Below are 230,686 nucleotides of genomic sequence, written 5' to 3' on the forward strand. Positions count from 1 at the left end.
GACCAGTTCGGATGCGCACATGCCTGAGCAGGCGTGACGCTACCGAGCATTGTCATAGGCATTTCACGAAACGGGCCACCTGACCCCGTCAGAATAACGCTATCAATACCGTTATCCGTAAGGTCAGCGTATCCTAACTGCTGTTGGATGGAAGCAGGCAAACTCTGAAAAATAGCATTGTGCTCGCTGTCAATCGGCAGCAACTGCGCTTTCGCATTACTTACCGCATCCATAAACAGACGCCCACAAGTCACCAGCGCCTCTTTATTCGCCAACAGTACCGTCTTGCCAGCGCGGATAGCCGAAAGCGTAGGCAGCAACCCCGCAGCTCCCACAATAGCAGCCATAACCTGATCCACATCATCCAGTGCCGCTAACTCGCATGCAGCCTGTTCGCCTGCCAGTACCTCTGTAGTGAGGTTAAACTCCTTCAGACGTAGCCGCAGTGCCCGCGCGGACGCTTCATCTGCCATCGCCGCCAAAGCGGGGCGGAAAGCGAGGCACTGCTGCGCCATCAGCTCAACATTACGCCCCGCCACCAGTGCCTTAACCGAAAAAAGATGGGGGTTTTCGCGCACCACAGCAAGGGTGCTGCTGCCGACAGAGCCGGTCGAGCCGAGGATCGTCAATTGCTTCATGAGCTGCTTTGTCCAAAGGTCAAATTACCGTGTCGTTCAGCCAATACACAGGTGATACGACTTATTTACGCGTCAAAATGCAAAACGCCGCACGATACGCCATTTATCATCAATGGCAATCTGTACGGCGTTTAGACGGCTCGTCGGATGATCAGAACTCCAACAATTCCGCTTCTTTCTCTGCAAGCGCAACATCAACTTTCTTAATGAAGACATCTGTCATTTTTTGGATATCATCCTGTGAACGACGTTCTTCATCTTCACTGATCTCTTTATCTTTTAGTAATGCCTTTACTTTATCATTGGCATCACGACGAACGTTACGCACTGAAACTCGACCTTGTTCAGCTTCACCACGCACAATTTTGATCAGGTCCTTACGACGTTCTTCGGTCAATGCCGGGAGAGGGACACGGATATCACTACCCGCAGAGCTTGGGTTCAACCCCAAGTCGGATGTCATAATAGCCTTTTCAACGGCGGCGCTGATAGAGCGATCAAATACGTTGATTTTTAACGTCCGCGAGTCTTCCACCGTTACGCTAGCCAACTGGCGCAGCGGCGTTGCTGAACCATAGTACTCAACCATGATACCGTCGAGAATGCTAGGCGATGCGCGGCCAGTGCGAATTTTACTGATATGATTTTTGAATGCTTCCACGCATTTATCCATGCGCGTTTCAGCATCTTGTCTGATGTCGTTAATCACGTTGGAACCCTTGGATTCTGGTTGGCTTGACGGACCTTAGCCCGCTAAGGTCCGTTTGAATAATGTCGATTATACCCTAAATAATGCATGTTGCATTAAGGACACGAACCGGTAAGTCCCAAACAGCAGGTAAACTATACGTCGGGACTGAGAAACCTGCAGTCTGCATTATGGCGGGGTATACGCCTCGGCTGATATCAGTGTGTGATCAGCGTGCCTTCTTTTTCACCCATAACAACGCGACGCAATGCCCCTGGCTTATTCATATTAAACACCCGAATTGGCAATTGGTGATCACGCGCCAGAGTGAATGCGGCTAAATCCATCACTTTCAGCTCACGCTCCAGTACATCCTGGTAGCTGATCTGTTCGTAAAGCGTTGCATCCGGGTTCTTCACCGGATCTGCCGAGTAAACACCATCAACTTTCGTCGCTTTTAGCACCACATCGGCTTCGATCTCAATACCGCGTAAACAGGCAGCAGAATCAGTGGTAAAAAATGGGTTACCGGTGCCGGCGGAGAAAATCACGACACGATTATTGCGAAGTTGACTGATAGCTTCAGCCCAGCTGTAGTTATCACACACGCCGTTTAGTGGGATAGCTGACATTAAGCGTGCATTCACATAGGCACGATGCAGTGCGTCGCGCATGGCAAGTCCATTCATGACGGTTGCCAACATTCCCATGTGATCGCCTACAACGCGATTCATTCCAGCCTGTGCCAAGCCAGCGCCACGGAAAAGGTTACCACCACCGATCACCACACCAACCTGAATGCCCAGCTCGACCAGCTCTTTTACTTCTTGCGCCATGCGATCGAGTACGCTTGCGTCGATACCAAAACCTTCGGCACCTTGCAGTGCTTCACCACTGAGTTTTAGCAGGATACGTTGATATACAGGTTTTGCATTGGTAGCCATGGTCATTTTTTCCTGGAAGCTATCATCGAAAAGGAGGAGTTAAATCTGCTGTATCATCCATGTAGCCAAAACAAATTACTATTGGGATGAGACTGAAAATGCGTTGCGCGACTGACGGACAAAAAAGAACCGCCATTCGGCGGCTCTTTCAGACCATGATTACTGCTTAGACATGGCCGCAACTTCTGCTGCGAAGTCGCTTTCAACTTTCTCAATGCCTTCACCCACTTCAAAGCGGATAAAGTTAATGACATCGGCGTTTTTCTCTTTCAGCAACTGACCAACGGTTTTGCTTGGGTCCATAACAAAGTTCTGACCGGTGAGTGAAACCTCGCCAGTAAACTTCTTCATGCGGCCTTCAACCATTTTCTCGGCGATTTCACGCGGTTTGCCAGACTGCATTGCGATATCCAGCTGGATCTGATGCTCACGAGCAACAACGTCTGCAGAAACATCTTCAGGCTTAACGTATTCTGGTTTGCTGGCAGCAATGTGCATAGCGATCTGTTTAACCAGCTCTTCATCAGCGCCTGTTGCAGAAACCAGCACACCGATACGTACACCGTGCAGGTAACTTCCCAGAACATCGCCTTCCAGCACAGAGATACGACGAATATTGATGTTTTCACCAATTTTCGCTACCAGCGCTACACGCTGATCTTCGAATTTCGCTTTCAGCACGTCGATATCAGTAATGCGCTCAGCCACTGCGGCAGCAATCACTTCGTCACCGAATGCTTTAAAGCCAGCATCTTTCGCTACGAAGTCAGTCTGACAGTTCAGCTCAAGGATAACACCGTAGTTACCGTCGATTTTAGTCAGAATGATACCGTCAGCAGCAACGTTGCCCGCTTTCTTAGCAGCTTTAGCCTGGCCAGACTTACGCATGTTATCGATAGCCAGTTCAATGTCGCCATTCGCTTCGGTCAGCGCTTTTTTACAATCCATCATGCCAGCGCCAGTGCGCTCGCGCAGGTCTTTTACCAGAGCAGCGGTAATTTCAGCCATTCTTTATTCCTCGGTTAACTGTGAACTTGCTTATCACCATCGGCACGATCGTCATAAACAGAGTTTAATTCGCAGAAGATTTACGCTACCCCGCCCGGCAATGTGCCTGGCAAAGCAGACTTTAAAAAATAAAGGGGCCCTGATGGCCCCTTACAGATACGATACCCTAAATAATTCGGGTTACAGAAAAGCGACAGCTCATCGAACCTTCGACCGCTTACTTAAAGAAACGGACAGAATACAAGAGCTAACGCACATGCAACTTGAAATATAACGGGTTTATCTGGTTCTAAGGGCTATAACCTGCCACACACGAGTATGACAGGTTTTAATCAGCCTTATTACTCAGCTTCAGCGAAGGTTTCTTCAGCTTGCTGAGCCAGATCCTGAGAACGACCTTCGCGAACGGTAGTCGCTACTGCAGTCAGGTACAGGCTTACAGCACGAATTGCATCGTCATTACCAGGGATAATGAAATCAACGCCATCCGGATCGGAGTTAGTATCAACGATAGAAAACACTGGGATACCCAGGTTGTTTGCTTCTTTGATTGCGATATGTTCGTGATCGGCATCAACAACGAACAGCGCATCCGGCAGACCGCCCATATCTTTGATACCGCCCAGGCTGTTTTCCAGCTTGGCCAGCTCACGAGCACGCATCAGAGCTTCTTTCTTAGTCAGTTTCTCGAAGGTACCGTCCTGGGACTGAGTTTCCAGATCTTTCAGACGTTTGATGGACTGACGAACGGTTTTCCAGTTAGTCAGCATGCCACCTAACCAGCGGTGGTTAACGAAGAACTGGTCGCAGCTCAGTGCAGCATCTTTTACCGCTTCGCTTGCAGCGCGTTTAGTACCAACAAACAGGATCTTACCTTTACGGGAAGAGATCTTGTTCAGTTCAGCCAGAGCCAGGTTGAACATTGGTACGGTTTTTTCAAGGTTGATGATGTGAACTTTGTTACGTGCGCCGAAAATGAATGGCTTCATTTTTGGGTTCCAGTAACGGGTCTGGTGACCGAAGTGAACACCAGCCTTGAGCATGTCGCGCATGGAAACAGTTGCCATGATTACCTCTATAGATTATTTGGGGTTAAGCCTCCACGTATCCCATACGGCCGACCCTTCAGACGTTGCATTTGCATTATCCTGCAGGCACCCCGGCGCATGTGACGATACGTGTGTGTTATTTACACATAGTGAGATTTATGCGGTTCTCTTCGTGCGACACATACCGCACAGAGAATCGTCGGCGCGCTTTATACCATAAAGACGAAAAGGACGCCAATAATTGTTGGTTCAGCGAGCACGCCGCAATCTGCATTTGGCAGTACCAAAACAGGCTGCTAACATTGCACCAACTATTTTATTATTGTCGAAAATGACGGCAACTGCGGACAAAATTAATGGCTATTACAATTAAAACCCCTGAAGAGATCGAAAAGATGCGCGTCGCTGGACGTCTTGCAGCCGAAGTGCTGGAGATGATTGAGCCACATGTTGTCCCTGGCATTACGACTGCCGAACTGGATCGTATTTGTGACGATTATATTGTGAATAAACAGCAGGCTATTTCCGCTTGCCTTGGCTATCACGGTTTTCCAAAATCCGTTTGTATTTCCGTTAACGAAGTGGTTTGTCACGGTATTCCAAGTGATGACAAAATTCTCAAAGACGGTGATATCGTCAATATCGATGTAACCGTGATTAAAGATGAATATCACGGCGATACGTCAAAAATGTTCATTGTCGGTAAACCAACGATTCAGGGCGAACGTTTATGCCGCGTAACGCAGGAAAGCCTCTATCTGGCGCTGCGCATGGTAAAACCGGGTATTCGTCTGCGTACGCTGGGCCGTGAGATTCAGAAGTACGTGGAAGCGCAGGATTTTTCCGTGGTACGTGAATACTGTGGCCACGGTATTGGTAAAGGCTTTCATGAAGAACCACAGGTTTTACATTATGACGCCGATGATGGCGGCGTGGTGCTGCAAGTCGGCATGACATTCACTATCGAACCCATGGTGAACGCCGGGGATTATCGTATTCGCAGTATGAAAGATGGCTGGACAGTAAAAACCAAAGATCGCAGCCTGTCAGCGCAATATGAGCATACTATTGCCGTAACTGAAAACGGTTGCGAGATTTTGACGTTGCGTAAAGATGATACGATCGAAGCGCATCTGATTGCCCAGGACTAACAGGGGGATGCACCCGTCAGGCTAAGGGCTTAACGGCAATGGCCGTTCCACTCCAGTTACCACTGAGTGTTCACGCCAGAGGCGGTACCGTTCATCTTAGATGACCAGGCTGGTCCGGGGTGGTTGCTCGGGCTCGGGCTGATGCTTTAACGGCTAAAAGCCATTCCGCTCATCCTTCGAATGACCAGGCTGGGCCGGTCAGCGCCGGCCCAGCACCCGCGCTTTTCGACAGCCTTCCCGCCCGCGACGCGGGTTCCTTAGTCAGAAAGCCAAATTGCCGTGCCGCTCGCGATTCGCCCTCCCTGGCCCTGCGCTCCCTCTCATCGCCTTCCCTGGCGATTCGCACGACTTTGTCTCCCTTCCTCAGCGCTATGGATGTCTCTGAAAGCTCAAATTCAACACCAAACAAAGATAAAAAGACAAAAAAGACAAACCAAAGAAATCGATGGTGAGGTGTGGGGAGCATCGTCCGTAGCGCCGAGTGGATGAGCGCTTCCGGGAGGAGCCGCATGGACGCGGCGAGAGAGCGTGCTGAGCAGGAGCGAATCACGCCCGGTCCGTCAGGATGCGTGAAGACGTGAGGGAACCGCGCAGCGGCGGGAAAGCCGACAGAGACCGGGGCGGCTGCCGTCCCCTTGTCGTTCGCCTGCACGAAGGCAGAAACAGCCACCATTCTGCTGGCGAGCGAATATACCCTAAATAATTCAGGCTGCCTCTGCGTTGGCTTTCCTCGCTCATCCCGGTCACTTACTTCAGTAAACTCCCGGGAATGGGCTGCGTCACCGCCTTGATGCAACCCGAATTATTTAGGGTATAAATGCACTTAACCTGTGGCAGCCAGACCGTTGCAACCTTTGTATAAGTAATCGGGCTTTTCCCGCCGATTTTTTTATGCTGATATGGCTGACGGGCACAACCTATCGCCCGCGTAGAGACCAGGAGAATGTTGTTCCGATGACCGATGCAACCCTGAACCGCCTGTCCACGTCGCCAATTGACTGGGATGATACAAACCTGACCCGCGAACAGTTGAAGCCGCATATTGAGGCGTTCCAACACCAACTCGGCCATGCTTTTGATGCGGGCGAACCGGTAGAAGCGCTGATTGACGCACGAACGCATTTTATTGATGCGCTGCTCAGACGCCTGTGGCGTTTCTATGGCTTCGATAGGATGAACGATATTGCATTGGTCGCCGTCGGTGGATATGGGCGCGGAGAACTCCATCCCCTTTCGGATGTTGACGTGTTAGTTCTGAGTCGTAAACCGCTTGCCGAAGATGCAGCCAGGTCAGTGGGTGAGCTGCTAACGTTGATGTGGGATCTGAAACTGGAGGTAGGTCACAGCGTTCGCACGCTGGAGGAGTGCCTGCTCGAAGGGCTTTCCGATCTCACGATAGCCACCAATCTGATTGAATCACGCATGCTAATTGGTGATGTGGCACTCTTCCTCGAAATGCAGAAAAATGTGTTCAGCGACGGATTCTGGCCCTCAGCCCGCTTCTTTGCCGCCAAAATTGAAGAACAACAGGAACGCCATAAACGCTACCATGGCACCAGTTACAACCTTGAACCTGATATCAAAAGTAGTCCCGGTGGATTACGTGATATCCATACTTTGCTATGGGTTGCACGGCGCCATTTTGGTGCTACCTCGCTAAATGAGATGGTCGGTTTTGGTTTTCTTACCGAAGCGGAACGCAATGAGATCAACGAGTGCCAAAGCGTTTTATGGCGCATTCGCTTTGCTCTCCATTTAACCTTGAATCGCTACGATAATCGTCTGCTGTTTGATCGCCAGCTTAACGTTGCCCAGCGCCTGAGTTATCAGGGGGAAGGAAATGCACCCGTTGAGCGCATGATGAAAGACTTCTACCGCGTCACCCATCGTATTGGCGAATTGAATCACATGCTATTACAGCTGTTTGATGAAGCTATTCTTGCGCTGGGTGCCGATGAAAAGCCGCGACCAATCGATAACGATTTTCAGCTCCGCGGTACGCTTATCGATCTTCGTGACGAAACACTCTTCACTCGGCAGCCAGAAGCCATTTTACGCATGTTCTATACCATGGTGCGTAATCCTGCCATTACGGGGATTTATTCCACTACGTTGCGTCAACTGCGATATGCGCGCCGTCATCTGAAGCAGCCCCTCGTGAATATTCCTGAGGCGCGCCGTCTCTTCATGGCTATTTTGCGCCATCCAGGTGCTGTAAGTCGTGCTCTGGTCCCGATGCATCGTCACAGCGTATTGTGGGCCTATATGCCACAGTGGGGAAATATTGTCGGGCAGATGCAATTTGACCTGTTTCATGCCTATACCGTAGATGAACACACTATTCGCGTGCTGCAAAAACTCGAAAGCTTCGCCGACGAAAAAACACGCCCTCAACATCCCCTGTGCGTTGAACTCTGGCCACGCCTGCCGCAGCTCGAGTTACTCTTAATGGCAGCGTTATTTCACGATATCGCCAAGGGTCGCGGTGGCGATCACTCAATCCTGGGCGCACATGACGTCTTAGAATTCGCTGAAATGCACGGACTCAATTCCCGGGAAACACAGTTGGTCGCCTGGTTAGTCCGCCACCATCTGCTCATGTCGGTTACCGCGCAGCGTCGTGATATTCAGGACCCTACCGTCATTCAACAATTTGCTGAAATAATGCAGAACGAAAATCATCTGCGCTATCTGGTGTGCTTAACGGTCGCCGATATTTGTGCCACCAATGGAAATCTGTGGAATAGCTGGAAACAGAGCCTGCTGCGTGAACTGTTTTTTGCCACTGAGAAACAGCTGCGACGGGGAATGGAAAATAGTCCCGACCTGCGCGAACGCGTCCGCCACCATCGCCTGCAAGCACTTGCGCTGCTACGGATGGATAATATTGATGAGGAAGCGCTCCACCTTATCTGGGGGCGCTGTCGTGCCGACTATTTCCTACGCCATACACCAAATCAGTTAGCCTGGCACGCACGCCATCTGATGCAACACGATTTGAAAAAACCGCTGGTGCTGGTTAGCCCACAGGCGACGCGTGGCGGTACGGAGATTTTTATCTGGAGCCCTGACCGACCTTATCTGTTTGCTACCGTCGCCGGTGAACTGGATCGTCGTAACCTTAGCGTGCATGACGCACAAATTTTTACCAGCCGTGATGGTATGGCGATGGATACCTTTATTGTACTGGAGCCGGATGGCAGCCCACTCTCACCCGATCGCCACCAAATGATTTGCGAGGCGCTGGAGCAGGCGATTACGCAAACACGTTGGGTGCCACCGCGCATGCGCCGCCAGTCAGCGAAACTGAAGCATTTTAGCGTCGATACTGAAGTGCGTTTTTTGACTTCACATAACGAACGCCGGACCTGGCTCGAACTTGTCGCACTGGATCAGCCCGGTTTGCTGGCTCGGGTAGGGGAAGTGTTTGCTGATTTAGGCGTTTCACTGCATGGCGCACGCATTAGCACCATCGGTGAACGCGTAGAGGATCTCTTTATTCTGGCCAACAGCGATCGCCGTGCACTGGATGAAGAATTACGTGAAGTACTGCAACAACGGTTGACAGAGGCACTGAATCCAAACGATAAAGTGTGACCCGAATTGATTTGTTTAACCTCCAGGGCCCGAGGTCAATATCCTCGCGCCGTAGCCGCCAGCATGGGATTCACTCCCAGGTATGGATGGTGATTTACGATAGGAATGCTATTTAATGCAACAATTACAATCTGTTATCGAATCTGCTTTCGAGCGTCGCGCCGAGATTACGCCCGCCAACGTGGATACGGTAACGCGTGAAGCCGTTAACCAGGTAATTAGCTATCTGGACAGCGGAGCGCTACGCGTTGCCGATAAAATTGATGGTCAGTGGGTCACCCACCAGTGGCTGAAAAAGGCAGTATTGCTCTCTTTTCGTATCAATGACAACCAGGTGATCGAGGGTGCAGAGAGCCGCTATTTCGATAAAGTGCCGATGAAATTTAGCGACTATGATGCCGCTCGCTTTCAGAAGGAAGGTTTTCGTGTTGTGCCGCCCGCAGCCGTGCGTCAGGGTGCTTTCATCGCTCGTAACACCGTATTAATGCCCTCTTACGTCAACATTGGTGCTTACGTTGACGAAGGTTCAATGGTTGATACCTGGGCAACCGTCGGCTCCTGTGCACAAATTGGTAAAAATGTGCATCTTTCTGGTGGTGTAGGCATCGGAGGCGTGCTGGAGCCGCTGCAGGCCAATCCCACGATTATCGAAGATAACTGCTTCATCGGTGCGCGTTCTGAAATCGTTGAAGGGGTGATTGTTGAAGAAGGTGCTGTTATTTCGATGGGGGTTTACATCGGTCAGAGCACCAAGATTTACGATCGAGAAACCGGTGAGGTTCACTACGGTCGTGTACCTGCGGGTTCTGTCGTGGTATCAGGTAATCTGCCATCAAAAGACGGTAGCTACAGCTTATACTGCGCAGTTATCGTTAAAAAAGTTGACGCGAAAACACGCGGTAAAGTAGGCATTAACGAACTGCTGCGCACCATCGATTAATCCTCTTCGGGCCACTTTCCGTGGCCCGTAACTTTTTCTTTACATGGCTTCCGATAAAACCTTTTTCGCGTGGCGAATTAACAGGTGCGTTTGTTCACATTTAAGGCGATAATCCGCGCCAGTTAATTATTATCTCTACGACGGTTTCTCCCTTTGCGACTTTATGGTGGCATCATGCACATTAAGTCTGGAGTGAGCTACGTGAAGACAAGGCGTAAGCGCGCAGCAATCTCATCAGGATTGGAGCACTGCACAACGCAGTATTCACAACGCACAGCCGAATCGACACCAACTTACGAAGGAACTCGTGTTATGTACGACAATTTAAAGAGCTTAGGCATCTCTAACCCCGATGATATCGATCGTTACAGCCTGCGTCAGGAAGCCAATAATGACATCCTGAAAATCTATTTCCGCAAAGATAAAGGCGAGTTTTTCGCGAAAAGTGTGAAATTCAAATATCCACGCCAGCGTAAAACTGTAGTCGCCGATAATTTTGGTCAGGGTTATAAAGAAGTACAGGAAATCAGCCCTAATCTGCGCTATGTCATTGATGAATTAGATCAGATTTGTCAGCGCGATCAAGTCGAAGTTGATTTGAAACGTAAGATTCTTGATGACTTGCGCCATCTGGAATCAGTCGTTTCAAATAAGATCACTGAAATTGAATCCGATCTGGAAAAATTAACCCGCAACGGCCGTTAATACGCCTTTATTCCTGACAAATGAAGCCAGCCCGATGAGCTTACGCCGGTAAGTGATTCGGGGGGCTGAGCGCAGCCAACACCGCCACGCATCGTGAGATGAAGGGATACCCGAAAGATTTCAGCGTGTGGCAAGGCGGCAAGCCGAAGCCAGCCCGATGAGCTTACGCCGGTAAGTAATTCGGGGGCTGAGCGCAGCCAACACCGCCACGCATCGTGAGATGAAGGGATACCCTAAAGATTTCAGCGTGTGGCAAGGCGGCAAGCCGAAGCCAGCCCGATGAGCTTACGCCGGTAAGTGATTCGGGGGGATGAGCGCAGCCAACACCGCCACGCATCGTGAGATGAAGGGATACCCGAAAGATTTCAGCCTGTGGCAAGGCGACAAGCCGAAGCCAGCCCGATGAGCTTACGCCGGTAAGTGATTCGGGGGGGCTGAGCGCAGCCAACACCGCCACGCGTTGTGAGATGAAGGGATACCCGAAAGATTTCAGCGTGTGGCAAGGCGGCAAGCCGAAGCCAGCCCGATGAGCTTACGCCGGTAAGTGATTCGGGGGGCTGAGCGCAGCCAACACCGCCACGCGTTGAAAGATGAAGGGGATCAGGGTTGGTCATCAAGCTGCAGTGCTACATACAACAACAGTCTGTCGTCAAAATTACCCAAATTAAGCCCCGTCAGCTCCGAGATTTTATTCAGCCGATATTCCAGCGTATTACGATGAATAAATAACGCCTTTGCAGTGGCTGATGGTTGCACATTGTGGCTGAACCACGCAATTAGCGTACGTCGCAGTAGGCCATTGCCGTCCATCGATTTCAATTTAGCGAGCGGACGTGATAATTCATTCGCCTGCCAGCCGCCGCGTAAGCTATCCAGCAGTACCGGCAGCACCAGATCCTGATAAAAATAGCTACGCTGCTCGGGCATACGCTGTTTTCCCACCGCCATCGTGGTATGCGCGGTACGATAAGAACGCGCAATACTTCCCGGTCCGGTAAAAAAGTTACCCAAGGCGATACGCATGCGTAAATGACCACTCTCTTTCATCCGTGAAAGCAGTTGCTCAACGCGGCGCTGATGATCGTCACGATCGTAGCGCCCGTGAGTATTAAGCGCAGGCTTCAGTACCACCATTTCAGTTAAAGAGACAATCGCGATCAGATTATCCCGCTCTGGAGTGGTCAGTAGTGTTTGTAGCTGCTGTAGCTCAGACATTGCGCTCTCCACGCCTAACTGTCCGCTATCCACTTCGACAACGGCAACGACACGCGGTTGGTTGAGATCGATCCCCAATCGCTGTGCCCATTCAGTTAGCGCGGGAGATAGTATTTCGCTACGAATTAAGTTCAATACCAGCTCTTCACGTAAGCGACTGTCCTGTGCCAGCATGTGGAGTAATCGCGCCTGCTCTAACATCATCTCAGCAGTCATACAGACCAGCTCGCCATAATGTCGCAATGACAGGGGATCCCCCGTTAGGCCAATCACCCCGACAATTTCGCCGTCGATTCGCAACGGCAGGTTTACCCCAGGACGTACGCCATGCAGATGCTTCGCCACCGCATCATCAATATCCACTACGCGCGCCTGTGATAAAACCAGTAACGCACCTTCGTGCAATTCACCGATACGTTCGCGGTCGCCGCTGCCTACAATACGACCTCGCGCATCCATCACATTGACATTGCTGTCGATAATTTTCATGGTGCGCGCAACAATGTCCTGAGCAAGACGGGTGTTCAGATGATAGTTGGGCATCAGTTACTCCTGCAAAACAGCGGACTCATCAGCATACGCCCGTGAATGCCTCTGGGCATGTGCAAATGCACAACACGCGATATCTACTCGTGAAAATGCGGGGAAAATCACAAATTTCCCAGTGATAGATGAAGGTTTTGAATACCGCAAAGCGCAAGATTGAACGCCTGAATAATCAGGGCCGTAACACGCTCTTAAGGCCTCAGGAGAAGACGAGATTGAAACGCAGGAAACGTGCCGGGAATGAACCCGGCACGGAGAAGCATATTACTGCATAACCAGATAAATTGAGCTATCACCACGCTGGATATTCAGTGCCAATACCGAAGGCTTCGTATCCAGAATCTTACGCAGCTCTCCCAGGTTAGCAACTGGCTGCTGATTGACGCCAAGGATCACGTCATCTTTCTTCAGACCAATACGCGCTGCAGCCGTGTTAGGTTTAACGCTATCAACCTTCACACCTTTCTGACCGCTAGCCACCACATTGCTGAGATCGGCCCCTTCAATACCGGTATAGATAGCACCAGAATCAACCTTTCCCTGTGCACTTTGCTGCAGTTCAACGTTCACCGTCAGCGGTTTACCATCACGGATAAGGCCCAACGCCATTTTCGTGCCAACAGGTAGCGTCCCAATCTGAGCCCTCAACGCTGAAAAACTGGAAATCGGTTTGTTATTAAGCGAAACGATCACATCGCCCGCTTTGATACCGGCCTTCGCTGCAGAAGACTGTGGTTGAACCTGGCTTACAAACGCTCCACGCTGTGCATCAACCTTCATCGCTTTGGCCAGCTCTGAGTTCAGCTCGGTCCCCATAATACCCAGTTCACCGCGCTTGACCTGGCCATATTCCACCATTTGCCCGGTCAGGTTTTTTACCATATTACTTGGGATCGCAAATCCGATACCAATATTGCCACCGTCCGGTGCAAGAATGGCCGTATTAATACCGATCAGCTCACCATTAAGGTTAACCAACGCGCCGCCGGAATTCCCCCGGTTAATCGCCGCATCAGTCTGTATAAAGTTTTCATAATTTTCGACGTTTAGCCCACTGCGGCCTAAAGCAGATACAATCCCGGACGTCACCGTTTCTCCCAGCCCATAGGGGTTGCCGATCGCTACGGTATAATCGCCGACGCGGAGATCGTCAGAGTCCGCAATCTTAATTGCCGTGAGGTTTTTAAAATCCTGCAACTGGATCAAGGCAATATCAGAGCGAGGATCTTTACCGATTACTTTCGCCTCATATTTGCTGCCGTCGCTGACCTGCACCTGGATTTTAGTCGCATTATCCACCACATGGTTATTGGTCACGACATAGCCTTTAGCAGCATCAATGACCACCCCCGAGCCCAGCGCACGGAATTTTTGCTGCTGGCTATCATCACCACCGCCCTGTCCAGCTCCACCCTGACATAAAGGGGAACTCTGGAAAGGTGATCCCTCCTGGCAGAAAGGAGAATTATCCCCAAAAAATTGTTGGAATTGCTGCGGTACACGCGATGTTTTGACTGTCGTACTGCCCTCTACGTTAATGCTGACAACAGATGGCATAACGTTCTCCAGCATCGGTGCCAGGCTTGGCAACTGCTGGTTTGAGGAAGAAGCTGTTTCAGCAGCCACGGCACTCACGGAACTCATCGCCATTCCCAGGCTCAGCGCAAGCGCACTCAATACTAGCGTTGTTTTTTTCATTCGTTGGTTTCTCGTATATGAACTATGATGCGGACCATTGCTGTGGTCGTAAGATGAGATTAAATTTTTAGCGCGAAGTTCATGCTAACGTTTTTATTAAAAGTAAAAATTTATACGCCGTCTTTACAAAACTCGGTTTATTCCACGGCCATCAACCGCCGATACTCATCCCATGCATACAGATCGGTCATACCGCTAATATAATCTTGCATCAGGCGGGCACGATAATACCTTTCCCATAACAAACGCTGAAATTTATGTTCAACGCTAAGGCTTCTCATTTTTTGTTGATAAGCCTTCCGATGCTTACCAGACAATTTGTGAAAGAGTCGCGTTTCAATTGGATGCCCTTTCAGAAAGTCTTCGTTCATCAGCGCAGTAAAGTCTTCGTAGCTCAAGTCCAGCAGCGGCTTATAAATATCCAGTAACCCTTTCATTACGCGGTATCCCTGCAGCTCAAGCTGCTCTACCTCTGAATGATTAAATACATATTTACGCGCAACGGCTTTAAACATCGCCAGCAACCGTCCCTCATCGCCGTCATCTTCAAGCAAAGCGTGATTAAAGCTTCCGGTATATATTGCATCAAGGTTGTCAATAAAGCGCTTAACTGCGTAAGAAACTAAGATATTTTGTACACTAACGCGTAATGACATAAAAAATTGATCGCTCTTGCTCCTGAAGCGCTCGTTATCATTCGCACTCTTCCAGGCATAACCCACCGTTCTGGCAAAGACATCACCGTTTTTCACGGTCCCCCATTGCGCTTTCAGAAACTCATACAAATTATCAACATTGAAAATAGCCTTTTCAACGGCATCATCTAAATCAGCGATACAATATGAAATATCATCAGCTGCCTCCATGATATAAACCAGTGGAAAACGATGATGCTCGTCAATATTTGTCGCTGCTCTTAGCTCTGCAATATATTCTTTTTCAGAAAGATAAAACCCAGGTTTTTTCATTAACGTACTAAATTCCGCAGGCTTGTCCCCTTGCCACCAAGCCGGAGCGGTATATTTTAAAATACAGGCAACTTGAGAATAGGTGAGATTAAGCTGTAAAAGCGTATGCACCAGACGTATCGCCTGCGCATTTCCTTCAAAGTGGCACAGGTCCTGGCGGATGATAGCATTCAGCTGTGAAAATGCGGCCAGTTCCTCGGCAGTAAATACCCCGCCCACTTGGGGATCAACGAGCTCGGCAGGTAAATTTTCATCAAACCAGTCATTAATGGCTGACTCGCCAAAATGACCAAAGGGCGGGTTGCCCACATCGTGCAGTAAACAAGCCATTTCGACGAGGCTTTCAAAGGCACCAGCAAATTCCGTCAGGCCGTATTTTTCCAAACCACCGTTATTTTTAAGTGTCTCAATAATTTCTTTTGAGATATAGCGACCCGTTTGTTGCACTTCAAGGGAATGGGTCAGGCGGGAACGCACGGCTGCATTACGTTCGAGCGGAAAAACCTGCGTTTTTTGCTGTAAACGCCGTATCGCGGCAGAGTTTATAATTCGGCCACGATCGCTTTCGAAGTGGCGAGTAATATGATATTCGTCCCGCGGTTCATCACGATTATGCCAGGGCCGCTGAAAGCTAATCTTCGTCCTGAAATTTATCTCTGCCATACCGATCCTCAGCCATTGCGTGAAAGATTATCCCTGTAACCATGATAAACTACACCCAAAGTTACTGAAGTTACAGCAAGGTTGTTACAGATAGCTCAGACGCGCTGGTTAACGTTTGCCAGTAGGCGATCTGTGTACCCCCTATACAATGGCTGGAAGTATGACAGCGCAGTTTAATACCACAACATTAGCGAGCATCTCTATGAAAGCAGGCATTATTGGCGCAATGGAGCAGGAAGTGACTCTGCTGCGTGACAAAATTGAAAACCGTCAAACGCTGGCACTGGCCGGATGTGAAATTTATACCGGAACGTTAAACGGCGTTGATGTTGCTCTGCTAAAATCGGGCATCGGTAAAGTCTCTGCAGCAATGGGTACGGCACTGTTGCTGGAATTGTGTAAGCCCGATTTTGTCATCAATACCGGTTCAGCGGGCGGCCTGGCGCCAACGCTAAAGGTGGGTGATATTGTCGTTTCCGATGAAGTTCGCTATCACGATGTTGACGTGACCGCGTTCGGGTATGAACCTGGCCAAATGGCCGGCTGCCCGGCGGCGTTTTCTGCAGATAAACGCCTTATTCACGAGGCTGAAACCTGCATTGCTCAGCTTGGTCTCAATGCGGTACGTGGATTAGTGGTCAGCGGCGATGCTTTTATTAATGGAGCCGAGCCACTGGCACACATTCGCAGCACCTTCCCGGCGGCGATTGCCGTTGAAATGGAAGCAACGGCAATCGCACACGTCTGCCATCAGTTTAATACACCTTTCGTAGTCATCCGTGCTATCTCAGATGTCGCAGATAGCCAGTCTCATCTTAGCTTCGATGAGTTTTTGGTGGTCGCTGCACAACAGTCGTCGTTGATGGTTGAAACCTTGCTGACGTCTCTGCGTGCTTAAACCCCTGTTTATCGCATTACTGCTGGCGTTTGCCACCGGCACGTCAGCGGCTCCTCGCGTTATTTCTTTGTCGCCGCATATCACCGAATTGGCCTTTGCTGCGGGCATCACGCCGGTTGGTGTCAGCGCCTGGTCAGATTATCCGGCTCAGGCACGTAACATTGAACACGTGGCTAACTGGCAAGGTATTAAGATTGAACGCATTATCGCCCTCAAACCAGATGTGGTCATCGCCTGGCGCGGAGGTAACCCGCAACGCCAGGTTGATCAATTACAATCCTTAGGCATCAACATAGTCTGGATGGATCCGGTAACCATTGAATCGACGATTTCCTCGTTACGTGAATTGCAGGCCTGGAGCCCGCACCCCGAACAAGCCCGACAGCACGCAGATGAAATGACCCGAGAACTGGCCGCGCTGCGTAATCGCTATCAGACTCCCCAGCGTAAGCGCGTTTTTCTGCAATTTGGTCAGCAACCGCTGTTTACCGCGGCACAAGCCACTCTGCAAAACCAGGTTTTACAACTTTGCGGCGGTGAAAATATTTTCGCTGATGGTCACGTCCCCTGGCCACAAATTAGTCGTGAGCAGGTGCTTATGCGCCATCCAGATGTCATTGTTATCACCGGCGAAATTTCCCGCGTGCCTGCCATACAACAGTTCTGGCAACCACAGCTGAACGTACCAATTATTGCGATTAACGATGACTGGTTTAGTCGTCCCGGCCCACGCATTCTGCTTGCAGCGAAGCAGTTATGTCAGGCACTCCAGCCTGATAAATAATGCCCCCATCAGCACTAAAGAATTCCGAAAAAATGTCGTTATCTACCAGGTACTGCGGCATGAAGTGCTTTGTATGCCGCACGTTTAGTGTGCACTGACATACGCAACTTCCGGGGAAAATCACGATATGAAAGCCATAATTCTGGCCTCAGGATTATTGATGGTGGGCAATCTTTGGGCCGCAAGCATCACCGGCAATATTAGCATCCGGCTAACGATCAGTCCGGTTTGCCAGATAAGCATACCGAACAACGCCACAACCGATCTGCCACAGGTTACGTGTGGCAAGGAAGGCGCAATGCAGGCTAAAGTCACGCAGCGCGTACTTTTACATGGCACCGTAAATAAGCAAGAGAGACGGCTGGTAACCGTGGAGTGGTGATCCCCTCTGACCGAATGACATACGATCAGAGGAAAACATTAAATACTGAAGGATGAGCCACAGCCGCAGGTGGTTTTAGCGTTAGGATTCGTCACAATAAAGCGCGAGCCCTCAAGCCCTTCGGTATAATCTACCGAGCCACCCACCAGATACTGCAAGCTCATCGGATCGACCACCAGCGAAACACCCGACTTCTCGATGGTCATATCGCCATCATTAATTTTGTCATCAAAAGTAAAACCATACTGGAAGCCGCTACAGCCACCACCAGTAATGTAGACCCGTAATTTCAGATCCGGGTTCTCTTCATCGGAGATCAGGTTTTTTACTTTGCTGGCTGCTGCATCAGTAAATTGCAGTGGCAGTGCTGCTACATCGTCGCTCATTTCAATACTCCAGTAATGCGTTCAGGCCCAGACCCGGTTGGTCAATACTCGACCATATACCCGTCATACTTCAAGCTACCAGCACGCGCGTTAGCGTTGCTGCAACGTGAATTATAGAGAGCACAGATAGTTTCATTATCTAATACCCTGGTACAGCAATCAAGTATTGGCAGCCTGTGCTTCACCTGTAAATAACCCGGGACACTCGGATTCATTATACGTCGATGGTGCGCCGCTAAAGGATTAAATCTTTGCTAATCGTATCAATCGTGCTTCTTGCCTTCCAACACCCGTACATATTCCCATAGAATGGTGAAGTTTTTTCCAATAAACCATCAGATCAGGAGCCGATCCATGAGTAAGTCTGAAAATCTGTACGCCCAGGCACAGAAATTAATTCCCGGAGGCGTTAACTCTCCGGTGCGTGCATTTACTGGGGTTGGCGGCGTACCTCTTTTCATCGAGCGAGCGAATGGCGCCTATCTCTATGATGCAGATGGCAAAGCCTATGTCGATTACGTCGGCTCCTGGGGCCCCATGGTGCTGGGCCATAATCATCCCGCCATTCGTAACGCGGTGATTGAGGCAGCTGAACGCGGTCTCAGTTTTGGCGCGCCCACCGAAATGGAAGTCAAAATGGCCGCGCTGGTCTGTGAACTGGTCCCGACGATGGATAAGGTTCGCATGGTTAACTCCGGTACTGAAGCCACCATGAGCGCCATTCGTCTGGCGCGTGGTTTTACACATCGTGACAAAATCATTAAGTTTGAGGGCTGCTATCACGGCCATGCCGACTGCTTGCTGGTTAAAGCAGGATCCGGTGCCTTAACGCTCGGCCAGCCAAACTCGCCCGGCGTGCCTGCGGATTTCGCCAAACATACGTTAACCTGTACTTATAACGACCTGGGTTCCGTACGTGCGGCCTTCGAGCAATATCCGGACGATATTGCCTGCATCATCGTTGAACCGGTTGCCGGTAATATGAACTGCATTCTGCCACATGCCGATTTCCTGCCTGGCCTACGCGCATTGTGCGACGAGTTCGGCGCGTTACTGATCATCGATGAAGTGATGACCGGCTTCCGTGTAGCACTGGCGGGCGCGCAAGCGTATTACGATGTTGAACCGGATCTGACCTGCCTGGGTAAAATTATTGGCGGCGGTATGCCGGTTGGCGCGTTTGGCGGCCGCGAAGACGTGATGAATGCACTGGCCCCCACCGGTCCGGTTTATCAGGCAGGCACGCTGTCCGGTAACCCTATCGCGATGGCGGCCGGTTATGCCTGCCTGACGGAAATTGCACGGCCTGGTACGCATGAAACGCTGACCAGCCTGACCACAAAACTGGCTGAAGGGCTGCTGAATGCAGCAAAAGCGGAAAATATTCCGTTTGTGGTTAACCACGTTGGCGGCATGTTTGGGCTGTTCTTTACCGATGCAGAAAGCGTAACCAGTTATACTGATGTGACACGCTGTGATGTCGAACGTTTCAAAAAGTTCTTTCACCTGATGCTGGCTGAAGGCATATATCTCGCCCCTTCCGCATTTGAAGCAGGTTTCATGTCACTGGCACACAGTGAGGAAGATATTCAGCGTACCGTCGATGCCGCACGTCGCTGTTTCGCACAACTGTAACTGACGAAAAGTGATGGCGGCATAAGACCGCCATCTCATCAACCATCCGATTTCCCGGGCGTTCTACGCAGTAAATAAATGAACCAGGGCGCGCCAAAGAAGGTCGCCATTAACCCGGCAGGAATCTGATCGGGAAACGCGATCATCCGCCCGCACCCGTCGGCAAAGGCCATTAATCCGCCCCCCAGCAGCGCAGCAATAACCCCCTGAGGCAACGCACGTCTGAAACCCAGCATGCGCGCCATATGCGGCGCCAGTAACCCAACAAAACTCAGCGGCCCGACGGTTAACGTTGCCGTCGCGGTCAGCGCCGCGACCAAAAGTAGCAGTGTCAGGCGAGATGGCGTCACGGCAATCCCCACCGCACGCGCCGTTGCGCCCCCCAGTGGGAGAATCGCTAGCCAGCGGCTGGTTAGGGGAATCAACAGTACCAGAACCAGCGTAATCATTGCTGTTCTCACCGCCTGCTCACCCTCAACATGATAAGTTGAACCCGAGATCCATGTCAGTAAGCCCCCCATTCGGGGATCGCCGCTCGCCAGCAACAACATTAATAACGCATTAAAAGCGGTGTTCAGCCCCATGCCTGCCAGCAGCATTTTCTCCGGTGAAAAACCGCCCCGCCCAGCAACCAGCATAATAACCAGCAGCGTGATCCCTGCACCCAGGCTACCGGCAGGCAGCAACCAGACAAACGCATCCCCCGGGACTAAAAACAGTAACATCACTACACCAAAAGCCGCACCGGAACTGATCCCCAACACTTCCGGGCTCGCCATAGGGTTGCCGGTCATCCGTTGTATCACGCTCCCCGCCACACCCAACATCATACCGGCACAAAGCGCCGCGGCCAGACGCGGCGCGCGCCAGGGAAGGAGCTGATGCCATAACTCACCGTTGGCCCATACCCAACCCTGTGCATCGCGCCCCAGCGAGAGCGCCATCAGCGCGAGCAGCAGCAGTAAACCAACCGCCAGCACGACCCAGGCCAGCACATGGTGACGCTCATTGGGAACACGATCTCCCTGATTCATCGCCGGGGGTACCGAGCCAGCCCGCAGTCGCGGCAGTAACCCCAGCAGCAGTGGCGCGCCAATCATCGCCGTTACCGTTCCGGTTGAGATTTCAAGCCAAAGATGGCTCAGTCCGATCACGCTCTGGTCTGCCAGCCACAGCAGCAGCGATCCGATGAACGGTGCCAGCAACATCCGACTCAGCAAACGTCGCGCGCCCAGCATCCTCGCCAGCAGCGGCGCAAACAGGCCGATAAAGCCGATGATGCCGACCGCATTCACCACCTGCGCACTGAGGACAATCGCCAGTGCCAGTCCGGCAAAACGCGACAGCGCCAGTGCCAGTCCAAGATGTTTTGCCACGCCATCATCCAGCCCCATCAACGTCAGCGGGCGCAGCAGCAACAACGCCAGTAAAAACGCGATCAGCAGACGCGGCCACAGCCGGGTGACCGACTGCCAGTCCTGCTGGTTCAGTGCCCCCGTGCTCCACAGGAACATGTTTTGCAATTGGTCGTGATTGAAGATGGCAATAATTTGATTCACCGCACCGCAATACAAACTCAGCACTAAACCCGCGAGTATTAAGGTGACAGGGGATAATCGCTTGCCCCATGCCACGCCAAACACCAGCACGCCGACCACAACGGCACCACTCATTGCCGCCATCTGCTGGGTAAAAAATCCCCCCGGCACAGCCCACAACGTTGCGATGGTGATCCCTAACTGCGCGCCAGACGCCACGCCCAGCGTCGCCGGTTCAGCAAGCGGGTTACGCAGCACCTGCTGGAACAGTAATCCCGCCAGCCCTAAGCCCGCCCCCACCAACAACGCAATAACAATACGCGGCAACGTGCTGTAGTGAAAAACCATTTGCTCAATATGGAGGGGATCGGGGTAACGCGCAGCGTACAGCCACTGAGAAACAGGCAGTTGTTGGCGAGCATTATAAAACGTTAAGGCCAGCGTCAATGCCAATAACAGGCTGAGCAGCATAACGGGAAAGCGCTTGGGAATATGCATTACGCCTCCAGCGCCCGTTGAAGCGTATGGCAAAAGCGCGTGGCTGAGAGTGTTGCGCCATAAAACCACACGGCAGGGACACGTTTAAAACGCTGCCGGCGCACAAAGTCGAAGGATTGCCACAACGGTGTTGAAGTGGCCTGTTCCATCATCAGCGCATTCCCATGATCGAAACAGATGGCCTCCGCGTCTTTAATGGTTGCCAGTTGCTCGAGGCCCACGACTGCGCTACCCCATATATTGGTGTCGCCCCGCCAGGCGTTTGTCAGTCCCAGTTCATTCAACACGTCAAGAAACAAGCTGCCTTTACCGAAGACAATAGCATGACGAGGATCAAGCAGGGACATCAGCAGCAGCGGTCGTCCTTTGTAGGGTGCCAGTCGGGCGCGCATAGCGGCAAGAAAGGTGTCGAATACCGCCAGATGACGATGCGCACGCGGTTCTACGCCAATCCGCTGCGCCAGGGTAATCAGCGATTCGCGCGCGCTGGCCAGCGGTTTACCACCGCTCTGATTAAAGCTAACGCTGAGGCTGGGCGCAATACGCGCAAGTTTATCCGGCGAGGGGCCATAGCCCTGCGAATAAAGAATGAGCGAAGGCCGCAGCTGCACTAACAGTTCAAGGTTCGGCTCGGTACGTAGCCCAACGTCTACCACTGTGCTGGGTAACATGGGTTGCTCCACCCACAGCCGATAATGATGAGTTTCTGCGACTCCCATCGGGGCAACGCCGAGCGTCATCAGCAGTTCAACTGGCAGCCAGTCAAGTGCAATGATACGCTGCAAATCATGCCCTTGCGCGCCAGCCCGCAGAGCGAACAACCAGGGTGAGAGTGCGATGGCACTGACGAGACGTCGACGAACAAAATCAGGCATCAACCTATTTCCTTTTCAGTAAACAAAACTGACCGGCGCCCCACCCTGCGGATGCGGCAGGATACCCATGGCGATGCCATAAATTTTTTCCAGTACGTCGCTGCGCATAATGTCAGCAGGGCTCCCCTGTGCAATCACCTCACCGCCACGCAGTGCGACCAAACGATCGCAATAGCGCGCCGCCATATTAATATCGTGTAATACAGCAATCACAGTGAGCCCGCGCTGATGGCTGAGGCGCTGAATCAGCGCTAACACCTCTACCTGATGCGCAATATCCAGTGCGGAAGTCGGCTCATCTAACAACAAACAGCGGCTATTTTGTGCCACCAGCATCGCCAACCAGGCCCGCTGACGCTCGCCACCCGAGAGGCTATCTACCAGTCGGGATGCAAAGGGTTCCAGACCAACCAGGCGGATAGCTTCATTCACTCGTTCACGATCCTCAAGACCAAAGCGGCCCAGCGCGCCGTGCCACGGATAACGCCCTATCGCCACCAGTTCACGCACGGTCATTCCTTCCGCGGCCGGCAATTGCTGAGGTAAAAAAGCCACCTGTCGAGCAAAGGTTTTACTGTTCCAGTCAGAAACCGGGCAATCATTCAGCAGCACTTTGCCGTGGGTTGCCGCATGGTGACGACCAAGCATCTTCAGAAGGGTCGATTTCCCCGAGCCATTATGACCAATCAGGCCGGTCACGTTTCCTGCGGGAAAGCTAAGCGAAAGCGGGTGCAAAAGCGTGCGGCCGGGAACGGTAAAACTTACGTTATCCAGCGTGAAGGTTGTGTCCTGTGCGTGCATAGCTATCTTAACATTGGCGGACGCAGCGAGCCGCGTCAGTTGAACATCAGAAACGGAAGGTCGCCGTTGCCACAATCTGGCGTTCGGCCCCCCAGAAACACCCCTGTTGTGCAAAACAACTGGAGACATAATGGCGATCGAACAAATTATTCACATTTAGCGCAACGGAAGACCCATCCAGCCCTAAGCTCCCCAGATCATATTTCACCACCGCATCGGCTAAGGTGGCGCTTTCTGATTTAAAGCTATTTTCTGGATCGCCATAGCTGGCCCCTATATAGCGAGCGCCGGTTCCCAACGTCAGCCCGGAGAATACCCCTTCATGGAAAGTGTAATCTCCCCACAGTGAAGCCATATTGCGCGGGATCTGTACCGGCTGCTTATCCTGCAGCAGGGTGTCCTGGGTATATTTTGCGTCGGTATAGGTATAAGAGGCGGTCATATTAATGTTTGCGTTCAGGGCCGCTTTCGCTTCCAGCTCTACGCCACGCGAACGCACTTCACCGCTGGCAATATTAAAAAAGGCGTGTTCAGGGTCGGCTGTCAGGTTATTGGTTTTCGTCAGTTGATAGAGTGCACCGGTCAGGACAATGGCCCGGTCTTGCGGCACATATTTAACCCCTGCCTCATACTGACGTCCTTTTGACGGAGCAAATGTCTGACCATCAAAACTGGCACCTGAATTGGGCTCGAATGATTCGCTATAACTGAGATAAGGAGAAATACCGTTTTCAAATACGTAATTCAGACCGGCCCGGGCCGTAAACTGCCCATCTTTACGTTCGGTAGTCGTACTGCTGCTGCGGGTTAACGTCGATTGTTTCAGCCAGTCATAGCGCCCACCAAGCGTCATTACCCAGCGGTGCCACTCCCCCTGTTCCTGAGCATACAGACCCACTTGTTGCTGGCGGTTTAATTGATATCCGGGGGCGGAAGGAAAATCAAAATCATCAAATTGTGGATCATAAAGATCTAATGCCGGAGCTGAGCCGAACAGAGCACTGACATCATTGCGCGTACGCTGGTAGTCAACGCCTGCTAACAGCGTATGGCTGGCCTCGCCCGTCTCAAATTTAGATTCAAGCTGGTTATCCAGCGCAAACGCATTCAGCTTTTCACGAGAAACGATGGTACTGCGACTCAGATAGTGATTCAGCTCGCCCGGCGCAACACCAGAACAGCTAAGACTTGCCGCCGTACAAATATCTGTACCGTAAACATTATTTTGATCGGTACGCAACTGCATATAACGCAGATTCTGGCGCACAATGAAGGTATTATTGAGTGCATGCTCAGCGCTATAACCCAGCATACGTTGCTGGCGGGCATACATATTATTGGTCGCCCCTTCGTTAAACGTCGGCGATAAGCGTGAACCCGTCGGCAGCGGATCGACGGTCCCACTCCGCGGCAGCCAGCCGTAATAGCCTAACGATGGCTCATTCTGAATATTGGCAAGCAACGTCAGGCTGGTTTTATCATTCGGACGCCAGTTGAAGGAGGGGGCAATAGCAAAACGCTTTTCATCCGCAAAATTTTGCTGTTCATCCGCATCACGCGCCAGCCCGGTTAAGCGGTAAGAGTACCTGCCCTCATCATCAAGAGCGCCCCCGAAATCAAAGCCTGTCTGGAACAGATTATCGCTGCCCATTTTGAACTGCACTTCGCGCAGCGTTTCCTGTACAGGGCGCTTACTGACCATCGCAATGATGCCGCCTGGGCTACTTTTTCCATACAAGACCGATGTGGGACCGCGCATTAACTCAACGCGCTCCAGCATATAAGGATCGATGACCGCCTCATTGAAAAAGTCGCCCTGCAATTTCAAACCATCCAGGTAGTTATTCTGGTTAACCGAGCCAAAGCCACGGATCAGGACAGCATCATAGGTGTTTGAAGCGCCTCGTGAAGCCACCGTCACACCGGGCGTATAACCCAGCGACGCTTTCACCGAGGTCGGCTGATGAATATCCAGTTCTTCTCGCGTCACAATCGAAACGGATTGCGGATTTTTCTCTATCGGGGTCTCCGTTTTCGTTCCTGTCGCGCTCTTTTTCGCTGCGATAGTCGGGGAAGGCCCCCACGCACTTTCATGAGTTGTCCCCCCCGCGGCATCAACGACCAACGTATTATTACCTGCGGCTGTAAAAACCATAATACCGGGCAATAACGCAGCCAGTACGGCCAACCTACTGCATGAAGAACCCGGAATTAACTTAGTAATGAATAAAATAAATGTGGCATTACTCATGGGGGTATTTCTCTGGATTCAAAGAGATCAAATGAAAATCGAAATAAGAATGCAAATGATAACTATTAACAATAGTGCATTATCATAGGCGAAATAAACGAATATTCGCAAGTAAAAATGCAGGAGAGGATCAAGCCAGAAAAGGGGGTTACTTAAACTGTAGAGCGGTTTTCCGTGATAGCGGAACAGATAAAGCCACCTGTTCCACTATCACGGTTGATACTTCAGGGCCAGACGTTAACCCGTCGTTATTTGTTGCCGAACATATCTTTTATCCAGCCCGCAACGCCATCGCCATCTTTCTGTTCCTGCGGCGACTGTTGTTGTTGTTGCTGCTGCTGCTGCTGCTGCTGGAACTGCTGCTGTTGCTGTTGGCACAGCGCGTTAGCATCCGTGGTCCAGACCGGCAACGTACGCCAACTGCTGCTGCCCGTCCCGCAAACAAAATTACCGGCCGAGTCTACGCTCATTGGTGCGATATCTTCCGGAGGCGTTAAGGTCAGCGGCATAGGGGCCTGGTTATTCAGATAGCGGCGATAAATCTGCATCGCACCTGAAGCCCCATAAAGTTTGGTCGGCTGGTTGTTATCACGACCAATCCAGGTAATCGCGACTTCTTTGCCATCGATACCGGCAAACCAGCTGTCCACCAGATTGTTGGTGGTACCGGTTTTCGCGGCAAGGTGCGCATTCGGGAACAATGCCCCCAGCGCACGCGCCGTGCCACGCTCTGCGACCTGTTGCATACCATAAAGCGTCAGATAGGCAGCCTGCGCCGGTTCGGCTCGTTCTGCCTGCGGGAAGCTTTGGTAAAGCACGGTACCATCTTCCGCGATCACCGAACGTAATGCAGAAAGCGGCGCACGATTCCCCCCGCTGGCAATAGTCTGGAATGCCTGAGCCACTTCAACTGGCGTGAGATTAAGCGCACCCAGCAGCATGGCCGGAACAGAATTTAGCTGCTCTTTTGGCACACCAAGCTTCGTCCAGGTATCCACCACCTGCGGTAAACCCAACGTCATCCCCAGATTGACCGTGGGTACGTTCATTGAACGCGTCAGCGCATCCACCAACATGACCTGACCGCTAAACTGACGATCGTCATTTTGCGGCTTCCAGATTTGTCCGTTTGGTTGCTTCAATGCAATTGGGTTATCAGCAATCCAGGTATTCAGTCGGTATTTATCCGGCTGACCCAGCGCGGTAAGGTAGGTCGCAGGTTTCGCCAGTGAACCAATCGAACGGCGCGCCTGTAAAGCACGGTTATAACCGGCAAACTGCGGATCGGCACCACCGACCATCGCACGGACTTCGCCGCTGAAACGATCCACAATCACCATCGCGGTTTCAAGATCCTTCAAACCGCGCTGTTTGCGCAGAGCCGGGATCCCCTCTTCCACCGATTTTTCCGCCGCGTCCTGCGATACCGAATCCAGCGTGGTGAAAATTTTCACGCCGGAGAGATCTTTGATCTTATCACCCAGCTTCTGCTGTAGCTCATTACGCACCATCTGCATAAACGCAGGCTGTGGTGTAATCACGCCGCCTTTTGGCTGTACGCCTAACGGGCGCGCGCTCAGCATGTCGTACAATTCCTGGTCGATCACCTTCTGCTGCTGCAACAGACGCAGTACCAGGTTACGACGCTCCAGTGAAAGTTGCGGATTGCGCCACGGATTATACAGCGACGCACCTTTTACCATCCCCACCAGCAGCGCTTGCTGATCGAGGCTTAACTCATCTACCGGGCGACCAAAATAGTACAGACTTGCCAGCGGGAAGCCGCGAATTTGATCGCTACCACTTTGACCGAGGTAAACCTCATTCAGGTACAACTCAAGGATACGATCTTTGCTGTACCGCGCGTCCATGATCAGCGCCATATACGCTTCATTGGCCTTGCGCCACAGCGAACGTTCGTTAGTCAGGAACAGGTTTTTCACCAGTTGCTGCGTCAGCGTACTGCCGCCCTGTACCGCGCGTCCTGCGGTGATGTTGGCGAGAAACGCCCTGCCGATCGAGTAAAAGCTGATACCGTCATGCGTGTAGAAATGGCGGTCTTCGGTCGCCACCAGCGTATCCACCAGCAGATCCGGGAAGCCAGCACGCGGCACGAACAGGCGTTGCTCGCCGTTTGGCGACTGCAGCATGGTGATCAAGCGGGGATCGAGGCGGAAAAAGCCAAAATCACGTCCGCTGTCGAGGTTCTTAATCTCGCTTAGCTCACCGTTGCTGAAAGATAAACGTGCGCGAATTTGCCCCTCTTTGCTGTCGGGGAAATCAAACGGACGACGGATCATCTCAATACTATTGGCCTGCACGGTAAATTCGCCCGGACGCGTCATGCGCGACACCTGGCGATACTGCGTGCCTTCCAGCAGTGCGACCATCTCCTGCTTATTATACGACATACCCGGTTCAAGGCTGACCATACGGCCATATACCGTTGCAGGCAATTGCCACACCTTGCCGTCAATACGACTGCGAATTTGTGAGTCGAGATACACACCGTACACCACCATCGCCACAATAAAGATCAGCAACAGCTTAATGATTAAGCCTAACCAACCTCTCTTTTTACGTGGCGAACGCCCTTTTCCTTTACGCGGCACCGGCTCTATCTCCTCATTATCATTATCAGGATCGTCCTGATAATCCTCAAATTTTTCATCATAATCATCTTCCCTGCGGCGACCCCGTCCCGCCGGCTTACGCGGCGGTGAAGATTGTTTTCCTTTGCGCCCAATAGGTTCGCGATCGTTCCCAGACATTGGTTTCATTTCTCCAGGGATAGTCGTCGGCAAGGCCGACTACTCTCTTCTTACTCTTTACATTAGGAAAGAAGAACCTTCCTAAATATCTCCGTCATCCTTAACGCTATCGCCGCACGGCGCCCTTCTCCGTCACGATAATGACGGCAAATTTATTGGAAACGACCGTGATTCTCGGCCCCTCTTACATTCAAGAGATCCTTTTTTACGCCCCTCAGGAGGGCGGAGAAAACTTTCGGGTGCGTTTTGTTGGCAGCGCATTAGCCGGATCGTCCGGCCAAAGGTGCTTCGGATAACGCCCTTTCATCTCTTTTTGCACCTCGGCCCAGGCACCACGCCAGAATCCTGCAAGATCTCGGGTAATCTGTAAAGGGCGCTGCGCAGGCGAAAGTAGCTCAAGCACCAGCGGTACGCGCCCTTCCGCTATGCACGGACTTTGCGATTCGCCATACATTTCCTGCAGGCGCACGGCCAGTACAGGTGGAAGCGTCGCATCATAACGGATCGGTAACCGACTTCCCGTCGGCACAGTGTAATGAGTTGGCAACGCACTATCCAGCCGCTGACGTTGCGACCATGTGAGTAATTGTAATAATGCGCTGTCCAGGCTGATCTGCCGCAGCGCTTTCAGCTCCTGCACGCCACTCATCATTGGCAGCAGCCAGCGCTCCAGCGTCGCCAGTAAAGTAACATCATCGCAGACAGGCCATTCACCCTCAGGCAACCATTGTGCCGCACACTGTAAACGCTGACGCAGCTGCACCGCATCCGGTGACCAGTTGAGTACCGATAACCCCTTTTCGCGTATCCAGTTCAGCATCGCCGCATGCAGCTCATCGCTATCCGGCCTGGCCAGAGGATGGGCTTTCAACACCAGCGCGCCAATCGCGTCCCTTCGCCAGGCTTTAAGCGTGCCTTTCGCGTCATCCCATTCAACGGCGGTATTCGACTCAACCAGTTGCGGACACTGGCGGATAAGCCGTTCAATATCCACCGGGATGGCCTGCAGAATGCGGGCATCCGGCTGGGCGTTTCCCTGCAGTAGCAGCGGCGCAATAAGCCATTCGCTCCGCGTTAACGCGTGTTCGCGATCCACTACCGCACCTGTTCCGTTGGCCAGTTGATAACGCCCGTCCTGCCCGCGCCGCCGCGCAATACGATCAGGAAAGGCTGCCGCCAATAGCGGTGCAATCAGCTCACTATCCGGGCTACCGCCACGGCTATTCAGCCTGTTTTGCAACTGCTGCGCCCGGCGCTGCCAGTGTGGTTCATTACGTGAGAAACTCTCGCGAAGATCGATATAGTCTCCGCGCGGCGGCTCTTCCAGCATCGCCACTAATCGCGCCGCCGTCGCCACTCGGTCAGCATCATCTCCGGCCTCAAGCAGCAATACCCCGTAACGCGGATCGCTGCCAAGCGGCGACAGCTTGCGGCCTTTTCCGGTTAGCGATCCATTCTCCGCCGTCGCACCGAGGCGGCATAATAAGCGTTGAGCCGCCTGTAATGCAGGTGCGGGTGGCAAATCAAGCCACCTTAGCTGGGTACTGTCATGGCAGCCCCATAGCACGATATCCAACCATAACGACGCAAGATCGCTGTGCAGTATTTCTGCATCACTTTGCATCGCGGCACGCTCCGCCTGCTCTTTGCTGATTAAATGCAGGCAGATACCCGGCGCAAGACGTCCGGCTCGTCCCGCACGCTGCGTCATCGAGGCCTGACTGATCCGCTGCGTTTGCAACCGTGTTATTCCGGTTCGCACATCAAAACGCGCCGTACGCTCGGTCCCGCTGTCCACCACCAAACGAATGCCTTCAATGGTTAAGCTGGTTTCCGCAATATTGGTTGCCAGTACCACTTTTCGCCGCCCGTCTGCCGCAGGCAGGATCGCACGTTGCTGCTCGCTGAGCGATAACGCACCGTATAACGGGCAGAGATCTACATCAGGATCAATGCGGTCCATTAGCAGGGTTTTAACCCGCTGAATTTCACCCACCCCCGGCAGAAAAAGCAGCAGCGAACCTGTTTCACTGCGCAGCAACTGGCTGACTTCACGCGCAACAGCATCCTCAAAACGCAACTGCGTCTGCAGGGCACTATAGCGGCGCTCCACCGGAAAGCTGCGCCCTTCAGAAATAATCACCGGCGCATCAGGCAGCATCTGACTTAAACGTTGATTATCCAGCGTTGCCGACATCAACAAAATTTTCAGGTCGTCACGCAGGCCTTGCTGGACGTCAAGCAACAGCGCCAGCGCCAGATCGGCCTGCAGGCTGCGCTCATGGAATTCATCCAGGATCACCAGTGACACGCCGTCAAGCATTGGATCCTGCTGGAGCATGCGAGTTAAGATCCCTTCGGTGACCACCTCCAGCCGAGTATTTCTCCCCACACGCGTTTCAGCGCGCAGACGATAGCCTACGGTCCCGCCGGGTTCTTCGTTACACTGCTCCGCCAGTCGCTGTGCAACATTGCGAGCGGCCAAACGTCGAGGTTCCAGCAGTAAAATTCGCCCCTCAAAATCCGCCTGTTGCAGAATTTGAAGCGGTAGCCAGGTCGATTTCCCCGCACCGGTTGGCGCGGCAAGCAACACCTGAGGGGAATGCTTTAGCGCCGCTAATAACTCTGGCAATACCGCACTAACCGGTAATGGGCTCACACGAAAACTCCGTAACAGCGTGGTCTTAAAGTGGCAGGCATTGTAGCATTCCTCTGAATTCATTACCGGAGGACGCCATGCCCGCTCGCCGTTTATTCTTCGGCATCGCTTTGCCTGAGCCGATACAACAGGAAATTATTCGCTGGCGCGCAGGCGCATTTGAAGCGGACGCCGGGCGTCCGTTGCCCGCGGCCAGCCTGCATTTGACGCTGGCCTTTTTAGGTGACGTCAGCGATGAAAAGGCACTGGCGCTCAGCAAGCAGGCTGGACGTATTCGTCAATCACCTTTCGTATTGAATATTGATGACGCGGGGCACTGGCCGCGGCCGGGTATCGTCTGGTTAGGGCCGCGCCAGGCCCCTCGCGGCTTAGTGCAACTGGCGGACATTCTGCGCTCTCAGGCTGCGCGCAGCGGATGTGCGCAAAGCCCTTATCCTTTTCACCCGCATATTAGCCTGCTGCGTAATGCTAATCGGCCTGTTGCCATGCCATCTCGCCACTTTCACTGGCAATTCACCGTCGAACGCTTTGCGTTATATCACTCGCTTTTTGAAAAAGGGCGTATGCGCTATCAGAGTATCGAAAGCTGGCCTTTAACATCGTAAACAGGACTTATTATGGACTATTTTCCCGCACTGAAGCCCGCACGTCTGGTGACTCGTTATAAGCGCTTTCTGGCCGATGTGATCACGCCAGAGGGCACGACGATGACGTTACATTGTGCCAATACGGGTGCCATGACCGGTTGTGCCACGCCCGGCGATACGGTGTGGTACTCCACATCCGCGAGCACAACGCGCAAATATCCCCACAGTTGGGAGCTGACGGAAACGCAAAACGGGCACTGGATATGCGTCAATACGCTGCGAGCTAATGCCTTAGTGCGCGAAGCCATTGCCGACGGGACAATTCAGGAATTAGCCGGCTATACGTCACTGCAAGCCGAGGTTAAGTACGGTGCGGAACGCAGCCGCATCGATTTTCTGCTACAGGCAGAGACGCGCCGCAACTGCTATATTGAAGTGAAATCCGTTACGCTATTACAGCAGAATAAAGGGTATTTCCCGGATGCGGTTACCGAGCGCGGTCAGAAACATCTTCGTGAGCTGATCAAAATAGCCGAAAGCGGCGAGCGAGCGGTTCTCTTTTTTGCCGTTTTGCACTCGGGGATTGAGGACGTCTCCCCGGCACGTCATATCGACGCGCGTTATGCAGAACTACTGGCACAGGCACAGCAGAATGGCGTTGAGCTGCTCTGCTATAAGGCGCAATTTTCACCAGCCGGACTGAGTCTGAAAAAGTCGCTACATGTGGAGTTGTAATATTTCGCGCATTTTGCTGTTATAGAATCGCTTTATAGGTTTTTTAGCGATGTGCTAAATACGCTTTTCCTCACAGGCTTGTCAAGACATGTTCAGGAATAATTGCCAACCTTAATCGCTTCTGTTATTTATAGCGGCCTGTTTTTTTCCCCTTTGGGGATCGATAGTGCGTGTTATCCAGGAGAAACAACATGCAAGAAGGGCAAAACCGTAAAACATCGTCCCTGAGTATTCTCGCCATCGCTGGGGTGGAGCCGTACCAAGAGAAACCAGGCGAAGAGTATATGAATGAAGCCCAGCTGGAGCACTTCAAGAAAATCCTTGAAGCGTGGCGTAATCAACTTAGGGATGAAGTCGATCGTACAGTCACTCACATGCAGGACGAAGCAGCAAACTTCCCCGATCCGGTCGATCGTGCCGCTCAGGAAGAAGAATTTAGCCTCGAACTGCGTAACCGTGACCGCGAGCGTAAGCTGATCAAAAAAATTGAGAAGACGCTGAAGAAGGTTGAAGACGACGATTTCGGCTACTGTGATTCCTGTGGTGTTGAAATTGGTATCCGCCGCCTTGAAGCACGTCCGACCGCTGACCTTTGTATCGATTGCAAAACGCTCGCGGAAATTCGTGAGAAGCAAATGGCCGGTTAACGGCATACGGATGTTGCAGTGAAGCTGGGGTAACAACCGCTTCACTGCTCTCCGTCTTTCAATGATGCCACTTTCCTATATTGGGCGTTTTGCCCCCTCTCCTTCTGGTGAACTTCATTTCGGCTCACTGATTGCCGCGCTGGGTAGCTATCTTCAGGCCCGTTCGCAGCAGGGAAACTGGTGCGTGCGAATTGAAGATATCGATCCGCCACGGGAAGTCCCGGGAGCTGCGGCACAAATTCTACGTCAGTTAGAACACTACGGCCTGCACTGGGACGGTGAGGTAGTTTGGCAATCGCAGCGCCATGAAGCTTATCGTGACATTCTTGTCTGGTTACGTGAAAATCGGCAAAGCTATTTTTGTACCTGCCCCCGCAGCCGAATTCAGCAGCTTGGCGGGCATTATGATGGGCACTGCCGAAACCTGCAGCACCGCGCCGACAACGCAGCTTTACGTCTGAGACAGACGGCTCCCGTTACCCGTTTTCACGATGTCTTGCGCGGTCAAATCAGTGTCGATGCTGCGCTGGCACAAGAAGATTTTATTATTCACCGCCGTGATGGCCTGTTTGCTTACAATCTTGCGGTGGTGGTTGACGATCATTTCCAGGGGATTACCGAAGTCGTACGTGGCGCCGATCTGATTGAGCCGACAGTACGACAAATCACGCTGTTTGAACAGCTCGGTTGGAAAACACCGGCCTATCTGCATTTACCGTTAGTACTGAATAATGATGGCAATAAACTATCAAAACAAAACCATGCCCCCGCACTGGCGAAAAGCGATCCGCGCCCGGCACTTATCGGCGCATTACGTTTTTTAGGACAGTCAGTACACACTGGCTGGCAGGATGAATCACTGGAAAGTCTGTTAAAGCAGGCAATTCAACGGTGGGATGTCACAAAAATCCCACACCATGACGCAGCGGGAGCGGAAGCAATGACTTCAGCATTCTCAAATCGTTCTCACTAAGCTATGATTAGCCGCTGTTTTTACCGCCCCTATTTCTTAGTCACTATCGAGGTGTCCCATTTTTACCCGAGTTGCTAATTTTTGCCGAAAAGTCCTGAATCGCGAAGATGAGGCACCAACCGTGGTTGAGGAAGTCCGTCATATGACGATCATTCCCCGTGACCGCCACACAATCTCGCGTAAAGACATCAGCGAAAATGCCCTCAAAGTGCTCTACCGCCTGAATAAAGCCGGTTACGAAGCCTATCTGGTAGGTGGCGGCGTACGCGATTTGCTGCTGGGTAAAAAACCAAAAGACTTTGACGTGACCACTAACGCCACGCCGGAGCAGATGCGTAAGTTGTTTCGCAATTGCCGCCTGGTTGGGCGTCGCTTTCGCCTGGCCCACGTCATGTTTGGTCCGGAAGTTATTGAAGTTGCAACGTTTCGCGGCCACCATCAGGCAGAAACGTTGCCCGACGATCGTAACGGCTCTCAGCGCGGTGAAAACGGCATGCTACTGCGCGATAATATTTTTGGGTCAATTGAAGATGATGCCCAGCGCCGCGATCTCACCATCAATAGCCTGTACTACAGCGTAGCTGATTTTACCGTACGTGATTACGTCGGTGGCCTGAACGATCTGCAACAGGGGATTATTCGCCTGATTGGCGATCCTGAAACGCGTTACCGGGAAGATCCAGTACGCATGCTGCGCGTGGTCCGTTTTTCAGCCAAGCTGGGCATGACCGTTGCGGCCGAAACCGCCGAGCCAATCCCGCGTCTCGCTACGTTACTACAGGATATTCCGCCGGCGCGTTTATTCGAAGAAGCGCTTAAACTATTGCAGGCTGGCTATGGCTACACGACCTATTTGCAGCTGCGTGAATATCAGCTTTTTCAACCATTGTTCCCGATTATCACACGTTACTTTACCGAGCAAGGTGATAGCGCGATGGAGCGCATGGTGATACAGGTGCTGAAAAACACCGACAATCGTATTCATAACCAGATGCGCGTCAATCCGGCCTTTCTGTTCGCCGCCATGTTCTGGTATCCCCAGCAAGAAGCCGCACAGAAAATTGCGCAGGAAAGCGGTCTCGCCTGGTACGATGCATTTGCACTGGCAATGAACGACGTACTGGATGAAGCTTGTCGTGCGCTGGCGATCCCTAAACGTATTACTACGCTGGTGCGTGATATCTGGCAGTTGCAGCTTCGCCTACCGCGTCGTCATGGCAAACGTGCATGGAAACTGATGGAGCATCCAAAATTCCGTGCAGCCTACGATCTGCTGGCCTTACGTGCTGAAGTTGAAAACAACCACGAACTGCAAAGGCTTTCCACCTGGTGGAGCGAATTTCAGGTTTCAGCGCCACCTCAGCAAAAAAACATGCTGAACACCCTGGGTGACGATCCGGTCCCGCGTAAACGCGTCCGGCGGCCACGCAAACGTATTCCTGGATCGGCACCGCGCCGGGACAGCAACAACGCATGAATCGCGTTTATATTGCCTTAGGCAGTAACCTTGCCGATCCGCTGCATCAGGTGCAAAACGCGCTTGATGCACTGGACGCACTGCCGGACAGCAGGATGCTTGCCTGCTCTTCCTTTTACCGCACCCCGCCTTATGGCCCACCCGATCAGCCGGATTATCTCAACGCCGTTATTGCGCTGGATACTCTCTTGCCACCCGAAACGCTGTTAGACAACACGCAACGTATTGAGCTACAGCAAGGCCGTGTCCGTAAAGCAATGCGCTGGGGGGCCCGTACGCTTGATTTAGATATTCTGCTATATGGTTCGCTCACTCTGCACAACGAGCGCCTTATCGTGCCGCATTACGATATGAAAAATCGTGCGTTCATGCTGGTACCGCTGGTTGAAATAGCTCCGGATATCATGTTCCCTGATGGTACCCGTGCGAAAGACATTCTGGACACTCTGGATGCCAGCGACATCCAGCCGTGGTAGTGCTGCGCCGATCATCTCTTCGCTCTTCGTGAGCATATGCCCGAATAGAATAACCGCAGCATTCCACTAAAACGCTTACGACTAAAAACAGCCTTTCCCCAGGTATTGACGATCCATTACACTGCGCTATCAAAATTTGTTGCTCCGAGATAATCATGAAACCTACCACCATTTCTCATCTGCGCCAGTGGAAACAAACTGGTCGCAAGTTCGCTTCAATCACCGCTTATGATTTTAGCTTTGCCAAACTTTTTGCAGATGAAGGCATTCAGGTAATGCTGGTGGGCGATTCTCTGGGCATGACGGTCCAGGGGCACGACTCTACGTTGCCGGTTACCATCGCCGATATCGTTTATCATACTCAAGCCGTTCGCCGCGGGGCCCCTGGCACCCTGTTGCTTTCCGATCTGCCTTTTATGAGTTATGCCACCCCTGATGAAACCTTCAGTAACGCCGCACAGTTAATGCGTGCCGGTGCCAATATGGTAAAACTGGAGGGCGGTAAATGGCTGGCAGAAACCGTCAGGCAGCTCACCGAACGTGCAGTTCCGGTTTGTGGTCATCTTGGCCTGACGCCACAGTCCGTTAATATCTTTGGCGGTTATAAGATCCAGGGACGTGACAGTGCCGATGCCGACCGCCTGCTGGAAGATGCTCTGGCTCTTGAGGCTGCGGGTGCCCAACTGATGGTATTAGAGTGCGTTCCGGTCACCTTAGCAGAACGCGTTACGAATGCGCTAACCATCCCGGTCATTGGCATTGGTGCCGGCAATGTCACCGACGGACAAATTCTGGTCATGCATGACGCGTTAGGTATTACCGGTGGCCACATCCCCAAATTTGCTAAAAATTTCCTGACGCCGGCCGGGGACATTCGTGCCGCTGTGCGCCAGTATATTACCGAAGTGGAAGCGGGGAGTTACCCTGCTGAAGAACATAGTTTCCACTAACCCAGGAGAAGATCTGTGCTGATTATTGAAACGCTGCCGATACTGCGCCGTGAAATTCGTCGTTGGCGTCAGGATGGCAAACGCATCGCGCTGGTCCCGACGATGGGCAACCTGCATGAAGGCCATATGACTCTGGTCGATGAAGCCCGTGAGCGTGCGGATATTGTGGTGGTCAGTATTTTCGTCAATCCAATGCAGTTTGACCGTCCGGACGACCTGGCACGCTATCCCCGCACGCTGCAGGAGGATTGTGAAAAGCTAAATCGCCGCGGCGTTGACCTGGTATTTTCACCCGCGCCCGCCGATGTTTATCCACAAGGTCTGGACACTCAGACATTTGTTGAAGTACCGGGCATATCCAGTCTGCTGGAGGGGGCAAGCCGTCCCGGCCATTTTCGCGGCGTCTCTACTATTGTCAGCAAGTTGTTCAATCTGGTGCAGCCGGATCTCGCCTGCTTTGGTGAGAAGGATTTCCAGCAGTTGGCACTGATCCGTAAGATGGTAGCCGATATGGGCTACGATATTGATATTATTGGCGTGCCCACGGTACGCGCAAAAGACGGTCTGGCATTGAGCTCGCGTAACGGCTACCTGACGGCAGATGAACGCAAGCTGGCTTCGGGACTCAGTAAGGTCATGAACAGCATGGCGGAGAAAATGTCTAATGGAGAACGCCATGTCGAACAACTCATTGCCGATGCAGAAGCGGAGCTTATTGAGAAAGGATTTCGCCCGGATGGCCTGGCGATCTGTGATGCCGGGACGCTCCTGCCGCTAACGACAGAGAGTCAAAGTGCCGTTATTCTGATGGCTGGCTGGCTGGGTAATGCACGTCTTATCGACAATAAACAGGTCGATCTGACGCTGTAGGCATCGTATGAATATCGGATGGTACTGACATCCGTTTTTGAAAGCCCCTGTCAATAAACATCAGGGGTTGAGCAAAACCGACACCTCAGCCCTTCGACAAGGGCGGATACAGATACGCAAGGTAACAGAGTTATGATACGCACCATGTTGCAAGGCAAGTTGCATCGAGTCAAAGTCACCCAGGCCGATCTGCACTATGAAGGCTCCTGCGCTATCGATCAGGATTTCCTCGATGCGTCAGGAATTCTTCAGTACGAAGCAATCGATATATACAACGTGAATAACGGGCAGCGCTTCTCTACCTACGCTATCTCTGCCGAGCGGGGCTCGAAAATCATCTCCGTTAACGGCGCGGCAGCCCGCTGTGCATGTGAAGGAGATATTCTCATTATCTGTTCTTACGTTCAGATGGCTGACGAACAGGCCCGCCAGTGGCAGCCGAAAGTGGCCTATTTTGAAGGTGATAATGAGATGAAACGTTTAGCAAAATCGGTTCCCGTTCAGCTGGCCTGATTTTATTTCATCCAACAGGAGGGCTTCGCCCTCCTGACTTCTTTCCGACGCCACCATCAGGATTACCGCCTGATTCTGTTTTCCTGTAGCCGCCGTCCTCTTTTGCCAGTCAGCCCCCTTAAGGCTCACCATTCTTTATTAATATTTATTCTGCCTGTGACAGAACTTTTAGCCACCAGAAGCCACTCATTGAAAAATTTATTCTCTACGCTACACAGCCGCGACCAACCGAAGAAAAACCGACATGTCTACAGTATCCTCGCTCAGTCCCGGCTATTTGCCTGTTCAATCCGTAGAACAACCGGAGAACTCCGCCGGGACGAAAGAAAATACCCTGCCCCCGGAAAAACCACCTGCTGATTTGAATATTTTGCAAAAGCACCAGCAGAGCAGAAGAAAGTATCTGAATCTTCACGCCATCTGGACCGCCGTTTCTCGTTATTCTCCCCCGCGGCCAACCCAACAGGATTATCGGGCGAAAATGGTCGAGGCCTATATCACAACGAGCCATGCTGCGAATCGGTCCCCTGCAAAGGTAAAAACGTCACTCTGGACAGATATGGGTAGCAATATATCGGCCCTGCTTAAACCCGTGGTTCGCGCAAATGGTAGCGAACTGGAAATTCCACACTCGATGATCGGCAAATCGAGATTACAGGTTCGCCGTCTGAGCGAACTTGAGGCTATGATCAACAAGGTGGAGGATGATGATGTGCGTATCATGCTACAGAAAATCTATGACCACCCCCTCACGGAAAATGTGGGTTTACAATCGGATCTTCTGCGCCATCTGTGCGGTATGCTCGACAGAGGAAAACTCAACGTCTATATAGATATCGACGATTTAACGCGCGCGCTCACATCTGAAGTATTGCAACTCGAAAAATATCAGCATCTTTCTGATACAGATATTGGAAATATGTCGGAATCAGATAGAGCCAGGTTACTGATAGATGCAATAGGAAGCTCACAGCTTAACGAGAAACAACGCACAAAAAACATCCCGATTACGCCTCTAATTCTTCATCAAGGGCACATTACGATGGGATTGGAAAACAGCATCCAAGGACAGGTCCCCGGACACAGGCGAGGCCTTAAGGTCGCCAGACATATGTTGCTGGCGATGAATTCAGGCGTTTATACCGGCGAGCGCCCTAACGTTCTTGAACTACGCGCCGAAACGCCCATCTACAGAAAGACTTACCGGGACGCCCTGAATATTATTTCTGAATTGACTCAATTATCCGGAAATACACCCAATGAGAAAATGGATAATGATTATTATACAGCTTATATCGCGAAGCTCAGCACTATGGAGGGAATCAACAGTGTGGAGGTTAATCAGCATCTTATCGATCACTTCCGTCTGGCCGAATCCGTCCGACAAATTGTGAGTGAGCTGCAACACGACATTGACCAGCTTGCCGCTCAGGTCAATGCAGGTGAGATGGGGGACGATGAAACCACCCAAACGCTGAAAAAAATAGCAGGACGGGCAATGATATTCAATCACTGCATGCATATTATTACCGGACTGGTCAACGTCAGCACCTACCTTTCACAGGTCTCCTCTAATAGCAAACTAAAAGGGAAAAAAGGTGACCTTCCAATAGTGGGTTTTTACCGTCTGTTCAAACAAGTCTCAGGGGCAGACCCCTATCAAGGCACAACCTATAGCTGGCACGGTATGATCACTATAAACTGTGATATTTACGATGAGCATTACGAATTGAATAACGCTGAGATGGCTGAATCCTTCTCCGCCATACGTGGCATGGTACTGAAACGCCTGAATGGTGGATACCAGGTTTAATCCCAGGAAGCATCACGCTATCAGCCCCCGTCCATTCAGTAATACGGACGAGATATCACAGCTCGTTTGCTACCGTTCATCGGTTGCGTGTAGAGCAGACTTCAGTGGCAGGGCCATTATTTTCCGGCCCTGCCACCCGCTATCAGGCTGAATAGAAGCGGCGACGAAACTTACGTCCGCAGCCCGCGCCCACGCTGTATCAACCCCCACACCACGGCATAAAATACCACGATAAAGGCGACTAACACTGACAGAGTGAATATCAGTGGCACATCGTTAATACCGAGAAAACCGTAACGAAAACCACTAATCATGTAGACAACGGGATTCAGCTTCGAAACCGATTGCCAGAAAGGGGGTAACAGCGTCAGGGAGTAAAAAACACCGCCAAGATAGGTTAACGGCGTCAGCACGAACGTCGGGATCAGGCTGATGTCATCAAATGTTCGTGCAAAAACGGCGTTCAATAAACCGGCGAGGGAGAACAGTATCGCCGTCAGCAGCAGCGTAATCGCCACCATTGACCAGGAGTGAACCTGAAAGGGCACAAAAAAGAGCGAAATCGCCGTGACCAATACCCCCACACACAAACCACGTGCTACGCCACCACCGACATAACCCGCAATAATAATATGGGTGGGGACCGGTGCGACCAGCAACTCTTCTATATTGCGCTGGAATTTAGCGCTAAAAAACGACGAAGCAACGTTAGCATAGGCGTTAGTGATCACCGCCATCATAATCAGCCCGGGAACGATAAACTGCATATAACTGAAGCCATGCATATCGCCAATACGCGCGCCGATCAAATTACCGAAAATGATAAAATAGAGCGTCATCGTGATAACCGGCGGCACCAGCGTCTGGATCCAGATGCGCGCAAACCGGTTTACCTCTTTGCCCCAAATACTCTTCAGCGCCACCCAGTACAAATGTGTCATGCCTTTTCTCCTGTCTTACCCTGCGTCAGGCCAACGAATAGCTCTTCCAGACGGTTAGCTTTATTACGCATACTCAGCACCTGAATGCCCTGCGCGCTCAGTTGACTGAACACGCTATTCAGGCCCTGCTCACGCATCACCTCCACTTCCAACGTTGAAGTATCCATCAAACGATATTGGAAACCATCAAGCTGTGGCAACGGACTTTTAGGGGCTAAATCAAGAATAAAGGTCTCGGATTTTAATTTGGAAAGCAGCGCTTTCATGGACGTATTTTCCACCAGCTCGCCACTCTGGATGATACCGATATTGCGGCACAGCATTTCTGCTTCTTCAAGGTAGTGCGTGGTTAAGATAATGGTGGTGCCTTGAGCGTTAAGCTCTTTCAGGAAAACCCACATTGAACGGCGCAGCTCAATATCCACCCCGGCTGTTGGCTCGTCAAGGATCAACAACTTAGGTTCATGCATTAGCGCACGCGCAATCATCAGCCGCCGCTTCATACCTCCAGAAAGCATGCGTGCACGTTCGCTACGCTTATCCCACAAATCGAGTTGTTTCAGATATTTTTCCGCACGCTTCAGGGCTTCGCGTTTTTCAACGCCGTAATAACCTGCCTGATTTGCCACAATCTGCATGACTGTCTCAAAGGGGTTGAAATTAAACTCCTGCGGCACCAGGCCAAGCTGCCGTTTAGCGTTCACCACGTCGTGCTGAAGGTCGTAGCCAAACACGCGCACTTTACCGGATGATTTATTTACCAGTGAGCTAATAATCCCGATAGTGGTTGATTTACCGGCACCGTTAGGGCCGAGGAGCGCATAGAAATCGCCGGCTTCAACATTAAGATCAATCCCCTTGAGCGCCTGAACGCCGCCGGAATAAGTCTTAGCCAGTTTTTCCAGTTCCAGTGCATAAGTCATAGGTAAAAGCGTACCCTGTTTGATTGGTTTTTTGTTTGTCGTTTAAAAACGTCTGACGTTAGCCTATAGTACTGCAACGCACTTTGACTTGTTACAGGTCTGAAATTTCATGAAAGACATTGATACCCTTATCAGCAATAACCGTGAATGGTCCAAACTGTTGGTGGAAGAAGATCCGGGTTTCTTCGAACGCCTTGCCGATGCACAAAAACCCCGTTTCCTGTGGATTGGTTGCTCTGACAGCCGCGTTCCTGCCGAGCGTCTGACAGGGCTTGAACCCGGTGAGTTGTTCGTCCATCGCAATGTTGCTAACCTGGTTATTCATACCGATTTAAACTGCCTTTCCGTGGTGCAATACGCCGTTGAAGTGCTTGAAGTTGAGCACATCATCATCTGTGGTCACTACGGTTGTGGTGGCGTCCGGGCCGCGGTTGAGAATCCAGAGTTGGGGTTAATCAACAACTGGCTGCTGCACATCCGTGATTTGTGGTACAAACATAGCTCATTACTGGGCGAATTTCCGCCGGAAAAACGCTTCGATAAACTCTGTGAAATCAACGTGATTGAGCAAGTTTATAACTTGGGCCATTCGACTATTATGCAGTCGGCCTGGAAACGCGGTCAGAAGGTAAATATCCATGGCTGGGTTTACGGGATTCAGGATGGCTACTTGCGCGATCTGAAGGTGACCGCAACCAACCGGGAAATCCTCGAACAACGTTACCGCCATGGCATTTCAAACCTGCTTTCCGATCCCGATTTCCAACGCTAATTGCAGGCAAGGCATTTTATAACAGGCCGGAAAATCCGGCCTTAGTTGTTTGTGCTATAAAAAACAGCAAAAAAGTATTACGGTTCCAGAATAATCACTTTTCCAACATAGGGCAGATGGCGATAACGCTGGGCATAATCAATGCCGTACCCCACCACAAATTCATCCGGAATAGAGAAGCCCACATACTCCACTTCCACCTGCACTTCGCGGCGTTCTGGCTTATCCAGTAACGTACAAATCGCCAGTGATTTTGGTTCACGCAGGCGCAATATTTCGCGCACTTTGCTTAGTGTGTTTCCGGAATCAATAATATCTTCAACGATAAGGACATCTTTACCGCGAATGTCTTCATCCAGATCCTTGAGGATCTTCACATCGCGCGTACTGGACATGCCGCTACCGTAGCTGGAAGCCGTCATAAAATCCACTTCGTGGGAGACATCAATGGCGCGGCATAAATCGGCCATAAACATAAATGAGCCGCGCAGTAGGCCAACCAGCACCATATCGCTGCCGCTCTCGCGATAATGTTCTGAAATTTGTTTGCCTAATTCGGCAACGCGGGATTTGATCTCAGCTTCAGAGATCATGACTTCTACAGTATGTTTCATAGCGTTCAGATTGGTTGCGAGTGAAAGCAGCGCAGTCTACCACATTTCGCTGTTTACGCATGCTGTTAGGTATCGACGTAGAAAAATGGCCATCACTCTGACTGGATGGATAGACTGCCAAAACCAGGCCAGTTACTATTTTATAGTGCTAATCGTTTTATCGATAGAACGTTAATTCATTTATCCGCGCAAACAGCGCCATGATAGCTTATGCGGATAATGGCATAGGAAGACTTGCCACATCATTTATACCGTCCAGTTGCCTCCCCGTGTAGGGGATGCCTTTCCGCGTGCGTGCCGATGCCGGTAACCGATCGTAGCCTGCGTGCCAGAGACGGGGCGGATAGCAACGACAACATTAAGATATATGCCGTTAAGGCAGGAGAAAGCATGACCGTCCCACACTCGAAGAAAACCCATATTGGCCTGCGGGAGCTACAACCCGAAACACAGATGCTCAACTATGGTTATGATCCGTCGTTATCTGAAGGTGCCGTAAAACCACCGGTTTTTTTGACGTCAACCTTTGTGTTTAAAACCGCAGAAGAAGGTCGGGATTTCTTTGATTACGTTTCGGGACGCCGTGAGCCACCGGAAGGAAGCTCAACCGGGCTGGTTTACTCACGCTTCAATCATCCCAATAGTGAAATAGTCGAAGATCGACTGGCTATTTATGAACGCACGGAAAGCGGCGCGCTTTTCTCCTCCGGCATGTCCGCAATTTCAACTACGCTTCTGGCATTTGTAAAGCCAGGTGATGCCATTTTGCATTCGCAACCCCTGTATGGCGGTACGGAAACGCTGTTGACGAAAACGTTTCGCCAACTGGGCGTCGCGACAGTGGGCTTTGCCGACGGTATCACTGAAGCATCGGTACAACATGCCGCCGACGAAGCACTGCAGCAAGGACGTATCTCGGTCATTCTGATTGAATCTCCCGCCAATCCAACTAACAGTCTGGTTGATATTGCGATGATCCGGCGCATAGCGGATAACATCGAACAACGTCAAGGGCATCGCCCCATTATCGCCTGCGATAATACGTTACTAGGCCCCGTATTCCAGCGCCCAATTGAACAGGGTGCTGACATCTCTTTGTACTCGCTGACCAAATATGTTGGCGGACATTCGGATCTTATCGCCGGCGCAGCACTAGGTAGTAAGGCGCTCATACGCCAGGTTAAGGCGCTGCGCAGTGCCATCGGCACCCAACTCGATCCCCACTCCTGCTGGATGATTGGTCGTTCTCTGGAAACATTGGCCTTGCGTATGGAACGCGCAAACAGCAACGCCGAGGCGGTGGCCCTTTTCCTTCGCGATCACCCTAAAGTAGAAAATATTCATTATCTGCCCTTTCTCGATCCTCAGTCTCCGGCCGGGAAAACGTTCACCGCCCAATGCAGCGGTGCCGGTTCCACCTTCTCTTTTGATTTACGCGGTGGACAGACAGCTTCATTTAAACTATTGAATGCATTGCAGCTGTTCAAACTCGCCGTTAGCTTAGGCGGCACTGAATCACTTGCCAGCCACCCGGCAAGCACCACCCACTCAGGTGTTCCTGCAGACGTACGTCAACGTATCGGGATCAAAGAATCAACGATCCGCGTATCGATAGGCATTGAAAATAAAGAGGATTTAATCGAGGATCTGCGCCTGGCGCTGGAACTCGCCTGACAGAAGCAAGCGCCCTGAGAAACCAGGGCGTCTAACGGATACCGTGCTCACGTCACTGTTGTCAGATTTGCGGTTGTTGCCTCGCAAATCACGTCATATTCCACATTTTCCCGCTCTTTCAAAGCGGCATTAGCTGACGGTAAACCCGAGCATCATCCCTGTGTCCTCGTGCTCCAGCAAATGGCAGTGCGCCATATAGGCGTTTTGCGTATTGGCAACCGCGTTAAAGCGCACCAGCACCTCGCTACGCCATCCTTCTACACGAACCGTATCTTTCCAACCGCTGCGATGTGCAGCTGGTGCTTTGCCGTTTTCCGATAAAATACGAAACTGAGTGCCGTGTATATGGAAAGGATGCAGCATCGCATCTCCCTCACCGGAGATAGTCCATTTCTCATACTGGCCGAGACGAACATCAAACAGGGGCTCCGCCATATCAAATGCCCGCCCGTTAATTTTATTTCCCTGAGAGAAGTCGTAATCACCCGCGTCAGAACCGTGCGACATTCCGGCCATCGCCTCATGATCGTGATGTTCCACGCTCGCGTTGTCTTCTGCGTCGCGCATCTCATCCATTCCATCGTGAGCATCCATCCCCATACCCGCCATTGCTTTATTACCATACTTGCGCATCAGGGCCTGCATGCCCAGCCTGTCCAGTTGAGGATCCATTGTCAGCTGTAACGTACGTGTATTAATACCTTCCATTGAGGGCAGCGGCGGAACAGCAACCAGCTTATCCGGCAGCGAACCACTGGCCTGGATACTCAACGGCAGTATGTTAAGTACGGGTAAAGGCTGATCGAAAGGCATCAACGTCATGCCCATTTGGCGTACTGGCAGGGTAACAAGATCGAAGGGTTTGCCCTCTTTGGTATCCACCATCACTTCAAATCGCTCTCCCGGCAACATCGATAATTCAGTCAGCATCACCGGCTCAGACAACAGGCCGCCGTCGCTACCAATCACATACATTGGGCGGTTATCACTGGTCGATATACGAAGTGAACGTGCATTACACCCATTTAACAGGCGCATCCGCAACCAACCACGCGGCACCGCATGCTGCGGGTATTGCACGCCGTTGGTCAACATCATATTGCCAAACCAGCCGACAGCGGCACGCATGATATCTAACTGATAGTCAATGCGCGAACCATCGTCAGTGAGCTGTTTATCCTGAAGGATCACCGGAATATCATCGACACCCCACAGTTTTGGCAACAGCAATTTTTCGCTATCGTTATCTTTAAGAATTACTAAGCCTGCCAACCCTTGTGCCACCTGATACCCCGTTTCCCCGTGCTGGTGAGGATGGAACCAGCAGGTCGCCGCTGGCTGTTCAGGTGTAAAGGTCACCACACGCTGTTTACCCGGTTCAATTCGGGCCTGTGGACCACCGTCAACTTCTCCCGGAACTTCAAGCCCGTGCCAGTGTACCGTGGTGGCCTCAGGCAAGCGGTTGTCGATATTTATCGTGACCTGCCTACCCCGCTCAAGCGCAAGCGCCGGACCAAGCAGATTGCCGTTATAACCCCAGCTTGCGACCTGCTTTCCGTTCCAGGTTGTAAAGCCAGCCTGGGCAGTCAGCGTAATTTCGCTGCGCGCATCGGGGCTAAGTAGCGCTGGTATGGGCAGCGGTAAACGCGTGGCAGCCATTAGCTTCAGGTTCCACAGTGGTAACGCCCCTGCCGCACCCAGCGCAGCAGTCAGCTTGATAAAATCGCGGCGTAACATCATCTGTCCTTAAAGGGGAAAGTTATCACGCAGCTTAAACCGTTCCCTGGAGGAATGCCAAAAGCCGTTTATTCTGTTGGATAGCCAGCCCCCGCCATAAGAGGCCGGGAGGATTTCTGCGCTCTTGCCTGATGATTGCACGAATACCGCATTGGGCCTGATGGTTCGCGGATAAAGGTAAAACACTGCGGCCCGTTTCTGCGCTGAAAACGCACAAAATCACAGCGTTTTGCAGAGAAAAATGCAACCGCACGTAAAATTGCCTGAAGCTTGCAGCTAACTGTGCTAACGTCAGTTTTATGTCCGCCATACCTTGGGTTTAGGCTTCAGGTGTGTTAACGCCGCCTGATCAGTCGTTATCTGCCAGTGTAAGCACCTGGTCGCGGGTTTGCCGCCGCCCTGAAACCTGAGTGAATCAGGGGTATATCGCAACTTTATGAGACGAATTATGACGAAAAGCATCAAGGCTCTGTTACTGTCAGGGCTACTTGGCTTCTCCTCCACCAGCTTTGCTCTTAGCGAGTCAGAAGCTGAAGATATGGCCGATCTAACGGCGGTTTTTGTCTATCTAAAAAATGACTGCGGCTATCAGGATCTGCCCGATGCGCAAATTCGTAAAGCGCTCACGTTCTTCGCACAGCAGAACCGCTGGGATCTTTCCAATTACAACAGCTATAACATGAAGGCGCTTGGCGAAGACAGTTATCGCGACTTAAGCGGGATCGCCATCTCTAATGATAAGAAATGCAAATCTTTAGCACGCGATTCCCTCAGCCTGCTCGCCTACGTTAAATAACCCATCTTGATTGCCTTCCTGCTGATAATATGACCGTGCAACCACGGTCATTGTTAGCTATTATGTGCCGCCCATTTTCATGGTTATACCTGACGTCATCCGCATCGCAGCGGCCCCCTGTTAATTTCTGAAAGCATAAAATGTTATGCAATCGGGATTCACCGGCGGAGCCCGCCAATCTGCAAGCGAAAATGTGACGGGTATATGCCTATAGAGGAGAGCCCCACCATGGTCCAAAATGAAATGTGGTATGAAACCCTTCACGCCGGTTTCGGACAGTATTTTTCCGTCGATAAGGTACTTTATCGCGAAAAAACAGAACATCAGGATCTGATCATCTTCGAAAATGCGGCCTTAGGTCGTGTTATGGCGCTGGATGGTGTGGTACAAACCACCGAGCGCGACGAATTCATCTACCACGAAATGATGACCCACGTGCCGCTGCTGGCCCATGGTGCAGCAAAGAAAGTGTTGATTATTGGCGGTGGCGATGGCGCTATGCTCCGCGAAGTTAGCCGACATCGCGATATTGAACACATCACTATGGTCGAGATTGACGCAGGCGTGGTCACGTTTTGTCGTCAATACCTGCCAAATCACAGCGCAGGCGCCTATGAGGATCCGCGTTTTCGCCTGGTGATCGATGATGGTGTAAACTTCGTTAATCAGTGTAATGAGACATTCGACGTCATTATTTCAGACTGTACCGATCCCATTGGCCCGGGAGAGAGCCTGTTTACATCAGAATTTTATGCCGGCTGTTATCGCTGCCTTAATCCAAATGGCATATTTGTGGCACAGAATGGCGTATGTTTTCTGCAGCAGGATGAGGCCGTCAACAGCCATCGCAAGCTGAGCCACTATTTTAAAGACGTCAGTTTTTACCAGGCAGCTGTCCCGACCTATTATGGCGGCATCATGACATTTGCATGGGCGAGCGATAACCCAGCTCTACGTCAGATGGATTACGCGACGCTAAAGACGCGATATGATGCAGCCGGCCTGAGCTGCCGGTATTACAATTCGGCGATCCACACTGGCAGCTTTGCCTTGCCACAGTATCTGCTGAATGCCCTGTCAGGCTCACGCTGATGGCGCATTTATAAGGGGGCGAACGAAATTGCAAAAGCTGAAACTACATGGCTTCAACAACCTGACAAAGAGCCTGAGTTTTTGTATCTATGATATTTGCTATGCGAATACCGCTGCTGAGCGTGACGGATACATTGCCTACATTGATGAGCAATATAATGCGAATCGCCTGACCGAGATCCTGAGTGAAACGTGCTCAATTATCGGTGCTAACGTGCTCAATATCGCACGTCAGGATTACGAGCCGCAGGGGGCCAGCGTGACTATTTTAGTCAGCGAAGAACCCATTGATCCCAAAGATATTGATACTTCTGAACATCCGGGGCCTTTACCGGCAGCCGTCGTCGCCCATCTGGACAAAAGCCATATCTGCGTGCATACCTATCCGGAAAGCCATCCGGAAGGTGGGCTTTGTACCTTTCGCGCTGATATCGAAGTTTCAACCTGTGGCGTGATCTCTCCACTCAAGGCGCTGAATTATTTAATTCACCAGCTAGAATCTGACATCGTTACCATTGATTACCGCGTACGGGGCTTTACGCGTGACGTTAACGGCGTAAAGCATTTTATCGATCATTCAATCAATTCAATTCAGAACTTTATGTCTGATGATATGAAATCCATGTATGACATGATGGATGTCAACGTCTATCAGGAAAACATCTTCCACACCAAGATGTTGCTGAAAGAATTTGATTTAAAACACTATCTTTTCGATACCCAACCGGAAGACCTGAGCCCACAGGAGCACAAACGCATCACTGATTTATTATGGAAGGAGATGCGCGAGATCTATTATGGTCGTAATATTCCGGCGACAGGACTGAAAACGCTGTAATTTTTTAACCTAAGTCTGTCATCACGATGGGGCGAAGAGTTTCGCCCCATCCATAGATGGCCACGCTAACGCAGCAATGCAGCAATGCAGCGCATTAGCGTCCCTGTAAAAACAGGCGATAGGCAGCGATCACCGCCAAAAAGTCCTCAACGCCGCAGAAGGATAAACTCTCTTCATCGTAGTAATTCATTCCCTCCTCAAGCCCATCATCATCAAAATTCATCTGGTTAGCACGAATCATGATCTCCTCTTCATCCATCCATAAAGAGTATTCATGACCAACACGCTGCCATTGACGCTCGCTGCCTTTAACCTGATCAACGGCGGCCTCTACCTCATCCAGCAGCACCAGATCGCCTTTGACTTCTTCATTAAACCAGTGACCAACGGCTTCATGCCCCATCGACATACGCACCTTGACCATACCGGTGATGTCTCGCAAAAATTCATATTCCACTGGATTGTCCTCTTTCCTGCCGTAGCGCCGGGAGTGCTCTCACCCGGTTTATCTTTCATAATGCGGACAGTGTAACGGGGAAAATGCACATTATCGCTATTTGCATCATACCAAAGCACGGCTGTATCTCATGGGCATTAAAAAAGGACGACAGTTATGCACCGTCGTCCCTTTTGCTACAGCTTTACAGCATAATCACGCGGCGTTGCCGCGCTTTTTACACCGCAGTCTGGAAAATCACACCGTCTGCTTTATCGGTATATTGAGTCAGTTGGTCAAAGTTCAGGTAACGGTAGGTATCCACCGCCGTTTTATCTACCTGAGCCATAAACTGCTGATACTCATCCGGCGTCGGCAGTTTGCCGAGCAGCGAAGCGACCGCCGCCAGCTCTGCCGAAGCAAGAAACACATTCGCGCCAGTCCCTAAACGGTTCGGGAAGTTACGGGTAGATGTCGATACCACGGTGGCACCGTCAGCCACGCGCGCCTGGTTGCCCATACACAGCGAACAACCGGGGATCTCAATACGCGCCCCGCTCTTACCGAATACGCTGTAATAACCCTCTTCGGTCAACTGTGCCGCATCCATTTTGGTTGGCGGTGCCACCCACAGACGCGTCGGGAGCTGGCCTTTGTGGCTATCCAGCAGTTTACCTGCAGCACGGAAGTGACCGATGTTTGTCATGCAGGAACCGATAAAGACTTCGTCGATTTTTTCGCCCTGAACGTCAGACAACAAGCGGGCATCGTCCGGATCGTTTGGCGCACACAGGATAGGCTCTTTGATATCAGCCAGATCGATATCAATGACCGCCGCGTATTCTGCATCCGCATCACCTTCAAGCAGTTGCGGATCGGCAAGCCATTTTTCCATACCCTGGATGCGGCGCTCCAGCGTACGACGATCGCCATAGCCTTCTGCGATCATCCACTTCAGCAATACGATATTGGAATTCAGATACTCAATGATCGGATCTTTACCCAATTTAATCGTACAGCCGGCGGCAGAGCGCTCAGCGGAAGCATCAGACAGTTCAAAAGCCTGCTCAACTTTCAGTTCTGGCAGGCCTTCAATTTCCAGAATGCGTCCCGAGAAGATGTTCTTCTTACCTTTCTTCTCAACGGTCAGCAGCCCCTGTTTGATCGCGTACAGCGGAATCGCATGAACCAAATCACGCAGCGTAATACCAGGCTGCATTTTGCCTTTAAAACGCACCAGTACGGATTCCGGCATATCCAGCGGCATCACGCCAGTTGCGGCGGCAAACGCCACTAAACCAGAGCCCGCAGGGAAAGAAATACCGATCGGGAAACGTGTATGTGAATCACCACCGGTACCGACGGTATCCGGCAGCAGCATGCGATTCAGCCAACTGTGAATAATGCCATCGCCAGGACGCAGTGAAACACCGCCACGGTTCATAATGAAGTCAGGCAACGTGTGATGGGTTGAGACATCAACCGGCTTCGGATAGGCCGCCGTATGGCAGAATGACTGCATAACCAGATCGGCTGAAAAACCAAGACAGGCCAGATCTTTCAGCTCATCACGCGTCATTGGACCGGTCGTATCCTGAGAACCTACAGACGTCATCTTCGGTTCACAGTATTGACCTGGGCGGATACCTTCGGTCCCACACGCTCGGCCCACCATTTTCTGCGCCAGCGAGAAACCGCGGGTACTCTGCGCCACATCTTTTGCCTGACGGAAGACATCGCTATGTGGCAGACCCAAAGACTCGCGCGCTTTAGTGGTTAACCCACGCCCGATAATCAGAGGAATACGTCCACCCGCACGCACTTCATCAAGTAGCACGTCGGTTTTCAGCGCAAAATTAGCCAGCACTTCGCCGGTTTCGTGATTACACACTTCACCTTTATAAGGCCAGATATCGATCACATCGCCGGTGTTCAGTTGATCAACATCCACTTCGATCGGCAGTGCACCAGCATCTTCCATAGTGTTAAAGAAAATTGGCGCAATTTTTCCGCCCAGGACAACGCCGCCGCCTTTTTTGTTGGGTACGAATGGGAGATCATCGCCCATAAACCACAACACGGAGTTAGTCGCAGACTTACGCGAAGAACCGGTACCCACAACGTCACCGACATAAGCCAGCGGGAAGCCTTTAGCCTGCAGTGCTTCAATCTGCTTAATCGGGCCAACGTTACCGGCATCGTCGGGTTCGATACCTTCACGGGCATTTTTCAGCATGGCTAAAGCGTGCAGTGGGATATCCGGACGCGACCAGGCATCAGGCGCCGGAGAAAGATCGTCGGTATTGGTTTCACCGCTGACTTTAAAGACGGTAACGGTAATTTTTTCTGCCAGCTCAGAGCGTGACGTAAACCATTCCGCATCGGCCCAGGACTGCATCACTTTCTTCGCGTGTTCGTTGCCCGCTTTGGCCTTCTCTTCTACATCGTAGAAGCTATCGAACATCAGCAGCGTATGGGAGAGTGCTTTACCTGCAATAGGCGCCAGTTTGGCATCATCAAGTGCATCGATAAGCGGATGGATATTGTAACCGCCTTGCATTGTGCCCAGCAGTTCAACGGCTTTTTCAGGGGTAACCAGAGGAGATGTTGCTTCGCCTTTCGCGATAGCGGCCAGGAAACCGGCTTTTACATAAGCCGCTTCATCAACGCCTGGCGGGACTCGATTGATTAATAGATCACACAGGAATTCTTCTTCACCCGCTGGCGGGTTTTTCAGCAGTTCAACCAGCGCGGCCATTTGGGAAGCATCTAACGGTTTAGGAACAATCCCTTCGGCTGCACGCTCGGCAACGTGCTTACGGTATTCTTCTAGCACGACGTTCTCCTCGCTCTCATTGTATTTGGCGTTCCGGCACCCAAGGTTCACACCAATGTGATCACCGATCATACCCGCTATACTTCAGGCTGCAGATTGATTAGCAACAGCTGCAAATTATTTTGGGTATCTGTGTAGGGGAAGGTGCCCGGTTCCGCGTTGGGCAGCATAGCAGGATTTCGATTGCTTGTTAATCCGTTTACAAAAAAGCAACATTCAAGTATTTTGCGCAGAAACCTACGTTTACCATGCTGCAGAGCGATTTTCGCCGCGGCTACCTGAAAAAATCTTATGCTACGATCCTTTTTGTTAAGTAAAGCTGATGACCACTTAAATCAGGCAAAATAACTGACGACTATCCTGGGTTATGGCCAGCAGGGTCACGTGTGGGTTACCGGGTTCCGGAGCCCACACCTGTTTTTAGGGCAAGAAATTTTTCCTGCCCCATTTTACTTACAGCACGTTGTTATTGGGATGAGCGAAGAGCGCTTTCATCTCTTCAGACATCTCAAAATTCATGTTCAGGCCCTTAGGCGGTATCGGCTGCATAAACCATTTTTTATACCAACCGGTTGCCTCGCCGGAGGTTTGCGCCCCGGCTATCGTGTCATTAACCAATGCGGTAAATTCAGGATCGTTTTTACGCATCATGCAGCCATAGGCTTCATGGGATTGTGCCGTACCCACAATTTCCCATTGATCCGGGTGGCGTGCTTTCGCTCTGTCACCTGCCAGCAACGCATCATCCATCATAAAAGCAACCGCACGCCCACTCTCCAGGGTCTGGAAAGAGGATGTTCCCCCTTCTTTGGCACTGATAAGGCGCATTTTCATATCTTTATTGCTGTTCATTTGGTTGAGCAGTATTTCCGATGTCGCCCCGCTGCTGGTGACCACGGTTTTACCCTGTAAATCAGCAAAATCCTTTATACCACTGCCTTTTTTCGTCATCAGACGCGTCCCGGCAATAAAGATTGAATCTGAAAACGCGACCTGCTGCTGACGCTCTTTATTGTTAGTGGTTGAGCCGCATTCAAAGTCATAGACTTTATTATTCAACAGCGGGATGCGGTTAGGCGACGTGATAGGCAGGAATGAAACCTCGATATTCGGTTTATTCAGCTTCTTTTTAATGGCTTCCACAATTTTAGTAGAGTACTCCTGTGAATAGCCCATCACATTTTTAGCATCATCCTGATAAGAAAAGGGAATGTTGGACTCCCGATATCCCACAACCACCACATTACTGTCATTGATTTTTTTTAAGGTTCCGGTCAACTCTTCCGCGCCTACAGCAGTGATAACCGACAGACCGGCACTCACTATTATTGCGTTGATCAACGCACTCTTCATACACAACCCCTTAGCATTAGTATAATTGTCCCTGACGTGCTCATTTTGCAGGCGATATAATCGCGCACTGGCAACATAAGGCAGTTGGAACAGGCAGGTCACGATGCAATAATCACGCCATCGGTCAGGCCAGCCCTGGCAGGCTCTGAACCGTAAATGGCGACGCACAGTATTGTCTTAAAATGGGGAAGAATGCATGGAGAATGTGCAATTAGAATCGTGAACTTTTTGTTGCGATCGTTTTTCCTTATTCGCTTGTTTCTGAGTGTTCAGGAGGGCAAGAATCAACGGCAAGGCATTCACTAAAATCTGCAGGGATCTCTAAGCTGCCTGTACGGCAGTGAACACGAAGAGAAAGCTTGAGCTATCTAAGCTTGATTTCTAAGCTGCCTGTACGGCAGTGAACTAAAGATGCTCAGGTTACATCCTCAGTACGTCTTTCTAAGCTGCCTGTACGGCAGTGAACTGGCGCACAGGAATGGGGGGCGTGACAGGTCTTTTCTAAGCTGCCTGTACGGCAGTGAACTATTAGCTGAACCGGTATTTTCTCCGCTTCCGTTTCTAAGCTGCCTGTACGGCAGTGAACTCGGGCAGCACATGGAGGTTTTGACCGAGCAATTTCTAAGCTGCCTGTACGGCAGTGAACAAATGGCGGCACCTTTAATACCTTATGTGGCATTTCTAAGCTGCCTGTACGGCAGTGAACTTAACGGGCCGCTTATTGTGGCCCTTTTTATTTTTCTAAGCTGCCTGTACGGCAGTGAACATTCATTACCGTTTTCTGGCTCAAAATATTCAGTTTCTAAGCTGCCTGTACGGCAGTGAACAGCAGCACATCTACGGCCTGCCGGATTACATCTTTCTAAGCTGCCTGTACGGCAGTGAACTTCAAAGAAGCCACGCTGGGCAACTATGATCCTTTCTAAGCTGCCTGTACGGCAGTGAACATCAGGTAAGTGTCATCGTACCGGCGCAACGTTTTCTAAGCTGCCTGTACGGCAGTGAACAGATTCACGATCCTGTCAGGATGGATTCTGGTTTTCTAAGCTGCCTGTACGGCAGTGAACGATTTTTAGGTGCAATGTGAACTAATTCGGAGTTTCTAAGCTGCCTGTACGGCAGTGAACGAAACCGCGAACCTTCTGTTGCCACTTCAAGCTTTCTAAGCTGCCTGTACGGCAGTGAACATTTCTCGCTTATTCCCGCCATCATCCGTTTCTTTCTAAGCTGCCTGTACGGCAGTGAACCGAAGCTAAAAATCTCATCTTATTGTTATAAAATGGAAATTTACCATTCTCCGTAAAAAACCCTTTTTTATATTAAAATCCCCTCTTATTAAAAATCAATAGGATACGTAAAGGGCAAAAAAAAGGGTCGCTTAATCGACATTACTGAGCGCTATCAGAGCAACGGAAATATTGAGGAATTTACCGTATCGCTATCTACACCGTTTAACGTAATGACTTCAGGCTATACCATCATCAACCGCTTAAATAATAATTGTTTGATATCTTGCCGCTGGGCGAGGATGGCATAAACCGTTATTGTCATATCGTTAATCGAATACAACACCCGATATCCATTCAATGTATTAAATTCACGATATTTAGCACAGCCCAGTTTCAGCAACTCCGGCAAAATCTGGCAACCAGAAGGAAAAGCCGCGACCCGTTCCTCAAACTGCTCAATCACCTGCCGTAAAATACGCTGCGGGTCTTCCCCCACCGGTTGCAGATGGCTGACAATATCGTCCAGGCAATGTCTTACCGTTCTGGTGTATTCAAAAACCACCGCAGTTTTCTTCATCATCATGATCCATCGCGAATGAGATCACCGGCCTATCCCTGCCAGCAACTGCTCTTTGGAAAGTACGTGACCTTCTGCTTTATCTTTCTCTGAAAGTGTAAGGAATTTAAGTAACGCAATAGCATTCTCGCGCTGTTGCTGTGCTTCATAGGATTCAATAACGTAGGCAGGAACACCGTTTTGTGTCACCAGAATAGGTTCCTGCAGATCAAGCGAGGCTGCATTTTTCTTTATATAGCTGATGGTTTCAATTTTCATCATATTTCCCGCCAGTGAGTATCAGACTGAATATTGTCCTTATTCAGACTTCACACAATAATGCGTACATTTTTTGTGATAGGCGGTAGGTCATTCTATCCCGGGTAACAGAGAAAACACCGTTACCCGGGATAACCTGCGGATTGATCTTTCCCCGCCTCAAAACCAGGGGATCGTCGCCGAAGCGCTCAAACCGTAGCTGCTAAAATCTCCCGCTATTGCCTGCGTGCCAGGCTCACCGTGTCGAATAAACAGGCGAAAGGCCTGCCCGGTTGAGAGGCTATTCATGGCAATAAAGGGTAATGAGGTTCGCTGCTCATCGGTAACTAATCGTTTCTGCTCCGCTTCCTGCGCCGTCAACCACCCTTTACGCACCGAACGACGCATCAGGCGTGCAGCACTGCTTTTTACCTGCACCCGACTCACCGTACGGTACTGTACTTTTTCCGGAACCTGCATAACAGCCGTTGTTTCACAGTAATCCCGTAGCCCTTTCCGCCACGCCATCGCTTCCAGCTCGGTCAGCGCCGCTTGTGTTCCATGTAAACGCATCACATTGCCCAGCAGGGTGTTGTGCTGCGGGAAACTAACGCCGATATCACCACGGTTTCTGGCACCCAGCGCGCGATGCAGTTTGGCAAATAACGCCGCCATCAGCATGGTGTCACTGAATTCGGGATCGGGCAGTACACGAATATCCTGAAAATGGTCCATACTGGCCGCCTTATTCCGCTTTTTCACCAAATACGCCGCCACGGATCAATACGGCCATCACATAATGCTGTTGCTCTACCGCCGGTTTATCCCCTTTGGTCACCCAGTTATCCAGCAGCGTATAAAAATCCATTTTCTCTTTGGGTTGCCGGCAAGCAAGCCCCCGGCTGGTTACCGAGCCGTAAGGTTCGATAGCAATCGCCCCCAGTTCCTGCGCCATAGGGTGCCAGGTATCAATGGTGCGCAATGCGTTGCCGATTTTCTGTGAGTGCATCGCGGCAATGCCATCGACCTGATAAAGCACTTTGCTTTTTGTACTGTTGTTGTCCAGCACCAGCTCCTGAGAAGGAAAAACCTCCTGGCCCTGACCTAAACACACCGTCGCTTCAACCTTAAATAAAGCGAAACTCTTCCCAAGCAGCCCCTGCTCAATTTCATCGGCCAGTGCTTTCAACTGGTCATCCGGCTGGGAAAAATCACGGATACTGTAACGGTATGCATCAAACTCCCAGCGTTGACTGCCCTGCACCACCACGCGTATTTGCTCCGCTCCGACCCGGTTACGCCACAAAAAACGGCCATTGGCGAGGTTCGCCGCATAACGCGCGGCCAGTACGCCAAAACCATGTTCGTTGATATACGCATTAATGACCGCGCTAAGTTCATCCTGGTAGGCCCGGTCATTACATACTGAAGGCTCGGCAAGATTACCCAATACGCGCAGCGTAAAACTGACTTTCAGCGTATCGTCATCAACGGGAAGGGAAGCAACATCGACACGCTGTAGATTAGCTTTCTGAATTTCTGCATCCAGCTTCGCCTTATCGCTGGCGATGGCATTTTTCAGCCGGTTGGAGATAGTGCCGCGTACCGCCTTTTCCTGCACGGCGATCGGCTTCCAGTGTTCTCCGCCCTGTTTGCCGGCGTACATGACCGCGTCAGAATTCGCCAGTTTGCGCTCAAATGCCAGTACGGATGCGGTTTTTATTTGTGCCTTTGCCATTGTGGTTAATCCTTTAAATGTCGTCATCGTAATAAGATAAATCGCCAGCCTCTTCGAACGCATCAGCCACGCTCAGCCCCCGGCAGTAGTATCCGGTTTCCGTGGTATGGAAACGCCAAAAAAGCGCATTGATATCCGTGATACGGTGCAAACCTCGCCATTCACCAAGACCGTATACCGCCTCAGTAAAAGCGAAAGGCGTTTCCGTATCGCGGCTGTTCGCCACCTCGCCCGCGGCATAAAGTGGGGAAATACGCTGATACCCCGTCATTATCGGCACCAGGTAACCCGCGTGCGGTTTCGCCGCCGTGTGCCACGCCGCTTTACCGGAGGAGATATTCTCTGACTCCGCGACAATGTTGATCGTGGCGTAATCCAGCCACGCATCGATCAGTTCAGCATGCGGGTTGCGCTGCCGTTGTTGATTAAAATGCTCCGTAAGCCATAAAGAGCGGTCCAGTAGGGCAAATCCCGGCATCAGTGGCCATTTTAGTGCGCGCCACGCTGCGTCATCCGCTGGCATGGCTGCCACACGAACCTGACGCAGCGAAGTGATGGTTCCTCCTGCCAGCTTTTGCGTTTGACAGAGGGTTTGCAGATGCGTCGCCAGCGCCTTCATGCCAGCATCGCCCTGCGCAATTTCCCCCTTGCATTCAAGCAACAGGGAAACCGTCATATGCATCCTCGCCTCTTCATTAAATGAAGCGGTTTTCCCCTCACGGGTTAAGGGATTGCGCGTCAGTGAGAATTGATAGTCTCGGCCGGATGTGTGTGCATGAACCTGGTGATGATGACAAATGACCGCACACCCCTCGAAAGTCAGGCCATGACTTTGCTGTAACTTACGAGAGAGTGCGTGCATATAGCCGAGAAAATGACTGATGGCCGGGAATCCCCAGGTTAATCCCGCTGCCGCGTTGGCATTCTCAACCTTAAGCCAGGGGAGTATCACTACACTGCTCATCGCATTCCCTCTTTGATCATCGCGTCCATTTCACGCAGCCGTTGCTTAAATAACGGCCGCATTTTCCATTCCGAACGTTCTGACTGCCCGACGTCCAGACCAGACATGTTCAAATGACCGTTTAGCCAGAGCGCAAAGTCGTCAGCAACGACATTTTTCCATTCGTCTTTATCCCGTTCGGCCCGGAACTGCACGTCCTCTTTGCTTCGCCAGGGATCGAGCCAAAGCCGCTGTATCGCTTTGAGCTGGCAGTGAGGATCTTTGGTCCAGCCGCACCAGGCTTCGCGCTGGATATCTGCCGCGACAGTGAACAACAGGTCGATCAGTTCATCAATATAGCGGTCGCGCTGCGTGCGGATATGATGATTATTCTCCTGCCGAGTCAGTAAATGGCTCAACTGGCTAATCACGTTACGCGCCAGGTGATCGAAGGGGCCGCGATGACCAAACAGCGTCTTCATTCCCAGCGGCGGTTTTTCCCGCCCCTTCCAGAGCGGCGGCTGCGCCGACAGCAGAAATACCCGACCGCCTCGACGACTGTTCAGTAAGGAAATATTTTGGGAATTTGTGCCCCCAAAATTCATGATCGCCGTGGCGGGAAAATAAACCACGGGCTCGGCACACCACTCACCGTCGCGCCGCGCCTGTCGTGCGGCTTTACTGCCCTCACTAAAGCGGGCATCAATGATGCGTTGATACAATGCCTGCGCCAGTGCGGAAGAGAACAGAGGACTGAGTAAATGATAGCCGTCGCCCACCGGAAAATAGACCTGCTTTGCCAGCTTGTGTGACGCAGGCTGGTGGGGGGTTAACGCCTGATTAAAGCCGGTAATCCACTGCTCAAGCTGCTGTGGGTCCTCTGCAAGCGCTTCCAGCACGCGATAATCTTTGCGTTGCAGGCAGGCCAGCAGCGAATCGCCGTCATGTTCCATTTGTAGCAGCTTAGCCACATCCAGCATAGCCGCGTTTCCCACCGCATCCACGACAGTGTTACGCAGCGATGCCGTGGAAACATATCCCTCATTATTGGTTATCTGGCTATAAACACTGCTGCTTTTCGAGTCGCCGTGCGTGTATTTCGCCGCATGCGTCACCAGGCTGATCTGTCCGGCCCGATTTGCCGCATCCGTTAACCAATTGCCGGGGGTATAGCGGTCCTCCAGCACCGTTCGCTGTTGCAATAGCGCCTGTTGAAGCACATCGCTTTCTTCAGCCTCAACGGAGGCAAGCCGCTTCCGGGCTTCTTTGTCAAAAGCCTCCAGCTTTGCCTGCCGACGGCCTGCGATAAAATCGACAATGTAGTTAATCAACTCTGCTTCCGGCATTCCTTACTCCTTGTTTATGTACGTCTACTGCACTATTTCACTATAATGGAGAACACTGAAAACGACTTGTTTACTACCGTACAGGTAGCCCGCCCTCTCACCAGAGAGGGCGAAACACACCCAGCCAGGGATGAAAGTACCATGCTTCTCCCTTCTCGCTGACAGAGAGGCGTAAGTTGATCTCGCCATACTTTTCGCTGACCGCCTTCAGTTCCAGCGCCTTTTCTTCCGCCAGTTGGTGATACACCGCCTGATAGCCGGGCATCGCCCAGACGCTGACGCCCTCAGCCAGCGCCACGTCATGTTCCCTGAACGCTCCGGCTTTTTTCCACCCGGTTGGGCCGGAATCTCGCTGATAAAATTCGGGTTCGCTGAACTCATCGTCGATATGTAGAAAATATTGATCTTCAGGCTGTGACTGACGGAACGGCGTACGCCGCTGTAATTCACCGCTCCAGGTGATAGGGTTTCGCCACCAGTCCGCCGCAGACAACAGTGCCCCACGTCCCAACAGCGCCTCCCACAGCCGATGCTGCTCCAGCGTAACCAGATTACTGAAATCACGACGCTGCCTGTCACTGGGTGCCTCGCCGGTAATACAGGGCACCGCATTGATCGCACGATACTGATCCTCATCCAGTACTTCGTTAATCGCATGATGGGTAAGGCGAAACGCCGTTGATTCAAAACCCGGCCGACAAAAAACAGGGCGATCGCATCCCGGATGACGCAGAGAGCGAATATTTCTGTTCATGATCAATAAATTCTCCTCTGAAGGAGGATGCTGCCGATGACGCTGAATGCGCCCGGCCAGTTGCACCAGCGCCCGCATTGAGCTTGGTTCAGCAATGGCCCAGTCCGCATCCCAGTCACGCCCGAGTTCAGCAATGGAGGTGGCCAGTACCACAAAAAGGTGGTGCGTTTCCGTGCTGCCCTTAAGCGCATGATGCACATCGGCAATGGCATCCAGTGGCAGATGCTGACGGTTAAAAGCTGTGTCCAACCGTTCCTCAATCGCGGAACGCATCGCCAGCGGATGCTGACTGTGATAAACGCAGTAATGTATGCGCATATCCGCAGACGAAGCGGAGGCCAATAATGCCTCTGCGACCGCAACCAGCGGATTGATATTCGCAAAACGCACAATCCCGAACGAAACGGTTTTCCCACCGGGGTAAGCCTGATGATGTTTTTGGTGCAACTGCAGCATCGCCGGATGAAGGGTATCAGCCACGCGGGCAATAACCTCTTTGACCTGTGGAACGGGGGGCGTGATAGCAAGAACGCGAGCCAGGCGCAGTGGCTTTTTTTTCTGTAAATGCGCAATTCGCTGCCCGACAAAGCGGGCATGCTGTGCCGCAAACAGTGACGCTTTCGCTATATCGGTAACCTGAGTCTCTTGTTCATCAAACCAGCCACAGCAGATATTCAGCGGCGCATCCGGTTCGCCACAGGCCCGCTGATAGGCTTTACGTCCGCAAAGATAAGCAGTAAACAGCGCCTGCACCAGCGCAGGTGAAAGCGTGGCGGAAGAGAGCAACACGCGCGAGCCGCACATGCCAGCCCAGTTAACCAGCCGGCAAAGCGCGTACTGGTCATCAACGCTAAACTCATCTGGCTCATCCAGCACCAGATCGCTGCTTAATAAGCGCAGCATCGGGGCGATCTGTTTTCCTCCGCGCACGCCTTCGGTTGCCGGCATCAGATGATCAATAGTACACACCAGAACCGGTGCGCTGATCAGTTGATGAAGCTTAGGATCGTTTGCCATCCAGCGCCTGAGCGGGCCATCATCCAGCGAACCTTCGTAATGCACATATTGATGCGGTTCAAAGAGCCGTTCTGCCGAAGCGCTATCGCAGTCTGATTCAGGCTGAGCGCCCCGCCGATGAAGATCGCTAACCGCAGAGGAACCTATCAATACCGCCAGTGCATCCTCATCCAGATTCAGCCGCGCTCGCAACGCATCGCCCGTTTGCAGCGTTAACGTTCTCAGACCTAATGCAACGCTGAAGCGGCATCCCTCCTGCTCATCCGCCAGCGCATACATCATCCGGGCATTGGCAAACGTTTTACCACAGCCCGTTGATGCCATATTGATGCCAAAGAATCCCTGCTGCCGGGCACGCTCACGTAACGCATATACCTGGTCAAAGGCGCGATCCTGCCAGGCAAATTGTTTGTCCGTGACGCGCTGACGAAATCCTTTGTGCCGGGTAATGGCGGGCAACGTTTGTCGCAATTGCGGCAATGTCCGCCCCAGTAATAGGGCGCCTTGCCCCACCCCGATATTGTGCTCATCTAACTGCTGTTTTAACTGGCCTGTCGTTCTGTTGGTATTGGCCCAAACAGGCCAGTTGGGGGCTTGCCAGCCTTTCACGGGTTCTGCCGCGGAGTAACTGTGGTCGGCCAGCATCAGGACTAAACGCGCCATATGGACTGTGAACAGGCAACCCAGTTCACCATGCTCCTGTAAACTCCCGATGCTGTTGAGCGCCCGCTTTCCCAGTTGGTGTGCTTTATTCCGCCAGGTTTCGCTTTGCAGGGGCGTGCCATTCGGGAAAGTTTGAGCCCGTTGCAGCTCTTGTCTGCTCCAGTCCTGCTCCCGATTCAGGGCGTTCCAGTCCGCACGTAACTGATTGATGAGCCAGTTTTGTGCATACTGCATCTCCGGCGGTGCTGAAGTACCGAGGTAGGTGGGTAAACGGTGGTGGGAAAGGATCAGCCAGCCAATGACGGTAGCGACAGGCGGCAAGCCATAGAAGGGGTTTTGGCTTTCTGCCGACTCATCACTCACCAGGCGAGCCAGCATCTCATGCTCATATTCAGGCGTAATGGTGTTAAGGCGTGTCAGCCATTGCCGATCGTCCTGCTCACCAATAAACGCCTGGAATAAGCGCAGTGAAATCCATTCATGCCGCCACGGCTGAAAACGTTTTTCTGCATCGCCTTTCAGGGTAAGTTGAAAGAGCGCGGAAGCCTTACCAAAATCATGAAATAGCCCGGCGATACCGGCCAGCAGGGCGATGGATTCGGCACTCCGCCACGGCGTCTCATCCTGGCTGCGTAGAATATCACGCCCGGTTTGGTTGGTCGGCACACTGCCCTGGAGGTTAAAACGCCGCAGATTTCCCACAATCCAGAGTAATTCGGTCTGGCCAGCCGATTTTATCCAGTGACAGGCAACGGCGGTATTGCGCCGCGCCGTTTTGCGTAATAAGCGACGCAGCGTATTAACCCCTTCCAACGTAATGGCCGTTTGCCAGGTGTTATCCCCTTTACGCTCGGCAAATTGGTCCAGTATGCGGCGCGTTTCATCCCGGGCGCGCTTTGAACATTGCGAAATCACCAGAATATGCATTATTCGTGTAGCCCTAACGCAGATGCCGTTTGTTGTAATGTGGTTATCATGACATCGAGCGCATCTCCGCGCTGGAAACCAGAAATACAGCGTTCACGAAACGCTTGTTCATCTTCGCCCGCCATCGCAGCAATAAATGCCTGTGGCATAACCATGGCATCTTTGATCAGATCGGCAATATCAAAAACTAATCCACCGCGTCGCGTTTTACCATGTAATACCGCAAGCCCGTGCGGTAACCCCGTCACCCAGGCAGCCACCGCCGCCAGGCCATAAGCCAGATAGTTACCGTGGTCGAGAAAACGATTGGCCATATCCGTCCCCCCGCCGCGCTTCGCACGGGTAAATGTGCCATAGTTTACCGCCCCTGCCGCCAGCTTATAGAGTGCTTTACTCATTACCGCTTCCTGCAGCATTAATTCATTTTGAGTGCCGCAGCTTTCAATCTTTTCCTGACAGCTTTTCAGCAATGCTTCCAGCCGCTCGGTATTAATAGAAAATAGTGATTCACGCTGCATGCGGCTATTAAGCCAGTGCTGCTTGATTTGTTGTAGCCGGATATTCTGGAATAACTTCGCTGCCTGCAGGCGTTTATTTTCATTAAACCAGAAGCTCACCCAGTTCTGAAGATACTCGGTTGGCCGATATTCACTTTGGGGTGAGAGCCAGGTCACTTCAACCTCTATTTCATTTGCTGCATAGAGCGGTGTGCCGCCCCCACCGCAGAACCCGACCATCACGCCCGCGCGCGCAAACTCACGCATTGCTGCTTGAGTTACCGAGGTACCGGTACCGAGCATCACGACCGTGGTATTGGCGATCGGGATATTCCAGTAAAGTGATGCTTTTCCCTGTTCGGTGACATATTCTACCCGGCCACCATTCACCAAAACCCGGCAATATTGCAGATAATAAATATTTGCGCGTTTAGAGTGCAGGATCGTTTTTAAATCTGAGGGTGCCAGCATACTTTGGGCTTCCTTCCTTTCGCCAAAGCCCTGCCCAAAAGGTTTATATTGCGACAGCGCAGACTGGGTCATCCTGAAAATTGAGGCGTATACGGTGGCGCTCAAAATATTGGATGCGCTTCAGCGCCCGGTTGGCAAATAAAATCATCTCAAAGGACAGGCCGTGATTCTCCATAAATCCAGACGAGGATTATCCCGGAGGCCACTGTATGCAACAGAATAATTCTCATCGTGAGAAGCCGGTAACATATTTCATGCTGATGGGCCGCCTGACGTCTCTCATCGTCAACGCTGCCTGTACGGCAGTATAAATGCCTCGCTTTTCCGTCACTAAAGTTTCTAAGCTGCCTGTACGGCAGTGAACCGTGCTGACACGACAGCCGGGCGAAAAGCGGATTTCTAGGCTGCCTGTACGGCAGTGAACCGTCGGTGTAGACACGCACCGGCTTCCAGCTCTTTCTAAGCTGCCTGTACGGCAGTGAACGCGATGATGTGCGCGAGGCGCTAAACCTCGGCTTTCTAAGCTGCCTGTACGGCAGTGAACAACAACGTTTTGCCTTGACCCCTGAAGCACACTTTCTAAGCTGCCTGTACGGCAGTGAACATTTCCGGCGGTCGCTGGTGACGAATCTGTCATTTCTAAGCTGCCTGTACGGCAGTGAACCATCGGAGGTCCGGGCGGTGCGACGGGTCGCTTTTCTAAGCTGCCTGTACGGCAGTGAACAGAGAGATTACAAATTTACGCACATCGCTGGATTTCTAAGCTGCCTGTACGGCAGTGAACCGGAACCACGGCAACTGAATGCAAATTCTGCTTTCTAAGCTGCCTGTACGGCAGTGAACTCAAAGCCGCCCCATACCGGGCGATTGCCGAATTTCTAAGCTGCCTGTACGGCAGTGAACTCGCGGCGAGGATATGTCTCATTTGCGTCACGTTTCTAAGCTGCCTGTACGGCAGTGAACTTGTCTTGCTAAAAAAGGGAAATCTGTCTGCTTTTCTAAGCTGCCTGTACGGCAGTGAACGCAGGGAGCCTGACCACTTGGACCACGTAAATTTTCTAAGCTGCCTGTACGGCAGTGAACTGTATGAGTTATCGCCATTTCGCGTATTTTTCTTTCTAAGCTGCCTGTACGGCAGTGAACTATTCAGCTCCGCCAGCGCCGAAGCGCCGATCTTTCTAAGCTGCCTGTACGGCAGTGAACGTTCGTGTTGAGCGGTTGAACAGTATAAGTGATTTCTAAGCTGCCTGTACGGCAGTGAACGAAGTGCAGTGGCATAGTAACGGTCGGCACTTTTTCTAAGCTGCCTGTACGGCAGTGAACAGAAGCCATAGTAGCCTAGCCCTTTGTTGCGATTAAGAAAAGCGGCCTTCTTCGCGAAAAACCCTTTTTTCGCAGACAATAAAACGGTGATTTAAAATCAATACGTTACGGGTAATAAGAAAAACAGGGTTTATCGAAGGGGAAAGCATACCACACGCCGTCGCCAGAAAATCCCCTGCGTTTAACAGAAGGGTAACCGCATCCGGGTGCTAACGGCACAAAACAAAAACGGCTCCCAATGGGAGCCGCTTTATAACCAACCGTAAGCAGAAAAACTATTTCTTCTTCGCTTTCGGGTTAGGCAGGTCAGTGATGCTGCCTTCAAAGATCTCAGCCGCCAGACCAACGGATTCATGCAGCGTCGGGTGCGCATGAATAGTCAGCGCGATATCTTCCGCATCACAGCCCATTTCGATAGCCAGACCGATTTCACCCAGCAGCTCGCCGCCGTTCGTACCGACAATCGCCCCACCGATGACACGGTGAGTCTCTTTATCGAAAATCAGCTTGGTCATACCGTCTGCGCAATCGGAGGCAATCGCACGGCCTGATGCCGCCCACGGGAAGGTGGAGGTCTCAACGCTGATGCCTTTCTCTTTGGCTTCTTTCTCGGTCAGACCGACCCAGGCAACTTCCGGCTCAGTATACGCAATCGATGGGATCACTTTCGGATCGAAGTAGTGTTTTTTGCCCGCGATCACTTCAGCGGCAACGTGGCCTTCATGCACGCCTTTATGTGCCAGCATTGGCTGACCAACGATGTCACCAATTGCATAGATGTGCGGCACGTTGGTACGCATCTGCTTGTCGGTACGGATAAAGCCGCGATCGTCAACTTCAACGCCCGCTTTGCCGGCATCGAGGTTTTTGCCGTTCGGCACGCGACCAATCGCCACCAGCACCGCATCATAACGCTGTGGCTCTGCTGGTGCTTTTTTGCCTTCCATCGTAACGTAGATACCATCTTCTTTGGCTTCTACCGCCGTCACTTTGGTTTCCAGCATCAGGTTAAACTGTTTGCTGATACGTTTGGTGAACACTTTCACCACATCTTTATCCGCCGCAGGAATAACCTGATCAAACATTTCTACCACGTCAATCTGTGAACCCAGCGCGTGATAAACGGTACCCATTTCCAGGCCGATAATGCCGCCGCCCATCACCAGCAGACGCTCAGGCACGTCTTTCAGCTCCAGCGCATCGGTAGAGTCCCATACGCGCGGGTCATCATGAGGAATGAATGGCAGCTGAATCGGACGTGAGCCCGCCGCAATAATCGCGTTGTCGAAGTTGATCACGGTTTTACCGTTTTCGCCTTCCACTTCCAGGGTGTTCGCCCCGGTGAATTTACCCAGACCGTTGACCACTGTCACTTTGCGGCCCTTCGCCATTCCCGCCAGACCACCGGTCAGTTGGTTGATGACTTTTTCTTTCCAGGTACGAATTTTGTCGATATCGGTCGTTGGCTGACCAAAAACGATACCGTGTTCTTCCAGCGCTTTGGCTTCTTCAATCACTTTCGCCACGTGCAACAGCGCTTTTGAAGGAATACAACCGACGTTCAGACAAACACCGCCAAGGGTGCTGTAACGCTCAACGATAACGGTCTCCAGACCTAAATCCGCTGCGCGAAAGGCTGCAGAGTAACCTGCAGGGCCCGCCCCAAGTACCACGACCTGAGCTTTAATTTCTGTACTCATCATGACCTCTTAGTTAACTTTCCGGCCATCCTTTTCGCCTTGCCACCGTAGCTGTGTTGGCTGCAATGCCAATGACCTTAAGGATGTTCACTCTTCCACCGGTACGTTCTCACCGCAAGAGTTTACAGAATTGTTAATGAACTGCAAACCGCTTGATACGAAACGTTTTCAACTACCTTGTCGACTTATAAAATCGAAAGTCGGCTATGAGAAGGCCGGCATAAGCCGGCCTTAAAACATTTACATCACCAGACGACGAATATCAGACAACATATTGTTGATAATGGTGATGAAACGCGCACCATCGGCACCGTCGATAACGCGGTGGTCGAAGGAGAGCGACATTGGCATCATCAGGCGCGGCGTGAACTCTTTGCCGTTCCAGACCGGCTCCATGGCAGACTTAGAGACGCCGAGGATGGCCACTTCTGGTGCGTTAACGATCGGCGCGAAGTGCGTCGTCCCGATACCGCCCAGGCTGGAGATGGTGAAGCATCCGCCCTGCATTTCGCCTGCGGTCAGCTTACCGTCACGCGCTTTTTTAGAGATGGCCATCAGTTCGCGAGACAGTTCAGTGATGCTCTTCTTGTTCACATCCTTGAATACCGGAACCACCAAGCCATTCGGGGTATCAACCGCGACGCCGATGTTGATGTATTTCTTCAGCGTCAGCTTCTGCGCATCTTCAGACAGCGAGCTGTTAAAGCGCGGCATCTGCTCCAGCGCGGCAGCAACGGCTTTCATGATGAACACCACAGGAGTGAACTTCACGTCCAGCTTACGCTTCGCGGCTTCTTCATTCTGCTGCTTACGGAAGGCTTCCAGATCGGTGATATCGGTTTTATCGAAGTGCGTAACGTGCGGGATCATTACCCAGTTACGGCTCAGGTTAGCACCAGAGATTTTCTGGATGCGGCCCAGCTCCACTTCTTCAATTTCACCAAACTTGCTGAAATCAACCTTCGGCCACGGCAGCATGCCTGGCAATCCACCGCCGCTGGCGGCAGGCGCAGACTCGGCGCGTTTTACCGCGTCTTTCACGTAAGCCTGCACATCTTCTTTCAGGATACGGCCTTTACGACCCGTCCCTTTCACCTTCGCCAGGTTAACGCCAAACTCGCGCGCCAGACGACGGATCACCGGTGTGGCGTGAACATACGCATCGTTCTCAGCAAACTCGCTGCTGCCACTCGCTTTTGCCGCAGGTACAGAAGCCGGCGCCGCTTTCTGCTCAGCTTTTGCTGGTGCAGCCGCTTCGGCTTTCTTCTCCGTCGCCGCCGGTGCCGCGCCTTCCACTTCGAAGACCATAATCAGCGAGCCGGTTTTCACTTTGTCGCCGGTATTGATTTTGATCTCTTTTACCGTACCGGCAAAAGGTGCGGGCACTTCCATTGACGCTTTATCGCCTTCAACGGTGATCAGCGACTGTTCAGCAGTCACTTTGTCGCCCACTTTGACCATCACTTCGGTGACTTCAACTTCATCACCGCCGATATCCGGCACGTCGACGTTTTTCACGCCGCCGGCAGCCGCAGGGGCCGCAGCCGCTTCTTCTTTCACTTCCGGCTTCGCACTCGCCGCTGGCGCAGAGCCTGCGATTTCAAAGGTCATGATCGGGGAACCGGTGCTGACTTTGTCGCCGGTATTGATGTTGATCGCTTTGACCGTACCGGCGAACGGTGCCGGCACTTCCATTGAGGCTTTATCGCCTTCAACGGTGATCAGTGATTGCTCAGCCTCAACGGTGTCGCCCACTTTGACCAGGATCTCAGTGACTTCAACTTCGTCAGAACCGATATCCGGTACCGCAACTTCTTTGCTTTCGCTGGATGCTGCCGCAGATTGCGCCGCTTCTGCTTTTTTCTCTTCAGCCTTTGCAGGCGCAGCATCAGCTACACCGTCGGCGGATTCGAAAATCATGATCAGTTTGCCGGTTTCCACTTTGTCACCGGTGGCCACTTTAATCTCTTTCACCACGCCCGCTTGCGGCGAGGGGACTTCCATTGAGGCCTTATCACCTTCAACGGTGATCAGCGACTGTTCAGCTTCAACTTTATCGCCCACTTTCACCAAAATTTCGGTGACTTCAACTTCGTCTGCACCGATATCCGGTACGTTGATTTCGATTGCCATTAATCTCTACCTCTTATGCCAGACGCGGGTTAACTTTATCGGCATCGATATTGAATTTAGTGATGGCTTCCGCAACCACTTTCTTATCGATTTCGCCGCGTTTGGCCAGTTCGCCCAGCGCTGCCACAACCACGTAAGATGCGTCCACTTCGAAGTGGTGACGCAGGTTTTCACGGCTATCGGAACGGCCAAAGCCATCGGTACCCAGTACGCGATAATCATCAGCAGGTACGTAAGTACGAACCTGCTCGGCGAACAGTTTCATATAGTCAGTCGATGCCACAGCCGGCGCGTTGTTCATCACCTGGGCAATGTACGGAACGCGTGGGGTTTCCAGCGGATGCAGCATATTCCAGCGCTCGCAGTCCTGGCCATCACGCGCCAGTTCAGTGAAGGAGGTGACGCTATACACATCAGAACCTACGCCATAGTCTTTCGCCAGGATCTGCGCGGCTTCACGCACGTGGCGCAGGATAGAGCCCGAGCCCAGCAGCTGAACCTTACCTTTGCTACCTTCAACGCTTTCCAGTTTATAGATACCCTTACGGATACCCTCTTCCGCACCCTGCGGCATCGCAGGCATGTGGTAGTTTTCGTTCAGCGTGGTGATGTAGTAGTAAATATTCTCCTGCGCATCGCCGTACATACGCACCAGACCGTCATGCATGATGACAGCCACTTCGTAAGCGTAAGCCGGATCGTAAGAGATACAGTTCGGAATAGTCAGTGACTGAATATGGCTGTGACCATCTTCGTGCTGCAAACCTTCGCCGTTCAGTGTGGTACGGCCAGAAGTCCCGCCGACCAGGAAGCCACGCGCTTGCTGATCGCCCGCTGCCCAGCACAGGTCGCCGATACGCTGGAACCCGAACATAGAGTAGTAGATATAGAACGGGATCATCGGCAGGTTGTTGGTGCTGTAAGACGTTGCCGCCGCCAGCCAGGATGCGCCTGCGCCCAGTTCGTTGATCCCTTCCTGCAGAATCTGCCCTTTTTCGTCTTCTTTATAGTACGCAACCTGCTCGCGGTCCTGCGGCGTATATTGCTGACCGTTCGGGCTGTAGATACCGATTTGACGGAACAGACCTTCCATACCGAAAGTACGCGCTTCGTCAGCAATGATTGGCACCAGGCGATCTTTGATCGATGGATTTTTCAGCATCACGTTCAGGGCACGTACGAAAGCGATGGTGGTAGAGATTTCTTTGTTCTGCTCGTCCAGCAGCGATTTGAAATCGTCCAGCGTCGGCATTTCCAGCTTCTCGCTGAACTGCGCCTGGCGCGTTGGCAGGTAGCCACCCAACTTCTCACGCTGACCGTGCAGGTAGTTATACTCTTCAGAACCTTTTTCAAAGGTGATATACGGCAGTTTTTCGATATTGGCATCGTCAACCGGCACGTTAAAACGATCGCGGATGTAGCGGACGCCATCCATGTTCATTTTCTTCACTTGGTGCGCGATGTTTTTACCTTCCGCGGTGTCACCCATACCATAGCCTTTGATGGTATGTGCCAGGATCACCACAGGTTTGCCTTTGGTATCCTGCGCTTTTTTCAGCGCCGCGTAGATTTTCTTCGGATCGTGGCCGCCGCGATTCAGCGCCCAAATCTCATCATCGCTCAACTCTTTCACCAGCGCGGCGGTTTCCGGATATTTGCCGAAGAAGTGTTCACGGACGTAAGCGCCATCACGCGATTTAAAGGTCTGATAGTCACCGTCAACGGTTTCATTCATCAGTTGGATCAGTTTACCGCTGGTATCTTTACGCAGCAGCTCATCCCAACGTCCACCCCAGATCACTTTGATCACTTCCCAACCTGCGCCACCAAAGATGCCTTCCAGCTCGTTGATGATTTTGCCGTTACCGGTGACCGGACCATCCAGGCGCTGCAGGTTACAGTTGATGATGAAGCAGAGGTTATCCAGTTTTTCACGGGTGGCGATAGTGATCGCCCCTTTCGATTCTGGCTCATCCATCTCACCGTCGCCGAGGAAGGCGTAAACGGTTTGCTGCGCGGTGTTTTTCAGCCCACGGTGCTCAAGATACTTCAGGAATTTCGCCTGATAGATCGCGCCAATCGGACCCAGCCCCATAGAAACGGTCGGGAACTGCCAGAAATCAGGCATCAGTTTTGGATGCGGATAAGAAGACAGACCTTTACCATGAACTTCCTGACGGAAATTGTTCATCTGCTCTTCGGTCAGACGACCTTCAAGGAAAGCACGTGCGTAAATGCCTGGAGAAATATGGCCCTGGAAGTAAACCAGATCCCCACCGTCTTGATCATTGCGCGCGCGGAAGAAGTGGTTGAAACACACTTCATAGATCGTTGCGGAAGACTGGAAAGAGGACATATGGCCGCCCAGTTCCAGATCCTTTTTCGATGCGCGCAGAACGGTCATGATGGCGTTCCAGCGAATTGCGGAACGGATACGACGTTCGAGAGAAGTGTTGCCTGGATAATCCGGCTCGTCTTCAACGGCAATGGAGTTGATATACTGGCTGGCACCTGTGCCTGCCGCTACCTTCACGCCGCCTTTGCGGGCTTCGCTCAATACCTGATCGATCAGATATTGTGCGCGCTCAACACCTTCTTCACGGATGACCGATTCGATCGCCTGTAGCCAGTCGCGAGTTTCAATCGGATCCACGTCATTGTGTAAACGTTCTGACATGGGGGGTATTCCTTATCTGTGTCTAATACGTTGAATTGTCTGGAGCCTGTCTCTCTGTGTTCTGTAATCTGCAAAACACAAAGAGACAGGCCCGTCGTTTATACCCTTTGGCTGCGGGACACTCGTTTAACGAAGTCGACTGCCATCCGCCCGCCTTGGGTATTGCCGCGCGCTTTATATCGCGCTTATTCCTTACGTTGCTGTAAACGTCGCAAGGAGCGCTCTCTACGACTCTGCTCCCGACTTCTGTCCAGCAATATTTCCTCGATAAACGCCAGGTGGCGATGCGAGGCTTCGCGTGCCTGCTCTGGCTCACGCGCCACTATCGCTTCAAAAATGCTGGCGCGATGACCGCTCACTGTTGCCAGCATCTCCCGGCGCGAGTAGAGCAATTCGAAATTTTGTCGTACGTTCTGTTCCAGCATAGGGCCCATACAGCGCAGCAAATGTAAAAGCACCACATTGTGCGCGGCTTCTGTGACAGCGATCTGATACTGCATTACCGCACCGGCTTCTGCATCTAAATCACCGCTATCCTGCGCCTGCTGAATTAATACATGGCAGTCACGAATACGCTGCAGATCCTCGTCAGTTCCCCGCAAGGCTGCATAATACGCTGCAATACCTTCTAATGCATGGCGGGTTTCCAACAGATCGAACTGGGATTCGGGATGACCGGCAAGCAGTTCAACGAGCGGATCGCTCAGGCTTTGCCAAAGAGTTTGCTGTACGAAGGTGCCTCCGCCCTGGCGGCGCAGTAGCAGGCCTTTCGCTTCCAGGCGCTGGATAGCTTCACGCAAAGAGGGACGGGAGACATCAAACTGTTTGGCAAGCTCACGCTCGGGTAACAGCTTTTCGCCCGGGCGCAGCGTCCCTTCCATAATAAGGGACTCGAGCTGTTGCTCGATCGCATCGGACAGCTTTGGTTGGCGGATTTTGCTGTAGGCCATCTTCCCTTCTTCTGCCATTTGCCTGAAGTAAATTGGTAATACCAATTGCAAAAAGATGAGGCTAAAGTAACAAAGTATTCACCTTCTGTCTATATGGCGAAGCCCTGAAGCGTGTGCTGTGCCTCGTATTAACGGGGTCGATCTTACATGCCAAATCAACCGCATTTATGACAAAAGAAGCTCAACAGGGTAACTTTTGCGAAAACTTACACGGAGTTAGAGACCGGGAGCCGTTTTGACGAGCGCAGGCCAGAAGGCCATCCATCTTTTTACGATTGCGCCCAAAATAAGAAATGTATTGCTCTGAGTGTGAGCAAACGTCGATTTTTCACCCATACTGCCGCACAAAAAGAGAAAGCAGGTGCAATGACAACCGCTTATCACTATTCTTGTCGCGACAACAGCTCCATTTCAATTTTTATGCTATCAGTAGTGTAAACTTATCAATACGTTAGTCAGCAAGAATAAAAAGAGTCACATCACGAGGTTATATATGGAACAACAACAAGGCGACCTGCTGAAACGAGGTTTAAAAAACCGCCATATTCAGCTTATCGCATTGGGTGGTGCGGTAGGGACCGGCCTGTTTTTGGGCATCGCGCAGACGATCAAAATGGCCGGGCCATCGGTTTTACTCGGATATGCGATCGGCGGTTTTATCGCCTTTATGATTATGCGTCAGCTGGGTGAAATGGTGGTGGAAGAGCCCGTGGCCGGATCGTTTAGCCACTTTGCCTATAAATACTGGGGCAACTTTGCCGGTTTCGCGTCAGGCTGGAACTACTGGGTGCTGTATGTGCTGGTGGCAATGGCGGAACTCAGCGCCGTAGGGATTTATATTCAGTACTGGTGGCCGGACATCCCGACCTGGGTATCGGCAGCCGTCTTCTTTTTGCTCATCAATGCAATTAACCTTTCCAACGTCAAAGTCTATGGCGAGATGGAATTTTGGTTTGCCATTATAAAAGTCGTCGCGGTCATCGGTATGATCCTGTTCGGAGGCTGGCTGCTGTTTAGCGGCAAGGGCGGTCCGGAAGCGGCGGTCAGTAATATTTGGGACAAAGGGGGATTTTTCCCTAATGGCGTCAATGGGCTGGTCATGGCCATGGCGGTCATTATGTTCTCCTTCGGCGGACTTGAACTGGTTGGCATCACTGCGGCAGAAGCGGATCAACCAGAGAAAAGTATCCCTAAGGCAACGAATCAGGTCTTATATCGCATTCTGATTTTCTATATTGGCTCGCTGGCTGTCCTGCTCTCCCTCTATCCCTGGACCAAAGTGGTCGAAGGCGGTAGTCCTTTTGTGATGATTTTCCACGAACTTGGCGATAGTCTGGTTGCGAATGCGCTTAATGTGGTCATTCTGACTGCGGCATTATCGGTCTATAACAGCTGCGTTTACTGTAACAGCCGTATGCTGTTCGGACTGGCGCAGCAGGGAAATGGCCCTAAAATATTGAGTAAGTTGGATGGGCGTGGCGTACCGGTGGTCGCAATTGGCGTCTCAGCATTGGCAACAGCCATCTGTGTGTTAATCAATTATCTGATGCCGGGTGAAGCGTTTGGGATTCTGATGTCGCTGGTGGTTTCCGCCCTGGTGATTAACTGGGCGATGATCAGCCTGGCGCATCTGAAGTTCCGCCGTAAGAAAGATCGGCAAGGTGTCACCACGCGCTTCAAAGCCCTGTTCTATCCAGCGGGTAACTGGATTTGCCTGGCCTTCCTCGCCGGAATCCTGGTAATTATGGCCATGACACCGGGGATGGCGATCTCCGTCTGGCTAATCCCGGTTTGGCTGATCATTTTAGCTATCGGCTATGTTCTCAGTAACAGAACGAAAGCGCAGCGCTAATCCTTACCCGTACGGCTGTCATTTGTTGTACGGGTAAATCATCGAACACTCTCTGACGCTGCTTTAGACCAGCGTGCCGTAAATGGTCAACAGTGCGACCACAACAACAATCACCAGTGAAATTTTCTTCGCCAGCGCGACCGCGACGCGGGGCGTTTCGACCTTATCACTGTGGATATCCCGCGCCAGCGAGAACTGTGCTAAACGGGTCAGCACCTGATATTGCGAAGTGCGGAGATCGCCCAGTGAAGCAAACCAGGCCGGCAACGCACGCTCGCCATGTCCCAGCAGCGCATAAGCAACGCCAACCAGTCTTACCGGTATCCAGTCCACCCAGTGTAAAATATTATCAATTCCCGATTGTGAACGCTCCAGTGGCGAATGATGGCGCGCCAGCCAGGATTGCCACGCCCGCAGGAAAGCATAGCCCACCAGCAGTACCGGACCATAAAAACCGCCGACTACAAACCAGAATAGCGGAGCCAAATAAAAGCGGAAATTAATCCACAGCAGCGCGTTTTGTAGCTCGCGTAAATATTCACGCTCAGTGCACTCAACCGGAATACCATGAATCAGCGTTAACTCTTCCGCCATCGCATCCCGGGCATGCACATCGTCATGGCTGGCCGCTTTTAAATAGGCGTGATAATGCAGACGGACCGATCCGGCACCGATACACAGTAAGCCAACCAATATCCAGAACAGCAGTTGCACAATGCCGAAGAAGATCCCCCGCAGCGAAAGGATGATAACCAGCACAATGCCCATCGCTATCAGCGTCATAAATAAGCTACGTATCAGGGAAAAACGATGACATCCGCGAAACAGCGGCTCAAGGCGGTGATCGAGCTGCCAGTGCTCCCCTAATTTGAAGAGCCTTTCCCAGCCCAATACCAGCAGTAAGCTAAATAACGTCATACACTACGCTCCATGAAATTAGCATCCTCGCTCAATACGCAACGAAATTTATCCCAGTCAAAAGCGTCACCGGGGTCGGTCTTGCGCCCAGGCGCAATATCGCTGTGTCCGGTAATATGCTCCGCCGTCAGGGGGTAGTGTTGCATCAGGAGACGTGTCACCTCAGCCAATGCCCGGTATTGCACTGCTGTATAAGCCAATGTGTCCGTGCCTTCCAGTTCAATACCAATCGAGAAATCATTACACCCCTCACGTCCCTGATAGCAGGAAATCCCGGCATGCCAGGCTCGCTGGTCAAAAGAAACATATTGCACAATTTCACCATTCCGACGAATAAGGCAGTGGGCGGAAACGCGTAAATGGACGATTTCGGCAAAAAAAGGGTGGGCATCTGCATCAAGCGTGCCGGTAAACAGTGCATCAATATACGGGCCACCAAATTCTCCCGGGGGAAGACTGATATTATGAACCACCAGCAGCGAGGGCGCTTCATTATCGGGACGTAAATTAAAATGCGGTGATGGCACCTGTTTTACCCCGATGATCCAGCCATCTTGCAACTGCATACCTGCTCTCCTTTCACCACGTTTTCATCAGAGTAACACGATTTTTTTTCTCTTCCGCACTCTTCCGATTATCAGCCAGCCAGGCATTTTTGCATCGTTAAGGCGAGGCCATATATTGCGAGAACTGATGCTGGAATTATGCGCTATTCTTCCCACTCATTTTTCAGTGTTTGCAATAACATGAACGAAAGGGAATCGAAATATGAAGGTAAATGTACCGCATGAAGGAGGCAGCCAGGGTTCATTCTCGTCACTGTCGCTTGTGATGGCGAAAATGGCCGCAGGCAATACCGTGAGAATAGCCTGCTTTGGCGATTCAACCACCGATGGACAAAATACGACAGGCTGGGTCGCCAATCCCGTTGACAGGCAGGGAAATGCTGTCGGCAATATTAATCACGAAGCAACGGCAATGAATGCCTGGCCTGCCAGGCTACAAACTCTGCTCAGGGAGATGTACCACAATAATAATATTCATATCTTCAATGCCGGGTATTCAGGTAAGACGCTGGCAGATGGATGGGCAGTCAATAATTTCGATCGGGCGGTAACAGATAATCCTTATTACGGAGTATGTGATGCGGTATTTATCGACTTTGGACTTAATGATATCCCGGCTGCGGGTTCTCAAATCGATGATACGTTAAAACAAACCACTCTTCTTTTTGATAAAATCGAAGCAACGGGTGCATTACCGGTACTTCTGACCTCTGGCCCTATATTTCGCTCAGACAGTTCAGGGCGGAGGAAAAGTGAGCTTGAGCTTGAAATCAACACAGTAAAAAAATATCTCGCGAATAAACGAAACATTCCCATTATTGATAAAGCATTAATGTTAAAGGAGTGGATGGAACTCAATGCTGACTCGGTAAAATGGACAATTATTCAAGAAGATGCTCTCCATTTCGGCGATTCGGGGCACCTGGCGCAGGCCAGTTTCATTGCCGCTGAACTGTACAGCGGCACCTTTAACATTCACGAAAGGGTGCAATACTTCCCCTTTATGGATAGTCGGATAGACACACCTTACGGGCGCTCAGAGTTTTATAATACCCCGGCATCGCGCTTTCCCAATTTACATCTTTCCGCCAGTACCGTTAATGCACGACTCGGTACAGCGTTATTGACCATGTGGGTTAAAGTAAATAATGGTGCATCCGGATTGATTTATCATGCCGTGCGTAACGAAAACATCTCATCGAAAAACACCATGTTCACACAGGTGATAAACGCGACTGAGAATAAGCCTATCCTCAAGCAACCGTCGCCAAACCAAACGTTTGCTGCCAGTACTTCTGATATTGGAAGCTTCCCTGTCGTTGCGGCAAACCTCAACTACGGACTGTATAAAATACAAATTACCCTGCCACAGGAAAACGTTACCGATGGGATCTTTTACGGCTATTTTTCTATCCGGCCCGGCTGGCTGGCAACGTTTAGCGAACGGCAAAAAATAAGAACGCTGCCGCTTTATTACCACAAAGTGGGGAGTATTACGGGGTCAAGAGAACTTTTCCCGCAAAAACTCGCCGATCGGGGCGATAACTTTTGGGGACTGGGCTACGGAAATAGCCGTTCCACGTTATATTTTAAAGCCTCCCTGTCGAAAGGTGCGGCAATAGGCATAATGAACGTGGATGGTGTGAAGGAAGACAGTGATTACGAAACGGATCGCTGCATTGGATTATTTCGTGCACCGGATAATACGTTATCGCTATTTTGGTTGATACGGCATTTAAGCGGCGTTTGTAGCAATGTGCCATTAGGGACGGGCTTTGATTGCGGTAGTGTATACGATGACAATGAGTACGAGTATAAAATCGTGCTTGAAAGGAATGCAGATACCGTGGCGCTAAGTTTCTACTTCGGCTACAACGCAACTACCAGCAGCAGAAGTATCATTGTTACACCCGGCGAAGAACTCCCCTTTGCATTGGGTGGCGCCTTTGGTTCTACATGGTCATACAGAGGCAATTCTACGGTTAAGGTATCCGAGGCCTTCCTGCTGGAAGAAAAACTGCCAGACACGCCATAATTCCCTGACAAAACAGGCATGGGACCGGTTGTTCAGGCCGGGCTCCATGCCTTTACCTGCCATGCGTTTACCATCGCCACAATTTCGCTGGGCCCCGTTCAACTCATTTCATGCGATTCCCCATCACCGCAGCTCGCCCACGACACGAGTGGGGGAGATAAATCATCCCGCTATTTTTATGGGAAGAAAAAGCGTGTCAGGATGTGTCCGGCTGGCAGGGTACGCCCAAAAAGGCTAGAGTGTCCGCACTCTTTTATCCGAACTTTCGGAGCTTGAACATGACGACGCGTCGCTACGATCCTGTCAGCCGCCGGGCTGAATTACTGGCACGTATTGAAAACGATATTCCTGCCATCGTTGCACAGGCACTCTCTGAAGATCTGGGTGGCAGTATTGATGTAAATAATGATATTACCGCGGCTTTACTGCCGGATGACACGCAATCACATGCGGTCGTCATCACCCGGGAACCGGGCATTTTCTGCGGTAAGCGCTGGGTAGAGGAGATCTTTATCCAACTGGGGAATCGGGTCACCCTGACGTGGCAGGTCGATGATGGTGATGCAATTATGCCAAATCAACCACTATTTGAAATAGAAGGCCCCGCGCGGTTGATTTTAACGGCGGAGCGGACCGCACTAAACTTTGTACAAACCCTTTCCGGCGTAGCGACAGAAGTTCATCGCTATGTTGCCCTGCTTGAAGGTACAGGCGCGCAGCTGCTGGACACGCGTAAAACACTGCCGGGCCTACGCACCGCCTTAAAATATGCCGTTTTATGCGGCGGTGGCAGCAATCATCGCCTCGGGCTCTCTGATGCCTTTCTGATCAAAGAGAACCACATTATTGCTACCGGTTCGATCCGTCAGGCAATCGAAAAAGCCTTCTGGCTGCATCCCGATGTCCCGGTAGAAGTTGAAGTGGAATCATTGGATGAGCTGGAACAAGCGCTGGCGGCAGGTGCGGATATCGTAATGCTGGACAACTTCACCGTTGAACAGATGCGCGAAGCCGTCGCTCTGAGCGACGGACGGGCCTTGCTGGAAGTGTCTGGCAATGTCACCGACGAAACGTTACGTACATTCGCAGAAACCGGCGTTGACTATATTTCCGTTGGCGCGCTAACCAAGCACATTCACGCTCTGGACCTTTCCATGCGCTTTCGCTAAAGCCTGTTTTTTATCCCCCGCCACCGCCCCGGTGGCGTTTTGTTTTCGCTTCCCCACGTAATACTTCCCAGATAAATGTAACTACTCTGCAAAAATGTAAAAGCTTTACGCGTGGCTTCCAGATGCTGTGCTTTGCTGCTGGTCCAGTAAAACCGGACTGAATAAGGTTAGCGCATTACATACATGGAGAAGCAGCAGATGGATAAGCAACATTTAAAAAATCAACGCGGGTTTACGCTGATCGAACTGATGATCGTCATTGGCATTGTTGCCATACTTAGCGCTATTGGCTTACCGGCCTGGCAAAATTACCTGCAAAAAGCAGCACTGACCGATATGCTGCAGACCATGGTGCCATATAAAACTTCGGTGGAGCTTTGCACCATCGAACGCGGTAGCACGGTAGACTGCAATGCTGGCAGTAACGGCATCCCGGCAGGCAAAGGATCGCGTTATGTGTCCAGCGTTGAGGTTAAAGCTGGAAGTATCACACTTTCCGGACAAGAAAGCCTCACTGGCCTGACGGTGAGTATGACACCTCGCTGGAGCAACAATGAAGGCCAGATAAGCTGGCAGCGCAGTTGTACGTCCGAAAATAGCAGCCTGCAGGATGCCTGCCGCGATATCTTCCGCTTCGATGATGTGAGCGATGCAGGATGAGCAGTCAACAGCATCAGCGCAGCATTCAGGCTCTTTGCCAGCGCTATCAGGCAGTCATTCTCGAACATACATCGCTCCGGTTGCACGTAGCCGTTAGCGTGCCCGCCTCCGAGCAGATGATTGAGGCATTACGTTTTGCCAGCCAGTGTGACGTAGAGGTTGAATGCTGGCCGCAGGCACGCCTGGAACAATACAGCCAGCAAGCCCCCCCCGTTAAGGGGGCTTCTGAGCAGACGATCAATGATGCGCGATCGGCTTCTGCGGTAGAGCTGGTCAATCAGACGTTGTTGACGGCCCTCCAGCGTCGCGCCTCCGATATTCACTTTGAACCGCAGGCAGATCATCTGCGCATCCGCCTGCGTATTGACGGCATGCTCCAGACATTAAAAAGCAGCGACGATAATGTTCATGCCACATTGATCGCCCGTTTAAAAATACTGGGCAATCTGGATATTGCCGAACGGCGTATGCCGCAGGATGGGCAGTTCTCTCTTGAGTTAGGCGGTAAAACGCACTCATTTCGCCTTTCGACGTTACCTACGCATTTTGGCGAAAAAGCTGTCATCCGCCTGCTTCACAGTGAAGAACAGGCGATTTCACTGGATAAGCTTGGGATGTCCGGCCGCGTTCTGGAACGCTATCGCGATACACTGGCCTTACCGCAAGGGCTGATTTTGGTTACCGGGCCCACCGGTAGTGGTAAAACCTTTACCTTATACAGCGGGCTAAATACCCTGAACTCACCGGAAAAAAACCTGTGTAGCGTCGAAGATCCGATCGAAATTCCGCTTGCTGGCGTGAATCAGACCCAGATAAATCCAAAGTCAGGCCTCGATTTTCACCGAGTGTTACGCGCCCTGCTGCGGCAGGATCCGGACGTCATCATGCTTGGCGAGATCCGTGATGGGGAAACCGCAGAAATAGCCGTCAAAGCGGCACAAACCGGGCATTTAGTCCTGTCAACTTTACATACCAATTCAACCGCGGAAACCATTACACGACTCGGGCAAATGGGCATTCCGAGCTATTTGCTGGCATCTGCGCTGAAGCTGGTGATCGCTCAGCGTTTAGTCAGGCGCCTTTGTCCGCATTGTCGTCAACCTGCCGAGGCTGTGGCCCATTTTCCATCATCAATATGGCCTGGGACCGTGCAAACCTGGCAGGCTTCAGGCTGCGATCACTGTTTTTCCGGCTATTACGGAAGACTGGCTTTGTTTGAGATTCTGCCCGTTACCAGCAAATTACAAATTGCCATTGCCGCCAATGCCACCCCCGATGTACTGATTAGCCTCGCCCAACAGCAGGGGCTAAACACGCTGTTTACCGAAGGCCTGCATGCCGTCAACCGGGGAGAAACCAGCCTGGAAGAGGTTAATCGCATCGTAGGGTTCGCCAATGGTGAGTAATATCCTTTTCTATTGGCAGGCAGTTGATGCCGATGGCCAGTTTATTCACGGGGCCAAACTCAGTGATAGCCCGGCCTCCGTCATGGAATCGTTACTGGAGAGGGGCTTTACGCCAGTAAGCGTTAAACGAGGCAAAGCTTACCGCTCACGAGCGTGGAAATGGCAGCATAAAATTACGCTGGTACGTCAGTTGGCAACGCTACTTAAAGCCGGTATGACGCTCTCCGCAGGATTAACACTGTTAAGCGAAGGGCACCCACACCCGGGCTGGCGCGCATTATTAAGTGAAATACAGTCTCAGGTTGCGCGCGGAGAGGCTTTTTCAGCCACGCTGGCGCAGCATCCGGATATATTTCCGCCCCTTTTCCCCGCATTAATGCAGGTTGGTGAACTAACGGGACAGCTTGATGAGTGCTGCCTGCAGCTTGCCCATCAACAAGAACGTCAGCAAAAACTGCAAAAGAAAGTCATTAAAGCATTGCGCTATCCGCTGTTCATTTTACTGGTGGCCTTTACCGTTACCATTGGTATGCTGGTTTTCGTTTTACCTGAATTCGTCACCATTTATAGCGCTTTTGACGCCCCTCTCCCCGCGTTTACAGCAGGTGTTATGCGTCTGTCATCCGCCATCCAATCCTCTGGAGCAACGCTGGCCGGGTTATTATTTCTGGTAATCTTTAGCTGGCGTATCGCACGTAAAAAACGGATTCACTGGCAACGGCGGGAGCAGCAATTATTATTGCGTCTGCCTCTTATTTCATCACTTTATCGCGGCAGTCAGCTTAGCCAGATTTTTACCACGCTCACGCTGACACAACGCGCAGGCCTGACGCTACTACAAAGTTTGCAAACGGTTGAGAAAACGCTTCATCATTGCCTCTGGCAGGAGGCAATAAAGCAATTACAAGCGCATATCAGTGCGGGTAAACCTTTGCATCAAGCGATCGCTGACCACCCCCTTTTTACACCGCTATGTTATCAACTAATTAAAACGGGTGAGGAAGCCGGCTCGCTGGACATATTACTGGCGCGTCTGGCGCACTGGCATGAAGCAAATACCCACGAACTGGCCGATACGCTAGCTTCAATGCTGGAGCCGATTATGATGGTGGTCATTGGGGGGATTGTCGGAACGCTGGTGATCGCGATGTATCTGCCTATTTTTGGGCTGGGCGATGCATTAAAGTAAAACCGGGTACAGCAAATAGCCATACCCAATAAGTCTCTATCGTGTAAAGACACGATTTTCCTGTTCCGCGACGCGAATAAAGGTCGTGCGCTTGGTAAGTTCTTTTAAGCGTTCTGCGCCGACATACGTACAGGCTGAACGTAAACCACCGAGAATATCGCGGGCAGTCTCTTCTACCGATCCGCGCAGCGGTAACTTCACGGTTTTCCCTTCTGCAGCGCGATAGTCAGCAACGCCTCCGACATGACGTTTCATCGCAGACTCAGAGCTCATACCGTAGAACAACATAAATTGCTCGCCGTTCTCCTCTACAATGGTCCCTTCACATTCGTGATGCCCAGCCAGCATTCCCCCCAGCATGACAAAATCAGCGCCACCGCCGAAGGCTTTTGCTACATCGCCTGGAACCGAACAGCCACCGTCGCTCACAATCTGTCCCCCCAACCCATGAGCGGCATCGGCACACTCAATAACCGCAGAAAGTTGCGGATAGCCCACACCGGTTTTTACCCGTGTCGTACAGACCGATCCCGGACCTATGCCAACCTTCACGATATCAGCCCCGGACAAAATAAGTTCTTCAACCATCTCACCGGTCACAACATTACCAGCACAGATCGTTTTTCCCGGACAGGCTTCACGTGCACGCTGCAGGAAATCAACAAAATGTTGAGAGTAGCCATTAGCCACATCAATGCAAATGAAGTTTAACGCCGGTGATAGTGCCAGGATTTGCTTCATTTTAGTAAAATCAGCCTCAGACGTGCCGGTTGAAACCATTACATGCTTAAGCACGTTTTCCGGGACGCGAGCAATAAAGGCCTGCCACTCTTCAACGCTATAATGTTTATGAACGGCGGTAAGAATATCAAATGATGCAAGCGCCTCAGCCATACGGAAGGTACCTACCGTATCCATATTAGCGGCAATGACAGGAACACCTGACCAGGCGATACCCGAATGCTTGAAAATGAATTGACGCGCCAATTCCACCTGAGAGCGACTTTTCAGGGTAGAACGTTTAGGTCGGATGAGGACATCTTTAAAACCGAGCTTTATATCTTCTTCAATACGCATGACGAGATTCCTGGTTAGTGGCGACGATCTGGCGATCGGGTGCTGCTGCCAGCTCCAGTGATGTTATCATACGCGTTAAAAACGCTGCGGCAAGAGTGCGAAACAGCCTTTATTTACGCTACAATCCCATAAATTTACCTGAACATCTCACTTGTGATCCGTGGCACAAAATTTGTCTCAATAATATTGAGAAATGACACAGTGCTGCGTGCTATACCCTAAGGCGATAGGTTGTCACACCATTGTGAGCAAACCGCTCCAGCATCAGGTTTTAAATATGATCAACATCATTTGTTCACCAGGAAAGGGCCTATGCGCTATACCGTTGCGCTGACCGGAGGAATCGGCAGTGGAAAAAGCACCATCGCTGATGCCTTCGCGGATCTCGGTGTTGATATCATTGATGCCGACGTGATAGCCCGTCAGGTGGTCGAGCCAGGACAACCAGCTCTGGAGGCCATTACTGAACATTTTGGTCCCCGCGTCATGAATGACGACGGTACGTTAAATCGTGCCAATCTGCGCCAGCAAATTTTCACCTCTGTGCGGAAAAAGCAGTGGTTGAATGCGCTGCTACATCCCTTGATTCATGAAGAGACACAGCGCCAGTTGGCTGAGGCCCGCTCTCCGTGGTGCTTATGGGTTGTTCCACTTCTCGTAGAAAATAACCTGCATAAGTTTGCCAACCGTGTATTACTGGTTGATGTCCCGGAGGAAATCCAACTCGCTCGCACCATGGCACGCGACCAAATGAGTCGCCAACAGGCTGAGAATATTCTTGCCGCGCAGGCAACGCGTGAAGCACGCCTGGCCGTAGCGGATGATATCATTGATAATAGCGGCCCTGCTGAATCAGTCAGACCGTCCATTGCTGCGTTACATCAGCGTTATCTGGCGCTGGCAGCGGCAGCAAAACAGGATTAATAGTATGAGCACTTCCATTCTTTTCGAACATCCACTCAATGAAAAAATGCGTACCTGGCTGCGTATTGAATTCTTGCTCAGGCAGTTAGAAGCCTCCCGTTCCATTACCGATCACCTCAGCGCACTCACCTTTTTCCGTAATACTGCCGAACTTCTTGATGTGCTGGAACGAGGAGAACTACGCACTGAGATAGTTAAAGAGCTGGATCGGCAGCAGCAGAAGCTGCGTGCCTGGTCAGAAGTGCCGGGCGTGGATATGTCGCTGATCGCCACGCTTAACGATCGGCTTAAACAGCGCTCTGCAACGTTGATGGCTGCCCCGCGCGTAGGGCAACAGTTACGTGAAGACCGTCTTATTGGTCTGGTACGTCAACGACTCAGCATTCCCGGCGGTTGCTGTAGCTTTGATCTTCCCACGCTGCATATCTGGTTACATCTCTCACAGCAAGTACGTGACCAACAGACAACGGCCTGGCTGGAAACACTGGATCCTCTGCGTGAAGCATTAACGCTGATACTCGATTTAATCCGCCAGTCGGGAAGCTTTCGCCATCAAATTAGCCTGAACGGTTTTTTCCAGGATAACGCGGAGGACGCCGATCTGCTGCGCTTGCAACTCAAGCTGGATGATGCACTCTACCCTCAGGTCTCGGGCCACAAAAGCCGCTATGCAATCCGCTTTCTACCGCTGGATAGCGATAGCGGGGATGTCCCGGCCCGTCTCGATTTTGAACTTGCTTGTTGTTAAAGGTGTGTCGTAATGAGTGATGAAGTAACCATTGTGAATTGCCCAAGTTGTGGCAAAAAAGTGATTTGGAACGAACAGAGCCCGTATCGACCGTTTTGCAGTAAACGTTGCCAACTGATTGATCTCGGTGAGTGGGCGGAGGAAGAAAAGCGGATTCCCAGCAGCGGGGACTTGAACGATAGCGATGACTGGAGCGAAGAACAAAACGACCGCTATTAAGCAGGACTTACCGTCAACGTTCAGTCACCACGCTTACAGGGCGTATAGACGCCCTGATAGTTTTGCGCGCACGGCCCGATAATTTACGCTATCTCGGATTTTAAACGTGCAACAATTCCCTGGTTTGCTGGCGGGAAATCCTCAGCCATCAAGTGCGTTTGAGCTACCCAGCGCGAAGGTTGGCCTTCACGTCCGTACGGCTCGCCCTGCCATTGCTCAACGAGAAAGAAATGGAGCGTCACGTGCAGATCGTCATAGGCATGTTCGACGATATCAAATAAGTTAGCGTCTACCACATTGATGCCCGTCTCTTCCAATAGCTCCCGCTTCAATCCCTGTAACGCACTTTCACCCTCTTCAACTTTTCCACCGGGAAACTCCCACATATTCGCCATGGAAGCGCTGGCAGAGCGTCGGGCCAGGAAAATTTCCTGCCGGGCGTTACGGATAATGCCAACGGCGACTTGTAGATGTTTCATTCCAGCCTCTTAGCGTAAAACGGGCGATGCATGCATCGCCCTGTTGCTTAATTTCTAACGAACGGTCTGGCCCATGAAAACTCAGGCTAAACGGCCGTGACACTGCTTATATTTTTTACCCGATCCGCAAGGACAAAGATCGTTACGCCCCACTTTGCGCTCGCCGCTCAATGAAGCCAGAGATTCAGAGGCTTCCGTCTCAGCATCAACATGGCTGAGATGCTGTTGCTGCTGCAGGCGTTCAGCTTCCTGACGGCGCTGCTCTTCCATCGCTTCAACTTCTTCAGGCATACGCACCTGTACTTTACACAGGGTGCTGATGACCTCATATTTCAGCGATTCGAGCATCGCGGCAAACATCGCGAACGACTCACGCTTATATTCCTGCTTCGGATCCTTCTGTGCATAGCCACGCAGATGGATGCCTTGACGTAAATAGTCCATCGCGGCCAGGTGCTCTTTCCACAGAGAATCAAGCGTCTGGAGCATCACGCCCTTCTCGAAGTTGCGCATCATCTCTGCGCCCACAACCTCTTCCTTATCCAGATAGACCTGCTTACCTTGCTCCATGATACGCTCACGCAGCGTCTCCTCATGCAGCTCAGGTTCTTTATCCAACCATTCTGCAATCGGCATATCCAGATCGAAATCGTTTTTCAAACGCTCTTCCAGCCCGGCAACATCCCACATCTCTTCAAGTGATTGTGGCGGAATATAACTATCAACGGTGGTTTTGAATACATCTTCGCGGATGCTGCTAATCGTTTCACTCACATCAGAAACATCCAGCAATTCATTACGCTGGGTATAAATGGCGCGGCGTTGATCATTGGCAACATCATCGTATTCAAGCAGTTGCTTACGGATATCAAAGTTGCGGCTTTCTACTTTTCGCTGCGCGTTCGCAATCGCTTTGGTCACCCATGGATGTTCAATAGCTTCACCAGGCTTCATGCCCAACTTACGCATCATATTGGAAACGCGATCGGAAGCAAAAATGCGCATCAGGGCGTCTTCCATCGACAGATAAAAGCGGGAAGAACCGTGGTCACCCTGACGGCCTGAACGGCCGCGCAGCTGGTTATCAATACGACGAGACTCATGGCGTTCGGTACCGATAATATGTAAACCGCCTGAGGCCAATACCGCATCATGACGAATTTGCCACGCGGCTTTAATCGCCTCGATTTGATCGGGTGTAGGCGCTTCCAGCTCGGCTATTTCGGACTGCCAACTGCCGCCCAGCACAATATCGGTACCGCGACCGGCCATATTAGTCGCGATGGTAACGGCTCCTGGCTGACCGGCCTGGGCCACGATATCGGCTTCACGGGCGTGGAATTTCGCGTTGAGTACCGCATGTTTGATACCCGCTCGTTCTAACTCGTGCGATACCACCTCGGATTTCTCAATCGAAATAGTCCCCACCAGCACCGGCTGGCCGTTTGCGGTGCGCTCACGGATATCCTCAATGATGGCATCAATCTTCTCTTTCTCTGTCATATAGACCAGATCGGGTAGATCTTTACGCACCATCGGACGGTTGGTGGGTACCACAATGGTATCCAGTTTGTAGATAGAGCTGAATTCGAACGCTTCGGTATCTGCGGTACCAGTCATACCCGCCAGCTTCTCGTAGAGGCGGAAATAGTTCTGGAAAGTGATGGAGGCAAGCGTCTGGTTTTCATTCTGAATTTCCACGCCTTCTTTGGCCTCGACTGCCTGGTGCAAACCATCTGACCAACGGCGACCTTGCATAGTACGGCCGGTGTGTTCATCAACAATAATGACTTCACCGTCTTTAACGATATAATCCACATCACGAGTAAACAGAACATGGGCACGCAGTGCCGCCGTCACGTGATGCATCAACATAATGTTGGTAGGTGAATACAGCGATTCCCCCTCTTCCATAATGCCCTGGCTCACCAGTAACTCTTCAATGCTAACCAGCCCACGCTCGGTCAAATGCACCTGACGCGCTTTCTCATCGACAGAGAAGTGGCCTTCACCCTGGAAAGTATCAGAATCTTCTTTTTCCTGACGAATCAGATGCGGAATGATTTTGTTGACTTTAATGTACATCTCAGAGCTGTCTTCCGCTGGCCCGGAGATAATCAGCGGCGTACGCGCCTCATCAATAAGGATGGAGTCAACCTCATCCACCAGCGCATAGTGTAATTTACGCTGCACACGCTCTTCAGGGCTGAAAGCCATGTTATCGCGCAGGTAATCAAAACCATATTCGTTGTTAGTCCCGTAGGTAATATCAGCGCCATACGCTTCACGTTTAGCCGGCGCTGGCATGTTTGGCAGGTTGATCCCGACACTTAGCCCCAGGAACTCAAACAACGGACGGTTATTTTCCGCATCACGCTGTGCCAGATAGTCATTGACCGTCACGACGTGAACACCTTTACCACTCAGTGCATTGAGATAGGCTGGTAACGTTGCGGTCAGGGTTTTACCTTCACCGGTACGCATCTCGGCGATACAACGGTCGTTCAGTACCATACCGCCCAGCAGCTGCACATCGAAGTGGCGCATGCCAAACACGCGACGGCTGGCTTCACGTACGGTGGCAAAGGCTTCCGGGATAAGACTTTCCAGCACTTCGCCTTTTTCAAGACGCGCGCGGAACTCGTTGGTTTTCGCTTTCAGTTCATCGTCGGAGAGCTTCAAAAAATCGGGCTCAAGTTTGTTGATCTGTTCAACGGCTTTACGCATGCGACGCAGCGTACGATCGTTACGGCTACCAAAAACTTTGGTTAATAATTTAATTAACATAATAAATATATTCTCTCATCAGCCGAAATCTCGGCTTACAGCGTTGTTTTTATTGATAAATAGATAGTATTGCGCTCTGAATATTTCAGACGAGAGTGACGGGTCCAGCTCGGATGCCCTGAACTTGGGCAAGCCACAAGCCAACCTGGTGATCAGGACTGGCGGTTTGTAATGAGGGCTCGCTATCATGGCCAATAGCTGCAGCACGGGATTCGTGCGTCAGAAGCGCGTTGAGCGTATCAAGCAAGGCTATTTTCTGCACTTCCAGCGGCAGCGCCTGCTCAGCAACGTCAAGATGCTGTGGTGTTAACGCGGTAAATGACAGATGACGAATGACCGTACGGATGGCGTGCTGATGCCAGTAATCAACATTGAAGTTCGGTCGGCGCGCACTTTCCTGCAGGAGCGCCAGTCGATCAAAACGGACCGCATTCGCCGTACTCTGCGTACTTGACGCTGAGGCTGGCAAAGTACTTTGTTTCGAGGCAATGGCATTAGGCAGGCCAAAGCTCGCCGCGACCATCCCCAGTAAGAGATGCGGCCAGAAGTAACGTCTGCCTAGTTGTCGCCAACGATTAAAAATACCGATCACTTTAATTCCGCCAGGACCCGCACGATGCGTGGTCACCTACAATCAATGGATAGTCTGTTCGTAATGAGCGCAAATATTACCATTATTAGCGTCAGCCGACATCAGGATATCGCGCGGAGCCGGCCGAAAAACAGTCAAATACGCCTAAGAAATCAGCAGTCAAGCGCAGTTGTGAGATCTCCGCCCATGCTTAGGCTGCAAATGAATACCGGCATTTGAATGATTCACCGAGGTGATGAGACGTCATCACCCTGTAACCTGCGTGATAGAAAATAGATAAAAAGAAGATACACGAGCAGAGGGGAAAAGGGATGCAGGGAAAGAATAAAACGACGGGTATCACTGACCGGAGAGAGTACCAGTGCTACCCATCGTTAGAGCGGGTTCTGAATTATGCCAGAACCAGATTTGGTGCCTTGAATGCCAGCGGAAGTTCGGCTTCGTCTTCGAAGGTTGCCCATTCCCAGGCTTCTTGTTTCGCCAGGACTGCCTGCAACAGTTTATTGTTCAGCGCATGACCCGATTTAAAGGCGGTGAACGCGCCAATAATATTGTGGCCACACATAAACAAATCACCAATTGCATCCAGCATTTTGTGACGAACAAATTCATCTTCGAAGCGCAAACCATCTTCATTCAATACGCGAAAATCATCCAGACCTATCGCACAGTCTAAGCTACCGCCCAGGCACAGGCCTTTAGACTGCAGATATTCAATTTCACGCATAAAGCCGAAGGTACGTGCACGGCTGATTTGACGCATGAACGCTTCTGCTGAGAAATTCAGCTGATAGCGCTGTGAGCTTGAATCAATAGCCGGATGTCTGAAGTCAATGGTGAAGTCCAGAGAAAAACCATTGTAAGGTTTAATCTCAGCCCACTTATCGCCATCTTCAACCCGCACTGTCTCTTTCACACGTACGAATTTCTTCGCACTGTTCAGCTCTTCAACGCCTGCATCCAGTAACAGATAAACAAAGGGGGCGGCACTACCATCCATAATAGGAACTTCAGGCGCGTCTACTTCCACCACAATGTTATCGATACCAAGACCTGCAAGCGCAGCATTCAGGTGTTCCACGGTCGAAATACGTACGCCTTCATCATTCACCAGGCAGGTACTCAGCATGGTATCGCGCACGTATTTTGCATCAGCCGGGAAATCTACCGGTGGATTCAAGTCAGTGCGACGATAGATGACCCCGGTATTAGCCGGCGCAGGGCGTAACGTCAGAGCAACTTTCTTGCCGGTATGTAAACCGACACCTGTTGCCTGAACAATACGTTTTAATGTCCGTTGTTTGATCATCGCATTATCTCGCAAAATTACTCATCCGACCGCCAGTGTATATCACCGACGGGCGAACATTTTAGCACAAAGAGCGGAGAAACCCAATTCCAGGGATATTCTTAGTCCGCCTGCTTACGCAGGAAAGCCGGAATATCCAAATAATCAGGCTCTTTGTTGGATTGCGCTGTTTGATCGTTCACCACTTTAGCGGCCGGTTTCTGCTCTTGCGGCAGCGGGGCCATGCCGTGCTGCTGGTAGCGATGATCCATCACTGGCTGGCTCACCTGCTTGTTGGTTACCAACGTAATCTCCGGACGCTTATCCATGCCGATGCCGGTAGCCACCACGGTGACACGGAGTTCATCGTTCATTTCAGGATCAAGCGAAGTACCGATAACCACTGTCGCATTGTCAGAAGCGAATGCACGAATAGTGTTACCCACGGTTTCAAACTCATCCAAACGCAGATCAAAGCCCGCGGTGATGTTGACCAGCACGCCACGCGCACCAGAGAGATCAATATCTTCCAGCAGTGGGCTGGAGATGGCCATTTCTGCGGCTTCTTCAGCGCGATCTTCACCACAAGCCACGCCGGATCCCATCATAGCGTAACCCATTTCAGACATGACGGTACGCACGTCAGCAAAGTCGACGTTCATCAGGCCCGGACGTGTGATCAGTTCAGCGATACCCTGTACCGCACCTTTCAGCACGTCATTGGCAGCACCGAAAGCGTCCAGCAGGGAAATACCACGGCCCAGCACTTTCAGCAGTTTGTCGTTAGGAATCGTGATCAATGAGTCCACATGCTTGGAAAGCTCGGCGATACCCTGCTCAGCGAAAGCCATGCGCTTTTTGCCTTCAAAATTGAAAGGCTTAGTCACCACAGCAACGGTCAGTATCCCCAAATCTTTAGCCACTTCCGCCACGACCGGTGCCGCGCCAGTACCGGTACCACCACCCATACCGGCAGCGATAAATACCATATCAGCGCCTTCCAGAGCAGAACGTAGGGCTTCGCGGTCTTCCTCGGCAGAGTTGCGACCTACTTCAGGGTTCGCACCCGCGCCCAGACCTTTGGTAATACCATTACCGATCTGGATGGTCTGACCGACAGCGGTTTTACGTAATGCTTGTGCATCCGTATTTACCGCGAAAAACTCCACACCTTCGATGCGTTCACGCACCATGTGTTCTACGGCGTTACCGCCGCCACCGCCGACGCCGATGACTTTAATCACCGCGTCATTGGTTAATTCCATTGGTTCAAACATAATTTCTCTCCGTTGTGTGCCTGTCGCCTGGGAATCATAAAATATACCGTTTGCTTCTCACGCTGCGACCGCTGAGGGTTACAATCGGGAAACGTCAGGGTATCGATCCCCTTTTCTAAAATTAAAACTCTTTTCTCAGCCAGCTGTTGATTCGCTTAAACCAATTGCCAACCGAGGCTCTTTTTTCCACATCAGCCTCACCGTTCAGGTGGGACTCTTTTCCGTAGTGCAGTAAGCCAACCGCCGTAGAGTAGTAAGGCTCCTGCGCGTAATCCGTTAATCCAGTAATGTTAAGTGGCTGCCCGATACGCACCTGCGTGTGGAATACACGCTGGGCACAGGCGGCCAGCCCTTCAATTTGTGCGGCGCCACCCGTCAGAACAATGCCGGCTGCCAGATGATGTTTCACGCCTTGCTGGCGCAATTGCTCCTGCAATTGCAGGATCTCATCATTCACCAGATTCAACAGCTCGGTATAACGTGGCTCAATCACCTCCGCCAGCGTCTGTCTTTGCAGACTTCTCGGAGGACGGCCGCCCACGCTTGGCACCTCAACGTTTTCATCTTTTCCCACAATAGAGCCTAGCGCACAGCCGTGGCGAACCTTAATCGCTTCGGCATCGGTCGGTGGTGTACCGAAAGCATAAGCAATATCGCTCGTCACGACATTCCCGGCATAAGGGATGACTTTGGTGTGACGTAACGCGCCACCGGTATATACAGCGATATCCATCGTACCGCCGCCAACGTCAACTACGCAGACGCCCAGTTCACGTTCATCTTCGGTCAGCACAGCAAAACTTGATGCAAGACCGGCGAAAATCAGTTGGTCAACTTTCAGTCCACAACGTTCAACGGCTTTAACAATGTTTTTTGCCATATCGTTGTGGCAGGTAATCAAATGCACTTTTGCCTGCATGCGCACACCGGATAATCCTACCGGGTTCTTGATCCCTTCCTGATAGTCGATTGCGTATTCCTGTGGAATAACATGCAGGATGCGATGTTCGTCACGAACGCGTACGGATTTAGCCGTATGCACAACGTTTTCTACATCTTCCTGCGTCACTTCCTCTTCGGAAATCGGAACCATCCCGATTTCATTCTGGCAACTGATATGTTTGCCCGATAATGCGAGGTAAACGGATGAAATCTGACAATCCGCCATTAATTCTGCCTGATCGATAGCGCGCTGCACGCATTTCACTACCGACTCAAGATCGTTTACGCCGCCTTTATCCATCCCGCGGGACGGGCAACTGCCGACCCCGATAATATTGACCATGCCATCGGGCAGAACTTCCCCTACTAAAGCGGCAACCTTCGCGGTACCGATCTCGAGTCCAACTACCAGTTTTCTGTCCGTCGACTTGATCATTGTTGTTTAGCCTGTGCCTGATTCTGTTGCTGATTACCGTTCTGCGGCTCAATAAATGCCGGTGCCCATCCTACTGCCGCGCCAGAGTCATAACGCAGATCAACGTAACTGATGCGTTTGTTCTCTGCCGTGGCCTGCTGCTGCAGAGCTGGGTAGAGTTCAATAAAGCGTTTTAGGCGCTTCATGTCATCGTTACGTCCAAGTTCAATACGGATATCGTCACCCGTGACCAGTTGCCAGGAACGACGCGCCGTCATTGATGCCGTCTTTAACGTAAACTTACTTGCTGCCAGCACCTGGCTCATCTCATGATAGCCAGTCAGCACTTCTTGCTCACTGCCTTCAGGGCCGTACAGCATCGGCATCGCTTCTTTACCGATATGATTTGCCGGTACGCTAAATGATTTAGCTTCTGCATCAACCATATGCAGATCATTCCATCGCGCTACCGGCACATATTCAACCAGATGAATCTTTAATTCGTCTGGCCACTGCTTACGAACGCTCACCTGCTTAATCCACGGCAGGCGCTCAATCTGCTGCTGGATAACGTCCACATCCTGCGACATAAAAGTGCCCGGCGGACCCAGCGATAGAATCGCCTGCCTGATGTCGTCGTTGGTGGTGTAATGGGTTTTGCCCGTGACGACCAATGTAGACAAGGGCAGTCGTGAAGCGTCATTCATCCACTTCAACACCACTAAACCGCCAAACAGCATAATTCCCAACACCATCAGCAGGAAAATAATCCCCGCCAGCCGTGAGCCGTTACTACGGCCGGTTCGCGCCTTCTCTTGCGCGTCCCGGTTGCGTACATTCAGAGCCGCCTGGGACATATCAGTCGGCCAACTCCAGAATACGTGCTACCAGTTGTGAAAACGACAGACCTGCCTGCTTCGCGGCCATCGGCACTAAACTATGGCTTGTCATGCCGGGAGAGGTGTTCACTTCCAGCAGGAAAAATGTGCCCTTACCATCCATCATCACATCAACCCGTCCCCACCCGCTGCATCCCAGCGCGCGCCATGCTTCCATCACCATCTGGCTTAATTCCGCTTCACGCTCGATGCTCAGGCCGCTTGGACAGAAATATTGCGTTTCGTCAGAGACATATTTTGCCTGGTAATCATAAAAATCTGCAGCGGGCTGAATACGAATAGATGGCAGTATTTCATCGCCGATAATGCCCACGGTATATTCCGCACCACTCAAAAACTGCTCGACCAACACCTCGTCATCATGACGAAAGGCCTCTTCCAGCGCAGCCTGGAGCTCTGAAGGCTGGTTAACGCGAGAAATCCCCACGCTCGACCCTTCGTTACTTGGCTTCACGAACACCGGCATACCCAACGCAGCAATACGCTCTGCCAGTTCACCCGTTATTCCTGCATCCATATTCTGGCGATTCACAACGACATAAGGTGAAACCGGTAAACCGCAGCCTTGCCACAGCAACTTGGTACGCATTTTATCCATGGTGATGGCCGAAGCCATCACACCGCTGCCGGTGTAAGGAAGTTTTAAAAACTCCAGCACACCCTGTAAGGTTCCATCTTCGCCACCACGGCCATGCAGTGCGATAAAGGCTTTATTAAAACCCTCTTCTTTCAGACGCATGACCGGAAAATCACGGATATCGACCGCATGCGCATCAATTCCTGCCTCTTTTAAGCCTGCCAGCACGGCATTTCCTGACTGTAAAGAGACATCGCGTTCCGCAGAGGTCCCACCCAGCAATACAGCAACTTTCTCAGCCATGATGTTCCCCTTCACGTTTCTGCGATTGTAATTTTTGCTCAGCCAGCTTCCGGGCTATTTTTCCTACATTTCCGGCGCCTTGCACCAGAATCAAATCATTGCCGCTCAATGTCGGCGCGAGCATATCCAGAACCGCATCGTGATCCGCGACCAGAATAGGATCGACTTTCCCACGCAAGCGAATCGTCCGACACAGTGAGCGACTATCAGCGCCGGGAATCGGCGCCTCGCCTGCCGCGTAAACATCCAGCATCAGCAGAACATCCACCTGAGACAACACATTGGCGAAATCGTCATACAGATCACGCGTACGCGTATAGCGATGTGGCTGAAAAATCATCACCAGTTTCTTATCCGGCCAGCCAGCGCGCGCGGCTTTAATCGTGGCATCCACTTCCGTCGGATGATGGCCGTAATCATCGACCAGCATAGCGGTTCCCTGCTCGCCGTTGACATTGTCCAGCGGGTATTCGCCAAGAAAATCAAAGCGGCGCCCGGTCCCCTGGAAACTTTCCAGCGCACAGAGAATATCCGCATCCTCAATGCCCTCTTCACTGGCGACAGCAACCGCAGCGGCAGCATTCAACGCATTGTGGCGGCCAGGTGCATTTAGCGTCACGCGCATCAGCGGTCTATCCTGGCGCACCAGCGTAAAATGCCCTTGTGCACCGTGCTGCTCATAGCCTTCGATACGAACATCCGCATCATCGCTGAAGCCATACGTCGTAACCTGCCGCCCCACGCGCGGTAGCAGATCGCGGATGACCGCATCATCGATACACATCACTGCACGACCGTAAAAAGGCAGGTTATGCAGAAAGTTGATAAAGGTCTGCTTTAAGTTCTCGAAGTCGCCCTGGTAGGTGTCCATATGGTCGGCTTCGATGTTTGTCACAATTGCCACCATAGGCTGCAAATGCAGGAAAGAGGCATCGCTTTCATCGGCTTCAGCAATCAGATAGCGGCTACTGCCCAGGCGCGCATGCGTTCCTGCTGCCTTAACCAGTCCACCGTTTACAAACGTTGGGTCCAGGCCACCCTCGGCATAGATACTGGATACCATGGCGGTGGTGGTCGTTTTGCCGTGAGTACCCGCCACGGCGATACCATGGCGAAAGCGCATCAGCTCGGCCAGCATCTCAGCGCGGCGAATCACCGGAATGCGTGCCTCACGCGCAGCGACGATCTCCGGGTTATCCTGTGATACTGCAGTCGATACCACCACGACGCTAGCGTCGCTGACGTTCTCAGCGCGATGATTAAAATAGATGGTCGCGCCCAAGGCCGTCAGATGCTGGGTCACCGCATTCGGTGCCAGATCGGATCCGCTGATAATATAACCTTCATTCGCCAACACTTCGGCAATACCGCCCATGCCGGCGCCGCCGATGCCGACAAAGTGAATGTGCCGGACACGACGCATCTCGGGCACGATTAAACGCAGTTTTGCCAATTGCTGTGTATTCATCTCTTCTGCCTGTCAGTACACATTTGTACCTTGTGTTGCGCCGAATCACGTCGACGCCAATAAATCATTTTAGCCGTGCCGCCGCTGCCACTGCCTCTGCGACACGTTGAGTCGCATCTGGAATGGCCACCGAACGCGCCTTTTCGGCCATCGTCAGCAGCGTTGGACGATCCCAACTGGCCAGTGTCTGCGCCACAATCTCCGCCGTGAACTGCGGCTGCTCAAAAATTTTGGCTGCGCCCGCGTTCTCCAGCGGCAATGCATTCCAATACTGCTGACGATCTTTATGCTGAAACGGCACAAAAATCGCGGGTAAACCTGCAGCAGCCAGTTCGCTTACGGTCAACGCGCCAGAACGGCAAACCACCACATCAGCCCAGCAGTAAGCCTCTGCCATATCATCGATAAATTCGGTGACCTTGTGGTGTGCCTGGCCAACATCCTGATAAGCCTTAAGAACGCTTTCTAATGCGCCCTTCCCTACCTGATGCCATAGCGTAATGGATTCACCCATTATGGCCGCTACCTGCGGAAGCGTTTGGTTCAGTATGCGCGCGCCCTGGCTACCGCCAATCACCAGCACACGAATGGGCCCTTCACGGTCGCCCAATCTATCCTGCGGCTGCGGTAACGCCAGCACGTCAGTCCGCACCGGATTTCCTACTACTTCTGCATCCGGAAAAGCGCCCGGAAACGCCTGCATCACCTTCTTCGCTATTTTTGCCAACCATTTGTTGGTCAGTCCGGCAATGCCATTTTGCTCATGCAGCACCACAGGGATACCACAGCTCCAGGCCGCCAGGCCGCCGGGCCCTGAAACATAGCCCCCCATACCGAGCACAACATCAGGTTTATAAGCCTTCATGATGGCGCGGGCCTGACGCACTGCAGCGAAAATACGCACGGGCGCCAGCAGCATCGCCTTGATGCCTTTACCACGCAGCCCGCTAATGCGAATAAAATCAATCCCAATACCGTGTTTCGGTACTAAATCCGCTTCCATACGGTCCGCAGTGCCAAGCCAGCGAACCTGCCATCCCTGCGCCATCAAGTGGTGCGCAACTGCCAGCCCGGGGAAAACATGCCCGCCGGTTCCGCCAGCCATCACCATCAGTCGCTTACCGCTCATCAGGCACTCCGTGTAAACGCCTGGGCTTTTGCCAGGCGCGTCTCATAATCAATACGTAACAAAAATACGATAGCCGTCGACATGATAATCAAGCTGGAACCACCGTAGCTGATCAGCGGTAGCGTTAGGCCTTTAGTCGGTAACATCCCTGCGGCTGCCCCGACGTTAACCAGCGCCTGAAAACTAAACCACACACCAATGGAACAGGCCAAAAAGCCAGCAAAACGCTGGTCGATTTCCAGAGCGCGACGGCCGATCGACATCGCGCGAAAAGCGACGAAGAATACCATCAACAGTGCTAAAACCACACCGATATAACCCAGTTCTTCCCCGATGATTGAGAAAATAAAGTCGGTATGCGCCTCGGGTAAATACTCCAGTTTTTGCACTGAATTTCCCAAGCCTTGCCCCCAGATTTCACCCCGGCCAAACGCCATTAGCGACTGAGTGAGCTGATAACCACTGCCAAACGGATCCTGCCATGGATCCCAGAATGAGGTCACACGGCGCATACGATACGGCTCGGCGACAATCAGCAGGCAAACGGCAAAGATACCGGACCCGATAATAGCCAGGAACTGCCAGAGTTTGGCCCCGGCGAGGAAGAGCATTGCCAGCGTGGTGACAAACAGCACCACGACCGTTCCCAGGTCCGGTTGAGCCAGCAGCAGCACGGCGAGCACCACCATCACACCCATCGGTTTACAAAATCCCCAGAAGTTATTACGCACCTCTTCCACTTTGCGCACCAAATAACTGGCGAGATAGCAAAACAGAGAAAGCTTTGATAACTCAGCAGGCTGAATTCGCAGCGGCCCTAATGCAATCCAGCGCGATGCACCATTTACGGAACTGCCCACAACAAGTACAACCAGCAACATAACCACGGTCACCAGCAGCATAATGTTGCTATAGCGCTGCCAGAAATCCATCGGAATGCGTAATGTGACCAACGCCATTCCGAACGCCAATATCAGATAGAATGCATCACGCTTGGCAAAATAAAATGGATCGTCTGAAAGACGCTGCCCAACCGGCATTGAAGCCGATGTCACCATCACAAAACCAATAATAGCCAGACCAAATGTGAGCCAAAGCAGCACACGATCGTACAGCACCATGGATGTTGCATCGCTTTCACGCGAGCCCATTACCCACCCTTTCAGGCGATCCGATACGCCACCTGCAAGGCTCAGACCAGGAAATCGCATTAGCCAAGCTCCTTAGCCAGTTGGGCGAAACACTCACCGCGCTGTTCAAAGTTTCGGAACTGATCGAGGCTGGCACAGGCTGGCGACAGCAGTACCGTATCACCCGATTTTACCTGAGGAGCGATCTGTTCCATCGCCTGCTGTAACGTTTCGGTACATACCGCAATGTCCGGCCTCAGCGAAGCCAACTCATCAGCATCACGGCCAAAACAATAGGTGCGAATGTTTTCGCCCTGCAAATAACGCGTCAGCGGTGTGAAATCGGCAGATTTACCCTCTCCGCCCAATAGTAACCAGAGTGTCCCTTCTACCTTCAGCCCGCTCAGTGCCGCTTCGGTGCTACCAACATTGGTTGCTTTTGAATCGTTAATCCAGCACACGCCGTTACGCTCATGCACGCGTTGGAAGCGATGCGGTAAACCGCTGAACGTGGTTAGCGCCTTCAGACTGGTCGTGCGTGGTAAACCCACGGCATCAGCCAGCGCCAGCGCCGCCAGCGCATTGGTATAATTATGCTGACCAACCATATTCATTTCATTGACGTTCAATACTTTCTCACCCTGCGCGCGAAGCCATACGCCGCCCTGCTGATAATTCAGGTGATAGTCGCCGACATCCACACCGAAGCTGACACAACGTGCGTCAGCGCCGCGAACTGGCAGGGTCAGCGCATCATCCGCATTAACGATACAGGTTTTTGCATTCTCATAAATTCGCAGCTTAGCCGCACGGTACTGCTGTAACCCCAGCGGATAGCGGTCCATATGATCTTCGGTAACGTTGAGGATAGTTGCCGCCGCTGCCTTAAGGCTGTAGGTGGTTTCCAGCTGGAAACTGGAAAGTTCCAGCACATAGAGTTGGGCCGGCTTCTGCAACAGCGTCAGTGCAGGAAGCCCAATATTGCCACCGACACCCACTGACCATCCGGCCGCTTTCGCCATCTCACCAACCAACATCGTTACGGTACTTTTGCCGTTAGATCCGGTGATTGCCACGATCGGTGCCTGCGCTTCCCGGCAGAACAGTTCAATGTCACCCACAATTTCGACGCCCGCCTGCGCAGCGTCGATCAGTGAAGGATGCGCCAGCGCCATCCCCGGACTGGCGACAATCAAGTCAGCATCAAGCAGCCATTGATCGTTAAGTGAGCCCAGATGGCACTCAATATTATCTGTAAGTTTATCAAGCCCAGGCGGCGACACGCGGGTATCCATCACGCGAGGCGTAACGCCTTGCGCAACAAAGAAATCAACACAGGATAAGCCCGTCAGGCCCAGCCCAATGATGACCACATTTCTCCCGCGATAGTCAGCCATGATTAACGTACCTTCAGGGTTGCCAGGCCAATCAGCACCAGCATTAGCGAAATAATCCAGAAACGCACAATGACGCGCGGCTCCGGCCAGCCTTTTAATTCATAGTGGTGATGAATCGGCGCCATACGGAAAATACGTTGTCCGCGGAGCTTGAACGACCCTACCTGCAAAATGACCGACAGCGTTTCAACCACAAACACACCGCCCATAATCACCAACAGGAACTCCTGACGCAGTAATACCGCGATGGTTCCCAACGCACCGCCCAATGCCAGTGAGCCCACGTCGCCCATAAACACCTGAGCGGGATAAGTGTTGAACCACAAAAAACCTAATCCGGCCCCGACAATGGCGGTACAAACAATAACCAGCTCACCGGCATGGCGTAGATAAGGAATATGAAGATAACCGGCAAAATTCATGTTTCCCGTCGCCCAGGCCACCAGTGCAAAACCTGCGGCAACAAATACCGTAGGCATAATTGCCAGGCCATCAAGGCCGTCGGTCAGGTTAACCGCGTTGCCCGTGCCCACAATCACAAAATAGGCCAGCAGGATATACAGCAGTCCCAGTTGCGGCATCACATCTTTAAAGAAGGGCACCACCAGCTCGGTCGCAGGCGTATCTTTGCCAATCATGTACAGCATGAAGGCGACCGCCAGCGCGATCGCTGACATCCAAAAGTACTTCCAGCGGGCAATCAGGCCTTTAGTATCTTTGCGTACCACTTTCCGGTAATCATCAACAAAACCGACGATGCCGTAGCCCACCAGCACAAACAGCACACACCAGACATAAGGGTTAGACGGATAGGCCCACATCAATACCGAGACGGTAATTGAAAACAGGATCATGATGCCGCCCATAGTTGGCGTACCCCGCTTACTGAAGTGCGACTCAGGACCATCATTTCGCACAACCTGACCAATTTGTAATTTCTGTAGCCATGCGATGAGTCGCGGGCCCATCCACAGGGAGATAAATAACGCGGTCAGCAGGCTGACAATGGCGCGAAACGTCAGGTAGGAAAAGACGTTAAAGCCAGAATAAAAAGCAGCCAGATGCTCGGCCAGCCAAACTAACATGTTCCTTTCTCCTGTAAGGTCTGCACTACCTGCTCCATGGCGGCACTACGTGAGCCTTTAACTAAAATGGTAATGACCGGATGTTCGGACAACAGCCCAAGCAGACGCGTCACCAGTGCGTTTTTTTCCTGAAAATGTTCGCCGACGCCGCTGGCATCACTGATGCCTTTGCTTAACTGCCCCACACTCAACACCTTATCAATCCCCGCCAAATGCGCTGCCAATCCGACTTCACGGTGACATTCAACGGCTTCTGCGCCCAACTCGGCCATATCACCTACAACCATCACTCGATAACCGGGCATTTCCGCCAGCACGTGTGCTGCCGCAGTCATCGACCCCACATTGGCGTTATAACTGTCATCCAGCAGCAGTTTCCCTGCCGCCAGAGAGATCGGAAAAAGACGGCCCGGTACGGCTTGTAACCCGCGTAAACCGAGCCGGATCGCCTCAAGAGGGGCGTCAACTGAGAGTGCCAGCGCAGATGCTGCCAGCGCATTCGCAATGTTATGCCGTCCGGGTAATGGTAACGTCACGGCGATCTTGCCTACCGGGGTATGCAACATAAACGCAGTACCCTGAGCATCAATACGAATATCTGTGGCGTAAAAATCGCTGTCCGCCTGTGGCTCCGCAGAGAAACGCCAAACCGTTTTATGCTGCAAATGGTTTTGCCAGTGCGGCCAGTCGTTACTGTCAGCATTAATGATTGCCGTGCCTGTGGCTGTCAGCCCTTCAAATATTTCGCCTTTCGCCTTCGCAACGCCCGTGAGCGAGCCAAACCCTTCCAGATGCGCCGCCGCAAGATTATTAACCAGCGCAGCTTCCGGACGTGTTAGATCTGTGGTCCAGGCAATTTCGCCCTGATGATTCGCACCAAGCTCAATCACCGCATATTGATGCTGTTCGGTAAGGCGCAGCAGCGTCAGCGGCACACCGATATCGTTATTGAGGTTGCCGGCGGTGTATAGCGTTTCGCCACACTCACGCAAAATGGCGGCAGCCATCTCTTTCACTGAAGTCTTACCGGATGAGCCCGTCAGCGCGACCACGCGCGCTTTCGATTGCTGGCGTACCCAGGCCGCTAGTTTGCCAAGCGCAATACGAGTATCAGCTACCACCACCTGCGGGATATCCAAAGGTAAGCGCCTACTTACTAAAACAGCAGCACAGCCTCGCCCAATGGCGTCCTTAATAAAATCATGCGCATCGAATCGCTCACCTTTCAACGCAATAAACAGGCTACCCGGTGTAACTTTACGTGTATCTGTCGTCACTTCCGCGAAGGTAAGATCGTTACCGACCAATTCGCCGGAAACAATCTCAGCCAGCAGCTGTAATGAGAGCGCGATCATGCCATCACCCCCAGCAGGCGAGCGACCGTTAAACGATCGGAGTAATCAAGACGGCGATTGCCAACCAGTTGATAATCCTCATGGCCTTTACCGGCAATCAGTACCACATCATTTTCTTTCGCCTGCATAATAACGTTAGTGACCGCTTGCGCACGTCCGTGCAGCACGCGAGCGCGTCCCGGATCCAGCAGGCCACTTAAAATATCTGTCACAATCGCGGAAGGCTCTTCGCTACGCGGATTATCATCTGTCACCACAACGACGTCAGAAAACTGCTCCGCGATAGCGCCCATAAGTGGGCGCTTACCTTTGTCACGATCGCCGCCACAGCCGAACACGCACCATAGCTGACCACGACAATGCAGACGAGCCGCTTCCAGCGCCTTTTCCAATGCATCCGGTGTATGGGCATAATCCACGACGACAGTCGGTTTCGCGGGCGCATGGAAGACTTCCATACGCCCACATACTGGCTGCAACTGATTACCCGTTGCTATCAGTGACGCCAGTGGGTAGCCCAGAGCCAGCAACGTTGCCAGTGCGACCAGCAGATTACTGACGTTAAATGCCCCCATCAGACGACTGTCAATTTCGCCGTTGCCCCATGTCGATTCGAAGGCAATCGAAGCACCGTTATCGTGGAAGCTTACCCTGGTCGCTTTCAACCAGCGTCCATGGCAGCCGGGTTGCAGGTTATTCTTCATGGTTACGGCAACCGCATCCGGTAACTGCTGTAACCAGCGGAATCCAACCTCATCATCAGCATTGATAATTGTCTGACCAACCTGATGCTCAGAGAAAAGCAGCCATTTAGCCGCTTCGTAGCGCGTCATATCGCCGTGGTAATCCAGGTGATCGCGGCTGAGGTTGGTAAATGCTGCGGCTGCAAACGGCAGCGCCGCAACACGATGCTGCACCAGCCCATGAGAAGAGATTTCCATTGCGGCCAGCGTCGCACCTTGCTCCACCAGAGAATGCAGCGCATGCTGTACATCCACTGCCGAGCCGGTTGTGTTCTCTGACGGTACCAGGCGACCATACAGGCCATTACCCACGGTTCCCATAACCGCACCTGTTTCCCCCATCAGCGTGGCCCACTGCGCCAGCAACTGCGTGGTCGTCGTTTTTCCATTGGTTCCGGTAACACCCACCAAACGCAGCTTTTCACCAGGCTGTTGATAAAAGCGCCCTGCCAGCGCTGATAAACGCTGCGGCAACTGCGCCAGATAAATCACCGGTACGCCATGCATCTCGACGATATCGCCATCTTCCGCTTCACCCTCAGCCTCAGCGATAACGGCTGAAACGCCTTGTGCTATCGCCTGGGCGATAAAACGTCGCCCATCAGCCTGATGGCCCGCAATGGCCACGAACAGATCGCCAGACGCCGCCACGCGGCTGTCCAGTATCATTTCACGAAGCGGTCGCTCCGGCGCACCCGGCACCCACGGAGCCAATAAGTCGCGCAAATTACGATCTGCCACCTGAACCCTCTTTTGTATTTGTCACCATCTCATTTTGACCAACAGCGGGTAATGCATCCGGTTCGACATTCATGGTGCGCAGTACGCCGCCCATGATTGCGCCAAATACCGGTGCAGATACCGCACCACCGTAATATTTACCTGCCTGTGGATCATTGATGACCACAACCAGTGCAAAACGAGGATGACTCGCAGGCGCAACGCCCGCTGTATAAGCGATGTATTTATTCACATAGCGACCATCAGGGCCGACTTTTTTCGCGGTACCGGTTTTAATCGCGATACGATAGCCTTTGATCGCTGCCTTAACGCCACCACCGCCAGGTAACGCTACGCTTTCCATCATGTGAACCACGGTACGGACCAAAGGTTCAGGGAAAGCACGCTCACCCGAAACGGGTGGATCAACCTTGGTAATCGACAGCGGTCGCGCAATGCCATAGCTGCCAATCGTTGCGTAGACTCGCGCTAACTGTAACGGTGTTACCATTAGCCCATAGCCGAAAGAGAAGGTGGCCCTCTCTATGTCAGACCACCGTTGTTTTTGAGGATATAAGCCACTGCTCTCTCCGACCAACCCCAAATTGGTCGCTTTACCCAGTCCAAAACGAGAGTAAGTATCTACTAGCGCTGAGGACGGCATCGCTAACGCCAACTTTGAAACACCGACGTTACTCGACTTCTGTAGAACCCCGGTAAGGGTCAATTCGTTATAGCGCGCCACATCTTTAATTTCATGGCCGTTAATCCGGTACGGAACGGTATTCAGTACGCTGTTTTCTTTGACGACCCCGCGCTGCAACGCCGTCATCACAACCATGGGTTTGACGGTGGAGCCAGGTTCAAAAATGTCAGTGATCGCTCGGTTACGCATCACATCTTTTGGCGTTCCCGCGAGATTATTCGGGTTGTAAGCCGGGCTATTGGCCATTGCCAGGACTTCACCCGTATTCACATCCACCAATACGGCCGTACCAGACTCCGCTTTGTTAAACGCTACCGCATTATTCAGCTCGCGGTAGACCAGCGCCTGCAACCGTTCGTCGATGCTAAGCGCGAGATTATGGGCAGCCTGGCTATCCACCGAGGAGATATCTTCGATAACGCGTCCAAAGCGATCTTTACGAACCGTCCGCTCACCTGGCTGGCCGGTAAGCCATTTGTCGAAGCTTTTTTCGACACCTTCGATCCCCTGGCCATCAATATTGGTGAAGCCAATCAAATGCGAAGTGACCTGGCCTGCGGGATAATAACGCCGTGACTCTTCGCGCAGATGAATCCCCGGAAGCTTCAGTTTTTTGATGTAGTCGCCAATGGCTGGATTAACCTGACGCGCCAGATAAACAAAGCGTCCTTTGGGATTGGCATTAACGCGCGCGGCCAGTTGGTCAAGCGGAATGGAAAGTGCATCAGAAAGCGCCTTCCAGCGGCTATCAAGTGTGATACCGCCACGATCATGAAGCTCTTTAGGATCGGCCCAAATAGCATTAACCGGCACACTGACCGCCAGGGGCCGTCCAGCGCGATCGGTAATCATGCCGCGCGCCGTTGGCACTGCCTGCACGCGCAGCGAACGCATATCGCCTTCGCGCACCAATTTGTCCGGATTGATCACCTGCAGATACGCAACACGCAGGAGCAGACCGGCAAGAGCCAGGAAAATACAACCGCACAGCAACGCAAAACGCCAGCTTACAAAGCTGGCCTGATCTTCCTGTCGTTTCAATTTAAGCGTTTTCGTTGCGGCTCTCATTGAGTCCGTGGTTCCTTATTGCTGTACCACTATGTTTTCCTGCGCCGGATCAACATGTTGCATTTGTAATTTCTCCGTTGCCGTACGCTCAACCCGGCTATGATCGCCGAGCGCATTTTCTTCCAGAATCAAGTTACGCCATTCAATGTCCAGTGCGTCGCGTTCCAGTACAAGCTGCTCACGCTGTGCCGTTAACAGTCGCGTTTTATGCGCCGTTGTCACCACAAACACCGCAGAAACCAATACCGCAATCACCAGTATTAAAGCGATTTTACCGTGCCGGAGCAGATCGCCACCGATCACGCCGGGTAAACTGTGGCGCTCGTTACCAATCACGATGCAGTCCTTTCAGCGATGCGCAGCACCGAACTGCGCGCCCGTGGATTCTCTGCCACTTCGGCTTCACCAGGCATCATCTTGCCAAGTGCTTTTAACTCGCGTCCGCCCAGCTTTTGCAACTGCGCTTCGGTCATTGGAATACCCGCCGGAACCTGAGGACCACGACTCTGTTCACGCATAAATCGTTTCACAATGCGGTCCTCCAGTGAATGGAAGCTAATCACCGACAGGCGACCCTCGGGTGCCAGCGCGCGCACCGCACCTTTCAGTGCCTGCTCAATCTCTTCCAGCTCGCTGTTTACCCAAATACGAATTGCCTGGAAACTGCGCGTCGCCGGATGCTTAAATTTGTCTTTTACCGGGGTCGCCACATAAATCACATCAGCCAATTCTTTGGTGCGTGTCATCGGTTGTTCACGATTACGTTCAACAATGGCGCGTGCTATACGTTTGGCAAATCGCTCTTCCCCAAAGGTTTTCAGTACAAAAGCGATATCGCTCTCTTCTGCCTGCAATAACCATTCGGCGGCTGACAATCCCCGAGTGGGATCCATTCGCATGTCCAGCGGACCATCACGCATAAATGAAAAACCGCGCTCAGCGTCATCTAATTGCGGCGAAGAGACGCCAAGATCCAACAAGATGCCATCGATTTTTCCGGTCAACCCACGCGCTTCAACATAATCAGCCAGTTGTGAAAAAGGGCCATGGATGATGGTGAACCGCGGATCGGTTATTTCAGCTGCGGCTGCGATAGCTTGCGGATCGCGATCAATAGCATAAAGACGGCCCTGCTCACCCAGTTGGGAAAGGATCAAGCGAGAATGTCCACCGCGCCCGAACGTGCCATCTATGTAAATGCCGTTATCCTTAAGGTTGAGGCCATTTACTGCCTCATCTAACAGCACCGTGGTATGTTTAAAATTATCCTGCATAGCTATAACGACAAATCCTGCAACCGCTCAGACAATGGCTCTTGAGTCGACTGCTCAGCGTCAATATCTTCCTTGACTTGTTGATACCAGGTCTGTTCATCCCACAATTCAAACTTATTGAACTGCCCAACCAGCATCACTTCTTTTGTCAGGCTCGCATGTTGACGAAGCGTATTCGCTAACAGTAAACGGCCTGCGTTATCCATCTGGCACTCACTGGCATGTCCCAGCAACAGACGCTGTACGCGTCGCTCAGCCGGGTTCATGCTGGACAAACGAGACAGTTTTTGTTCAATGATTTCCCATTCGGGCAAGGTATAAAGCAGCAGGCACGGCTGGTGGAGGTCAATGGTACAGACCATTTGCCCCTGTGATTCCCCGATCAGCATTTCGCGGTAGCGAGTCGGAACGGCAAGCCGCCCTTTGCTGTCGAGATTGACTAACGTTGCTCCACGGAACATGCCAGCCTCACCCCCCAGTTACCCTTTAGCACCACTTTACTCCACAAATTCCCACTAAAAGAGTTTACGGAGCGGAGGAAAACATTGTCAAGCCGCAGTCATGGCTTAACGACATTATTTCTGAGGGGATAAAAAGAATAATCCGTTAAAAATAAACGTTGCCTGATATCAGCTAAAAAATAAGCCGATGAATAATGACAAAAAAATCAAGACCACCCGAATTATGCTCAAAAATATAGCAACGCAAAATGAGAGAAAAATAAGCTATCAACTTTGCGACGCGGGCGGCATTTTAAGGTATTTCTGAGAGATTGCACAGGCTGATGCCGCGCTCTGCGGGCAGATAATATTGCAAAAATACATTAGGCAATAACAATAGTGGTTAAGTGAATGAGGGATAAGGTGAAAATTGGCGGTGATAATTTACAAAAATATGTTTCGGTATGATGCCATTAAAATCAATCGGGATTTTAAGGTATATGGGACGCGAAAATTATTTGAACAGATAAAAAAGGCAGCAGCGCTGCCTTCACGATGTTAGCTCTCTTTACGGCTTAATTTTCCCCGCCGGAACAAATTGCGACGAATACGGGTTAACCCTGGCTTCGGTTTGCGTGGCTCATCAAGACTCGCGAGCACCAGTTCCAGTACGCGCTCGGCCACGTCACGATGACGCTGGGCGACAGCCAGAACCGGACACTCAAGGAAATCGAGCAACTCGTGATCGCCAAACGTTGCAATCGCTAAATCGGTTGGTAGCCGTCCTTCTCGCTTCAGCGTGACATCCATTACCCCCTGCAACAAACCAAAGGAGGTCGTAAATAGCGCATCTGGCATCGGATGAGTTTCGAGATATTTCTCGAAGAGCACCGCAGCCGCCGAACGCTCATAACTGTTGGCATAGATAAAATCAATCGGCCGCTCATCGCCTTTCCATGCATCGCGGAACCCCGTCTCACGCAGGAAGCTGACTGAAAGCTCAGGTAATGCGCCAAGATAAAGCACATTATTGATCGGGAGCTTGCGCAGCTCTTCTGCCAGCATCTGTGAGTCTTCCTGATCGGCGCCCACCACGCTGGTGAAGTGTTCCCGATCCAACGCGCGGTCAAGCGCAATGATCGGGAGCGGATCTTTAATCCAGCGTTGATAGAAAGGGTGCTCCGGGGGGAGTGCCGTTGAAACAATAATCGCATCTACTTGCCGCTGGAGTAGATGCTCAATGCAACGCATCTCATTTTCCGGTAGATCTTCAGAGCAGGCGATTAGCAGCTGGTAGCCGCGCTGTCGGGCCTGCCGCTCAAGATAATTTGCAATGCGCGTATAACTGGTATTCTCCAGATCGGGTATCACCAGACCAATCGAACGGGTTCGTCCTGCTCGTAAACCCGCAGCGACCGCGTTGGGATGGTAATTATGCTCACGCACCACGGACATCACTTTCTCGACGGTTTTATCGCTGACACGATACTGCTTCGCTTTGCCATTGATGACATAGCTTGCTGTCGTGCGCGATACGCCGGCAAGGCGCGCAATTTCATCCAGTTTCACAATAACCCCACACTTCATACGCTACGATGGCATGAATATGTCCCCACACATCCGACATTGCGTCAGGCAGGCATGCCAATCCATCCTGATGAACCAGACGCCGGTCAGCGTAACCGGAAAGTAAACGCAGCGACTGCCAGTATGTAGATCTCTATAGCCCTGTCGTAGTCATGGATAAGAACATTTGCTACATCTAACAGCAGAAAGGATTGACGAGCAACCGCTTTTCTCTCGCTGCGCTTATCTGTAATAAACAAAATAATAGAATTTAGCGCCATGATTTAAGGCTGAGGGTCGCGGCGAGGCTGACTTGATTCAGCCTTGCAAGCAGCAGCGTCCCGAGAAAATAGCATAAAAAAGCCCGGCATTATGCCGGGCTTTGCGTGCTGACAATCTTGGTCACCGTCAGATTACCGCATAATACGATCGCCACGAGAAACACCAACGATACCAGAACGCGCCACTTCAACAATTTCAGCGACTTCACGCACTGTATTGAGGAACGCATCCAGCTTATCGCTGGTGCCCGCCAGTTGAACGGTATAGAGCGAAGGCGTAACGTCGACGATTTGACCACGGAAAATTTCGGCGCTGCGCTTCACTTCCTCGCGTCCATAACCGCTGGCCTGAATTTTCACCAACATAATTTCACGCTCAACATGCGATCCTTGACACAGCTCGCTCACGCGCAATACATCCACCAGCTTGTGCAGTTGCTTTTCGATTTGCTCCAATACTTTCTGATCGCCAACGGTTTGAATTGTCATGCGAGAAAGCGTGGGATCGTCAGTCGGGGCTACCGTCAGGCTTTCGATGTTATAGCCACGTTGTGAAAACAGTCCGACCACACGGGATAACGCGCCGGATTCATTTTCCAGCAATACTGATAAAATACGCCGCATGATTATGTCCTCTCCGTTTTGCTAAGCCACATCTCATCCATACCACCGCCACGGATATGCATAGGATAAACGTGCTCGGTACCGTCAACGTTGACATCAACAAATACCAGCCGATCCTGAGCAACGGTATCCAGCGCCAGCTTGAGCTTTTCTTCCAGCTCGTCAGGATGATTGATAGCAATACCCACATGCCCATACGCCTCCGCCAGGCGGACAAAATCAGGCAGGGACTCCATATAAGATTGCGAATGACGGCCAGAATAGATCATATCCTGCCATTGCTTAACCATACCCAGATAACGGTTGTTCAAATTCAGAACCAGCACCGGAATGCCGTACTGCAGCGCGGTAGAAAGTTCCTGAATATTCATCTGGATGCTGCCATCACCAGTGACGCACACCACGGTTTCTTTCGGCAGAGCCAGCTTAACACCCAGCGCCGCGGGCAAACCGAATCCCATGGTGCCAAGCCCACCGGAGTTGATCCAGCGACGGGGTTTATCAAACTGGTAGTACAGCGCTGCGAACATCTGGTGCTGGCCCACATCCGATGCGACATAAGCATCGCCGTGCGTTAAGCGGCAAAGTGTTTCAATAGCCGCCTGGGGTTTAATCTTGTCGCTGGTACGATCAAACTCAAGGCATTTACGTCCACGCCATTGTTCGATGCTTTGCCACCAGTCACGCAGGCTATCGAAGTTCTGTGCTGGTTCACTTTGATCCAGCAGTTCAAGCATCTGTTCCAGCACCTGCTTCGCATCGCCGACGATTGGTACATCAGCCGCAACGGTCTTGGAGATCGACGTAGGATCGATATCAATATGCAACACCGTGGCATTCGGACAGTATTTCGCCAGGTTATTCGTCGTGCGGTCGTCAAAACGTACGCCTACGGCGAAAATGACATCAGAATGATGCATCGTCATATTGGCTTCATAAGTGCCATGCATGCCCAGCATGCCCAGGCATTGACGATGCGTCCCTGGAAACGCCCCTAATCCCATTAACGACGTAGTCACCGGCACATTCAGCCGCTCGGCCAACTGACGCAATTCACCGTGACATTCCGCATTGACGACACCACCACCCGCATAGATAACGGGTTTCTGAGCCGTCAGCAACGTCTGGAGAGCACGTTTAATCTGCCCTTTATGGCCTTGCGTTGTCGGATTATAGGAACGCATACTGACAGTATCCGGCCATGCGTAAGGCAGTTTATTCGCCGGGTTCAGGATATCTTTTGGCAGATCGACTACCACGGGACCTGGACGACCGCTGGCCGCCAGCCAGAAAGCTTTCTTTAATACCGTTGGGATGTCTTCGGTCTGTTTCACCAGAAAGCTATGTTTTACGACCGGGCGGGAGATTCCCACCATGTCACACTCCTGAAAGGCATCATAGCCGATCAGCGAAGAAGCAACCTGACCTGAAAGAACCACCAACGGAATTGAATCCATGTAAGCGGTCGCAATACCGGTAATCGCATTGGTAGCGCCAGGTCCTGAGGTCACCAGCACGACACCAACATCACCGGTTGCGCGTGCATAACCATCGGCCATATGAACAGCCCCCTGCTCATGACGCACCAGTACGTGATCGATACCACCAACCGTCTGCAACGCATCATAAATATCAAGAACTGCTCCGCCCGGATAACCGAACACATGTTTAACGCCCTGATCGATCAACGATCGAACGACCATCTCGGCTCCTGACAACATCTCCATTATTTTTGCCTCCAGGCTTAAAGCGCTGATTTCACTGACTTATTAGCTTGCTATTCTGTGCAACACCACCTTCGGTCGCGCCGCACAGCCGATGCCAGCATTTTTCAGAACCTTGAGTTTAATTCTCAGATCGCGGAAAGCATTCCCGTAATCCAGGTACAGGGGGTGAGGCCCTTGCTGATTATTCTCGTTAGATTTGTCCGGTTACCATAACCGCAGAAAAGATGGCAGGCAAACATCAAACGGGCTCCTCCTTCAGACTGACTCAATTAAGCATCTGGAGCACAGCGAATCGTATCGACAATTACACTAAGATTAACGCCAACCAAAAGCAGTTTATCCTGCAATAACACCCTTACTCAGTATATTTCTGGCCTTATGAAAATTACCCGCTCAGGTTATAAAGCCCGGTACACCATAAGCCATATTTTTTTAGTCATATATGCTGTAATTTTATTTCCACTCACAACAATTCTCTAATTACCCCCACTCATTAACCACAATAAATGTCGGTAGTTGCTCTGGTTAAATGATTAAAAAACAATAAGTTAAATTAGAATTAATCACAATAACCCCTTGATTTATTTTATAAAAATGGAACATTGAATCGGCTATTTAGCTATTCTTCTACTGAAATAATTAAGCACAGAATATTTTGCTCAAGCTATTACCTACGGGTACCTGGCTGATCCAGCGTTGAGGTTGACAACATTACCCGAAACACGTATCACTATGGGCAAGACAAAATTTAATGGAGTCTGATTCAATGATTCGATCCACTCGCCTACTAAGCCTACTACTAAACGCATCTCATTTGCGCGGTAGGCTTGTGGGCGGAATCAATCACTGATTCAGACTTGCAAAACTTAAAAAACCCGCGCCAATGCGCGGGTTTTTTTATGCTCGTAGCACGGCGACAAAGAAGATAGGGAAGGAATACGATGAGCCAACAAGTTATTATTTTCGATACCACGCTGCGTGACGGTGAACAGGCGTTACAAGCCAGCCTGAGCGTGAAGGAGAAATTACAAATCGCGCTGGCGCTGGAACGTATGGGCGTGGACGTGATGGAAGTCGGTTTTCCGGTCTCTTCACCCGGTGATTTTGAATCGGTGCAAACGATCGCCCGCACCATCAAAAACAGCCGAGTCTGTGGTTTGGCCCGTTGTGTGGAAAAAGATATTGATGCCGCTTATGAGGCGCTGCGTGTTGCCGAGGCGTACCGTATCCATACCTTCCTGGCCACGTCCCCTATGCATATCGCCACTAAACTGCGTAGCACGCTGCCGGAAGTGATCGAGCGCGCGGTCGCGATGGTGAAACGTGCCCGTAACTATACTGATGACGTAGAGTTCTCCTGCGAGGATGGTGGTCGTACGCCTATCGACGATCTGTGCCGCGTGGTAGAAGCAGCCATTAACGCCGGTGCCACGACTATCAACATCCCGGATACCGTCGGTTACACCCTGCCCCACGAATACAGCAACATCATCTCTTCACTCATTAATCGTGTACCCAACATCGATAAAGCCATTCTGTCTGTTCATACCCACGACGATTTAGGTATGGCGGTAGGTAATGCCGTTGCTGCTGTACACGCCGGCGCACGTCAGGTAGAAGGCACGTTGAATGGCCTGGGCGAGCGCGCCGGGAACTGCGCGCTGGAAGAAGTGATCATGACGATCAAAACCCGCAGCCAACTGATGAATGTCCATACCAACATCAATCACCATGAAATTTATCGCACCAGCCAGATTGTCAGCCAAATCTGCAACATGCCGATTCCGGCCAACAAAGCTGTTGTAGGCTCAAATGCATTCGCACACTCATCGGGCATCCATCAGGACGGCGTGCTGAAAAACCGTGAAAACTACGAAATCATGACGCCGGAATCCATCGGCCTGAACCAAATTCAGCTGAATCTGACCTCTCGCTCCGGCCGCGCAGCCGTGAAGCACCGTATGGAAGAGATGGGCTATAAAGAGAGTGATTACAGCATGGATGCGCTGTACGACGCTTTCCTGAAACTGGCGGATAAAAAGGGCCAGGTATTTGACTATGACCTGGAAGCGTTGGCATTCATCAACAAACAGAATGAAGAACCTGAGCACTTCCAGTTGCAAGATTTCAACGTACAGTCAGGTTCCAATATTACCGCAACGGCTTCTGTTAAGTTGAACTGCGGTGAAGTTGAGCATGAAGAGGCAGCAACCGGCAACGGGCCGGTTGATGCGGTATATCAGGCGATTAATCGCATTACCGACTTTAATACCGAGTTAGTGAAATACCAGTTGAGCGCCAAAGGCCACGGCAAAGACGCTCTGGGCCAGGTAGACATTGTGGTGAACTATAACGGTCGTAAATTCCACGGCGTTGGCCTGGCGACAGATATTGTCGAATCCTCGGCGAAAGCGATGATTAATGCCCTGAATAATATCTGGCGTGCCCGCCAGGTCGAACACGAATTACAGCGTAAATTTAAAAATAAAGATCAAAAGGAAGCGGTATAACCATGTCGAAAACTTATCATATTGCGGTATTACCTGGTGACGGTATCGGTCCGGAAGTGATGGCGCAGGCCGCTAAAGTTCTGGATGCGATCCGTACCCGTTTCGGTATGCGCATTACCACCAGTGAATATGACGTTGGCGGCATCGCTATCGATCACCACGGCACACCGTTACCCGCCGCTACGATTGCCGGCTGTGAACAGGCTGACGCTATTCTGTTCGGTTCAGTCGGCGGCCCTAAGTGGGAGCATCTGCCACCCGCGGAGCAGCCTGAACGTGGCGCATTGCTGCCACTGCGCAAACATTTTAAGTTGTTCAGCAACCTGCGCCCGGCCAGCCTGTACAAAGGCCTGGAAGCTTTTTGCCCACTGCGTCGCGATATTGCCGATAAAGGTTTTGATATCCTGTGCGTACGCGAACTGACCGGCGGCATCTACTTTGGCCAGCCGAAGGGGCGTGAAGGCAGTGGCATGCATGAACGCGCGTTTGATACCGAGGTTTATCACCGCTTCGAGATCGAACGCATTGCCCGCATTGCCTTTGAATCTGCACGTAAACGCCGTAACAAAGTTACCTCGATTGATAAGGCAAACGTGCTGCAAACATCAGTAATGTGGCGTGAAATCGTGAGCGAAGTGGCAAAAGAATATCCCGATGTTCAACTCAGCCATATGTACATCGATAACGCGACCATGCAGCTGATCAAAGATCCCTCACAGTTTGACGTCCTGCTCTGTTCTAACTTATTCGGTGATATTCTTTCCGATGAATGCGCCATGATTACCGGCTCAATGGGCATGCTGCCTTCTGCCAGCCTGAACGAGCAAGGATTTGGCCTGTACGAACCCGCGGGCGGTTCAGCGCCGGATATCGCCGGTAAAAATATTGCAAACCCGGTGGCGCAGATCCTGTCGCTGTCGCTGCTGCTGCGCTACAGCCTCAACGCTGACGCTGCGGCGGACGCAATTGAGCGCGCCATTAACCGGGCTTTAGCAGAAGGTTTCCGCACCAGCGATTTAGCCGGTGACGGTCAGGCAATCAGTACGGATGAAATGGGTTCAGTTATTGCCCGCTTTATCGCCGAGGAAAAATAAAAATGAGCAAAACTTTATACCAGAAGTTATTTGATGCACATGTCGTCCATGAAGCGCCAAACGAAACCCCGCTGTTATACATTGACAGACATCTGGTGCATGAAGTCACCTCGCCGCAGGCGTTTGACGGACTGCGCACGCACGGTCGTAAAGTGCGCCAGCCGTCAAAAACCTTCGCCACCATGGATCACAACGTCTCAACCCAGACGAAAGATATCAATGCCTCTGGCGAGATGGCTCGTATTCAGATGCAGGAGCTGATCAAAAACTGTGCCGAGTTTGGCGTGCAGTTATATGACTTGAACCACCCTTTCCAGGGGATTGTTCACGTTATTGGTCCCGAGCAAGGCATGACCCTGCCAGGCATGACTATCGTTTGTGGCGATTCGCATACTGCCACTCATGGTGCCTTTGGCTCACTGGCTTTCGGTATCGGCACCTCAGAAGTTGAGCATGTTCTGGCGACGCAAACCCTGAAACAGGGCCGTGCGAAGACCATGAAAATTGAAGTGACCGGTAAAGCGGCTCCGGGCATCACCGCGAAAGATATCGTGCTGGCGATTATTGGCAAAACCGGCAGTGCCGGCGGTACCGGCCACGTTGTCGAGTTCTGCGGTCCGGCTATCGAAGCCTTATCGATGGAAGGCCGAATGACATTGTGTAATATGGCGATTGAACTGGGCGCGAAAGCGGGCCTGGTCGCACCAGATGACACCACTTTCGCCTACCTGAAAGACCGTCAGTTTGCCCCGAAAGGCAGCGACTGGGAGGAAGCGGTCACCTACTGGCGTACGCTGAAATCCGACAGCGATGCTGCATTTGATACCGTCGTCACGCTGGATGCTGCCAGTATTTCCCCTCAGATAACCTGGGGCACTAATCCCGGCCAGGTCATTGCGGTTAATCAGATAATCCCTAACCCAGCCTCCTTCAGCGACCCGGTAGAGCGTGCTTCTGCCGAAAAAGCGCTGGCCTATATGGATCTGCAACCCGGCATCAAATTGAGTGATGTACGTATCGATAAAGTCTTTATTGGTTCCTGTACTAATTCCCGTATAGAAGATTTACGTGCGGCGGCAGAAATTGCCAAAGGCCGTAAAGTGGCGAATGGCGTGCAGGCTATCGTCGTGCCAGGTTCCGGCCCGGTGAAAGCGCAGGCGGAAGCAGAAGGTCTGGATAAGATCTTTATTGAGGCAGGCTTTGAGTGGCGCTTGCCCGGCTGCTCCATGTGTCTGGCCATGAACAATGACCGCCTGAATCCTGGCGAGCGTTGCGCGTCGACCAGTAATCGTAACTTTGAAGGCCGTCAGGGGCGCGGTGGACGCACACACCTGTTAAGCCCGGCAATGGCCGCAGCGGCAGCCGTAAGCGGCCATTTCGCCGATATTCGCGAACTGAATGAAGGACATTAATCATGGCAACGAAATTTACTCAACATACCGGTATTGTGGCGCCACTGGACGCCGCTAATGTCGATACCGACGCCATTATCCCGAAACAGTTTCTGCAAAAAGTGACGCGCACCGGGTTTGGTCAGCATCTGTTTAATGACTGGCGCTTTCTGGATGATGCCGGTCAGCAGCCCAACCCAGATTTTGTACTCAACAAACCAGAATTTAAGGGTGCCAGCATCCTGCTGGCTCGTGAAAATTTTGGCTGTGGCTCATCACGTGAACACGCGCCCTGGGCACTGACCGATTTCGGATTCCATGCGGTGATTGCCCCAAGCTTTGCGGATATCTTTTACGGTAACTCATTCAATAACCAACTGTTGCCGGTGAAATTAACTGAAGAGCAGGTTGACGAGATGTTTGCACTGGTGAAGGCCGATCCTGGTGTGCAATTCACCGTGGACCTGGAAAAACAGATCGTGACCGCCGGGGACAAAACCTACGCGTTCGAGATCGACAGCTTCCGTCGCCACTGCATGATTAACGGGCTGGACAGTATCGGCCTCACGCTGCAGCACGATGCTGCCATTGGTGAGTACGAACAAAAACAACCCGCGTTTCTGCACTAAGCCACTCAGAGCCCCTGCCTGCAAGGGGCCCCCGCTATTCGCCTTTAGTGATCTGAGCGCGTCCCGATGAGCTGACATCAGTCAGTGATTCGGGGGCGCGAAGGCCGCTAACAAGGCTGTGGCAGTGAGAACCTCAGCAATTAGCCAAAGCCATCGCTGTCACAGCGAGGCAGCAACTGAGCGCGTCCCGATGAGCTGACATCAGTCAGTGATTCGGGGGCGCGAAGGCCGCTAACACGGCTGTGGCAGTGAGAACCTCAGCAATTAGCCAAAGCCATCGCTGTCACAGCGAGGCAGCAACTGAGCGCGTCCCGATGAGCTGACATCAGTCAGTGATTCGGGGGCGCGAAGGCCGCTAACACGGCTGTGGCAGTGAGAACCTCAGCAATTAGCCAAAGCCATCGCTGTCACAGCGAGGCAGCAACTGAGCGCGTCCCGATGAGCTGACATCAGTCAGTGATTCGGGGGCGCGAAGGCCGCTAACACGGCTGTGGCAGTGAGAACCTCAGCAATTAGCCAAAGCCATCGCTGTCACAGCGAGGCAGCAACTGAGCGCGTCCCGATGAGCTGACATCAGTCAGTGATTCGGGGGCGCGAAGGCCGCTAACACGGCTGTGGCAGTGAGAACCTCAGCAATTAGCCAAAGCCATCGCTGTCACAGCGAGGCAGCAACTGAGCGCGTCCCGATGAGCTGACATCAGTCAGTGATTCGGGGGCGCGAAGGCCGCTAACACGGCTGTGGCAATGAGGGCGCAGGCTAATTCAGACATCCCGTACGCGCAACGTTAACCCCAATGAAACCAACGCCAACAGTAATGCCAGCCAGTACACTGCGTGATGACCAAATGTTTCGGCTAACGTGCCTTGCAGCACACCTGCCATGATCACCCCGGTTGAAATACTGTTCGTAAACAAGGTGGTTGCGGCACCGGGCCTGCCGGGCATCAGATCCTGAAAGTAAAGCATGCCAATACCTGCAATGATCCCGATAAAGATTGCATTGAAAATTTGTATCAGCATCAGCATGGTACGGGTATGAAACAGCACTAGCCCGAGATAGAAGAGCACGCCTGCCCCGATGGCAAACAGCATCATTTTGCGTTTACCCACGCGTTTGACGTAGTGCCCTGCCAGCAGCATTGCCGGAATTTCCAGCCCGGCGGCAGTCCCCATCAAGAGCCCAGCCAGCCGATCCGGCAGACCCAACACGCTGCTGATATACAGTGGCATATCAATGATGTACATGGTATTGCAGGTCCACATCGTCATTGACGCGATAAATAGCATACGGACGTCCTTGTCCCTCCAGGCGCTGATTTGCGTGAGCAATACGTCTGGTGATTGCGTTTTTCTTGGTACTGAGGGTAAGGCAAACCAAACTAACGCCAGACAGATAACAAACAGCACTGCCGCCACGATAAACATGGTGGTAAAGCCATAATTGAGCGCCAATGTAAACGCCAGCGGCGGCCCAATCACCCACGCCAGCGAGAGCTGCGCGCGCATGATTGAACTAAACATGACCACCTCACGTGCAGAGCTATCCGCGTATTCACGCGCCAGTGCAAAAATCTGTGGCATCACCACACTGGCCAACGCCGAAAACAGTACCCCCAGCGTAATAAGCGTCAAATAATGACGGTTAAACGCAAAAAGTAACGCGTTAAACAGCGCCATCAGGCAGCAAAACAGGATGAGCATGCGGCGATCGCCACGATTATCCGAACGCCTGGCGAGTAACAGACTTACCACAATCCCCGCCACCGCATTCATTGTGTAGAAAACCCCCACCCAAAGTGGACGCGCCTCGACCTCCCGAGTCAAAAACAGGCTCAGCGTGGGCGCCTGAAGCGCACCCGCCACGCCGACCATAAAAGAGACGGCCATAAATGCCATATAGACCGGATTAATCAGGTGACGACGCGTGAGAAGCGATTTCATACCGTAATCCTTCACTGGACAATAAACAGGGGTAAGGAGGTCAATGACAAATAAGAAACGTAGAAGAAACCACAGTGAAAAGAAAAAAGCCAGCAGACGTTGAGGTCGCTGGCTGGTGAAAAGCACCATACTCAGAAGTTGATTTCGCAAATAACCCGCAGCGTTGCTTACGGTTACGTGGGAAACCTCAATGTCAGAGCGCCATTCAAATTGAATGCCTCCCGCCCTTTCATCTTGGAACATTATGGTCATAATATAGGGAATTAAAAACTGATGACTTTCAGCATGGAGTTCCCCTTTTATGTCTTCTCCTCGCTTGCAACAGCAGTTTATTCGCCTGTGGCAAAGCTGTAACGGTCAGCCACAGGAGACCACGTTAAGCGATTTAGCTGTGCAACTCAGTTGCTCGCGGCGTCATATGCGTAACCTGCTGAATGCCATGCAGAAAGAAGGTTGGCTGCACTGGCAGGCCGAGGTGGGACGGGGAAAACGCTCAACGCTCAGTTTTCACTATACCGGTCTGGCGTTGCAACAACAGCGAGCGGAAGAACTCCTGGAACAGGATCGCATTGAACAACTGGTTCAACTGGTTGGTGATAAAAATCAAGTACGTCAAATGCTTACCTCACATCTTGGACGTAGTTTCCGTCAGGGTAAACACATTCTGCGCGTCCTTTACTATCGTCCGTTGCTCAATTTGCTGCCGGGGTCCCCTCTTCGACGCTCGGAAACACATATTGCTCGTCAGATTTTCAGCAGCCTTACGCGTATAAATGAGGAAAATGGGGAAATCGAACCCGATATTGCCCACCACTGGCAAAATATTACACCTACCCATTGGCGTTTTTTTCTCCGTCCGGCGATTCATTTTCATCATGGGCGGGAGCTGGAACCCGAAGATGTTATCACCTCATTACGGCGCCTGACTGCTCAACCGCTTTTTAGCCATATCGATCGTCTTCTCTCTCCAGCGCCCTGGACGTTGGATATCCATCTCAACCAACCCGATCGCTGGCTTCCATGGCTATTAGGAAGTATTAGCGCCATGATTTTGCCTAAGGAATGGCCCACATTACCCAACTTTGCGCGTCAGCCCATCGGCACCGGCCCCTATTCAGTAGTACAGAACCAGAAGTCACAGTTAAAAATTCAGGCATTTGACGACTATTTTGGTTTTCGTGCGTTAATTGATGAAGTCGCTATTTGGGTATTACCTGAAATTTCTGAAGAGCTGGTCTATTCAGGAGTCAAACTTCAGGGGAGTCGCCAGGATGAAAAATCGGAGGAGAGCCGCCTTGAAGAGGGGTGTTATTTCTTGCTGTTCGATCAACGTTCCGAAAAAGGGCGAACGGAAGAAATTCGCCGTTGGGTATGCAGCGTTTTTAACCCAATTGCACTGCTCAGTCATTCCGGTACCGGCTATCAACGCTATTGGTTTCCGGCTTATGGATTACTGCCACGCTGGCACCATCGCCGTGATATGGCGTCGGTAGAAAAACCTGCGGGGCTGGAGAGTCTGACAATAACCTGGTACAGCGATCATATCGAAAACCAGGAGATCGCCAACGCGCTAGCGCCGATCCTGGCGACAAATGGCGTGAAACTCCTCACACAGCAGGTTGATTATGAATGCTGGTACCAGGGCGATGCCGAGAGCGATATCTGGCTTGGCAGTGCAAACTTCAGTTGGCCGGTTGAATTCTCGCTGTTTGCTCTGCTGTATGAAATACCGCTTCTGCATCATTGCATCGATATTCCCTGGGAGCAGGATGCACAACGCTGGCGTGAACAGACGCTATCACTCGCAGACTGGAGCCGTCGACTGGTAAACAGCTACAGCCTGCATCCGCTTTTTCACCACTGGCTGCTGCTGGAGGGACAACGCAGCATGCGTGGGGTACGAATGAACACGCTGGGTTGGTTTGATTTTAAATCCGCCTGGTTTGCCCCCCCCGAGACATGACGCTTTCGTTACCGGGCGGAAGCCACTAGAATGGTGCGTTCTCAACGGGGTGCGGAAAACCTTGTTAATGTGAAGATCGCGAGTACTGCCTGACACAGGATCAACGCCTGCGCAGCCAATTTAAAACGCCGCGAGCAAGTGTTCAGCCGAAGTCAGCCAGCACGCAGCACCCGCAGCATACAAAAGTATGTGAGGAGTGCGAGTCCTGCCTGACACAGGATCAACGCCTGCGCAGCAAGTTTTCCGCTGAGATAAAACCCGTCGAACCTGATCCGGCTCACTACCGGCGTAGGGATTTGAGAAATCCACTCAGATCCTTTGCGACTCAACTATGACTCTCTTCAGGAGCGCAAAGTGTTAAAAAAAGTCCTGCCCTTTCTCTGGTTTCTGGCCTCGCCGGTGTTCGCCGCCGCGCCAACCTTAACCGTTTACACCTATGATTCATTCTCTGCCGATTGGGGCCCGGGTCCGGCGATTAAAAAATCGTTCGAAGCCGAGTGTCAGTGTCAATTGAAATACGTCGCGCTGGAAGATGGCGTATCACTGCTGAACAGACTACGGATGGAGGGAAAAAACAGCAAAGCGGACGTCGTGCTGGGCCTGGATAATAATCTTGTGCAGGCAGCGGGAAAAACCGGCCTGTTTGCGGAAAGCCAGGTCGATACACGTAATCTTGCGCTGCCGGGTGGCTGGACCAATAAAACCTTCGTTCCCTACGATTATGGCTATTTCGCTTTTGTGTATGATAAAAACAAGCTGAAAACCCCGCCCCGAAGCTTAAAAGAGTTGGTTGAAAGCCCACAGAACTGGAAGGTGATTTACGAAGATCCCCGCACCAGTACCCCGGGACTCGGCCTATTACTGTGGATGCAAAAAATCTATGGCGACGATACGCCACAGGCGTGGCAAAAACTGGCGAAAAAAACCGTCACCGTCACGAAAGGCTGGAGCGAAGCCTATGGCCTGTTTCTGAAAGGCGAAGGCGATCTGGTGCTGAGTTACACCACCTCTCCGGCCTATCACATTATTGAAGAGAAAAAAGACCAATATACCGCCGCAGATTTTGCTGAGGGCCATTACCTGCAGGTGGAAGTTGCCGCACAGTTGGCAAGCAGCAAACAACCTGAACTGGCCCAGCGTTTTATGCAATTTATTGTGAGCAAGCCGTTTCAGCAGACAATCCCTACCGGTAACTGGATGTATCCAGTGATAAAAAGCGATTTACCGCAAGGTTTTGAACATCTCAGTGTCCCAAAAACAGCACTGGAATTTAGCCCTGAAGAGGTTGCCAATAAACGCGCGCAGTGGATAAGTACATGGCAACGCGCCGTCAGCCAGTAATTGCCGGCTGGCTACTACCCGGCAGCCTGAGCGCCGCGCTGCTGATTGCCGTCGCACTGCTGGCTTTTCTCGCACTGTGGCTAAACGCACCCGCTACTGACTGGCGCGGGCTCTGGCATGACGATTATCTCCGTCATGTGCTGGCCTTCTCATTCTGGCAGGCGCTACTTTCTGCGCTGCTGGCGGTGGTGCCTGCTGTTCCTCTCGCACGGGCACTCTTCCGTCGGCGCTTCACCGGCCGCCGGGCATTACTGCGTCTGTGCGCCATGACGCTGGTATTACCGGTGCTGGTGGCGGTATTCGGGATTTTGACCGTTTATGGACGCGAGGGCTGGCTGGCGCAGCTATGTGCGTTTATCGGCATCGAATACCGCTTTTCACCCTATGGATTGCAGGGGATCCTGCTGGCGCATGTTTTCTTCAATTTACCGCTAGCAACGCGTTTACTGTTACAGGCGCTGGAACAGATACCCGGAGAACAACGCCAGCTAGCCGCCCAGCTAGGGGTTCGTGGTTGGCACCACTTCCGACTGGTAGAGTGGCCCTGGCTCCGACGCCAAATTCTGCCTGCGGCCGCGTTGATTTTTATGCTCTGCTTCGCCAGTTTTGCCACGGTGCTGTCGCTCGGCGGCGGGCCGAAAGCCACCACGATTGAACTGGCTATCTTTCAGGCACTCAGCTTTGATTACGATCCTGGCCGCGCCGCCCTGTTAGCATTGATTCAGATGCTTTGTTGCCTTGGGCTGGTAATGCTAAGCCAGCGTTTAAGTAAAGCCATTCCCGTCGGAACTGCTACGTTAACCCGTTGGCGCAATCAGGAAGACAGTCTGCAGGCGCGATGTCTCGATTTTTTGCTAATTCTGCTGGCGTTACTGTTACTGCTACCGCCGCTACTGGCCGTTATGATTGACGGTCTTCATCAGGGGATGAGCCGCGTATTAATCCAGCCTGCACTGTGGCAAGCAACCGCCACCTCTCTGCGCATCGCCGCAGGCGCAGGCGTGCTGTGCGTCACGCTCACAGTAATGTTGCTCTGGAGCAGTCGTGAACTGCGTCTGCGGCAGCACGCACTCGCCGGTCAAGCCATTGAGCTGAGCGGGATGCTGATCCTGGCGATGCCCGGTATTGTGCTGGCAACAGGCTTTTTCCTGTTACTTAACAACACGATTGGCCTGCCCAGCTCCGCTGATGGTCTTGTGGTTTTTACCAACGCGTTGATGGCCATTCCCTATGCGATGAAGGTGCTGGAAAACCCGATGCGGGATATTGCGGAGCGCTATAACCGACTGTGTATTTCACTGGATATTCATGGCTGGAATCGTCTAAAACTCATTGAATTTAAAGCGCTCAAACGTCCTCTGGCACAAGCGTTAGCCTTTGCCTGTGTCCTGTCGATCGGTGATTTCGGCGTGGTTGCGCTGTTTGGTAATGACAATTTCCGTACATTGCCCTATTACCTGTATCAACAAATTGGCTCTTACCGTAGCCAGCAGGGAGCAGTCACCGCATTGCTGCTGCTGACCCTCTGTTTTTTACTGTTTACGCTTATTGAGAAAATACCGGGACGCCATGCTAAAACTGAATAATGTCACCTGGTTATATCAACACTTACCAATGCGTTTCTCACTGGAAGTGCAGGCAGGAGAACGAGTTGCGATCCTGGGGCCCAGCGGAGCCGGGAAAAGTACACTACTGAGTCTGATTGCCGGTTTTCTGGAGGCTAACAGCGGTAGTATGTGGCTCAATGACCACGACCATACGCAAAGCCCACCGGCAAAGCGCCCTGTCTCGATGCTGTTTCAGGAGCATAATCTGTTTCCGCATCTCACGGTGGCGCAAAATATCGGGCTCGGCGTCAATCCGGGCCTGAAACTGAGCCATGTACAGCAACACACTATTACCGATATCGCCCGCCGGGTTGGGTTGAATGAGCATCTGCAACGGCTGCCCGCAGAGCTGTCGGGGGGGCAACGCCAACGCGCAGCATTAGCCCGCTGTCTGATACGTCAGCAACCTATCTTGCTACTGGATGAACCTTTCTCGGCCCTTGATCCGGCGCTACGTAAAGAAATGCTGGCATTGGTGAATGACGTCTGCCGTGAACGCCAAATCACCTTGCTGATGGTTTCCCACAGCATTGAGGACGCACAGCAGATCGCCGAACGTAGCGTACTGGTGGTTGACGGACGCATTTACTGGGACGGCCCCACCGATCTGTTAATGGCCGGTAAGGTAAGAGAAGCGGAAATCCTTGGAATTAACGTAATCTAAGCGGGGCTCACGCCCCGTCAGACCGGCTTAGCGGCCAACAAATACCTGCCACAGTAAATGGCGAAATAGCGGCATCATCGGATGAAACTGAATCGCAATGAAGCTGGCGGCAGCAAGGATAAAGCCTAGCGGCGCCAGCCAACGTAGCCGCTCACCGGGCAAATATGGTGTCGCCCAGTCGCTCTGCTTACCTGCGCGCCACCAGCGCCAGCAAAGCCAGACGCCTGACCAAACCAGCAACGCCACCGCCAACAATAACCATTTAAACAAGCCGCTTTGCGCATCTTTAGGCACATCTATCGCTACACCGGCTAAAATCCCGGGCAAGAAATAGAGCGGTGGCCACAGCAGGCAGCCAATGATATTCGGTGGAATAAACTTTCTTACCGGCAGTTCAAGCATACCGGCAACCATCGGAATTAATGGCCGCGTTGGCCCAATAAATCGTCCGACCAGGATGGTAAACATGCTGTGCTGATGCAGCGCATGCTCCGTTTTGTCCAGCATCGCTTGATGTTTTTTCAGGAAAGACCAGCGGTGGAGCGGTCCTTTAAACTGCCAGCCAATATAATAAGATATCCAGTCGCCTAAAAAACAGCCGATAATACCTGCTCCCCAGGCCGGATAAAGCCCCATCTTCCCGCTGCCAATCAGCGCACCAAGGGTAGCCATAAGCACCGTGCCCGGCAGCAATAATCCCACCAGTGCCAGCGACTCAAGGAAAGCCACCATCATGACTGCGACCAGCGACCAGGCCAGCGACTGCGTTATCAAATGTTCCAGCCAGGCTTCCATAATATTCTATCCAGGTAATCGGAAAGAGGGGATTGTCCTGACCTGCTGCTGGAGCGTCAAGCGCTGTTTCATCTGTTGGAAGGTTGATTAACGCAGTTTTTACTTTTTCAATCCTTCTTCCAAAAAAACAACAGAAAGGAACTGTATAAATAAACATGTTATTATTATGTCAGCTAAAAAACGAAGGTTGATACGTGAATAACTCAGGCGCAGGCTTTTTGCTGACCCGTCACTGGCGGGATACTCCCGGCGGGACAGAAGTGGTGCTATGGCTGGCAACGGATCAGGGCCCCCTGCGGCTGGTGCTACCGTTTCAGGAGTCCGTCGCGTTTTTTCCCGCGGAATACCAGCACATGGCACAGCGACTTCTGGAAAATGAACGTCACTATCGCTTGACGCCTCTCACGCTAAAAGATTTTCGCCAGCGTCCCGTTACCGGATTGTACTGCCGCCAATATCGCCAGTTACAGCGGCTGGAAAAAATACTGCAAGATAACGGCATCCCCGTTTACGAGGCCGATATTCGCCCCCCCGATCGCTTCTTGATGGAGCGCTTTATTACCGCACCGGTGTGGTTCGACGGCGAACCTAACGGCAATAGCCTGATCAACGCTCGCCTCAAGCCTAATCCGGACTATCGGCCCCCCTTAAAATGGGTCTCACTGGATATTGAAACCACGCAGCACGGTGAACTCTACTGCATTGGGTTGGAAGGGTGTGGTCAGCGCCAGGTTTATATGCTGGGCCCGGAAAATGGTGATGCCAGCCAGCTCGATTTTACACTGGAGTATGTTGCCAGCCGCCCACAGCTGCTGGAAAAGCTGAATAACTGGTTTCAACAGCACGACCCCGATGTAATCATTGGCTGGAATGTGGTGCAGTTTGATCTGCGGGTTCTGCAAAACCATGCTGAACGCTATGGTGTTCCCCTCCGTTTAGGCCGGGACGGGGAGCCGATGGAGTGGCGGGAGCACGGGTTTAAACCTGGCGTATTTTTTGCCCAGATGGCAGGACGTCTGGTGATTGATGGTATTGATGCACTGAAATCGGCATTCTGGAACTTCTCTTCCTTTAGCCTTGAAGCCGTTTCACGTGCGCTGCTGGGCGAAGGCAAAGACAGTGAGAATCCGTGGCAACGCATGGAAGAGATCAATCAGCGCTTTGCCCATGATAAACCGGCACTGGCACGTTATAACCTCAAAGACTGCGAGCTGGTCACGCGTATTTTCCAACACACTCAACTGATGCCCTTTTTGCTGGAACGTGCAACGGTCAATGGCCTGCCGGTCGATCGTCACGGCGGTTCGGTCGCCGCATTCAGCCATCTTTATCTTCCGCGCATGCACCGAGCTGGCTTTGTCGCTCCCAACCTCGGTGACGTTGCACCGCAAGCCAGCCCCGGTGGTTATGTTATGGACTCCCGGCCGGGTCTGTATGATTCAGTACTGGTGCTGGATTATAAAAGCCTCTACCCCTCGATTATTCGTACCTTTTTAATCGACCCCGTGGGGCTGATTGAAGGCCTGGCGCATCCGCAGGATAACAATTCGATAGCGGGTTTTCGTGGCGCCCGCTTTTCCCGGACTCAACACTGCCTGCCGGAAATTGTTAACCAAATTTGGCAAGGACGGGAGCTGGCAAAAAAACAGGGCAACAAACCCCTCTCCCAGGCACTGAAAATTATTATGAACGCGTTTTATGGCGTACTGGGCACCAGCGCCTGTCGCTTTTTCGATCCTCGCCTCGCGTCATCCATTACTCTGCGCGGGCATGAAATTATGCAACAGACCAGGCAACTCATTGAAGCAGAAGGTTATGATGTCATTTATGGCGATACGGATTCCACTTTCGTTTGGCTCAAGTCGGCACACGATGAAGAACACGCTGCGGAAATCGGTCAGCATTTAGTGAGGCAGGTTAATCACTGGTGGCGTGAACATCTGCAACAATTTGGTCTGGAAAGTGCGCTCGAGCTGGAATTTGAAACCCATTTTTGCCGCTTTCTGATGCCCACCATTCGCGGTGCGGAACAGGGCAGTAAAAAACGCTACGCGGGATTGATTCGTGAGGCAGGCAATGAACGTATGGTATTTAAAGGCCTTGAAACCGTACGTACCGACTGGACCCCGCTGGCTCAGGAGTTTCAACAGGCACTCTACTGGCGTATCTTTAAACAGCAGCCCTATCAGGCGTTCATCCGCGAAACGGTACGCCAGTTACTTGAGGGGGAACTGGACGATCGCTTAGTCTACAAGAAGCGGCTGCGGCGCCCCCTGAAAGAGTATGAGCGCAATGTTCCCCCCCACGTACGGGCGGCGCGCCTGGCTGACGAGCAAAACAAAAAGCTGGGCCGCCCTCTGCAGTACCAAAATCGGGGAACAATACGCTATGTGATGGCGACTTCCGGCCCCGAACCGCTGGAAGCACGGAGTACACCACTGGACTATGATCATTATTTGATTCGACAGCTCCAGCCAGTAGCCGATGGCATACTGCCCTTTATGCAGGATGACTTTGCTACATTAATAACAGGTCAGTTGGGGCTGTTTTGACAGGTGACGAAAGCGTTACCTTCCAGTACCATAACGCTCTTCCTGAACTCCACCACTGAACCTCTTGCCAGCCAGCCTGCCTGGCCGCAATGCTATTGCCTGAGGGCGAGTTCTTCCAAACATATATATAGCCTACGTACTGGGCTGACGCGCACAAAGAGAGTGCAAGAATAGCGATGAGCATCGTTGATTCGGCACTTTCCTCACCGCGACGGTATCAGTGCAAAGGATATTAAGAGAATCGAGCCAACTATCTATGCCTTTTACACTTGGTCAACGCTGGATAAGCGATACGGAAAGCGAACTGGGATTGGGAACTATTGTTGCAGTCGATGCACGTATGGTGACGGTACTTTTTCCTGCTACCGGTGAAAACCGTCTCTATGCCCGAAATGATTCTCCTATTACTCGCGTAATATTTAACCCGGGCGATACCATCACCAGCCATGAAGGTTGGAAAATGGAGGTTGAAGAAGCGATCGATGAAAACGGTCTGATGACCTATCTCGGCAAACGCCTCGATACAGAAGAGAGCAGCGTAACGCTACGCGAGGTAATGCTGGACAGTAAACTGGTGTTCAGTAAGCCTCAGGACCGCCTGTTTGCCGGGCAGCTCGATCGCATGGATCGCTTTGCACTGCGCTTTCGCGCACGTAAATATCATAGTGAGCAATATCGTCTGGCCATAAGCGGTCTGCGTGGCATGCGCACTAACCTGATTCCCCACCAATTGCATATCGCCCACGATGTCGGTCGACGTCACGCACCACGCGTACTGCTGGCTGATGAAGTCGGTTTAGGTAAAACCATTGAAGCGGGGATGATCATTCATCAGCAACTGCTAGCGGGCCGGGCCGATCGTGTATTGATCGTGGTACCTGAAACCCTGCAGCATCAGTGGCTGGTCGAGATGCTTCGCCGCTTTAATTTGCGTTTCGCGCTGTTTGATGACGATCGCTATGCCGAAGCACAACACGACAGCGATAATCCGTTCGATACCGAACAGTTAGTCATTTGCTCGCTGGATTTCGTGCGCCGCAATAAACAGCGTCTGGAAAAGATGGCCGATGCTGACTGGGATCTGCTGGTGGTTGATGAGGCGCATCACCTGGCGTGGAGCGAAGGTGAACCCAGTCGCGAATATCAGGTCATTGAACAACTTGTTGAAAATATTCCCGGCGTGTTGCTGCTGACCGCAACGCCGGAGCAGCTCGGTATGGAGAGCCACTTTGCCCGCCTGCGCCTGCTCGATCCCGATCGCTTCCACGACTTCGCACAATTTGTGGAAGAGCAACAAAATTATCGTCCGGTCGCCGATGCTGTCGCGATGCTGCTGGCAGATAAGCAGATTTCAAGTGAAGAGATGAACCTGCTTAACGACCTGGTTGGTGAGCAGGATATCGAGCCCTTGTTGCAGGTCGCGAACAGTAATCATGAAGGCAAGCAGGCCGCGCGCCAGGAACTGATAAGCACTCTGATGGATCGCCACGGCACCAGCCGTGTACTGTTCCGCAATACGCGTAACGGCGTTAAGGGCTTCCCTAAGCGCGAGCTGCATCAAATCCGCCTGCCGTTGCCAACACAATATCAGACCGCGATTAAAGTCTCCGGCATTATGGGGGCACGAAAATCAGCAGATGAGCGCGCTCGTGACATGCTCTATCCGGAGCAAATTTATCAGGAATTCGAAGGCGACAGCGGCACCTGGTGGAATTTTGATCCTCGCGTTGAATGGTTGATGGGCTATCTAACCAGCAACCGTGATGAAAAAGTGCTGGTGATCTGCGCCAAAGCTGAAACCGCACTGCAGCTGGAACAGGTCCTGCGCGAGCGTGAAGGTATTCGTGCCGCCGTATTCCATGAAGGTTTATCAATTATTGAGCGTGACCGTGCGGCAGCCTACTTTGCTACCGAAGAGGGGGGAGCTCAGGTGCTGCTGTGCTCAGAAATCGGTTCTGAAGGACGCAACTTCCAGTTCGCCAGCCGTATGGTCATGTTCGATCTGCCGTTCAATCCGGACCTGCTGGAGCAGCGAATCGGTCGCCTGGATCGTATTGGTCAGGCGCATGAAATTCAGATTATGGTGCCCTACCTGGAGAAAACCGCGCAGTCCGTGCTCGTCCGCTGGTACCACGAAGGGCTTGATGCCTTCGAACACACCTGCCCTACCGGCCGAGCGATTTACGATCGGGTTTATCAACCACTGATTGACTTTCTGGCCGCGCCTGAAAATCCTCAGGGTCTGGACGCGTTTATTGCCGACTGTCGTCAGCAACATGACGATATCAAGGCGCAGCTGGAACAAGGACGCGATCGCCTGTTGGAGCTTAACTCCAACGGTGGCGAGCACGCGTTGGCGCTGGCAGAACGCATCGGCGAGCAGGATAATGACATCGAGCTGGTTAATTTTGCGCTGAACCTGTTCGACATTGTCGGCATTAATCAGGAAGATCGCAGCGATAATATGATCGTACTGACGCCGTCGGATCATATGTTGGTTCCCGATTTCCCTGGCCTACCGGAAGATGGCTGCACCATCACATTCGATCGTGCACAAGCACTTGCGCGAGAAGATGCGCAGTATGTTACCTGGGAGCATCCGATCATTCGTAACGGCTTGGATCTGATCCTCTCCGGCGACACCGGCAGCTGTGCCCTGTCTCTTCTGAAGAATAAAGCCTTACCGGTTGGGACACTGCTACTGGAACTGATCTATGTGGTAGAAGCACAGGCACCAAAACACTTGCAGCTGACGCGTTTCCTTCCGCCAACGCCCATCCGTATGCTGGTTGACAGCAAAGGGACCAATTTGGCAGGGAAAGTGGAATTTGAGAGTTTTAACCGCCAGCTCAATGCGGTAAATCGACACAACGGCAGCAAGTTGGTTAATGCGGTGCAACAGGACGTACATGCGATCCTGAAGCTTTCGGAAGACCAGGCCGCTACAGAAGCACGCTTGTTGATTGATAAGGCTCGCCAGGACGCGGATGAAAAACTGAGTGCCGAACTCTCGCGACTGGAAGCGCTAAAAGCCGTGAATCCGAATATTCGTCAGGATGAAATTGACGCGCTTGAAAGCAATCGTGAACAGGTGCTGGCCAGTCTGAACGATGCAGGCTGGCGACTTGATGCACTACGTTTGATTGTGGTCACTCATCAGTAACTTTCAATATGGGGCGAGTCACTCGCCCCTACGGATGATGACAATGGAACCTTATAATCCGCCCCTGGAACCCTGGCTGCACGTTCTTTACCAGGATGAGCATATTATGGTGGTCAATAAACCCAGCGGGTTATTGTCCGTCCCGGGCCGTCTTGAGGAGCACAAAGACAGCGTGATGACGCGGATTCAGCGCGATTTTCCCGCTGCAGAATCGGTGCATCGACTGGATATGGCTACCAGCGGCATTCTCGTCGTGGCCCTCACTAAAGCGGCGGAACGTGAACTCAAGCGCCAGTTCCGTGAGCGTGAGCCACAGAAAAGCTATGTCGCACGCGTATGGGGACATCCACAGCCAGAAAAAGGCGTGGTTGATCTCCCGCTGATTTGCGACTGGCCGAACCGGCCCAGGCAGAAAGTCTGTTTTGAAACCGGAAAAAATGCACAAACCGACTATCAGGTGCTGGAGTACGCGGAAGATAACAGCGCGCGAGTCCAGCTAAAACCGATTACCGGGCGCTCACATCAGCTACGCGTGCATATGTTGGCACTGGGGCATCCTATTCTTGGCGATAACTTTTATGCGCACGCTGAAGCACGATCCCGGGCAACACGACTGCAACTCCACGCAGAAAGTCTGACCATCACGCATCCGAAGTACGGCACGGCAATGACGTTTCGGCAACCTGCTGACTTCTGAATTTAGTCAGCCAAAAGCATCGGCAATACACCTGAAAATAATAAGGTCACGCGCCGATGCTCCCTTTCTTTTTTTATAACAGATATGACCTGTTGTATTTCACGCCGAGCGATATGGACCTCCTCGATAAATATGCGTATCTTCCTTGGGCCGCCGTTTTGAATACAGCGGATAAGGCTTAAAGCCTTTTAAAACCTAATGTTTAAAAAAAAATAACAAATCACTATGCCCTAAATCTCCCGGGTTGTATCAAGGCTGCAAGCGCGGGCCCGTACAGCAAACCTCAGGCTCATAACATCGCGATGGGCCGTTAAAAGAGTCAAGCAGTACGGGTCAGTTAAGGCGGTCTGGATTGATGCGTCCTGCGTAGGGTGGGTATATAACAGGAAGACATTTATGGCATGCGGACAGACATTATTTAAACTAAGCGCTCTTGCAGTATTAGCAGGGATCGGTTCACCGGCATTTGCATTCGATTCACTGGCCGTATTTGGTGATAGCCTCAGCGATACGGGTAATAACGGACACTGGATCTGGAATAGCAATCAGAACAAACTTTATGACGAACATCTTGCGGAACATTTCGGACTGCACCTGAGCCCTTCCCGTACAGGCGGCAACAATTATTCTGCAGGTAATGCGACAGCAGAGCCAACACTCAATCCTGCCGATAATACGCAGGATCAGGTGAAGGAATATCTCCGCAGGAACGGCGGCAGAGCCGATAGCAAAGGCCTTTATATCCATTGGATCGGCGGTAACGATCTGGCCGCGGCCGCGAGCCAACCGACCAAGGCCCAAGCGATTGTTGCTAACAGCGCAGCCAGTGCGGGCGCACAGATCGGTATGCTGCTGGATGCCGGCGCAGGGCTGGTTGTTGCACCAAATGCACCAGATATCAGCGCGACCCCTTTTGTGATGGAGTCAGTACTTACTGCAGGGCTGGGAGCGGCAGCAACATCCGCAATCAAAGCGGCTTATGCATCTCTGAACGCCGCGCAGACCCCGGATCTTGCTAGCCGTCAGCAGGCTATACATCGTGCGCTTCTGGCTGCAGCCTCCTCTCTCAGCAACGATCCGCAAACCCAGCAGGCTATCGCGGCCAAATTAATCGCCGCTTATGATGCGACGGTGAAGCAAATTTCCTCGCTGACCGACTACTACAATGCCGTGCAAAGCCATACGCTTGCGCAGCACGGTGGTAACATCGCCGTGGCGGACATTAATGGTCTTTTCCACGAACTGCAGGCAAATCCCTATGCCTTTGGCTTGACCAACACCGCAGGTATGGCTTGCCCTCCTGGTGTACCCGCGTCTGAGTGCTCAACATCCACACCGGGATTCAACCATGCAGGGGACTATCTTTTCTCCGACCATTTCCATCCCGGACCCATAGTCCACGCGATTATCGCACAGTATATTGAGTCAATCATCAGCGCACCGGTGCAGGTAACCCATCTGAACCAGGGTATACAGTCGATGGTTCGCGGCACGCGTTCAACGCTGGATAGCCGTTACCAACAACTGCGTCAAATCGATAACCCAGTAGGGACAGTGGGCGTTTTCGGTGGCTACAGCGGTGGATATCAGCACGTTAGTAGTCGTAGCGAATCCGGTGGCGGGCACGAAAACAACAATAACCTGTCGGTCGGTGTCGATTATCAGTTAACCGATAATCTGCTGGTAGGTGGACTTATCGCTGGCTCGCTGGATAAACAGCGTCCGGACAGCAATTATCGTTATAACACCAGCGGATTCCAGGCAATGCTGTTCAGTCAGCTGCGTGTTGGCCAGGCATGGCTTGATGGCGATTTCCACTATCTGACGGCGGACTTCTCCGATATCCAGCGCACCATCACGCTCGGAAAACAAGTCCGGACCGAAAAGGGTGACACCAATGGCGCATTGTTGGGCGGGCGGTTGACCGCCGGTTATGATTTCGCGGTGACTCAATGGCTCACCACCGGTCCTATGTTGCAATATGCCCTGGATTACAGCCAGGTTGATGGCTATAGCGAAAAAGGGACAGGCATTACCGCGATGCGTTTCGGCGATCAAACAGCCCACTCACAAGTAGGAAGCGTGGGCTGGCGAGTCGATGCTCACGTCGGCAGCGTTACCCCATGGGCGCAGGTCAATTATCGCCATCAGTTTGGTGATGACAGGTACAGTGCCAATGGTGGCTTAAAATCAACACCTCTGACCTTCAGCCGCGAGGGTGAAACTCAGGATACTAACTGGGTCGATTTCGCCGTGGGTGCCAGCCTGCCGATTTCTGATTCCGTGTCTACCTTCGCCGCCGTATCGCAAACTGGCGGCCTGAGCAACGGCAACCAGACTAACTATAACGTCGGTATTAGCGCGAAGTTCTGATTTTTCACCCAGGCAATCGTTATCCCCTGCAAACTTTACGCAGGGGATAACCTTCGGACTTTCCCTACTCCGCCCCCCATTTACCCCCTCGGCGGAACCACTACCTGCGCGATAACGTCTGGTGGTCCCGACATTGGTTTTTCAACCCTGCGCTGAAAGATAACGTTGCCCAAAGGAACCGGAGGAAGATAATCACCACTAAAGTCTGCTTACCTGCCCTGTTTCTACAATGAAAATAATGAAAGTAACGACAAACCGCGCCTTATCCATGTCTCCGGTGGAGATGTCATCACCTGAAAACAGCGATGCCTCGGGCAAACGCAAACGAAGCAATTCTGTCTCCGGAAACGATGCGCTCCAGTTACGATTTAAACGTCTACGTGCCGACGCCGCAGAAAGAGGCCCGGTCGCACCCGATCAGGAATTCAGGCAGGATATCGATCAATTTTTAAGAAAAAGGTGGCTTCATCAACGTACGATTGGCAGAGAAAAGGTCGGTCTGGGGGAATTTGGCGAACTGCGCCGCCAGCAGTTGCAAAGTCTGCCCGGTGGTGAATCGGTAGCGGCACAGTATGGTTTAATAATGGCCCAGGAGGATATCAATAATCTGAAAGATATCGATGATCTGGATGAGTTCAATCAACCAGATTACTCCGATAAACTGCATATAAACAACAAGATGAACGTTACATACCATCGTAGCGAACTGTCAGAGGCTTTTGAGGCTCAGTGCAATCAGCTCTACCTGAATCGGGTCGGGCCCCCTAAAACACATGAGACGATAGTTTTTATCAACAGCACACATAATGCGCCGCGGCTATTATCGTTAATGCCACAGCACTTACTGGAAAAGGGGAGTATCGCCGAACACTTAAAAAAACATGTCCTGCCTTTATCCCCGGGGATCTATGCCGTACGCTTGCCGGCCCCCAGTGCCATCACTGGCGCTCGTTTGGCCCGGAAATCTGAAGAGTTCATTCAATTATTAGGTGCCAGGCCCTCGCCGTTTCGCGCGGCGCAATCAAGTGTCCCCTTCCAACAAGTGATAAAGCATTACCCTCCGCATCTGATTAGTGAAACCCGGTTAGCCCTGCAGGACCCACGTTTTCAACAAACGATTGAACAACTTCGTCATTTACCAGATGGGCACAGTGCCCAGCCTCTGACAAAAACAACAGCGGACCTGCTGGAAACGATGTTATCTAAAATCGATTGGCGACTGTCCTGTTGTTATCCGCTACCCGGCCAAAACACCGGAAAACACATCCCGTTGCCGTTTAGTCCCGCGGTGATGCAGAATTCGCTGAAATCACTGTTAGCTGCATCGGAAGCCATGACGGCGGTGGTCCATGACGGTTTGGCCGTTTCTGACTGTTACCGCATTGTGTCTGAGGAAATGCATGTTCTGTTAAGTAGCTGCACCCCATATGGCATCAGTGATTTTAAAGCCTCGACACAACAACAGTTATCCAGGCGTATAGATAAAAGCTGCCAGATGCTACTGAGCAAAAACGGGATCACTGAGTCATTTTTATTCTCTTCGGGTATGCACGCAATCAGCCTTGCTCTCGATTTAGCCCAGAAAATGGGGAATGGCAAATCAATATCCCGTCCCTCTCTGAAGGGCGCGGACAGCGACCAGATTGAAACACCGATATATTTCGAAGTCGAGCACCTGTTGGACGAGAAACCGGACGGAACCCCCGTCGATAAAAACACCCTTTACACCACGCTGAATAGCTCCATGCCGGAAGACGGAGATAACAGCACTGAGGGTGTGATACACGTTATTGCCAGTACGAAAAAGATGCTGGCGGATCGGGTACCACAGTCCCCTCCACTTACATTAATTCTCGACAATACGATTGAAAAACGCCACGACATTCAGCGAGTAACACAAGCGTTGGCCGAAGAAATTGGCAGCGGTCAGTTGAATATTATGCTGTGCAAAAGCTACCAAAAATATGCCAGCCTAGGCACGGCAAAGCCAATGTCAGGCTCCATTACCCTCATCGGGAAATCCTCGCCGCTCATGACAAGCGGCCAGTCCTGGCTTAGGAATACTGAAACTAATCTCAACTGGATAGACAACCCGGAATCGCAGCTGATGGTGCATATGCTGGGTGCAGATGAACACGAGTTTGCGATGCTGGAACGTGCGGCAGAAAACGCCCAATTTGTAAAAGACACGCTGTTCATCGGTAAAGATGGTCATGTAGACACAAAACGATGGGAACCCGGCCTGCCGTTTATCGGCATTAGCATGCCAGATGAAAATGAGAGCAACTTTATTCTTAATCCACAGAGTAGCGACAAAAACTCAATTAAGGGTTTTGAATTTAGTAAACGTGAATTATTACATTCTCAAATCCTGCGTGAACGCAGCAGCTTTGGTTTTACCGACACCTCAATGATAAAAGTAATATTAGGAGAGACGAGTAATCCCGGTGAGTTCATGCGTATCGCTTTTGGTATGGAGAGTAAAACAGAGCTCTGTGAACGCCTGTATATGGCCTCACGCTTGCTGGAAAATGATTTCAGTACCTTTAGCTGTCCGGACGCAAAAATGGAGATGGAAAAATTACTGGATGATTCGGGGCTATTCCCTGAAACACCGGGCGATAAGCCGCTGAGTCTGGCGCAAAAAATGGCAGAAGTGGCCTCACATCAGCGCGGTATCGTCACGGCAGGTGATGGAAAAAGCGTCAATGCCATGCGGCAGGCAATGCAATTGCGACAGCAGAACGGTATACCCGCAACGGAAGATAAAAACAGCGGTGATGAAATGCGCCAGGCAGTGGCGCCTCAGCAGCCGGGTGGAAATTTTCTAATGAGTAAGCTGGCCTCGGTCACCTATCAACTTTCGTGGATGGGACTCAAAGGGCTAGATAAATTCGGCAACATTCTTCCCGCAGGAGATAAGCGTATTGCTGAAGAACTGGTGGGAGCTTTTGTCGAGAGCGGCATGCATGGCGTATCACCCCATACCCGAGCTTACATTCTGGAATTTGGTGCGAGGATGGCCATTCACGACCTGTCGTCTATATCACCCGCAACACAGAAAGAGGGGGTTAGGCGCCTGTTAGCACTCAGTGAGCGAATGGGCGGAATGCCAGTGGTTCGCCTTAACTGCCTGAATCAAATCGATGATGATACGCTTGAAGGACTGCCGATACAGGCACAGCGGCAAATCATCGATAAACTTTTTGTTCCGCTTGATAACGTCTCATGTCTGCAATTTATTGCCGAGCAAGTTAAAGAAAAAGAGCCGATCACGGCAGGTTTATGCATGAGCGCGCTGGAAAAAAAATTGCAAAGCGGCAACGATATTATGCGTTCAGATACCTTAGAAAAGGGGACACCGTTCTCCACACCAGGCGTTATCTCCCCCCGGGACGTGAATTTCATCAAAGAGAGCTTAATTCGCTTCCAGATTTTCAACTCAAGGAACCGCTAATCCGCATTGGCTGCAGGGCAGCGTAATCAACCGGAACAAATTTCAACGCGGAAGGCGCTGCCCGTGGGAAGCCCCCTCCGCGTCGCTCACTATTTAAAGTTTTTCTCGCGCTTGATCAAGTCATACGCAGCCTGAATTTCCTGCGCTTTTTGCTTGGCCATTTCCATCATCTCCGGCGGTAACCCTTTCGCGACAAGCTTGTCAGGATGATGCTCGCTCATCAACTTACGATAGGCTCGCTTAATCGTGACCCCATCATCGCTACTTTTTACGCCCAACACGCTGCAGGCATCTTCCAGCGTAGGGCCTCGCTGTGTATGTTGATAGCCACCCTGCGAGTGGCCACCACCGGACGAATAACCACCGCCAAATTGCTGTCCGCCTTCCATCATGCGCAAGAACTGATCGAACTGGCTGCGTGAAATACCTAATTCTTCGGCAATAACATACAGCACCTGACGTTCATTCGGGTGTAACGAGCCATCGGCAAAAGCCGCTTGTATCTGAATTTCCAGAAACATCCTAATCAGATCAAAACGGCCAAAACATGCACTACGCAGCTCACGTAATTTATTACGCAAAGGATATTCGCCCTGCTTCCCTTCACGAAATGCCTGCTGAGCAGCGGTTCGCGCCTCGCCATGCAGTTGCATACGGTCCATGAGCCGAGACGCCATTTGAATATCAGCATCGGTTACGCGCCCTTTTGACTTCGTCAAATGGCCCATCACCTGAAAAGTTGTGCGAAAAAACAGCGTTTGCCGCACTTGCTGATTGGCAAAATACCCCTGCCCCTGTACGCTACGGACTTTATCGACCAGATGACCAATAAGTAATCCAATGGCCAGGCCCCAAAAACCTGCGCCAGACATTAAACCCAGCACAAGGCCGAGTACTTTTCCCCAATAGCGCATATACTCCTCAATTCGCCATGCTGAAGGCTGCAAATTGCATTATCATACCTGTCATTTATCTCAGAGCCTAACGGCAACGCGGACACAGGGTACTCTACATAACTCAGAATTGCAGGCTGGCCGTACACGAATAACGTCCCGGGAGCATAAACTAAACTCTCTGGCCGAAATAATGAATACCGCCATGACGCAGGCAATCTGAAGTATGGGGAGTACAGGATTAACACTAGCGCAACTCAATTGAGTAAGTTAGTCTCTGACCGTTTGTCGGCATGATGCCAGTTATCACGGAATTTTCGATACCGCGTATGAAAAAACGACTACCTACTTTGCTGGCCACCCTGATTGGTTCAGCGCTTTACAGCCAGTACGGCCTTGCCGACGATTTGATGTCGCAATGCATGCTTGGCGTACCAAGCTACAATCGTCCTCTGGTTGAGGGAAGTACTGACCAGTTGCCGGTAACGATTAACGCTGATAACGCGAAAGGTAATTATCCTGATAACGCGGTATTCACCGGAAATGTCGATGTCCAGCAAGGGAACAGTCGCCTGCGCTCTGATGAAGTTCAACTTCATCAGAAGATGCTGCCCGGTAAAACGGAGCCTACACGTACTGTAGACGCCTTGGGTAATGTGCACTACGACGACAATCAGGTCATCCTGAAAGGCCCGAAGGCCTGGTCTAATCTGAACACCAAAGACACTAACGTCTGGAATGGCGACTACCAAATGGTTGGGCGCCAGGGACGTGGCGTGGCCGATCAGATGAAACTGCGCGGACAAAATCGTTATACCATTCTGGAGAATGGGACCTTTACCTCATGCTTGCCCGGCAATAATAGCTGGAGCGTAGTCGGCTCAGAGGTGATTCAGGATCGGGAAGAGCAAGTAGCTGAGATTTGGAATGCCCGTTTCAAAATCGGCTCAGTACCGGTGTTCTACAGCCCTTATCTGCAACTACCTATTGGGGATAAACGCCGGTCCGGTTTTCTGCTCCCCAATGCAAAATATGGCAGCAATAATGGCTTTGAGTTCATGCTGCCCTATTACTGGAACATCGCGCCAAACTTTGATGCGACATTAACGCCGCATTATATGAGTAAGCGCGGCGTACAGTGGCAGAACGAATTCCGTTATCTGACGGTGGCCGGTACAGGTCTGGTCGAGTTCGATTATATGCCGTCCGATAAACAGTACGACAAAGATCATCCGGAAGATAAAGATTCAAACCGCTGGTTCTTATTCTGGCGTCATTCCGGCGTCTTCGATAAAAACTGGCGCTTTAACGCCGACTATTCGAAAGTCAGCGATCCGTTCTATTTTAACGACTTAGACTCACCCTATTATTCGTCTACCGATGGCTATCTGACGCAAAAATTCAGTATCGGTTATGCCGAAGAAAACTGGAACGCAACCCTTTCCAGTAAGGACTTCCAGGTCTTTAATGTGAGAAACGTGTATCGTGCGCAGCCACAGCTGGATCTTAATTACTACCAGAATGACATTGGTCCGTTTGATACCCATGTCTTTGCACAGGCGGTAAAATTCACCAACGTCGATTCGCGTTTCCCGGAAGCCACGCGTCTACATTTAGAACCCACCGTTAACCTGCCAATGTCAAACGACTGGGGCAGCATTAATACTGAAGCTAAGCTGCTGGCGACTCACTATCAGCAGGATGATGTGGAGTTTTTCAACTCCCGTAATCCAGAGAACCAGCTTGATGAATCAGTAAACCGCGTGATGCCGCAGTTTAAAGTTGACGGCAAGATGGTGTTCGATCGTGATATGAAATGGGCACAGGGATATACGCAAACGCTTGAACCACGCGTGCAGTATCTCTATTTGCCGTTCCGTGACCAGAGTAATATTCAATCTTATGACTCCACGCTACTGCAAAGCGACTATACCGGCCTGTTCCGCGATCGTACCTACAGCGGTCTGGACCGTATTGCTTCCGCTAATCAAGTAGCAAGCGGTTTAACAACGCGTATTTATGACAACGATTTGGTTGAACGTTTTAACGTTTCCGCGGGTCAAATTTACTCGTTTACCCCGTCTCGTACCGGTTTGAATCAAACCAGCGACGAAGATGATACCGGCAGTCTGGTTTGGGCGGGTGATACTTACTGGAAGATTAGCGATCGTTGGAGCACACGCGGTGGCATCCAGTATGATACGCGTTTAAATAACGTATCACAGGGCAACGCGGTGCTGGAATATCGTCGTGACGCTGACCGCATGGTGCAGTTGAGCTATCGCTACGACAGCCCGGAATACGTCTCTACTGCATTACAGCGCAATGATGTCGCAACCAACCCCATCTTTAAAGATGGCATTTCACAGGTTGGCATGACGGCAAGTTGGCCAATCGCCGATGCCTGGTCAGTGGTGGGGGCTTATTACTACGGCACCAAATCACGCAGGCCCGCTGAGCAATTGCTTGGCGTGCAGTACAGTTCGTGCTGCTATGCGATTCGTGTCGGCTACGAACGTAAAATCAACGGCTGGGAAAACGATGACAGCAAATATGACAATCAAATCTCATTCAACATTGAGTTGCGTGGCCTGAGCTCTAATTACGGCTTAGGAACCGGCCAAATGCTGCGCCAGGGTATTTTGCCTTACCAGCGCGCTTTCTGATGTTGTAATGTCTGACATGCAAACCCGCAGTGCGGAAAGAAGAATGGAAAAAGTATGAAGAACTGGAGAATGCTGGTTATTGGTGTGGCTTTGGTTGCCAACACCTCAATCGCAGCACCACAAGTTGTTGATAAAGTTGCCGCCGTGGTAAACAACGGTGTGGTTTTAGAAAGTGATGTCAATGGCATGATGCAGTCGGTTAAAGCGCAAGCGCAGCAGGCCGGACAGCAGTTACCTGAAGACAGGACGTTACGCCATCAGATCGTAGAACGTCTGATCATGGATAATATTTTGCTACAGATGGGCAAACAAATGGGCGTGCAGATCACCGATCAGCAGCTCGACCAGGCTATTGCTAACATTGCCGCCCAGAACCGCATATCAATGGATCAAATGCGCAGCCGTCTCGCCTATGACGGTGTAAATTACAGCACTTACCGCGAACAAATCCGCAAAGAGATGCAGATTGCGGAAGTACGTAACAACGAAGTTCGTCGCCGCGTGACTATTCTGCCACAGGAAGTCGACACGCTGGCACAGCAAGTTTCATCACAAAACAACCAGGGTACTGAACTCAATCTGAGTCATATCTTGCTGCCGCTGCCGGAAAACCCGACGCAACAGCAGGTTGACGATCAGGAAAATCTGGCGAAGCAGTTGGTCGGGGAAATCAGAGGCGGTGCTGATTTTGGTAAGCTTGCCGTGACTTACTCTGCCGATTCACAGGCGCTGAACGGCGGCAACATGGGCTGGGGAAAAATTGAAGAGTTACCCACGCTGTTTGCTCAGGCCCTCAGTACCTCTAAGAAAGGCGATATCGTAGGCCCAATCCGCTCAGGCGTTGGTTTTCATATTCTGAAAGTAAACGATCTGCGTGGTGAGAGCCAGAATATCTCTGTAACGGAAGTTCACGCACGCCATATCCTGCTGAAACCCTCACCGATTATGACGGATAACCAAGCCCGTCAGAGACTGGAACAAATCGCTGCGGATATTCAGAGTGGTAAAACCAACTTTGCTGAAGCAGCAAAACAATTTTCAGACGATCCAGGTTCGGCGAATCAGGGAGGCGACCTTGGCTGGACCTCGCCTGAAGTTTTCGATCCCGCCTTCCGTGATGCGCTGCTAAAACTGAATAAGGGGCAACTCAGTGTGCCGATCCACTCCTCTTTCGGCTGGCATCTGATTCAGTTACTCGATACTCGCCAGGTTGATAAGACCGATGCGGCACAGAAAGAACGTGCCTATCGTCTGCTATTTAACCGTAAATTCGCGGAAGAAGCGCAAACCTGGATGCAGGAACAGCGTGCCGCCGCTTACGTTAAAATCCTTGACGCTAATGCTCAGTAATACACGTGTGGTTATCACTCCCGGCGAACCCGCCGGGATTGGACCCGATCTGGTCGTGCAACTGGCCCAGCAAGCCTGGCCGGTGGAGCTGGTAGTGTGCGCAGCGCCCGATTTACTGCAGCAACGCGCCAACCAACTGGGATTACCGTTGGTATTACGTGAATACCAGCCAGCCACGGCTGCTCAGCCACAGCAGGCCGGTACGCTTACCGTTTTACCTGTTGAACTCCGCCATCCCGTCACCGCAGGGGAACTCTGCGTACCGAACGGGCACTATGTGCTGGAAACGCTGGCGCGCGCCTGTGATGGTTGCTTGAAGGGTGAATTTTCCGCATTAATCACCGGGCCGGTGCATAAAGGCGTGATCAATGATGCCGGCATCCCTTTCAGCGGGCATACGGAATTTTTTGCCGAACGCGCCGCATGCGATCGTGTAGTGATGATGCTGGCAACGGAAACGCTACGCGTTGCGCTGGCCACCACACATTTGCCGTTAAAAGCGGTTTCTGATGCCATCACGCAGAAAAGTCTGCATGAGGTGATCGGTATTTTGCATCAGGATCTCCAAACAAAATTTGGCATCGCCCAACCCCATATTTTTGTCTGTGGGCTCAACCCACACGCGGGCGAAGGCGGCCATATGGGCCGCGAAGAGATCGATACCATCATTCCCGCGTTGAATACCTTGCGTCAGCAGGGTATTCAACTCACCGGACCTCTGCCAGCCGATACGCTGTTCCAGCCTAAGTATCTGCAGGAAGCGGATGCCGTGTTAGCGATGTATCACGATCAGGGGCTACCGGTGCTAAAATATCAAGGCTTTGGTCGTGCGGTGAATATCACCCTCGGTCTGCCATTTATCCGTACGTCTGTCGATCATGGTACCGCGCTTGAACTCGCGGGCCAGAACACAGCCGATGCGGGAAGCTTTATCACGGCGCTTAATCTCGCCATCACCATGATCAAGAGCAGTAATGAATAATCGCGTCCACCAGGGCCATTTTGCCCGCAAACGTTTTGGACAGAACTTCCTCAACGACCAGTACATCATTGATAGCATCGTTTCCGCCATCCACCCCCAGCCCGGTGAGGCAATGGTAGAAATCGGTCCCGGCCTCGGTGCCCTGACTGAACCGGTAGGCGATCGTATTGATGCCATGACCGTCATTGAACTTGACCGCGATCTTGCGGCACGTTTGCAAACTCATCCGTTTCTCGGTCCTAAACTGACGATATTTCAGCAGGATGCGATGACCTTTAACTTTGCCGAACTGGCAGAGCAGAAAGGACAACCTTTACGCGTATTCGGTAATTTGCCTTACAATATCTCTACGCCGTTAATGTTCCACCTTTTCAGCTATACTGGTTCGATTAAAGATATGCACTTTATGCTGCAAAAAGAGGTGGTCAATCGTCTTGTTGCTGGCCCGGGCAGTAAAGCTTATGGTCGTTTAAGCGTGATGGCGCAGTATTTTTGTAAAATCATTCCGGTGCTGGAAGTGCCACCCGAATCTTTCACGCCGGCGCCAAAAGTGGATTCGGCCGTTGTCAGATTAGTCCCGCATGTAACGATGCCGTATCCGGTTAATGATATCCGAGCGTTAAGCCGCATCACCACCGAAGCTTTCGGCAAGCGCAGGAAAACACTGCGTAACAGTTTAGGCCATCTCTTTTCACTGGAAGTATTGAATGAGTTGGGCATCGACAACACGCTGCGCGCGGAAAATATCACCGTCGCACAATATTGCCAGTTAGCAAACTGGTTAACTGCGCATCCCGAGCCGCAGGAGAACTAAACGCATGATTGAATCGCCCCGAATCTGCATACAGGTACAGAGCGCCTATGTTGAGTCACAATCCGCTCCGGACGACGAACGCTACGTTTTTGCTTATACCATCACTATCCGCAATTTAGGGCGCAATCCTGTGCAGCTTCTGGGCCGCTATTGGCTGATTACCAACGGCAATGGTCGCGAAACCGAAGTTCAGGGTGAAGGCGTGATCGGCGAACAGCCGCACATTGAGCCGGGCAGCGAGTTCCAGTACACCAGTGGTGCCATTCTTGAAACACCGATGGGCACCATGCAGGGCCACTACGTGATGATTGATCGGCAGGGGAAAACCTTCCACGTTGATATCCCGGTGTTTCGGCTGGCCATACAAACCCATATCCATTAACCCATCTTACAGGCCGGTCCACGCCTCACCCACCATCGTGGGTTCCGTTCCTTGAATGAGACTCCCACTGTGCCTGTATCGCCCTTATGTGGTGATTTTCTCAGGCAAACAGGGGGGCAGCGAGCGGCGTGACGAATAAAATAGCTTCGGGGATCAAATACATATTTTATGAGCACCTATTTAATTGGCGACATCCACGGCTGTTTTGATGAATTACAGTCACTTCTGGCACAGGTAGCATTCGATCCAACACAGGATACCCTGTGGCTAACGGGCGATCTGGTTGCTCGCGGCCCGGGATCGTTAGACGTATTACGCTACGTCCGTTCGCTGGGAAACTCCGTACGATTGGTACTGGGCAATCATGATCTGCATCTTTTAGCCGTTTACGCGGGTATCAGCCGCAATAAACCTAAAGATCGCATTACGCCGTTGCTGGAAGCACCCGATGCTGACGAGCTGATAAACTGGTTGCGCCGTCAGCCACTGCTTCAGGTTGATGAAGATAAGAAACTGGTGATGGCACATGCAGGTATTACGCCACAGTGGGATATCGCCACGGCAAAAATGTGCGCGCGTGAAGTCGAAGCCGTTTTATCCAGTGACAGCTACCCGCTGTTTCTGGACGCAATGTATGGCGATATGCCCAATAACTGGACGCCCGAACTCACTGGTTTAGCCCGCTTGCGTTTTAGCACCAACGCTCTCACCCGCATGCGCTATTGTTTTCCAAACGGGCAGTTGGATATGATCTGCAAAGATGCTCCGGGATCGGCACCGCCGCCGCTTAAACCCTGGTTCGCTATCGAAGGGCCCGTTGCACGCGACTATACCGTAGTTTTCGGACACTGGGCTTCTCTGGAAGGCCAGGGGACACCGGAGGGAATTATGGGTCTGGATACAGGGTGCTGCTGGGGAGGAACGCTAACGCTGCTGCGTTGGGAAGATCGTTCTCTGTTCGTACAGCCTTCGAATCGCGAGCGCGAAATTGAAGTCTGACGTCATACGCATTTAGCGGGTAAAGCATGCACAAAAATAAGTCGGCCAGCCTCACAAGGCTGGCCCGGTAAGTTAACGGCGATCGAGAATTTCGAAGCAGTAACTATGAGAGTTTTTTTCATCCGCGTCATGAAACTCGCTAAATGTTGACTCCCACTCATCCGGCTCGTAGTCCGGGAAATGGGTATCCCCTTCAACTTCTGCATCAATATGAGTCAAATAGAGGCGGTCTGCACGTTTGAGCAACTGCTCATAAATACGCCCTCCACCAATCACCATAATCTCTTGCGCATCACCTGCAGCCGCAATTGCCTCTTCAATAGAGCTAACCCATATCACGCCTTCGATATCACTTTTCTGGCTGCTGACAACAATATTGAGTCGATTCGGTAGAGGACGGCCAATAGACTCCCAGGTCAGGCGGCCCATAATTACCGGTTTATTTAACGTGGTACGTTTAAACCAGGCCAAGTCTGCAGGCAGATCCCACGGCATGGCATTTTCCATTCCAATTACGCGGTCGGCCGCTAAAGCCGCAATCAGACTAATCATCATAGTGAACTCAACAGAGATAAAATTGGCGCCATCATACGTAACGGCGAAACTTTCGTCGATAGTGATATCGAGAGATTTAAGTAAAGCTTTGTAGCATTCACCAACGTGCCCCTCAATAAAGGCTCTACCTCCTCTGCCCACTCGCAGTGGCTCGGTATTACTCATCCGGCCGCCACCGCTGGCGAAACTATGAAAGCCTTATCACCACATGCTAAACTTCCGTTTTCCCCCTCATCCAAGCAGCGGCATGACTATGTTAGAAACCAGTTTATTCGTCGCAGCCATTGCAACGCTCGGCATGCTCTCCCCTGGCCCGGACTTTTTTCTGATCATTAAGAACGCGGCTCGCTATACCCGCGGTTTGGCGTTAATGACATCATTGGGCGTAATTTGCGGCGTAACCACACATATGGCGTACTGCGTTGCCGGACTCGCCGTGGTTATTACCACCACACCGTGGCTATTTATGTTGCTGAAATATGCGGGGGCTGCCTATTTGATTTATGTCGGTTTGCAGGCGCTTATGTCACGTGGCAATAGCAAAATGGATTTAAGTCAGGTACAGCAGGAAAAAACCTCATGGAAAAAAGCCTTCCTGCAAGGTTATCTGTGTAATCTGCTTAATCCTAAAGCAACGTTATTCTTCCTGTCGGTCTTTACCCAAGTATTAGATACTGATTCAGGCTTTGCTGAAAAGTTATGGTATGCCGGTATTATTCTCAGTCTGTCAGCGATCTGGTGGCCAGCACTGGTGTTTCTAATCCAAAGTGGCCCGGTTCGGCGCGGCTTGTCCAGGGCGCAAAAGCTGATTGATAAGCTGCTTGGCGGCGTACTGATCGCTCTCGGAATCAAAGTCGCGTTGTCATAACACACACCAGATAAAACACGATCTACGCCATATCAATGCAGTTCAGGCGACATTGCTGGCTGAACTGTTCTCCCTGTGCCAGCATCCGTAATCCCCCCTTCCCCTCTATGTTGTGCGCATTCGCCGCATGGCTCATCGGTTCCAGACAGAAAAAATCCCCTTGATAGTGTCGATCAAAAGCACTATCCGGCATAAACAGGAAAAATACCGGGCAAGGGGGCTGAGTGAGTAACTGAAGCTGCAATTTTCGCTCCGGCCATTGCAGTCTTGCATGCCCATCCCAGCCATGGAAACCGTTATTGATCCACTGGCGGGGGAGGATTGCAGGTTGATTAAAATCCAGCGATGGTATCAGCGGTGCGCGTTTACCGGCCAGCCAACCAGCATCCTCCAGCCAGTAGCTGTCAGCTTTCGCCTGGATGCGTGTTTCTGCCGTCAACGGGAAGAAGGGATGCCAACCCAAGCCATACGGCATCGGATTTTCCCCCAGATGCCATACGGTCAGCGTTAATGTCAGTCCTTGTTCATTCAGTTCAAAGCACTGTTCGGCACGATAGTGATAGGCTTCCTGCTCGCGCTGAAAGCCGAGCGTCAAGCTACCGTGCTGCTGTGAAAGGCGATGCCACTCACCAAGCCAGCCATCACCGTGTAAGTAATGAGGATCGCCAGACGTATTCGGCTCCAGTTTATATTCGCGCTGGTCAACGTAAAAGCGATTCTCTTTTACTCGATTTCCAAAAGGTATTAGCGGAAAACAGCCTGATTCTCCGGAGGCTGTCTCCTCGCTGACACGGGTTGGGCGCAGTAAAGGTACTTCATCGCCCTGATATTTCAGCACATACTTGAGAATAGTGCCGCCATTCGTTGAAACCACCAGCAAAAATCGATCGTTTTCCAGCATAAACAGCGCCATCGTATGACTCCTGAGCCACAAAAATAACTTACATCGTTCGCGGCTGCTCAGCGGCGGTGCCATTACGCTCTACAGCCTGGCTCAGTTGTTTCTCTAATGCTTCCAGCGTAGTACCTCGCGTTTCCGGTACTTTACGCAGAATAAACACCAGGCCAGCCAGACAAATTACACCATACAGTAAGAAACTACCCGATGCGCCCAGCGCAGCGTTAAGTAGCGGGAAAGTGTAAGTCAGTACAAAACAGGCCACCCACAGAGCAAAAGTGCCCACAGCCATAGCCGTTCCCCTCACACGATTAGGGAAAATTTCGGCCAACAGGACCCACGTCACCGGAGCAAGCGTCAGCGCATAAATAGCGATAGCCACCAGCACTAAAATCAGTACCGGCAGTCCTAACAGACCCCAGGCATAAGCACCGGCCATCAGCAGATAGATAACCGTTAGCCCACCGGCCCCGAGGATCATCAATCGACGGCGACCAATACGATCGACCAGCGGCAACGCCAACAGCGTAAACACCAGGTTAATCAGCCCGGTTGCCACTATCGATTTCAGCGTATCGTTGATGTCAAAACCCGCAGAGGCAAAAATCTCTTGTGCATAGTTGAAAATCACGTTGATCCCGCACCACTGCTGAAAAACCGCCAGCACAATGCCCAGCACCAGCATTGGCCGAACATCCTTTTTCAGTAGCGCCGAAAGCGGAACCTTCTGTTCATGCTGATTCAGCGTTTGCTGAATTTCTGTCACCGTCTGTTGCGCGTAGTTTTCGTCGCCAATCCGCTGTAACACCTGATGCGCCTGACTGACACGCCCCATTTTTATCAACCAACGCGGCGATTCCGGTACCCAAAACAGCAGCACCAGGAATAACGCCGCCAGCACGCCACAGGCGCCAAACATATAGCGCCACGCCATCTGCCCATTCCAGGTTGCCAGTAGATCTGCTTGCGTCGATCCCGGCGCGACAGGATCGGCTATCAGTAAATTAATTAACTGTGCCGCCAGTACACCCACCACAATAGTTAACTGGTTAATGGCAACAAAACGCCCACGCTGTGCGGCAGGACTGACCTCAGCGATATAAACCGGAGAAAGCGCTGACGCCAGGCCGATCCCCAGTCCGCCCACGATACGGTAGATGACAAAGGCTTCAAAACTGGTCGCCAGCGCGGTTCCTACCGCCGATACCAGAAAGGTCAATGCGGCAATTACCAGCGGAAATTTACGTCCATAACGATCGGATAGCAGCCCCGAAGCCAGAGCGCCGATAACGCACCCAACCAACGCCGAGCTCATTGCCCAGCCGGACTGTGCGGGATCGGTTATATGGAACCAGGCTTCGTAAAACGGCTTAGCGCCACCGATAACGACCCAGTCATAGCCAAACAGCAGCCCTCCACAAGCAGCAACCAGGCAAATAATCCAGACGTAAGACATATTCATGTGCGGGGGTTGATGTGTATTCATGACAGGTTCCTCGTGCTGTCAGCACATCGGACAGCAGAATAGTGTGAGCGCCAGAGGCAAAAATTTATGGCTTTGTTTTTTCACTATTCTGGATGACAACGTCGGGTGATTTATGCGCCATGGTCACGCATTAAAGTAAACGGGGTTTAATAAAAATGTTATGAAGAGTAAGGGGGTGAACCACTTCCCCCATATTGAAGATAAAAAAATGGCCTCCTTACGGAGGCCATCAGAGATAACAACAAGCGCAAGTCCGCTATTTACCGATCTGTGCGTGCATCTCCTGCACTGAAATAACCTGTTCCGTTGGATCCGCATTCAGCGCCATCGCGGTCGCGAAACCGCCGTTTAACGTGGTGTCATAATGCACTTTATATTGCAAAGCGCTACGGCGGATCACACGGGAGTCTTCAATCGCCTGACGTCCGGCCGTGGTGTTCACGATGTAAGCATACTCACCGTTCTTCAGACGGTCCTGAATATGTGGACGTCCCTCATGCACCTTGTTCACCAAACGCGGATTGATACCCGCTTCGCCCAGCACCACCGCCGTACCATGCGTTGCATCCAGCTCGAAACCGAATTTTTGTAGTTTCGCCGCAAGATCAACAATACGTTTCTTGTCGCCTTCACGCACGGAGAGCAGCGCACGGCCTTTCTTCTTCATGTTTGACTGCGCGCCTAACATTGCTTTAGCAAAGGCTTCAGCAAAGGTACGTCCTACGCCCATCACTTCACCGGTTGAGCGCATTTCAGGACCCAGAATCGGGTCCACGCCCTGGAACTTGTTAAAGGGCAGAACCACCTCTTTTACCGAGTAATAAGGTGGGATCACCTCTTCGGTCACGCCTTGTTCAGCCAGCGTTTTCCCTGCCATCACGCGGGCTGCCACCTTCGCCAGCGGCACGCCGGTCGCTTTGGAAACAAAAGGGACGGTACGCGCGGCACGTGGGTTCACTTCTATCAGATAAACTTCGTTATCTTTAACTGCGAACTGCACGTTCATCAGGCCGCGCACCCCAAGTTCAAACGCCAGTTTTTCGACCTGAACGCGCATCACATCCTGAATTTCACGGCTCAGCGTATAGGCTGGAAGTGAACAGGCGGAATCCCCGGAGTGCACGCCAGCTTGTTCAATGTGCTCCATGATGCCGCCGATCAGTACGCGTTCGCCGTCGCAAATTGCGTCAACATCAACTTCCACCGCGTCATCAAGGAAACGATCCAGCAGTACTGGCGCATCGTTGGATACCGACACCGCCGTCTGGAAGTAACGCTTCAGGTCAATTTCATCGTAGACAATTTCCATAGCGCGGCCACCCAGCACATAAGACGGACGAACCACCAATGGATAACCAATGTCAACGGCCCGCTCTACCGCATGTTCAAGCGCGGTAACGGTAGCATTCGCCGGTTGTTTCAGGCCTAAACGCTCTACCGCCTGCTGGAAACGCTCACGATCTTCAGCACGGTCAATCGCATCCGGGCTGGTGCCAATGACCGGTACACCGGCCGCTTCAAGCGCACGCGCCAGCTTCAGTGGCGTCTGGCCACCGTATTGCACAATCACGCCTTTTGGCTTCTCGATACGCACAATTTCCAGCACATCTTCCAGCGTAACCGGCTCAAAGTAGAGGCGATCGGAAGTATCGTAGTCGGTAGAAACCGTTTCAGGGTTACAGTTAACCATGATGGTTTCATAGCCATCTTCGCGCAGCGCCAGCGCAGCATGAACACAGCAATAATCGAACTCAATGCCCTGACCGATACGGTTTGGACCGCCGCCGAGCACCATGATTTTTTCGCGATCCTGATTAGGATTCGCTTCGCACTCTTCCTCATAGGTGGAGTACATATAAGCGGTATCCGTCGAGAACTCCGCGGCACAAGTGTCAACGCGTTTATAGACCGGATGCAGGTTGTAGCGCTCACGCAGCTTGCGGATCTCTGATTCTGACACGCCAGCCAAATCAGACAGGCGCGCATCGGCAAAACCTTTACGTTTCAACGTGCGCAGAAAATCATGGGTCAGTCCGTTTACCCCATCATGCGCCACTTGCTCTTCGAGGCGTACCAGTTCCTCAATTTGCACCAGAAACCAGCGATCAATATTGGTCAGATTGAACACGCCATCAACCGACATGCCCGCACGGAAGGCATCAGCGATATACCAGATACGATCGGAACCGGCATCTTTCAGTTCGCGGCGAATTCGGGTCAATGCATCGGCATCATCCAAATCTACTTTCGGATCAAAACCGTGCACACCGACTTCCAGGCCGCGCAAGGCTTTCTGCATTGATTCCTGGAACGTACGACCAATCGCCATCACTTCGCCAACCGATTTCATTTGTGTCGTCAGGCGGTCGTTCGCACCGGCAAACTTCTCAAAGTTAAAGCGAGGGATCTTGGTCACAACGTAGTCAATAGATGGCTCAAACGACGCAGGCGTACGGCCCCCCGTGATATCGTTCATCAACTCGTCTAGCGTGAAGCCTACGGCCAATTTTGCTGCCACTTTGGCAATCGGGAAACCAGTGGCTTTCGATGCCAGCGCGGAGGAGCGTGATACGCGTGGGTTCATCTCGATAACAATCAGACGACCATCTTTTGGGTTGACCGAAAACTGTACGTTAGAACCGCCGGTTTCCACGCCGATTTCACGCAGTACCGCCAGCGAGGCGTTACGCATGATTTGGTACTCTTTGTCGGTCAGCGTTTGCGCTGGCGCAACGGTAATTGAGTCACCGGTATGGATCCCCATTGCGTCAAAGTTTTCAATGGAACAGACGATGATACAGTTGTCGTTCTTATCACGCACCACTTCCATCTCATACTCTTTCCAGCCAATCAGTGATTCATCAATCAACAGCTCATTGGTCGGGGAGAGATCGAGTCCACGCTCACAAATCTCTTCAAACTCTTCGCGATTATAAGCGATGCCGCCGCCGGTACCGCCCATAGTAAAGGAAGGACGAATGATGCACGGGAAACCGACATCTTCCGCGACCTTCAGCGCTTCTTCCATGGTATGTGCGATGCCGGAACGGGCGGTGTCCAGCCCAATGCTTTTCATCGCGACATCGAAACGACGGCGATCTTCCGCTTTATCAATCGCGTCGGCAGTTGCGCCGATCATGGTTACACCGAACTCTTCCAGCACCCCCTGACGCTCGAGCTCCAGCGCGCAGTTCAGCGCCGTTTGCCCGCCCATAGTAGGCAATACCGCGTCCGGGCGCTCTTTTTCAATAATTTTGCGTACCACTTCCCAGTGAATCGGCTCGATGTAGGTCGCATCAGCCATCTCCGGGTCGGTCATGATTGTCGCCGGGTTCGAGTTCACCAGAATAACGCGGTAGCCCTCTTCACGCAGTGCCTTACACGCCTGCGCGCCAGAGTAGTCGAACTCACAGGCCTGACCAATAACGATCGGGCCAGCACCAAGAATCAGGATACTTTTTATGTCAGTACGTTTTGGCATCTCTTTTTATCTCCTGATTATTTTGCGATGGAACGGTGGGCTTCGATCAGTTCAATAAAATGATCAAACAGCGGAGCCGCATCATGCGGGCCCGGGCTCGCTTCAGGGTGTCCCTGGAAGCTAAATGCCGCTTTATCCGTACGGTGGATTCCCTGGACGGTATGGTCAAACAGCGAGGTGTGCGTCACACGTAAATTGGCTGGCAGGTCGCGATCATCGACGGCAAAACCGTGGTTCTGTGCAGTAATCATCACACAGTCTCTGTTCAGATCTTTTACCGGATGGTTACCGCCATGGTGGCCGAGCTTCATTTTCACCGTTTTCGCGCCACTGGCCAGTGCCAGCAACTGATGTCCAAGGCAGATACCAAAGACGGGGATGGTCGTTTCCAGCAAAGTCTGAATCGCCGTAATAGCATAATCGCAAGGCTCTGGATCACCTGGACCGTTAGACAAGAAAACCCCATCCGGGTTAAGTTTCAACACATCTTCAGCCGAGGTTTGCGCGGGTACAACGGTCAGGCGACAGCCCCGGTCGACTAACATGCGCAGAATATTACGCTTCACACCATAATCATACGCCACAACGTGGAATGGCAGTTCTTGTTCACTTTTCTGCTCCGGTAAACCGGTATCCAGCGTCCAACTTCCCTGCTGCCAGCTGTATGCTTCGCGGGTCGTGACCTCTTTTGCCAGATCCATTCCCTTCAGGCCAGGAAAGGCTTTCGCTTTCTGCAATGCCAGTTCAGCATCAGGTGCCCCCCCCGCAATGATGCAACCGTTCTGCGCCCCTTTCTCCCGCAGCAGGCGGGTGAGTTTACGGGTATCGATATCGGCAATCGCCACAATGTTATGGCGCTTAAGATAGTCTGACAGCCCTTCCTCATTACGAAAATTACTGGCAATTAGCGGCAGGTCGCGAATGACGAGGCCCTGCGCATGAACCTGAGAGGATTCTTCATCAGCCACGTTGGTGCCGACATTACCGATATGAGGATAAGTGAGAGTGACGATCTGGCGGGAATAGGAAGGGTCTGTAAGGATTTCTTGATAACCGGTCATTGAAGTGTTGAAAACGACTTCCCCCACTGCCGACCCTTCTGCCCCAATGGCCCGACCGTGGAATTGGGTTCCGTCTTCCAGAACCAATAGCGCTGACTTAATCAAAACGTCCTCCAGGGAATAAACAGTCACAATATTTGCATATTAATTCAAAGAGTATGGCTGAATCAATGCAAAAACCGCCTGATGGGTCGATTTTCGGCAAATTGCGCGCATTCTAATGATAGCCCTGGCAATTGTCTACCCTGACAGACAGTTTTTCATTGTTTTTCGGATGACTGAGAAGAAAAAATGGGTATTAGCCCTGAAACACATCACTTTCCTGACGATAAAATCGGTTGCCTGCGGTAAACAATTAAAAACAGAGGAGCAATGCAGAGAAAAATGGACCAAATGGTCAAAAACACATGTTGGCGGCGATTAAAAACACATAAAAATGCAATTTATAACAGCAAAATACAAAAACAATAAAAAAACCATCATTTAAACAAAAACAAAAGGGTAAGAAAAAATTACCCTTTTATATCAAAACATTAAAATTAAACCCGATAAAGATAAAAACAAAAAAAATCACAAATCATTCAAAGAAAGCACATCTTTCATATCAAAAATACCGCTTTTTTTATCAGAAACCCACAAAGCAGCTTTTACAGCACCATTTGCAAAAGTCATGCGACTTGAAGCCTTATGAGTAATCTCAACCCGCTCGCCAACATCAGCAAACATCGCCGTATGTTCTCCAACGATGTCACCCGCGCGTACAGTTGAAAACCCAATAGTTTGCGCTTCCCTCTCGCCGGTATGCCCTTCACGCGCATAGACCGCGTGATCGTTAAGTTCCCAGTTCATTGCGCCCGCGATCGCTTCCCCCATCGCCAGTGCCGTGCCTGATGGAGCATCAACTTTATGCCGGTGATGGGCTTCAATAATTTCAATATCCGCGTAATCCCCCATCACTTTTGCCGCTTTTTCCAACAGCTTGAGTACCAGATTAACCCCGACGCTAAAATTGGCGGCAAACACAATCCCAATCTGCTGTGCGGCCTGCTTAATCGCGGCTTTGCCTGCTTCATCAAAACCCGTGGTACCGATAACCATGCCTTTGTGGTGTTCACGGCAAAAAGCCAAATATTCCAGCGTACCTTCAGGGCGGGTAAAATCGATGAGGATATCAAAATCATCAACGACCTCCGCAAGGTTATCGCTAATCCGAATGCCAATACTGCCGATCCCCGCGAGCTCGCCTGCATCACTGCCAATGAGTGACGCGCCTTTTCGCGCCAGCGCCGCGCCTAAACATACGCCTTCAGCCTGCTGCGTAGCCTGAATTAACTGCCGTCCCATGCGTCCGGTCGCGCCAACGATGGCAATGCGGATTTGATTCATATCTTTTTTTCCCGACTTAAATCTGTACTAAATATATGCCCAAAAAATTCGGGCAACGTGGTAAGGTGCCGCGAACTTACATCACGACACGTGCAGGCACAGCCCATAAACCTGCAGCCAGGGGTATGGCGAATAAAACAGGTTAGCGACGTGATAACCGCTGTGCCACAACTAAAAACCGATAATAAGAATTTTATGCCAGCGCGCTGGCATTATCAGTAAACGCTATATCAGCCGATGTTTTGCCACTCAGGGTGCATGCTGTAATACTTCCGCAACCCACTGTCTAAAACCGGATACGTCCAGGTCCAGCGCAACGTCAGCATTAGCCGGCATCCCAAGGTGATTATCAATATCCACCACGGTGGTACCAGCAGTGAATTCACCCTGAGTTTCTACCGCGACAAAACAGCGTTGCGTGGTAAATAACGTTGGCTTTATCAGCCAGGCAATGGCGCACAAATCATGCATGCGCAAGCCTGTGGTCATACTCCCGCTACGATAATGGCTGAATATAGCGTGCAGCATGCTGCCGGTTTGATTTAAGCCCGATAGTTGCGCCAAATAGTCCGGGCTTAATATTGCCTGATTAGTTACGTCCAGCCCACACATCACAATTTCCAGCCCGCTGGTAAATACGCGTGCCGCCGCCTCGGGATCGATGGCGATATTAAACTCCGCAGTGGGAGTTAAATTGCCACGTCCGGCAGATCCCCCCATCATCACCAGCCGTTTAATTTTCGGTTTGCATTCCGGGTATTGCGTTAGCAACAGCGCGATATTGGTAAGTGGGCCGATGGTCACCAACGTGACGGGCTCCGCGCTGGCAGATAAACAGTCATATATCGCCTGAAACGCCGGCACTGGCAGCGTGGTACGCGCGTGCTCGACAAACGTGTAACCTTCCATTCCCGACTCGCCATGAACATTAGCGGCATCGCGCGGGCGACGTAGCAATGGCGTCGCCGCGCCCTGCGCTACCGGGATATCCGCTTGCCAGAAGTGCATCAGTTGCAGCGCATTTCGCGTGGTTTTTGCCACTGAAACATTTCCCGCAACCGTGGTGATCAGCTTCAAATCCAACTGTGGGGAAAAAAGTGCCGCGGCCAGAGCGATAGCATCGTCGATGCCGGGATCGGTATCGAGAATAATTGGGATCCTGTTCATTGTTTCCTCCATAAAAAATGCCAGACGATTTGCATCGACTGGCATCTTCGCATACTTAGAAACCGCGTGCGCTACTCGACTTCACGAACCTCGACGCGTAGCTCTTTTGGCACCTCAAAAACGATATTCTCTTCGCGACCCATTAATTCAACCGCCGCTTCACCACCCAATTCACGCAGACGCTTTATCACATCCTGAACCAAAATATCGGGCGCCGAAGCACCGGCGGTGACACCCACGCAGTTGACACCTTTAATCCACTCTTCCTGAATATCTTCAGCTGAATCGATCAGACGCGCCAGCTTACCCGCGCGCTGTGCCAGTTCTGCCAGACGATTTGAATTTGATGAGTTCTTTGAGCCTACCACCAGCACCACATCGGCATCTTTCGCCAGATTGCGCACCGCCTCCTGGCGGTTCGTCGTGGCGTAACAAATATCATCTTTGCGCGGCCCAATAATTTTCGGGAAGCGGTCACGCAATGCATCAATAATCTCTGATGTATCATCCACTGACAGCGTGGTTTGGGTCATAAAGCACAGGTTATCTTCATTTTTCACCTGCAGTTGATACACGTCTTCCGGTGACTCCACCAAATACATTCCCCCTTGTGGGTTGCTGTACTGGCCCATGGTCCCTTCAACTTCCGGATGGCCGGCATGACCGATCAAAATCGCTTCGGTCCCTTTACGGCTGGCGCGCGCCACTTCCATATGGACCTTTGTGACCAGCGGACAGGTCGCATCAAATAACATCGTCAGGTTACGCGAACGCGCTTCCGCGCGCACCGCTTGCGATACGCCGTGCGCAGAGAAGATCAGGATCGAGTTATCCGGCACTTCCGCGATCTCTTCAATAAAAATCGCACCACGATCGCGGAGACTGTTCACTACATAGCGATTATGCACCACTTCATGACGAACGTAGATCGGCGCACCATACATCTCAAGCGCCCGCTCAACAATGCTTATCGCGCGGTCGACACCTGCGCAAAAGCCACGTGGATTAGCCAACAGGATTTGCATGCGCTCCCTCCAGTACCGGATCGATTTCCAGCACGTCGACGTCAAACAGAATGGTCTGTCCTGCCAATGGATGATTAAAATCAACGGTGATCGAATCACCGGAAATTTCGCGGATCACCCCCGGCATTTCACTGCCGCCCATGCCGCTAAACAACATGATAGAACCCACCTCAGGTTCACCAGCCTGCATAAAATCACGGCGGGAGAAATACTGGATCATATCAGGACTGGCCGGGCCAAATGCAGACTCCGGCGACAGCGAAAAGGCATGCTTATCACCCACCTTCAGCCCAAGCAGCGCCTGTTCAAGCGCATCGGACAGGCTGCCATCACCAAGACGGAATAGTGCAGGTTTACCGTTGGCACGCGTCGACTCGGCGGTTGAACCATCATCGAGTTTGAGCGTGAAATGCACCAGCACCGCGCTATCACGTTGTACAGAATCAGTCATGACTTACCCTTTCTGTTTTTCCTGTTTCCCGGAGGGCGATAAAAAACTCTCCAGCACAATCAGTACGGCGCCGATGGTGATACCACAGTCGGCAATATTGAAGGTGGCAAAATGCCAGTCGCCGATATAGAAATCGATAAAATCGACCACAAAGCCATGGTAAGCACGATCAAACAGATTACCCAGCGCGCCGCCAATAATTAGCGCATAGGCAATGTTGTTTAGTTTCAGGCTGGCAGGGGTACGGTACATCATCACCAGCAATGCCACCGCAATAGCGATAGCGATACCAGCAAAGAACCACCGTTGCCAGCCGCCTTTATCGGCAAGAAAACTAAAGGCCGCGCCATAGTTATGTGCATAGAAAAAATTTAAAGACGGCATAACCGACATTGACTGATGCAGCATGAAATTATTCATAACCCATTGCTTGCTACCAAAATCAATAACGATCAGCACCAGCACCAGCCACAGCCAGCGCAATCCAGTTGATAATAATGGCTTACGCATCAGGCAAACTTACGCTCTTCGCCGTCACCGGCTACATTAGTGAAACAGCGACCGCAAATTTCTGCGTGCTGCGCGTTGTGGCCCACGTCGGTAGTGAAATGCCAGCAGCGTGGACATTTATCGCCTTCCGCGTTATTCAGCGCGATTTTCAGCCCCTTCAGCACGTCGCTCTGCTGAGCATCCTCGCCCGCCTGAGCATAATCCGCCACTTTCGCGCCGGAAGTCAGCAGCACAAAACGCAACTCGTTTCCAAGACCGTTGAGTTTCGCCGCAAGGTCAGCATCGGCATAGAGGGTGACGGACGCTTCCAGTGAACCCCCCAGGCGTTTATCCGCACGGGCCTGCTCAATGATTTTATTCACCTCACCACGTACTTTCAGCAACTCGGCCCAGTAGGCATCATTCATCGATTCGTTGTCAGCCAGGCCGAACAAGCCATCAAACCACTCCTCGGTAAACACATACTGCGCACGTTTTCCTGGTAAATAACCCCAGATCTCATCCGCAGTGAAAGACATGATGGGCGCCATCCAGCGCACCAGCGCTTCAACGATAAAATAGAGCGCAGTCTGGCAGCTACGACGCGCCACGCCATCAGCCTTCGCGGTGTACTGGCGGTCTTTAATGATATCCAGATAGAAGGAACCCATCTCAACCGAACAGAACTGCATCAGGCGTTGTACGACTTCATGGAAGTCGTAGTTTGCATAGGACGCCACAATATCATTCTGCGCCGCCAGAGCACGTCCCACCGCCCAACGATCCAGCACCACCATCTCTTCTGGCTTGACCATATCGGTTTCCGGATTGAAACCATTAAGGTTCGCCAGCAGGAAACGAGCGGTGTTACGGATACGACGGTAAGCATCAGCGGAACGCTTCAGGATCTCATCTGACACCGCCATTTCACCGGTATAATCAGTTGAAGCGACCCACAAACGCAGGATGTCACCGCCCAGTTTATTCATCACATCCTGCGGGCTGACGGTGTTACCAATAGACTTGGACATTTTGCGTCCTTGCCCATCCACGGTGAAGCCATGTGTTAGCACCTGGCGATAAGGCGCTTTGCCTTTCATCGCGGTTGAGATCATCAGTGATGACATAAACCAGCCGCGATGCTGATCCGAACCTTCCAGGTACATATCAGGCTCATGACCTCCAAACTCAGGACGCGCATCCACCACCGAATAGCTGGTTGAACCAGAGTCGAACCAAACATCCAGCGTATCCGGAACTTTAATATAGTTGTCAGCATCGTCGCCCATCAGCGCTTTGGCATCCAGATCCCACCATGCCTGAATTCCATCAGCTTCAACACGCTGCGCCACTTTCTCCATCAGCTCAAGCGTGTCGGGATGCAGTTGCTCAGTCTCCTTGTGTACGAACAGCGCCATAGGCACGCCCCAGGTACGCTGGCGTGAGATACACCAGTCAGGACGATTCGCCACCATGGACTCAATGCGTGCCTGGCCCCAATCCGGGATCCACTGCACACCTTTGATCTCTTTCAGTGACTGCGCGCGCAATCCTTTCTGATCCATACTGATAAACCACTGCGGTGTTGCGCGGAAGATAATCGGTGTTTTGTGACGCCAGCAGCTGGGATAACTGTGCAGCATTTTTTCAACATGCAGCAGCGCACCTTGCTCACGCAATAGTTCGACAATAATGTCATTAGCCTTAAAGACCTGCACACCATCAAGCGTAGGCCAGGTGCCTTTAATAAAGCAGCCGTCCGGTCCAACTGGATTCGCTGTTTCCAGTCCGTATTTCTGACCGATAACATAGTCATCAGGGCCGTGGCCCGGCGCAGTATGTACCGCACCGGTACCTGCTTCCAGCGTGACGTGTTCGCCCAACACAACGGGCACATCAAAACTAAGGAAGGGATGCGTGAAGCGCATCAGTTCCAGTTCGGCGCCAGTCGTGCTACCCAGCACGGTCCAGCTGTCGATACCGGCACGCTTCATTACGCTTTCAACCAGATCTTTCGCCAGAATCAGCGTCTTGCCTTCGATTTGTACCAGCTGATATTCAAATTCCGGGTGCAATGAAATCGCGCGGTTAGCCGGCATGGTCCATGGCGTGGTGGTCCAGATAACCAGCGCAACCGGGCCACTTGCGTCGCTGACGCCAAATTTAGCCTGCACTGCCGCACTATCCACCGCGTTGAACATCACATCAATTGAAGGCGATGTTTTATCGTAATATTCCACCTCTGCTTCGGCCAGCGCCGAGCGACAATCCAGGCACCAGTGCACTGGCTTCGCACCTTTATGCAAATGGCCATTGCCAATGATTTTACCCAGTGCGCGGATGATGTTGGCTTCAGTCTTGAAATCCATCGTCAAATAAGGACGATCCCAGTCGCCCAGTACGCCTAAGCGAATAAAATCTTTTTTCTGGCCTTCAACCTGCTCAGCAGCGTAGGCACGACAGGCCGCACGAAACTCTGCTGCACTGACCTTTTCGCCAGGCTTGCCGATCGTTTGCTCAACTTTGTGTTCAATCGGCAACCCATGACAGTCCCAGCCTGGCACATAAGGGGAATCAAATCCGGCCAGCCCTTTGGACTTAACAATAATGTCTTTCAGAATCTTATTAACTGAGTGACCAATATGAATACTGCCGTTCGCGTAAGGAGGGCCATCGTGCAGAATAAAGGTTTTTTTCCCTTTTTTGGCTTCGCGGATGATGCCGTACAAATTGTCATCATACCAACGCTGCAGCATACCCGGTTCGCGTTTGGCCAGATCGCCACGCATCGGGAACCCCGTTTCCGGCAAATTCAGGGTAGATTTATAGTCACTCATCAGATTCTCGGTTCCGTATGTCGGTTCTTAAACCGGTGTTTATACCTTTTGTCGCTGAAGCAAGCAGTTCGTAGCGCTCATTTAACGATATTGCTGGTCTTGGCAGCACACCGCAGGTTACTCGCCTGTTGCCTTGCTACAGCGCCAGTTACTTTGGGTGACGCCCAAAATAGTTTCGGGCTGTCACCACATCGTTCGCAATTTGCTCTTTTAACGCATCGAGCGACGCGAATCGCTGCTCGTTGCGGATCTTTTGACAGAGCACCACATCTATATGGCGTCCATACAGGTTCATTGCAACATCCAACAGATGAACCTCTAACTGCTGACGCAGCCCGGCTACGGTTGGACGTGTCCCAATATTAGCGACACCGGGCAAGGGTTTATCCCCTAACCCATGCACTTCAACGGCATATACCCCTTTAACCGGGGACATAACGCGACGCAGCGGGATATTAGCCGTTGGAAAGCCGATAGTACGCCCTAACGCATCACCATGCACCACACGGCCAGAGATGCTAAAGGGGTGTCCCAGCAATGATTCCGCCAGTTTCAAATCATCTGCTGCCAGCGCCTGCCGTACGGCCGTGCTGCTAATACGCTTGCCGCCATCACAGAAAGTTTGGGTGCTGATGACATCAAAACCATACTCATCCCCCGCTTTCTGTAATAACAGGAAATCCCCCTGACGACCAGCACCGAAGCGGAAATCATCTCCCACGGCAAGAAAGTGAACGCCGAGTTTTTTCACCAGCAGGTCAGCGATAAAACTTTGTGCACTCAGCGCGGCAAAGCGGCGATCAAAACGGACACAAAGCACGGCATCCACGCCCGCTTCCGCCAGATAGCGTATTTTTTCGCGCAGACGCGTCAGCCGTGCTGGCGCATTATCGGCCGCAAACAGCTCAAGCGGTTGAGGTTCAAACAACATCACTACGACCGGCAAGCCACGACGCTGTCCCTCTCCACAGAGGCGAGCCAGCAAGGCCTGATGACCACGATGAACACCGTCAAAGTTGCCGATGGTCAGCACGCAGCCGCGATGCTGCTCTCTGAGATTATGTATGCCGCGGATAAACTTCATGGCTGACTCAAATTTGTGGAAATCGGCGGATTATACCTTGTACAGCGGTTAAGGTTAACCCGCGATTGATGGCTTTCCGCGATTCTCAGAACGATTTCAACACCAGGATGCTCCCTGCACACTTTTTTACTCTGAATAACTCAGCTTCAGGAGGCGGCAAGCCAACGCGTCCCGGGAGCTTACAAGCAGTAAGTGACCGGGAGAGTTTGCGCAGCCAACACTGCTGTAGCGCGAAGTATGACGCTCTTTACCCTAAATAATTCGTGTTGCAGCGAGGCGGCAAGCCAACGCGTCCCGGGAGCTTACAAGCAGTAAGTGACCGGGAGAGTTTGCGCAGCCAACACTGCTGTAGCGCGAAGTATGACGCTCTTTACCCTAAATAATTCGTGTTGCAGCGAGGCGGCAAGCCAACGCGTCCCGGGAGCTTACAAGCAGTAAGTGACCGGGAGAGTTTGCGCAGCCAACACTGCTGTAGCGCGAAGTATGACGCTCTTTACCCTAAATAATTCGTGTTGCAGCGAGGCGGCAAGCCAACGCGTCCCGGGAGCTTACAAGCAGTAAGTGACCGGGAGAGTTTGCGCAGCCAACACTGCTGTAGCGCGAAGTATGACGCTCTTTACCCTAAATAATTCGTGTTGCAGCGAGGCGGCAAGCCAACGCGTCCCGGGAGCTTACAAGCAGTAAGTGACCGGGAGAGTTTGCGCAGCCAACACTGCTGTAGCGCGAAGTATGACGCTCTTTACCCTAAATAATTCGTGTTGCAGCGAGGCGGCAAGCCAACGCGTCCCGGGAGCTTACAAGCAGTAAGTGACCGGGAGAGTTTGCGCAGCCAACACTGCTGTAGCGCGAAGTATGACGCTCTTTACCCTAAATAATTCGTGTTGCAGCGAGGCGGCAAGCCAACGCGTCCCGGGAGCTTACAAGCAGTAAGTGACCGGGAGAGTTTGCGCAGCCAACACTGCTGTAGCGCGAAGTATGACGGGTAAAGACAATTTTATTGGGAAAGACTGTATTCGTGGGGTAGATGCTGGTAGAATCCTGCGCCATCACAACGTAATCAAGTGTCGTAAGAATAACGGCGCTTATTTGCACAAATCCATTGACAAACGAAGGCTAAAAAGGCATATTCCTCGGCCTTTGAATTGTCCTCAATAGAATATATTTGGGAGTTGGACCTTGGCTAATATCAAATCAGCTAAGAAACGCGCCGTAACGTCTGAGAAGCGTCGTAAGCATAACGCTAGCCGTCGTTCTATGATGCGTACTTTTATTAAGAAAGTATACGCGGCCATCGCTGTTGGCGATAAAGAAGCTGCACAAAATGCATTTAACGAAATGCAACCAATCGTGGACCGTCAGGCTGCTAAAGGTCTGATCCACAAAAACAAAGCTGCACGTCATAAAGCAAACTTGACTGCACAGATCAACAAACTGGCTTAATCGTCCGCTTGTTAATCAGCTTTGAGAAGAGCCGGCGCCTGCGCCGGTTTTTTTATGCGTGGTGTTTTATAATCGCTCGCTGTGTCTCTGTCATACGGCGTTAAAAAGCCTCTGCCAAACACGCATTGACTCCAGTAATCCAGTAAGCTCCACTTTTCCCTCATTTTCGCCTTATCGACTTCAGATGAGAGCGGCAAATCAGCATGGGCCAATTTGCCTCCTTGATTTATTTCAGTTTCATCCGCAACAAGCTGTAGCCCACGATAGCGGAAAGTATCGAGCCGGTTAAAATGCCGAGCTTAGCCAACGTCATCAATTCAGCACTCACTTCGCCATAGGCCAGCGACGCAATAAATATCGACATCGTAAAACCAATCCCACACAGTACGCCCACAGCCGAAATGCTCGAGATGCTGGCGCCCTCTGGCAACGAAGCAAACCGCAACTTAACCGCCAACCAGCAGAAGAGTGTGATACCCAATGGCTTACCGAAAAAGAGCCCAGCCATAATTCCCAGTGGCAACAGAGAAAACACGCTATGCCATGAAACACCGCTAAGAGAGACGCCGGCGTTAGCAAAAGCAAACAGCGGCAGAATCAGCCAATTGACCCAAGGATGCAGTCCATGGGCAAGCCGTTCTGCAGGTGAATGCTCATCTTTTTTCGCGAGAGGAATAAAAAAGCCGATAATCACGCCCGCCAGCGTGGCATGGACGCCCGATTTCAGCACAGCCGTCCATAATATAACGCCCACCAGCAAATAGAGCGCAGTGTTGCGCACGTTAAACAGATTAAGCAGTGCCAGCACCACAATCGCACCCAACGCGACAGCAAGGGCAATCATAGAAAGAGAATGGGTATAAAACAGAGCGATAATAATAATGGCACCAAGATCGTCAATGATCGCCAGCGCCATCAGGAATATCTTTAATGCCGCGGGTACCCGACTCCCTAGCAGAGCCAGAATCCCCAACGCAAAAGCGATGTCGGTTGCGGTCGGAATTGCCCAACCACGGCGCAAAACCTCATCTCCACTGTTGAATCCAAGGAAGATGAGAGCGGGCATCAGCATCCCACCCAAGGCAGCAATTAATGGAAACACAGCCTGCTCGCGTGTCGCCAGAGCCCCACAAACCATTTCACGTTTGACTTCAAGCCCGATAAGCAGAAAAAACAGCGCCATTAGCGCATCGTTAATCCATAGCAGTAAATTTTTATTTATCGCCAACGATCCAAAGCGGAACTCCACCGGAGTCGACAGCCATGAAAGGTAAAGCTGTTGCGTTGCGCTGTTATTCGCCAGAAACATCGCCAGCGCCGCCGCCAGAATCAGCACGACACCCGTCGTTGCTTCACTTTTTAAAAGACGGTTAATCTTCAGATTCATGCAGTTATCCTTAATTTAAGCCGCATCCATTGTAATAGATAAACCCGACTCCGTATCGGTACCGCATTCAATATCTGAATCAAAAGCAGTAAGCATGTTGTCGGTCTGAGATAAGGCAATGGTAGGGTAACAGCAATGAGAGGTGGACGGAAAATCAACGTGATGTTTCGTCTTTGGGCAGGGGAAAATAAATAAACCGGCTCCCCACAGGTATGGGAAGCCGGTATGAAAATTAACGCGTCAAATCATCAAAAAACTTTTTCACGCCGTCAAAAAAACGCTTTGAACGTGGGCTGTTTTTCTCGCCAGTGGGACCGCCAAAGCTCTCTTCCAAATCGCGTAGCAAACCTTTTTGCTTTTCATTGAGGCTCACTGGGGTCTCAACCACCACGCGACATAACAGATCGCCCTGGCTTCCTCCTCTAACGGATTTCACCCCTTTGCCACGCATGCGGAACAGCTTGCCCGTCTGTGTTTCAGCCGGGACTTTCAACTTAACGCGACCGTCCAGCGTCGGTACTTCAATCTCACCGCCCAATGCCGCCATCGCAAAGTTGATTGGTACTTCACAGTAGAGATTATTATCTTCTCGTTCAAAAATAGGGTGTTTCTTCACCTGAACCTGAACGTACAGATCGCCAGCGGGTGCACCATGTTCACCCGCTTCACCTTCACCGCTCAGACGGATACGGTCGCCGGTATCCACGCCAGCAGGGATTTTCACCGACAGCGTTTTTGATTTTTCAACCCGACCATGTCCATGACAAGCATTGCAGGGATCTTTAATCACGGAACCACGGCCGTGACAGGTGGGGCACGCCTGCTGAACCGTAAAGAACCCCTGCCGCATTTGTACCTGTCCTGCGCCGTGACAGGTTGGACAAGTTTGGGGTTTGGTACCCGCTTTCGCACCACTTCCCTCACAAACCTCACACTCTTCCAGCGTAGGAATGCGGATCTCTTTGGTCACGCCGCGCACCGCTTCTTCCAGCGAAAGCTCCATGTTGTAGCGTAAATCAGCACCGCGAGCGGCACGTTGACGACGGCCTCCGCCAAAAATATCGCCAAATACGTCGCCAAAGATATCACTGAAATCAGCACCACCGCCGCCGCCGAAGCCACCACCACCGAAACCGCCGCCGCCCATTCCGCCTTGTTCAAAAGCTGCATGACCGTACTGATCGTAAGCTGCGCGTTTCTGTGCGTCAGTCAAAATTTCGTAGGCTTCTTTTACTTCTTTAAATTTAGTTTCAGCTTCTTTATCACCCTGGTTACGGTCAGGGTGGAATTTCATCGCCAGGCGTTTGTAGGCCTTTTTGATTTCACGCTCTTCCGCGGATTTCGGAACGCCTAAAATCTCGTAATAGTCTCTTTTCGCCATTGTTTTTGTCCTGCCCTTAACATGCGTGCACGGGCGTGGAGAAACTCCGACGCCCGTGCTGGTTATCAGCGGCATGCTTTATCTGGGTGAACCCCGCCGCCGCGCCCGCTGAGGGCGATTATTTTTTGTTGTCTTTTACTTCTTCAAATTCAGCATCAACAACATCATCTTCTTTCTTATCAGACGAATCGCCCGCTTCAGCGCCTGCCTGAGCCTGCTGTGCAAACTCCATCAGTTTGCTGGAAACCTGTACCAGCGCCTGCATTTTGGCTTCGATCTCAGCTTTATCTTCGCCTTTCAGCGCGGTGTTAAGATCGTTCAGCGCAGCTTCAATTGATGCTTTATCGTCAGCTGGCAGTTTATCGCCCGCCTCATCCAGCTGCTTACGCGTGCTGTGGGACAGGTGATCCGCCTGGTTACGAACCTGCACCAGCTCTTCGAATTTACGGTCAGACTCAGCATTCGCCTCAGCGTCACGCACCATTTTATCGATCTCTTCGTCGTTAAGACCTGAAGATGCCTTAATGGTGATTTTCTGCTCTTTACCGCTGTTTTTGTCTTTCGCAGACACGTGTAAAATACCATCCGCATCAATATCGAAGGTCACTTCGATTTGCGGCATACCGCGTGGTGCACCCTGAATACCATCCAGGTTAAACTGACCCAACGATTTATTATCCGCAGCACGCTTACGCTCACCCTGAACCACATGAATGGTTACGGCGGATTGGTTATCCTCTGCGGTAGAGAATACCTGGCTGTGCTTGGTTGGAATGGTGGTATTTTTCGTGATAAGCGCCGTCATCACACCGCCCATGGTTTCGATACCCAGTGATAATGGCGTGACGTCCAGCAGCAGCACGTCTTTCACATCACCTGACAGTACGCCCCCCTGCACAGCCGCACCAACAGCAACAGCTTCATCCGGGTTAACGTCTTTACGCGGCTCTTTACCAAAGAATTCAGCGACTTTTGCCTGAACCATTGGCATACGCGTTTGACCGCCGACCAGGATCACATCGTTGATATCGGATACAGAAAGGCCCGCATCCTGCAGTGCCACTTTCAGCGGCTCAATAGAACGGATCACCAGATCTTCAACCAGTGATTCCAGTTTCGCACGCGTTACTTTGATGTTCAGGTGCTTAGGACCGGTTGCATCAGCCGTGATATAAGGCAAGTTAACATCGGTCTGCTGCGCAGAAGAGAGCTCAATTTTCGCTTTTTCTGCCGCTTCTTTCAGACGCTGCATTGCCAGCGGATCGTTATGCAGATCGATACCCTGATCTTTCTTAAACTCAGCGACCAGGTAGTTGATCATACGGCTATCGAAGTCTTCGCCGCCCAAGTGGGTGTCACCGTTGGTTGCCAATACTTCAAAGGTTTTTTCACCATCAACATCATCGATCTCGATGATGGAGATATCGAAGGTACCGCCGCCCAGGTCGTAAACCGCTATCGTACGGTTACCCACTTCTTTATCCAGGCCATAAGCCAACGCGGCTGCGGTTGGTTCATTGATGATGCGTTTTACATCCAGGCCGGCAATACGACCAGCGTCTTTAGTGGCCTGACGTTGCGCGTCATTGAAGTAAGCCGGTACGGTGATGACCGCTTCAGTAACCGGCTCCCCCAGATAATCTTCTGCCGTTTTCTTCATTTTTTTCAGCACTTCGGCAGAAACCTGCGGTGGTGCCATTTTTTGGCCTTTCACATCAAGCCATGCGTCACCGTTATCAGACGCAGTGATTTTATAAGGCATAATTTTCAGGTCGCGCTGGACTTCTTCATCCTGGAAGCGACGGCCAATTAGACGCTTGATAGCAAACAGCGTGTTCTGCGGGTTGGTCACGGCCTGGCGTTTAGCAGGTTGGCCTACCAAAATTTCACCATCTTGCGTGTAAGCAATGATCGAAGGTGTTGTACGATCGCCTTCCGCATTTTCCAGCACACGTGCTTTAGTGCCATCCATAATCGCGATACAAGAGTTGGTTGTACCCAGGTCAATACCAATAATCTTACCCATCTAAACGTCTCCCACTTAAATTCGTCGTCAATCTGGTTGTGAACTTGTTATGCGGGCAAATTGTGTTGTTTCAACCGCCAGCGCACGCTTTTTTTCAGCATCCGCAACCTTGGATGACAAGTAGATGGGGCCGCTTGCGACAGCATCAAGGGTTAAACGTAAAAAAAATTTGCTTCGTGGACGAAGAGGCAGAGACAGGCGATGCTTAAAACACCGCCTCAGGATACTGACAAGATTTATTGTTTATGTCTCAGGTTGACTAAATAACTGGGCATGTCGCTTTTTGTCACCCAACCAAATTCCCACCAGTAGCCCTACGACAGCTAATGCCAGCACATACCATGCGGGGGCCAACGGGGTCACTTTCATCATCAAGGTAACGGAAATCGGCGTTAGTCCACCGAAAATCGCATAGGCGACGTTGTAAGAAAAAGAGATCCCACTAAATCGCACCTCGGCCGGGAAAGCATGCACCATCACAAAGGGCACCACGCCAACCACGCCAACGCTTAGCCCGGCAAGAGCGTAGGTGATAAACAGATAATGTGGAGCAACGGCCACGGTATGGAAAAAAAGACCGCTGCAGATCGCCAACAGCACACTGCCGCCAGTTAACGTTTTCGCGGCGCCAATCCGATCAACGAGTAATCCAGAGAGAATACACCCCACCAGCAGCATCACGGTTGCCAGACTGTTAGCCTTAAGCGTCAACGCCGCAGCGATGCCGTATTGTTTTTGCATCAAGGCCGGTGCCATTAAAATCACGACCACAATGCAGGCAGAAAGCAGCCACGTTAGCAGCATCGAAATCACCACGCCGCGTTTATGGCTGGTTAACACTGTTTTTAGCGGTATTTCCGCGGATAACGTTTTACGCGCTTTTATCTGCTGGAATACCGGCGTTTCATGCAACCAACGGCGCAGATACATCGCCACCAACCCAAAGACACCGCCCAGCAAAAAGGGAATACGCCACCCCGTTTCCAGCAGCGTCTGCGGCGTCATGGAGGTATTAATAATGGTGGCAACCACCGAGCCAAGCAAAATACCGGCGGTCAGCCCTGCCGTTAGAGTGCCACAGGCAAAACCAACACGTTTTGCGGGCACATGCTCAGCAACAAAAACCCATGCTCCCGGGACTTCTCCCCCTATCGCCGCCCCTTGCAGCACACGCAACAACAGGAGCAACAGCGGCGCTGCGATACCAATCGAGGCGTAGGTGGGCAGCAGTCCCATGGCCAACGTGGGAAGCGCCATCAGCAAGATACTCAGGCTGAACATTTTCTTGCGGCCAACGCGGTCGCCAAAATGCGCCATGATAATACCGCCCAGCGGGCGCGCCAGATAACCCGCAGCAAAAATCGCAAAGGTTTGTAACTGACGCAGCCATTCTGGAATATCCGCAGGGAAAAAAAGCTCGCCGATCGCGGCGGCGAAGAAGATAAAGATGATAAAGTCGTAAAATTCAAGCGCCCCCCCTAAAGCAGCAAGGGAGAGCGTTTTGTAATCCTGTCGATTAAGGTGACGATCAATATGCTGTTCCATGTTTTCTCTTGAATAGCGCAGGCGAGGGAGATAAAAGTTTAGTGAGCAATGTAACGCTTTGCTTACTATACGCAAATTATCCGCCGTTGCATCCAGGAGTTACATTATCAGGAAGCAGTTTTATCGCGTCGGGCACTTTTGGGACGGAAGGCCGCAACGATCTCGTCACGCGTTTCAATGTAGGGACCATCCAATAACTGGATGCAGTAAGGCACGCTGGCAAAAATACCGTGAACGCGCGTTTTCCCCTGCTCATCCTTTAATCCTTCCAGCGTTTCGGCAATAGATTTAGGCTGGCCGGGCAGGTTGAGAACTAAAGACTGTTTACGAATCACGCCCACCTGGCGCGAAAGTATAGCCGTTGGAACGAAATTCAGGCTGATTTGCCGCATTTGTTCGCCGAATCCCGGCATTTCACGGTCAGCAACGGCTAATGTTGCATCTGGTGTCACATCACGGCGCGCCGGTCCGGTACCGCCTGTCGTCAGCACCAGGTGGCAGAACATTTCGTCCACCAGTTCGCAAATCGCCTGCTCAATCATAGGCTGTTCATCGGGAACTAGCCGTTTCTCGATCTCAAAAGGGGTGGCCAGCGCGCGGGTTAGCCAGGCCTCAAGCGCAGGCAATCCCTGATCCTGATAAATACCATTCGAGGCGCGATCGGAAACGGAAATTAACCCTATACGTAATGTGTTCATAATCTGTTCGCTGCATGCTCCCGGCAGAGAACCCGAAGGTAAAGCCGGATTTAAATGTGAAAGAGTGGATACGGCAAGGATACTACATTGAGGCGGGAAAGGTTCATAGTCAGGTGATTAAGGTGGTCATCAAGGACGAAGACAAGGCAAATACCCTACCTTCAGATGATACTGTTTTCAGCACACGACATGACCGTGGCTGAAAACAGCCACGGTCAAAGAGGGTTACAGCAGATCGGCAATCATCTTCTCAAGTTTACCCTGGTCAACCGCGAAATTGCGGATGCCCTGAGCCAGCTTGTCTACGGCCATTGGGTCCTGGTTATGCTGCCACAAGAACTCAGATTCGGTCATCTTCGCAGGACGCGCTTTAACTTCACCGGTATAAGACAGTTTGCGCTCTACCGTACCTTCGCTCTCGGCGAGCTCTTTCAGCAAGCCCGGAGAGATGGTCAAGCGATCGCAACCCGCCAGCTCAAGGATCTCACCAAGATTACGGAAGCTCGCACCCATTACCACGGTTTCATAACCATGTTGTTTGTAGTATTCGTAGATTTCAGTAACAGAAACCACGCCGGGATCTTCATGTGGCGCATACTCTTTCTTATCGGTATTCGATTTATACCAGTCAAGAATACGACCAACGAAAGGAGAAATCAGGAATACACCCGCTTCAGCACAAGCACGCGCCTGAGCAAAAGAGAACAACAGGGTCAGGTTACAGTTAATGCCTTCTTTTTCCAGCTGTTCAGCCGCGCGGATCCCCTGCCATGTCGAAGCCAGTTTGATCAAAATGCGATCGTTGCTGATGCCCGCATCATTGTAAAGTTTGATCAGGCTGTGAGCCTTCTTGATGCTGCCTTCCGTGTCGTAAGAAAGACGCGCGTCAACCTCAGTCGAAATACGGCCTGGGATCAACTTAAGGATTTCGAGACCGATATTAACCGCCAGTTTGTCGGCAGTTAATTCAATTTGCTCTGCCTTATCGCTGCTCTGATCGCGCGCCCATGCAATCGCTTCATCGATCAGTTTGCGGTATTCAGGGATTTGCGCGGCGTTAAGGATCAGGGAAGGGTTCGTGGTAGCATCCTGGGGTTTATAGAGCTGCATCGCCGCGATATCACCAGTATCGGCGACTACGGTAGTCAGCTGACGTAAAGCAGTAAGTTTGTCCGTCATGTTTTCGTTCTCATCAAGGTTAGACTATACCCTAAATAATTCAGGTTGCAGGGCAACGGCAACCCCAGCGTTCTCCGGAAGCTTATGGTTGATAAGTCACCGGAACGATTGCACGCAGCCAAAACTGTAACTTGAAATACGGCAGGTATATATCAGGGTTTAAAAAGTCTGTTGCGATAATATCACGCGCAACTTAGCGTGCAAGGGAAGCTTTGGCCGTTTCCATCGCTCAGACAAATAGTAATGATTTGCCTAACCTGCTGGCTTTTTTGCTACAGTAAGCAGATTAAAAATAGTCGGCATTCCCCTGATCTCCTCTTATTACAATGCATTGTGCGATCCCGCCATCGCAGGTACAGCAACATGCTGGGAAAGTGTCGTAAAAGCGGTCTGCCGTTTGTGTCAGGGATGCAGAAGATGAATGGCGGTTCAGACAAAGGAATACTCGATGTTGATGATTATCTCTCCGGCTAAAACGCTGGATTTTGAAAGCCCACTGGCAACAAAACAGTTCACGCAACCCGCGCTGTTAGAAAAATCACAACAGCTTATTTCCATTGCCCGCGACCTTACCCCAGCACAAATTAGCACTCTAATGCACATCAGTGACAAACTGGCACTGCTCAACGCGGAACGTTTTAACGACTGGACCCTCCCCTTTTCGCCAGACAATGCCCGCCAGGCAATATTGGCATTTAAAGGTGACGTTTATACCGGGTTACAGGCTGAGCGTTTTAGTGAGGAGGATTTCAGTTTTGCGCAGCAGCATCTGCGTATGCTTTCCGGTTTGTATGGCCTGCTGCGCCCGCTGGATTTGATGCAGCCATACCGTCTGGAAATGGGGATTAAATTATCCCATCCTGCCGGAAGCGATCTTTATAGCTTTTGGGGCGACACGCTGACGGAAATGTTGAATAAGGCGCTGACCGAACAAGGGGATGATGTCCTGCTTAACCTGGCATCCGACGAGTACTTTAAAGCAGTGAAGCCGAAGAAACTGAATGCTCGTCTGATTAAACCGGTTTTTCTGGATGAAAAAAATGGCAAATTTAAGGTGATAAGCTTTTACGCAAAAAAAGCGCGTGGCTTAATGAGTCGCTATATTATTCTAAATCGTCTGAAAGAGCCGGCGCACCTCAAAAAGTTCGATCTTGAAGGCTACGCTTATTCCGCGCAAGAGAGTACGGAAAGTGAATGGGTGTTTAAACGCCCTGAACAGCACTAATCAGTCTAAGCGCTGAATAAAGGTTCCAGATGGCGGTGAGCGACGTGCAAACCGTCATAAGTCTCACCAATAACATCTTCGTTATCATATTGATTTAAATTTTTTTTATTTTCGCTTACCGCCTGGTCCATATGAAAATCATATAACTTCATTACATGCCGAACTTTCTCCACCAGATCACTACACAATATTAATACGTCATGGAACGGAGAAAAGGAGTTGGCTATGCATCGGCAGCGTATCAATCAAACACTCAATCCGATAGAACAAAGGATTAATCGACTTATTCCACCCGCGCTGGAGAATCCTCTGCCGCCACAGGCAAAAAAGGGGTTACACGAAGCCGCATTACGCTATGGCGCCAGCAGTGCGCAAGCGTCGCTTTTCTCCGCAGAGGGACGTATAACACTTGACGCAATTACGGTAACCATGGTCTGCCTGCGTAGCGAACCGGTACCCTTCTGGTTGCTTATTGGCTATTTGCCTCCCCCCCAGGCACTACACCTTGCCGTCTGGCATCACGCCTTGCTGCGCAGTAATGAGGTGTCGATGGCGATGAATGGCAGCAGCTTCGGCATTGATCAAGCGGGCAACGCTATCTTGACCAAACCGTTATTATTTAATTCTCCAGAAGATATTGATGAACTTGCCACCTGTTTAAACGATTTTAATACATTAGCATCAAGCCTCATTGATTTACTCCTCTCTCTTAAAGCGCCCGAAGTTCACGCCAGTCCCGTCCCAACAGCCAGTGAGCAGACGGGGGAAGCCATCCAACTGGCACAGAAACAGATGCACAAAACCTGGCATAATCCCTTAATGGTGCAGCTATGTGAAGAGCTGGGCCCCGCAGCCAGACTCAGCGTACTGCATGATTTTCTCTGTGTCATTGACCTTCCTGAGCGACAAATTACCCTAATCGGTGATGGTGATGAACGTCATCTTCTGGTTGCCACGCCAGTACATCAGCGATTTAGTGAAGAAAAAATGCATGTGGGACTGCTGCGAGCTAACAGTGAATTAATGCCGCTATCGCACTGCGCCTTTTCCCTCTCCTCTGCAGGCATCAGTTTACTTTCCCGTCAGAATAGCGATGGACAGAGCTCCGCCGAGCTGGCCAGCTGGCTGGCCGACTTTGTGACGCTGGCAACAGCTTGCGATCTCCCTCCCCCCGCCGCGCCGACAAATACGAGGTAATCATTCATGAGCAACTCTGTTAATCGTTCCGAATTTATCCCGATGCCGTCGTTAAGCCTGACGCATTTACATGGGGATATAGAGAGTGGACCACTCCCTGCTCCAGCGAGTCGCGCGGCTCGGGTCGCTGGTGAGGCAGCACATCTTTTATCTCAGTTACCCAGCGGCCTCCGCACCACCGCCTCTATGACCATGAAGGGTATGGCACAGGCCGGCAACGCAACGCTCAGCGGGGCGAAAACGGCAGGAAATTCACTGGGGAAATTTGTTGGTGCACCGTTACAAAACCGCGCGTGGGGCGCAATAGCCGGCCACGCTCTACAGCAGATGATAACTTGCGGCGGCCCAACGCTACTACGTGAGGAAGCATTTATCGAGGCTTACAACCTCATGTTGCCACACCTGACACAAAAAAGTCCGGCGGCAGCGGTCACCCTCCAGATGTGCATTTCTGCCGCCAGCATCGCCGCGCATTATGCCGTGCGCGAACCGCGAATAGAGAGAGACCCGCAAGGCAATCAGGTAGCCGTGAGAGGACATTTTGGTCTGAGTCCGGAACACGCGGATGTACTACGACGTGATAAACCGCAAGAGTGGGACGCCAATGTCGAGACGCAACGCACTAACTCACAGCGGGTTACCGGCCAGCAAATTACGGCAGAGTTAATCAATACTGGATTATCGCTGGCGGGAGCAATCAGCGGCAATCATGGTTTGACCACACGCATTCTCAGCTCACAAATACGTAATACGCTGTATGCCGCCTCACGTGAGTCATTGCAGGCAAGCCTCAGCCTGACCGGCTCTTCGCAGGGTAAAGCCACATTTGGCGTTAATGATGCGCATATGTCGATCAATGCCGCCTGGTATACCGCCATGACCTTGACGATGGGGCTGATGCAGGATGCGCTTATCCATTCAGCATTGCCGAAAGGCTATTCCGTGTCCGGCCCCGAGTTACGTGACGCCGACGGGCAATTATTAAAAGGAAAAGAGTTGCATCAGTTAGGCCTGGTGGTATCCGGAGTCCGCCTGACATGTAACACGATGATTGAAACCGTCGATGCATTTCTCGGCAAGCACTACGACACTAAACAGTCAGGTGACACCCAAAAATTCTCCGCCTCACTGCCGTTAAAGGATTACGGCCGCCTGCTGGATCACTCTGTCGCACGCCTTAGCTGGAATAATTTCGCTAACGGCACCACGCTGGCCGCGCAGCAAATTGCAAGTCGTATAACAGACGGACATGTTCCCTCCGCCCTGCAAAGCTTATTGGGCAATGCCGGCAGCGCCGCCGCATTCGGTTTGACATATAAGATGGTCAACCAAACTTATCAGTCCCATGCAAAAGTACGTGCTGCCGTTGAGCAAGATGCGAAACAACAATCATTTATTGATATGGAATCCCGAGCATGAGCTGAACCCGCGTATAAATGAGTCATCTGCCTCCTCGCACCATTGACGGCGCCTGGGAGGAGAGAAATCCCCGCCGAAGCTGGCGGGGATGAGAGGCTTACTGATTCAGTAAAAACGCGCGCAGACTGGCAAATTCAGGCTGCATATAATGCGACAGCAGCGGCAACTCAGCGCGTTCCGCCAACGCATCAGGCAACGGCAGTGTCTGTTCCAGAATCTCTTCCACGCTCTCTTTGAACTTCGCCGGATGCGCCGTTCCCAGGAATAAACCAAACTCACCATCCTGTAGTTGATCGCGTAACAGACGATACGCAATCGCGGCATGCGGCTCAGAGATATACCCCAGTTCGGCCAATTCACGCATTGAAGCCCGAGTGGTTTCATCATCTACGGCACCATATCCTAACTCATTGAGACGCCAGGTTTTGCGACGAAACAGTTCTTCCACACGCGGCCAGTTGTTCGGCTGGCTGACATCCATCGCATTTGACAATGTTGATACCGTCGCATGCGGCTGCCATTCACCGTTAACCAGAAAGCGTGGAACCGTATCGTTAGCATTGGTCGCTGCGATGAAACGCTTCACGGGTAAGCCAAGGGACTTCGCCAGCAGCCCAGCCGTTAAGTCACCGAAGTTTCCGCTGGGCACGGAAACCACGAGTTGGTTACGCTTCTCCTGCGGCAATTGTGCAACAGCTTCAAAGTAGTAGCAGATTTGTGCCAGCAGACGGCTGATATTGATTGAGTTAGCGGAGTTAAGGCCAATCGCCTGTTTTAATACTTCATCGTCAAACGCTTGTTTTACCAACGCCTGACAGGCATCGAAATCCCCTTCGACCGCGATCGTTTCAATATTGCCGCCCAGCGTACAGAATAATTTCTCCTGCAGCGGGCTGATTTTCCCCTGAGGGTAGAGGATAACCACCCGCACATTTTCCATGCCATAAAATGCGTGAGCAACCGCAGCACCGGTATCGCCGGAGGTGGCCGTCAATATAGTGACCTTCTCGTCCGCACCGCTGATATAAGAGAGCATTTGCGCCATAAAACGGCCGCCAAAGTCCTTAAACGCCAGCGTAGGACCATGAAACAGCTCCAGCGCCGCGATATCTTCCGCCACGTTAACTACCGGTGCTGGAAAAGCAAAAGCCTGCTTCACACGCGCCTGCAACTGATGCGGTTCAATTTCGTCACCGATAAACGCAGAGAGGATTTTGCTGCTGCGCGTCACGAAATCCATCTCCAGCATTTCGTCAATATCAGTCAGTTCGAACTCTGGCAGCTCAAGTGGAAAAAACAGCCCCTGTTGCTTGCCCAGTCCCTGCTTTACCGCTTGGGCAAAGCTGACCTGCTCGTTGTGATCTTTCAGGTTATACAGTTTCATGCGTTATCCCAATTTACGTGCGCCTGCCGTGTCTAAACGGCAAATATGTACAAAGCCTTCATCGTTCTGCAAATAATGCTGGCTGAGCCAGTCAGCCATGCGCTGCGCCGTTTCACCCTTATCGCATACGGCAAACAGCGTTGGACCCGAGCCTGAAATGCCACAGGCCAACGCTCCAATATCCTGTGCGGCTTTACGCGCATCGGCAAAGCCTGGCAGCAGTTTGGTGCGGTACGGTTCCGCAATCACATCGCGCATCAGTTTGGCCGCCAGCAACGGCTGTTGCGTATGGCAAGCGTGAATAAAGCCTGCCAGGTTACGTCCATGAGCAATACACTCTTCTTTACGGTACTGCGCGGGCAAAATCGCACGCGCTTCTGCCGTCGATACTTTGATACCAGGATAAGCCATCACCCACAGCCAGTCATCAAATCCTGGCACGCCCTGGCTAATAATACCGTTCTCTTCCAGCATCAGTTGCAGGCCCCCGAGGAAACAAGGTGCAACGTTATCGTAATGCACGCTACCGGAGATACGGCCTTCCATCTCGCCCATGAGTGTTAACAGTTCAGTCTCGCTCAATGGCTTGTTGCAAAATTCATTCATGGCCACCAATGCGGCTACCACAGAGCACGCGCTGGAGCCCAGCCCGGAGCCGATGGGCATGTTTTTTTCCAGTTTCATCGCTACCGGCACGTTTTTACCGATCGCTTCGCAGAAGCGTTCCCAGCACTGGTAAACAATATTCTCTTTTGGATCGTGTGGGAGTTTACTGACAAAACGCCCTTCGTTGACCAGGCTAAATTGGCTGGCCGCCTCGACGCTCACGCAGTCTCCGAGTAATGAACCGTCAACCGGAGAAACGGCGGCGCCTAATACATCAAACCCCACGCTGACGTTGCCAATTGAGGCCGGTGCATAAATTTTTACCATGATTAAACTCCCAGCTTCCATGACAACGTACGCAATAAATCAGCAAATACGCCGGCAGCAGTTACATCATTACCGGCACCATAGCCGCGCAATACCAGCGGTATTGGCTGATAATAGCGGCTGTAAAAGGCCAGCGCATTCTCACCATTTTTTACTTTATATAGCGGATCGTTGCCATCAACGGCGTCAATTTTTACCTTGCAAACCCCGCCCTCTTCAATCACGCCGACAAACCGTAGCACTTTCCCTTCATCCCGCGCTTTTGCTACCCGGGCAGCAAACTCGTCATCCAGTTCCGGCAGCTGTTGCATAAAAGTGTCAACGTCTTCAATGGCACTGAGATGTTTCGGCAGTACAGGTTCAATATCGATGTCACTCAGTTCCCATTGATAACCCGCCTCACGAGCAAGAATCAGGAGTTTGCGTGCGACGTCAGTACCGGACAAATCTTCCCGCGGGTCGGGCTCGGTGAACCCCATATCTCGCGCCAGCCGGGTTGCCTCTGAAAGCGAGACACCCTCATCCAGTTTGCCGAAAATAAATGACAATGAGCCGGAAAGAATGCCGCTAAAGCGAATCAATTCATCCCCGGCATTCAGCAGGTTTTGCAGGTTTTCAATGACAGGCAGTCCCGCGCCAACGTTAGTATCATACAAAAACTTGCGGCGCGATTTTGCCGCCGCAGCACGCATCTGTTGGTAATAGTTCCAGGACGCAGTGTTGGCTTTTTTGTTTGGCGTAACGACGTGGAAACCATCCGCGAGGAAATCAGCATATTGATCGGCGACCGCCTGGCTTGAAGTACAATCGACAATAACCGGGTTCAGCAGATGATACTCTTTCACCAAACGATTCAGCCGTTCAAGATTAAAAGGCTCAGTTGCGCCATCGAGCGCAGCTTTCCAGTTAGTCAGCTCAATCCCATGTACACTGGTCAGTAGCGCGCGCGAATTCGCGATCCCGCACACACGCAAATCAATATGCTTTTTCTTCAGCCAGCTCTGCTGCCGATGTAACTGGTCAATCAACGCGCCGCCAACGCCACCGACGCCTACCACAAAGACTTCAATGACCTGGTCGGTATTGAACAGCATCTGATGTACTACACGCACACCCGTGGTGACATCGTCATTACTCACCACAACCGAAATAGAGCGCTCAGAAGAACCCTGCGCGATCGCAACAATATTGATATTGGCTCGTGCAAGGGCCGAGAAAAACTTGGCAGAAATACCACGCTGCGTGCGCATGCCATCACCTACAACGGATATAATCGCCAGCCGCTCAGTCACATCGAGTGGTTCCAGCAAACCGTCTTTTAATTCAAGATAGAATTCTTCTTCCAGCACGCGTCGTGCGCGTACCAGCTCAGCCTGCGATACGCAGAAACTGATGCTGTACTCAGAAGAGGACTGAGTGATCAGCACCACTGAGATACCCGCCCGCGACATCGCAGCAAAGACTCGGGCTGCCATGCCGACCATCCCTTTCATCCCCGGCCCTGAAACATTCACCATCGCCATATTATTCAGGTTAGTAATGCCTTTGACCGGATTCTCATCATCCACCTCATCGCCGCCAATCAACGTTCCCGGGGCCTGGGGATTCGCAGTATTCTTAATCAGACAAGGGATCTGGAACTGGGCTATCGGAGTGATAGTACGGGGATGTAATACTTTAGCGCCAAAATACGAAAGCTCCATGGCTTCCTGGTACGACATTGATTTCAGCAAACGAGCATCAGGGACCTGACGTGGATCACAGGTATAAACCCCATCAACATCGGTCCAGATCTCACAGCAATCGGCACGTAAACAAGCGGCAAGGACCGCGGCTGAATAATCCGAGCCATTACGGCCCAGCACCACCAACTCACCACGCTCATTACCGGCAGTAAACCCGGCCATCAGGATCATATTTTCGGTCGGAATCAGGCTGGCGGCAATCCGCCGTGTGGATTCGGCGATATCCACCGTCGAATCAAGGTAATGACCAATAGCCAACAGCTTTTCAACGGGATCAATAACGCTGACGTTGTAGCCGCGCGCCTGCAGTAACGCTTCCATAATGGCTATCGAGAGCTTTTCTCCTCGGCAGATCACTGAAGCATTGACGCTATCCGGACATTGTCCCAGCAGACGGATGCCCAGCAGCACCTGCTTCAGTTGAGCAAACTCCTGTTCAACGTGGCTTTTTTGCCCTGCGTAATCAAACCCCGGCTGCGCATCAGCCAAACCTTGCAATAACTCACCAAAAATGCGTTCGGCATCGCTGATATTCGGTGACGCATCCTGGCCGCTGATGGTTTTTTCAATCATCGCCACCAGATGATTAGTAATCTTTGCCGGTGCAGAGAGCACGGTCGCGACCTGTCCCTGCTGTGCATTACTTTCCAGAATGTCGGCAACGCGCATAAATCTTTCCGCATTTGCCACTGAGGTCCCGCCGAATTTCAGCACTCGCATATTTAAAACTCTCCTGAATTTATGCCGAAAAAAAAGCCCGCACTGTTTAGGTGCGGGCTTCTTTTTTTCTTTTTCCTGTATGCGTCAGCCCGCACCGTTACCTGTAGTAATGGTGATGGTAATAATTGTGTTGTTCAGGCTGATAGTACGCATCTGGTTTTTCTTCTGTCTGTCTATTTATGTCCGTCTGTTTTCCAGAATTAAAGCAAACTGTCGGTTAAGTCAATTTTTTTATCGGCCACACATTTTTCAACTTACCCACGACTCCGTTAGTAAAAAGCCGTCCGCCAACTCAAATCTTTTACCCCGGTCATATTTACTGGTCAGTCACGCTGGTAATTCACAATCATACCGAGTTTTTATCTATCAATTTTTTTTCCACATCATGCAGCAGCCGATGCAGCATCGCACTGTCACGCTGTTCGAGTAAGCCAATACGCTGCTGTAACCAGTCAACCAGCTTTTCGTCTTCGCTGACGGCAAGCGTAACCAGCAGATTTTCAATGCGCTGACGTAGCGCGTCTAACTGTTGCCCATCGGCTGGTTGCTGTCTGGGCAACATCATCGCCTGCCGTAGCGAAGAAAGCTGGTAGCAATACACCATGACCGCCTGGCCGAGATTCAGTGAAGGATAATCATTCGCCATCGGGATACCCGTGAGTAGATCAACCTGGGCCAGTTCTTCATTGGTCAGCCCGCTGTCTTCACGCCCGAACACCAGCGCCATGCTATTTACCCACTGCGCTTTCTCTTCAAGAATGCTCTGCACCTGCTGGGGGGTGGCGTAGTAGCGGAATTTAGCCCGGCTGCGCGCGGTCGTTGCTACCGAAAAATCAATATCGGCCAGCGCATCAGAAAGCGTCTCAAAATGAGCCACGTTATCGAGGATCTCTCCCGCACCATGCGCAACCCAGCGCGCGGCTGGTTCCTGCCATGCCTGGCTGTTCACGATACGCAAGTCAGTAAATCCCATGGTTTTCATTGCACGCGCCGCGGCGCCAATGTTCTCGGGACGGGCAGGAGAGACCAATATTAATGGAAACAGCATGACAGCCTTAAATATGACAAAACTATATGCGTATACTCTGACACGACAGCATGTTAAATGACAGATTCATTTATTTAACATTAACGCAACACAACCACTTCAATGCTGATTAATGATAAAAACAATCCTCTAAATAGCCTTTCTATTTATAAAGGCTTTAAACAAAAACTCTGTCGATATAATTAATACTATTCAATGCACTAAAAATAGATACATCACAATTTCTTATTAATATCGTCTCCTGTGCTGAATCGTGACGACTAATACGGTCTTTGTGAGCTAAGCTGGCATTATGGTAAGCATTTTTCACAAAAGTGTTAACGTGCTACACTTGGTTTTGATATAAGTCAACGAAGCGTTGTTTTAATGCTTATCGGATGTAGTCCATGCTGTTATGTTGCTGTTAATACAGTTAGGATATACCTCGTTTTAGCGATGCCGGGATAGGTTGTTCCATCCCGATGGCTACGCTAACAATGTTGTTGACGTTGATGGAAAGTACATCAAGAACATATTCTGTACTTCGGTTGATTTCTTTGTGCAAAGACCTGTACCTGAGCGATTGACGTTGCGGTATGCCAGTTGATAAAGCGGTCCGGATGAGTCCCCTCATAACAGCGACCAGGTAAGAGATTACCACTGGCCAGTATGGCAACGTGATGCAGAAAAGGATCTTTAAGGAAATCATTTAACGGTCGTACATCCTGTTTTCGATTTTGTTGGCAATTTTAGGTAGCGAACACATGCAGACCCCGCACATACTTATCGTTGAAGACGAATTAGTGACTCGCAATACTCTCAAAAGTATTTTTGAGGCCGAAGGCTACATGGTTTATGAAGCTACGGATGGTGCCGAGATGCATCAGGTTTTGACGGAAAACGACGTGAACCTGGTGATCATGGATATCAACCTTCCAGGTAAAAATGGCCTGCTGTTAGCCCGCGAGCTCCGTGAGCAGAAAGACGTCGCGCTGATGTTCCTTACCGGTCGCGACAATGAAGTCGATAAAATTCTCGGTCTGGAAATCGGCGCCGATGATTATATCACCAAACCTTTTAACCCACGTGAACTGACGATCCGCGCTCGTAACCTGCTCTCCCGAACCATGAATCTGGCCGTGAGTAGTGATGAGCGTAAGTTGGTAGACAGTTACAGGTTTAACGGCTGGGAGCTGGATATCAATAGCCGTTCATTGATCAGCCCTGACGGCGAACAGTATAAACTTCCACGCAGCGAGTTTCGCGCGATGCTGCACTTCTGTGAGAACCCCGGTAAAATCCAAACCCGTGGCGACCTGCTGAAGAAAATGACCGGGCGCGAGCTTAAGCCACACGATCGTACTGTTGACGTAACGATTCGTCGTATTCGTAAGCATTTTGAATCGACGCCGGATACACCGGAAATCATCGCGACAATTCACGGTGAAGGCTATCGTTTCTGCGGCGACCTGCAAGACTAAACTTACCGGGGCGAAGATTATGTACGTTGCCCCGATAAGCCTCCACAGCGGTTACTGTTTCCAGGGCATAATTGGTACAGCACTTAACGCGTTTTTCGGTGAACCGTCGACAACTTTATCTGAATAGCTCAGGTAAACCAGCGCATTACGTTTTTGATCGTAAAAACGTACCACCTGCAGTTTCTTGAAGATTAACGACGTCCGTTTGCGAAAGACCACTTCACCCTGCGTTTTATTGCTGGTAATTTTTTCGCTCAATTCAACAGGACCGACTTGTTGACATGAGATCGCGGCATCCGAGGTATCCTCAGCTAAACCAAGTCCTCCCTTAATTCCGCCCGTTTTTGCCCGACTGATATAACAAGTTACATTTTTTACGTCAGGATCATCAAAGGCCTCAACGAGAATTTTATGATCGGGTCCAAACACCTTAAATACCGTATCTACTGAGCCCACGACCTCAGCATGAGTGGTAAAAGGCGTTAAAATAACGGACGTTACTAATAACCATGCTTTTATTGTCATTACGTTACCATTGCAAAAGAAATAGATGAGATTGTAAGGTAAACCGAGTAAATGATTTCCGTATCAACGCGATATCCTTTTAAATAACTCATTCGCACTGATATAGCACATTCGAATAAATAAAACCGACGCTATTCCCAGGATTTTTTAGTGCTATTATTCATCGACTTTGCTTTCACTGCACCAACACCGCGTACGAAGAGGACGATTTATGGACCAAGCTGGTATCATTCGCGATTTGCTTGTTTGGCTGGAGAGCCACCTGGACCAACCTTTGTCACTCGATAATGTGGCGGCAAAAGCGGGCTATTCAAAATGGCATCTGCAAAGAATGTTCAAGGAAGTGACGACCCACGCGATTGGCGCTTATATTCGTGCCCGCCGTTTGTCAAAAGCAGCGGTGGCGTTACGTCTGACCAGTCGCCCCATCCTTGATATTGCACTGCAGTACCGTTTTGATTCACAGCAAACTTTTACGCGTGCCTTTAAGAAACAATTCGCGCAAACGCCCGCATATTATCGCCGTGCATCAGACTGGAACTCGTTCGGGCTACGCCCGCCGATTCGATTAGGCGACTTCCAACTGCCAGAGGCCAGCTACGTCACGTTACCAGAAACGGTACTGGTGGGACAAACGCAGAGCTACACCTGTACGCTGGAGCAAATCTCACGTTTTCGTGATGAAATGCGTATACACTTCTGGCGCCAGTTCCTGATTGAAACAGATACCGTGCCACCCGTGTTATACGGCCTGCATCAATCACGTCCCAGCCATGAAAAAGATGACGAACAGGAAATTCTGTACACCACGGCGGTACCGTCGGACCAGCTCACGCAAACGATGCAGTCAACACAGACTGTCTTGCTGGAAGCCGGGGATTATGTACAGTTCAGCTATAACGGGCCGAGAAGCGATCTGCAGGACTTTATCCTGCTCATTTATGGCACCTGTATGCCGACGCTTGGGTTGACGAGACGCCAGGGACAAGATATTGAGCGCTTTCATACTCACGGAGGTAAAAAGCGCCAGGATCCACCGCCAGAAATCCGCTGCGATTACCTCATCCCAATCCGCCGATAAGGTACTACCGCAACTCAGCATTCTGCGTGCTGCCCTATTCCGGCCAGCATGCAGGATGTTGAACAACCTAACCCCCCGGACAAAAAAGCCGTTTTTGTCTATCCGGGAGCTCAAGTTACAGCCCGGTTATCATGCTGCAACGTGCTCGCCATTACAGCATCTTCCTCAGCAGCCAAAACTTGCGGATTAGCGCTGCAGTTCATCCAGTGCAGGTGCATCAAGATGGGAAACGTCACCGGCGGTTTCCACGATCCACCCGGCAGCCAACCAGGCGCTCTGCTGATAATCAACACGGGAAAGAGAGCAGTTACGCAAGCGTAGACGGCGTTCCGCACTGGCAGACAGTCCTAATAGCGTACTGACCAATGCCCCTAGTGCCATACCATGGCTGACTAACAGGGGACGGCTACCCACCGGTAGATCCAGACAGGCATTCAGCGCCTGGTGCATACGTTCAGCCAACTCAGACATAGATTCACCCTGTGGAATACGGCCATTCTCAGTACCATTAACCAGCGTCTGACGCCAGCCTTCTTCCTCTTCGGTAAGTGAATCAATAGGACGTTGCTCCAACACGCCCATATTCAACTCCCGCAGGCGTGGATCCAACGTGACGCCACAACCACAGGCATCCGCGATAATTTCGGCCGTGCGACGTGTGCGACCTAAGTCACTGGTAATCACATGGGTAATGCCCAGCGATTTCACTCGCTCACCAACCTGGCGAGCCTGCTGCTCGCCTTTTTCCGTTAGCGCGCTGTCGGATTGTCCCTGAATACGTCGTGCCGCATTCCAAACCGTTTCTCCGTGGCGAACAAGATAGACCTGTAACATGCTTTTTTTCCGTTATACTGCAACAAATTTGTGTTGAGGGTTCAAACAATTATGTACCATGTTGTCGCTGCCACCACCAATCCGGCGAAGATTAGCGCGATCTCTCAAGCGTTCAGCGATGTTTTCGGTGACGGATCCTGCCATATTGAAGGCGTCGCGGTCGACAGCGGCGTTGCTGCGCAACCCATGACAAATGTAGAAACGAGAACTGGCGCACGTCACCGAGTGATGAATGCACGTCAGGTCCGCCCCGAAGCCCATTTTTGGGTGGCGATTGAAGCAGGTATTGAAGAGGATTCGGCTTTCGCGTGGATGGTTATCGAGGATCATAAACAGCGGGGTGAATCGCGTTCGGCCAGCTTTACGCTGCCGCACATCGTTATGAAAGCCATTCACGAAGGTCATGAATTGGGTGATGAAATGGCTCGCCTGACCGGTATCGACAATATCAAGCATCAGGGTGGCGCGATTGGCACATTCACTCATGGTTTGTTAACCCGTACCAGCGTCTATCATCAGGCATTGATTCTGGCCCTTTGCCCCTTTCGAAACGATATCTACACTCTTCACCTTTAGCCGTAGCCAACAATGAGGCAGCGTGAAGGATATCCTCTATACACTAAATCATTCGCGTTGCATCGCGGCGGCAAGCTCCTGAATCCCCGGGAGCTTACTCAGGTAAGTGACCGGGGTGCATGAGCGTAGCCAACAATGAGGCAGCGTGAAGACTATCCTCTATACACTAAATCATTCGCGTTGCATCGCGGCGGCAAGCTCCTGAATCCCCGGGAGCTTACTCAGGTAAGTGACCGGGGTGCATGAGCGTAGCCAACAATGAGGCAGCGTGAAGGATGACGTGTATATCAGCGCTTATCAGAATGCGGTAACAACTGCCCCTCAAGCCACGCCTTCAACGCTGGCGGCGCCGCTTTCAAGCTATTAGATCCACGTGTAATCGTGGCAATACCGGCTCCCAGCTCATTCTTCAGCTCTCGCTGGCTCATCTCGCCACGTATTAACTCTTCAATAATACGCAGCCGCGTTCCGTAAGCCTCACGTTCATCAGGCGTCATCATCAGTTGCAGCAACGGCAGATGTAGGTTCTCAGCAAATGCGCTTTGCATCAGGTCAACAAAGCGCAGCCATGCTTCGCGCTGCTGTTCTTCTGTTACGGTAATTGAAGTCGGTTGCGTCATGTTAAGCCCATACTCGTTAACGAGTACAAGCTTAACATACTTAATAACGCCGCTGCCACTCGCTGTCCGAGAGGATCTTATCAGGTTGTTTCATAAAATGGCGGTAGTAGGCGGCATACGCCAGCACGTTCTTCACATATCCCCGCGTTTCAGAAAAGGGGATGGTTTCGATAAAGGCCACCGCATCCAGTCGCCCTGCGCTATTGCCCAGCCAGGTTCTCACCCGGGATGGGCCTGCATTATAGGCGGCCGATGAGAAAATACGGTTCTGCCCGAACTGCTGATAAACCGACTCCAGATATTGCGTGCCGATTTGAATGTTGGTTTGCGGATCCAATAACTGACTGCTGTTCACATAACCCGGAATATTATAGGACTGCACGGTATGTGTCGCCGTGGCAGGCATAACTTGCATCAAACCAGAAGCCCCAACCGGCGAACGCGCTTTGGGATTCCACGCACTTTCCTGCCGAGCTATCGCCATTGCGTAGCTCTGAGGAATGTTCTTATCACGTGTAAAGCGCTCAAACTGATCTTTGTACGCCAGTGGGAAACGCTCTTCCAGATGATCCCACAATTTACCGCTGATGGTGGCCTGCACGCTAAGATCCCACCAGTCCTGCTCAAAGGCATAACGCGCTAACATCTGCTGCCCGGACGGCGTTTTACTCGTCACCAGATACGCCCATTCACTGCGCGCGAGGTTATCCATATTCCAGTACATTAACTCGCGAACACGAGCAATCTCTTCGCCCTGCCCAACAGTGCTATCGGGATGCACGGCTGCATCAATACGCAGAGGGTAATCGACACCTAACCGCTGCGCCGCCACCATTGGATAAAAACCGCGCTGCTGCATCAGCGCCTTTAAAATTTCCTCACCTTCATCTTTACGACCACGTTCAAGCAGCAGATCGGCCTGCCAGTACTGCCACTCATCCTTCTGCTTAGCTTCAACCGGCAGCCGGGAAAGCCAGGTATTTAAACCACGGCGGTCGTTATTACCCAACGACATACGTACACGCCGTTCAATCAGTGCAGTGGATTCGCTGCGCATAATCACATCGTCGCGCCAGCGTGCCTGCTCACTGGTGACATCATTCCCCATCAAACGCCAGGCGACCGCATCATCAAGTTGTTGGCGATCCTCATCACCCATTTGCTGCAGGCGAACCAGCGTCGGGATCATTGCACGCGCAGTTTCCGCATCCTGCCCAACCATGCGAGTAAACGCGATGACGGTTGCTTGTCGGGTAAAATCCGTTGCGCCAACATTACGGGCGAATGCCTCTACGGTCGTTGGATCGTTTTGCAGATCCATTACCGCATTCGCTATGGTTTGATAATCTGAAGGCAGTTGCTTCGCAAGAAAATTAACGAGGCTGGTGTTTCCGGCCTTCATGGCCAGGCGGATGCGTTCCAGCGTCGTAATCGCCGTTTGCTGGCCCGCTCCCTGCCACACAGAAAACAACTTATCGCAGGCGGTCGGTAGCGACGAGCCCGTGAGCCAAATCTCTTTTGCTCCCGAATAAGCAACCTGCTGTTGGCCCAGTGACCATTGCGCATAATACCAATTGCAACGCGCCGAGACGGGTGCCGGTACCTGCGGACTGAATGCCATCAAACCTCGCCAGTCCTGACGTCGGGCCAGTTCATTAACAAATCGGGAAGCGAGAGAATGCACCGGCGGTAACGTCGGATGCGCTTTAATAAAGTTGCTGACCGCCATGCTGGTTTCTTGATCGAGATTTTGCGACAGCAAACGGTACTCAAGGTAGGGATAGAGCGGATAGTCTCGCAACGTTGGCATCAGCTGATATACCGTATCCATTTGCTTATTATCCCACGCCAGCTTAATTTGCTGGTAACGCTCGCGCTGCGCGTCTAACGCGTCGGCATGGGCACTTCCGGCCATTACGGCCAGCAAGGTTCCAACCATCCAATACTGCCATTTGTCTGCCATGACTTTTCCCACGTTAGCGCCTCTCTTATCCCAGTGTTACAAAAAATAGCTCTTTCATGCTAACCGCGCCGCGCGTATCACGCCATGTTTCCAACAAAATTTTACGTTACGGCTGCAACATACGTTCTCACGGCACCGCCTGCCCCATCATCGCACATCCTTGAGCCATAAATGTGCAAGCGCCGTGAGAAAATTACATTTACTCATTAATAATCAATATATTATAAACATGGCACGCTGTTTGCTGTAGTGAATCCAATCTTGTATACCAGATGGAATTCACACTATGGAATCAATAACAGGGCTAACGCTGCAACAATGGCAACAACATTTTCTGCAGCACGCGGAGACGATCGGCGAAACGCTGAGTGCATTGTTGGATACGCTATCGACCGACGATAATGCCTGGATCTGTCTGGCAAGCCCGGCTCAACTGCAGGCTCAAATTGAGCCACTGCTGACCGCCTGGCATAAAGATCCGAGCGCACTGCCACTCTTCGGCGTGCCCTTTGCAGTAAAAGATAATATTGATGTTGCCGGCTGGCCAACTACTGCCGCCTGCCCTGCTTTGACCTACGTCGCGGCACAAGACGCGACCGCCGTGGCTAACTTAAAGGCCGCAGGAGCGGTGGTCATCGGTAAAACCAATCTCGATCAGTATGCCACTGGCCTGGTTGGAACGCGCTCACCCTTTGGTGCCGTGGTGAATACATTTAATGCTGACTATGTTAGCGGCGGTTCCAGTTCAGGTTCCGCATCAGTCCTGGCCCGTGGACTGGTTGCTTTTGCGTTGGGCACCGACACCGCGGGTTCAGGACGCGTTCCGGCTGGTTTTAACAATATCGTCGGACTCAAACCGACCAAGGGCTGGATTTCAGCAAGCGGCGTGGTCCCCGCCTGTCGCCTTAATGACACCATTTCCATCTTTGCGCTGACCGTTGAAGATGCTTTTATCGTTGCCGGTCACGCAGCGGGTTACGATGCAACAGATGCCTATTCTCGCCACAATCCGGCTTCAGCACCAGCCGCATTGCCAGCAGCCCCCCGCTTCGCCATCCCGGCTAATGTGGTGTTTTTCGATGATGCTCAGGCTGAAGCGGCATGGGAACAGGCGCTCAACGCGCTTAGCGCGAGCGGTGCGACGTTCCAACCCATCGATTTCACCGTTTTCCAGCAGCTTGCTGAACAACTCTATTACGGTCCATGGGTGGCAGAACGCACCGTTGCGGTCGGCGAGATGCTTCAACATCCGGATAAAATGGATCCTGTCGTACACGGTATCATTGCCAGCGGTAAAAATTACAGCGCGACCGACGCCTTTAAAGCGGAATATCTACGTGCCGAACTGACGCGAAAAATACAGCAAACGCTGAGCCAGTTTGATGCATTAGTTGTCCCCACATCGCCAACTATTCATACGCTTGAAGAGATGAAGCAGGAGCCGGTGCGCTATAACTCACAGTTTGGCACCTACACCAACTTCACCAATCTGGCCGACCTGTCGGCACTGGCGCTGCCCGCGCCTTTTCGCACCGATGGGCTACCGGCCGGTATCACGCTGATTGCTCCCGCATGGCACGACCGCGCACTCGCAAGCTTTGGCATGCGTTGGCAGCAACAACTGTCACTGCCGCTTGGCGCTACCGGCAAGCCACAGCCTACCGATCATTTGCCTTTACCCGCATCACCGTTACACGTTCGCCTCGCCGTGGTGGGGGCACACCTCAGTGGCATGCCGCTTAATCATCAGCTCATCAGTCGTAATGCCGTACGGGTTGAAGAAACCAAAACCGCAGATAACTACCGCTTGTATGCACTGGCTAACACCCAACCAGCAAAACCGGGGCTGGTAAAAGCCGAAACCGGTGCCGCGATTATCGTTGAGCTTTGGGATGTCCCTCTGGCGCGCTTTGGTGAGTTTGTCGCGGAGATCCCCGCGCCGTTAGGGATCGGCAATATAACACTGGCAGATGGTCGTCAGGTTAAAGGCTTTATTTGTGAACCTTCAGCACTGAGCGATGCTCGCGATATCACCACTTTTGGCGGCTGGCGTCACTGGCTGACCAGCAAGGAGAACTCTCATGTTTAATACCGTACTGATTGCGAACCGTGGTGAAATCGCCTGCCGGGCGATACGGACATTAAAGCGTTTAGGCATTACCAGCGTCGCGGTCTATTCCGATGCGGATAAAAATGCGCAGCATGTGAAAGATGCTGACATCGCTATTGCCCTCGGGGGCGAAAAAGCCGGTGACAGCTATCTGCGCATCGACAAAATTCTCGCCGCTGCGCAGGAAAGCGGCGCTCAGGCGATTTGGCCCGGCTACGGCTTTCTGTCCGAAAGCCTGCCGTTTGCTGACGCATGTGAACAGGCTGGCATCATCTTTATCGGCCCCACCGCGCAGCAAATCGGCGAGTTCGGACTGAAACACCGGGCGCGTGAATTAGCGGCAGAGGCAGGTGTACCAATGACGCCGGGCACTGCCCTGCTGGCTTCGCTTGAAGAGGCGCAGGAAGCAGCAGAAAAGATCGGTTATCCGGTCATGCTTAAAAGTACTGCGGGCGGCGGCGGCATTGGCTTAACCCGTTGCGCAGATGCCGATGCACTGCGCAATGCCTGGGAAAGCGTTCGTCGCCTGGGTGAACATTTTTTCAGTGATGCCGGCGTATTCCTTGAACGCTGTATCGACCGGGCTCGCCATGTTGAAGTACAAATATTTGGCGACGGTAAAGGTAAAGTGATTGCCCTCGGTGAACGCGATTGCTCGCTGCAGCGTCGCAACCAGAAAGTGGTAGAAGAAACACCCGCGCCGGGTTTACCTGCCGCAACCCGTACCGCACTGCTAGACTCCGCCGTTAAACTGGGCGAACTGGTCAATTACCGCAGCGCAGGAACCGTAGAATATATTTATGATGCCGAACGTGATGCTTTTTACTTCCTGGAAGTGAACACGCGCTTGCAAGTAGAGCATCCGGTTACCGAAAGTGTGACCGGGCTCGATCTGGTGGAGTGCATGCTACAGGTCGCCGCCGGAATTCCCCTCGACTGGGAACGGATGGCACAGCCTCCCGTCGGCGCATCTATTGAAGTCAGGCTCTATGCCGAAGACCCACTGAAAAACTTTCAGCCCAGCCCGGGTGTACTCACTGAAGTCTGTTTCCCCGAAGGCGTACGTGTTGACGGCTGGGTGAATACCGGCACCCATGTTTCTGCGTTCTACGATCCGATGATTGCCAAGCTGATCGTACATGCAGAAAACCGAGAGGCTGCACTGAAAAAAATGCAGGAGGCTCTGAGCCAAACCCGCCTGCACGGTATTGCCACTAACCTCGACTATCTGCGTCAGATTATTGCCACCGATGCTTTTCACAGCGGCAATGTCTGGACCCGCATGCTCGATAGTTTTACCCCGTCAGCACAGGTAATTGAAGTGGTACAGCCCGGAACCTGGAGCAGCATACAGGATTATCCGGGACGTCTTGGCTACTGGGATATTGGTGTGCCTCCTTCTGGCCCGATGGACGATTTCGCCTTCCGCCTGGCGAACCGCATCGTGGGTAATGCCGAAGAGGCTGCGGGACTTGAGTTTACTCTGCAAGGCCCAACACTGCGCTTTCATAGCGATGCCACTATTGCTCTGACCGGTGCAGACTGCCCGGCAATGCTCGATGGTGAGGCGATCGGTTATTGGCAGCCGGTGGACGTGAAAGCCGGTCAAACCCTGGCATTGGGACGTGCGCAGCATGGCTGCCGTACTTACCTGGCGGTACGCAACGGCTTTGATGTGCCGGTGTATCTTGGCAGCCGTTCGACATTTGTGCTGGGCCAGTTTGGTGGCCATGCTGGCCGCACGTTGCGCGTCGCCGATATGCTGGCGATCTCCCAGCCACAGCTGGCTGCCTGCACGACGCCAGCCCCCACCAGCGCACCGCAGGCTATCCATTCATCACTGATACCAGAGTATGGTGACGAATGGCGTATCGGCGTGCTGTATGGTCCACATGGCGCACCGGATTTTTTCACTCAGGAATCTATTGATGCGTTCTTTGCCAGCGAATGGCAGGTTCACTACAACTCTAACCGTCTTGGCGTCAGGCTGGAAGGCCCTAAACCAAGCTGGACACGCGCTGACGGTGGCGAAGCAGGCCTGCATCCTTCAAACGTCCACGATTGTGAATACGCGATTGGCGCGGTGAACTTTACCGGTGACTTTCCGGTAATTCTGACGCGTGACGGTCCCAGCCTTGGTGGTTTTGTTTGCCCGGTGACGATTGCGAAGGCGGAACTATGGAAAGTGGGTCAGGTTAAACCTGGCGATCGTATTCGTTTCCATCCTATCGATTTTCACCATGCGCAGGCACTCGAACAAGCGCAGACAGCAAGTATTGAAAACCTGACCGCCGCGTATGTCCCTAACGCTGAGGCACCCTCTCTTGCCGAAACGGAGCTGGGTTCAGCAACACTACTGGCAGCAGTCAAAGCAACATCGACAACCCCAACGGCAGTTTATCGTCAGGCGGGGGATAATTACGTACTGATTGAATACGGCGACAACGTGCTGGATCTGGCGCTGCGTTTGCGCGTGCACCTGCTAATGAATGCGATCCGAGAGGCCGCGCAGCCGGGAATAGAAGAACTCTCACCGGGCGTACGCTCATTGCAGATCCGCTATGACAGCCGCCAGATCAGCCAGAAGGATCTGCTCGCACTGCTACTCTCGCTGGAAAAAAACCTGGGTGAAGTAAATAACATGCGGGTTCCGTCGCGCATTATTCACCTACCGATGGCCTTTGAAGACAGCGCCACGCTGGGAGCGGTGTCACGCTATCAGGAAACGGTTCGTGCCAATGCGCCATGGTTGCCCAATAACGTTGACTTTATTCAACGTATCAATGGGTTACCAAATAGAGAGGCGGTTAAAGAGACCATTTTTGACGCCAGCTATCTGATTCTCGGCCTCGGCGATGTTTATCTCGGCGCGCCCTGCGCGGTACCGGTTGACCCCCGTCATCGCTTACTCAGCTCCAAATATAACCCGGCGCGCACCTTTACGGCAGAAGGCACCGTCGGTATCGGCGGAATGTACATGTGCATTTATGGCATGGACTCACCCGGGGGATATCAACTGGTGGGCCGCACGCTGCCGATCTGGAACACCTTCCTTAAGAACTCACAGTTTTCCGCCAGCGAACCCTGGCTACTACGTTTCTTCGATCAGGTACGTTTCTATCCGGTCAGCGAAGCCGAGCTGGATACACTGCGTGACGATTTCCGCGAAGGCCGCGCGGCTATCACGATTGAAGAAAGCATTTTCGATTTTGCTGAGCACCGCCAGTTTCTTGAAACACATGCCGAGTCAATCGCCGAGTTCCGTCAACACCAGTCACGCGCTTTCGCAACCGAAGTGGCTCTGTGGCAGGAGGAAGAAGAAGGTGCGCCGCTCACCAGTGAAGAGAATCTTCAACTCCCTGACACCGACGAACACGCCCTGCAGGTTAGCGCAGATATGAACGGTAACATCTGGAAAGTCCTGGTGAAACCAGGTGATGAAGTGGTCGCGGGCCAGCCGTTGATCATCGTAGAGGCAATGAAAATGGAGCTAACCATCCATGCACCTCAGGGCGGCCGCGTCAAACAGATTGGCTGCCAGCCAGGCCGTCCCGTTAGCCCCGGCGATGCTTTGCTGTGGCTGGAATAAGGAGCCGCTATGCAGCAGGCCAGCTTTCATCAGAAACGCAATAAGGGGCGTCCAGAGGTCCTCGCGGAACGTGTTTATCAGGCGATTAAAAACGACATTTTTGATTTCCGTCTGATGCCGGGAGATCGCTTCAGTGAGAGTGAAATGGCTGAACGCATGGACGTCAGCCGCACACCGGTCCGTCAGGCGTTGTTCTGGCTTGAGCGGGAAGGCTATGTCGAAGTGTGGTTTCGCAGCGGCTGGCAAGTAAGGCCCTTCGATTTTGAGTACTTCGAAGAACTGTATGACTTTCGCATAGTGCTGGAGCGCGAAGCCATCCGCCGCCTGTGCGGTATGCCTCCGGGACGCTGCGCCGAGCTGCTAAGCGAGCTTATCGCATTCTGGATTGACGATCCGCGCCTCGAAGAGGGGAAAACCGTGTCGTTACATGACGAAGGTTTCCATATGGCGCTGGTTGCTGCAGCAGGAAACGGAGAAATGGCACGGATCCATGCCGAGCTGACCGAAAAAATTCGCATCATTCGTCGCCTGGACTTTACCCGGGAAGACCGCATGGGTGCCACCTATAACGAACACGCCCGCATTTTGCGGGCGATATTAAAACAACAAACCGAGGAGGCACAGCGCATCCTGACCGATCATATTTCCATCAGTAAAGCGGAGGTCAGGAAAATCACTCTACACATGCTACAGCAGGCCAGATCACAAACCGATGCATCCGAATAATTTGAACAGGCGTTATTGTCGCAGCCCGTTTAGCAACGGTCGCGGCGCGGCAACCAGCGTATAGAACGCTGCATAGTAGGATGCCAGCACGCCCATTTGCGTGTGCTGGTCACAAAAATAGTCAGATCAATACTTTTGAGGGTTTCCGGAGATGAAAAGACGTTCACTTTTGCAAGCATTTGCACTCACGGCAACGGTCATCAGCATGGGCGTCGCCTGGAGCGTACAGGCCGCTGATACCATCAAGGTCGGTATCATGAGTTCGCTCTCAGGCACGATGGCGATCTCTGAAACTCCCCTGAAAGACGTGGCATTAATGACCATTGATGAAATCAATGCGAAGGGTGGCGTTCTGGGGAAAAAACTGGAGCCGGTGGTGGTTGATCCTGCCTCTAACTGGCCATTATTTGCCGAAAAGGCACGTCAGCTGCTATCGCAAGATAAAGTCGCAGCGGTATTTGGCTGCTGGACCTCGGTTTCGCGTAAATCCGTGCTGCCTGTATTTGAAGAGTTAAACGGACTGTTGTTCTACCCGGTGCAATATGAAGGCGAAGAGATGTCGCCCAACGTGTTCTATACCGGTGCTGCGCCAAATCAGCAGGCCATCCCGGCGGTGGAATATCTGATGAGTGAAGACGGCGGCGCGGCAAAACGCTTCTTCCTGCTGGGTACCGATTACGTCTATCCCCGTACCACCAACAAAATCCTGCGTGCATTCCTGCACAGCAAAGGTGTACAGGACGCCGATATCAAAGAGGTCTACACCCCATTTGGTTACAGCGATTACCAAACCATCGTCTCTGATATTAAGAAGTTTTCCGACGGCGGAAAAACGGCGGTTGTCTCAACGATCAACGGCGACTCCAACGTGCCTTTCTATAAAGAACTGGCAAACCAGGGCATCAAAGCAACGGATGTGCCTGTTGTGGCCTTCTCCGTGGGTGAAGAAGAGCTGCGCGGGATTGATACCAAGCCCCTGGTCGGTAACTTAGCCGCTTGGAACTACTTCGAATCCGTTGATAATCCCAGCAACGCTAAATTTGTTGCCGACTACAAAGCCTATGCCAAAGCCCATAACCTGCCCAATGCCGACACGGTTGTAACTAACGATCCAATGGAGGCCACCTGGGTTGGTATTCATATGTGGGCACAGGCGGTAGAAAAAGCAGGCACCACTGATGTCGATAAAGTACGTGACGCCATGGCCGGACAAACCTTTGCCGCGCCAGATGGCTTCACACTGACCATGGACAACACTAACCACCACCTGCATAAACCGGTGATGATCGGTGAAATTGAAGATAACGGCCAGTTCAACGTGGTGTGGCAGACCGAGCAGCCGATCCGGGCGCAACCATGGAGCCCGTACATTGCCGGTAACGATAAGAAGCCGGACCACCCGGTGAAATCAGCGCAGTAGCAATATCGACAGCGGCAGGGATGACACTTCCATCCCTGCTCTTCGACGAAATTGAGAAACCATCCTCTTTCAACATAGGCATCGCGATGAATATGGGCAAAATAGTTGGGTTATTACTGTCGCTGTGCCTGTTAGCGCCGGGGTTCAGCCGGGCTGGACCGGCCGTAGAGTATGCGGCGGCGAACCGCACACAGCAGGCCACACTCCTTCAGCAGTGGGCCAGTTCACCCGACGCGACACGTTTACCGTTACTTCAGGCACTGCACGATGAGGCGGTGGTCATTGATAGTAACAAACAGCCTTTCAGGCTCGCAGGGGACAGGCTCACCGCCCTGGAAGGCAACGCGCAGCCGGTCGGAAATACCAAAAAATTGTTTACCAATAACCGGTTAAGAATACTGACTCGCAATGCGCTGGCGTCGGTACAGCTTATCAGCGTGGATGCGGCAACTCGACTGCACGCAGCACGCACCTTACAAAATGATGCGGTTGCCGAGCAGCTACCGCTATTAAGCCGGCAATTGGCATCTGAGTCAGATAGCGCGGTACATGCCGCACTGACGATCGCACTCGCCAACCTACAATTGAGCGATAGCCGCCCTGAGGTCAGACTGCACGCCATTACCTTATTGGGTGAAACCAGCGATCCACAGCTACAGGGAAGTCTGCAACGCCTGACCCTGGCGGCAAATGAACCTGATGCCAGCGTGCGGGCGGCAGCGGAAAAAAGTCTGAAAAATATTCAGCAGCGCCTGATGTGGGGCGATCTGCTGGGACAAGCGTTTACCGGACTGTCATTAGGCTCGATTCTGCTGTTGGCTGCGCTGGGCCTGGCAATCACCTATGGCCTACTGGGCGTTATCAATATGGCACACGGCGAAATGCTGATGCTCGGTGCCTATGCAACCTGGATGGTGCAAACCCTGTTTCAACGGGTTGCTCCCGAGTGGCTGGCCTGGTATCCACTGCTGGCACTGCCGGTCGCTTTTTTCATTACCGCCAGCATTGGTATGGTGCTGGAGCGCACCATCATTCGCCACCTTTATGGTCGTCCTCTGGAAACGTTGCTCGCAACATGGGGCATTAGCTTGATGTTGATCCAGCTGGTACGCATGCTGTTTGGCGCACAAAATCTGGAAGTTGCTAACCCGCAGTGGCTGTCCGGGGGCATGCAGATCCTGCCCAATCTGGTCCTGCCCTGGAATCGGATCGCCGTGATTTTGTTTGTCATCGCGGTGCTCACACTGACCTGGCTACTGCTCAATAAAACGCGTCTTGGAATGAACGTGCGGGCAGTCACACAAAATCGGGCAATGGCCGACTGCTGCGGCGTACCAACCGGTCGCGTGGATATGCTGGCCTTTGGATTGGGTTCAGGTATCGCAGGTTTAGGCGGCGTGGCGCTGTCCCAATTGGGTAACGTGGGACCAGAGCTGGGCCAGGGCTATATTATCGATTCCTTTCTGGTGGTCGTCACCGGCGGCGTTGGTCAACTGGCTGGCACCGTTGTGGCCGCATTTGGTCTGGGTATCCTCAATAAAATACTGGAGCCACAAATCGGCGCCGTACTGGGTAAGATCCTGATTCTGGTACTGATCGTACTGTTCATTCAAAAAAGGCCACAGGGGCTGTTTGCCTTTAAAGGACGGGTGATTGACTGATGACGCAACCAATGACGCTCACTCTGCTGCAAAAAGCGCCACGCCTGACGTTCAGTATTGGGACGCTGGTGCTACTGATGTTGCTCGCGTTGCCTTTTTTGGCGCTGCTGCCGGCCAATAATCCGCTGGCGATCTCAACCTATACCCTGACGCTGGTAGGCAAAATCCTTTGTTACGCCATCGTAGCGGTTGCACTGGATCTGGTTTGGGGTTACGCCGGCTTACTGTCACTGGGACACGGTCTGTTTTTCGCACTCGGCGGCTATGCCATGGGCATGTATCTGATGCGCCAGGCCGCTGGTGATGGGCTCCCGGCCTTTATGTCTTTTCTCTCCTGGAGCGAACTGCCGTGGTTTTGGGCGGGAACACAATACTTTGCCTGGACTCTGTGCCTTATCGTGCTGGTACCTGGGCTGCTGGCGCTGCTTTTCGGCTGGTTCGCCTTCCGTTCCAAAATTAAAGGCGTCTATTTTTCTATTATGACCCAGGCACTGACCTACGCCGGAATGCTGCTGTTTTTCCGCAATGAAACCGGCTTTGGCGGTAACAATGGCTTTACCGGATTTACCACACTGCTTGGCTTACCAGTGACGGCGACCGGCACGCGGATCGGGCTTTTTATCGCTACCGTGTTGCTACTGCTCTTTAGTCTGGCACTGGGATTGTGGCTGGCGCGCAGTAAATTTGGCCGGGTGCTGACGGCTGTACGCGATGCTGAAAACCGGCTGATGTTCTGCGGTTATGATCCGAAAGGCTTTAAGCTGTTTGTCTGGACACTGTCTGCCGTATTGTGTGGGCTAGCCGGCGCACTCTACGTCCCCCAGGTCGGCATCATCAATCCCGGTGAAATGTCCCCCACTAACTCAATTGAAGCCGCAATTTGGGTTGCGCTCGGCGGCCGCGGTACGCTTATCGGTCCTATGCTGGGCGCGGTCATCGTCAACGGTGCCAAAAGCTGGTTTACCGTGGCATTCCCCGAATACTGGCTATTTTTCCTTGGGTTGATGTTTATTCTCGTGACCCTATTTTTGCCGCGTGGCGTAATTGGCCTGCTTCGTCGGAGGAAACATGACTGAGCCTCTGTTTACTCAACCGCATCCGTCAGATCGCTATCGTCATCAGACCGATCCAGTGTTGCAGCTGGAAAAAATCAACGTCTCTTTTGATGGTTTTCACGCGTTAACTAATCTTTCGCTACAGATCGGCGTCGGAGAGTTGCGCTGTATTATTGGCCCGAACGGTGCGGGTAAAACTACGCTGATGGATGTTATTACCGGAAAAACGCGTCCGGATAGCGGCAGCGTATTTTACGATCAGAATACCGACCTCACCACACTGTCATCCGTTGAGATCGCTCGTAGCGGGATCGGTCGAAAATTTCAAAAACCAACGGTATTTGAAGCACTTTCGGTCTTTGAAAATCTGGAAATTGCCCTGAAAACCGATAAATCCGTCTGGACCTGCCTGCGTGCGCGTCTAAACGGTGAACAGCAGGATCGCATTGATGAGGTGCTGAAATTACTGCGGCTTAGCAAGGAGCGTCATCGACCAGCCGGGTTACTCTCACATGGCCAGAAACAGTTTCTGGAAATCGGTATGCTACTCGTACAGGAACCCCATTTGTTACTCCTTGACGAGCCAGCCGCAGGCATGACAGATGCCGAAACAGACTATACCGCTGAGCTGTTTCGCGGCCTCGCCGGCAAGCACTCACTGATGGTCGTTGAACACGATATGGGATTTGTGGAAACCATCGCCGATCGCGTTACCGTACTTCATCAGGGGCAGGTGCTGGCAGAAGGATCGCTGCGCGAGGTCCAGGCCAACGATCGCGTGATCGATGTTTATTTAGGACGCTAATATGTTACAGGTCTCAGAACTGAATCAATATTATGGCGGTAGCCATATTTTGCGTGGGCTCTCTTTCGAGCTACAAATGGGTGAAGTGACCTGCCTGCTTGGGCGCAACGGCGTAGGAAAAACCACCTTGCTAAAATGCCTGATGGGGTTGCTACCGGTGAAATCCGGCACGATTCGCTGGCAGCAAAATACCATCAATCAGCGTAAACCACACCAGCGCGTGCAGGCGGGGATCGCGTATGTGCCGCAGGGGCGAGAAATTTTTCCTCGTCTCACGGTGGAGGAGAACTTGCTGATGGGATTAGCCCGTTTCTCCGGCGCGCAGGCAAGGCAGGTCCCTGATGAAATTTATCAGCTTTTCCCGATACTGAAAGAGATGAAGCAGCGCCGCGGCGGCGATCTTTCCGGTGGGCAACAGCAGCAGTTGGCCATTGGTCGCGCGCTCGCCTGTAAACCGCAGCTACTGATTTTGGATGAGCCCACCGAGGGCATTCAACCTTCGGTGATTAAAGAGATCGGCGCCGTCATTCGCCAACTTGCACAGCGTGGTGATATGTCGATTCTGCTGGTAGAACAGTTTTATGATTTCGCTGCAGAGCTCGCGGACAGCTATCTGGTCATGGCCCGCGGGGAAATCGTACAACGTGGGCGGGGGGATACCATGGAAGCTGACGGCGTGCGCGGGCTAGTGGCAATTTAACGGCTCGTATTCAGCACTGCGCGAGGTTCTCCGCCGCAGCGTTGAGGTTTGCGAGGCGATCTCATTACGAGTAATATTGCCATTAACCTGCCGGGTAATGCGTACCCTCTTATACCAGAGGGTATTTGCCACAACGCCGTTGGCCAGGCGCGTTATTCGAAATACCGCACTTTTCCCGTACTGCCCAGCCCGGCAGCCTACTCACTCAGGAAAGCACATCATGGAAACCCGGCGCGAGGAGCGTGTCAATAAACTGGCACTGGCGTTAAAACGCATTGATAAACTCCATCTTAAGGATGCGGCGCAGCTGCTTGGCGTATCCGAGATGACCGTTCGCCGCGACCTTAATGAACAACCTTCCGCCGTAGTGCTGCTTGGTGGCTATATTGTCAGCGATCCAAAAAATAACCAGGGGCACTACTTCGTTTCCGACCAGCAATCGCATAATGTCAGTAAAAAAAGGCAGTTAGGAAAACTGGCCGCTTCCCTCGTGGACGCTGACTCGACGGTCTTTTTCGACTGTGGTACCACCATACCCTACGTAATCGATGCTATCGACGACGATCTCCCCTTCACCGCCGTTTGCTGCGCGTTGAATACTTTTCTGGCGCTGAAAGAGAAAAACGCCTGCAACGTAATCCTGAGCGGTGGTGAATTCCATGCAGATAACGCGATCTTCACGCCATTAGGACAGCACCATGTGCTGGAGACGCTCTGCCCATCTATCGCCTTTATTTCTGCAGCGGGCATTGACAGCAACCAGGGCGTTACCTGCTTTAATGTTAATGAGCTACAGATGAAACATTACGCGCTACAGCGTAGCCAGCATAAAATTTTGGTGGCGGACAGCAGCAAGTTTGGCAAAGTGCTACCTGCCCGAATCGGTGAACTATCGCTTTTCCAACATCTGATCAGCGATGCATCGCCTCATGGAGAATTAGCGCTCAAACTGCAGCAAATGGGCGTAGAGATAATCGATTCGAAATGATGGTTTTTTCACAATAATATAAATACTACAGGGTAAATACACTGCTCATGGGCCACAAAAATAATGCGGGCGCGAACGCCTATACGCCATTCTCATTAAAACTGTATGACTGGTGGGTGCTGACCATTTCTAACCGTTATGCCTGGCGCTGCCCAACCGAAACGTTATTGCTGACGCATTTTCAACAGCATATGGGAGCAAAGCATCTTGATATTGGCGTTGGTACTGGCTATTACCCTGCAAAAACGCCACAGGGATCGCAGGATATTACTTTACTGGATCTGAATCAGGACAGCCTTGCTGCAGCACAGAGACGCATTGGCGGACAGCGCGTTACCGCATCCGTGCGGCACGATATTTTTCAGCCCTTCCCATCCGAACTGCGGGAGAAATTCGACTCTGTTTCACTGTTTTACCTGCTGCACTGTCTGTCAGGCTCCATGGTGGAGAAATCGCTGGCTATCCGCCATACCGCTGAAGCGCTGAAATCGGATGGCGTTCTTTATGGTGCAACGATCCTCGGCACAGGCGTTGAGCACAATAGTTTTGGGCATAAGCTAATGACAATCTATAACAAAAAAGGGATTTTCAGTAACCGGCAGGATTCCAGCCAGACGCTCAAGCAGGTACTTGCGGAACATTTTCATCAGGTAAAAATCACCGTGCATGGCACCGTCGCCCTGTTCTGCGCGCGTCAGAAGAAATAAGAAAGCTGATATTCAGGCACCGACGAGGGGCAATGTGGAACATCGTCTCAGTAAGGGTTGGGATAATAAGATGGAACAGGCTAGAATTGGCCTTATGGTATTGCAAGCCAACCCTTAAACCCGTAAATAAGAGGCTCATTTTAACGTGGCTCAATTCGTTTATAGCATGCATCGCGTCGGCAAGGTGGTCCCGCCGAAGCGCCATATTCTCAAGAACATCTCACTGAGTTTTTTCCCCGGAGCCAAAATTGGCGTACTGGGCCTGAACGGCGCGGGTAAATCGACCCTGCTGCGTATTATGGCCGGTATCGATAAAGATATCGAAGGCGAAGCTCGCCCGCAGCCCGGGATAAAAATTGGTTATTTACCGCAGGAACCGCAGCTCAACCTGGAGCATACGGTACGTGAATCCGTTGAGGAAGCGGTATCTGAAGTCGTTGGGGCGCTGAAGCGTCTTGACGAAGTATACGCACTCTATGCCGAGGACGGCGCGGATTTCGATAAACTAGCCGCAGAACAGGGCAAGCTGGAAGAGATTATTCAGGCTCACGATGGCCATAACCTGAATACCCAGCTTGAGCGTGCAGCAGATGCGCTGCGCCTGCCGGACTGGGAGGCGAAAATTGCCAATCTGTCCGGTGGTGAACGCCGCCGCGTGGCGCTGTGCCGTCTGCTGCTGGAAAAACCCGATATGCTGCTGCTCGACGAGCCAACTAACCACCTGGATGCCGAATCCGTGGCGTGGCTGGAGCGCTTCCTGCACGACTTCGAAGGGACCGTTGTGGCGATTACCCATGACCGTTACTTCCTTGATAACGTTGCCGGTTGGATCCTCGAACTTGACCGCGGTGAAGGCATTCCATGGGAAGGTAACTACTCCTCCTGGCTGGAACAGAAAGATGCGCGTCTGGCGCAGGAAGCCTCTTCGGAAGCGGCTCGTCGTAAATCGATTGAGAAAGAGCTGGAATGGGTGCGTCAGGGTGCCAAAGGCCGTCAGTCAAAAGGCAAAGCCCGTCTGGCCCGCTTTGAAGAGCTTAACAATACTGAGTATCAGAAACGCAACGAAACCAACGAACTGTTTATTCCACCGGGTGCTCGCCTGGGCGATAAAGTGGTTGAGGTCAGTAATCTGCGTAAATCTTATGGCGATCGTCTGCTGATCGACGATCTCTCCTTCTCCGTACCGAAAGGCGCGATTGTGGGAATCATTGGTCCGAACGGCGCCGGTAAATCCACACTGTTCCGTATGATGTCGGGCCAGGAACAGCCTGATTCCGGTAGCATCGTACTGGGTGATACTGTAAAGCTGGCTTCCGTCGATCAGTTCCGCGACAGCATGGATAATTCCAAAACCGTGTGGGAAGAAGTGTCCGGGGGCCAGGATATCATGCGTATTGGCAACACCGAAATGCCGAGCCGCGCCTATGTTGGACGTTTTAACTTTAAGGGCGTCGATCAGGGTAAGCGCGTGGGCGAACTTTCCGGTGGTGAGCGCGGACGCCTGCATCTGGCAAAACTGCTGCAGGTCGGCGGCAACATGTTGCTGCTTGATGAACCGACTAACGATCTCGATATTGAAACCCTGCGCGCGCTGGAAAATGCCTTGCTGGAATTCCCAGGATGCGCAATGGTTATTTCGCATGACCGCTGGTTCCTTGACCGCATCGCAACCCACATTCTGGACTATCAGGATGAAGGTAAAATTGAGTTCTTCGAAGGCAACTTTACCGAATACGAAGAGTATAAGAAACGCACATTGGGCGCCGACGCGCTGGAGCCTAAGCGCATCAAATACAAACGTATGAGTAAGTAATACCTGAGGCGGCCCATAGGGCCGCTTTATCCTCCCGGCAGACCGCATTTTTACCCCTCAAGCACACTTTGGTGCATGTAAACCCCCTCTTCCCCCGTGATGGCTTACATCATTGTTCACCTGAGACGCACACTCTGTGAGTCATTGTCCATCTGAACACGCTACTATGCAGGTTCTATAATGAACGCATCCCCTGAATCATTCAGGTTGACCAATACACACGTGTGAGGAAGATAAATGCGTAATACCGCGATCGCCATCAATCCCGAGAAACCCGCTGAATTTATTGAAATTGAACCGGAAAAACCCACGCCCGGTGAATACGATCTGCTGGTGCAGGTTAAAGCGGCTTCGGTAAATCCTGTTGATACCAAAGTCCATAAAGGCGCGCAGGAAAGCGGCCTGCAACTTCCGCGCATCCTTGGCTGGGATGCCAGCGGCATTGTGCTGGAAACCGGCAGTAAAGTTAGCGGCTTCAAGGCCGGTGACGAGGTCTATTACGCAGGCGATATCACTCGTCCGGGCAGCAATAGTACGCTACAACTGATCGATGCGCGTATTACAGGGCATAAACCGAAAACCCTCGACTGGTCAGCCGCTGCGGCCATCCCGTTGACTGCCCTGACAGCGTGGGAAGGCTTGTTTGAACGCCTGAATATCCAGGATGCCGGAGCAGATAAAACGCTGCTAATCGTTGGCGGTGCGGGCGGTGTGGGCTCACTGGCGATTCCTTTTGCCAAACTGCACAGCGACGTCAAGGTTATCGCCACGGCTTCTCGGCCGGACTCCGTACAGTGGTGCCTGGAACGGGGTGCCGATCTTACGATCAACTATAACGATATGGCGCGGGAACTCGCGCTGCACAATATTCGGCAAGTCGACTATATTTTCTGCCTGAACGATACTGATGGGCACTGGGAAGCGATGAGCGAATTGATTGCGCCACAGGGCCACATTTGTACCATCGTGGAAAACGAACATCCGCTGAATATGGATCGTTTAAAGCTGAAAAGCGCCGCATTGCACTTCGAATTCATGTACACCCGTAGCATGTTTACTACGCCGGACATCGCACGTCAGGGTGAAATTCTGGATGAAGTAGCCGCATTGCTTGATGCTGGCAAGATAAAAACTACGCTGAATGAAACGCTGCCGGGACTGAGTGTTGAAACACTTACGGCTGCACATGAAAAAGTACTGGAAGGCCATATGCGCGGCAAAGTGGTCATTGCTTATTGATCGCAGGTTAACCACCACGGGCGGAAAACACCTCCGCCCGCATTATTTACTTGTCAGGAGTGGGTGGGGAATCGCACGCTCCTGATTATCCGTCCAGATAATCGGATACCCCATATCATCCAACGGCTTTTGGGCTAAAAAGCACTCACGCTGACTTCTCGCTGGTACCAAAACGGGCTCACGATCGCCGCCTAGGCGTTATCACCCATAATATGCTTCACTAACTCTACACAGCGCAGGAAGCGAGAATCGTAATCCGACTCCTCTACGTGAATAAAGTCGATATTATTCTCTTTCAACATCGTCATTAGCAGGTTCTGAAATGCTTTCCGATCCACATCGCTGCCCAGGCTACGTAAACCGTCGGCTACCCAGGGAGTATTATTCTCCAGCAAAATAACGAGGTCGAAACGGTATTCGTCAATCAGCGCCTGTACAAAAGGGTGCTCTCTCCCCTCGTATTTCTTGCAGAACGCCTGAGTGGTAACAAAATCCGTATCGATAAACGCCACTTTGTTCGCATATTTGACCGCGAAATCAATGTATTGTGCCTGACCCAGCGCGATTTTATCGTAATCCGAATATTGTAATGCCATCTCATCCCCCCCGAGGTGGGAGAAAACATAATCGCGACCATACTCCCATGCACTGGTGGTATTAAAGATATTTGCCAGCTTATTCACCAGGGTAGACTTCCCGCTGGACTCCCCGCCGAGTATCGCGACGGTACGCACAAAAAACGGCTTAACTTCAGTAGGAATATAGTCCCAATAACGAAACGGGTCCTGACGGATTTGCGCCCCACTGATATTCATAAAAGATCGTTTGGGATCGATCACAACGGCCTCAATACCAAGATGACGGGAATGTTGGGGTGCATCCTGCTCTTCACTGGTGTAAACGCGATTGGGCACAATGCCCTGGCTCACCATAAAATCACCGATGCCTGCACTCCAAACGTCCCAGCCGTGCGGATAAGGCTCCATGCCTTCTTCATTAAATGAGTGAATATGAATATTTTTCTGGTACTTGAAGGTTTGCAGTAGCCATCGCAAACGATCGCTCACCGTCGGCTGCTGCGACATCGCGCTATTTTCAAATAGCATACGGTCACGAGGCTCATCGTAGCCCATGATGATATGCAACTCATCGACCTGGCTACAGGCACGCTGGATAAGGTAAATATGGCCGGTGTGCAGGGGATAAAACTTACCAAAGACGACGCCAATGGTTTTCTCCCTGCGGGGAAACTCCAGTCCTAAATAACGATGCAGCGCTTCCAGCTTCTGCGCGCCAGGACTTTTGATTTTGGCATTCAGTAACTGGCTAAGGTAGCCTTTTGTCATGCCGCTGGCATCAGCGACCTGCTGTAAGGTATATCCCTGCTGCCGAATTGCTGATTTCAAATAATCAAACGTCGACATGATCTGCCTCCTGGCGACAACACGATTTTATAGCTCATCCAAAATAGTCAGGGCATCCGCCAGCTTCTTCACGCCGAAGACCTGCATATTTTCCGGTGGTTTTTTGGGGACATTTGCTGCAGGAACAATCGCGCGGCGAAAACCATGCTTCGCGGCTTCCGAGATACGCTCTTGTCCACTGGGCACCGGACGAATCTCTCCGGCCAGCCCGACTTCGCCAAAAACCACCAAATCCTGCGGCAGCGGACGATCGCGCAGGCTGGATACCATAGAGAGCATCAGAGCCAAATCGGCACTGGTTTCCGTGACTTTAACGCCGCCAACCACATTGACGAAAACGTCCTGATCGGCCATTTGTAATCCACCATGTCGGTGCAACACCGCCAGCAGAATCGCCAGACGGTTTTGCTCCAGGCCTACGGCGACGCGGCGCGGGTTACCCATCATGGAATGATCAACCAGCGCCTGGATCTCGACCAACAGCGGGCGCGTGCCTTCCCACAGCACCATGACCGAACTACCGGACGTCACTTCATCACCGCGAGACAGGAAGATCGCCGAAGGGTTGCTGACTTCACGCAGACCTTGTTCGGTCATGGCAAATACGCCCAGTTCATTAACCGCGCCAAAGCGATTTTTATGGCTACGCAGCGTACGATAACGTGAGTCAGCATCACCATCCAGTAACACTGAACAGTCGATGCAGTGCTCCAGAACTTTTGGTCCAGCCAGCGAACCGTCTTTAGTGACGTGCCCCACCATCACGATCGCTACATCACGGGTTTTAGCAAAACGCGTCAAATACGCCGCTGTTTCACGCACCTGGGCGACGCTGCCAGGCGATGACTGGATATCGGCCATATGCATCACCTGGATAGAATCAATGACCATCAGCCGGGGCTGTTCCTGTTCGGCGATCAGGCAGATCTGCTCAATGCTGGTTTCTGACAGCATATTGAGATTTTCCGTCGGCAATCCCAAACGATGTGCACGCATCGCCACCTGCTGCAAAGACTCTTCGCCAGTGACATAGAGTGTTTTCATGCTCTGCGACAATTTGCACAGCGTTTGCAATAGCAGCGTACTTTTGCCTGCGCCAGGGTTGCCGCCAATCAGGATGGCACTGCCAGGCACAACTCCTCCGCCCAATACCCGATCGAACTCTTTAAAGCCGGTGGAAAAACGCGGCAGCGCTTCGAGACTGATCTCAGAGAGTTTTTGCACACGACTGGTGCCCGCGCTACCGGCATAGCCCGAAAGTCTTTCATTGCGCGCCGCCGCGGGTGATGCGGCAAGTCGCACTTCTGTAATGGTATTCCAGGCGTGGCAGGCGCTACATTGCCCCTGCCAGCGCGGATAATCTGCGCCACATTCGTTACACACAAACGCGCGTTTTACCGCCTTTGCCAAATTTTATCCTTAGTTCAACGCTCTTCGTGAATCAGACTGCCACTGAGAATACAGAACACGCCCATCAAATCCGCATGGCGAATGGTCACTTCCGTTTTTTCATTGACTTTAGGCTTGGCGTGATAGGCGATACCCAGCGCCGCAGCGTGGATCATCGGCAAATCATTAGCACCATCGCCAATCGCTACAGTTTGCTCCGCAGCAATTTCATATTTTTTCGCCAGAGCCAGCAGCGTCTGCGCTTTGAACTGTGCATCAACAATCTGCCCTACGACTTCTCCCGTCAGTTTACCGTCACAGATCGCTAATTCGTTCGCCACGGCTGCCGAAAGATGAAGCTTGTCGCGCAGATGCTCAGCAAACCAGGTAAAACCGCCTGAAGCAATCGCCACATGCCAGCCCAGCGCCTGCAATTTTTGCACCAGCGTGGTTAAGCCCGGCATTAGCGGCAATCCATCGCGCACCTGCTGGAGTATATTGGCATCGGCACCTTTAAGCGTTGCCACTCGCTGACGCAGGCTGGCCGCAAAATCCAGTTCGCCCCGCATGGCACGCTCAGTCACTTCGGCAACCTGCTCGCCGCACCCTGCCAGCCTGGCGATTTCATCAATACATTCTATCTGAATAGCGGTGGAATCCATGTCCATGACCAGCAAACCGGGTGTTTTCAGATGCGGTATCTTACCCAGCGGTGCAACATCCAGCTCATTATCATGTGCCAGCTTAGTCGCACGTGCGGTTAACGAGCCCGCCAGGCGAATCACCTGGTAGTCATCCACGCACCAGGCGCTGACGATGACCATTGCCGCGCCTAACTGATGCTGATAGTGCGTCAGGCGATCTTTATCGAGCTGTCGCCCGTAGAGCAGCCAGCCGGTTCGACCGGCACGATAGTCCAGCGGCATAACTTCGTCGCCACTGAGAGAAAGAGGTAAACCCGGCCAGAGAGAGACATCGGAAGGCAGGTCGCACCAGGTCAAACGATTTGGCATTACGGCTCCTGATAAAAGGATATTTAAACCACGACAAAACCACGCAAGAGGCTACCCTGTCTGGCGCGCTTCTGGCAACATAAAGTGTCGAAAACAGGCGCGGGCCTGTTCACAAAATTCAAAGGTTAGAGATGGCCAAAGCCAAACTAAAGTTTCATTTGCACCGTACGGTGATCGTGCTGATCTGCCTGACACTGCTGGTCGTCCTGATGCAGGGTGCATCCTGGTTCAGCCTGGGCCATCAGATAGCACGATCGGAGCAGGTCGATGAACTGGCACGAACGCTAACCCGCCAGGTGGCTTTTTCCCTGACGCCGCTAATGGAAAACGGCGACGATAACCGCCAAAAAATCACCACGATCCTACAACAGCTTACCGATCATAGCCGCATTCTGGACGCAGCAGTGTATAACGAGGACGGTACGCTACTGGCGCACAGCGGTGAAGGGATTAGCGTGCGCGATCGCCTGGCGCTGGACGGTAAACGCGCCGGCAGCTATTTCAATCACCAAATTGTGCAATCGCTTGACAGCATCGACGGGCCGTTGGGATTCGTTCGCATCACCCTGGATACTCACGTATTGGTAACAGAGGCCCGACAGGTAGACAATACTACCAATATTCTGCGGCTAATGATGCTGTTGTCGCTGGCCATTGGCATTATCCTGACGCGAACGCTGCTACGTAATCGTCGTACCCGATGGCAACAGTCCCCTTTTCTGCTTACCGCCAGCAAACAGCTTAAAGAGGATGACGAGATCGCAGCAGATAACCCCGCGCCTGCGGACGACAAATCGTAATCAGCCCATCCGCTGAATCAGCGACGCCAGCCAGACAAGTTGTGCAGCGCGCGTGTTCATCGTTCCATCAGTGAACAGCTTACGTGGTGCGCGCATTCACGTCTCTATCTCCGCCCGAGGAAACCCGGTAGACACATATCATTGAGGAACCGGGCCCTCCCGATAGGCTTACCCTCCTCTGTCTGTACTCAGCATCACACAGTGGCCCGGTGACCAGACAGCAGATATTTTTCCCGCCTTATGAGCACGCACTTCAGCATCAATCTGCCAACGTGGAAATTCGCTTTTACCGTAAAGCGGCCTTCGTTGCGCGCGCAAATTTCCGCATACTGGCCGCACAGGCAGAAAGCATTGTCTGACCGGCATTTAGCTGTGCTTTCAGGCGTGGCAGGCGTGGCAGGCGTGGCAGGCGTGGCAGGCGTGGCAGGCGTCCAATGGGCCTTGCAGCAACAATGGCGTCAACTCGCTCATATGAATAGATTCTTGAATAGCTAAAAAGGAGGGATTATCCGACGGAACAAAAAGAAACGGGCGGCTTAACCGCCCGGAAACATTAAGACTGAAACGGTACGAAAGGATAATTTACGCGTTATCGCCTAATAACACCGACTCCAGTGCAATCTTAATCATATCGTTGAACGTTGTCTGGCGTTCAGCGGCAGTCGTCTGCTCATGGGTACGGATATGGTCAGAAACGGTACAGATAGTCAGCGCTTTAGCACCAAATTCTGCTGCTACCCCGTAGATCCCCGCGGCTTCCATCTCAACACCCAGAATACCGTACTTCTCCATCACGTCGAACATCTGCGGGTCTGGCGTGTAGAAAAGGTCAGCGGAGAAAATATTGCCCACTCGAGCGTCAACACCTAACGCTTTCGCTGCATCGACAGCGTGACGCACCATCTCAAAATCCGCGATCGCCGCAAAATCGTTATCTTTAAAACGCAGGCGATTCACTTTGGAATCGGTGCAGGCACCCATGCCAATTACCACATCACGCAGCTTCACATCCTCACGCACCGCACCGCAGGAGCCCACGCGGATAATTTTTTTCACGCCAAACTCAGTGATCAGCTCTTTTGCGTAGATGGAACAGGACGGGATACCCATACCGTGGCCCATGACGGAGATCTTACGGCCCTTATAAGTACCGGTATAGCCCAACATGCCGCGCACATTATTCACTTCAACTGCGTCTTCCAGGAAGGTTTCCGCAATGTGCTTTGCGCGCAGCGGATCGCCCGGCATCAGTACAACATCAGCGAAATCACCCATTTCAGCGTTAATATGAGGCGTTGCCATCTTGTTTCCTTTATTCATCAAGTGCTAAAGCCGACGCACTGCGCCGGCTATAAGAAAGTGGTCATTCGCTGTCATCACAGCATGTTTTTGCCATAATCCATATCGGAAAGGCCAAAATATTTCGCAACAGTTTGGCCGATATCGGCAAATGTATCGCGATATCCCAGGGAGCCGGGTTTTACGCCAGGGCCATAGATCAGGACCGGGATATGTTCACGCGTATGGTCGGTTCCCTGCCAGGTTGGATCACAGCCGTGATCTGCGGTGAGGATCAGAATATCGCCCTCTTTGACCTGCGCCATGAGTTCAGGCAGGCGACGGTCAAACAGTTCCAGCCCACCGGCATAGCCCGCCACATCACGACGATGGCCCCATGCGGAGTCAAAATCGACGAAGTTAGTAAACACAATCGAATTATCCGGCGCTGATGCCATCTCTTTAATTGAGGCATCAAACAGTGCGTCCAGACCCGTCGCCTTCACTTTTTTCGTGATGCCAACCTGTGCATAGATATCAGCGATTTTCCCAACGGAAATCACGTCGCCATTCTGCTCGTCCACCAGCTTTTTCAGAACCGTCGGTGAAGGTGGTTCTACGGCCAGGTCATGGCGGTTACCGGTACGTTCAAAGCTACCCGCTTTATCGCCGACAAATGGGCGAGCGATCACGCGGCCAATGTTGTAGCCCCCTTCGGTCAGCTCTTCACGCGCGATTTCACACAGCTCATAGAGGCGATCGAGGCCATAGGTTTCCTCGTGGCAGGCAATCTGGAATACAGAATCTGCTGAGGTATAGAAAATCGGCTTGCCGGTTTTCATATGCTCTTCGCCCAGCGCATCCAGAATCACGGTGCCAGATGAGTGACAGTTACCGAGGTAACCCGGCAGGCCAGCGCGTTCAACCAGTTTGTCGAGCAGTTCCTGTGGGAAGCTGTTCTCTTTGTCACTAAAATAGCCCCAGTCGAACAGCACCGGCACCCCGGCAATTTCCCAGTGTCCTGACGGCGTATCTTTACCGGATGACAATTCGCTGGCATAAGCGTAGGCACCAATAATCTCGGCGTTTTTATCCAATCCCGGAGGAAATGTTCCGGTAGACTCTTCCGCAGCCTTACCCAGTCCAAGCGCGCTCAAATTTGGTAAATGCAGTGGCCCTTTACGCCCTTTATCTGCCTCCCCCTTAAAGCACGCTTCAGCGATATGACCGAGCGTATCCGACCCTTTATCACCGAATTTATCGGCGTCTTTGCTGGCTCCAATTCCGAAGGAATCGAGCACCATGATAAATGCACGTTTCATCCTGCTCTCCTGCGTAGTCACGCGGTTAGGATTTCCCTGTGTTCCTGAAGCTTACGCATTGGCTGAAACTTCAATTACGTCGGGTAAAAAATAGCGATCTGAGTAGTATGACGCTTATTGGGTAATTCTGCGATAGATAACTGGTGTTGTTTGTGCGGCAATGTCGCTAACAGTGATCGCCGATTTCACAGCATTCGCCGCTTCCTGCCAACCCGTCTCACTGGCCGCATGGATCACAGCCAGCGGGCGTTCGCTATCCAGATACTCGCCCAGCGGGGCAACTTCACTGAGGCCCACGCTGTAATCAATGTTATCCATTGCACGGCGGCGTCCACCGCCCATAGAAACCACAGCCATGCCCAACGCCCGCGTATCCATCGCGCTAACGATACCCGGCTTATCGGCGTATATCGCCTTGCTTAGCATTGGCGCGGGAAGATAGCGGTCGACCTTTTCGATAAAATCAACGGGCCCTTTCTGCGCCGCAACCATACGGCCAAAAATTTCGGCGGCTTTACCGTTATCCAATACGGCCTGTAGCTTTTCACGTGCTTCCACATCGTTTTGCGCCAGGCCACCTGAAATCAGCATTTCAGCAGAGAGCGCTAAAGTGACCTCCAGCAGGCGTGGGTTACGGTATTCCCCGGTCAGAAAGCGGACAGCCTCGCGCACTTCAAGCGCATTGCCAGCGCTGGAAGCCAGCACCTGGTTCATATCCGTAAGTAATGCCGTGGTTTTACAACCCGCCCCGTTTGCTACTCCCACAATCGACTGCGCCAGCAGTTCGGACTGTTCAAAGGTTGGCATAAAGGCTCCGGAGCCGACTTTGACATCCATCACCAATGCATCCAGCCCTTCAGCCAGTTTTTTAGCGAGGATCGAAGCGGTAATCAGCGGGATCGAATCAACGGTGGCGGTAATATCGCGCGTGGCATAAAAACGCTTATCGGCCGGTGCCAGAGAGTTCGTTTGCCCAATAATGGCGACACCGATCTCTTTGATCATACGACGGAACGCATCGTTATCGGGAAAAATATCGAAGCCGGGAATGGATTCTAATTTATCGAGGGTCCCTCCCGTATGCCCCAAGCCACGGCCCGAAATCATCGGCACATAACCGCCGCAGGCCGCTACCATCGGCCCCAGCATTAACGATGTCACATCGCCTACGCCACCGGTGGAATGTTTATCAACAACGGGCCCGTTAAGATTGAGCGTTTGCCAGCTCAGCACTGAACCTGAATCGCGCATCGCCATGGTCAATGCCACACGTTCTGGTAGCGACATGTCGTGAAAATAGATGGTCATTGCCAACGCGGCAATTTGGCCTTCTGAAACACTATTGTCGCGTACGCCATTAATAAAGAAGCGGATTTCATCTTCATTCAGCGTCAGACCATCACGTTTCTTACGAATAATTTCTTGTGGCAAAAACAAGGTAACCCCCTGTTTACAGTGGAAATACGACTGTGCAATCGCTGGCAAGTTCGATCAGGTTGCAGCTTATCAGTACTGGCTGTCGCTGGTCGCACCATGATAACCCGCTGCGCTCAGCAGACTGGCGAGCAGGCTTGATGCGCCAAAGCGAAAATGACGAGCATCCGCCCAGTCGCTACCAAGTATATCGTCTGCCAATTTCAGGTAGATCGCCGCATCTTCAGCAGTGCGTACGCCGCCTGCAGGTTTAAAGCCAACATTGGCCTTCACGCCCTTGTCACGAATAACGCGCATCATGATCTCAGCAACTTCCGGCGTAGCGTTTACCGACACTTTACCCGTGGAGGTTTTGATAAAATCAGCGCCCGCATCAATAGCGATCTCAGAAGCCTGACGAATCAACTCAGCCTTTTGCAGCTCGCCAGTTTCAATAATCACTTTTAGCAGGACATTGGCTTCGGCACAGGCCGCTTTACACGCCTTAACCAGCACAAAGCCAGTCTGCGTATCGCCAGCAATAAGGGTGCGGTAAGGAAACACGACATCGACCTCATCCGCGCCATAGGCGATCGCCGCACGGGTTTCGGCCACGGCAATATCAATATCATCGTTGCCGTGAGGAAAATTGGTCACTGTCGCAATACGGATGTCCGGCGTGCCCTGCTCTGCTAACGTCTTACGAGCAATGGGGATGAAACGCGGGTAAATACAGATAGCGGCCGTACTCCCGGCGGGCGATTTGGCCTGATGACAGAGCGCAATCACTTTCTCCGCAGTGTCATCATCATTAAGCGTGGTCAGGTCCATCAGTTTTAGCGCACGCAGCGCCGCAGCGGTTACATCAGTCATAATGCTCTCCAGTAAACAGATTCAGCAAGTCCCGACACTCGGATACTTGCCATGAGGTCTTGGTTCCATGAAGAGGGTTAAAATCCATTTCACTGCGATAAGCGGCAGAGGCCCGCATTGATGTTAAGATTCTAACAGGCGGCATGCGATTATTAATGTGCTTAGAATCACATTTAAATAAGATAGCGCCACCTTCATATCAATATATATGTGACACATGTCACGTATATAAGCCATATCCTCTTCAGGTTATCGCGCGGACGTCAATTTCTCGCACAACCCTTGAATGTTATTATTTTAACACTTATGAGTAAAAATGACAGCAATAAAGGGTAGTACAGAAGGGAACACGTGGAATTCCGCAGGCTGATGGAGAAAAATACATTCCAAATGTTATAAATCAAACATTGCTTGTGAGTTTTTTCGCAAGGCTTCGGCAATGATTTCCGGTGCTTCCTGGCGTAATTCACACAGAGCTTGCCAGATTTGCTTAACACGTTCAGGACGATTGGGCTGTCCCTGAAATCCGTTTAATGGCATATCGGGCGCATCGGTTTCCAGCAGCAATGATGCCAGGGGTAAACGCGCAATCGTTTCGCGTGTTTTGCTGGCCCGGGGGTAAGTAATCGTACCGCCAACACCAATTGCATAGCCGGCTTTAACAAAAGCCTGCGCTTGCTGGAGGCTTCCGGCAAAGCCATGAACAACACCACCACGTGGCACGCGGATACGGCGAAGATGCATCACTAATTTGTCATGGGTACGACGTGAATGAAGGATCACCGGCAGTTGATAATCACGCGCCAGCATTAACTGAGCGTCCAGTAATGTCTGTTGTTTTGTGAAAAGCGGGTTTTCCATATAAAGATCAAGCCCGATTTCGCCAATTGCGACCAGCTTTCCCGTCCTCTGTTTCAGATGTTGCTCTAGCGTGGCCAGATCGGATTCCTGGTGAGTAGCAATCATGATCGGATGCAAGCCCAGCGCGGCATAAAGCGGTGGATAGTTATCCGCCAGCGACAGTACCGTATGGAAACGCGCAGCTTCCGTGGCCGGAACAATAATTTTCTCCACGCCAGCGTCGGCGGCCTGTTGAAGGCTTTCGCATTCTTGCCCCCGAAAAGGGGGAAAATCAAAGTGACAGTGCGTATCAATAAAATTCATGCCAAAGAATCCGTATCATAATCTGCATCATTTCCCGCGACGGGTTCATCCGGCTGAAGGGGGTCATTTGCGGCCCTATCGGGGGGCGTCATCACGGGATGGCGCTCGACCGCCGCACCATCATCCAGCCATTGACCGAGCGTCGCCAGAAAGTAGCGCCCACAACGGCGTCCCAAATGGTAATCATGATTTAGTGAAACCACGCGACTACCAAGGGCGCTGCTGGCCAACGGCTTCGGTGGGAAAATCTCAAGAATACGTAACTTGCCTGGCGGCTGTTCAATAAATTGCTGGATCTGGTGGTAACTTTTTTCATGCAACTGCAGCACGTTAACCATCGGCTGTAGTGAACTGTCACTCAGCCAGCGCTCCATACGTTTCAGCCATTGAGGCGTGTAATACATCTGTGAAGGCACTGTGCGAATGACCACAATAGTGTCCGCACCGCGCCGCGCCGCTTCACGTACCGGTATCGCATCTGTAATGCCGCCATCAAGATAGCTAATGCCGTTAAGTTCTACACCGGGTCGATAAAAACCGGGGATCGCGCTGGAGGCTTTAATAATATTCAGCCAGTTCTCTGCCGTGGGAGCGAAATAACCCGGTGAATAATCATCGCTACGGCAGGCGCACATATAGAACTCTTTACCGGCAAGAAAGTGTTTTTCTGCCATCGTCATCGCCAGTGGAAGCTCTTTTGATGTGATATCGACCAACCAGTCGAGATCGATCAAATGACCTCCACGAACAAAACGCAGGGGATCAAAGAAGAGTTTGTTGGTGGTGTAGCGAGTAATAACCCGTCGCGCATAGCCTGCCTGCCCACAAATAAAAGCCGAAAGATTTTGCGCCCCGGCAGAAGTGCCGAGCAAAAGCTGAAAAGGATTAAAATTGGCACGTTGAAATTCGTCCAGCACCCCTGCGGTAAAAATCCCACGCTGGCCGCCACCTTCGCAGACCAATGCAATTTTACCCGGTTTAAAAGGGGTTAACGCTAAAGGCTCAATATTGCCCAACGTGACAGGAATACGTGTGCCCAACGGCAAGATCCTCAGTATGATTATTTTCTGAGGATACATGCTCGGGCTCTCCTCCGTAAGCCTTAATCAGGCTACGGGAAGAGAGCCCGCACGAATAACTTACTAGGGTCGTTTACGACCGGTAAACAAGCTCACCAGGAACAAGATGATACCGACTACGAAAACGATTTTTGCAGCCCATGCTGCTGTACCGGCAAGACCACCAAACCCTAACGCAGCTGCAATCAACGCGACAATCAGAAAGATAATACCCCAACGAAACATAAGCCTCTCCTTACCCATAGTAAAAATCGAACTGCTTGTGTCATCCAATTCGGGGTAAATCCCCACGAATTTTCTCTTTATTTTCGAACGTGTACTCCGCAGGCAGGTTCGCTATCACTACTGCCTGCGACGTTGTTGTTAAGGTTTAACCATCAGGTCATTCTTAACACTTTTTACTCCGTCAATCGCTTTCGCGATACTTTCCGCGCGGGCAGACTGTGCATCCGTTTTGACTTCGCCGGAAAGTTGAACAACGCCATCCGTGGTTTCTACTTTCACATTACGTGACGGAACAATGTCATCAGCTAATAGTTTAGCTTTAATTTCGCTGGTCGTTGCAGTATCGCCGGCATAACCAGCCATGGATTGTTTTTTGCTGTCTTTAACATGTAGTTTGTCACTGACGGATTTAACGCCTTCTATTTTTTCCGCAAGCGCAACGGCTTTTTCCGCCTGGTCCTGTGACGTCACAAAACCGCTCAGCGTTACCACACTTTCGTGGGTTTCTACTGATATATCGGTACTGGTAATCGCATCATCGTCAACTAGCGCGGCTTTCACCTTCGCCGTAACAGAACTGTCGCCCATATACCCGTCGACTTTTTTCATAGAACTATCGATTTTAGAACCCGTACTGCTGGCGGTGGCTTCTGCTTTTTGCGTCATGCTTTCTGCCAACACGGAACCGCTCATCAAAGCACTCCCCACCATTACAGCCATCAGTGTTTTTGAAATCTTAGTGTTATTCATCGATATATTCCTTCTATCTATTGATGCGCCCACAACGGTGAGCTTTGTCTTACAGCCAGCCCGGGGCGTTTTATTCGCCTGGCAGGAACGGTAAACGAAGCATTCCAGCAACAACATAGCCAGAAGAGGTTCATGAAACCGACGCCTTGCGGCAAATATCGCGGTATATCCCCTTAATAATTGAAGTCGCACCAGGCGCTAGCGCGTCAATCCTGATACCACGTCAAATACACCGAATAAGGCAGCTGTTTAATCGGATGATGGGTGAAATCACCACATGAATGAGCACCCGACACGATCAAGCATAGTCAGGAATTATGTTTTTGCTGATATTTCTGGTTTAAAAACAGGCAAAAGCGCTAAGAAAGCGTTTTTTTAAGAGGAGTCTGTATCAGAATGGGTAAAAGAAAGACAAAAGGGGCGTCTGCCGCCCCTTTGCTATCTCATCACACTTTAAACTGCTTGTTTTTGCGGCGAGCGACGATGATTAATGCTCACGCGTTTTGCGGAATACCACATCAGGATAGCGTTCCTGAGTAATATTGAGGTTCACCATGGTTGGCGCGATGTATGTCAGATTATCACCGCCATCCAGGGCAAGATTCACCTCATTTTTTCGTTGAAATTCATCGAATTTCTTCGCATCAGCACACTCGACCCAGCGGGCGGTAGAAACGTTGATAGCTTCGTAGATTGCCTCAACGTTGTATTCGCTCTTCAGACGCGCTACCACTACATCAAACTGCAGCACCCCCACCGCACCCACGATCAAATCGTTATTATGTACCGGACGGAATACCTGCACGGCCCCCTCTTCCGACAACTGCACCAGCCCCTTCAGCAGCTGTTTCTGTTTCAGCGGATCGCGCAGGCGAATGCGGCGAAACAGTTCCGGCGCGAAGTTCGGAATACCCGTGAACTTCATATTTTCGCCCTGCGTAAAAGTGTCACCGATCTGAATTGTGCCGTGGTTATGCAAACCGATGATATCACCCGGGAAAGCTTCTTCAACGTGCGAACGGTCACCCGCCATAAAGGTTAGCGCATCTGAAATCACCACATCTTTGCCGATACGGACCTGGCGCAGCTTCATGCCTTTTTCATATTTTCCTGACACGACGCGCATAAATGCTACGCGGTCACGGTGTTTCGGATCCATATTGGCCTGAATTTTAAATACGAAACCGCTAAATTTCTCGTCTGCGGCAATCACGGTTCGGGCATCGGTCTGGCGCGGCATCGGCGATGGTGCCCATTCCACCAGTCCATCAAGCATATGGTCTACGCCGAAGTTACCCAACGCGGTACCAAAGAAAACCGGCGTCAACCGCCCCGCGAGAAAGGCCTCTTTTTCAAACTCATGTGATGCACCTTGCACCAGCTCTAGCTCTTCACGCAGTTGCACTGCCAGATCATCGCCAATGGCCTGGTCGAGATCCGGGTTATTAAGCCCTTTAACAATGCGAACTTCCTGGATGGTATGTCCTTTCCCCGTCTGGTAAAGATAGGTTTCATCTTTATACAGATGGTAGACCCCCTTAAACAGCTTGCCGCAGCCAATCGGCCAGGTGATTGGTGCGCAGGCGATTTTCAGCTCGCTCTCCACCTCATCCAGCACTTCCATTGGATCACGAATATCACGGTCAAGTTTATTCATAAACGTCAGGATCGGCGTATCGCGCAGGCGAGTGACCTCCATCAGTTTACGGGTACGATCCTCAACGCCCTTCGCGGCGTCGATCACCATCAAGCAACAGTCAACTGCGGTCAGCGTACGATAGGTATCTTCCGAGAAGTCTTCATGTCCCGGTGTATCCAGCAGGTTGACCAGGCATTCCCGATAAGGGAACTGCATAACCGAGGTGGTAATCGAGATACCACGTTGTTTTTCCATCTCCATCCAGTCGGATTTTGCATGCTGACTGGAGCCACGGCCTTTCACCGTACCGGCGGTCTGAATCGCCTGTCCGAACAGCAGAACTTTTTCGGTGATGGTCGTTTTACCGGCATCCGGGTGAGAAATAATGGCAAAAGTGCGGCGACGCGCCACTTCTTGCATAAAAGGTGCATTAGACATTGGGAATCTTCTGGTTTGGTGCTGCGATGCCGGGCCGTAAACGGTGCAAATCACAGGCAATTAGTCTTAATGGGCGGCATTTTCGCCGATCTGCGACGGTTTAACAATGTTAAATCCCCCCTTATTGTAACCATCAGACATTGAGGAAGCCGTATCCGCCATTACCAGTCGAACGGGTGATGGCGCTAGCTCACGGGATGTTGTACCTGACAAGGCTTGATGCAGCGCCCATATCGCCGCCCAGATAAAATGTCTGTGTCATATCTTTAGTGATTTACCCATCATGCCGGCGGAAAGTCTGCGTACTATTAACAATCCCAATATTTACAGCGCGATAAAAAATCGTTTATTCCCTGCCATTATTAAGAAGCAATGACAGAATCAGTAACAACGCTTCGAAAAGTGTGTGGTAAGCCCGGGTAGAACGAGAGAAAGATAATACAAACCTCAGATTTACCGGGCCGGTTAACCCCGCCATCCCCCCTGTCTGCTCATCAGGAGCGGCTGTAGTACTCTGAAACGCTTTAATATTTGGCAGTTATAGAAAATAAATATAAAAAAATAGCGGCTCACTCTATTCTTGGCGTAATTTATTATTTTTGAATCCACGAGAGGAAGCACAATGACCATTTCAGCTCGTAATCAGTTAACCGGTATCATCAACAACGTTACGGACGGCGCGGTTAATGACGAAATAGAATTAACGCTAAGTGGTGGAGGCAAGTTGGTTGCTGTCGTCACGCGCACCAGTAAAGAAGCTCTTGGACTGGTCCATGGCAAAGAGGCTATTGCCCTCATTAAGGCTCCGTGGGTCATACTGGCAAGCGAAGACTGTGGTTATAAGTTCTCCGCCCGCAATCAGTTTCCAGGCACGGTTAAAACGATTCTGGAAGGCGCAGTTAATACCACCGTACATGTTCAAACCGATGCGGGTTTTTCGCTAACCGCAGTGGTAACAAATGAAGCCGCTGAGGAGATGGCCCTTAAAGCAGGGAGTCGTCTGCTGGCGCTGGTGAAAGCCTCTTCCGTAATGATCGCGGTTAAAGGTTAAAAAGTAATACCGGTTTTTACTTGTTCGGCAAACGACGTTTTCATTGCCAATGAGATGCTAAAACACCCATTGTCGGGTTAATCCAAGAGAGTATTGATGATGAAAAAACTGATTATGTCGGGTCTTCTTGCGGCCTGCTACTCCTCCTTCGCCCTGGCAGATACTACAGCGGCCGATATCCCGGCATTCAAAACCTTTCAACTGGATAAGCTTCAGATTACGGCACTCCATGATAAGGAAAACTATATTCCTAATGATGCCAAAGTGTTTGGCGTGGACGTGGGAGAAAAGGCGGTAGCAGATGTCTTATCGCGTGCTGGCGCACCGACAGATCGCATTAGGCTCAGCATTGATGGTTTGCTGATAAAAGACGGTCAGAAAAACGTTCTGATCGATACCGGGCTGGGTCCTGCCGCTCAAGGCCAACTGGTTCCAAACCTGGAAAAAGCGGGCTACCGACCTGAGCAGATAACGGATGTACTGATCACCCACGTTCACATCGACCATATTAGCGGGCTGGTGACGGCAGATGGCAAGCAAGCCTTTACCAAAGCCACGGTGCGAATCTCCGCTCCGGATTGGGCGTGGCTTCAGACACAGCCCGAAATGGCTACGTTGGTGAAAATTATTCAGCCACAGGTTAAAACCTTCACACCAGGCGACCAAATGCTGCCAGGCATCAAATCGGTTCCCCTGCAGGGCCACACTCCAGGCCATGTTGGCTACCAGATTACTTCTGGCAAAGCGCGCCTGTTAGATATTGGTGATTCAGCGCATAGCTCCATCATTTCCCTTGTGAAACCAGAATGGGCGATTGATTATGATACCGATCGCGCTAAGGGAATGGCTAGCCGTAAAGCGCTGCTGGCAAAACTGGCAGCGGACCATGAGCTAATTTTTTCCCCTCATTTCCCTTTCCCGGGTGTGGGCTATATTGTGGCTAAAGGCGACCATTACGCTTTCCAGGCTGCAGAGTAATCGTACCTCCCGCCTTCCTTCCCAGGAAGGCGGCATGTCCTGGTCGTGCTGTAGAGCAAATGGACAGCATCTTCCCCATACATCGTTGACACAGCACGAAACGGGGTTTGGCTTTCAAACGTGTGCCTTCGTGTGCCTTTTCAGGACTAAAACGCCTCAGGCGCGCTGACGACACCAGCGATTGTTGCTGCATTCAATTATGCCTTTCGCATTATTTCCCGGCGGGTAACGAAAAGCTAAGCAGAAATAAGAGCCCGCAGTTGGTGCAAGCTTTTTACCTGCCAGGTGGGTGTAATACCTTCTGGCGCAGGACGCTCATCGACGTTGAGCCAGCAGGTAGCGATCCCCGCATTTATCCCACCAAGGATATCCGAATCAGGGTTATCCCCGATCATCATCACGCGATCACGCGAGGGGTGTCCCATACGTTCCAGCGCATAATCAAAAATAGCGGGATGAGGTTTTGCATACCCCACCTGCTCTGAGATCACCAGTAAATCAAAATAGCCAAGAAACCCGGTACGCTCCAGTCGGGCGTGCTGTAATGCGGTAAAACCATTGGTGATGATCCCTATTTTGACCTGGCCTTTAAGCATTTCAAGCAGCTCAAGCGCGCCATCCAGTGGCTGGCAGACGTGTGCCATCGCCTCCAAAAAACCACGGTTTAACGTCGCGGGCTCCACGTTTAATTTTTCGCCCCAACGCGCAAAACGTTGAAGCTGCAGCTGTAGTGCCGTGATGGCGCCATTCTGGTAATCTACCCATAATGGTTTATTCAGCGCCTGATAATCATCGAAATCTTCAGCCGTAAACTGCACGTCATAACTCAGAAAAAGGCGCTGCAAGCCGGCAAAAGCATCAAAATGAAAGAGCGTGTCGTCAGCGTCAAATAAGATCCAGTCCCAATTTTTCAACATTTACTCAAATCCTTAGATACCCAAAACGACTTTATAGTGTTAGCGCCATAATAATCGCATCCTCACGCCCGGAAACGGTCGGATAATAATTACGTCGTAGCGAGACTTCATTGAAATCCAGCGCCTCATAAAGCGCAATCGCCCCGGTATTGGAGGCGCGGACCTCCAGCCATAAGGTGACAATACCGCGTTGCAATAAGACATCAATAAGATGCTGCAGAAGTTCACGTCCTAAGCCACGACGTTGAAAAACAGGATCGACCGCAATATTAAACAGGGTGGCTTCATCAAGCACTATCTGCGTAATAGCAAACGCCGCCATGACACCATCAACATCAAGTCGGAAGTTGAGATAACGTTCCCCCTGATTGCTGGCAAACGTTTTTTCCGTCCAGGGAAAAGCATGGCTGCGCTGCTCAATCGCAAATGCACAATTAAGATCGTTCGATGTGAGTAAAGAAATCTGATTCATATTCACAAATCTGCTGCCAGAGTGCACGTTTGGCATCGGCATTATGGTAAAGCTCATCAAGAGCAGGGGACGACAATTGAACGCCTTTTATGGCAATCGTCTCATCAACGCCAAGCAGCCAGCTGGCGCATTGACGCTCTTCCGGCAGCATCGCAAGCCTGTCCGGCGTCAGGATCACCACCTCATGTGGCGCAAGCGTCAGCGAACGCAATACATCGCTCACCAGCGGGTCTTCGGTAGAAGGGGGAACTGACGCCACAATCAGCAGTCGCGTGTCAGTAGGCAAAGCGAGCGCAATTTCTCCCTGCAGAGCACGCGGGCGCCGCAGCGTATACTGCGTAATCCCCATTTGCTGTAGTAACCAGTCGCGTCTGGAAGACATTCTTTTCCCTTGTTGCGGATGCGGATGGAGCCGTGAGAACAGCGATTGAGCATGTGCAGATGCGCTAGCCTCTGACGCTGCAGACGAAAGGAGTTCCACCGTGTGCGCCGCCATGCTAGCAAAAACCACCAAAATCCGCCAATAACCCCTTCACCACTCAAGCGAATATCTCAACGAAATGCACTCCTGCTGCATCTCTAATTGCTTTGGGTATATACTCCTCGCTCTGATTTGTAAGGAGCCATCCGATGTCCGCTTTTACCCCGGCCAGTGAAGTGATTCTGCGCCACAGTGATGAATTTATTGAACGCCGCGTGTTATTCGCTGGTGACCTGCAGGACGACCTGCCCGCTCAACTGGAGACCGCGCTCAGTAAGGCTCATACCCAGCAATATCATCACTGGCAGATCCTCAGCCGGACGATGGGTGAACATGCATATTATGGATTGGTCACGACCGCAGCAATGGCTGCAGAATGTGACACCTTAATTTACTACTGGCCAAAAAATAAACCAGAAGCCCTGTTCCAGTTACAAAACCTGCTTTCATTATTACCGATTGGCAGCGATGTTTTTGTCGTGGGCGAAAACCGCAGTGGTGTGCGTAGCGCTGAACAGATGATTGATGAATGGGCTACCCTCACTAAAATCGATAGTGCGCGTCGCTGCGGTTTCTATCATGGCCGTCTGGATAAACAGCCTGAGTTTAACGCCGAAGATTTCTGGGATGAATATGCCGTAGATGGACTTACCATCAAAACATTACCGGGCGTGTTTAGCCGCGACGGCCTGGATGTTGGTACCGGGCTGCTGCTCTCTACCCTGAATCCACATATGAAAGGGAAAGTACTGGATGTTGGCTGTGGTGCAGGCGTACTTTCCGCGCTGCTCGCTACGCGATCCCCCAAGGTGCGCCTGTGGCTCACTGATGTGAATGCGGCGGCGATTGAAGCCAGTAAAGCGACGCTGGCGGCAAACCAACTGGAAGGCGAGGTCTTTGCCAGTAACGTCTATTCCGACGTGACTAACCGCTTCGATATGATTATCTCTAATCCACCGTTCCATGACGGAGTACAAACCAGTCTTGATGCCGCGCAAACACTGATCCGTGGCGCAGCGAAGCATCTGAATATCGGGGGAGAACTGCGCATCGTCGCAAACGCGTTCCTGCCCTATCCTAACGTGCTGGATGAAACCTTTGGCAGCCATGAAGTGCTGCTACAAAACGGTCGTTTTAAAGTGTACCGCGCAATAATGGGACGCGGCGCCAAAGCCAAACGTTAACCGCACGCGCGGTGCCCGATCGGTGCCGCGCAACATGCTGATTCTGTGTATCAACTACCGGACCGCGCTTTTTCGTGCAATCATCCGGCGACAGCGAAATTTCTATTGACGTCCCGAGGAAAACCTCTAGAATGCGCCTCCGTGGTTGCAATACTGTAAAGTATTGCCGGTACGCGAAGGTGGCGGAATTGGTAGACGCGCTAGCTTCAGGTGTTAGTGTCTTAACGGACGTGAGGGTTCAAGTCCCTCTCTTCGCACCAACAACCACGATATTCATATTGCCTTACATCTGAGCGAAGGTGGCGGAATTGGTAGACGCGCTAGCTTCAGGTGTTAGTGTCTTAACGGACGTGAGGGTTCAAGTCCCTCTCTTCGCACCAAATGGGGTGATATGAATTTTACAACGACGATGCGAAGGTGGCGGAATTGGTAGACGCGCTAGCTTCAGGTGTTAGTGTCTTAACGGACGTGAGGGTTCAAGTCCCTCTCTTCGCACCAGGTTGTAAACCCACTTCTTTTTCCTGATCTCTCACCGCCAGCTAATGCGCGGTAAAATGTAATGAAGCCGCCACTAATCCTCCTGCGACTGCAATGCATGATGGCAGTAATAAGTAATGGCGTAATCGCTTGTGGTACAACATACCAATGGTTGCCAGCAGCGCGACCGCTATTAATACTCGCCACTGTAAAAAAGTTAACTCCAGCGACACTATCAGCGGTATCAAAGCACAGGGCAGCAACACGCCCCAGGCACTATCCAGCTGTTTGATCGTCATACTGCTTCTCCATTTTCATACGCCGTAATCCCCCCTGATACCTGCAAGATCACGACCATTGAATGATAATGATTACCAATATCATATGATAATTTTTATCATTTTGCAGCTGAATTGTTGAAACTCTGTGCAGAGAGATGACAGACCAGTACGAAAGTGATAGATTGCAAACGATCGTTATTTAAACTAAAAAAATATGTCCCCTTCAATTCGGGCGGATTCGAGCAGCCTCAATATGGCCGAGTAAGAGATAAACCTGCTTACTCGTCTGAACCACACTCGCGCTGGCCATGGCATCAACTTACAGCGCCAGATGATTGAGGCTATTGAACACGGGCAGCACCGGTGCTGCCTGAAATAGGGTGAGTATAATAAGCTGAGTTATTCCTGGATGAATAATAAATAGAACATCTTTGAATAGTGCCTTGATATTTCAGGGTAGCCAAGAGTATAAAAAATGAAAGTACAATCTTACGATGAATTGCTTCATAGCAAATATCGGCTATCTCTAATGCTTTTTCTTTTTTTAAACACGGCAATTTCACTTTTTTTCCTGTTTGGCCCGTCGCACAATGCCGTCATGAAGATCACGCCGCCCGGATTGTTAATCCCCGGTCTAAGCCTGGCATTATTACTTTGGGCCTTTTTAAAGTCGCGCAGCAAATTGCCACTATTAAATGCCGCAGCCTTTATTATTGGCATATTGTGGGCCTGGCATATTTCACTCAAGTATTCATTAATGTTTTATTTCGACGGCAGCTATCTGCTGGTAAGCTTGATCAGTATCTTTTTTGTCAGCTCCATCGCATTGGGCGATCATCTGCTGGCATTCTGTCTGCATAGCGTTCCCCCTGCCATCACCATCCTGGTGCTGGATCAGGGCCACAACCTGCTGATGCTGCTGTTTACCATCGCACTCCCGCTACTGGGGTTCACACTGCATCATCTGATGCAACGCCGTAGCGATGGTTTTATCCGCCGTCTGATGAGCCAGTTGAATGAAGAGAAAGAAACCTTCAGCGATCTCAGTATGCTTGATCCTCTTACCGGATTATATAATCGCCGCGGCTTGAAAAATCGATTAGCAAACGTGCTAAAAAATCATTCAGGAAGCCACTTTGTTCTGTTGTTGGATATCGATCACTTTAAGGCATATAACGATAATTACGGCCATGCAATGGGCGATCGCGCGCTAGCCCGGGTGTCGGTAGCCATTCGCAACGCCGTACGCTCACGCGATATCGTAACCCGTTATGGTGGCGAGGAATTTTTAGTGCTATTGACGAATGTGAACGCTCCAATGGCGATGAAACTGGCTGAGCGAATCCGTCAGTATGTAATCGGTCTGGCCATCCCCCACCGCTTTAATGAACAGGTTTCGCCCCATGTAACGATCAGTGCCGGTATTGCGCCTTTATTTGAAAATGATTTTGACCAGGCCTTAGCCAAGGCCGATCGCGCGCTTTATCTGGCCAAAAGTCAGGGTAGAAACGCGATTATTTGCTATGAGGCTATCGCCGAACCCAACAGTCCACAATCTGTCGATATGATTTGACATAAATTAAACCGTTAACCAGGCTTATCGACTATTATTACTTAAAGTAGATTAGTCTGTTAATAGTTTCATCCGGCTAAATAAAACGAGGATTTTTTCCTGAAAATGCAGACGCGCTATTGGCTTCAGCATCCCATATTTATTCTAAACCGGAATTTATTTTCGCATATTAAGGTGATAAATAATGATGAGCAATGCTGATTGAGGGTCCCTCCACTACTTTTTTCTGCCATTTCCTGCTCGTCATTTTCAGAAAATACTCAGCATAATGTTTATTGAGGATTAATAGCACACCGTTAAATCATTTTGAGCAGAATAGTTTTTATTCTTCAGCCTGCTTAATCTCTTCTCCTGAAAATGAGTCGCGTCACGTTGCCTCCTCGTCTGGCCTTGCCTGTCACGCCTGACTTCGATACTATCAAGAATGATTATCATTTAACTTTTAAACGTCACACAGGATGCTCGATGGCAATCATTACGCGTCAGGTTCATGAGTACGGCGCATATCCGCTAATCTTTCTGCATAGCGATCGCTCACTTGGCGCCGCATTGCATACGCTGTTTAGACAACACCGTGCTTATTTTCTTGATGCCATCAAACTGGGTGAAGAGGCGCCTGCCCGGTGTATGACTCTTGATTACTGGTCCAGGCGCAAAACATTCCTGCAGCTCAGCACGCGCTATGCCGATGATATTTATCGCCAGCATCAGAACCTCCCCCGTGAAGCGAAACCGCTACACTCGCTATGGGCTCAGTGGTATTTCGGTTTGGTTGTGCCGCCAATGATGATGGCCCTGCTGTTTGAAACGCGGTCGATTGACTGTTCCCCACAGCATTTTCACGTTGAATTTCACGACAGCGGGCGTCCGGCGATTTTCTGGCTTAACGTGCGAGAGGATAAAGGTGCCCGTTATCTCAATGCACACCAGCGTATTGACCGCATGATTCAACGTCATCTGATTCCAGTGACGCAGGCCATTGAGCAACAAGGTGAGATCAACGCCCGACTCATTTGGAACAATATCGGTTATCTGATGCACTGGTTCCTGGGAGAATTGGAACCTCTGTTGGCTGAAGATACGCGTATAATGCTGGAACACGCACTTTTTTTTAGCCGGGAACGCCCTGATGGCTGCGATAACCCTCTTTATCGCAGCGTCATACCGCGCGGGGGTGATATGCAACGTCGCTGCTGCTGCCAGCGTTATCGTCTGCCGGGTATACAGCGCTGCGGTGATTGCACGCTGAAGCCAGTGTAGCGCGACAGCCCTTCCCTTCGACTTTTCTGCGGTTTCTCCGTTTACAGATTACGGACATTATGGCAGTTTTATCAGCCTCAAATGGTCTGGAGAAAAGCATGAGCCTGGAGTCTGTACGGCAATTTTTTGCCGATCGCGCCCCTGAGATTGAAATTATTGAGCTGGCGGAAAGTACAGCAACGGTTGTTCTGGCTGCACGTGCACATCACGTTGAACCAGGACAAATCGCCAAAACACTCTCCCTGAAAGTCAAAGAACAGGTAGTTTTAGTTGTCACGCGTGGCGATGCACGGCTTGATAATCGAAAGCTAAAAGAGACGTTGGGCGCAAAAGCCAGAATGCTCACTACCGACGAAGTCGTAAACTGGACAGGTCACCCCGTGGGAGGCGTCTGCCC

185 protein-coding genes, 3 tRNA genes, 2 CRISPR repeat arrays and 1 other annotated feature (2 of these 191 cut by a window edge) are annotated in these 230,686 nt (G+C 51.7%); of the genes, 83 read left to right on the forward strand and 105 right to left on the reverse strand.

Going from position 1 to position 230,686, the window contains the following annotated elements; translation table 11 throughout:
- From ispC to rpsB, 5 genes are all read right to left on the reverse strand, one after another.
- Positions 1-638, reverse strand: the 5' portion of a protein-coding gene (gene ispC, locus J1C60_RS14190; protein ID WP_128179473.1) for a 1-deoxy-D-xylulose-5-phosphate reductoisomerase. It extends 565 nt beyond the left edge of the window; the window shows 638 of its 1,203 coding nt (coding positions 1-638); it begins with the start codon at positions 636-638; the stop codon falls past the left edge of the window.
- A 151-nt stretch (positions 639-789) separates the two neighbouring features.
- Positions 790-1,347: a ribosome recycling factor gene (gene frr, locus J1C60_RS14195; RefSeq protein WP_128179474.1), complete on the reverse strand. Its 558-nt coding sequence runs from the start codon at positions 1,345-1,347 to the stop codon at positions 790-792.
- A gap of 197 nt (positions 1,348-1,544) precedes the next feature.
- Positions 1,545-2,270 carry a UMP kinase gene (gene pyrH / locus J1C60_RS14200; protein ID WP_128179475.1) on the reverse strand — a complete coding sequence of 242 codons (726 nt, stop codon included), beginning with the start codon at positions 2,268-2,270 and terminating at the stop codon, positions 1,545-1,547.
- 159 nt (positions 2,271-2,429) lie between these two features.
- Positions 2,430-3,278, reverse strand: a complete 849-nt coding sequence (gene tsf / locus J1C60_RS14205) for a translation elongation factor Ts (RefSeq protein WP_128179476.1) — start codon at positions 3,276-3,278, stop codon at positions 2,430-2,432.
- A 341-nt stretch (positions 3,279-3,619) separates the two neighbouring features.
- On the reverse strand, positions 3,620-4,345 hold the full coding sequence (rpsB, locus tag J1C60_RS14210) for a 30S ribosomal protein S2 (RefSeq protein WP_128179477.1): 726 nt from the start codon (positions 4,343-4,345) through the stop codon (positions 3,620-3,622).
- Between the two features lie 338 nt (positions 4,346-4,683).
- Here rpsB and map point away from each other — a divergent pair, with 338 nt between their 5' ends.
- The 4 genes from map (at position 4,684) to J1C60_RS14230 (ending at position 10,720) form a co-directional block, all read left to right on the forward strand.
- Entirely contained in the window at positions 4,684-5,478 is a 795-nt protein-coding gene (map, locus tag J1C60_RS14215) for a type I methionyl aminopeptidase (protein ID WP_128179478.1), read from the forward strand.
- A 954-nt stretch (positions 5,479-6,432) separates the two neighbouring features.
- The gene (gene glnD / locus J1C60_RS14220) at positions 6,433-9,075 is read left to right on the forward strand and encodes a bifunctional uridylyltransferase/uridylyl-removing protein GlnD (protein ID WP_128179480.1); all 2,643 of its coding nucleotides are present in this window, start codon (positions 6,433-6,435) and stop codon (positions 9,073-9,075) included.
- Between the two features lie 115 nt (positions 9,076-9,190).
- The gene (gene dapD / locus J1C60_RS14225) at positions 9,191-10,015 is read left to right on the forward strand and encodes a 2,3,4,5-tetrahydropyridine-2,6-dicarboxylate N-succinyltransferase (protein ID WP_128179481.1); all 825 of its coding nucleotides are present in this window, start codon (positions 9,191-9,193) and stop codon (positions 10,013-10,015) included.
- Between the two features lie 312 nt (positions 10,016-10,327).
- The gene (locus J1C60_RS14230; RefSeq protein WP_128179482.1) at positions 10,328-10,720 is read left to right on the forward strand and encodes a DUF3461 family protein; all 393 of its coding nucleotides are present in this window, start codon (positions 10,328-10,330) and stop codon (positions 10,718-10,720) included.
- Positions 10,721-11,320: 600 nt separating this feature from the next.
- Here J1C60_RS14230 and J1C60_RS14235 read toward each other — a convergent pair.
- The 3 genes from J1C60_RS14235 to dgt all read right to left on the reverse strand — a co-directional run bounded on the left by J1C60_RS14235 (position 11,321) and on the right by dgt (position 15,810).
- Positions 11,321-12,478 (reverse strand): CdaR family transcriptional regulator, encoded by a 1,158-nt coding sequence (locus J1C60_RS14235; protein WP_128179484.1) that lies wholly within the window; start codon positions 12,476-12,478, stop codon positions 11,321-11,323.
- A 267-nt stretch (positions 12,479-12,745) separates the two neighbouring features.
- Positions 12,746-14,179, reverse strand: coding sequence for a serine endoprotease DegP (gene degP, locus J1C60_RS14240; RefSeq protein WP_128179485.1), 1,434 nt, complete (start codon positions 14,177-14,179; stop codon positions 12,746-12,748).
- A 137-nt stretch (positions 14,180-14,316) separates the two neighbouring features.
- Positions 14,317-15,810 carry a dGTPase gene (gene dgt / locus J1C60_RS14245; protein WP_128179486.1) on the reverse strand — a complete coding sequence of 498 codons (1,494 nt, stop codon included), beginning with the start codon at positions 15,808-15,810 and terminating at the stop codon, positions 14,317-14,319.
- Between the two features lie 202 nt (positions 15,811-16,012).
- Between dgt and mtnN the strand changes: the two genes are divergently transcribed.
- The 3 genes from mtnN (at position 16,013) to J1C60_RS14260 (ending at position 17,874) form a co-directional block, all read left to right on the forward strand.
- Entirely contained in the window at positions 16,013-16,708 is a 696-nt protein-coding gene (gene mtnN, locus J1C60_RS14250) for a 5'-methylthioadenosine/S-adenosylhomocysteine nucleosidase (protein WP_128179589.1), read from the forward strand.
- A complete protein-coding gene (btuF, locus tag J1C60_RS14255; protein WP_128179487.1) occupies positions 16,701-17,492 on the forward strand; it encodes a vitamin B12 ABC transporter substrate-binding protein BtuF in 792 nt (263 codons plus the stop codon). Before mtnN ends, btuF begins: the two co-directional genes overlap by 8 nt.
- Positions 17,493-17,619: 127 nt before the next feature.
- Positions 17,620-17,874 carry a fimbrial protein gene (locus J1C60_RS14260; RefSeq protein ID WP_128179488.1) on the forward strand — a complete coding sequence of 85 codons (255 nt, stop codon included), beginning with the start codon at positions 17,620-17,622 and terminating at the stop codon, positions 17,872-17,874.
- 38 nt (positions 17,875-17,912) lie between these two features.
- Here J1C60_RS14260 and erpA read toward each other — a convergent pair whose 3' ends face one another.
- Complete coding sequence (gene erpA, locus J1C60_RS14265; protein WP_128179489.1) at positions 17,913-18,260, reverse strand: iron-sulfur cluster insertion protein ErpA; 348 nt, start codon at positions 18,258-18,260, stop codon at positions 17,913-17,915.
- Positions 18,261-18,614: 354 nt separating this feature from the next.
- On the opposite strand from erpA, the gene hemL reads away from it, so the two are divergent.
- Positions 18,615-19,895, forward strand: coding sequence for a glutamate-1-semialdehyde 2,1-aminomutase (gene hemL, locus J1C60_RS14270; RefSeq protein ID WP_128179490.1), 1,281 nt, complete (start codon positions 18,615-18,617; stop codon positions 19,893-19,895).
- Positions 19,896-19,933: 38 nt separating this feature from the next.
- Here the strand turns inward: hemL and fhuB are convergent, their stop codons facing one another.
- The 6 genes from fhuB to hrpB all read right to left on the reverse strand — a co-directional run bounded on the left by fhuB (position 19,934) and on the right by hrpB (position 31,288).
- Positions 19,934-21,931: a Fe(3+)-hydroxamate ABC transporter permease FhuB gene (gene fhuB, locus J1C60_RS14275; protein WP_128179491.1), complete on the reverse strand. Its 1,998-nt coding sequence runs from the start codon at positions 21,929-21,931 to the stop codon at positions 19,934-19,936.
- A complete protein-coding gene (fhuD, locus tag J1C60_RS14280; protein ID WP_128179492.1) occupies positions 21,931-22,806 on the reverse strand; it encodes a Fe(3+)-hydroxamate ABC transporter substrate-binding protein FhuD in 876 nt (291 codons plus the stop codon). The genes fhuB and fhuD overlap by 1 nt, the downstream gene beginning before the upstream one ends.
- Before the next feature lie 15 nt (positions 22,807-22,821).
- A complete protein-coding gene (gene fhuC / locus J1C60_RS14285; RefSeq protein ID WP_128179493.1) occupies positions 22,822-23,607 on the reverse strand; it encodes a Fe3+-hydroxamate ABC transporter ATP-binding protein FhuC in 786 nt (261 codons plus the stop codon).
- Between the two features lie 46 nt (positions 23,608-23,653).
- Positions 23,654-25,858: a ferrichrome porin FhuA gene (gene fhuA / locus J1C60_RS14290; RefSeq protein WP_128179494.1), complete on the reverse strand. Its 2,205-nt coding sequence runs from the start codon at positions 25,856-25,858 to the stop codon at positions 23,654-23,656.
- Positions 25,859-26,106: 248 nt separating this feature from the next.
- Positions 26,107-28,629: a bifunctional glycosyl transferase/transpeptidase gene (mrcB, locus tag J1C60_RS14295; RefSeq protein ID WP_128179495.1), complete on the reverse strand. Its 2,523-nt coding sequence runs from the start codon at positions 28,627-28,629 to the stop codon at positions 26,107-26,109.
- Positions 28,630-28,843: 214 nt separating this feature from the next.
- Positions 28,844-31,288 (reverse strand): ATP-dependent helicase HrpB, encoded by a 2,445-nt coding sequence (gene hrpB, locus J1C60_RS14300; RefSeq protein ID WP_128179496.1) that lies wholly within the window; start codon positions 31,286-31,288, stop codon positions 28,844-28,846.
- A gap of 77 nt (positions 31,289-31,365) precedes the next feature.
- Between hrpB and thpR the strand changes: the two genes are divergently transcribed.
- The 10 genes from thpR (at position 31,366) to J1C60_RS14350 (ending at position 40,329) form a co-directional block, all read left to right on the forward strand.
- Positions 31,366-31,893 carry an RNA 2',3'-cyclic phosphodiesterase gene (gene thpR, locus J1C60_RS14305; protein ID WP_128179497.1) on the forward strand — a complete coding sequence of 176 codons (528 nt, stop codon included), beginning with the start codon at positions 31,366-31,368 and terminating at the stop codon, positions 31,891-31,893.
- Between the two features lie 12 nt (positions 31,894-31,905).
- Positions 31,906-32,610, forward strand: coding sequence for a DNA/RNA nuclease SfsA (gene sfsA / locus J1C60_RS14310; RefSeq protein ID WP_128179498.1), 705 nt, complete (start codon positions 31,906-31,908; stop codon positions 32,608-32,610).
- 191 nt (positions 32,611-32,801) lie between these two features.
- Positions 32,802-33,257 carry an RNA polymerase-binding protein DksA gene (dksA, locus tag J1C60_RS14315; RefSeq protein ID WP_017800386.1) on the forward strand — a complete coding sequence of 152 codons (456 nt, stop codon included), beginning with the start codon at positions 32,802-32,804 and terminating at the stop codon, positions 33,255-33,257.
- 61 nt (positions 33,258-33,318) lie between these two features.
- Complete coding sequence (gene gluQRS / locus J1C60_RS14320; protein ID WP_375139784.1) at positions 33,319-34,230, forward strand: tRNA glutamyl-Q(34) synthetase GluQRS; 912 nt, start codon at positions 33,319-33,321, stop codon at positions 34,228-34,230.
- Positions 34,231-34,288: 58 nt separating this feature from the next.
- The gene (gene pcnB / locus J1C60_RS14325; RefSeq protein ID WP_128179499.1) at positions 34,289-35,707 is read left to right on the forward strand and encodes a polynucleotide adenylyltransferase PcnB; all 1,419 of its coding nucleotides are present in this window, start codon (positions 34,289-34,291) and stop codon (positions 35,705-35,707) included.
- Entirely contained in the window at positions 35,704-36,183 is a 480-nt protein-coding gene (folK, locus tag J1C60_RS14330) for a 2-amino-4-hydroxy-6-hydroxymethyldihydropteridine diphosphokinase (protein WP_128179500.1), read from the forward strand. Before pcnB ends, folK begins: the two co-directional genes overlap by 4 nt.
- A 155-nt stretch (positions 36,184-36,338) precedes the next feature.
- On the forward strand, positions 36,339-37,133 hold the full coding sequence (gene panB, locus J1C60_RS14335; protein WP_128179501.1) for a 3-methyl-2-oxobutanoate hydroxymethyltransferase: 795 nt from the start codon (positions 36,339-36,341) through the stop codon (positions 37,131-37,133).
- A gap of 15 nt (positions 37,134-37,148) precedes the next feature.
- Positions 37,149-38,003 carry a pantoate--beta-alanine ligase gene (gene panC, locus J1C60_RS14340; RefSeq protein WP_128179502.1) on the forward strand — a complete coding sequence of 285 codons (855 nt, stop codon included), beginning with the start codon at positions 37,149-37,151 and terminating at the stop codon, positions 38,001-38,003.
- 132 nt (positions 38,004-38,135) lie between these two features.
- On the forward strand, positions 38,136-38,516 hold the full coding sequence (gene panD / locus J1C60_RS14345; RefSeq protein ID WP_128179503.1) for an aspartate 1-decarboxylase: 381 nt from the start codon (positions 38,136-38,138) through the stop codon (positions 38,514-38,516).
- Between the two features lie 481 nt (positions 38,517-38,997).
- Positions 38,998-40,329, forward strand: a complete 1,332-nt coding sequence (locus J1C60_RS14350; protein WP_128179504.1) for a hypothetical protein — start codon at positions 38,998-39,000, stop codon at positions 40,327-40,329.
- A gap of 170 nt (positions 40,330-40,499) precedes the next feature.
- Here the strand turns inward: J1C60_RS14350 and J1C60_RS14355 are convergent, their stop codons facing one another.
- Both J1C60_RS14355 and J1C60_RS14360 read right to left on the reverse strand, forming a co-directional pair.
- Positions 40,500-41,270, reverse strand: a complete 771-nt coding sequence (locus J1C60_RS14355; protein ID WP_128179505.1) for an ABC transporter permease — start codon at positions 41,268-41,270, stop codon at positions 40,500-40,502.
- Complete coding sequence (locus J1C60_RS14360) at positions 41,267-42,193, reverse strand: ABC transporter ATP-binding protein (RefSeq protein WP_128179506.1); 927 nt, start codon at positions 42,191-42,193, stop codon at positions 41,267-41,269. The genes J1C60_RS14355 and J1C60_RS14360 overlap by 4 nt, the downstream gene beginning before the upstream one ends.
- A gap of 109 nt (positions 42,194-42,302) precedes the next feature.
- On the opposite strand from J1C60_RS14360, the gene can reads away from it, so the two are divergent.
- Complete coding sequence (gene can / locus J1C60_RS14365; protein WP_128179507.1) at positions 42,303-42,965, forward strand: carbonate dehydratase; 663 nt, start codon at positions 42,303-42,305, stop codon at positions 42,963-42,965.
- 77 nt (positions 42,966-43,042) lie between these two features.
- Here can and hpt read toward each other — a convergent pair whose 3' ends face one another.
- Entirely contained in the window at positions 43,043-43,579 is a 537-nt protein-coding gene (gene hpt / locus J1C60_RS14370; RefSeq protein WP_128179508.1) for a hypoxanthine phosphoribosyltransferase, read from the reverse strand.
- A 390-nt stretch (positions 43,580-43,969) separates the two neighbouring features.
- Here hpt and J1C60_RS14375 point away from each other — a divergent pair, with 390 nt between their 5' ends.
- Entirely contained in the window at positions 43,970-45,253 is a 1,284-nt protein-coding gene (locus J1C60_RS14375; protein ID WP_128179509.1) for a cystathionine gamma-synthase family protein, read from the forward strand.
- Positions 45,254-45,382: 129 nt separating this feature from the next.
- Here the strand turns inward: J1C60_RS14375 and cueO are convergent, their stop codons facing one another.
- Positions 45,383-46,990: a multicopper oxidase CueO gene (cueO, locus tag J1C60_RS14380; protein WP_128179591.1), complete on the reverse strand. Its 1,608-nt coding sequence runs from the start codon at positions 46,988-46,990 to the stop codon at positions 45,383-45,385.
- A gap of 448 nt (positions 46,991-47,438) precedes the next feature.
- Between cueO and J1C60_RS14385 the strand changes: the two genes are divergently transcribed.
- From J1C60_RS14385 to speD, 3 genes are all read left to right on the forward strand, one after another.
- Positions 47,439-47,786, forward strand: coding sequence for a YacC family pilotin-like protein (locus J1C60_RS14385; RefSeq protein ID WP_128179510.1), 348 nt, complete (start codon positions 47,439-47,441; stop codon positions 47,784-47,786).
- A gap of 228 nt (positions 47,787-48,014) precedes the next feature.
- Positions 48,015-48,878, forward strand: coding sequence for a polyamine aminopropyltransferase (gene speE / locus J1C60_RS14390; protein ID WP_128179511.1), 864 nt, complete (start codon positions 48,015-48,017; stop codon positions 48,876-48,878).
- A 28-nt stretch (positions 48,879-48,906) separates the two neighbouring features.
- The gene (gene speD, locus J1C60_RS14395; protein WP_128179512.1) at positions 48,907-49,716 is read left to right on the forward strand and encodes an adenosylmethionine decarboxylase; all 810 of its coding nucleotides are present in this window, start codon (positions 48,907-48,909) and stop codon (positions 49,714-49,716) included.
- 94 nt (positions 49,717-49,810) lie between these two features.
- Here speD and yacL read toward each other — a convergent pair whose 3' ends face one another.
- From yacL to pdhR, 15 genes are all read right to left on the reverse strand, one after another.
- On the reverse strand, positions 49,811-50,173 hold the full coding sequence (gene yacL, locus J1C60_RS14400; protein ID WP_128179513.1) for a protein YacL: 363 nt from the start codon (positions 50,171-50,173) through the stop codon (positions 49,811-49,813).
- Positions 50,174-50,390: 217 nt separating this feature from the next.
- Complete coding sequence (gene acnB / locus J1C60_RS14405) at positions 50,391-52,988, reverse strand: bifunctional aconitate hydratase 2/2-methylisocitrate dehydratase (RefSeq protein ID WP_128179514.1); 2,598 nt, start codon at positions 52,986-52,988, stop codon at positions 50,391-50,393.
- Between the two features lie 453 nt (positions 52,989-53,441).
- The gene (locus tag J1C60_RS14410) at positions 53,442-54,347 is read right to left on the reverse strand and encodes a glutamate/aspartate ABC transporter substrate-binding protein (RefSeq protein WP_375139785.1); all 906 of its coding nucleotides are present in this window, start codon (positions 54,345-54,347) and stop codon (positions 53,442-53,444) included.
- Positions 54,348-54,659: 312 nt separating this feature from the next.
- Positions 54,660-55,588: direct repeats of the CRISPR family, unit length 28 nt; unit sequence TTTCTAAGCTGCCTGTACGGCAGTGAAC.
- A 223-nt stretch (positions 55,589-55,811) separates the two neighbouring features.
- Positions 55,812-56,147 (reverse strand): type II toxin-antitoxin system RelE/ParE family toxin, encoded by a 336-nt coding sequence (locus J1C60_RS14415; protein WP_128179592.1) that lies wholly within the window; start codon positions 56,145-56,147, stop codon positions 55,812-55,814.
- A 24-nt stretch (positions 56,148-56,171) separates the two neighbouring features.
- On the reverse strand, positions 56,172-56,405 hold the full coding sequence (locus tag J1C60_RS14420) for a type II toxin-antitoxin system Phd/YefM family antitoxin (RefSeq protein WP_128179593.1): 234 nt from the start codon (positions 56,403-56,405) through the stop codon (positions 56,172-56,174).
- Between the two features lie 159 nt (positions 56,406-56,564).
- Positions 56,565-57,119, reverse strand: coding sequence for a type I-F CRISPR-associated endoribonuclease Cas6/Csy4 (cas6f, locus tag J1C60_RS14425; protein ID WP_128179516.1), 555 nt, complete (start codon positions 57,117-57,119; stop codon positions 56,565-56,567).
- Positions 57,120-57,129: 10 nt separating this feature from the next.
- Positions 57,130-58,122 (reverse strand): type I-F CRISPR-associated protein Csy3, encoded by a 993-nt coding sequence (csy3, locus tag J1C60_RS14430; RefSeq protein WP_128179517.1) that lies wholly within the window; start codon positions 58,120-58,122, stop codon positions 57,130-57,132.
- A 13-nt stretch (positions 58,123-58,135) separates the two neighbouring features.
- On the reverse strand, positions 58,136-59,086 hold the full coding sequence (gene csy2 / locus J1C60_RS14435; protein ID WP_128179518.1) for a type I-F CRISPR-associated protein Csy2: 951 nt from the start codon (positions 59,084-59,086) through the stop codon (positions 58,136-58,138).
- Positions 59,083-60,411 carry a type I-F CRISPR-associated protein Csy1 gene (gene csy1, locus J1C60_RS14440; RefSeq protein WP_128179519.1) on the reverse strand — a complete coding sequence of 443 codons (1,329 nt, stop codon included), beginning with the start codon at positions 60,409-60,411 and terminating at the stop codon, positions 59,083-59,085. Before csy1 ends, csy2 begins: the two co-directional genes overlap by 4 nt.
- A gap of 97 nt (positions 60,412-60,508) precedes the next feature.
- The gene (gene cas3f / locus J1C60_RS14445) at positions 60,509-63,772 is read right to left on the reverse strand and encodes a type I-F CRISPR-associated helicase Cas3f (RefSeq protein ID WP_128179520.1); all 3,264 of its coding nucleotides are present in this window, start codon (positions 63,770-63,772) and stop codon (positions 60,509-60,511) included.
- Positions 63,772-64,740, reverse strand: a complete 969-nt coding sequence (cas1f, locus tag J1C60_RS14450) for a type I-F CRISPR-associated endonuclease Cas1f (protein ID WP_128179521.1) — start codon at positions 64,738-64,740, stop codon at positions 63,772-63,774. The genes cas3f and cas1f overlap by 1 nt, the downstream gene beginning before the upstream one ends.
- A 336-nt stretch (positions 64,741-65,076) precedes the next feature.
- Positions 65,077-66,063: a CRISPR direct-repeat array (repeat unit 28 nt; unit sequence TTTCTAAGCTGCCTGTACGGCAGTGAAC).
- Positions 66,064-66,338: 275 nt separating this feature from the next.
- A complete protein-coding gene (gene lpdA, locus J1C60_RS14455) occupies positions 66,339-67,763 on the reverse strand; it encodes a dihydrolipoyl dehydrogenase (RefSeq protein WP_128179594.1) in 1,425 nt (474 codons plus the stop codon).
- A 240-nt stretch (positions 67,764-68,003) separates the two neighbouring features.
- Positions 68,004-69,896 (reverse strand): pyruvate dehydrogenase complex dihydrolipoyllysine-residue acetyltransferase, encoded by a 1,893-nt coding sequence (gene aceF / locus J1C60_RS14460; RefSeq protein WP_128179522.1) that lies wholly within the window; start codon positions 69,894-69,896, stop codon positions 68,004-68,006.
- 13 nt (positions 69,897-69,909) lie between these two features.
- A complete protein-coding gene (gene aceE, locus J1C60_RS14465) occupies positions 69,910-72,573 on the reverse strand; it encodes a pyruvate dehydrogenase (acetyl-transferring), homodimeric type (protein ID WP_128179523.1) in 2,664 nt (887 codons plus the stop codon).
- A gap of 185 nt (positions 72,574-72,758) precedes the next feature.
- On the reverse strand, positions 72,759-73,523 hold the full coding sequence (pdhR, locus tag J1C60_RS14470; protein WP_128179524.1) for a pyruvate dehydrogenase complex transcriptional repressor PdhR: 765 nt from the start codon (positions 73,521-73,523) through the stop codon (positions 72,759-72,761).
- 493 nt (positions 73,524-74,016) lie between these two features.
- Between pdhR and aroP the strand changes: the two genes are divergently transcribed.
- Entirely contained in the window at positions 74,017-75,375 is a 1,359-nt protein-coding gene (gene aroP, locus J1C60_RS14475) for an aromatic amino acid transporter AroP (RefSeq protein WP_128179525.1), read from the forward strand.
- 63 nt (positions 75,376-75,438) lie between these two features.
- Here aroP and ampE read toward each other — a convergent pair whose 3' ends face one another.
- The gene (gene ampE / locus J1C60_RS14480; RefSeq protein ID WP_128179526.1) at positions 75,439-76,293 is read right to left on the reverse strand and encodes a beta-lactamase regulator AmpE; all 855 of its coding nucleotides are present in this window, start codon (positions 76,291-76,293) and stop codon (positions 75,439-75,441) included.
- Positions 76,290-76,859, reverse strand: coding sequence for a 1,6-anhydro-N-acetylmuramyl-L-alanine amidase AmpD (gene ampD, locus J1C60_RS14485; protein ID WP_128179527.1), 570 nt, complete (start codon positions 76,857-76,859; stop codon positions 76,290-76,292). The genes ampE and ampD overlap by 4 nt, the downstream gene beginning before the upstream one ends.
- 202 nt (positions 76,860-77,061) lie before the next feature.
- On the opposite strand from ampD, the gene J1C60_RS14490 reads away from it, so the two are divergent.
- The 5 genes from J1C60_RS14490 to hofC all read left to right on the forward strand — a co-directional run bounded on the left by J1C60_RS14490 (position 77,062) and on the right by hofC (position 83,318).
- Positions 77,062-78,894, forward strand: a complete 1,833-nt coding sequence (locus tag J1C60_RS14490; RefSeq protein ID WP_128179528.1) for an SGNH/GDSL hydrolase family protein — start codon at positions 77,062-77,064, stop codon at positions 78,892-78,894.
- Positions 78,895-79,172: 278 nt separating this feature from the next.
- Positions 79,173-80,063 carry a carboxylating nicotinate-nucleotide diphosphorylase gene (gene nadC, locus J1C60_RS14495; RefSeq protein WP_128179529.1) on the forward strand — a complete coding sequence of 297 codons (891 nt, stop codon included), beginning with the start codon at positions 79,173-79,175 and terminating at the stop codon, positions 80,061-80,063.
- 198 nt (positions 80,064-80,261) lie between these two features.
- On the forward strand, positions 80,262-80,723 hold the full coding sequence (gene ppdD, locus J1C60_RS14500) for a prepilin peptidase-dependent pilin (protein ID WP_128179530.1): 462 nt from the start codon (positions 80,262-80,264) through the stop codon (positions 80,721-80,723).
- Positions 80,720-82,129: a type II secretion system protein GspE gene (gspE, locus tag J1C60_RS14505; RefSeq protein ID WP_128179531.1), complete on the forward strand. Its 1,410-nt coding sequence runs from the start codon at positions 80,720-80,722 to the stop codon at positions 82,127-82,129. The genes ppdD and gspE overlap by 4 nt, the downstream gene beginning before the upstream one ends.
- On the forward strand, positions 82,119-83,318 hold the full coding sequence (hofC, locus tag J1C60_RS14510) for a protein transport protein HofC (RefSeq protein WP_128179532.1): 1,200 nt from the start codon (positions 82,119-82,121) through the stop codon (positions 83,316-83,318). Before gspE ends, hofC begins: the two co-directional genes overlap by 11 nt.
- Before the next feature lie 36 nt (positions 83,319-83,354).
- Here the strand turns inward: hofC and J1C60_RS14515 are convergent, their stop codons facing one another.
- Entirely contained in the window at positions 83,355-84,395 is a 1,041-nt protein-coding gene (locus J1C60_RS14515) for a GMP reductase (RefSeq protein ID WP_128179533.1), read from the reverse strand.
- 312 nt (positions 84,396-84,707) lie between these two features.
- On the opposite strand from J1C60_RS14515, the gene coaE reads away from it, so the two are divergent.
- Genes coaE through yacG form a run of 3 tightly spaced genes read left to right on the forward strand, consistent with a single transcriptional unit; the run spans position 84,708 to position 86,286 of the window.
- Positions 84,708-85,319, forward strand: a complete 612-nt coding sequence (gene coaE, locus J1C60_RS14520; protein WP_128179534.1) for a dephospho-CoA kinase — start codon at positions 84,708-84,710, stop codon at positions 85,317-85,319.
- A gap of 4 nt (positions 85,320-85,323) precedes the next feature.
- Entirely contained in the window at positions 85,324-86,067 is a 744-nt protein-coding gene (zapD, locus tag J1C60_RS14525; protein ID WP_128179535.1) for a cell division protein ZapD, read from the forward strand.
- 12 nt (positions 86,068-86,079) lie between these two features.
- On the forward strand, positions 86,080-86,286 hold the full coding sequence (gene yacG, locus J1C60_RS14530) for a DNA gyrase inhibitor YacG (RefSeq protein ID WP_128179536.1): 207 nt from the start codon (positions 86,080-86,082) through the stop codon (positions 86,284-86,286).
- An 83-nt stretch (positions 86,287-86,369) separates the two neighbouring features.
- On the opposite strand, the gene mutT is transcribed toward yacG, so the two are convergent.
- The 22 genes from mutT to ilvI form a co-directional block, all read right to left on the reverse strand.
- Positions 86,370-86,765, reverse strand: coding sequence for an 8-oxo-dGTP diphosphatase MutT (mutT, locus tag J1C60_RS14535; RefSeq protein WP_128179537.1), 396 nt, complete (start codon positions 86,763-86,765; stop codon positions 86,370-86,372).
- 81 nt (positions 86,766-86,846) lie between these two features.
- Positions 86,847-89,552, reverse strand: a complete 2,706-nt coding sequence (gene secA, locus J1C60_RS14540; RefSeq protein ID WP_128179538.1) for a preprotein translocase subunit SecA — start codon at positions 89,550-89,552, stop codon at positions 86,847-86,849.
- A gap of 85 nt (positions 89,553-89,637) precedes the next feature.
- Complete coding sequence (gene secM, locus J1C60_RS14545) at positions 89,638-90,144, reverse strand: secA translation cis-regulator SecM (protein WP_128179595.1); 507 nt, start codon at positions 90,142-90,144, stop codon at positions 89,638-89,640.
- Between the two features lie 391 nt (positions 90,145-90,535).
- On the reverse strand, positions 90,536-91,453 hold the full coding sequence (gene lpxC, locus J1C60_RS14550; protein WP_128179539.1) for a UDP-3-O-acyl-N-acetylglucosamine deacetylase: 918 nt from the start codon (positions 91,451-91,453) through the stop codon (positions 90,536-90,538).
- A gap of 101 nt (positions 91,454-91,554) precedes the next feature.
- On the reverse strand, positions 91,555-92,709 hold the full coding sequence (ftsZ, locus tag J1C60_RS14555; protein ID WP_128179540.1) for a cell division protein FtsZ: 1,155 nt from the start codon (positions 92,707-92,709) through the stop codon (positions 91,555-91,557).
- 121 nt (positions 92,710-92,830) lie between these two features.
- On the reverse strand, positions 92,831-94,087 hold the full coding sequence (ftsA, locus tag J1C60_RS14560) for a cell division protein FtsA (RefSeq protein WP_128179541.1): 1,257 nt from the start codon (positions 94,085-94,087) through the stop codon (positions 92,831-92,833).
- On the reverse strand, positions 94,084-94,923 hold the full coding sequence (gene ftsQ / locus J1C60_RS14565; RefSeq protein ID WP_128179542.1) for a cell division protein FtsQ: 840 nt from the start codon (positions 94,921-94,923) through the stop codon (positions 94,084-94,086). Before ftsQ ends, ftsA begins: the two co-directional genes overlap by 4 nt.
- Position 94,924: 1 nt before the next feature.
- Positions 94,925-95,845 (reverse strand): D-alanine--D-alanine ligase, encoded by a 921-nt coding sequence (locus J1C60_RS14570; RefSeq protein ID WP_128179543.1) that lies wholly within the window; start codon positions 95,843-95,845, stop codon positions 94,925-94,927.
- Entirely contained in the window at positions 95,838-97,313 is a 1,476-nt protein-coding gene (murC, locus tag J1C60_RS14575; RefSeq protein WP_128179544.1) for a UDP-N-acetylmuramate--L-alanine ligase, read from the reverse strand. The genes J1C60_RS14570 and murC overlap by 8 nt, the downstream gene beginning before the upstream one ends.
- Before the next feature lie 64 nt (positions 97,314-97,377).
- Positions 97,378-98,442, reverse strand: a complete 1,065-nt coding sequence (gene murG, locus J1C60_RS14580) for an undecaprenyldiphospho-muramoylpentapeptide beta-N-acetylglucosaminyltransferase (protein ID WP_128179545.1) — start codon at positions 98,440-98,442, stop codon at positions 97,378-97,380.
- Complete coding sequence (gene ftsW, locus J1C60_RS14585; RefSeq protein ID WP_128179546.1) at positions 98,442-99,653, reverse strand: cell division protein FtsW; 1,212 nt, start codon at positions 99,651-99,653, stop codon at positions 98,442-98,444. The genes murG and ftsW overlap by 1 nt, the downstream gene beginning before the upstream one ends.
- A complete protein-coding gene (gene murD / locus J1C60_RS14590) occupies positions 99,653-100,969 on the reverse strand; it encodes a UDP-N-acetylmuramoyl-L-alanine--D-glutamate ligase (RefSeq protein WP_128179547.1) in 1,317 nt (438 codons plus the stop codon). The genes ftsW and murD overlap by 1 nt, the downstream gene beginning before the upstream one ends.
- Before the next feature lie 2 nt (positions 100,970-100,971).
- Positions 100,972-102,054: a phospho-N-acetylmuramoyl-pentapeptide-transferase gene (gene mraY / locus J1C60_RS14595; RefSeq protein ID WP_128179548.1), complete on the reverse strand. Its 1,083-nt coding sequence runs from the start codon at positions 102,052-102,054 to the stop codon at positions 100,972-100,974.
- On the reverse strand, positions 102,048-103,409 hold the full coding sequence (murF, locus tag J1C60_RS14600) for a UDP-N-acetylmuramoyl-tripeptide--D-alanyl-D-alanine ligase (RefSeq protein WP_128179549.1): 1,362 nt from the start codon (positions 103,407-103,409) through the stop codon (positions 102,048-102,050). The genes mraY and murF overlap by 7 nt, the downstream gene beginning before the upstream one ends.
- A complete protein-coding gene (murE, locus tag J1C60_RS14605; RefSeq protein WP_128179550.1) occupies positions 103,406-104,893 on the reverse strand; it encodes a UDP-N-acetylmuramoyl-L-alanyl-D-glutamate--2,6-diaminopimelate ligase in 1,488 nt (495 codons plus the stop codon). Before murE ends, murF begins: the two co-directional genes overlap by 4 nt.
- Entirely contained in the window at positions 104,880-106,646 is a 1,767-nt protein-coding gene (locus J1C60_RS14610) for a peptidoglycan glycosyltransferase FtsI (protein WP_128179551.1), read from the reverse strand. The genes murE and J1C60_RS14610 overlap by 14 nt, the downstream gene beginning before the upstream one ends.
- Positions 106,647-106,661: 15 nt before the next feature.
- A complete protein-coding gene (gene ftsL / locus J1C60_RS14615; protein WP_128179552.1) occupies positions 106,662-106,982 on the reverse strand; it encodes a cell division protein FtsL in 321 nt (106 codons plus the stop codon).
- The gene (gene rsmH, locus J1C60_RS14620; RefSeq protein ID WP_128179553.1) at positions 106,979-107,920 is read right to left on the reverse strand and encodes a 16S rRNA (cytosine(1402)-N(4))-methyltransferase RsmH; all 942 of its coding nucleotides are present in this window, start codon (positions 107,918-107,920) and stop codon (positions 106,979-106,981) included. Before rsmH ends, ftsL begins: the two co-directional genes overlap by 4 nt.
- 2 nt (positions 107,921-107,922) lie before the next feature.
- A complete protein-coding gene (gene mraZ / locus J1C60_RS14625; protein WP_128179554.1) occupies positions 107,923-108,381 on the reverse strand; it encodes a division/cell wall cluster transcriptional repressor MraZ in 459 nt (152 codons plus the stop codon).
- A 537-nt stretch (positions 108,382-108,918) separates the two neighbouring features.
- Positions 108,919-109,929 (reverse strand): catabolite repressor/activator, encoded by a 1,011-nt coding sequence (cra, locus tag J1C60_RS14630; protein ID WP_128179555.1) that lies wholly within the window; start codon positions 109,927-109,929, stop codon positions 108,919-108,921.
- A gap of 410 nt (positions 109,930-110,339) precedes the next feature.
- A complete protein-coding gene (gene ilvN / locus J1C60_RS14635) occupies positions 110,340-110,831 on the reverse strand; it encodes an acetolactate synthase small subunit (protein ID WP_128179556.1) in 492 nt (163 codons plus the stop codon).
- A gap of 2 nt (positions 110,832-110,833) precedes the next feature.
- Positions 110,834-112,558 (reverse strand): acetolactate synthase 3 large subunit, encoded by a 1,725-nt coding sequence (gene ilvI, locus J1C60_RS14640; protein ID WP_128179557.1) that lies wholly within the window; start codon positions 112,556-112,558, stop codon positions 110,834-110,836.
- 766 nt (positions 112,559-113,324) lie between these two features.
- Here ilvI and leuL point away from each other — a divergent pair.
- The 5 genes from leuL (at position 113,325) to leuD (ending at position 118,182) form a co-directional block, all read left to right on the forward strand.
- Positions 113,325-113,408 (forward strand): leu operon leader peptide, encoded by an 84-nt coding sequence (gene leuL, locus J1C60_RS18730; protein WP_128179596.1) that lies wholly within the window; start codon positions 113,325-113,327, stop codon positions 113,406-113,408.
- Positions 113,409-113,499: 91 nt separating this feature from the next.
- Complete coding sequence (leuA, locus tag J1C60_RS14645) at positions 113,500-115,068, forward strand: 2-isopropylmalate synthase (protein ID WP_128179558.1); 1,569 nt, start codon at positions 113,500-113,502, stop codon at positions 115,066-115,068.
- 2 nt (positions 115,069-115,070) lie between these two features.
- Positions 115,071-116,162, forward strand: coding sequence for a 3-isopropylmalate dehydrogenase (leuB, locus tag J1C60_RS14650; RefSeq protein WP_128179559.1), 1,092 nt, complete (start codon positions 115,071-115,073; stop codon positions 116,160-116,162).
- Between the two features lie 2 nt (positions 116,163-116,164).
- Entirely contained in the window at positions 116,165-117,574 is a 1,410-nt protein-coding gene (gene leuC, locus J1C60_RS14655) for a 3-isopropylmalate dehydratase large subunit (protein WP_128179560.1), read from the forward strand.
- Between the two features lie 2 nt (positions 117,575-117,576).
- The gene (leuD, locus tag J1C60_RS14660) at positions 117,577-118,182 is read left to right on the forward strand and encodes a 3-isopropylmalate dehydratase small subunit (protein WP_128179561.1); all 606 of its coding nucleotides are present in this window, start codon (positions 117,577-117,579) and stop codon (positions 118,180-118,182) included.
- Between the two features lie 762 nt (positions 118,183-118,944).
- Here the strand turns inward: leuD and J1C60_RS14665 are convergent.
- Complete coding sequence (locus J1C60_RS14665) at positions 118,945-120,123, reverse strand: MFS transporter (RefSeq protein WP_128179562.1); 1,179 nt, start codon at positions 120,121-120,123, stop codon at positions 118,945-118,947.
- A gap of 301 nt (positions 120,124-120,424) precedes the next feature.
- On the opposite strand from J1C60_RS14665, the gene sgrR reads away from it, so the two are divergent.
- From sgrR to thiQ, 4 genes are all read left to right on the forward strand, one after another.
- Positions 120,425-122,086, forward strand: coding sequence for an HTH-type transcriptional regulator SgrR (gene sgrR / locus J1C60_RS14670; protein WP_128179563.1), 1,662 nt, complete (start codon positions 120,425-120,427; stop codon positions 122,084-122,086).
- Between the two features lie 354 nt (positions 122,087-122,440).
- A complete protein-coding gene (gene thiB, locus J1C60_RS14675) occupies positions 122,441-123,427 on the forward strand; it encodes a thiamine ABC transporter substrate binding subunit (RefSeq protein WP_128179564.1) in 987 nt (328 codons plus the stop codon).
- Positions 123,403-125,013, forward strand: a complete 1,611-nt coding sequence (thiP, locus tag J1C60_RS14680) for a thiamine/thiamine pyrophosphate ABC transporter permease ThiP (protein ID WP_128179565.1) — start codon at positions 123,403-123,405, stop codon at positions 125,011-125,013. Before thiB ends, thiP begins: the two co-directional genes overlap by 25 nt.
- Positions 124,997-125,698: a thiamine ABC transporter ATP-binding protein ThiQ gene (gene thiQ, locus J1C60_RS14685; RefSeq protein WP_128179566.1), complete on the forward strand. Its 702-nt coding sequence runs from the start codon at positions 124,997-124,999 to the stop codon at positions 125,696-125,698. Before thiP ends, thiQ begins: the two co-directional genes overlap by 17 nt.
- Before the next feature lie 27 nt (positions 125,699-125,725).
- Here the strand turns inward: thiQ and J1C60_RS14690 are convergent, their stop codons facing one another.
- Positions 125,726-126,493 (reverse strand): DedA family protein, encoded by a 768-nt coding sequence (locus J1C60_RS14690; protein ID WP_128179567.1) that lies wholly within the window; start codon positions 126,491-126,493, stop codon positions 125,726-125,728.
- Between the two features lie 194 nt (positions 126,494-126,687).
- On the opposite strand from J1C60_RS14690, the gene polB reads away from it, so the two are divergent.
- The 5 genes from polB (at position 126,688) to J1C60_RS14715 (ending at position 138,735) form a co-directional block, all read left to right on the forward strand.
- On the forward strand, positions 126,688-129,045 hold the full coding sequence (gene polB / locus J1C60_RS14695) for a DNA polymerase II (protein ID WP_128179568.1): 2,358 nt from the start codon (positions 126,688-126,690) through the stop codon (positions 129,043-129,045).
- Positions 129,046-129,301: 256 nt separating this feature from the next.
- Positions 129,302-132,208: an RNA polymerase-associated protein RapA gene (gene rapA, locus J1C60_RS14700; protein WP_128179569.1), complete on the forward strand. Its 2,907-nt coding sequence runs from the start codon at positions 129,302-129,304 to the stop codon at positions 132,206-132,208.
- A 37-nt stretch (positions 132,209-132,245) separates the two neighbouring features.
- The gene (rluA, locus tag J1C60_RS14705; RefSeq protein ID WP_128179597.1) at positions 132,246-132,905 is read left to right on the forward strand and encodes a bifunctional tRNA pseudouridine(32) synthase/23S rRNA pseudouridine(746) synthase RluA; all 660 of its coding nucleotides are present in this window, start codon (positions 132,246-132,248) and stop codon (positions 132,903-132,905) included.
- A 396-nt stretch (positions 132,906-133,301) separates the two neighbouring features.
- Positions 133,302-135,278, forward strand: a complete 1,977-nt coding sequence (locus J1C60_RS14710) for an autotransporter outer membrane beta-barrel domain-containing protein (RefSeq protein ID WP_128179570.1) — start codon at positions 133,302-133,304, stop codon at positions 135,276-135,278.
- 238 nt (positions 135,279-135,516) lie between these two features.
- Complete coding sequence (locus J1C60_RS14715) at positions 135,517-138,735, forward strand: hypothetical protein (RefSeq protein WP_128179571.1); 3,219 nt, start codon at positions 135,517-135,519, stop codon at positions 138,733-138,735.
- An 89-nt stretch (positions 138,736-138,824) separates the two neighbouring features.
- Here J1C60_RS14715 and djlA read toward each other — a convergent pair whose 3' ends face one another.
- On the reverse strand, positions 138,825-139,649 hold the full coding sequence (gene djlA / locus J1C60_RS14720) for a co-chaperone DjlA (protein WP_128179572.1): 825 nt from the start codon (positions 139,647-139,649) through the stop codon (positions 138,825-138,827).
- Between the two features lie 272 nt (positions 139,650-139,921).
- On the opposite strand from djlA, the gene lptD reads away from it, so the two are divergent.
- The 6 genes from lptD to apaH all read left to right on the forward strand — a co-directional run bounded on the left by lptD (position 139,922) and on the right by apaH (position 146,821).
- A complete protein-coding gene (gene lptD / locus J1C60_RS14725) occupies positions 139,922-142,294 on the forward strand; it encodes an LPS assembly protein LptD (protein ID WP_128179573.1) in 2,373 nt (790 codons plus the stop codon).
- Between the two features lie 54 nt (positions 142,295-142,348).
- Positions 142,349-143,644 (forward strand): peptidylprolyl isomerase SurA, encoded by a 1,296-nt coding sequence (surA, locus tag J1C60_RS14730; RefSeq protein WP_128179574.1) that lies wholly within the window; start codon positions 142,349-142,351, stop codon positions 143,642-143,644.
- Positions 143,634-144,626: a 4-hydroxythreonine-4-phosphate dehydrogenase PdxA gene (gene pdxA / locus J1C60_RS14735; protein WP_128179598.1), complete on the forward strand. Its 993-nt coding sequence runs from the start codon at positions 143,634-143,636 to the stop codon at positions 144,624-144,626. The genes surA and pdxA overlap by 11 nt, the downstream gene beginning before the upstream one ends.
- A complete protein-coding gene (gene rsmA, locus J1C60_RS14740) occupies positions 144,619-145,440 on the forward strand; it encodes a 16S rRNA (adenine(1518)-N(6)/adenine(1519)-N(6))-dimethyltransferase RsmA (protein WP_128179575.1) in 822 nt (273 codons plus the stop codon). Before pdxA ends, rsmA begins: the two co-directional genes overlap by 8 nt.
- Positions 145,441-145,444: 4 nt before the next feature.
- On the forward strand, positions 145,445-145,822 hold the full coding sequence (apaG, locus tag J1C60_RS14745; protein WP_128179576.1) for a Co2+/Mg2+ efflux protein ApaG: 378 nt from the start codon (positions 145,445-145,447) through the stop codon (positions 145,820-145,822).
- A gap of 168 nt (positions 145,823-145,990) precedes the next feature.
- A complete protein-coding gene (gene apaH, locus J1C60_RS14750; protein ID WP_128179577.1) occupies positions 145,991-146,821 on the forward strand; it encodes a bis(5'-nucleosyl)-tetraphosphatase (symmetrical) ApaH in 831 nt (276 codons plus the stop codon).
- Between the two features lie 72 nt (positions 146,822-146,893).
- Here the strand turns inward: apaH and folA are convergent, their stop codons facing one another.
- The gene (gene folA / locus J1C60_RS14755; protein ID WP_128179599.1) at positions 146,894-147,373 is read right to left on the reverse strand and encodes a type 3 dihydrofolate reductase; all 480 of its coding nucleotides are present in this window, start codon (positions 147,371-147,373) and stop codon (positions 146,894-146,896) included.
- Positions 147,374-147,629: 256 nt separating this feature from the next.
- On the opposite strand from folA, the gene J1C60_RS14760 reads away from it, so the two are divergent.
- A complete protein-coding gene (locus J1C60_RS14760) occupies positions 147,630-148,244 on the forward strand; it encodes a LysE family translocator (protein WP_128179600.1) in 615 nt (204 codons plus the stop codon).
- Between the two features lie 22 nt (positions 148,245-148,266).
- On the opposite strand, the gene J1C60_RS14765 is transcribed toward J1C60_RS14760, so the two are convergent.
- The 4 genes from J1C60_RS14765 to carA all read right to left on the reverse strand — a co-directional run bounded on the left by J1C60_RS14765 (position 148,267) and on the right by carA (position 155,275).
- Positions 148,267-149,157, reverse strand: coding sequence for an aldose 1-epimerase (locus J1C60_RS14765; RefSeq protein WP_128179578.1), 891 nt, complete (start codon positions 149,155-149,157; stop codon positions 148,267-148,269).
- A gap of 28 nt (positions 149,158-149,185) precedes the next feature.
- On the reverse strand, positions 149,186-150,628 hold the full coding sequence (locus tag J1C60_RS14770; protein ID WP_128179579.1) for a sugar porter family MFS transporter: 1,443 nt from the start codon (positions 150,626-150,628) through the stop codon (positions 149,186-149,188).
- A gap of 256 nt (positions 150,629-150,884) precedes the next feature.
- A complete protein-coding gene (gene carB, locus J1C60_RS14775) occupies positions 150,885-154,109 on the reverse strand; it encodes a carbamoyl-phosphate synthase large subunit (RefSeq protein ID WP_128179580.1) in 3,225 nt (1,074 codons plus the stop codon).
- 17 nt (positions 154,110-154,126) lie between these two features.
- Positions 154,127-155,275: a glutamine-hydrolyzing carbamoyl-phosphate synthase small subunit gene (gene carA, locus J1C60_RS14780; protein WP_128179581.1), complete on the reverse strand. Its 1,149-nt coding sequence runs from the start codon at positions 155,273-155,275 to the stop codon at positions 154,127-154,129.
- Between the two features lie 169 nt (positions 155,276-155,444).
- Between carA and J1C60_RS14785 the strand changes: the two genes are divergently transcribed.
- A complete protein-coding gene (locus J1C60_RS14785; protein ID WP_154325325.1) occupies positions 155,445-155,594 on the forward strand; it encodes a hypothetical protein in 150 nt (49 codons plus the stop codon).
- A 146-nt stretch (positions 155,595-155,740) separates the two neighbouring features.
- Here J1C60_RS14785 and dapB read toward each other — a convergent pair whose 3' ends face one another.
- The 7 genes from dapB to ribF form a co-directional block, all read right to left on the reverse strand.
- On the reverse strand, positions 155,741-156,556 hold the full coding sequence (gene dapB / locus J1C60_RS14790) for a 4-hydroxy-tetrahydrodipicolinate reductase (protein ID WP_128179582.1): 816 nt from the start codon (positions 156,554-156,556) through the stop codon (positions 155,741-155,743).
- Positions 156,557-156,805: 249 nt separating this feature from the next.
- Positions 156,806-157,723 carry a ribonucleoside hydrolase RihC gene (rihC, locus tag J1C60_RS14795; protein ID WP_128179583.1) on the reverse strand — a complete coding sequence of 306 codons (918 nt, stop codon included), beginning with the start codon at positions 157,721-157,723 and terminating at the stop codon, positions 156,806-156,808.
- A 71-nt stretch (positions 157,724-157,794) separates the two neighbouring features.
- Positions 157,795-158,748 (reverse strand): 4-hydroxy-3-methylbut-2-enyl diphosphate reductase, encoded by a 954-nt coding sequence (gene ispH / locus J1C60_RS14800; protein WP_128179584.1) that lies wholly within the window; start codon positions 158,746-158,748, stop codon positions 157,795-157,797.
- Entirely contained in the window at positions 158,729-159,199 is a 471-nt protein-coding gene (fkpB, locus tag J1C60_RS14805; RefSeq protein WP_128179585.1) for an FKBP-type peptidyl-prolyl cis-trans isomerase, read from the reverse strand. The genes ispH and fkpB overlap by 20 nt, the downstream gene beginning before the upstream one ends.
- A 3-nt stretch (positions 159,200-159,202) precedes the next feature.
- A complete protein-coding gene (gene lspA / locus J1C60_RS14810) occupies positions 159,203-159,709 on the reverse strand; it encodes a signal peptidase II (RefSeq protein WP_164877321.1) in 507 nt (168 codons plus the stop codon).
- Positions 159,709-162,525 carry an isoleucine--tRNA ligase gene (gene ileS / locus J1C60_RS14815; RefSeq protein ID WP_128179587.1) on the reverse strand — a complete coding sequence of 939 codons (2,817 nt, stop codon included), beginning with the start codon at positions 162,523-162,525 and terminating at the stop codon, positions 159,709-159,711. Before ileS ends, lspA begins: the two co-directional genes overlap by 1 nt.
- Before the next feature lie 148 nt (positions 162,526-162,673).
- Positions 162,674-163,609, reverse strand: a complete 936-nt coding sequence (gene ribF, locus J1C60_RS14820) for a bifunctional riboflavin kinase/FAD synthetase (RefSeq protein ID WP_128179588.1) — start codon at positions 163,607-163,609, stop codon at positions 162,674-162,676.
- Positions 163,610-164,785: 1,176 nt separating this feature from the next.
- On the opposite strand from ribF, the gene rpsT reads away from it, so the two are divergent.
- Positions 164,786-165,049: a 30S ribosomal protein S20 gene (gene rpsT / locus J1C60_RS14825; RefSeq protein ID WP_128178949.1), complete on the forward strand. Its 264-nt coding sequence runs from the start codon at positions 164,786-164,788 to the stop codon at positions 165,047-165,049.
- 226 nt (positions 165,050-165,275) lie between these two features.
- Here rpsT and nhaA read toward each other — a convergent pair whose 3' ends face one another.
- From nhaA to tal, 6 genes are all read right to left on the reverse strand, one after another.
- Complete coding sequence (gene nhaA / locus J1C60_RS14830) at positions 165,276-166,436, reverse strand: Na+/H+ antiporter NhaA (protein ID WP_128178950.1); 1,161 nt, start codon at positions 166,434-166,436, stop codon at positions 165,276-165,278.
- A gap of 232 nt (positions 166,437-166,668) precedes the next feature.
- Positions 166,669-167,817, reverse strand: a complete 1,149-nt coding sequence (gene dnaJ, locus J1C60_RS14835) for a molecular chaperone DnaJ (RefSeq protein ID WP_128178951.1) — start codon at positions 167,815-167,817, stop codon at positions 166,669-166,671.
- A 118-nt stretch (positions 167,818-167,935) separates the two neighbouring features.
- The gene (gene dnaK, locus J1C60_RS14840; protein ID WP_128178952.1) at positions 167,936-169,843 is read right to left on the reverse strand and encodes a molecular chaperone DnaK; all 1,908 of its coding nucleotides are present in this window, start codon (positions 169,841-169,843) and stop codon (positions 167,936-167,938) included.
- Between the two features lie 243 nt (positions 169,844-170,086).
- Positions 170,087-171,388, reverse strand: coding sequence for an MFS transporter (locus J1C60_RS14845; RefSeq protein WP_128178953.1), 1,302 nt, complete (start codon positions 171,386-171,388; stop codon positions 170,087-170,089).
- A gap of 107 nt (positions 171,389-171,495) precedes the next feature.
- Positions 171,496-172,086: a molybdopterin adenylyltransferase gene (gene mog / locus J1C60_RS14850; protein ID WP_128178954.1), complete on the reverse strand. Its 591-nt coding sequence runs from the start codon at positions 172,084-172,086 to the stop codon at positions 171,496-171,498.
- Between the two features lie 225 nt (positions 172,087-172,311).
- A complete protein-coding gene (gene tal / locus J1C60_RS14855; RefSeq protein ID WP_128178955.1) occupies positions 172,312-173,265 on the reverse strand; it encodes a transaldolase in 954 nt (317 codons plus the stop codon).
- A gap of 448 nt (positions 173,266-173,713) precedes the next feature.
- Here tal and yaaA point away from each other — a divergent pair, with 448 nt between their 5' ends.
- The 3 genes from yaaA to J1C60_RS14870 all read left to right on the forward strand — a co-directional run bounded on the left by yaaA (position 173,714) and on the right by J1C60_RS14870 (position 177,106).
- Complete coding sequence (gene yaaA / locus J1C60_RS14860; protein WP_128178956.1) at positions 173,714-174,490, forward strand: peroxide stress protein YaaA; 777 nt, start codon at positions 173,714-173,716, stop codon at positions 174,488-174,490.
- Positions 174,491-174,715: 225 nt separating this feature from the next.
- Positions 174,716-175,687, forward strand: a complete 972-nt coding sequence (locus tag J1C60_RS14865) for a hypothetical protein (protein ID WP_128178957.1) — start codon at positions 174,716-174,718, stop codon at positions 175,685-175,687.
- Positions 175,688-175,693: 6 nt separating this feature from the next.
- Positions 175,694-177,106 (forward strand): hypothetical protein, encoded by a 1,413-nt coding sequence (locus J1C60_RS14870; RefSeq protein ID WP_128178958.1) that lies wholly within the window; start codon positions 175,694-175,696, stop codon positions 177,104-177,106.
- Positions 177,107-177,203: 97 nt separating this feature from the next.
- Here the strand turns inward: J1C60_RS14870 and thrC are convergent, their stop codons facing one another.
- The 5 genes from thrC to J1C60_RS14890 form a co-directional block, all read right to left on the reverse strand.
- Complete coding sequence (thrC, locus tag J1C60_RS14875) at positions 177,204-178,490, reverse strand: threonine synthase (RefSeq protein WP_128178959.1); 1,287 nt, start codon at positions 178,488-178,490, stop codon at positions 177,204-177,206.
- 3 nt (positions 178,491-178,493) lie between these two features.
- Positions 178,494-179,423 (reverse strand): homoserine kinase, encoded by a 930-nt coding sequence (thrB, locus tag J1C60_RS14880; protein WP_128178960.1) that lies wholly within the window; start codon positions 179,421-179,423, stop codon positions 178,494-178,496.
- 2 nt (positions 179,424-179,425) lie between these two features.
- Positions 179,426-181,888: a bifunctional aspartate kinase/homoserine dehydrogenase I gene (gene thrA / locus J1C60_RS14885; protein WP_128178961.1), complete on the reverse strand. Its 2,463-nt coding sequence runs from the start codon at positions 181,886-181,888 to the stop codon at positions 179,426-179,428.
- 26 nt (positions 181,889-181,914) lie between these two features.
- Positions 181,915-182,034 (reverse strand) — a sequence feature (Thr leader region).
- Entirely contained in the window at positions 181,973-182,041 is a 69-nt protein-coding gene (thrL, locus tag J1C60_RS18735) for a thr operon leader peptide (RefSeq protein WP_128179144.1), read from the reverse strand. Its footprint overlaps the feature before it by 62 nt.
- Before the next feature lie 193 nt (positions 182,042-182,234).
- Positions 182,235-182,936: a tRNA/rRNA methyltransferase gene (locus J1C60_RS14890; RefSeq protein WP_128178962.1), complete on the reverse strand. Its 702-nt coding sequence runs from the start codon at positions 182,934-182,936 to the stop codon at positions 182,235-182,237.
- A 743-nt stretch (positions 182,937-183,679) separates the two neighbouring features.
- On the opposite strand from J1C60_RS14890, the gene arcA reads away from it, so the two are divergent.
- On the forward strand, positions 183,680-184,396 hold the full coding sequence (arcA, locus tag J1C60_RS14895; RefSeq protein WP_128178963.1) for a two-component system response regulator ArcA: 717 nt from the start codon (positions 183,680-183,682) through the stop codon (positions 184,394-184,396).
- A gap of 51 nt (positions 184,397-184,447) precedes the next feature.
- Here the strand turns inward: arcA and creA are convergent, their stop codons facing one another.
- A complete protein-coding gene (gene creA / locus J1C60_RS14900; RefSeq protein WP_128178964.1) occupies positions 184,448-184,921 on the reverse strand; it encodes a protein CreA in 474 nt (157 codons plus the stop codon).
- A 211-nt stretch (positions 184,922-185,132) separates the two neighbouring features.
- Here creA and robA point away from each other — a divergent pair, with 211 nt between their 5' ends.
- Entirely contained in the window at positions 185,133-186,002 is an 870-nt protein-coding gene (robA, locus tag J1C60_RS14905) for an MDR efflux pump AcrAB transcriptional activator RobA (RefSeq protein ID WP_128178965.1), read from the forward strand.
- 186 nt (positions 186,003-186,188) lie between these two features.
- On the opposite strand, the gene gpmB is transcribed toward robA, so the two are convergent.
- Positions 186,189-186,836, reverse strand: coding sequence for a 2,3-diphosphoglycerate-dependent phosphoglycerate mutase GpmB (gpmB, locus tag J1C60_RS14910; protein ID WP_128178966.1), 648 nt, complete (start codon positions 186,834-186,836; stop codon positions 186,189-186,191).
- A 51-nt stretch (positions 186,837-186,887) separates the two neighbouring features.
- Here gpmB and yjjX point away from each other — a divergent pair, with 51 nt between their 5' ends.
- Positions 186,888-187,412, forward strand: a complete 525-nt coding sequence (gene yjjX / locus J1C60_RS14915) for an inosine/xanthosine triphosphatase (RefSeq protein WP_128178967.1) — start codon at positions 186,888-186,890, stop codon at positions 187,410-187,412.
- Positions 187,413-187,699: 287 nt separating this feature from the next.
- Here yjjX and trpR read toward each other — a convergent pair whose 3' ends face one another.
- Together trpR and sltY are read right to left on the reverse strand one after the other, a co-directional pair.
- Positions 187,700-188,032 carry a trp operon repressor gene (gene trpR / locus J1C60_RS14920; protein WP_128178968.1) on the reverse strand — a complete coding sequence of 111 codons (333 nt, stop codon included), beginning with the start codon at positions 188,030-188,032 and terminating at the stop codon, positions 187,700-187,702.
- Between the two features lie 40 nt (positions 188,033-188,072).
- Positions 188,073-189,995: a murein transglycosylase gene (gene sltY / locus J1C60_RS14925; RefSeq protein ID WP_128178969.1), complete on the reverse strand. Its 1,923-nt coding sequence runs from the start codon at positions 189,993-189,995 to the stop codon at positions 188,073-188,075.
- A gap of 286 nt (positions 189,996-190,281) precedes the next feature.
- Between sltY and atzF the strand changes: the two genes are divergently transcribed.
- The 12 genes from atzF (at position 190,282) to J1C60_RS14985 (ending at position 206,808) form a co-directional block, all read left to right on the forward strand.
- Positions 190,282-192,084 carry an allophanate hydrolase gene (gene atzF, locus J1C60_RS14930; RefSeq protein ID WP_128178970.1) on the forward strand — a complete coding sequence of 601 codons (1,803 nt, stop codon included), beginning with the start codon at positions 190,282-190,284 and terminating at the stop codon, positions 192,082-192,084.
- Positions 192,077-195,694 carry an urea carboxylase gene (gene uca, locus J1C60_RS14935; protein ID WP_128178971.1) on the forward strand — a complete coding sequence of 1,206 codons (3,618 nt, stop codon included), beginning with the start codon at positions 192,077-192,079 and terminating at the stop codon, positions 195,692-195,694. The genes atzF and uca overlap by 8 nt, the downstream gene beginning before the upstream one ends.
- Before the next feature lie 9 nt (positions 195,695-195,703).
- On the forward strand, positions 195,704-196,420 hold the full coding sequence (locus tag J1C60_RS14940; protein ID WP_128178972.1) for a GntR family transcriptional regulator: 717 nt from the start codon (positions 195,704-195,706) through the stop codon (positions 196,418-196,420).
- Between the two features lie 151 nt (positions 196,421-196,571).
- On the forward strand, positions 196,572-197,840 hold the full coding sequence (urtA, locus tag J1C60_RS14945; RefSeq protein WP_128178973.1) for an urea ABC transporter substrate-binding protein: 1,269 nt from the start codon (positions 196,572-196,574) through the stop codon (positions 197,838-197,840).
- A gap of 92 nt (positions 197,841-197,932) precedes the next feature.
- Positions 197,933-199,501, forward strand: coding sequence for an urea ABC transporter permease subunit UrtB (gene urtB, locus J1C60_RS14950; RefSeq protein WP_375139791.1), 1,569 nt, complete (start codon positions 197,933-197,935; stop codon positions 199,499-199,501).
- Positions 199,501-200,577, forward strand: a complete 1,077-nt coding sequence (urtC, locus tag J1C60_RS14955; protein WP_128178974.1) for an urea ABC transporter permease subunit UrtC — start codon at positions 199,501-199,503, stop codon at positions 200,575-200,577. The genes urtB and urtC overlap by 1 nt, the downstream gene beginning before the upstream one ends.
- Entirely contained in the window at positions 200,570-201,361 is a 792-nt protein-coding gene (gene urtD, locus J1C60_RS14960; RefSeq protein ID WP_128178975.1) for an urea ABC transporter ATP-binding protein UrtD, read from the forward strand. The genes urtC and urtD overlap by 8 nt, the downstream gene beginning before the upstream one ends.
- 1 nt (position 201,362) lies before the next feature.
- Positions 201,363-202,061 carry an urea ABC transporter ATP-binding subunit UrtE gene (urtE, locus tag J1C60_RS14965; RefSeq protein WP_128178976.1) on the forward strand — a complete coding sequence of 233 codons (699 nt, stop codon included), beginning with the start codon at positions 201,363-201,365 and terminating at the stop codon, positions 202,059-202,061.
- 220 nt (positions 202,062-202,281) lie between these two features.
- Positions 202,282-203,049, forward strand: a complete 768-nt coding sequence (deoR, locus tag J1C60_RS14970) for a DNA-binding transcriptional repressor DeoR (protein WP_128178977.1) — start codon at positions 202,282-202,284, stop codon at positions 203,047-203,049.
- A gap of 47 nt (positions 203,050-203,096) precedes the next feature.
- On the forward strand, positions 203,097-203,756 hold the full coding sequence (locus tag J1C60_RS14975; protein ID WP_128178978.1) for a class I SAM-dependent methyltransferase: 660 nt from the start codon (positions 203,097-203,099) through the stop codon (positions 203,754-203,756).
- Between the two features lie 145 nt (positions 203,757-203,901).
- Complete coding sequence (ettA, locus tag J1C60_RS14980) at positions 203,902-205,569, forward strand: energy-dependent translational throttle protein EttA (protein ID WP_128178979.1); 1,668 nt, start codon at positions 203,902-203,904, stop codon at positions 205,567-205,569.
- A 237-nt stretch (positions 205,570-205,806) separates the two neighbouring features.
- Entirely contained in the window at positions 205,807-206,808 is a 1,002-nt protein-coding gene (locus tag J1C60_RS14985; RefSeq protein ID WP_128178980.1) for a zinc-binding alcohol dehydrogenase family protein, read from the forward strand.
- A gap of 191 nt (positions 206,809-206,999) precedes the next feature.
- Here the strand turns inward: J1C60_RS14985 and nadR are convergent, their stop codons facing one another.
- Genes nadR through serB form a run of 3 tightly spaced genes read right to left on the reverse strand, consistent with a single transcriptional unit; the run spans position 207,000 to position 210,634 of the window.
- Positions 207,000-208,232, reverse strand: a complete 1,233-nt coding sequence (gene nadR / locus J1C60_RS14990) for a multifunctional transcriptional regulator/nicotinamide-nucleotide adenylyltransferase/ribosylnicotinamide kinase NadR (protein WP_128178981.1) — start codon at positions 208,230-208,232, stop codon at positions 207,000-207,002.
- Positions 208,233-208,259: 27 nt separating this feature from the next.
- Entirely contained in the window at positions 208,260-209,642 is a 1,383-nt protein-coding gene (radA, locus tag J1C60_RS14995; RefSeq protein WP_128178982.1) for a DNA repair protein RadA, read from the reverse strand.
- A 14-nt stretch (positions 209,643-209,656) separates the two neighbouring features.
- Entirely contained in the window at positions 209,657-210,634 is a 978-nt protein-coding gene (gene serB / locus J1C60_RS15000; RefSeq protein ID WP_128178983.1) for a phosphoserine phosphatase, read from the reverse strand.
- Between the two features lie 131 nt (positions 210,635-210,765).
- Between serB and J1C60_RS15005 the strand changes: the two genes are divergently transcribed.
- Positions 210,766-211,434, forward strand: a complete 669-nt coding sequence (locus tag J1C60_RS15005) for a YtjB family periplasmic protein (RefSeq protein ID WP_128178984.1) — start codon at positions 210,766-210,768, stop codon at positions 211,432-211,434.
- 582 nt (positions 211,435-212,016) lie between these two features.
- On the opposite strand, the gene deoD is transcribed toward J1C60_RS15005, so the two are convergent.
- From deoD to prfC, 9 genes are all read right to left on the reverse strand, one after another.
- Positions 212,017-212,736: a purine-nucleoside phosphorylase gene (gene deoD, locus J1C60_RS15010; protein ID WP_128178985.1), complete on the reverse strand. Its 720-nt coding sequence runs from the start codon at positions 212,734-212,736 to the stop codon at positions 212,017-212,019.
- 74 nt (positions 212,737-212,810) lie between these two features.
- Positions 212,811-214,034 (reverse strand): phosphopentomutase, encoded by a 1,224-nt coding sequence (gene deoB / locus J1C60_RS15015; protein WP_128178986.1) that lies wholly within the window; start codon positions 214,032-214,034, stop codon positions 212,811-212,813.
- A gap of 114 nt (positions 214,035-214,148) precedes the next feature.
- Positions 214,149-215,471, reverse strand: a complete 1,323-nt coding sequence (deoA, locus tag J1C60_RS15020; protein ID WP_128178987.1) for a thymidine phosphorylase — start codon at positions 215,469-215,471, stop codon at positions 214,149-214,151.
- A gap of 69 nt (positions 215,472-215,540) precedes the next feature.
- Positions 215,541-216,320: a deoxyribose-phosphate aldolase gene (gene deoC, locus J1C60_RS15025; protein ID WP_128178988.1), complete on the reverse strand. Its 780-nt coding sequence runs from the start codon at positions 216,318-216,320 to the stop codon at positions 215,541-215,543.
- 393 nt (positions 216,321-216,713) lie between these two features.
- Positions 216,714-217,484 (reverse strand): TatD family hydrolase, encoded by a 771-nt coding sequence (locus J1C60_RS15030; RefSeq protein WP_128178989.1) that lies wholly within the window; start codon positions 217,482-217,484, stop codon positions 216,714-216,716.
- Positions 217,481-218,524 carry a patatin-like phospholipase family protein gene (locus J1C60_RS15035; protein ID WP_128178990.1) on the reverse strand — a complete coding sequence of 348 codons (1,044 nt, stop codon included), beginning with the start codon at positions 218,522-218,524 and terminating at the stop codon, positions 217,481-217,483. The genes J1C60_RS15030 and J1C60_RS15035 overlap by 4 nt, the downstream gene beginning before the upstream one ends.
- Before the next feature lie 102 nt (positions 218,525-218,626).
- Entirely contained in the window at positions 218,627-218,788 is a 162-nt protein-coding gene (locus J1C60_RS15040; protein WP_017800599.1) for a DUF1328 domain-containing protein, read from the reverse strand.
- Between the two features lie 138 nt (positions 218,789-218,926).
- Positions 218,927-219,538, reverse strand: a complete 612-nt coding sequence (gene osmY / locus J1C60_RS15045) for a molecular chaperone OsmY (protein WP_128178991.1) — start codon at positions 219,536-219,538, stop codon at positions 218,927-218,929.
- 487 nt (positions 219,539-220,025) lie between these two features.
- Positions 220,026-221,615 carry a peptide chain release factor 3 gene (prfC, locus tag J1C60_RS15050; protein ID WP_128178992.1) on the reverse strand — a complete coding sequence of 530 codons (1,590 nt, stop codon included), beginning with the start codon at positions 221,613-221,615 and terminating at the stop codon, positions 220,026-220,028.
- A gap of 622 nt (positions 221,616-222,237) precedes the next feature.
- Between prfC and J1C60_RS15055 the strand changes: the two genes are divergently transcribed.
- Together J1C60_RS15055 and J1C60_RS15060 are read left to right on the forward strand one after the other, a co-directional pair.
- Positions 222,238-222,666 carry a TOBE domain-containing protein gene (locus J1C60_RS15055; protein WP_128178993.1) on the forward strand — a complete coding sequence of 143 codons (429 nt, stop codon included), beginning with the start codon at positions 222,238-222,240 and terminating at the stop codon, positions 222,664-222,666.
- A gap of 96 nt (positions 222,667-222,762) precedes the next feature.
- Complete coding sequence (locus J1C60_RS15060) at positions 222,763-223,644, forward strand: MBL fold metallo-hydrolase (RefSeq protein ID WP_206612522.1); 882 nt, start codon at positions 222,763-222,765, stop codon at positions 223,642-223,644.
- A 236-nt stretch (positions 223,645-223,880) separates the two neighbouring features.
- Here the strand turns inward: J1C60_RS15060 and yjjG are convergent, their stop codons facing one another.
- From yjjG to J1C60_RS15075, 3 genes are read right to left on the reverse strand one after another with little or no spacing between them, the layout of a single operon-like run.
- Positions 223,881-224,561 (reverse strand): pyrimidine 5'-nucleotidase, encoded by a 681-nt coding sequence (yjjG, locus tag J1C60_RS15065; protein WP_128178994.1) that lies wholly within the window; start codon positions 224,559-224,561, stop codon positions 223,881-223,883.
- A 31-nt stretch (positions 224,562-224,592) separates the two neighbouring features.
- Entirely contained in the window at positions 224,593-225,033 is a 441-nt protein-coding gene (gene rimI, locus J1C60_RS15070) for a ribosomal protein S18-alanine N-acetyltransferase (RefSeq protein WP_128178995.1), read from the reverse strand.
- Positions 224,996-225,415, reverse strand: coding sequence for a DNA polymerase III subunit psi (locus J1C60_RS15075; protein ID WP_128178996.1), 420 nt, complete (start codon positions 225,413-225,415; stop codon positions 224,996-224,998). Before J1C60_RS15075 ends, rimI begins: the two co-directional genes overlap by 38 nt.
- A gap of 248 nt (positions 225,416-225,663) precedes the next feature.
- Here J1C60_RS15075 and rsmC point away from each other — a divergent pair, with 248 nt between their 5' ends.
- The 4 genes from rsmC to J1C60_RS15095 all read left to right on the forward strand — a co-directional run bounded on the left by rsmC (position 225,664) and on the right by J1C60_RS15095 (position 227,196).
- Positions 225,664-226,698: a 16S rRNA (guanine(1207)-N(2))-methyltransferase RsmC gene (gene rsmC / locus J1C60_RS15080; protein WP_128178997.1), complete on the forward strand. Its 1,035-nt coding sequence runs from the start codon at positions 225,664-225,666 to the stop codon at positions 226,696-226,698.
- A gap of 173 nt (positions 226,699-226,871) precedes the next feature.
- A tRNA-Leu gene (locus tag J1C60_RS15085) sits at positions 226,872-226,958 on the forward strand.
- A 33-nt stretch (positions 226,959-226,991) separates the two neighbouring features.
- A tRNA-Leu gene (locus tag J1C60_RS15090) sits at positions 226,992-227,078 on the forward strand.
- A 31-nt stretch (positions 227,079-227,109) separates the two neighbouring features.
- Positions 227,110-227,196 (forward strand) — tRNA-Leu (locus J1C60_RS15095).
- A gap of 41 nt (positions 227,197-227,237) precedes the next feature.
- Here J1C60_RS15095 and J1C60_RS15100 read toward each other — a convergent pair.
- Positions 227,238-227,474, reverse strand: coding sequence for a DUF1435 domain-containing protein (locus tag J1C60_RS15100; RefSeq protein ID WP_128178998.1), 237 nt, complete (start codon positions 227,472-227,474; stop codon positions 227,238-227,240).
- 457 nt (positions 227,475-227,931) lie between these two features.
- Here J1C60_RS15100 and J1C60_RS15105 point away from each other — a divergent pair, with 457 nt between their 5' ends.
- The 3 genes from J1C60_RS15105 to J1C60_RS15115 form a co-directional block, all read left to right on the forward strand.
- On the forward strand, positions 227,932-229,029 hold the full coding sequence (locus J1C60_RS15105; protein WP_128178999.1) for a GGDEF domain-containing protein: 1,098 nt from the start codon (positions 227,932-227,934) through the stop codon (positions 229,027-229,029).
- 465 nt (positions 229,030-229,494) lie between these two features.
- Positions 229,495-230,289, forward strand: a complete 795-nt coding sequence (gene fhuF / locus J1C60_RS15110; RefSeq protein WP_128179000.1) for a siderophore-iron reductase FhuF — start codon at positions 229,495-229,497, stop codon at positions 230,287-230,289.
- A gap of 98 nt (positions 230,290-230,387) precedes the next feature.
- On the forward strand, positions 230,388-230,686 hold the 5' portion of the coding sequence (locus J1C60_RS15115) for a YbaK/EbsC family protein (protein WP_128179001.1). 166 nt of this gene lie beyond the right edge of the window; the window shows 299 of its 465 coding nt (coding positions 1-299); it begins with the start codon at positions 230,388-230,390; its stop codon lies beyond the right edge, outside the window.

The organism is [Pantoea] beijingensis (assembly GCF_022647505.1).
In the GTDB taxonomy this organism is placed as follows: Bacteria; Pseudomonadota; Gammaproteobacteria; order Enterobacterales; family Enterobacteriaceae; genus Erwinia; species Erwinia beijingensis.

Excerpts from the sequence above, each read along its gene's own strand:
- pyrH (WP_128179475.1), bottom strand. The coding sequence starts at position 2,270 with ATGGCTACCAATGCAAAACCTGTATATCAACGTATCCTGCTAAAACTC.
- tsf (WP_128179476.1), bottom strand. The coding sequence starts at position 3,278 with ATGGCTGAAATTACCGCTGCTCTGGTAAAAGACCTGCGCGAGCGCACT.
- rpsB (WP_128179477.1), bottom strand. The coding sequence starts at position 4,345 with ATGGCAACTGTTTCCATGCGCGACATGCTCAAGGCTGGTGTTCACTTC.
- map (WP_128179478.1), top strand. The coding sequence starts at position 4,684 with ATGGCTATTACAATTAAAACCCCTGAAGAGATCGAAAAGATGCGCGTC.
- glnD (WP_128179480.1), top strand. The coding sequence starts at position 6,433 with ATGACCGATGCAACCCTGAACCGCCTGTCCACGTCGCCAATTGACTGG.
- dapD (WP_128179481.1), top strand. The coding sequence starts at position 9,191 with ATGCAACAATTACAATCTGTTATCGAATCTGCTTTCGAGCGTCGCGCC.
- J1C60_RS14230 (WP_128179482.1), top strand. The coding sequence starts at position 10,328 with ATGTACGACAATTTAAAGAGCTTAGGCATCTCTAACCCCGATGATATC.
- J1C60_RS14235 (WP_128179484.1), bottom strand. The coding sequence starts at position 12,478 with ATGCCCAACTATCATCTGAACACCCGTCTTGCTCAGGACATTGTTGCG.
- degP (WP_128179485.1), bottom strand. The coding sequence starts at position 14,179 with ATGAAAAAAACAACGCTAGTATTGAGTGCGCTTGCGCTGAGCCTGGGA.
- dgt (WP_128179486.1), bottom strand. The coding sequence starts at position 15,810 with ATGGCAGAGATAAATTTCAGGACGAAGATTAGCTTTCAGCGGCCCTGG.
- mtnN (WP_128179589.1), top strand. The coding sequence starts at position 16,013 with ATGAAAGCAGGCATTATTGGCGCAATGGAGCAGGAAGTGACTCTGCTG.
- J1C60_RS14260 (WP_128179488.1), top strand. The coding sequence starts at position 17,620 with ATGAAAGCCATAATTCTGGCCTCAGGATTATTGATGGTGGGCAATCTT.
- erpA (WP_128179489.1), bottom strand. The coding sequence starts at position 18,260 with ATGAGCGACGATGTAGCAGCACTGCCACTGCAATTTACTGATGCAGCA.
- hemL (WP_128179490.1), top strand. The coding sequence starts at position 18,615 with ATGAGTAAGTCTGAAAATCTGTACGCCCAGGCACAGAAATTAATTCCC.
- fhuB (WP_128179491.1), bottom strand. The coding sequence starts at position 21,931 with ATGCATATTCCCAAGCGCTTTCCCGTTATGCTGCTCAGCCTGTTATTG.
- fhuD (WP_128179492.1), bottom strand. The coding sequence starts at position 22,806 with ATGCCTGATTTTGTTCGTCGACGTCTCGTCAGTGCCATCGCACTCTCA.
- fhuC (WP_128179493.1), bottom strand. The coding sequence starts at position 23,607 with ATGCACGCACAGGACACAACCTTCACGCTGGATAACGTAAGTTTTACC.
- fhuA (WP_128179494.1), bottom strand. The coding sequence starts at position 25,858 with ATGAGTAATGCCACATTTATTTTATTCATTACTAAGTTAATTCCGGGT.
- mrcB (WP_128179495.1), bottom strand. The coding sequence starts at position 28,629 with ATGTCTGGGAACGATCGCGAACCTATTGGGCGCAAAGGAAAACAATCT.
- thpR (WP_128179497.1), top strand. The coding sequence starts at position 31,366 with ATGCCCGCTCGCCGTTTATTCTTCGGCATCGCTTTGCCTGAGCCGATA.
- sfsA (WP_128179498.1), top strand. The coding sequence starts at position 31,906 with ATGGACTATTTTCCCGCACTGAAGCCCGCACGTCTGGTGACTCGTTAT.
- dksA (WP_017800386.1), top strand. The coding sequence starts at position 32,802 with ATGCAAGAAGGGCAAAACCGTAAAACATCGTCCCTGAGTATTCTCGCC.
- gluQRS (WP_375139784.1), top strand. The coding sequence starts at position 33,319 with ATGATGCCACTTTCCTATATTGGGCGTTTTGCCCCCTCTCCTTCTGGT.
- folK (WP_128179500.1), top strand. The coding sequence starts at position 35,704 with ATGAATCGCGTTTATATTGCCTTAGGCAGTAACCTTGCCGATCCGCTG.
- panB (WP_128179501.1), top strand. The coding sequence starts at position 36,339 with ATGAAACCTACCACCATTTCTCATCTGCGCCAGTGGAAACAAACTGGT.
- panD (WP_128179503.1), top strand. The coding sequence starts at position 38,136 with ATGATACGCACCATGTTGCAAGGCAAGTTGCATCGAGTCAAAGTCACC.
- J1C60_RS14350 (WP_128179504.1), top strand. The coding sequence starts at position 38,998 with ATGGTCGAGGCCTATATCACAACGAGCCATGCTGCGAATCGGTCCCCT.
- J1C60_RS14355 (WP_128179505.1), bottom strand. The coding sequence starts at position 41,270 with ATGACACATTTGTACTGGGTGGCGCTGAAGAGTATTTGGGGCAAAGAG.
- J1C60_RS14360 (WP_128179506.1), bottom strand. The coding sequence starts at position 42,193 with ATGACTTATGCACTGGAACTGGAAAAACTGGCTAAGACTTATTCCGGC.
- can (WP_128179507.1), top strand. The coding sequence starts at position 42,303 with ATGAAAGACATTGATACCCTTATCAGCAATAACCGTGAATGGTCCAAA.
- hpt (WP_128179508.1), bottom strand. The coding sequence starts at position 43,579 with ATGAAACATACTGTAGAAGTCATGATCTCTGAAGCTGAGATCAAATCC.
- J1C60_RS14375 (WP_128179509.1), top strand. The coding sequence starts at position 43,970 with ATGACCGTCCCACACTCGAAGAAAACCCATATTGGCCTGCGGGAGCTA.
- cueO (WP_128179591.1), bottom strand. The coding sequence starts at position 46,990 with ATGTTACGCCGCGATTTTATCAAGCTGACTGCTGCGCTGGGTGCGGCA.
- J1C60_RS14385 (WP_128179510.1), top strand. The coding sequence starts at position 47,439 with ATGACGAAAAGCATCAAGGCTCTGTTACTGTCAGGGCTACTTGGCTTC.
- speE (WP_128179511.1), top strand. The coding sequence starts at position 48,015 with ATGGTCCAAAATGAAATGTGGTATGAAACCCTTCACGCCGGTTTCGGA.
- J1C60_RS14415 (WP_128179592.1), bottom strand. The coding sequence starts at position 56,147 with ATGAAGAAAACTGCGGTGGTTTTTGAATACACCAGAACGGTAAGACAT.
- J1C60_RS14420 (WP_128179593.1), bottom strand. The coding sequence starts at position 56,405 with ATGAAAATTGAAACCATCAGCTATATAAAGAAAAATGCAGCCTCGCTT.
- cas6f (WP_128179516.1), bottom strand. The coding sequence starts at position 57,119 with ATGGACCATTTTCAGGATATTCGTGTACTGCCCGATCCCGAATTCAGT.
- csy3 (WP_128179517.1), bottom strand. The coding sequence starts at position 58,122 with ATGGCAAAGGCACAAATAAAAACCGCATCCGTACTGGCATTTGAGCGC.
- csy2 (WP_128179518.1), bottom strand. The coding sequence starts at position 59,086 with ATGAGCAGTGTAGTGATACTCCCCTGGCTTAAGGTTGAGAATGCCAAC.
- csy1 (WP_128179519.1), bottom strand. The coding sequence starts at position 60,411 with ATGCCGGAAGCAGAGTTGATTAACTACATTGTCGATTTTATCGCAGGC.
- cas3f (WP_128179520.1), bottom strand. The coding sequence starts at position 63,772 with ATGCATATTCTGGTGATTTCGCAATGTTCAAAGCGCGCCCGGGATGAA.
- cas1f (WP_128179521.1), bottom strand. The coding sequence starts at position 64,740 with ATGCTGGCACCCTCAGATTTAAAAACGATCCTGCACTCTAAACGCGCA.
- lpdA (WP_128179594.1), bottom strand. The coding sequence starts at position 67,763 with ATGAGTACAGAAATTAAAGCTCAGGTCGTGGTACTTGGGGCGGGCCCT.
- aceF (WP_128179522.1), bottom strand. The coding sequence starts at position 69,896 with ATGGCAATCGAAATCAACGTACCGGATATCGGTGCAGACGAAGTTGAA.
- aceE (WP_128179523.1), bottom strand. The coding sequence starts at position 72,573 with ATGTCAGAACGTTTACACAATGACGTGGATCCGATTGAAACTCGCGAC.
- pdhR (WP_128179524.1), bottom strand. The coding sequence starts at position 73,523 with ATGGCCTACAGCAAAATCCGCCAACCAAAGCTGTCCGATGCGATCGAG.
- aroP (WP_128179525.1), top strand. The coding sequence starts at position 74,017 with ATGGAACAACAACAAGGCGACCTGCTGAAACGAGGTTTAAAAAACCGC.
- ampE (WP_128179526.1), bottom strand. The coding sequence starts at position 76,293 with ATGACGTTATTTAGCTTACTGCTGGTATTGGGCTGGGAAAGGCTCTTC.
- ampD (WP_128179527.1), bottom strand. The coding sequence starts at position 76,859 with ATGCAGTTGCAAGATGGCTGGATCATCGGGGTAAAACAGGTGCCATCA.
- J1C60_RS14490 (WP_128179528.1), top strand. The coding sequence starts at position 77,062 with ATGAAGGTAAATGTACCGCATGAAGGAGGCAGCCAGGGTTCATTCTCG.
- nadC (WP_128179529.1), top strand. The coding sequence starts at position 79,173 with ATGACGACGCGTCGCTACGATCCTGTCAGCCGCCGGGCTGAATTACTG.
- ppdD (WP_128179530.1), top strand. The coding sequence starts at position 80,262 with ATGGATAAGCAACATTTAAAAAATCAACGCGGGTTTACGCTGATCGAA.
- gspE (WP_128179531.1), top strand. The coding sequence starts at position 80,720 with ATGAGCAGTCAACAGCATCAGCGCAGCATTCAGGCTCTTTGCCAGCGC.
- hofC (WP_128179532.1), top strand. The coding sequence starts at position 82,119 with ATGGTGAGTAATATCCTTTTCTATTGGCAGGCAGTTGATGCCGATGGC.
- J1C60_RS14515 (WP_128179533.1), bottom strand. The coding sequence starts at position 84,395 with ATGCGTATTGAAGAAGATATAAAGCTCGGTTTTAAAGATGTCCTCATC.
- coaE (WP_128179534.1), top strand. The coding sequence starts at position 84,708 with ATGCGCTATACCGTTGCGCTGACCGGAGGAATCGGCAGTGGAAAAAGC.
- zapD (WP_128179535.1), top strand. The coding sequence starts at position 85,324 with ATGAGCACTTCCATTCTTTTCGAACATCCACTCAATGAAAAAATGCGT.
- yacG (WP_128179536.1), top strand. The coding sequence starts at position 86,080 with ATGAGTGATGAAGTAACCATTGTGAATTGCCCAAGTTGTGGCAAAAAA.
- mutT (WP_128179537.1), bottom strand. The coding sequence starts at position 86,765 with ATGAAACATCTACAAGTCGCCGTTGGCATTATCCGTAACGCCCGGCAG.
- secA (WP_128179538.1), bottom strand. The coding sequence starts at position 89,552 with ATGTTAATTAAATTATTAACCAAAGTTTTTGGTAGCCGTAACGATCGT.
- lpxC (WP_128179539.1), bottom strand. The coding sequence starts at position 91,453 with ATGATCAAACAACGGACATTAAAACGTATTGTTCAGGCAACAGGTGTC.
- ftsZ (WP_128179540.1), bottom strand. The coding sequence starts at position 92,709 with ATGTTTGAACCAATGGAATTAACCAATGACGCGGTGATTAAAGTCATC.
- ftsA (WP_128179541.1), bottom strand. The coding sequence starts at position 94,087 with ATGATCAAGTCGACGGACAGAAAACTGGTAGTTGGACTCGAGATCGGT.
- ftsQ (WP_128179542.1), bottom strand. The coding sequence starts at position 94,923 with ATGTCCCAGGCGGCTCTGAATGTACGCAACCGGGACGCGCAAGAGAAG.
- J1C60_RS14570 (WP_128179543.1), bottom strand. The coding sequence starts at position 95,845 with ATGGCTGAGAAAGTTGCTGTATTGCTGGGTGGGACCTCTGCGGAACGC.
- murC (WP_128179544.1), bottom strand. The coding sequence starts at position 97,313 with ATGAATACACAGCAATTGGCAAAACTGCGTTTAATCGTGCCCGAGATG.
- murG (WP_128179545.1), bottom strand. The coding sequence starts at position 98,442 with ATGAGCGGTAAGCGACTGATGGTGATGGCTGGCGGAACCGGCGGGCAT.
- ftsW (WP_128179546.1), bottom strand. The coding sequence starts at position 99,653 with ATGCGATTTCCTGGTCTGAGCCTTGCAGGTGGCGTATCGGATCGCCTG.
- murD (WP_128179547.1), bottom strand. The coding sequence starts at position 100,969 with ATGGCTGACTATCGCGGGAGAAATGTGGTCATCATTGGGCTGGGCCTG.
- mraY (WP_128179548.1), bottom strand. The coding sequence starts at position 102,054 with ATGTTAGTTTGGCTGGCCGAGCATCTGGCTGCTTTTTATTCTGGCTTT.
- murF (WP_128179549.1), bottom strand. The coding sequence starts at position 103,409 with ATGATCGCGCTCTCATTACAGCTGCTGGCTGAGATTGTTTCCGGCGAA.
- J1C60_RS14610 (WP_128179551.1), bottom strand. The coding sequence starts at position 106,646 with ATGAGAGCCGCAACGAAAACGCTTAAATTGAAACGACAGGAAGATCAG.
- rsmH (WP_128179553.1), bottom strand. The coding sequence starts at position 107,920 with ATGCAGGATAATTTTAAACATACCACGGTGCTGTTAGATGAGGCAGTA.
- mraZ (WP_128179554.1), bottom strand. The coding sequence starts at position 108,381 with ATGTTCCGTGGAGCAACGTTAGTCAATCTCGACAGCAAAGGGCGGCTT.
- ilvN (WP_128179556.1), bottom strand. The coding sequence starts at position 110,831 with ATGCGGCGTATTTTATCAGTATTGCTGGAAAATGAATCCGGCGCGTTA.
- ilvI (WP_128179557.1), bottom strand. The coding sequence starts at position 112,558 with ATGGAGATGTTGTCAGGAGCCGAGATGGTCGTTCGATCGTTGATCGAT.
- leuL (WP_128179596.1), top strand. The coding sequence starts at position 113,325 with ATGATTCGATCCACTCGCCTACTAAGCCTACTACTAAACGCATCTCAT.
- leuA (WP_128179558.1), top strand. The coding sequence starts at position 113,500 with ATGAGCCAACAAGTTATTATTTTCGATACCACGCTGCGTGACGGTGAA.
- leuB (WP_128179559.1), top strand. The coding sequence starts at position 115,071 with ATGTCGAAAACTTATCATATTGCGGTATTACCTGGTGACGGTATCGGT.
- leuC (WP_128179560.1), top strand. The coding sequence starts at position 116,165 with ATGAGCAAAACTTTATACCAGAAGTTATTTGATGCACATGTCGTCCAT.
- leuD (WP_128179561.1), top strand. The coding sequence starts at position 117,577 with ATGGCAACGAAATTTACTCAACATACCGGTATTGTGGCGCCACTGGAC.
- J1C60_RS14665 (WP_128179562.1), bottom strand. The coding sequence starts at position 120,123 with ATGAAATCGCTTCTCACGCGTCGTCACCTGATTAATCCGGTCTATATG.
- sgrR (WP_128179563.1), top strand. The coding sequence starts at position 120,425 with ATGTCTTCTCCTCGCTTGCAACAGCAGTTTATTCGCCTGTGGCAAAGC.
- thiP (WP_128179565.1), top strand. The coding sequence starts at position 123,403 with ATGGCAACGCGCCGTCAGCCAGTAATTGCCGGCTGGCTACTACCCGGC.
- thiQ (WP_128179566.1), top strand. The coding sequence starts at position 124,997 with ATGCTAAAACTGAATAATGTCACCTGGTTATATCAACACTTACCAATG.
- J1C60_RS14690 (WP_128179567.1), bottom strand. The coding sequence starts at position 126,493 with ATGGAAGCCTGGCTGGAACATTTGATAACGCAGTCGCTGGCCTGGTCG.
- rapA (WP_128179569.1), top strand. The coding sequence starts at position 129,302 with ATGCCTTTTACACTTGGTCAACGCTGGATAAGCGATACGGAAAGCGAA.
- rluA (WP_128179597.1), top strand. The coding sequence starts at position 132,246 with ATGACAATGGAACCTTATAATCCGCCCCTGGAACCCTGGCTGCACGTT.
- J1C60_RS14710 (WP_128179570.1), top strand. The coding sequence starts at position 133,302 with ATGGCATGCGGACAGACATTATTTAAACTAAGCGCTCTTGCAGTATTA.
- J1C60_RS14715 (WP_128179571.1), top strand. The coding sequence starts at position 135,517 with ATGAAAGTAACGACAAACCGCGCCTTATCCATGTCTCCGGTGGAGATG.
- djlA (WP_128179572.1), bottom strand. The coding sequence starts at position 139,649 with ATGCGCTATTGGGGAAAAGTACTCGGCCTTGTGCTGGGTTTAATGTCT.
- lptD (WP_128179573.1), top strand. The coding sequence starts at position 139,922 with ATGATGCCAGTTATCACGGAATTTTCGATACCGCGTATGAAAAAACGA.
- surA (WP_128179574.1), top strand. The coding sequence starts at position 142,349 with ATGAAGAACTGGAGAATGCTGGTTATTGGTGTGGCTTTGGTTGCCAAC.
- pdxA (WP_128179598.1), top strand. The coding sequence starts at position 143,634 with ATGCTCAGTAATACACGTGTGGTTATCACTCCCGGCGAACCCGCCGGG.
- rsmA (WP_128179575.1), top strand. The coding sequence starts at position 144,619 with ATGAATAATCGCGTCCACCAGGGCCATTTTGCCCGCAAACGTTTTGGA.
- apaG (WP_128179576.1), top strand. The coding sequence starts at position 145,445 with ATGATTGAATCGCCCCGAATCTGCATACAGGTACAGAGCGCCTATGTT.
- apaH (WP_128179577.1), top strand. The coding sequence starts at position 145,991 with ATGAGCACCTATTTAATTGGCGACATCCACGGCTGTTTTGATGAATTA.
- folA (WP_128179599.1), bottom strand. The coding sequence starts at position 147,373 with ATGATTAGTCTGATTGCGGCTTTAGCGGCCGACCGCGTAATTGGAATG.
- J1C60_RS14760 (WP_128179600.1), top strand. The coding sequence starts at position 147,630 with ATGTTAGAAACCAGTTTATTCGTCGCAGCCATTGCAACGCTCGGCATG.
- J1C60_RS14765 (WP_128179578.1), bottom strand. The coding sequence starts at position 149,157 with ATGGCGCTGTTTATGCTGGAAAACGATCGATTTTTGCTGGTGGTTTCA.
- J1C60_RS14770 (WP_128179579.1), bottom strand. The coding sequence starts at position 150,628 with ATGAATACACATCAACCCCCGCACATGAATATGTCTTACGTCTGGATT.
- carB (WP_128179580.1), bottom strand. The coding sequence starts at position 154,109 with ATGCCAAAACGTACTGACATAAAAAGTATCCTGATTCTTGGTGCTGGC.
- J1C60_RS14785 (WP_154325325.1), top strand. The coding sequence starts at position 155,445 with ATGACTGAGAAGAAAAAATGGGTATTAGCCCTGAAACACATCACTTTC.
- dapB (WP_128179582.1), bottom strand. The coding sequence starts at position 156,556 with ATGAATCAAATCCGCATTGCCATCGTTGGCGCGACCGGACGCATGGGA.
- rihC (WP_128179583.1), bottom strand. The coding sequence starts at position 157,723 with ATGAACAGGATCCCAATTATTCTCGATACCGATCCCGGCATCGACGAT.
- ispH (WP_128179584.1), bottom strand. The coding sequence starts at position 158,748 with ATGCAAATCCTGTTGGCTAATCCACGTGGCTTTTGCGCAGGTGTCGAC.
- fkpB (WP_128179585.1), bottom strand. The coding sequence starts at position 159,199 with ATGACTGATTCTGTACAACGTGATAGCGCGGTGCTGGTGCATTTCACG.
- lspA (WP_164877321.1), bottom strand. The coding sequence starts at position 159,709 with ATGCGTAAGCCATTATTATCAACTGGATTGCGCTGGCTGTGGCTGGTG.
- ileS (WP_128179587.1), bottom strand. The coding sequence starts at position 162,525 with ATGAGTGACTATAAATCTACCCTGAATTTGCCGGAAACGGGGTTCCCG.
- ribF (WP_128179588.1), bottom strand. The coding sequence starts at position 163,609 with ATGAAGTTTATCCGCGGCATACATAATCTCAGAGAGCAGCATCGCGGC.
- nhaA (WP_128178950.1), bottom strand. The coding sequence starts at position 166,436 with ATGAATCTGAAGATTAACCGTCTTTTAAAAAGTGAAGCAACGACGGGT.
- dnaJ (WP_128178951.1), bottom strand. The coding sequence starts at position 167,817 with ATGGCGAAAAGAGACTATTACGAGATTTTAGGCGTTCCGAAATCCGCG.
- dnaK (WP_128178952.1), bottom strand. The coding sequence starts at position 169,843 with ATGGGTAAGATTATTGGTATTGACCTGGGTACAACCAACTCTTGTATC.
- J1C60_RS14845 (WP_128178953.1), bottom strand. The coding sequence starts at position 171,388 with ATGGAACAGCATATTGATCGTCACCTTAATCGACAGGATTACAAAACG.
- mog (WP_128178954.1), bottom strand. The coding sequence starts at position 172,086 with ATGAACACATTACGTATAGGGTTAATTTCCGTTTCCGATCGCGCCTCG.
- tal (WP_128178955.1), bottom strand. The coding sequence starts at position 173,265 with ATGACGGACAAACTTACTGCTTTACGTCAGCTGACTACCGTAGTCGCC.
- yaaA (WP_128178956.1), top strand. The coding sequence starts at position 173,714 with ATGTTGATGATTATCTCTCCGGCTAAAACGCTGGATTTTGAAAGCCCA.
- J1C60_RS14865 (WP_128178957.1), top strand. The coding sequence starts at position 174,716 with ATGCATCGGCAGCGTATCAATCAAACACTCAATCCGATAGAACAAAGG.
- J1C60_RS14870 (WP_128178958.1), top strand. The coding sequence starts at position 175,694 with ATGAGCAACTCTGTTAATCGTTCCGAATTTATCCCGATGCCGTCGTTA.
- thrC (WP_128178959.1), bottom strand. The coding sequence starts at position 178,490 with ATGAAACTGTATAACCTGAAAGATCACAACGAGCAGGTCAGCTTTGCC.
- thrB (WP_128178960.1), bottom strand. The coding sequence starts at position 179,423 with ATGGTAAAAATTTATGCACCGGCCTCAATTGGCAACGTCAGCGTGGGG.
- thrA (WP_128178961.1), bottom strand. The coding sequence starts at position 181,888 with ATGCGAGTGCTGAAATTCGGCGGGACCTCAGTGGCAAATGCGGAAAGA.
- J1C60_RS14890 (WP_128178962.1), bottom strand. The coding sequence starts at position 182,936 with ATGCTGTTTCCATTAATATTGGTCTCTCCTGCCCGTCCCGAGAACATT.
- arcA (WP_128178963.1), top strand. The coding sequence starts at position 183,680 with ATGCAGACCCCGCACATACTTATCGTTGAAGACGAATTAGTGACTCGC.
- creA (WP_128178964.1), bottom strand. The coding sequence starts at position 184,921 with ATGACAATAAAAGCATGGTTATTAGTAACGTCCGTTATTTTAACGCCT.
- robA (WP_128178965.1), top strand. The coding sequence starts at position 185,133 with ATGGACCAAGCTGGTATCATTCGCGATTTGCTTGTTTGGCTGGAGAGC.
- gpmB (WP_128178966.1), bottom strand. The coding sequence starts at position 186,836 with ATGTTACAGGTCTATCTTGTTCGCCACGGAGAAACGGTTTGGAATGCG.
- yjjX (WP_128178967.1), top strand. The coding sequence starts at position 186,888 with ATGTACCATGTTGTCGCTGCCACCACCAATCCGGCGAAGATTAGCGCG.
- trpR (WP_128178968.1), bottom strand. The coding sequence starts at position 188,032 with ATGACGCAACCGACTTCAATTACCGTAACAGAAGAACAGCAGCGCGAA.
- sltY (WP_128178969.1), bottom strand. The coding sequence starts at position 189,995 with ATGGCAGACAAATGGCAGTATTGGATGGTTGGAACCTTGCTGGCCGTA.
- atzF (WP_128178970.1), top strand. The coding sequence starts at position 190,282 with ATGGAATCAATAACAGGGCTAACGCTGCAACAATGGCAACAACATTTT.
- uca (WP_128178971.1), top strand. The coding sequence starts at position 192,077 with ATGTTTAATACCGTACTGATTGCGAACCGTGGTGAAATCGCCTGCCGG.
- J1C60_RS14940 (WP_128178972.1), top strand. The coding sequence starts at position 195,704 with ATGCAGCAGGCCAGCTTTCATCAGAAACGCAATAAGGGGCGTCCAGAG.
- urtA (WP_128178973.1), top strand. The coding sequence starts at position 196,572 with ATGAAAAGACGTTCACTTTTGCAAGCATTTGCACTCACGGCAACGGTC.
- urtB (WP_375139791.1), top strand. The coding sequence starts at position 197,933 with ATGGGCAAAATAGTTGGGTTATTACTGTCGCTGTGCCTGTTAGCGCCG.
- urtC (WP_128178974.1), top strand. The coding sequence starts at position 199,501 with ATGACGCAACCAATGACGCTCACTCTGCTGCAAAAAGCGCCACGCCTG.
- urtD (WP_128178975.1), top strand. The coding sequence starts at position 200,570 with ATGACTGAGCCTCTGTTTACTCAACCGCATCCGTCAGATCGCTATCGT.
- urtE (WP_128178976.1), top strand. The coding sequence starts at position 201,363 with ATGTTACAGGTCTCAGAACTGAATCAATATTATGGCGGTAGCCATATT.
- deoR (WP_128178977.1), top strand. The coding sequence starts at position 202,282 with ATGGAAACCCGGCGCGAGGAGCGTGTCAATAAACTGGCACTGGCGTTA.
- J1C60_RS14975 (WP_128178978.1), top strand. The coding sequence starts at position 203,097 with ATGGGCCACAAAAATAATGCGGGCGCGAACGCCTATACGCCATTCTCA.
- J1C60_RS14985 (WP_128178980.1), top strand. The coding sequence starts at position 205,807 with ATGCGTAATACCGCGATCGCCATCAATCCCGAGAAACCCGCTGAATTT.
- nadR (WP_128178981.1), bottom strand. The coding sequence starts at position 208,232 with ATGTCGACGTTTGATTATTTGAAATCAGCAATTCGGCAGCAGGGATAT.
- serB (WP_128178983.1), bottom strand. The coding sequence starts at position 210,634 with ATGCCAAATCGTTTGACCTGGTGCGACCTGCCTTCCGATGTCTCTCTC.
- J1C60_RS15005 (WP_128178984.1), top strand. The coding sequence starts at position 210,766 with ATGGCCAAAGCCAAACTAAAGTTTCATTTGCACCGTACGGTGATCGTG.
- deoD (WP_128178985.1), bottom strand. The coding sequence starts at position 212,736 with ATGGCAACGCCTCATATTAACGCTGAAATGGGTGATTTCGCTGATGTT.
- deoB (WP_128178986.1), bottom strand. The coding sequence starts at position 214,034 with ATGAAACGTGCATTTATCATGGTGCTCGATTCCTTCGGAATTGGAGCC.
- deoC (WP_128178988.1), bottom strand. The coding sequence starts at position 216,320 with ATGACTGATGTAACCGCTGCGGCGCTGCGTGCGCTAAAACTGATGGAC.
- J1C60_RS15030 (WP_128178989.1), bottom strand. The coding sequence starts at position 217,484 with ATGAATTTTATTGATACGCACTGTCACTTTGATTTTCCCCCTTTTCGG.
- J1C60_RS15040 (WP_017800599.1), bottom strand. The coding sequence starts at position 218,788 with ATGTTTCGTTGGGGTATTATCTTTCTGATTGTCGCGTTGATTGCAGCT.
- osmY (WP_128178991.1), bottom strand. The coding sequence starts at position 219,538 with ATGAATAACACTAAGATTTCAAAAACACTGATGGCTGTAATGGTGGGG.
- prfC (WP_128178992.1), bottom strand. The coding sequence starts at position 221,615 with ATGTCTAATGCACCTTTTATGCAAGAAGTGGCGCGTCGCCGCACTTTT.
- J1C60_RS15055 (WP_128178993.1), top strand. The coding sequence starts at position 222,238 with ATGACCATTTCAGCTCGTAATCAGTTAACCGGTATCATCAACAACGTT.
- J1C60_RS15060 (WP_206612522.1), top strand. The coding sequence starts at position 222,763 with ATGATGAAAAAACTGATTATGTCGGGTCTTCTTGCGGCCTGCTACTCC.
- yjjG (WP_128178994.1), bottom strand. The coding sequence starts at position 224,561 with ATGTTGAAAAATTGGGACTGGATCTTATTTGACGCTGACGACACGCTC.
- rimI (WP_128178995.1), bottom strand. The coding sequence starts at position 225,033 with ATGAATCAGATTTCTTTACTCACATCGAACGATCTTAATTGTGCATTT.
- J1C60_RS15075 (WP_128178996.1), bottom strand. The coding sequence starts at position 225,415 with ATGTCTTCCAGACGCGACTGGTTACTACAGCAAATGGGGATTACGCAG.
- rsmC (WP_128178997.1), top strand. The coding sequence starts at position 225,664 with ATGTCCGCTTTTACCCCGGCCAGTGAAGTGATTCTGCGCCACAGTGAT.
- J1C60_RS15100 (WP_128178998.1), bottom strand. The coding sequence starts at position 227,474 with ATGACGATCAAACAGCTGGATAGTGCCTGGGGCGTGTTGCTGCCCTGT.
- J1C60_RS15105 (WP_128178999.1), top strand. The coding sequence starts at position 227,932 with ATGAAAGTACAATCTTACGATGAATTGCTTCATAGCAAATATCGGCTA.
- fhuF (WP_128179000.1), top strand. The coding sequence starts at position 229,495 with ATGGCAATCATTACGCGTCAGGTTCATGAGTACGGCGCATATCCGCTA.